This window comes from Cellulophaga algicola DSM 14237, assembly GCF_000186265.1.
GTDB lineage: Bacteria > Bacteroidota > Bacteroidia > Flavobacteriales > Flavobacteriaceae > Cellulophaga > Cellulophaga algicola.
On record NC_014934.1, the window covers coordinates 3400924 to 3631609 of the forward strand.

Consider the following 230686-nt stretch of genomic DNA (forward strand, 5'->3'; position numbering starts at 1 on the left):
GAAGCTGGTTTTTACAATAGTATTTTTTATAATAGTAGCTATTTGATCTTCTAATCCAATATGAAAACATAACTCCGCTAATACTTCATTACCAGTACATTGTGGCATTGTTTTTTTACTGTAGTTACCGTTTTTATCCATAAATAAAGCATACACCCATATCACCAGAATGTCATCTGGTTGTTCAGGAAAGTGCGGTTGGCGATTAATGGTAAAACTCATTAACCAGTTAGAGTCTGTTATAGTGACAATCCCTCCGGTTGCTGATTTTCCAGAATAAGGGTCGTTTACACAGTATTCTTTTATTTTTTCTGTGAAAGCTGATGGGCGACACGTTAATGTTGCAGACTCCCAAGAAGATTTTTTAACAGAACTGTAGAACTTTTCAGGTTTACCAAATTCAATAGATTTTGTAGCTAAGTTTTTCCATAACTGCCATCCGTCACTTTCACCACTTTTTATATCATCAATAGCTACAATAGGTGCATTTATATTATCGCCATAATGGGTGTCTTCTGTCATAGAACCTGTGGTAACAATTACAAAATCGTTTTCAGTTACAGCGATGGTTACTTCTTTATCTTCTTGTTGGGTAATTATACCTTTAACTACTTTACCTTCTGTGTTTATTTGTACCTCTAAATCTTTAACGAAGGTGTTGAACTGAATTTTAACACCTTTAGATTTTAGATGATCTGTCAACGGTTTTACGAAGGTATCATGCTGATTGTATTTAGGAAATACCAAGCATGATAGATCATTAAAACCATCAATACGGTGTAAAAATCGGTGCATATATAATTTGCACTCTAGTAAACTATGCCAGTTTTCAAAGGCGAACATGGTACGAAATAAAGTCCAGAAATTACTTTTAAAAAATGAGTCACTAAAATAACTTTCTACGGTAACATCATCTAGCTCTTCTTTCTTTTTTAGTAAAAGTTTTACGATGGCTAATTGATCTAATTTATCTAGGCCAAATTTACTGAAATCTTGTATTTCCCCATTATTATGAATTAATCTAGCTTTTGAGTAATTAGGATCATTATCATTTAATAAACGAAATTCGTCTAAAACACTATACGGAGCAGGCATTTCTAAGGCAGGTATATCTTGAAAAATATCCCATAAATTCTCATAGTTCATTTCCAGTTCCCTACCACCTCTTATAAGGTAGCCATCTTTAGCATTTCCTGAGCCATCTAAAGAACCGCCTTCAATAGCTATTTTGTCAAGAAAAATTATATTTTCTCCGGGAATGTGCCCATCACGTATAAAGTAATATGCAGCAGATAGGCCTGCAATACCTGTTCCTACTATATAAACTTTACTGTCTTTAAAAGATTTAGAGGGTATACCTTTGTTACGTTGGTAGTTTCCTTTAAGATCAGCAAAAGGCATGGGTTGATCTTTAGAATTACGTACTACTTCTTTGCTAGCATCTGGAGCATGATCTATATGCCCTGGGAATGGTGATGCATTTAATACTTTGTCGAATTTTTCTGTTATTTTTCCCATGATTTCTAATTTTATTTTTAATTATGATACATTTTTAGTTTCTACCTAAATTACCTCATAAATGGATTATGAGGACTTAGAGAAAGTGTCTTAGATTTTTTTACCGATTTTCTTAAGATTAATACCTAAAAAGATTCTAAAAACCCCTGCAGTTATTAAAGCGAAGGCTGTCATATAAACAATACTCAAACCTGCGAAAATTGGATTAAACAAGAGTAAGAATGAAAATAAGAGCGCAATAATGCTCCAAAAAAACAACCATCCCCAACCTAGTGTTCCGAATGATTTTAATTGAAAAGAGAGACCAATAGATAACACACTTTGGAACAGTAACCAGAACCCTATGTAAAGTGGTAAAATAGCCATAGTCATCAAAGGGTGGGTCAAGAGTAATATGCCGATTAATAGATCTAATACACCACCAGACAAATACCAGCCCCAATCTTTCATGTCACTTTTATTAGTGATGGCAAAAGCAATTTGAAATATACCTGAAATCAAGATGAAGGTGCTAAATATAATACTTAGTGATATATAACTTTCTAAAGGGGTTTGCATAACCCACACCCCAATACCTACGTATAGAATACCTACTAAAATGGAAATCCACCAGTTTCTTATGGATTTTTGTGTTGAATCTAAAATTGTTGTTGTCATAATAGCTATTATTTTTTTGGTTGTTATTCCACATTGTTTTTGAAGATACCTTTAAGGGCGGTACCTAGTTCATCTGTATCATGTTTGAACTCACGCTCGAAAGATTTTTCTTTTTCTCTAGCGTCTTCGTTGAATTCAACTAAATTATTTTTGAACTTTCTACTGCGTTCGGCTAATTTTTCTTTCAAACCTTTGTTCTTTTGCTCTAATTTGTCTAATTGAGTATTCAGTTTTTCACGATCATTTTTGGCAGATTTTGTGATTTTTTCTCGAAGATTTTTGATTTGTGTTTCGGTGTCTGCAATAGCAACTTCTGATTCATTCTCAAATTTTTTCCAATTTGCTTCTACATAGGTTTTGTTTTCCTCCGTAGCATTGCTCACCGCTTCCTTGAGGTCTTCACCTGCTTTGCCCATGTTTTCCTTTGCAGATTCTACATCCTTTTTAGATGTTTCGCCACAACTTGTTACTATAATTCCTGCCGTAAGTACGATTAAGGCTAGATATAAATTGGTTATTTTCATTATTCCTGTGATTTTATCCTGAATTTCCGAAATTTTGGAGTAAGGTTTATAAATATTTGATTTACTATTTATGGCATTAATACTTTGAGGCTAACGCTTTGAGTATTTAATGAAAAGCTTTCATTACTGTTTCTAGTTCTACCTTAACACTTTTATCAAATTTGGTTATTGGCGGAATTTCAAGATCAAGATCTAGTAACTCATACATGGCCATCTGAGCGGCTCTAATGGAATATTCTACTGTAAAAACTACATCATCTGGAATCTCTACAAACTGACTAATAAATGCTAAGTTTTTTGAGTTTTTAGGTACAGGAAGTGGTCTGTCTGTTTTTAACCGCGGCATGAACATACTGGTGATATATGGCATTCTACAGGGTATACATATTGCATTTGCAAAAACAACATCATAGTCGAATTTTAGATGCCCCGCAAGTTCTCTAAGAATCTCTTCTCCAGAGCATTCTGTCATCGGTTTACCAACAAAATTACCAACGCGGTCAGGGTGTAATCCGTAAGTAAAAAATACCTGAACATCTGATGGTTGATCTTTATAATGAGGTTGTTGATTTAATGAAAAACTCATAAACCAATTAGAGTCTTTTAAGGTTACCTGGCTTCCGGTTCCTGCTTTATTACCAGAGAATTGCTCCATTTGGTCAAAGAAAGCAGTGTCTTTTAAGGTTACCGTAAAAGACTCCCAGAACGATTGTGATATGTTAGAATTAAACACTTCAGGTCTACCAAATCCAGGATATTTATTCGCTAGTTTTTCCCATAAGGCCCATCCTTGGCTATCTTCTTTTGTAAAGTGTTTTGGTGCGCTTGTCATGGATCCGTAGCTAGAAGCATCGGTCATGGAACCATTTTGATAGAATACTAAATCGCCATCATTGATTGTTATGGTTTCTTTATTTTCTTTGTTTTCATAAACAAGGTTTTTTACAACTACTTTTTCTGTTCCTGTATTTTTATCCAAACCATACTCGGTATCTAAATCTGTTACCGTACTTTCTTGTAAAAAGTTTACACCATGAGATTTAAGCCAAACTTGTAAAGGAAGAACCATAGAGTCATACTGGTTGTAGATGGTACGTTTAACTCCCGTCATTGTTTCTACATTTGGAAACTCCTGCATAAATCTATGTAGGTAACGTTTAAACTCTACAGCACTGTGCCATGGAGAGAATGCAAAACTTGTGCGCCACATAAACCAAAAATTGGTTTCAAAAAAGGAAGGAGAAAACCAATCGTAAATAGAACTATTCCCTAGTTTTTCTTCACTAGCCTCGCTAAGCTTAAGAAGTTCTGCTCGGTTGGCCATAGAAAAGCCAAGTTTAGATGAATCTACAATTGCGCGATTCTTGTCAATGAGACGTGCTTTGGAGTTTGATTTTATACGTTCATTAAAAGCAACCGTTTCTTTATATACCGAGGTGTTAGGATCTGTAAGTGATGGTATGGTATTAAACAAAGCCCAAGTACATTCGTAAATATTTAGGGTTAGCATACGTGAGCCACGTAAGGTATAGCCTTGTTCAGCATTTCCTCCAGCATCTAAACTACCGCCTAAAACGGGTAAACTTTCAAAAATTGTAATATTATTTCCAGCTACTCCGCCATCGCGAATTAAAAATGCAGCACCAGCAAGTGATCCTATGCCGCCACCTATGAAGTATGCTTTTCTATCTTTATTTTGAATATCCATAATGAATTAATTTAGTCTCAAATTAGTTTACTGATTTAGTTATCTTCTTAATTATTCTTTCTATTTTTTTGATTCCTCAGAGCAAGTCTTTGTGATAAAGAAGCGTTGCTGTGTAGGTTACAATCAGATAAAAAGAAGGGGATTAACTAGCGCATAAGTTTAAAATCTAAATCATTATTCAAAATTATGGATAGATGAGAGAGGGAAGCCTGACTTAGATCAGGTACCAAAAAAAAATGTGTTTCTAGTTTTATTTTATAGCGTGATTTTTTTTAGAAATAGTACAGGCAACTGCACTTACCTTAAAGTCTAATAAAATATTTTTTTGAGTAGTCTTTACTGCAACTGTTTTTTTGGTAGCGTTATACCAATTTCGTAGTGTTCTGTGATTGCAATTACAGTAAAAATCTATTATTAGTTTTTTCTACCATAATAGGAACGTTAAATTGGTCATGAGAAAAGCTACTATTAAAGAAATTAAATAGTATATCATTTTACTATAATAAAAGTGATTATTAGTATTGGTAAGGCTCTTTGTAACAACCAAAAACGTCCTCAAAACCTAAGTTGGCGAGGACGTTATAAGTTAAAAAAATATAGGAGGACATTTTAAATGCAACCCTATATGAATCAATTACATGTATTTAGATAAGAATTTAAAGAACTCTTTTTTTAGATCTGCATAAATTTGGCGTTGCGTTTCCATTTTTTCACGAAGTTCTAGGTGGTTTTTTACCATGGCTACATCCATAGATTCGTGATTTGCATCACTGTGGGCAGATATACTCATTTCATGTTCCTCAATCGTTTCTTCCATATCTTCTATTACTCCTTCATGAAGAAGAAATTCATTTTGAAAATGCTCTAACTGTGCAAGTACCTCTTTATCTGTCCAACGAGTTACTAGTTCCGCTAATCTGTTTTTGAAAGATTTTAATTCATCATTCCAAAATTCAAGTTCAGATTTCCATAGTTTGTGTTCAAAATGTAAATCTGAATTGTAAATTACTTCTTTCATAATATTTTATTTTTTAATTATATATCTAGTTGTCTTCTAATATTGCAAATTGATTTAAGGCTTCTAACGCTTCGCAACCGTACATGAGTGCAGGACCTCCGCCCATCATGACCGCCACACCTATGGTTTCTATAATTTCTTCGGATAGTGCTCCAGACTTTATTGCGTCGCGAACATGAAATGCAATACACCCATCACAACGAACCGTAATAGCAATACCTAAGGCAATGAGTTCTTTTGTTTTTGAAGAAAGCACACCTTCGGCAGTACTGGCTTTATGCAGACTGTTAAAACCCTCTATGGTTTCTGGTATTTTAGTGCCCAGTTCTTTTATGAGTCGCGAAAGGTCATTATACTGTTTTGAGTGGTCTTTAATCATGATTTCATGTTTTAAAAGTTTAAAATGTTTTGAAGAATTTTTCTAATATGCCTAAAACATATTCAAAGTTATTTTAAATCGTCAAGGGTAAACATGATTTAAATCAGTACTCTAAAAAAATTATAGTAATCAAAATATAGCTTGGACAAAAAATGCTTTTTGCGGCTATAAGTATAAGCCAAGCAAGGTGTAACATGCTTTTTTTGATAGGATTTTTTTTTGTTGGTTTTTAATTTAATTTAACAACTGACCCAAGTCATCTTAAAACTCCTAAGGCAAATATACCTTTGGATGAACACAAAAAACAATTAGAAATGAAACGCTTATTTATTATTACGTTATTGTTATCAATACCTATGATAGGTATTTCACAAACACTAGAAGAGATTAATACACCTACGGTTGCAAGATTAGATCAAATTGGATCTTTTAGTGAAGGTTTAGCAGCCGTTAAAAAAGGCAATGAATGGGGTTTTATTGATGAAGATGGAAAACTAGTTATTGGTTTTCGAGGAGATGTAGTTTGGAATACAACACCTAATACGGCTAAGCTTGGAATTGAAGGTCTTAGTTATCCTCAATTCAAGAATGGCCTTTGTTCAATAAAAGTTGTAAAAGAAGATGGTATTACCCGATATGGTTTTATGAATAAAAAAGGGACTATAGTTATACCAGCAGAATTTTTAAACGTAAGTCAGTTTAATGATGGTTATGCCGTAGGTATCTACGAAAGCAAGACCCTACGCGGAAAAAATCCATTTCAATTGCGGATTTATCAATATGATTTCACGGAAGTAGTCGTAAATACAGTTGGCGAAATGTTATGGCCAATACAGGAAAGACAAGGTATAGTCATGTCAAAAAAACTATATGAGTTACCTGAAATACATGCCGCTATGATTTCAAAAAAGCTATTAATGGTAAAAGACAAGGCTAATACATGGAACATTGTAAAGCCTAAACTTCAAAATTGAAGCAATTGCTCATGTGCTTAGAAGATTTGGTGCGCTAAACAAAACAATAGCTCATGATTAGCTTCATAGCGTATATGAAAATCTAAAATTAAATTTTAATTATATGGTCTGTAAAAGCTATATGTAAAAACACACAACATGGATAAAATTTCAACAATACTGATACCATTCAATTTTACGGAGGCATCAAAAAAAGCATTAAAATATGCCTTAACCTTTGTAGGTAGGTTTGACGACATAAAAATTATATTGGCGTATGTTTCAGGAAATAGTAATCTTGAGTTGGAGCCAGGAAATTTTGAAAAGCTAGAGAAAGAATATAGCGGCGTTTTAAAAAATAAATTAGAATGGATAATTCAAGAAGGAATACTTTCTTCAACCCTACTTGAAATTAGTAATAAGAATAAGATAGACCTTATTATAATGGGAACATCTGGCGCGGATAAAAAAGGCAATAAACTACATAAAAACACCATAAATATTGTTTCAAAAAGTACATGTCCAGTTATGGTTATTCCTTATAATTATTCAGAATATAAGCTAGCCAATATTGCTTTAGTTATTGGAAGAGAAGAGATTGATAACACTAAAAAGCTGGGGACACTCTTAATGATAGCTCGTAAATGCAATGCAAAAGTACATGTATTGACAATAGAAAATGAGCCTGGTGTTTATGGATATAGTAAAGAGGAAGAAAAGAATGAAAATGCCATAGAATATTATCTTGAGACATTTTATGAAGAACGAGTATTTATTAAAAATGACGATGTTTTAGAAGGAATAAATGCTTATGTCCTGAAGAATGAAATTGATCTTGTGACTATTCTATCTAAAAGCCAGAACATGAAGCATAACGCTACAGAAAAACAGCTAACAGAAATGTTAATTCTTAATTCTAAAGCTCCAATCCTTGTTTTGGAGTAAGTCTAGCGCAAAATTATTATTTCTTAAAATAAGAGACTAAATGAAATTTTTTAGAAACAGACCTAAAGGTGATTTTATAGAGAACGGAAACTTGCAAGAATTATATATTTTGACCGAACATTGGAAATCAGATCTTTTGTTTTATAGGGATGATCTTAAATTTTTGAGGCATCTTGAGGATAAATATTTCTTATGGATAAAGGCTCAAACAGATTTGGAGAACATACGTAAAGCAGGCGAAAGTATTTTAAAAGATACAAGAGATTGTGATGATTTATTAGAACGGGTGGACCAGCATTTAGTGCAACTTTCTGTATTAATTAATGAAACTGAGAAACATAATCAAAAAGAATTTAGAACAGAACATATGGAATTAGAGGAAACTATTTCTCAATTCATAGAAAACACAAGGGAAAATAGAAGACAACTTTTTAAAGTCATTGAATTTGATGTTGAGACAAATACATTGTAATTCAGAAAAATAAAAAATTGAGATTGAAACTACTTAAATGGTTACAGGTTTTAAATTGTTATGATTTATGATGTGTAGCTATTTTTGTTATGAAATAATTTAAGACTTATTCAAGTGTCATTGCAGCATAATAAGCTGCTCCGAGTAAAGCAGTGTTATCATTTAGAATAACATTTACGGGAACCATTTGTAATAATGAATTCATTCGTCCAGATTGCATAAAATTATCCGTAAATATTTCACGATTCATTCCTTTAATAATCTTAGGCATAATTCCTCCGCCAATATAAATACCACCAGTAGCTTTAAATTTTAAAGCAAGTTGAGCCGTTTCTATAGCCAAAAACCGAACAAAAAGATCTAGGGTTTCTCTGCAAACTATATCTAATCCTTCTAAGGCTGTTTGTGTAATAACAGCTGCTGGATCTTCTTTGGCCATTTTGGCTTTAAAGGTGTCAGTTTCCTTTTCGCCACTTACATTGCGTATCAGTTGGTAGGTATCCCGTATGCCTTGTCCTGATAATAAACGTTCCCAACTTACATGTCCATATTTTTGTTGGAAATATTTCCATATTTCAAGGTCAAAATCATTTCTCGGACCAAAATCACAATGACCACCTTCAGAGGCAAAAGGGTGGTATGCTGTTCCATCCCAAAATAAACCAGCTTCTCCTAAACCAGTGCCTGGAGAAATTATAACAGCATTGCCTGCTATTTCTGAACCGTATTTTAAGCGGTCTAAATCCTTTTCTTTAAGTGTAGCTAGCCCATAGGCATTAGCTTGCATATCATTTATTAAAAAAATAGATTTTAACTGAAGTTTCTTAATGAGTTCTTCGGTATCAATATCCCAAGGAAAATTAGTGCCATGCACTTTACCTTTGGTTATGGGACCAGCAACACCAAAACAGATACTATCTATCTTGGTTATTTTTTCAACCTTAAAATCTGCTATAATTTCTAGTAAGGAGGTATGGTTTTTTGTTTTATAGGAGTTTTGTTTAATTAAGGTAAGATGTCCATCCTTATATTCAAAAAGCGCAAGATTAGTTTTAGTTCCTCCTATATCACCTGCTAATACAGTACCGTTTTTATGACCTTGTTTTTTTTTGAACTCTACAGCCAAAGGAATTAACGGTTCCGTAAGTAAGGGGGAAGCATTTTTTTCAGTCATTTTCATAATGCTTATTGTTAGGCTATTGTAATGGACGAGTCTAAATAAATATCTTGTATGAGATGAAGTAGCTTTACGCCTTCTTTCATTGGGCGTTGAAAAGCCTTTCTTCCAGAAATTAATCCCATACCACCAGCGCGTTTATTAATTACAGCAGTACGTGTCGCTGCAGCAAAATCATCCTTGCCGGAAGCACCGCCAGAATTAATAAGTCCAGCACGTCCCATATAGCAATTTGCAACTTGGTATCTAGTCAGGTCAATAGGATGATCGGTAGTCAGCTTGCTATACACAAGATCACTCGTTTTTCCAAAATCTTTTAGGGCCAGGTAACCCCCATTAGTACTGGGTTGTTTTTGTTTGATAATATCAGCTTCGATAGTCACCCCTAAGTGGTTAGCCTGCCCAGTCAAATCTGCACTAACGGAATAGTCTTTATCCTTTGTAAAGGCATCGTTGCGAAGGTAACACCATAGAACTGTAGCCATGCCTAATTCGTGTGCACGTTTAAAAGCTTTACTTGTTTCTTGTATTTGTCTATCAGATTCAGGGGAGCCAAAATAAATAGTAGCGCCAACAGCTACAGCACCCATGTTCCAAGCTTGTTCTACTTGCGCAAAATAGATCTGATCAAAGGTGTTTGGGTATGATAGCAGTTCATTATGGTTTAGTTTCACCAAAAAAGGAATTTTATGAGCATATTTTCTAGAAACGGCACCCAATACGCCTAATGTTGAAGCAACAGCATTGCATCCGCCTTCTATGGCTAGTTTTACAATATTTTCTGGGTCAAAATACTCCGGATTTGGTGCAAAACTGGCACCCGCAGAATGTTCAACACCTTGATCAACGGGCAAGAGTGAAAGATAACCTGTGCCTCCAAGTCTACCATGATCAAACAGCTGCTGCAGACTGCCAAGTACGCGGTTAGATCTATCTGACGATCCCATAATCCGATCTGTGAAGCTGGGTCCAGGAAGGTGAATTTTGTCTTTAGAAATGGTACGACATACGTGGTCTAGTAGATATAAAGTTTCTTCTCTTAAATATTTTTCAATTTCCATAGTTTGTATTTTAACTTGTTTCTATAGTAGGTTTTTGATCTTTTATCCAATCGTACAGTTTGTCTGCATCATCTTTACTACATAATTGGGTGCCGTGATGCATTGTTGCAGCTGTTCCGCAAGCAACGCCATAGCTAACCATATCAGCTAAAGACTTGCCCCAAATTAGACTCATAACCATACCGGCGACCATGCTGTCTCCAGCACCAATAGTACTTTTTTGGTGAACCACTGGTGCCGGTACCTGTACCATTTCTTTTCTAGTAGCCAATAATGCTCCTTTTGGACCTAGAGAAACTACAAGAATTTGACAATTATGATTTTTTAAAAATTGCGTAGCCAAAGATTTGAGATTCAAGTCTGTTATGGAAGCAATTCCACATAGTGCGCCTAACTCGGCCAAATTAGGCTTGAGCATATAAATTTTTGATTTGGCAGCTTTCATCAACGCTTCGCCTGAGGTGTCAAGGATAAATAATGCTTCTTTCTTTTCAGCAACTTGGCTTATTTTAGCATAAAAATCATCTGGTATGTTGGGAGGTAATTTTCCGCTAGCGACTAGATAGTCTCCTTTATAGAGTAGAACTTCTAATTGTTTAAGTGCGTTTTGCCACTCTACCTCTTGTATCTGTGGTCCTGGCATTCCAAATCGGTATTGTTGATTCGTACTGGTATCTGTTACCGCAAGGTTTTCACGGGTACTGCCCTTTGTAAGAATTACAGATTGTTCTATATGTTGCTCGTCTAAAAGTTTTTTTAAATAGGTGCCGGCAGCACCTCCTGCAAAGTAGCTGCAAAGCGATGAGCCACCTAGTTTATAAATTGCTCTGGACACGTTTATACCTCCGCCACCAGCATCGAAAGTGGGCTCGGTGCAACGTAATTTAGTATTGGGCATAATCCCATTCACAGTGGTACTTTTGTCAATTGCCGGGTTTACGGTAAGGGTTATTATGCGAGGCATTTTAATGGCTTATTTAGTCCTAGTTTTTTATTTTAATTGATAATGGTCTATTACGTTTAATTTTTCATCAAATTCATACAAATGAGGAACCCCAGTAGCTACTTCTACGTTAGCTATTTCGTCAGATGAGATATGCTCTAAGAATTCTATGAGTGCGCGTAATGAATTGCCATGCGCAGAGATCAATACGTTTTTTCCTTTGGCAAGCTCAGGAGCAATAGCTTCAAAAAAATAATTTACCACTCTTTTTGAAGTATCTTTCAGTGATTCAGCCAGAGGTAAAATTGATGGATCTAAAGCCTTGTAGTTCGCATCAAATTCGGGGTTTCTTTTATCATAAATTGAAAGGCTAGGAGGAGGGGTTTCATAACCTCTTCTAACGCTCAAAAAGAATTCTTCGCCTACTTCTTCTAGAACTTCATCTTTATTTTTTCCTTGCCAATCACCATAATGTCTTTCATTCAGCTTCCAGCTATAGCGGCAGTCTACGTGCATCATTTCTGCCGTTTCCAATAAAATCCACGCTGTTCTAATAGCTCTTTTTAGATAGGAGGAAAAGCAAATATCAATATCTATGAGATTTGATTTGATAAGTTGCCCAGCTGTCTCTGCTTCATTAATTCCTTCTGTAGCCAAGTCAATGTCCGTCCATCCCGTAAATACGTTTTTTACGTTCCATAAGCTTTTGCCATGCCTAACCAATATCAATTTTCCCATATTAAGCTTGTTTTATTTCATTTTCACAGGGACTTCCTTTTTCCATACACTCTAAATTTTCGAAGGTTATTTTTGCAATATTTTTAAGAGCTGTATCGGTCAGAAAGGCCTGATGACTACTAATCAATACATTTCTTAGGGTCATTAAACGAGCAATGGCATCATCTTGAAGAATATCTTCAGAATGGTCTTCAAAATATAGTCCTTTTTCCTCTTCGTAAACATCCATTCCAAAATAGCCTATTTGACCAGATTTCAGTCCGCTGATGACATCTTGGGTATTTACCAATCCGCCGCGACCAGCATTGATTAACATTACACCTTTTTTCATGGCAGCAATACTCTCTTTATTTATTAGATGATGCGTTTTAGGAATTAAAGGAGCATGGAGGGTAATGATATCAGATTGTTTATACAATTTATCTAGGTCGGTATAGGTTACTCCGTATTTTTCTACTAAGGATTGGTCTTTTACAACGTCATAAGCTAGCAGTTTACAACCAAACCCGTGTAAAATCTTAGTCACTACGCTACCAATTTTACCCGTTCCTATGATACCTACTGTTTTTCCATTCATATCAAAACCTACTAGGCCATTTAGAGAAAAATTCATATCCATGATGCGGTAATGAGTTCGGACTAACTTTCTATTAAGAGCAAGCATAACGCCTACCGTAAATTCGGCAATGGCATAAGGAGAATATTCGGGTACTCGCGCCATGCGAATTCCTAGTTTTTGTGCATACGGTACATCTATATTATTAAAGCCGGCCGAGCGCAAGGCTACAAACTTAATACCAAGTTCATACAAGCGATCTAAAATAGGTGCAGCTGCATTATCTTCAGTGAAAATACATATAGCATCATAGCCTTTTGCCAAATCAACTGTATCTAAAGACAGGTAGGTATCAAACATTTTTAGGGTATGTTTGTCATTATTGGCACTTTCTAAATAGTCCCTTTCCCAATTATGTACGTTAAATATTGCTATTTTCATTTTTAAGTTCTAAAGTGTTATCAATTGATTAGAATATAATAAAATTCCTCTGTTCATGGTTAATTATAAATATTCTGGTAATTATTTGATTATTACTTATGGCTGTCTACCAGACCTAATTTTGTTTTATTTTTCTCTGCGCTGTTAATATTGTTGATACCTGAAATTAGTGCGTCTGGATTAAAAGAGATAGAGTTGATTCCGTTTTCAACGAGAAACTGGGCAAATTCTGGATAATCACTTGGTGCCTGACCACAAAGTCCAATTTTAGTGTGGGTTTTATGTGCAGAAGCTATCACCATGGCAATCATTTTCTTAACTCCAGGATCCTTGATGTCAAAAATAGTACTCAGTAATTCAGAATCTCTATCTACACCTAAGGTTAATTGTGTAAGGTCATTAGAGCCAATAGAAAAACCATCAAAGAATTTAGCAAATTCTTCTGCTAAAATAATGTTGTTAGGTATTTCGGCCATCATATAAAGTTGAAGTCCATTTTCACCTCGTATCAAGCCATTTTCTTCAAGAATTTCTACGATTTTTGCAGCTTCTTTTAAAGTACGACAGAAGGGAATCATAATTTTTACGTTCGTCAACCCCATGGTTTCTCGTACCCTTTTAATCGCTTTGCATTCTAAGGCAAAGGCCTCTTGATATTTTGGGTTGTAATATCTAGAAGCGCCTCTAAAACCTAACATTGGGTTAGATTCTATGGGTTCAAACTCAGTTCCACCAATCAAATTTGCATATTCATTTGATTTGAAATCACTGGTACGAACGATAACGTCTTTTGGATAAAAGGCTGCGGCAATAGTAGCAATACCCTCAGCCAGCTTGTGTACAAAATAATCAGACTTGTCAGGGTAATGGTGTGTTAATTTCTGAATTTTTTCTTTAGCCACAAGATCCTTTAACTGATCAAAATTCTTTAAAGCCATAGGATGAATTCGAATGGAGTTGTTGATAACGAATTCCATTCGCATTAAGCCAACCCCTTCAGAAGGATAGAAAGAGAACTTAAAGGCTTGATCTGGATCAGCAAGAATTAACATCGGCTGAGTATGAGGCTTGCCTAGGGTTGATAGGTCTACTTCTTTTTCATTCCATTCTAAAAGACCATCGTAAACAATACCAGTAGTGCCTTCTGCACAAGAAATAGTAATTTCTTGCCCGTCTTTAATCACTTTTGTAGCATTATTGCTTCCTACTATTGCAGCAGCACCAACTTCTCTTGCTACGATAGCTGCATGGCTTGTTCGCCCACCTTGATCTGTTATAATGCCTGCTGCTTTTTTAAGAATAGGATCCCAATCAGGATCGGTACGTTCAGTAACCAATATTTCTCCTTCTTGAAGTTTGTCAGATTCTTCTGGGCTATGTAATATACGTGCTTTTCCAGAGGCAATTTTGTTACCTAAGCCCATGCCACGAGTAATTTCTTTACCTTTTTTCAATAAGCTATACGTATTTATTTTTAGTTTATTTTTTTTAGCGCTCTGTACGGTTTCTGGTCTGGCTTGTACAATATAAAGTTCATTGGTAAGTCCGTCTTTTGCCCATTCAATATCCATCGGGCGTTTGTAATGGTCTTCAATGATCAAGGACCATTGTGCTAGTTTTATTACTTCGGCGTCTGTCAATACAAATTGCTCTTGTTTTTCTATAGGGGTATCAAGATTAAGGGTGCCGCTTGCGGATTTATCATAGACCATGGTTTTTTCTTTACTGCCCAAACGTCTAGAAACAATAGGCTGCTCAATACCATTTTTTAAACTAGGCTTAAAAACAAAATAATCATCGGGGTTAATACTACCCTGAACAATATTCTCCCCTAGCCCATAGATACTGGAGACCATTACAACTTGATCAAAACCAGTGTCAGGATCAAGAGTGAAGTTTACTCCGGAAGCTGCCAAATCTGAGCGTACCATCATTTGTATACCTATAGATAAAGCTACTTTGGTATGGTCAAATCCATTGTCTTCTCTATATTTAATTGCTCGGTCAGTAAATAATGATGCGTAACATCTTTTACAGGCATCAATAAGATCTTCTTTTCCTTTTATGTTTAAATAACTTTCTTGCTGCCCCGCAAAACTTGCATTAGGTAAGTCTTCGGCCGTAGCACTACTTCGTACTGCTAATGAAATATCACCTTTATATTTTTTGGACAAAGAATCATATCCTTCTTCGATAGCTTCTTTAATATCTTCCGGAATTTCTGTTTCAAGAATAGTCTTTCTTACAATAGCTCCAATTTCTTTTAAATTGGAAAAACCTTTGGTATCTAATTTTGATAAATAGCCGAAAATTTCATCTTTTATATGTACTTCTTGTAAATAGTGCCAATACGCTTCTGAAGTAGTTGCAAACCCATCAGGAATTTTTACTCCTTTAGAGGTTAGCTTTTGAAACATTTCTCCCAAAGAAGCATTTTTCCCTCCTACCGTGGGTACATCATTAATATCAATTTCGTTAAAGTGGCGTATGTAATTTTTCATGACTATATATTTAAAAGGTCGTTACCGGCCAAGATTATAGAATGCGAATCTCCGATGTTTTCACGTCAATGAAAATGACCTAGGTCATGGAAGAAAAAAATATGGCATGACCTATATCATTTTCTTAACAACTTTTGGATACTACTTTTACCACCACATTTACAAGTAGATAAATATGGCAACGATCTTGAAAAATAATAACAGTAAGTCTATTTTGGGTAAAGTAGTTGCCATACGCGGAAGTGTGGTAGATATTTGGTTCGATAAAGATTTACCTTCTATAAATACGCTAATACACACAGGGCCAGAAAATAGTATCGCAATTGAGGTTTTAGCGCAATTAGATGACCGTAGGATTAGAGGTATAGCTTTGACTCCAACACAAGGCTTGGCAAGGGGTATGATAGCCGAAACAGATGGCGGACAGTTATCCGTTCCTGTAGGTAAAGAGTTAATGGGGCGTATGTTCGATGTCTTTGGTAATACCATTGATCACGGAGAAGCTTTACCGGAACTCCCTCGAAAAAATGTACATCAATTGCCGCCACCGTTGTCAAAACGATCTACAAAATCTGAAATTTTTGAAACCGGAATAAAAGCTATTGATGTAATGGTACCCTTACAGCATGGTGGTAATGCAGGTTTGTTTGGTGGTGCTGGTGTTGGTAAAACCGTATTACTTACAGAGATGATCCATAATATGGTGGGATATCACCAAGGTATAAGTATGTTTTGTGGAATTGGTGAACGTTGCCGCGAAGGGCATGAACTGTATCATGATATGAAAAAGGCCGATGTATTGAAAGATATGGTGATGATGTTCGGGCAAATGAACGAACCGCCAGGAGCTCGTTTTCGGGTAGGTCATGCCGCCTTGACTATGGCCGAATATTTTAGGGATGATGAACATCGTGATGTGCTTTTGCTTATTGACAATGTGTTTCGTTTTATTCAAGCGGGAATGGAAGTTTCAGGTCTTATGGGGCAAATGCCATCAAGACTAGGCTACCAGCCTACTTTGGGTACTGAACTAGCTAAATTAGAAGAGCGGATTGCTAATACAGATACGGGAGCCATTACCAGTATACAAGCCGTCTATGTGCCTGCAGATGACCTTACAGATCCCGCCGCTGTGCATACATTTTCTCACCTTTCCGCCTCAATTACTTTATCAAGAAAAAGGGCTGGTGAGGGACTTTTTCCAGCGATAGACTTATTGCAGTCTAGCTCTAAAATGGCAACACCAGGTGTTATTGGTGAACGTCACTATCACCTTTTACAACAAATAAAGCAAACACTGGCCCAATATGAAGAGCTAAAAGATATCATTGCCATGTTAGGTTTGGAACAACTTTCTGTAACGGATCGTGCTACTGTAAACCGAGCCAGGCGTTTAGAACGGTTTTTTACACAACCTTTCTTTACAACGGAACAGTTTAGCGGACTTAAAGGAAAAGGAGTAAAACTTGAAGATGCTCTTGACGGTTGCGAACGTATTCTTAAAGATGAATTTAAAGATTTACCGGAGAGCGCTTTCTATATGGTGGGTACTATTGATGAAGCTATAGAAAAGGCTAAAAAAGAGCCCAAGAAAGAGGATAAGAAAGAACCAAAGGAGGGAGAAAAGAAACCTGACGAGAAAAAAACAAACGCTACCGATAAAGAGGCAGCTAAAGTATAGATCTAGAACTAACAATAATGGAGTTACATATTTTACTTCCGTTTAAGATATTTCTGAAAATTTCAGGAGTGCGGCGTATAGTGGTAGATACCAATGCCGGTTCGTACGGTTTATTACCTCTCCGATTAGATTGTGTTGCTGCTTTAGTCCCTGGCATATTGACATATGAGACAAAGGAAGGTCAAGAGCATTACGTAGCAATGGATGAAGGTATACTCACAAAAAGAGATGGTTTTGTAGAAATATCTGTGCGAAATGCAATTTCCGGAGCCAATCTAGGGAAGCTTAGAGATGCAGTAGAAAGCGAGTTTGTGAACCTAGACGAAGAAGAAAGAGATGTACGGAATGCCGTTGCTAAATTAGAAAGTGAATTTATTCTTGGGATTAAAAAACTTCGTCAATCATGAGCAAAAATGCCGAGGATAAGAAAAGAAAAAAAGGCTTCTTGTATGAAGTTGATAGTAGAGAAAGGCAAATGCTACATGCCCAAGATGAAGAAAAAAGGAGTGAGTGGAGAGGCTTTGGTACCTTTGGTATGGTGGGTTGGTCTGTTGCAGTACCAACCGTATTTGGAGCCGTATTGGGGGTGTGGCTGGATAGGAAATACGCACAGACTTTTTCGTGGACATTAACCTTGTTGATGGCCGGTCTATTTGTTGGTTGTGCTATTGCTTGGCAATGGATAGACAAAGAAAACAAATCAATGCACGAACATAAAAAGAAGAAAGATGAATGATTTAGTAATGATTTTATTGAGTTTTTTTGGAGGAACTGCCATAGGTGCTTTATTTTTTGGAGGACTCTGGTTTACAACAAAAAAAGTGTTGACTTCAAAATGGCCTGTATCATTGTATTTAGGTAGTTTGTTCATAAGGATCGGCTTTACTCTTTTAGGTTTTTATTATATCGGACAAAACGATTGGAAGTATATGTTATTCTGTCTTTTGGGCTTTATAAGCGCTCGTTTTATTGTCATCCGTATGACCAAAACAAAAGAGATGGAACTCATGAAACTAGAAAAAAAATATTAAGATGGAATTAAGTCCCGACGAAACGATTTTTTGGCAAAATGGCTTTATAACCATCAACCTTACATTGGTTACCACTTGGGTGTTAATGTTTGTATTGGTGCTTGTGTCTGTTTTGGTAACCAGAAAACTCCGTACCGATTTAAAAATATCACGGTGGCAATGTATTTTAGAAATGCTGGTAACCGGAATGAACCAACAGATAAAAGAAGTTGGGTTAAAGAAATCTGAAAAGTTTCTAGGTTTTATAGGAACTCTGTTCCTATTTATCGCTTTAGCCAATTTATGTGTCATTTTTCCTGGTTATGAAGCTCCCACGAGCTCGCTTTCTACTACAGCTGCATTGGCCATATGTGTTTTTCTGGCAACGCCTATTTTCGGTATTTCAGAAAGCGGGATTCTAGGGTATTTGAAAACCTATATAGAACCAACATTCATAATGCTTCCCTTTAATATTATTAGTGAACTGTCTCGTACGTTGGCACTGGCTATACGTCTCTTTGGTAATATTATGAGTGGAGGATTAATTATAACCATATTGTTAAGTATCGCCCCTTTAATTTTTCCGGTAATGATGACTGTACTTGGTTTAATAACAGGTCTAATTCAAGCCTACATTTTTAGCATTTTGGCAACCGTATATATTGCTGCTGCCACAGAAGAATCAAATACAAACAAAATAATAAAAACGTAATACTATGGATAATTCAACTCTAATAGGCATGGTCTCAATTATTACTGCAGGAGTCACTATGGCGATTGGTGGTATGATACCTGCTTTAGGTCAGGGAAAATCAATTGCTGCCGCCTTAAATTCTCTCGCACAACAACCAGATGCGAATCAAACAATCACGCGTACCCTATTTGTAGGTTTAGCGATGCTCGAGTCGGTCGCTATTTACTGTTTTGTGATTGCGATGATCTTGATTTTCGCAAATCCTTTCTGGAACCATTTCATCGCATAATAATTTAAATATGAAAATAGACTGGTTTACTGTAATAGCACAGATCATCAATTTCTTGGTATTGATGTGGTTATTGAAACGTTTTCTTTATAAACCCATTTTATCCTCAATAGATGAACGGGAAACTAATATAAAGAACCAACTCTTGGATGCTGAGTCTCAGAAAAAAGAAGCAGCCCAAGCTAAAGATGAATTCAACTATAAAAACGAAACTTTCAATAAAGAGAAGGATGAATTAATGCAGAAGGCCGCTGCGGAAGCCAAAACCGAAGGTGATAAGCTAAAGGAAAATGCTAGAAATGAAGCTAATGAGCTCAAGGATAGATTAGAAAAAGCTTTTACTGAGGATCAAGCTACTAAAAACAATAACATGGCTAAAAGGTTAAAAGGTGAGGTTCTTGATATTGCAAGAAAAACATTGACAGACCTTTCTTCTGTTAGCTTAGAGGGGCAAACCGTAGAAGTCTTTTTGAAAAGAATAAATGAACTAAAAGCCAATGAGAAAACAAAATTCTCGGAAGCTTTAAAGGGAGGTAAACCCATATTGGTACAAAGTGCTTTTACACTATCTGCAAACCAACAAGGTTCAATACAAAAAACGGTAAGTGGGCTATTGAAAACAGAGAATACGTATGAATTTAAAACCAGGCCAGAATTGATAAACGGTATTGAAATTTTAACCAATGGTTACAAATTGTCTTGGAGCGTTACGGACTATTTAAAATCTTTTGAAGCAGATGAAAAGGTTGATATAGAAACGAAAGAATAATCGAAATCTAAATGAAATGGGCGCAACAGATTATAAAAGTTTAGTAAACGATACGTTTAATGAGCTTGCAAAACATACAAAAGATCATGAGTTTAAACTGGCACCAAAAGAAGTGGGCCGTGTTACCAGTGTTTCCGCCGGAGTGGTAAAAGTATCAGGTTTACCAAACGTAGGTTATGAGGAGTTATTGAAGTTTCCTGGCAATTTGTACGGTATAGCATTTAGTATTGAAGAAGACGAAATAGGCACTATACTTTTAGGAGAAGATTCTGATTTAAATGCTGGTGATCTTGTGGAACGCACAAATCGTGTAATGGATGTTCCTGTGGGTAAAGCGCTCCTTGGAAGAGTAATTGGACCTTTGGGACAACCTATGGATGAAAAAGGGGCTATTTCTTATGAAAAAAGATTACCTATAGAGCGGAGCGCCACACCTATTATGGATCGTTCAGGCGTAAGTATACCTTTGCAAACGGGAATTAAGGTGATTGATGCACTAATCCCAATAGGGCGGGGACAACGAGAATTAATATTAGGTGACCGCCAAACAGGTAAGACTGCAATTGCTCTAGATACTATTGTCAATCAAAAAGATAAAGATGTTATCTGTGTCTATTGCGCTATTGGGCAACGGGCTTCTGCGGTAGCGAAAGTTGTTGCAGATTTAAAAGAAAATGGGGCAATGGAGTATACCATTGTCATGGTTACTGAAGGAAATGATTCTCCGGGACTTCAATATATTGCTCCCTACGCAGCCACTAGTATAGCTGAGTATTTTATGCAAAAAGGTAAAGATGTACTCATTGTATATGATGATTTAACGAACCACGCTAGAGCATATCGCGAGCTTTCACTTTTATTAAAAAGACCACCAGGGCGTGAGGCATTTCCTGGTGATATTTTTTATATCCATTCCAGATTATTGGAACGATCTACGCATTTGAGTGATGAACTTGGTGGCGGCTCATTGACCGCTCTTCCTATAATTGAAACCGAGGCACAGAACATATCGGCTTATATTCCTACCAATTTGATTTCAATTACTGATGGGCAGATTTATCTATCCCCCAAACAATTTGAGTTGGGTATTTTACCTGCTGTTGAGGTAGGTAAATCGGTTTCTAGGGTGGGGGGTAAAGCGCAATTACCTGCCTACAGAGCCATTGCAGGTGACTTAAAACTTGGGTTTTCACAATTTGAAGAACTGGAGACTTTTGCTCGCTTTGGCTCTCATTTAGACGAAGAAACCAAAAGTGTTATTGAACATGGTAAACGTATTCGAGAGATTCTCAAACAGAATGAATTACAACCTTTATCCGCATTGGAACAGATAGGTGTACTTCTAGCTTTAACAAATGGTCTTTTTGATACAATTTTATTAGAAAAAATGCGGGAAGCAGAAGCGGCAGTTATAAAAAGTATGGCTGCTTTGCCTGAAGCTGTTCAGAAAAGTTTGTATTCTAGTAAAGGAATAGAGGATACGGGTCAAGAAAGTATTTTAACGGCTGCAAAAATTGCACTTAAGGAATTTCAAAAAGCAGAGTAAATCAAAAATAAAACACCACAATGGATTCGCTAGAAAGCTTAACAAGACAGATTGCAGGGGCCAAAGATCTAGATTCAATAGTGCGTACTATGAAGGCAATGGCAGCAGCCAATATTGGTCAATATGAAATAGCCATGGAGTCGTTGGGTGATTACTGGACAAACGTTTCTTTAGGGCTCGTAGCCTATTTAAAAAATATTGGATTAGAGAACCTTGATGTACAACCAAATAACGAGACTAAAAAGACTAACAAATCTGTTTGTGCTATTGTTTTTGGTTCAGATCAAGGTTTTGTAGGGCAATTCAATGACTCGCTTTCGCAATATGTTTTAAAATCTTTAGGAACTCATCAGGGTAGAACAGAAATATGGACTGTTGGTGTTCGTGTTCCATTACTGTTAACGGATATGGGGCTTACGGTTACGAAACAATTTGATCTTCCAAACTCAATCAAGGCTATCACTGCTCTTATTGGATCAATCTTGGTGCAGGTAGAGGAAAACCGCGAAAAAGGAAACGTGGATGAGTATTACCTTTTCCATAACCATTTGATAAACGAAGGGTCTTACGAACAGGAAAAATCACGTTTATTTCCATTAGATGCAAAATGGCTCCAAGAAAAAGGACAGTTAAAATGGCCTACTCAAAAACAACCAGAGGTTATTGGAGATAGTGGTAAGCTCATACGTCGCTTAATTAGGGAATATCTTTTTGTTACACTGTATAAGACTTGTACGGAATCATTAGCTAGTGAAAATTTAAGTCGGTTGAATGCCATGCAACGAGCAGAAAAAAATATTGAAGAATTGCTTGATGAAATTGGACATACATACCATCGTTTAAGACAAAGTTCAATAGATGAAGAACTTTTTGATGTAGTCTCTGGTTTTACTGCGTTGAAAAAAGAAAAAGAATAGATTATAAATTAAAAACTATTTTAAAATGAATCACGATTTTTAGTACTGTGACAAATTTTAAAATAGTTTTAGATTTGTATCAACATCAAGAATTGATTCTCAATTTAATAGAGAAACTTTTTTCTAGGTTTCACGACGCTTACCTGTAACTTCAAGAATATTGATTTTATAAACAATAGGATTTCCTCTAGTGTATGATTTGCTTGAAAATTCATTGATAAACTCCACACTTTTATGTTCTTTTTGTTTTATGATATCTTTTATGCCTTCTGTAAATAGGTGTAGTTTTTGCTTAGCAGAACTTCCTTCAAGTTCCTCAAAAGTTCCATGTACTTGTGCAGATTCCCAGTTCACCATAGATTCTATTTGTTCCACAACGATAGAAACTGCAGCGTTTTTTCGCATGGCATCTATTTTGTGCCCCGCTGCAGTATAACTTATAATGCTATTATCTTCAGGATCAAAAAAATAGGTAATCGGAATCACATAAGGTTTGTCATCTGAAATATAGGCAAGATGGCCTTTGTAATTATCTCTAAGAATAGTAATGCTTTCACTAACTGATATGTCCATCATATTTTTCTTGTATAAAATGAATGTTTTAAAAAATAAAAATTAAAGTTTTAACAACCTAAGCTCCTTATTAAAAATAGGTTCAGGATTTAATCTATTTCCAACGATATTCTGCGCGTCCTTTAAGCTCGTGTTCTATTTCCAACAAACGGTTGTATTTGGAAACCCTTTCGCCTCTGCAAGCTGAACCTGCTTTTAAATGACCACCATCCATAGCCACAGCAAAATCGGCTAAAAAAGTATCTTCGGTTTCCCCTGAGCGGTGCGATAAAAAATAGCGCCACCCAGCTTCACGGCACATTTGCACCGCTTCTATCGTTTCTGTAACTGACCCAATCTGGTTTAGTTTGATAAGAGCCGAATTAGCAGTTTTTTCACTGATGCCTCTGCTGATATATTTTCTATTGGTAACAAAAATGTCATCGCCTACCACTTCTATTTTATCCCCGAATTTCTTAGTGAATTTTGAAAACCCGTCCCAATCACCTTCAGAAAGTGGATCTTCCCAAGAGATAATAGGATATTTTTTTAACCATTCACCAGACAGGTCAATAAGCTGATCAGTTGTCATTTTACCAGCACCAGACTTGGTAAGGTCATACTTGTCGTCCAAATTTGGAGAAAAGGAATTGGCAGCACTATCAATAGCAATAGATAAATCCTTACCAGATTGGTATCCTGCTTGTTCAATAGCTTTGATAATAAATTCTATGGCAATTTCATTGCTTGCGCAATTGGGAGCGAACCCGCCTTCATCACCAACACTGGTTGCAAGGCCTTTATCTTTCAATATTTTTTTGAGTACATGAAAAGTTTCTGCAACATAACGAAGCCCTTCCTTAAAATTTGGAGCTCCGTGTGGTACTAGCATGAATTCTTGAAAGTCTACACTATTATCTGCATGTTCGCCACCATTAAGTATATTCATGCAAGGCACGGGAATACGTAAGGTATTGGACCCTCCCAAATAACGATATAACGGAAGGTTAGATGACACGGCTGCTGCTTTAGCAACCGCCATAGAAACGCCTAAAATGGCATTAGCACCAAGCTTAGATTTATTTTCGGTACCATCTAGCTCAATCATAGTGTAATCAATAGCTTTTTGGTCAACTGCATGCATTCCTGTTAAGGCTGTAGCTATCTTTTTATTAACGTTTTCTACGGCCTTTTGAACGCCTTTTCCATTGTAGCGTTTTTCATCATCACGAAGTTCTAACGCTTCGTTCAGACCGGTTGATGCTCCTGAGGGTACTGAGGCAGAAGTTTTGGTGCCATCGTCTAAAGTTACATACGCACGTAGTGTAGGATTTCCTCGAGAGTCTAATATCTCGAGAGCCGAAATTGATGTGATTTTTGAATTCATTTTACTGAAAATATAGTGTTACTTTTTTCTTTCACTTTGATAAAAATATTCGTAATAATCAATAGCGGAAGCGCTTCTTTTCGTCCGTTGTTGTTTTATAGGATGAAGGTATTGCAGTATTTAAAAAAGAAACATGATACAAATCATGAACGCATAAGTTAGAAATTGACTGAATACTTTTTTAGTTATTCTTTTCTTCTTTTTCTTTCTGTCTTTCCTGTTTTTTGAAATAACCACGGGTTAGAAAATTATGCTTCAAGGCTTCCATGTTTTCATTGAATTTGGCAACCCCTTCATCTACATTTTTCATTGAGTTTTGAAGCTGATGCACCAGAGTGGTGTCTGTAGATAGATAGTTAATAGCTCCATCACCGTCATTTATACGACCAGCAACAGTATTGAGATTTTTAGCTGTTTTCTCAATTTCAATTGATGAATTTTCTAAATGGGTAAGTACACTACGAATTTTTGCACCTGAGAGCGAATCACCTAATAGGGTTCCAACCACACTTTCTTTTGTGTCAAAAGTTGCTACAAGTGCATTTAGTTTGCGCATGGTTAGTTGCGCATCAGTACTTGTGTATTTAAGGTTGATTACCGTTTGGTTTAAATTATCACCCATAATCGTATCATTAAGCAGACGACCTAAAGTACCTTTTCCTCCATTTATAGAACGTGTAATAGTTAATAATTGTTCTGTTAATAGTGCTGCATTTTCGTTGGTTACATTTAAAGTATTCAACATATCTGATGTGGCAGCATTGCTAAAAGATTTTAGTTCATCACCAGACTTAACATAGGGCGCTTCGCCCACACCAGGAACAATATTAATAATCATACTCCCTACCAACCCGTCTGACCCAATATTGGCGATTGAATTTTTTTTGATATGCTTTTGCATTTTATTGTCAATGAGCATACCTACCTGTATGGTGGTGTCATTGATCATTTCAATATCTTTTACCGTACCAATACTAATTCCTGCATAGCGAACATTATTACCGTTCTGAAGCCCACGTATGTTGTTAAATGTAACGTTGAGGGTAAAGGTATTTCCGAACATATTTTGTTTGTTCCCAATCATATAGATGACTAGGATTAACAATACCGATCCTATGAGAACAAAAAGTCCTAATCTTATTTTTTCCGATGCTGATTTTTCCATACTTTATTTTTTAAAAAAGGCTTCTACTTTAGGGTCGTTTGATTGTATCAAATCGGTGTATTTACCTTCAACATAATTTATACCATCTACCAATAATATCATCCGGTCAGAAATGACTCTAGCACAATCCACATCATGGGTAATGATCAATGAAGAAGTACCATATTTTATCTGAATGTTACGCATTAATTCAATAATTTCTTTGGATGTAATAGGATCTAATCCAGTTGTAGGTTCATCGTAAAGAATAATTTTAGGTTGTAAAATAAGGGTACGAGCCAAGGCAATTCTTCTTTGCATACCTCCAGATAATTCCTCAGGCATTAAGTCAATTGTATTAGCCAGACCAACACTTTCCAAGGCATCCATTACCAGAGGAGTAGTATCTTTTATTTTACCAAACTTTTCTTTATGTCGCCGCATTGGGAATTCTAAATTTTCCCGTACGGTCATGGAATCATAAAGTGCACTTCCTTGAAATAAAAATCCAATATCGGACCTGAGTACATCTAAGGTCTCCCTATCTAAGTTTTTTATTTCTTTACCCAAAACAGAAATGTATCCACTATCTGGTTGCATTAAACCGACTAGACATTTTATCATTACCGATTTTCCAGAGCCAGACTTACCCATGACTACAAGATTTTCACCCTTGTAAAGCTCCATATGAAATCCGTTCAGCACCTTATGGTCCCCAAAAGTTTTATAGAGATCTTTGATTTCTATAATGACTTCCTTTTGTTCTGAAGTATTTTCCATTACGTCTATGTTCTTTTGATCTCTCATTACACATCAAAAAATATGTTGGATATAAAAACAGCCACAAAATCTATGACAAATAAAAGTAATGAGGTCATTACTACCGCTGTATTAGCGGCAATACCAACACCTGCAGTACCTTTTTTACAGTAATACCCTTTAAAACAACCAACCAATCCAATAGCAAAACCAAAGAAAAATGTTTTAATGATGGCAGGGATTAAATCGGTATAAGATAGGGCATCAAAAATGGTATTGAAATACAATTGAAAAGATACGTTTCCTTTTATGTTTTCAATTAAGGCCGAACCAAAAAGAGATACGGCATCACTTAAAATAACCAATAACGGAAGCATAAGTATAGAAGCCATAACCCTCGTGACTACTAAATATTTAAAGGGATTGGTACCAGAGACTTCCATAGCATCAATCTGTTCGGTTACGCGCATGGAGCCTAGTTCAGCACCTATTCCCGAAGAAATTCTACCAGCACAGACCAAAGCCGTTATAACAGGACCCAGCTCGCGTACGATTGAAATTCCCACCATATTGGGCATCCAAGAAATAGCCCCAAATTGAATCATTGTTGGTCGTGACTGTAAATCTAAAACCAAACCTATTATAAAGCCTGTAACCAAAACCAAGGTTAGCGATCTGTTCCCTATTTGATAACATTGCCGTAAAAATTCATTGAATTCAAAGGGCGGGCGTAATGCTTCCCTAAAGAAACGACCCGAAAAATAGGTGAGTTCTCCAATCTCAGTGAGCGCTTGCTTTATTTTTTTTGGCGTCTTGAATTTCAAATCTATTGTATGAATTTATACCTGTGAGTAACTTCAAAATTAAAGAACCTCCAATGAAGTTAGAATGACTTGGGTCATCCCTAATAAAATAAATTAATAATGTTTTTAAGAACTGATCTGTGTCATTCGCAATTTAATGAGCAATGTTTAGTTTTGTCGCACCATGCTTAAGTAGAAACTAGTTTAAAGATAGTCCATGAACAATAGAAAAGTAACCCGTGCACGGTATAGGTTTGTAGCTCTAGATGTTAGTAAGTATAGACTTTTATTTATTGCACTTTTAGTGGGTTTGGGTACTGGACTTTTAAGTTCGCTTTTTAGGCTTATTCTTGCTCGTTTAGCTACGTTTAGAACAACGTTTCAAATAGGTGAGATTGATCAGGGCTGGCAAGACTGGCTATGGCCTATGCTTTTTACTTTTTTCGGTATTTGGTTTTCAATATTTTTAGTAAAAAAATATGCTCCTGAAACTGCTGGTAGTGGTATTCAAGAAATTGAAGGAGCTTTAGATGGTTTAAGACCAATTAGATGGCGCAAGGTTTTACCTGTTAAATTCATCGCTTCGCTATTTTCTCTAAGCAGTGGATTGTTATTGGGGCGTGAAGGACCAACCGTTCAGATAGGTGCTAATGTAGGCAAAATGGCCGATGATATCTTTAAGCAACCGGTAGAAGAAGATAATCCTTTAATTTCGGCAGGTGCGGCATCGGGCTTAGCAAGTGCTTTTAACGCGCCTTTTGCAGGAATAATTTTCGTTATTGAAGAGATGAATGGTCATTTTAAGTTTAATTTTTATTCTGTGGCGGCGCTTATGATTGGTGCAGGTTCTGCAGATATGGTAGTCCGATTACTGGTTGGAGGTGGGCCAATTCTTAAAACAACTATTTTCACCTTTGAAGAATTATCGGGTATATGGTTGTTTGTATTGTTGGGCCTCGTGCTTAGCGTTGTCGGAATTATGTTTAATAAATTTTTAATTAAATCTTTAGATTTATTTAAAAAACTGAAGGTAAGCTATATTACCATTGCGCTGTGTATGGCCTTTATTATTACTGCCGTAGGCTTATATTCAGAAGATATGATTGGGGCAGGTTACACTACCATTTCACACGTTTATAATAGTTCTTTTACGTTGAAATTTCTTCTGGCATTATTTGTTGTACGTTTTATTCTATCTATTCTTAGTTACGGTTCAGGAGTACCTGGAGGTATTTTTACCCCTTTGATAACCTTAGGGATAATTTTAGGAATGCTCTTTGGGGGTATAGCGCAATACTTTTTTCCAGACCTTGTACCTGATCCTGCTATTTTTGGCGTTGCCGGTATGGCGGGTATTTTTGCTTCCACCATCAGGGCTCCACTTACGGGGTTAGCGCTTTCTGTAGAAATGACAGCAAATTATGAGTTGATATTACCATTGATTTTTACAGCGGTAACGGCATCCGTATGTACTACAATGTTGGGCAATACGCCTATATATGCAACCCTGTTGAAACGTGCTTTACAGACTGAAAAATTCTAATATCAGCTTAAGATGGAATTGCAATGTAAATCCAAAAATAATCTAAATGCTGAGAAAAAAATATCAATATTTTTCGAACCTGATCTATATCAGGGAATCAATAATTTAAACAACATAGTTTTGATTAAATAATTTCAAATACCTTAGTTATGAGCCCAGAGAACACTCACTTCGTACGATACTTGGAATCACTTAAAGCATCTTCTTTTTTTTTAGATGTTCATAGTACTTCCTTGAAAACACTATTGGCCCAGATGGTTCCTGAAAAGTGGAGTTTGAATACGCTTAAAAATAGCTCCGATTTTACAAATTCATTTCACTTTATAGTATCGGGAAGACTTAAAGGGTATAAGGTTAATGCTAATAGTGGCAGGGAGCATACCATCTTTATACTGAAAAAAGGAGATGTGTTTGATCTACTGCAATTAATGGATGAAGAATCTCACGATATCTATTGGGAAGCTATGGACGAATTGGAAGTTTTAAAAATTGATGTAGACACGATTCGTCAGTGGATTGTATCGCTCCCAACTATGGTGAATACGTTAATGCATTATATGGCGAAGAGAATGCGTAGATTAGAGGAGGCAGCAACTGACATATCATTGCATAGCACCCTTGTGCGGCTTTCAGGCCTGCTTTTAATGTATATGAATGACGAGAGTCAGAAATTAGAAACTATAAATAACCTTCCCAACGATGAAATTGCTCGTTTAATAGGAACCACAAGACCTGTAGTGAATAGACATATTCAACAATTAAAAAAATGTGGAGCTATTTCTGTACGACGTAAACATATAGATGTTCAGAATCGGTTATTATTAGTTTCAATTGCTCAAGAGAAATATATTTTTTAGTTTATCATTTTTTTTTATTTCAAAAGAGATTCATTGTTTAGAAAATAATACTATTAGAACCTATTTTAGATTATACCTATTAGATTTATTTCTTTAAAATATATTCTTTTAACTGCTACTTTGGTAGCAGAGTTAGTAGCCAAAGATATTTAATTTTACAATGCGTAATACATTAAATGTTAATCTTAAAATAAACAATAATGGCTACACAAGTTTATACAAGTACAGAACAATCTTTCCACAACCCTAAATTTTGGTGGTTACAAATTCTATTAGGGATTATATTTATTTTCAGCGCTCTATGGTTTTTAGATACGCCTATTGAAACTTATTTATCGCTAACATTCGTATTTAGTTTTCTTATGCTATTTACAGGACTATTAGAAGTCATCAATGCATTAACTATACGGAACGTATCTTCTAAATTTTCATTGAAACTTACAGGAGCTTTTATAGACTTAGTTTTTGGTGTTTTCTTAATAGGGTATGAAAAAGTAACTCTTGAGCTTTTGCCAGTACTTCTGGGAATATGGCTTGTTTTCAGATCTTTCCAATTATTCTTTTTTTATAGTGAATTAAAAAAGAGATCTAGAGAAAATAAATGGTGGACATTAGCTGCGGCAATATTTACCTTACTGTTTGCTATGGCCATTATCGTCCATCCATTTTTTGGAGAATTGACTTTAATCTATGCCGTAAGCTTTTCTTTTTTTATTATGGGGCTCTACAGGGTAACCTTAGGGTATAAGTTATATCAAGAAGGAGATTAGCTATAGCGTTAAGTAGCGTTTACTATCATTCTAAATATTTTGAAGTTGAAAAGAAGTCTAAAACATAGTTTGGCAGGCATGTTATATGCGGCCATTGAATCTAAACAGGATTTACCTGGAAAAAAAATCCTCGAATCTTTTGAAATTAAATTTCCAGAAGCATTATATGCTACTTGGACGCTTAAGAACAACACTATTTGGGAAGCATCTTTTCTTTGGGAGAAAAAAGAACATACTGCACTTTTTAGTAGCGGAGGACAATGGATTGAGACACATTCTTATTTACCATTAGGTACGGTACCTATGGTGGTACAAAAAAAGTTTAATAAGGATTATCCTAGAAATCAGGTCAAGCATATTTTTATTCTAAGAAAACCCGAAGGAGTTTTTTACGAGTTTCTGATACGTCTAGGAAATAAACAGTACAAAGTGCGTTACAATAGTAATGGAGAAATGAAAGAGCAGCTATTTGTATAATCATAGGTATATATAACTAAAGTAGCAATAGTTCTCTTGAATAGAAGGAAGTTTTAGCGTGTGATAAATTCTAAAATTCTAGGAAAGATTATTTCTTTAACGCTATTTGTATTTGCTTGTGAAGCAGCGTATAATGCGACAAGTATATTTGAAGAATCTGCCGTAAGTAGGCTTCCAAATAAGGCAGATGAATTTTATTCTTAGACATGGGAGAAAACGTTAAAGATTATAACAAAAAGGTAATTGAACACCTCAAAAAAAACATGAAGCTCCTACTTACAAAGAAATGTATTGGAAATACTAGGTTTCTGCTACTTAGGTTACAGTTTTAATTTACCTAATCTGTTAACTTTAAGCTGATAACCGTGTAATAGCTATAAATTTTTAAAATATGATGAAGCCTAGAATTGGTATGCTACATTTTGAGACCATGGAATGGATACACGAGGTAGAATTCTATTTGGATGAGTTTAATGTACTTGAAGAATTAGTAAAACGTAAAGAAGACTATAGCAATTTAGCGAAACAATTGCATAAAGATATCGCTCATACTATTAGCACCGTTTTGGATCGATTAATTATAGATTTTATTCATCAACTAACGTATCATGAAAAACACTTATCTAGTTTCATTATGGGCAATACAAAAACAAGCGCTGAACTATATTTAGAAAGGCACCAAAAATTAGCTAAAACACTAAGTCAATTAAAGGATAAGGTTAGGGAGTTAAAGAAAAAAATATACCGATATCTTCTATCAAAAAAACATGAACAGCGTCATGGTTTTCCTATTTGATAACATGTAGGTATATTTATTTTAACTATTTTATGCTAAAAAGAACCTTTTTTATATTGCTTTCAATTGGTCTTGTAACGATAGGCTGTGGAAGACCAATTACGAAAAATGACAATGGTCGTATTATTGAATTGAGCGAAGATGATGTATTTACCATCAAACTAAAAGAGCCGGTTCAATCAGAATATGAATGGAGTATCGTGTCAAAGAATAACCATATTAAACTTACAGAACCAATTATCAGAAATGATACCGATATAAGTACAGAGTTTACATTTGAATTTAAAACAGTTGGAACCGGAGAGGACTTCCTTAAATTAGTGTATACTAATGGACCTTTCATCAAAGATTCTTTTGAGTTAAGGGTCATTGTGGGTACTATAGGACGTATTGAAGCTAATGAGAGATAGACTTCTAAATGTATTAAAAAGGGGCTATTTGAAGATGTTAAATTTTTTTTTATTAAATAGCGCAAGATTTATTGGATTTAGGGGGTGGTTTTTAGTTTGACATATAACCAATTTTTAAATTAACAAGAAAGTGCTACTAAAGTAGCACTTTACGAGTCTAATATCCTTTACTTTTATAGTATGAATTATTAGAAATCTATTCTAGTAAAATATGTTTTTAAAACGTAACGTCAAGGAACTGTTCTACATCCTAAGAGACGAGAATAATGACACTTTAAATCAAAGAAAATGAAATTAATTACAATGGTACTTATGTTGAGTATGACGTTTATTGGATCTGCTCAGACAAAAAAAGATAAAAAAATTATAAAAGATGGCACAAAAGCAAAAAAGGAATTGATAAAGGTCGATGCTGGTATCCATACTTTTTTTGAAAAATCGGCAGGGTATGTCCTATTCCCGAATGTTGGAGAGGGTGGTTTTATAGTCGGTGCCGCATCAGGTAATGGGGTGCTGTATCAAAATGACAAGGCGAAAGGTATGGCAGGTCTTAAAAAATTGGATGTTGGTTTCCAAGCTGGAGGTCAATCCATTATCGAAATTATATTTTTTGAAACAGAAGAGGATGTGCGTGAATTTGAAGAAGGGAAATTTCAATTTTCAGCCCAAGTTTCTGCGGTAGTTCTTAAATCGGGTGTAGCGGCAAACGCTAAATATAAAGAAGGTGTTGCTGTTTTTGCGGTGCCCAAATCAGGACTTATGGCGAAGGCTTCTGTAGGCGGACAAAAATTTAACTACCATTCTTTTTAGAAAGAAGATATCTTAAAGGTTCTCTCCCATGGCTGTAAATTATAAATACAAAATGAAAGAATCATGAAAATATCTTTAATAGGTACGCTAATGCTTTTTTGCATGTTCATGGGGCACGCCCAAAACAGTTACGAAATCACGGAGCAGAGCATGCCTTATAATAAAATGGCAACTAGTTTTACAGCCAATATAATTGGCCAGAATGAAAGCAATGTCTATTATCAATGGCAGAAATTTATTGAATCACATAAAGGCAAGACTTATTTAGTTTTTGCCAAAGAAGGCAATGTAGAGTTTGAGAGTGAACATGTACTTCTTCCAATGTTAGATAATAAATCTGTTACCTTACATACTCGATTTTCTCCTAATTATTCAGAGAGTGGAATATTGTTAACTTTATGGATAGAACTTCCGGATGGAGATTATTATTCATCAATGACTGATGAAGATTCTGCCAAAAAAATAAAGGATTGGTTGTTAAAGTATGACCTACAGCTCACTGAAATAAAAGGAAGAGATTGATGCCATAAAAATAATTCTAGTCTAAAATTTGATAAGTATTTTATAATGGTTTTATATTTATTTGAGTAGCTATTTTTAGCCTTATGCACTTAGAATTTAAATTGTTATTCGGCAATTCAATTTAAAAAAATTGCTAAGCTTTTTAATAATGATTGAGTCAAATTTTTTGCAAAAGATTCCAAAGTTTCTTAATCATCCAATTGCTATTAACGTTTATAGCTGCCTATTTGTGAAAACTTAAAAGGCAATTTATCACACTTATCAATTGCCTTTTAAAATAAAAGGTATTTACTATTTATTTAAAATAAAAAATATGAAAAGGATATGTATTGCTTTAGATTATAATCCATCGGCGGAAAAAGTAGGGAAAATAGGATATGAGTACGCTAAGGCCTTAAATGCGGAAATTTTTTTAGTGCATGTTATTTCGGATGCGCCTTATTATTCTATTGATTATTCTCCATTTTTGGGCTATACTAGTCCTTTCAATACGGGTTCTGTAGTATTGGTAAAAGAACTTATGGAGGGCGCATCAAATTTTCTGTCAGATTCAGCAACTCATTTAGGAGGAGGAAAGATAAAAACAGCCGTTTTAGAAGGTGAAGCAGGTGTAGCTATTTTAGAATACTTAGATGAGAATAAAATGGATTTGTTGGTAATAGGAACGCACAGTCAAAGCTCCTTAGAGAATGTGTTGCTAGGCAATACGGCTGTGAAAATTGTAAAGCATACCAAAATACCTTTGCTGGTGGTGCCCACAAAAGTTGAGCAATAAAAAAGCTGTAAAGTAGAGTACTTATTATTCTCTGGAAAACCATATAAACAGCCTTATGGTTTATCTAGTTGATAGGAATCGGTATAGCTGCGGAATTTTGCTTAAATTTAAAAGTAGCGGATATAGTGGTGATACTTCTAAATTAGTTTATGCGGTGTTCGGTGTAAATTTAAATAGCCTATATAAAAGCTATATCATTCTAAGCAGCTGTCTGTAGCACCTGCAATGTTCAGACCATCCTCAAACTAGGCCTCTAAATAAAAAAAGCATAGGTAAATCTAGGGTTAAAAGCGTCGTTAAGCTTTAAGCTAATTTAATATAAGTTATTTCTTTTAAGACAATATTGGCGATGTTTGAACATTCAAGCCCTATACTATACATGAACAATTAATAAAACGCAATAAATAAGGAAAAACACGGAAAGAACTATTTAAAAAAGTTCCATAGACATAATTTGAAATGTACTAAATATCACACAAGAGCATTATGCTATTTATGGACTGCTGTAAAAAATCATTTAACAGAAGTAGCGTGTCATCAAGATGTAAATTATCAGCGAGCCGAGTATTATACAGTTGCGAATCATAGTAGTGTTCTCCTCAGAAAAATTAGAAATTAAACAACACGCTTGGTCTGGTCATTTTATTATGCAATTATGAGAAGCAGTTTAAAATTTAAAATACTTTATTTTTTTTTAAGCATATATAGGAAATGGAATATCAACATTGTCTTAATAAGAATATTCGTTTTACAATCATAAAAATTCAAGACGAATATCTAGAATTAATTAAATACAGGAATAAAATACCTTAAAATTTCCCAAACAATGAAAAAAAACAGATAAATAACAAGGGACTAAAAGAATATTTAGATGCTTTAAATGGTTTCATAAAAACATAAGAATAAGAACATTAAAAACTATAATAAATGATAATTCAAATAAATACAGACAAGAATATTTCTGGAGAAAAAAGAACGGAAGATTTTTTTACATCTCAAATTGAAGAAGCCTTAAAAAGGTTCGAATCTCATATTACTAGAATAGAAGTTCACTTAAAAGATGAAAATGGGAAAAAGGATGGATTTAATGATATTTCATGTTTAATAGAAGCTAGACTTGAGGGTAGGCAGCCCATTGCTGTTACCAATCAAGCAGAGACTATGGATCTTGCATTAACAGGTGCTATTCATAAAATAAAAACCGCTGTAGAAAGCATTCTTGGAAAATTAAAAAAACATTAAAACCTATATTTATGAAAACAAATAACAACTTAGGAATTTGGATGGATCATGCAACGGCACACCTAATTGATTTAAATTCAAAAGATGAATGCCGCATAATTGTCTCAAAATTCACGACAGATGTAAAGGAAGATGCTTTAATTAAAAGCGAAAGTTTAATGCATAATAAAAGACAGCAAATGCAAGAAGAATATTATGAAGAAATTGGAGCTAAAATTTTAAAATATACTCACGTACTTTTATTTGGACCAACAAATGCAAAAGTAGAATTACACAATTACTTAAATAAAAATTTACATTTTAAAGATGTAAAAATTGATATCGAAGCAGCAGATAAAATGACGGATAATGAAAAAAATGCCTTTGTGAAAAGTCATTTTGAAACAATATAAATCATAGGAACAAAAATAAAGGCAGTTCCTATATAATTAAAGGGTCGTATAGTGTATGAACAAATAAAATACGGCAACTACATTTTTTTAGGTTAATTGCTTGTTTACTTGTGTAATCGTACGGATTGCCGCCTAATTCGTTCCTGTATAAGGATTGTTGTTTAAATATTCAACTTTCCTTGTGCAGGAATGATTTTTATAATTAGGATAATAATAGTAAGATTCGGGGTTGTTGGACTCCTTTTTACTTTAAAAAATAGTTTGATTCAATACCGCTGTTAAAGGGAGTTTTTATTGCTTTTTAAGTACACCGAAAAAGAATAAGAATTCAATGTATGTGATAAATTTAATCAGTCTAGTATAAATGCTTATAGCTTAATTTAATACATGGATTTATTTACTATTATTAGTATACTGATGGTACTAGTTTCCATTTTTGCCTATCTTAATTCTAGGTTCTTAAAATTGCAGACAACCATTGGGACTATGATTATTTCCATCCTTTTTTCCTTGGGAGTACTTGGGCTATCAAAACTATTTCCCGATCTAATTAAATTTGAGAAAGATATTGTAGGAACAATTGATTTTAAAAAATTATTGATGGAAGGCTTATTGAGTTTTATGCTCTTTGCAGGAGCAATACACGTAAATTTTAATGAGCTAAAATCACAAAAATGGAAAATAGTAGCTTTTTCTAGTTTCGGTGTGTTGCTATCTACAGCCTTGGTGGGAGGTATTTTTTTCTGGGTATTGGAACGTATCGGTATGCCTTTACCATTAATGCATTGTTTACTATTTGGGGCCTTAATTTCTCCGACAGACCCCATATCGGTTATGGGTATTTTGAAGAAAATTGGCATTAAAAAATCTATGGAGACCACCATTGTTGGAGAAAGTCTTTTTAATGATGGAGTAGGAGTCGTTGTTTTTCTGACCTTATTACAATTTGCCAATGCAGGTAACTTAGATGGTATTGATCCAATAGGTATCACGAAAAATTTTTTAATTGAAATAGGAGGGGGGTTACTCTTTGGATATGTGCTAGGGCGTGTGACGCATAGAGCAATTTCAAAAATTAACTCTTATGAAACGGAAGTTCTTATTACCCTAGGTATGGTAATGGGTGGCTATGCCTTAGCTGGGAAGGTTGGAGTTTCTGGCCCTATTAGTATGGTTGTAGCCGGACTTATCATAGGAAATAAAACCTATCGCCAAGAGAAAAAGGAGAATACTCTAGATTATGTAGATAAATTCTGGGAGTTGATAGATATCCTGTCAAATGCGGTTTTGTTCGTACTGATTGGTTTGGAAATTGTGTTGATTCCTTTTACAGGACAACTTCTGATTGTGGGAGTATTAGCTGCCTTTGTCGTGGTATTGTCTCGCTTTCTATCGGTAGGTGCTTTGGTTGTACTACTGAAGAAATGGTTGCCTTTTGATGCAAAAACTTCTTTGATAATGACCTGGGGAGGACTAAGAGGTGGTATTTCTATAGCGATGGCACTTTCTTTACCTAAGGAAGTTTCATGGGATAATATTGTGCCCATTACCTATTTAGTCGTAATTTTTTCTATAATTGTACAAGGACTAACTTTAGAAAAAGTAATTGTTAGGTTAACAAAGTAATTGATTTGTGTTTTTTAAACTATTCGCCCAATAATTTTGGTAAAAAATAGAGCCAATAGTTCTCCTATTATTAAGTAAGGAAATTTTATAAAAAAAATATTAATGAAGCAAGCTAGAAAGGTTATACTTCAACATAACGTGTTCGTTAACTTTAGTATTTATTTCTTAGGGTATAATTTTTTTTGCAGGTCTTCCAATTCCTTTTCTGTTTTCTTTAGTTCTTTATGTGCTTCTAACATTTCTTTTTCCTCTTGATCATTTAAATGATCATATACATCAAGTGATAATTTTTTGTGGCGATCGTGCAATCTTGCAAGTTGGTCGCGCTCATTAATTCCATGGATCATACTAGTGATTTTTAATGTTTATTAATTTAGTTTTATTAAGTCTACGCGCTCTAATTAATTATAGAAGATGTTTTATGTCCTTAAGCTAGGACTTAATACTAAGCTAAAGTTAGGTAAGTTAAAAGAGAAGTAGTGTTACTTTTGTTGCACTTAGGTCTTATTTTTTTTCTAGGAATAATCAACAAAAAAGTAGGCATTAAAGAAACATGGTATAATTCTAAATACACAATCAGAATAGCTATCTATTACCTGAAATTATAAGATTTTACCTTCTTCACAAAAGAGAGTACCCACGGGTAACTAATTATATTGTGTACTGGATATGAGACTTTTAACCTTCAATCTATTTTTTATTTTTAAAGAGGTGAGCGCAGTGACATTATTACTGTTAATTGATTATTAAAATTAGAGCATTTAAAGAGAACTGTTACAAAAGTAGCATAGTGCGAAATGTAGTCCCCATAATTTTACTTAGAATTTAAGTTTAACTAATTAATACATATAATATGAAAAATGGAGTTACTGTCGCTATATGCGAATCGCATAATGAAGCCGAAAAAGTAGTTAAGGAATTACAAGACTCAGGTTTTAATATGAAAAAACTTTCTATCGTTGGTAAGGATTATCACGAAGAGGATAAGGTTATTGGGTTTTACAATACTGATGATAGAATGAAAAGTTGGGGATCAGCAGGTGCTTTCTGGGGAGGAATTTGGGGTCTTATTTTTGGTGCAGGATTTTTTCTAATACCAGGTCTTGGCCCAGTAATGTTAGCGGGTCCTATTGTATCGTCATTGATTGGAGGTCTAGAAGGAGCCGTCATTGTTGGAGGGTTATCTGCCTTGGGAGCTGCTTTGTTTGGTGTAGGAATACCAAAAGATAGTGTTATACGCTATGAGACGGCTTTAAAGGCTGATAAATTCTTGGTTATTGCTCATGGTACTTCTAAAGATTTGGAGCAAGCAAAAAAAATAATGTCAGATTCGGCTACCACAGAAGTTCATCTTCATTCCGGAGAAACTGTACCTGCTTAATCAATCATAAAAAAAATAAAGACTTTTAACTGAAATTAATATATCAAAATTTTAAAACATGAAAACAACAATTTTAAGTGTTGTACTCTTGGGGTTTGCATTCCAGAGCTACGCACAAGACATGCTCTATCGAGCAAAAATAAAAGTAGAAGATGTACCTGAAATAGTGGTAGCAGCTATAGATGAAGATTTTCCAGATTACGCAATATTAGAATATGAAGCCGTACCTGTTGAGTATGTAGAAGGAGATGTTTACTTTAACCCTAATATTGAATCTTTAGAAGATTATGATACGTTTCAAGTTATTCTTAAAGGTAACGGGAATGAAATGACTGCTACTTATGATAGCGAGGGTAATCTACTAAATACTACCGAGCACCTAAAGGATTTAGCCTTACCTATAGCAGTGCGTCATTCATTAGCAAAGGCTTATCCAGGTTGGTCTTATGCAAAGGATACCTATACTATGGTTCAATATAAGAATAGTAAAGAAAAACAACGTTATAGAATTGTACTTGAAAATCATGGTAAGAAAATAAGAGTTCATACTAATGCCAAAGGCAAAATTTTAAATCATCATAAAAGAGCTTAATATTTTATGTTTATTACAATAATTACCAAAAAGTAGGGAGGAGTAGAAAATTAAAAGCTACAACTGCCTACTTTTTTTATTTAATCTAATTTTTAATAAAATATTTTTTTTATAGATAGGCTATGATTATTTTGAAATTAGCTATTGTCAATGTTAACCAAATAATTTTTTCCTTCCCATTTGTCTGCTTCTTTCCAATAAAATGTAAATTGTAATGAGCTAGACTCTTTATTCTCAGGCTTAATATCCGTTGCAAATACGCCAATAGTTAAACTCTTAGATTCTTTTATGGCTGTTGTTTTCCAATCGTTATCTGTCCAATGAATCGTGCATGCTGCAAAGGTCTCAATTCTCAAGGTTTTTCCTTTAGGGATTGTTTTTATTCCGTTATCAAAACGCCATATTTGAAATTTAGCTATTTTCTTTTTTAAGAGATAACGTTCTTGTGTCTGTTCAGGCATGTCAAATACTTTTTTATCATGTATGGAAACACAGAGTTTTATATATTCTGCATGTGCCCAAGTAAGCGGCATTGCAGAACCCGTATGCTCACCAAAGTACAGCCCTTTTTCAGGGATGTCGTGGGTATCCCAAATCTGTTCGGGCAAAAGGCCGTTATTAGCAAAGCCATCCATAGCCTGTAAAAGAGTATTGGCATATTCTATATTACCTGCGGCTACTTCATAATGACCTCTTTCTCCAGAAAGTAGAGGCCATGGGCGGCCTATTCCTGTTCCATCATACGGATCTCCATCTTTTTGTTCGCCATAGCCATCATTATTATAGCGGTACCAGCAGGGACCATGTGGGGTGTTAACCTTTAACTGAGCATCAATTACTTTTAAGGTGTTCAATATTTTAGGATCATTGGGATCACGTATCCCAAACCGTACTAAGGCCAAAGTATCTACACTTATCAGTTCATTAATTTTTACTGTTCCCTTACCATAATGATGATTTTTCAATTCCATTGTCCTATTGCCAAGTTCGGAAGCAGGTATATTGGTAAACGGGTTTATACGGATGTAATATCCTTCCACACCAATTTTTCGAGCTAAGGGAGTATCCGTAACATAGGTGCGAAATTCTATAGTTTCATTCCAACAATCAGCAGTTTCTCTACAGTATATGGCAAAGTCTTTTTCTCCATTAATTTCTGCAAGTTTTGCGCCAGCAAGTAGTGCCGCTATTTCTGCTGCAATGGTAAAGGGAGAAAAACCACTTTCCTCTTCCCAACGATCTTGTTGTGTAAATGGCCCGTTTACTAATAGGAATATAATGGCTTTTTTAGCTAAAGGCCAATATCTAGTCATTCGATGCTTGCCTATAGTATTCCGTAAATACCCTTTGAGCATTTCCAGTATCGGTAGGGCAACCTGATCCATTTGTAGGCCGTTCCAGTTGGGTTCTCCATGTAGCCACATGTTTTGTGGCCAACTACCATTTGCATTTTGGGTAGACATTAAATAATTTACAATACGAGAAACATCAGCTTTAGTTTTTAGGGCATGAAAACCACCTGCACTCTCTACTAAGTCTCGTGGCCATACTACATGGTATCCACTTTTGTCAGCATCGCCTTTAGTTTCTCCCCAAGGAATTGAAAGACTGGCAATAATACCGCCAGGGAAATTTTTAGCCTCATGCATTCGCAGCATTGCTGCGCTAATCATAAAATTCTGAGCAGGAAGTTTGTAGAGAGATTCCTGCCAGTTTTTCCATTCCTCAATATATCTTCTTTTTGCAGTGTCAAAACCATCTAAAAGACTTGCTCTTGCATGGTTGGCAGCTTCCAGATGGGTTCTTCCAAAACTTATTGCTACTACAAAATCTTGATCAGAAAGATCTATTTCTCCTGTTAACGCAACATTCCCATCATTGGCATGGTCAAACTCCCACCTCATTATTCCGTGTTGCCTAATATCAGTCCAGCCATCAGATGTTCCTACATATCCCGCTGAGCGTTTCAGCCATTTTGCAGAACAAGCCATAGCCAAAGCGATAGCTCCATTTTGTGCAAACAACATAGGAACACCTTTGTATTCTCCTATCCAACCAGTGTTGTTGGAACCTTCATTATTTAAATGTGGGGCTAAGAGAGCGAAAAGCTGTAAGGGGAGATTCTTGTCTTTCTGTTCAAAAGTTACCTGTTGTAAGATGCTATTTCTAAAAGGGTCGACAATAATTTCTTTGGTTATTTGATATTTATCAAAAGTGTCATAATTAATGATTTTATACGCAGGAATGCCATTCTCAATTGTTGAAATGGTTTGTCTTGTATCTCTTTTCTCTTCAGAAAAAAACTCATGACCATCAGTAACAATGAAACCCATATCGCGCATACATGCAATATCTTCTTGTGGGTAATACGCTTCGTTTAGAATACCGTGACTAATGGTTAGTGTTACATTAGAAGATGCATTTAACGCCTTACCGATACCCGATTTAGCACTTGAACTCCATTTTGATTCCATTCCCGGTGCTCCCGGTGCTCCAGATTCTTGAGGGATATTTTTGATCGTCATTTCTAAGAGTGATTATTAATGTACTCCTGTCTCTGTTATATATAGTATTTTCAACACCTATTTATTTACATTTAAAGCAGAAAGCTAACTTCATGTGGATGCGTACATTTCTAATTTACATCAGTATGTTTTTAATTTTAACAACCCACAAAAACAAATTCTTATATCTTAATGATGTCGCTTGGTGTTTCTATGAAAATAGTTTTATTACCACGTAGCGCTATGGGTTCCATCATAATTTCAGGATTGTGCTGGATCATTTTTATCCAATCATCTGTAGAAAAAGTATGGTGTTCAAAGAGCTTTCTATAAGACGTATGATCTTGATTTACAAGATCGGCAACCTCTAGATGTAAACGATCCGCAAGTTCTACTAGTTGGGTGCCTGTTAGTTTTGTTTTTAAAATATCTATTTCTAGAATTTTCAAACCCTCTGCTTTGGCATAGGCCAAGGTTTGTTTACCTCGTGTGGATTCTGGATTGTAATATAAGGTAATTTGTCTTTTTGACGTAGCAATTTCACCCATAATCTTGATTTTAAACTAATTATTCTTTGTTTTTTCTTCTTCTAAGTAATGTTCTAATAGTTCCTTAAGGCTTTCAAGATATTCCTTCATTACTATTTTGTCCATATGAGGATGGGCATTGTCAGGTAAGGTCATCGGGTTCTCATCTAATGAGCGATAGAGTTCTGGGTAATTGGTTTCAATATTTGTAGTAAGTTGGGTAATCTCATTAAGGATTGTATGTAAATTTTTCATTAGAATGCGTTTTAATTTAGGTCACCTTTAGTGATATGCATCAATAGGATTAATCAAGATATAAAAGTAGTGTAGTGACTTATCCGAAACTATGATTTAGGTCATACTAAATAAAAGGGAATTGAGCGATAACTAATTAGCAAGCCTTTAAATATTTACTCAGGAAAAAATAGTGAGCCTTATCGAAATAAAAAAAATAGAAATGACAGTAAATTTATACCCTGGGTGCTACTTAGACCTTAATTTGAAAAAAAATAAATTTAGAAATATAAGTACTTCCTGTTACGAGTATCAGCAGCACTATATTCGCTATGAAAGATAGCTATCTTCTAACATTATTTTTTTAAAGAAAAAAAAGAAGTTTCTCAATAAAAATTGGCCACTTGAACAAGGCTTTCAATATTTAGCAGCTGAATTTTACGTCCGTTTGTAGCAATGAGCTTATCGTGTTTAAAATCATGAAGTACACGAGCCAAAGTTTCAACTACTGTCCCAGCCATATTTGCTAAATCAGATCTAGAAAGTGAAATGTATGTATTAGGCATATCATCAACTTTATATTTGTCGTGTAAGATTAGTAGATTAAGAGCTACACGCTCCCTTACAGTACGTTGAGATAAAACGGCCATAAGATTTGCTAACACACTGAATTCATGGCTTAAGCTTTTTAATAATAATCGAGAAAATGAAGAAGAGTTTTTTAATATTTCATTGAAATCATTTATCGTTATAAATGAGATTAAAGCGTTTTCTATAGCAACTGTTGTATCTCCGTAACTACTTTCACTTAATACCGAAGAATAACCGAAAAACTCGCCAGCATTATAAATGTATATGATCTGTTCTCTCCCATCATTATCCATTTTATATTTTTTAACTTTACCTTTCTGTAAGTAGAAAATACCAGAGGGCAATGTACCTTCCGTAAATATAGGCTGGTTTTTACGATACTTTTTATCAACCATTATATTTTCAAGGAAATCCCTATCCTGTGAAGGTAATTCGCTTAAAATATATTGACTATTGAATGTGAATTTAGCTATCATAAATGAGCAACAAAGTTAAATCTTAATTTACTTTTTAATTTAAAAATTGATTTAAATCAATTTTGATCAAGACTTCAGTCAACCAGGGTTGTTTTATGTCGACTACTTTTGTACTCCACAAATAAACTATTGTATCAATCTTTTGTAAACTACGAAATCCGCTCTAGAATACCGCACATAGTTACAAAAAATTAAAGGATATAAAATGTCAAAAATTAATAGAGAAGCTGTTCTGAACTGCCCTGTTTGCGGTTCTAAATACAAGCAAAAAATGCCACAGATAGGCAAGCATATTAATAGTAAGTGTGTTTCTTGTAATACTGTTTTTGGAATAAATAATACAAATGATTGCTGTGTTTATTGCACCTATAGCGACGTTCTATGTCCGAAAACACAAAAAAAAATAAAGAATAGCCAACGAAAGTAATATCAATTACCTAGATCTAAAAACTATTTCAAAAATATAGAAACGATGATGCAGGTTCCTAAAAATATCTATTATACAAAACATCATCTTTGGTTACAGAAGATAGGGCTATATGATTTTTGTGTAGGGATAACCGATTTTGGTCAAAAAGAAATAGGTGTTATTGATATTATTGAACTAAGTAAGAATAAAAACGTTCTAAAAAAAGGAGCTACTTGGGGTGTTGTTTATGGAACCAATGATACGTTCCATTTAATTGCTCCCTTTGATTGTAAAATTATTGAGAAAAATAGCGGCTTACAGAAGTATACCGCATACGTGAATACGGCCCCTTATAAATACTGGTTTGCTATTTTAACCGCAAAAATAGATACTGTTTCCTTATTAACTTTTGAAGAGTATATACAGTTGACAAAATGATATTTAAAAATTTACAATTAAAAATTGATATAGAAGATACTCTTTTCAATACGCTTTATCCTCTACCCATAAAAAAGCTTTCTGAATGTCATTGGACACCAGTGGAAGTAGCCAAATTGGCGGCCGATTATTTGGTCGTTAAGCCAAAATGTAAAATTTTAGATATTGGCTCTGGGGCAGGAAAATTTTGTTTGGTAGGCGCCGCTTCCACACATGGTCTTTTCTATGGTGTGGAGCAACGAGAGGGACTTGTAAAGCTGTCTCAAAGAATTGCGAAAACACATCACATAAAAAATGTAGAATTTATTCATTCTAACATTACAAAAATCTCTTTTTCGCAGTATGATTCCTTTTATTTTTATAATTCTTTTTATGAAAATATGGGAAATTTTTTTGCCATTGATACAGCGATACCTCTTAAGGAAAAATTATATTTTACATATTCAGAATACGTGAAAAATCAATTAAAAAAAACTCCTGTAGGAACACGCCTTGTTACGTATTGGAGTGATTGGTTAGAAATTCCTGAAGGTTTTGATTTAGAACTAACAGCTTTTGATGGTAAACTTAATTTTTGGGAAAAGAAGTTTTGATTAAGTGCTAGCTATTAAAAAGCCATGATTACCCATTTATTTGAAATCAAATAAGATAAGAACATTCCGATTAATTTTTAAATATAATTTATGAATATACTTGAGAAACTACAAACACGACTTGGCCCATTAGGTGAACATGCACACTATGCTCATGGGTATTATGCGTACCCAAGACTTGAAGGGGAAATAAGTAATAAAATGATGTTTAATGGTGAAGAGAAATTAGTATGGAGTCTAAATAATTATCTAGGCTTAGCAAACCATCCAGAAGTAAGAATAGCCGATAACGAAGGTTCAAGACGTTATGGACTAGCCTATCCTATGGGAGCGAGAATGATGAGCGGTAATACAAAGCTCCACGAAAAATTTGAAGCTGAAATTTCTGAGTTCGTAGGTAAAGAAGATGCTTTCCTTTTAAACTATGGGTATCAAGGGATGGTATCTATAATTGATAGTTTGGTAGATAGAAATGATGTTATTGTATATGATGCAGAATCTCATGCTTGTATTCTTGATGGTGCACGGTTGCATATGGGGAAACGTTTTGTTTTTAAACATAACGATATTGAAGATTGTGAAAAACAATTACGTCGTGCTCAAAAAATAGTAGAAAAAACCAATGGGGCAATTTTAGTGATTACCGAAGGAGTTTTTGGTATGCGTGGTGATCAAGGGAAACTTAAAGAAATTATAGCTTTAAAAGATACGTATAGCTTTTCATTATTGGTAGATGATGCACATGGCATTGGTTGTATGGGAAAAACAGGTGCAGGAACAGGTGAAGCACAAGGTGTGCAGGACGGCATTGATTTTTACTTTGGCACCTTTGCGAAATCATTTGCGGGAATAGGCGCATTTATGGCAAGCACTAAAGAAGCAATTATGTTCTTTAAATATAATATGCGGTCTCAAATATTTGCGAAAGCATTGCCTATGCCCATGGTTTTTGGGGCTTTAAAACGACTTGAATTAATACGTACACGACCTCTATTAAGAGAACGTTTATGGCGAACCACAGAAGCCTTACAAAAAGGATTAACTAATGCAGGATTTGATATAGGCAATACAAATTCGCCAATTACTCCGGTATATTTAAACGGAACCATTGATGAAGCCACAGCCTTGGTGAGTGATTTACGTGAAAATCACCATATTTTTTGCTCTATGGTTGTGTATCCTGTGGTACCAAAAGGGATGATTATATTACGATTAATTCCAACCGCAGAACATACTTTAAAAGATGTTGAACGGACCATAAGCGTTTTCAGTGAAATAAAATTAAAATTGGTTGATGGTCATTACAAACAAAAGGTTGAGATGACTATTTAATAATCTATAAAATATTTTAAGATGAGGCGAGTAGTAATAACGGGAGTAGGGGCTATCACTCCTATAGGAAATGATGTAAAAAGCTATTGGAATAATTTGCTTAATGGGGTGTCGGGAGCTGGTAAAATTTCCCGATTTGATACCACAAAATTTAAAACAGATTTTGCTTGTGAGCTAAAGGATTATGATGCTTTAAATTATTTTGATAAAAAGCAAAGTCGAAAATTAGACCGATTTAATCAATATGGCCAGATAGCCGCAGATGAAGCGATAAAAGATGCTAATTTATGTTTTGAGAAATTGGATACCGATAGAATTGGCGTCATTTTTTCCAGCGGGATAGGTGGCTTTGAAACCATAGAGAAAGATATCATAGCATTTAGTCAAGATCAATTTAATCCAAGATTTAATCCCTTTTTTATTACTAAAATCATAGCAAATAGTTTAGCGGGTTCTCTTTCTATTAAATATGGTTTACGAGGTGTAAATACGTGTACAGTTACCGCATGTTCTTCTTCCACTAATGGCCTAATTCAGGCATTTAATTATATTAGATGGGGAAAAGCAGATATCATTATATCTGGTGGTTCCGAAGCGCCTATCAACCAGTCTGCCGTTGGCGGGTTTAATGCTATGAAAGCTTTATCTACGAACAATGAAAATTTTAAAACAGCATCTAGACCATTTGGCAAGACCCGTGATGGTTTTGTTCTTGGTGAGGGTGCAGGTGCATTAGTGGTAGAGAGTTTGGAAAGCGCACTAAAGCGAGATGCTAAAATATATGCTGAAATTATTGGTGGCGGGGAGACGGCCGATGCTTACCATATTACCAATACCCATCCTGAAGGAATAGGTGCATATCTGGCTATGAAAGAAGCGTTAAGAGAAGGCGGAATTTTACCAAAAGAGGTGAATTATATTAATGCACATGCTACTTCTACAGGTCCTGGAGATTTATCGGAAGCAAAAGCTATTGAAACGCTCTTTAAGGATAGTTTGGACACTATTAGTATTAGCGGAACAAAGTCTATGACAGGACATCTCTTGGGGGGTACAGGTGCCATTGAAGCTATAGCTACATGTTTGTCAATACATACAGATTTAATTCCACCCACCATGAATACAAAAGTAATGGATGCTGCAATCGCTCCAGGTTTTAAGGTGACACTTGGAGCGAAAACAAGTAAAACTGTGGAGTATGCTTTGAGTAACAATTTTGGATTCGGAGGCCATTGTGCCGCTGTATTACTCAAAAAATATAATGAATAAATAAGGCAGGAAGACTATGATTTAGGATATAGCCTTCCTGCTCTTTTTATTATTAAGTAATTCCTTATAAATTTTCTTTAGCTTTTTTAATGGCGGTATGTATATCTTCAACAACAAGTTCGCTTTCTATACATAAAAAAACTTCGTTTTTTTCAAAATCTTTTCTCAAGTCTTTTCCAACACCGGAAATTATAACCTTTATTTTCCGTGCCTTATAGGTTTTTATTATTTCTTTAATGCTCTGGTATCCTGTAGCATCTATTAATGGAACGTAGCGCATTCTTATAATAATTACTTTAGGCTGAAAATGTGTATTGGTAATGGTTTCTTGAAATTGTCTGGCTGCTCCAAAAAATAGAGGTCCGTTAATTTCATATAAAATAACTCCCTTAGGAATATCTAGCATTTCTTCGTCAAAAAGATCTTCATCATTACCAATTTCGGATGAAAATCCTTTAATCTTAACAGATTCGCTCATTCTTTTCATAAACATAAAACTGGATAAAACGATTCCAATTTCTATGGCAATAACCAAATCAAAGATTACCGTAAGAAAGAACGTGGTTAGTAAAATAATGACATCCATTCTATTGCCTTTTAGAATAGATTTAAATTGTTTCCATTCACTCATGTGGTAGGCTACAACCATTAAAATCCCAGCAAGACATGGCATAGGTATTAATTTTGCATAGGGAACAAATAAAAGCATAATAGCTAATAAGACTATAGCATGAACGATACCTGCAATAGGTGTTCGTCCTCCATTTTTTACATTAGTAGCTGTTCTCGCTATAGCGCCTGTAGCGGGAATTCCACCAAAGAGAGATGACATTATATTTGCCGCTCCTTGTGCTACCAATTCCATATTTGTACGGTGTTTTCCGCCAATCATAGCATCCGACACTACAGCAGAAAGGAGAGACTCGATACTCCCTAATATGGCAATGGCAAATGCCGGTTGAATAAGCGCTTTAATCGTCTCGAAATTAACCTCTGGAACATGGGGGAGCCCTAATTTATTGGGAATTGTCCCAAAATTACTTTCAATAGTATCCACAGGAATATCAAACAATACCACAGCTAGAGTAGATAATAGTATGGCAACGATAGATCCAGGGACTTTTTTAACTAATTTTTGGAAATAGAGTGTAATAAATATAGTGGCGATAGCAATAGCAATAGCATACCAGTTTATACGGTCAAAATTGCTAAAATATACCATCCATTTATCTATAAAATCAGCGGGAACTTTTTCAATATGAAGTCCGAAAAAATCATTGATTTGAGTAGAAAAAATAATAAGAGCTATACCACTTGTAAAACCTACAATAAGAGAATAGGGGATGTATTTTAGTAAATTTCCTAGTCGAGCTAAACCAAAGCCAATAATAATAAAACCAGCCATAAAAGTAGCAATGGTAAGTCCGTCTGTGCCGTATTGTTGCACAATACCATAAACAATTACAATAAAAGCACCTGTTGGTCCTCCAATTTGAACTCTGCTTCCTCCAAAAGTAGAAATAATGATACCTGCAATAATTGCAGTTAAAATCCCTTTTTCGGGAGAAACACCAGAGGCAATAGCAAAAGCAATAGCCAATGGTAAAGCAACAATCCCCACAATTAACCCCGACAGGATATCTTTAGTTAAGGTTTCTTTTGAGATGCCCTGTTTTAAAAGAGAAAATAATTTGGGTGTAAATTCTTTGCGCATTGCTTACTCGTTGATTATTTTATTCGTGTTCCTTTTAAGCGTTTATTCTATCTTACCATTTGGCCTGTAAGTGATGGTCATATGCAATAGAATAGCTCTTGCAATACGCATTAAAGGAATTTGTAACATAAAACTAAATAGTACAATAAATGGAAATATATATTTGAAAAAGCTATGCATGCTATTTACGACTAATCCCAAAGAAATTAATGGGATGAAAATTAGAAGTACAATAGGATAGCTAATCCATAAGGCAGCAGAATAAAATCCAGGCTCAAGCTTAAAATCTTGTTTGCAATGAGGACAATTATCGGGCATCTTTAGGATGTCTTTAACTACAAATAATCCGGGATTATAAAATAAATTTCCTATTTGACAACGTGGACATTTTAATTTTAAAATACTATAACTTTTGGTTCCTTTTTTCATCTACAATCATTCTAAATCATGATAGTTATTTTTTTTGTGTTGATGAAGCTACATATTGTTTACAATAGCTTCTCCAAATTCTGAACATTTAAGTAGCGTGGCACCTGTCATCAACCTTTCAAAATCATAGGTTACTGTTTTTTTCTTAATAGCTCCTTTCAACCCTTTGACAATAAGGTCTGCAGCTTCTTGCCAACCCAAATATTCTAACATCATTACGCCAGAAAGGATTTCGGAAGAAGGGTTTACCTTATCTTGATCTTTATATTTTGGAGCCGTTCCATGTGTAGCTTCAAAAATAGAAACACCTGTTTTGTAATTTATATTGGCACCTGGTGCAATACCTATTCCGCCTACTATAGCCGCTAAAGCGTCTGAAATATAATCTCCATTTAAATTTAAGGTTGCAATAACATCATATTGTTCTGGTCTCAGTATAATTTGTTGTAAGAATGCATCGGCAATAACATCTTTGATAATTACCTGATGTCCATTTTTTGTAATAATCTGCCAAGGACCGCTTTCATAATCTTTTGCATTAAATTCATCTTTAGCCAATTGATACCCCCATTCTTTGAATTTTCCTTCCGTAAATTTCATGATATTGCCTTTGTGGACAATGGTTACTGAATCTCTTTTATTATCAATAGCAAATTCAATTGCCGCTCTCACTAACCGTTCTGTACCTTCTTTTGAAACGGGTTTAATTCCAATAGATACGGTATCAGGAAACCGTATAGCAGTTACCCCCATTTCGTTGATAAGGAAGTTCTTTACTTTTTCCAATTCAGGAGTACCATTCAACCATTCTATTCCTGCGTAAATATCTTCCGTGTTTTCTCGGAATATAACCATGTCTACTTTTTCAGGAGCTTTAACAGGCGAGGGTACTCCTTCATACCATTTAACAGGTCTTACGCAGGCATATAAATCTAATTGTTGGCGTAATGCTACATTAAGAGATCGCATACCACCACCTATTGGTGTTGTTAACGGGCCTTTAATAGCAACAAGAAATTCTGCAATACTTTGAATAGTCTCTTTGGGCAACCATTCTCCAGTTTTTTCAAAGGCTTTTTCACCTGCAAATACTTCTTTCCATTTAATTGCTCTGTTATCACCATATGCTTTTTGAACGGCTGTATCTATGACTAATTTGGTGGCTTTCCAAATATCTGGACCCGTACCATCTCCTTCAATAAATGGGATTATAGGTTTGTTAGGAACATTTAATTTGCCGTCAATAAGACTAATTTTACTTTCATTCATAATTTACAATACCTTAAGTTTAATACAAATATACAATAAATGTTATTTTAAAACATAACAAATGTTATATTTTTATATTGTTTTTAGTATATATTTGTCACATGAAAAATTTCTATTCGCAATTTGATTTTCAGAGTAATCTACTTTTTGACATATTGACTTCTGATGAAAAAAAAATAGTATATGATGCAATGGAGCCTTTATTTATAAAAAAAGGAAGTCTCTTATTTTATGAAGAAGGAATACCTACAGGGATCTTTCAAATTGAAAAGGGGAAAGCAAAAAAACTTAAAAGAGGTTTTTCTGGTGCCGAACAAATTTTTTATATTTATACAGCAGGAGATGTGCTGGGGTATCATGCACTATTTGGAGAGGAGCGTTACCAGGATTCTTGTGAAGCCTTGGAAGATTTGGAAGTTAATTTTATTCCTAAAAATATATTTCTTGAACTCTTGCAAAATATTCCTGCTTTACAACAAACGTTTATTAAGAATATTGGTCATGAATTTGGTGTATTAGCCAATATCATAGCTGTACTTGCTCAAAAAAATCAAAATTCTAGATTGGCTATTAATTTACTTATTTTGGAAAATCGATTTAAAAAACAGCAAAAAGAGCTTGGTATTGATTTAACACGAGAAGATTTAGCTAATATTATAGGTACTTCAACGGAAAGCTTGGGGAGGAGCCTCAAACAATTTAAAGATGAAGAGATTATTGAAGTAAATAAACGAGTTATTCACATCATAAATAAGGAGAAAATCTTACAACTTCTAAATCTTGACTTGGTCCTTTAGAATTTATTTTCATGATTTACCAAAGACCTCGTACATATAATTGAGTATTATTCTGCACACAATAGCTTACTTCTCATAAATTAACAGTTACTTTTTTAACGCCTATATTTTTAATATGAAATTACGGCAAAACCCTAAAAAGCTAGAGTATATTCTTTTGAGGGTTGCGTTATCATAAGAGGAATAAATTGCTGTAAAAAAAAACCGACCAAAGAAGGCGGTCAGATGCAGTTTATAAGTAGCTAGTTTACTAAACGAGTATTACTCTCTAATTTTTATTTTCTAATTTTTCTAATCTTTTCTCTAATTCGATATATTTTGAATCAAGTGCTTCTAACGCGTTAATTTTCTTTTCTTGTTGAATGATATACAATGTTAATTCTTCAATTTTTTTAAGAAGATTCATATCCATTTCCCCTTGCATTACCCCATTTTCCTCAAATTCTTTAGCAGAGGGTATTTCAGGAAGGTGGCTATTTTCTTTGATATAATTTTCTAAGTCCTCAATACTCCTGAGTTTATAATCTTCTTTAAAAACATAATCAGGTGCGGGTACATTAAGATCTATTTTAACCTCTTCAGCATGGATATTACCTTTAACGGTTAATTTCATATCTGGATTTATGGTTCCTATACCCACATTTCCATTTAATCGAGCAATACTAATTGCATTAATATCATTAGAAACATCCGTGGTATTCACATTATTAACACCAATATTTAAAATGTTATTTGCGCCATCATAATTTAAAAAAGCACCTTGAAGATTGTCTTGTGTAAAACGTAAATATCTAGAGGTGTTTAAGCCATAAATAGTTACATCGCCTTCATTAACTTGAAGCTTACTAGTAGGGTTTGCTGTTCCAACACCTACATTTCCATTTAACGGAAATATGTTTTGAGCACTAACTCCTATGCTTATTCCAATCAATAGGATAGATAAAATTATCTTTTTCATATAATTATATTATTAATTTTTTTTAATTGAAACTTAATTGCTCCGTCTTAATACAAGATAAGGAATTCCACTAGCCGAAAATTCTCCATCTAGTTCAGCACTAAATCGTATTCCTAGATTAATTTCTTCTTCTGGGAGTTCATTAAAAATATCGTTTGATAATAGTGCTTCTTTTAAACTGAATACGTTATTGGTTCTGAGTAACGTATTGTTAATACCCACATTATCTGAAATGTTGTAAAGTTCTACTAGGGCAAAATTACTATTATTACTTACATATGGGTCCGATTCAAAGAATATAGCATCTATGTTATCAAAGTTTCTTTTATCAAAGCTTATGCCAGAAATTAGTATAGGAGTACTACTCGTTGTTGTTGCAGCAGTTCCAATTCCTTCTACAATTTTAATTCTAATTTCTTCATTAATAATTCCATCTATTCCATTACAAACATATTTTGTAATTTGAATTTCTGCATCATCTAAAACTTGATTTCCATTTAAATCTAGTCCAGTATCTATTTTAATTCCGCCATTTTCACAAAAAGACCCTTCAGGTTCATCCGTAATATTTATAAGACTTAAGCTACTACTTTGGTCAAAACAAGCATAGGTAGTATAGTCTACTTCAAGGTCATTTAATACACCATCGTTATTAACATCAATACCATAATCTACTTTTAAACCGCCATTTGCACAGGTAACGCCAGCGTTTTCATTGGTAATTCTAGTTAATCCATTATTATCACCATCTACTCCGTTACAAATAAAGGCAGAGGAAGTAATTTCTGATTCTTCTAAATTTCCATTTCCATTTACATCTAAACCCGCATTTATTTTAATTCCTCCATTGGTACAGTTGGCCCCTGCAGGCTCAGTTATTACGGTGGTTAGACTAGTGTTTCCATTGATCCCATTACACACAAATCGTGTATTTTGAACTTCATTACTTTCTAATATTCCATTAGCGTTACTATCTAAGCCAGTTTCAATTTTTAAACCTCCATTATCACAATTGCTTCCTGGAGCTTCATCTGTGATATTGATTAAACTAGTAGAACCATTAGATCCTTGAGAACCTGTTGATCCTTGATCGCCTTCACAGGCTATAAAAAGTATGGATAAAATAAAATAGAGTAGATTTACTTTTTTCATGAACTTAAAAATTAGATTTTAATTACCCCTAATTTGTTTAATTATGCGTAATCAAAGGTAACAAAAGGAACGGATTTAAAATTAAGGTATTTATTAAATATAGTTTAGCTAAGTTTTTTTAGTAATTAAATCTATTGACATGTATTTTACCTAGATTTAAGATACATAGTATGGCTATATAAGGTAAGCAATTCTAATATGTATTTGAAGTAGATTTCTTTCAAAGTCATAAAATTCAGGTAAACGGTTTTTTTATACTAAAATATGTTCTGATTTTACTTTTATTTAGCTGATAATAATTTTGTTATTTCGTTATTACCTTGCATTTTAGAATGTATTAATGCTGTATTTCCTCTATTATCTTTAATGGTTTTGTCGGCATTGTTCTGTAGTAGGAAAGCAACTATTTCTGTATGACCAAATGTACTCGCATAAATCAACGCAGTGGCTTCATTAAAATTTTGCTGGTTTACACGGGTACCGCTCGCTATTAGTGTCTTTGCAATAGCACTATATCCTTTAAAGCAAACGCCCATTAATGCCGTATTACCAGAAAAATCTTGTGCATTTAAATCACATCCTTTGTTTATTAGAAAATCAACCACCTCTGCCTGATTATTGTAGGCAGCTAGAATTAACGGCGTAAAACCTTGATGGTCTACAGCATTGATAGTATCATTATTTGCTGTATATAATGCTGTAATTTGTGCTAAATCACCATTTCTTGAGGCATCAAAAATTGATTGTGCGTTCACGGTCCTACTAAATATTAAAATTAAAATTACTAGTGTATATTTCATATCGTTTGTTTTTAAAAGGGAGGAAGCTTTGTACACTTCCTCTCTTATATCTTGTTTATTTTAAAAGTTGATTATTAATTCATAAAATCTTTCTGAGAAAAACCTAAGGCTTTAGCAATCCTCATACCGTAATCTCTATCTGCTCGGTAGAAATAACCAATCATTGTTTTTTGAATATTTTTATCCGTTACTTGCCCCAAATCACCACTCAAATTTTTAATTAAATTATCCTGTTCTTGTTTTGTAAGTGATCTGTAAAAATCCCCAGCTTGAGCAAAATCATTTGTTTTAGTAATTTTCTTTTGTGTGATGGTTACATTCTTAAGTGTAGTTTCAGACTGTTTGTATTGCGGATCTTCTGTTAATGAAGCCTTAGTACTTGGCTGATAGTTTACATCAGGATTTTCAAATCTTTTATTGCCAGCACTAATCCAACCGTCAGAATTATAATTTTTGGGAGCTTCTAGCGGCTGATTTATTTTTAGTTGTTGAAAATTGGGACCTAGTCTATGTCTCTGTGTATCAAAATACGAAAATAACCTTCCTTGTAACAGCTTATCTTCAGAGGGTTCAATGCCTGGAATTAATGCCCCTGGAGAGAAAGCAATACTTTCTACTTGTTCAAAATAGTTCACAGGATTTTGATTTAAGGTCATTGTACCAATCTTAATTTTTTCAATTTTATCGGCAGGCCAATCTTTTGTAGCATCTAAAGGCCAAAAATCAAAGGAGTGGAGGTCCTCTGGTTTTATCATTTGCACATATAAATCCCATTGTGGGTAATTACCATCGGCAATAGCTTTACGTAAGCTTACGGTAGCATGTTGCCAATCTAAACCTTGTTGGATGGTAGCTTCCTCAGCCGTTAAGTTTTTTTCACCTTGCTTAGAAACCCATGAATATTTAACATAAGTAACCTTACCAGCTTGGTTTATCCATTTGTATCCGTGAACGCTACTACCGTTCATATATTGGTATCCTTTTGGTATCCCTAAATCGGTCCATAACCTTGTAATCATATGGGTTGCTTCAGGAACATTAGAAAAGAAATCGAAATACCTATTGGGATCTTGTTTGTTTGTCTCAGGAGATGGTTTTAAGGAATGTACCATATCGGGAAATTTTATGGCATCTCTGATAAAGAAAATAGGAAGATTGTTTCCTACAATATCGTAATTACCCTGTTCTGTATAAAATTTAACAGCAAAACCTCTAGGGTCTCTAGCTGTTTCTGGAGAACCTTTTCCATGAATCACAGTAGATAGTCTTACGGCTACATCTGTTTTTTTTCCTGCTTCTGTAAATAATACAGCTTTTGTGTACGTAGACATGTCTTTTGTGGCTTCAAAATATCCAGAGGCACCAGCTCCTCTTGGGTGTACAACACGTTCCGGAATTCTTTCTCTATCAAAGGCAGCCAATTTTTCTACAAGAAAAATATCTTCCAGTAACACAGGGCCATATTCTCCTACTGTTTTAGAATTCTGGTTATCACCAACAGGTACTCCTCCGTTAGTAGTTATGATGTTATCGCTCTGCGAAAATCCGGTTAAAGCGTAGGAGAAGATAATCAAGGAAACTAATGTTTTTTTCATTTTGTATCAATTTTATTTATAATGATGCCGCAAAATTCAATCACTTTGAGCGATGAATCAAATTGATACTTTATATACTTGTATTGCTAAAATTAATATGATTAGAAAATGACTTTACAGCAATTAGAATATGTGATCGCTCTAGATACTTACAGACACTTTGTTACGGCTGCCGAGAAATGTTTTGTAACACAACCTACAATAACAATTCAGGTAAAGAAATTGGAAGATGAAATAGGGTTTTTAATTTTTGATAAAAGTAAATTCCCGTTAAAACCGACAGATTTAGGGGAAATGTTTCTCCAAAAATCAAAAGTAATCTTGGGCGAGGTAAGGGATTTAAAAAATATGGTGAGTATAGAGCTAGATAATTTAGAAGGAGAATACCGCTTAGCAGTACTACCCACAATATCACCGTATTTAATTCCTCTAATATCAGGTGCTTTTGCGCAAAAATATCCCAATACAATTCTTAAAATACAGGAGATGGAAAGTGACCAGATTATCTTGGCACTGCAGAAAAAAGAAATAGATATAGGAATATTGGTAACCCCTTTGAATGAGCCTTTTATAAGAGAGGTTAAACTATATAATGAACCCTTTATCTTTTATGGTCAAAAAAATTATTTTCCAACGCTTAAAAAAAGTATTGCTGTAGCTGAAATTGAAACGCTAGATAATATATGGCTTTTAGAGAAAGGGCATTGCTTTAGGAATCAAGTACTAAATATCTGTGGAAACGTAGAAAGTACAAAAACAATCCAATTTCAAAGCGGATCTATAGAAGCTTTAAAGAAGATGGTTGATAATTACGGAGGGTTTACTTTGGTACCAGAAATGGCAATTGACGCTAATGATAGTGGGACTATTATTCAGTTTACAGATCCTAAGCCCATACGAGAGGTGAGTTTAGTAACGCACCATTCTTTTTCTAAAGATGTATTGCTTGATGCTTTACGTCTAGAAATATTAGATAAAACGCCCGATGAATTTGTGAAAAACGAGCGTTTTATTAAAATTAATTGGAGATGAAAATTAGTTTACTTCAAATGCTCTAGTAAGTCTTGTGGCTCTGCTCTATTTCTATAGTCAGCGTCTAAAAATGCATATTGGATAACTTTATCTTGACCAATAATATACGTAGCAGCTAAGGGTAACTCTCCTTTATCATTCCCATTGAAGTTGCTAAGACCAAAACCATTTTCATAAATCTCTTTGACGTCATCTGTTAGTTTAAAAACAACTTTATATTGGAAACCAACAACATTATCAACATCGCTTAAAACTTCAAATTCTAAGTTGTTTTTTTCTTTTGTAGAAATAGAATTATCAGGTGTTTCTGGCGTAATTGCTAATAGGCTAGCTCCAAGTTTTTTAAATTCTGGTAATGCCTCTTGCATATAATGCAGTTGCATATTGCAATATGGGCACCAACCCCCTCTGTACCACATCAAAATTACAGGACCATTTTCTAGCGCATCAAACAATGTAATTTTTTTACCTAAAGCATTTGGTAAGGTAAAATTTATAGCAGTTTCACCTACTTGCAACGCTTTGCCAACAATATTGGTGGCTACGACTGCAGCAATACCTTCAGCGTATTTTTGTTTTTTATCTTCAGATGCCGAACTTTCAAAAGCGGTTTTCTTATCGTTAATCTCTTTTTCTAAAGGTCTTATTTTTTTAGTATCTTCCATGTTATTTCTTTTCTAATTAGTACGTTTTTGTATGGCTTTAATTACAATAGTAAGTTACTATTTGAGAAATCTGAAGGTACGCAAATACTACTTACGTCATGAAAATCTGAAGCTATAAGCGTGTTAAATATAGTGTTTCGATTAATTTATTCTTTGATATACCTTTTTTGGAATATGAATAAGACAAGATAAACGTTTACATGTAATTATAATTTTACTTAAAAATACCTTAGTTTTAGCTGTTAAACACCAATAAAAGAGACATGGATAGTTTGGTTACTTATAGTTTAACAGTATTTATGGGCTTTTTTGCCATTATGAATCCTATAGCAAATACGCCCATTTTTTTAGGCCTTGTAGAAGGTAAAAATAAAGAACAGAAAAAAAAGATTGCCAAGACAGCTACAATCACAGCTTTTATAATTGTAGTGTCCTTTATTTTTGCGGGGAAATATATTTTTGAGCTTTTTGGAATTACTATTCCAGCCTTTAAAATTACCGGCGGGGTATTAATTTTTTACGTAGGCTTTGAAATGCTGATGTCTAAAAAATCTAAGATACAAAGTCCTGAAGATAAGGAGGATGATAGCAGTGTAGCGATATCGCCTTTAGCGATACCTATTCTTGCAGGACCAGGGACCATCGTAACAGGAATGAATTTTGTAACCAATGCAAGTTATACACACATAGGTATTGTAGTTGGTATTTTTGGGTTGATGATTTTATTGACCTATTGGGCTTTTGTTTTAAGTGACGTAATTGTAGAAAAAATAGGAGAAAACTTAATCTCAGTTATTGGAAAATTAATGGGACTTATTTTGGCTATCATAGGAACAGGTATGATTGTCGAAGGTATTAAACTTAGCTTTAATCTTTAGTAGTTTTCAGAATACCTATTTTAGTGCAAGTATACCATTCATCATTCAATAGTTAGGTCAATGAATTTTTTTAAAATCCTTTTTTTTATAACCATAGTGTTTCAGGTTTCTTGTCAGGAGGTAAAGAAGGAGGACACCATTCAGTCTTCAACTACGGAGAAAGCTATTATAAAAGTTGAGCCACTCAAAACTAGATTAGATACCATTGTAGAAGTTTTTAAGCAGAAATCTATTTATAAAGCTAGAGGTTTTGATTTTCCTATCGCAAAGCCAAACGCTAAGGGGTATTATAATGCACAAGCTTTTGGGGCAAATAATCATTTAGGCGATGATTGGAATGCTGTCACAGGTGGAAATTCTGATTTAGGAGATCCTATTTATGCCACGGCAAATGGTTTTGTTAATTTCGCTGCTGATATTGGTGGGGGATGGGGAAAAGTAATCCGTATATGGCATACTACTACAGATGGGTTAGTAGTAGAATCTTTGTATGCACATTGCGATACCATGCTCGCAGAACGGGGGCAATATGTTTTTAAGGGTGATAAAATTGCAACTATAGGAAACGCAGATGGTATTTATTTAGCCCATTTACATTTTGAAATTAGAGATGATGTATCATTGCCAGTAGGAGCAGGTTACGCTACCGAAACAGAAGGATACCTAGATCCTACCAAATTTATCAAGGCACATAGAAAATAGCGGTGCCTAAATCATAAAATTCTTATACATATGAAAATAAAAAGTATTAAATACATTTTAATAGCTCCATGTATACTTCTGCTATATATTTCGGGTAAAGAACGTAGCTCTTATACTCCTCAAGATGTTGAGATAAAAAAAACATGGAATTCATTTTTAAAGGCGGTAGAAAAAAAAGAGAGAAGAACTTTTAAGGGTTTATCCAAAACTAAAATTAGATGTTATCCTTGTTTAGAGAATACCACAGAAGAACAAGCGTACATTGCCCAATTGCAGGAAACAGATACATTATGGTATGATACCATTTATGAAGATTTGATCTACGTGCCTATTGATAGGTTTATAGCTCAAGATTTTGATCTGTTTTTTAATCCAGACTTTGTAAAGCTACTAAAAGAAAGAGAAACTATTTTTTACAAACAGGATTTGGATGGGGTCTTCTATTGGGAAATTCTAGTTACCACTACAGAACGAACCTTGTTTCATGAAGGAGGTCAACATCATTTTAGATTTGAAAAATGTGATGACGGATGGAAACTTAATGAGATTGGAACCATACCTTAGTCTAATAAGCTATCAAAAAATAGCAAGGTATCTTTAATGTGTTCTTGCCAATAACTCCATTCGTGTTTTCCTTCAAATTCCTGATAGGTATGCGGTATATGCTCTTCTTTTAATAGTTGATGAAGCCTTCTGTTTTGTTCAATTAGAATATCATCTTTACCACAATCAAACCGGAAGGGAGGTAAGCGTAATTTATTTTTTTGTAATAATAAAAATACATCTTCATCGGACAGGTTTTCTTGATTATAGCTGCTTTCATCCTCTTCAACAAATAAATGCATCTGGCTTTTAGTAGTGATAGAAGAATGACCGGAAAGTCCTTTATAAATTTCAGGATATTTAGCACCCAAGCGTAGCGCACCATACCCACCCATTGATAATCCGGCAATACATAATGGAGATGTTTTACTAGTACACGCTATATTTTCTATGACGGCTTGGTTAACATCTGTGGTAATCCACGTTTCAAAGTCCTTATCAGAATGTGGTAGATATGCAGAGCCGTCACCCCATAACCCATCAGAGGGCATAGCAAGTACCATAGGTTTAATTTTTTCTTCTTGCATCATTTGTAATGCGGTAAAATGTACACCTGCTTTATGGGCCCATATCCAAGCACTGCCATATACCCCATGTAGAAGCGTAATTATAGGCGCATCTTTCAAATCTTTATTGGGAGGAACAAAAACACAAATATCACCTCTTCCTTTCAGATTGGATGATTTAACCGTAATAAAACGTAGGTTATTACTTTCAAAATCAGGGTTAGATACTTCTGTGGTTTTAAATATAGTCATGATTTTTTAGTTGAAATTAATCAAAAACAATTACACCTTTAGCATTCTTACCCGATAGCATATCGTCAAAAGCTTGTTGTAAATTATCAAGAGAATAGGTGCGTGTAATCATTTCATCAAGCAGTAAGTCGCCGTTTTTATAATGGGTTATGATCTTGGGGAAATCTGTTTGCGGGTTACATTTTCCGTATAACGGATTGATATAAATTTTATCCCATTCAAAGAGAGACATATCTATCAATACTTCCTCTTCAATACCACTTACTTGTACTGCTGTTCCTGCATTTCTTACCATTGCTAAAGGAGCAGCACCTAGCGCTGGTATTGCGGTACATTCAAAAGCATAATCTGCACCACGACCATCGGTCATTATTCTTACTTTTTTGGCAGCTTCTAAAAGTCCCTTGTCATTTTTACGAGCAAGAATAGTATGTGTAGCTCCAAATTGTTTCGCCATTTCTAAACGATTTTCATTAATGTCAATGGCTATAATTTTAGATGCTTTAGACACTTTTGCTCCTTGAATAACATTTAATCCTACGCCTCCTGTACCCAAAACCACCACACTACTATGTTCTTTTACTTTGGCAGAGTTTACGGCAGACCCGTAGCCTGTCATTACACCACAACTAATAATACTTGCAGCCGTAAAAGGCATTTTATCGTAAGTGTTTTTTACGACGGCAGATTCTTTTACTAAAGTATATTCTGATAAAGTACCAATATTAAAGGAACGTATAATAGGGGTGTTATTACATGTGGTACCTTCTAAATGTGCATGTCCTGGCGTATACCCATTTCCACCGGCCACTACGGGCGAATTATTTTCACAAATATGTTGGTTTTTTTCTTTGCATTGAAAGCATTTACCACATGGGGTGGCCCAGTTTAAAATTACAGCATCTCCTACCTTAACGGTGGTTACTTTAGCACCAATTGCTTTTACAATTCCAGCGCCTTCATGCCCCATAATAATAGGTTTTCCCCAATGGAGAGAATCATGGTCTGTATGGCAAAGTCCTGCAGCTTTTATAGCCACCAATACTTCATCCTCTTGTGGGTTTTCTACGGTAACATATTCAATAGAGAATGATCCGTCACCTTTTGCAATAGCACTTTTTGATTGTATAGACATAATTTTAATTATAAAAAACTAGTAGGGGTTATAGCGATACTTGAATCTTTAATTTTTTCTTTATTTAGTTGTTGCTTCGATTGAATAAATCTTCCGCCTAGAATATATGCTTTTGCATTGTTTACAGCATCTACGGCAAGCAATTCATCATCCTTAAAATACCAAAAGGAAACGCTTTTCTCTTTTGAGGTTTCAACCCGTTTAATGAGTTGGTTATAGCCTGTTGTTAGCCCTACAATTTGTAATTTTACATCATACTGATCTGACCAAAACCAAGGGATTGTATTGTAGTGTTTCTCATTACCACAAATACTAGCTGCCGCTATTTTTGCTTGATCTACCGCATTTTGTACAGATTCTAATCGGATATTTTTTTTATAATGGGGACTATAGTGGTTGGTGCAATCGCCAATAGCATAAATAGCAGTATTACTTGTCTTGCAGGTACTGTCTACTTTTATCCCATTAGTTATTTCAAGCCCTAGCTGTTCAGCTAATTCTGTATTCACAATAATACCTACGCCCACCACAATGATATCGGCCTCATAAGTACTACCATCATCACAACTAATGATGTTTGTTTTATTTTTATGCGCTAGTTGGGATACGTTTTTGTTACAGTGAATAGCAACAGCATTATCATGATGTAATTTTTCAAAAAAGTGAGACATTTCAGTCGCCGTCACTCGTGCTAATACTCGAGGTTCCCGTTCTAAAACAGTGACAATTGCGCCTATTTTTTTTAAAGATGCAGCAGTTTCTAATCCAATATAGCCACCACCAATTAGCACCACTTTTTTAGAGATTGATTTTTTTAATGCAGTTCTAATTGCCACAGCATCTGCAATAGAGCGCATGGGGAATATATTTTTGACAGTTGCTATTCCTTGAATATTCGGAATTAAAGGTCGTGCTCCTGTGGCCAAGACTAAAAAGTTATACTGATATTCTTTTCCTTCTTGGGTTGTGATGGTACTCTCTTTTGCATTAGCAGAAGCAATACTAATCCCTAGTTTTAAAGTGATGTTATCTGTCGTATAGCTTTCTAATGGATATAGGGCATCTATTTTATTATGGTCTTCCGTACTTAAATATGATTTAGAAAGTGGAGGTTTGTGATAGGGGAGGGTAGCTTCCTTATCAAAGAGTAAAATAGTACCCTGCCAACCTTGTTTTCTAAGGGCGAAAGCAAAATTTACCCCAGCATGACTTGCGCCAATTATGATACACGTTTGTGAACTTTGTGCTGTCATCTAATTTATTTTGCAACATTAACAACAATGCCATCAATAGCATCAGTGACTTGAATTTGGCAGGATAATCTGCTATAGTTTGTTGTTTTATCATCAAACTCTAGCATATCACTTTCCATTTCATTTGGCGGACCTATTTTGGTCCAATCTTCTTTTTGTACGTAAATATGACAAGTAGCACAAGAGCAAACGCCCCCGCAATTCCCTTCAATGCCTTCAATTTTATTTTGCAATGCCAACTCCATCAAATTGCCAGAATTGCCAGATACTACAGTGCTTTTATTATCGGTTGAAATAAATGTTATTTGAGCCATTATTTATAGTTTATTGAATTTTACGGTTAGAGAATCAAAACCTACTTTACGTTTAAAATCACCAAGATCTTCTATATTATCCTTAGCTTCATGAATGTCAATGCTTTTTACTTTAGCAATTAAAGTGCGTAATAGCACTTTCATTACTTGCCTCGCATGAGTAGCTCCAAGGCAATTATGCGTGCCAAAACCAAAGGCTACATGCGGATTTGCCTTTCGGTCTAAAACCACTTCATCAGCATTTTCAAATACAGTTTCATCCCGGTTTGCAGAAGCCCAACACAGAGAAATTCTGCTATCTGCCTTTACAGCATGTTGGCAGACCATAGTATCCTGCATAGCCACACGTCCCATTTGCGTTAGTGGCGAAAAGTAACGAATAAGTTCTTCTATCGCGGTAGGTAACAATTCTGGCTCTTTTCTGAGCCATTCTAAAGATTTTGGATGTTCTGCGAAATAAGCGATACTATTGGTCACCGCATTAATAACAGTGTCTCTACCTCCGGCAAAGGTTAAAATAAGAACCCCTTTAGCTTCTTCTGCAGTTAGCTTTTTACCATCTACTTCCGCTGCTAATAAAACAGCATAAAAATCCTTACCTGGATTTGAGCTACTTTCAGCTAATTTTAGGTCTATATAATCGTAAAGAACAGTTGCTTTTGCGCCATCTAAAGCAGAATCTTTACTTCTAAAAACGTGGGTACCCCAAGATATCCAAGTCTGTGCTTCTTCAAAGGAGACATTAAATAATAAGGTGAGTGCTTGAGATTGTAAAACCAATGCAAAATCATGAATCACTTCAAAAGAATCTTGATCCAACACCTTTGTTACTAAAGCCTCAATCTGTAAGGTTAATTCTTCTTCGTATTTTTTTTCTAATGGTCGCTTAAACCATTTTTCGACCACCTCCCGATAAGCACCATGTTGCGGAGGATCTACTTCAAACGGAATTTGCCGAATACTTCTAATATTTACTTCGGACGGTATAACAATACGGCCAGGAACAGCTCCTGAACTATAGCTTTTCCAATGATGTGCAGCCCTACGTACTTCCTTATGCCCTAAAATCATGGCAACAGGATCATTTTGATCATCCATTTCTCCTATGCCTGTTTCCTGTCTTGCCTTTTTAAAAGGATCTGTGAAAATACTTTCCTTCATGAGTGGTTTATATTTATGATTTTAGATAGTAGTTTTGATTGCTTCAAAAATCTATGTTTTTAGCAAACCAAAAATTCTCTTTATTGACCTCATAAGTGCTTATATTGACTTTATATTGATATTTTGCTTCTTATTGATGTTATAATTGATTATTTTTAATGAAAATATAGTTTACATTGAAAGCACAATTTGAAAAAATTAGGCCATCAAACAATAGTTCTTTTAGAGCTTTTGTGTATGAGGGTGATGATTTTGATGCACCATGGCATTTTCATCCAGAATTTGAGCTTACGTATATTGTTGCGGGAGAAGGGGTACGTTATGTAGGAAACAGCGTGCAGCAGTTTAAAGCTGGTGATTTTGTACTTTTGGGTAGTAACTTACCACATTGTTGGAAAAATACTTCAGAAAAAACCTCAGGAGTAAAATCTTTAGTTTTTCAATGGGATACAAATCTTTTAGGGGTAGACTGGTTAGATAAAAGTGAGTTTTATAGTATAAAAAAATTATTAAAACGGGCCTCTGAAGGTGTTTGCTTTCATGCAATTTTTTCTGAAAAGATGGCTCCAAAATTACATGAAATTATTACAAATGAGCCCTTAGAGAAACTTTTAGAGTTCTTAAAACTTCTAGAAGAAATTAGTACTGTAGATTCTTATAAATTACTAGTGACACCTGGTTTTACTCCTATTTTAAATAGTAAGACTAACCAAAGAATAGATGTAATTCAGGATTTTGTAGCCAATAATTTCACTACAAAAATAAAATTAGAAGATATTGCAGGAACACTAGCAATGGGAAATGAAGCTTTTTGTCGATTTTTTAAAAAATCGCTTAACAAATCGTTCTTTACCTATTTAAATGAATACCGTATTAACATGGCCTGTAAAATGCTTATTGAATCTAAAAAACAAGTGAGTCAGATAGGCTATGAATGCGGATATGAAAGTCTACCTTTTTTTTATAGACAGTTTGATAAGTATATGAATTGTTCTCCCCTAACTTTTAGAAAAAAGTACTTAAAAATGTGATATATATCATAGCCTATCCAAGTGTACTTAGGGTATCTTAGCAGTAATTATAAAAATCGATATTGGGACTTCACATCGCATACACTCTTTATATATTAATTGCCTTAACCTTAGTGGTGAGTATCTTACTACACGGAGCAAAGCCATCAAAAATTTTGGGTTGGTTATTGGCCATATTTACGGTTCCTGTAGGAGGTATTTTATTGTATTTATTATTAGGAAGAAATAGAAGAAAAAATAAGCTGATACTTTTAAAGAAAGATCGGTTCTTTAAATTCCCGAAACCAACTATTGCCCATATGGCAGCAATGCGTGGTCAATTTAAAAGGATCATGACCTTGGTTTACCGAAATTCACATTTTCCACCAACGGAAGGTAATAATTTATATTTATTAAAAGATGGTAAAACTACTTTTGAAGCTATATTTAAAGCACTAGAAGCTGCCAAATCAACCATCCACTTACAGTATTATATTTTTGAAGAAGGGGAATTAGCAGATACTTTTTTAGATCTTTTTGTTAAGAAGATTAAAGAAGGGGTCTCTGTTCGGATGATTTATGATGGCGTAGGTAGTTTTTCTTTAAGTAAAAAATACCTGGCTAAATTACAAGAGATAGGGGTAGAGGTATACCCTTTTTTACCCTTTAAATTTGGTCGTTTTTTTAGAACATTAAACTATAGAAACCATAGAAAAATCATAGTTGTAGATGGTTTTATTGGTTTTACTGGCGGAATTAATATATCTGATAAATACCTAAAAGGAGATGAAACACTAGGGAAATGGCATGATATGCATTTGCAAATTATAGGACCAGCAGCAAAACATTTAGATTATGTTTTTGTAATGGACTGGTATTTAGTAAGTCAAAAAGACTGTACTCCTGTTAAGATAGATAGAACGATAGAAGGCGACGCTAATAGTTTGGTGCAAATTGTAGCTGGTGGTCCAGATGATGATTTTGCTTCTTTAGAACAAACTTATTTTTCTATTATTAATAAAGCTAAAAAATATATTTACATCACCAATCCGTATATTATTCCTGGTCAAGCAATTTTACAAGCTTTGCAAACAGCCGCTTTGAGTGGTGTAGATGTCCGTTTGCTAATTTCAGAACAAGTAGATAGTAAAATTGTAGGGTGGAGTGTGCGTTCTTATTTTGAAGCACTTTTAAAATCAGGGGTAAAAATCAACTTATTTCCTGATGGATTTTTACATAGTAAAATTATTGTTAGTGATGACGCCATAACTACCATAGGCACAGCAAATTTAGATGACCGTAGTTTTGAGCAAAATTATGAAGTAAATGCTCTAATTTATGATGAAGCATTTGCAAAATTGCTCAAAACAGATTTTCTAAATGATGCTCATATAAGTAAAAGCTTGTCCTACACAGAATTTATAAATAGGCCTTGGAGTGATAAGCTTAAAGAAGGTTTTGGAAAGTTATTTAGCGCACTACTATAATTCGTTCTTACTTATTTTATGTTCCTTCCAGGCATTCAAGTTTTCAAATGTTAAGTCAGCAATATTTTGTAAGGCTTCATTGGTCATGTATCCCTGATGTGGAGTCAGTAAAACATTAGATAAACTTAAAAGCTTTTTTAAGGTCTCATCTTTTAATTCCTCGTTTGAAAAATCTTTAAAGAATGTTCCTGCTTCTTTTTCATAGACGTCTGTGCAATAGCCACCAATTTGTTTATTTTCAATAGCCTCAATAATATCTAGAGTATGTACATGGGCACCTCTAGCCGTATTTACTATAATTACATTCTTTTTCATTAAATAAATACGCTCTTTGTTAATAAGGTAGTGATTATCCTCAGTAAGTGGTATGTGTAAGCTTATAATATCTGATGCACCACAGAGCTGACCTAAACTTTTGTACTTTAAATTATATAGTGCTTCTAATTCATAATTGGGCGCAATATCATAGGCTAAAATTGTACAACCAAAACCATTCATGATGCTTGCCATAGCAGCACCAATACTACCTGTGCCAATTAACCCTACAGTTTTACCTCTTAAATTAAAGCCCATTAAATTATCCTGAACAAAATTATAGGCTTTTACTTGCGCATTGGCCGTAACTATTTTACGGTTTAAAGCTAATAACAAGGCTGTAGCATGTTCGGCAATAGCGTAAGGAGAATAGTCTGGAGCATTAGCCACTTTAAAACCGTAGTTTTTGGCAGCTTCTAAATGTACATTATTATGACCTGCAGAGCGCAATGTGATATATTTTACTCCTAAATCCCAAAGTTTTTCTAATACTAATGAGGATGCATCATCTCCAGAGAAAATAGAAATAGCTTTGTATCCTGCAGCCTTTAAAGCGGTCTCACTGGTTAACGCATCTTTAATGAAGGTTATTTTCTGATTTTGAGTATTTGCTTTTTCGAGAAATGGGATTTCAAAATCTTTACTGCTGTAAAATAATATTTTCATGTGTGGTTGTACTTATATTATTAGTGTTGCTGTCTCATTTAATTTTGGAATAGTAACATTCCAATAGTATTTATCAATAATTTTTATTTGAAAGATTTGGTTACTTCAATGGTCATAGTAAATTCCATATCATTTTTTTAGTTGTACGTCTACTTCGGGCATTTTAAGTAACTGTAAAGTTGTAGAAGCAAAGTTTACAATACCTTGGGTAGCTTTAATTTCTCGTTGAATTAATTCAAGTAATTCATGCTTTGTAGCTCTTCTTTTTTTGTAATCTGTGATATAACGTAAGTTTACAGCCACCCAATTATCTGTTAAATTGATGGCGATAGAAGGTGCTAGTTTAGAATCTTCTATATAGTAGTGTTCTACCATTTCTTTCCACTTTGCAGTAGATTTTTCGGTATAATCTGCCAAAAGTAGTTCTGCTTGTTCTTGCACTATTTTTTTTGCAACTTCTAAATCAGATTCGTAGGTAATTAGAATATTTAATTCATCCCAGACAAAAGGAAAATCCATAGAGTAATTTTTAATGGGGCCTTTAAAAACAAAGGCGTTACTAATTTTTACAATTCTACCGGAATAGTTATCACTGCTAACCCATTCGCCTATTTCCATTAAGGTGGTGTAAATGCTATCAATATCTATTACGTCTCCTTTTATTCCATTAATTTCAATACGATCACCAGGCTTATAAATACGTACAAAGAAAATATAAAATGATCCTGCGATGCTTAAAATCAACTCCTGAAGTGTAAACGTTATTCCAGCTGTAAATAACCCAATAATAATGGTATAATCTTCAAGGTTTTTTACAGTAAAAGATAAAAGAATAAGAAAAAATATAAGGGTATACCCAATAATTTCTATCCCTTTTTGAGCCTTGTAACGAATGGATAAATCGGTTATTCTTTTCTTTAGTAATTTTCTAAAAAAACCAATGATAGCTACAATTACAATAATCCAAACCAGTAAAGAGCCTATTTTAATAAAGGTAGGATGTTCAAATAAGGTCTTTAGGGTATCCATACTATGTTTGAGGTGTATTGGTTTTAGCTGTATTATTAATGAAGCGCTAAAATGGGAGTTATAGCATTATAGCCAATTTCTTTTACGAGTGGTTTTGAAAAAATGCTGTCAAAGAAAAAATGCTTTCGGTTAATAAAAGCTATCATATCACTATCTCTACTATCTACAAAAGTAGTAATGCCTTTCGCTATAGTAATATCGGTTAGGGTATGAAATGTATATGCTATGGTACTAAAAAGAGTTTCTAAATGTAGTTTGTTTTCTTGTTGAATAGCGGTTAACTCTTCTTCTTTACCGATGTAGAGTATACATACGGTGGCGCTATGCATTCTAACGATATCTATTAAATAGTTTAGCTCTTTATGTTTAAAGCTTGATTTAAAATCTGTAGGAAATACTATTTCATTAAGTGGCGCAAACCTAAGATCTTCAGGAACTGCTAATACAGGACAAGCATTAATCTTCTCCATAGCCTTTACGGTATTGCTACCAAAAATAACAGCTTTGCTGCCCGTTGCGCCATGAGTTCCCATAACTACTAAATTGATCACTTTTTTAGCAATAAGATCTTTCATTGCTTCTGATAAAAAATTGAAACTAGATAGCGTATGAAAATGGTGTTTCGGGTTATCACTATGTAATTTTAAAACCTCTAACAGTTTACCTAAGGATGCTTCAGATGCTTCTTTAGCCGTATCGTATGCTGTATTGCCTGGCTCAGGTATAGATAAATTGTCTGTCGTATATCCATTTACATGAAATACATTTAAAAAATAAAAATCACAGTTTTGCTTTTCATATAAATCTAGTGCATAACGAGCTGCATTTAAGGCATTTTTAGAAAAATCTGTAGGAATTAAGATGCGTTTGTTCATTGTGTTCCAAATTAGAGGTTGATACAGTAAAATTAACGGGAGTAAAGAAACTTATCCATGATATTTATCATTCCTTATTGGGAAGAATTAGAAATGGAATATTAGCATACATACTCACATCTTTTATGACAGGTTCACGCATTAGTTTTTCAAGAAAACTTCTTTTTTGATGTACCATACAGAATAGGTCTATTTCTCTTTCTGATATAAATTCATTGATTACTTGTGCTTTTTCATTAAAATCTTTCATCGTGGAGAAAGAGTGTTTAACATCTTTAAGACAATTTTCTAATAATTTATATTTGAGTTCTTGCTCTGCATCTAAGCTAGCTTCTTCAATAATATGCATAACTCTTATTGCAGCATTGGTTTGCTTTGCAATAAATAGTAAAGGTTCAATATTATTTAAGGAACACCCTTGCTTAAAATCGGTCACAAAAGCAATTTCTTTAGGAGCTTTATAGTCTATCTGTTTAGGGATAGCTAGAATAGGACAGTTGGTAATGGTATTTGTAATTTGAATGGTATTGCTTCCAAAGAACAATTCTTTAGCACCAGTTTCTCCTTTGCTACCTATCAAAACAAGATCTATATCATATTCTTTAGTTACATTTTTTATATTCTTAGAAAGATTACCTTCTTTAGAAAGCGGAATAAACTTATGATTAGGATTTTCGGTATCTAAGGTTATTTTATGAAGTAATTTCTCTAAAGCAGTATTAGATTGCGTTTCAATTTCACCTAGCTCATTTTTATTGGATAAAAAAGGAGCTCTTTTGTTTTTTAGGGGAGTAAGCTCATCGTAAACATTGAGAATATAAAATGTACAAGAGGTTTCTTTAAATAATTTTGTTCCGTAAAACAACGCACAGTAGGCATCATTAGAAAAGTCGGTAGCTACTAATATAGATTTCATTTTATAATTTTATAATTTTATAATTGTGGAATTACCATTAAAGGCACATTGACATGGAATCCTATTTTTTTTATGATAGGTTCCATGAACAATCGCTCAAAAAAAGTATGTTTGTTTTGAATCATGACAAGTAGATTAATTTTCTTTTTTAATTGAAAATCATTTACAGCCGCAATAATTTCATTGTCTGGCACATCATGAAAAGTTGCATAATTAACCAGCAGTTGGTCTAATTGCTTTTTGTGTTCCTTTTGTACGATATCAAGTTCATTACCGGTTCGCACATGCATAATATTTATTTGTGATTGATGCTGTTTTACAATTTGTAAAAGCCCCTCAATTTCTTTTTTAGGATAGGTTATTTCAAAATCTGTAGGAAATAGAATTTCTTTAGGTGCTTCGTATTCAAAAGAATCGGGTACTACAATCACCGGACATTTAGTGCGTTTGATAATACTAACGGCGTTGCTGCCAAATAGAATTTCTTGGGCACCAGAGGCTCCTTTTGTACCCATGACAACAAGATCAATTTTTTCTGAAGTCGTCATTTCAAGAATTTCATTCAAAAGTGTGTTAAAAACTGTATGCGTTTTTATAGTATGCTTAGGGTTAGGGTGTTCTGTTTCAATTTTATTTTTTAATTCATCCATTCTGGACACAGCTGTTTCTCTCATTACATCTCCTAAACCAATTAAGCCTGGACTGCCAATAAGGTATTCTGCTTGGTAAACTGTTGGATTATACGTGTGTAAAAGATAAAAGGTACATTTTATGTTTTTATAAACTTTTAAAGCATATTCAATAGCCTTATAGGAATTTTCAGAAAAATCAGTAGGAAGCAATATTTTTTTCATGACGCTTTAATTTTACGTTGGAATAAAATTACCCAACTTCATGCTATAAAAGAATGATATATATCAGGTCTTTACTGTTCTATATGTTATAAATTTATAATTCAAAAAAGAATAGAACGATGAAAAGTAGTTTCGATAAAATAATAGACTCTGATACACCAGTATTAATTGATTTTTTTGCCGATTGGTGTGGTCCATGTAAAAGTTTGGCACCTATTTTAAAACAAGTGAAAGAAGAAATGGGTGATGCCGTTAAAATTGTAAAGATAGATGTTGATAAGAACCAATCTTTAGCAGCAAAATATCAAGTAAAAGGGGTGCCTACCATGATGTTGTTTAAAAATGGAAAACAACTTTGGAGGCAATCAGGAGTACTTCCTAAAAATGATATTGTGACTGTTATTAAAACAAAGTAAGGGTACTCATTTTTTATTCGTGTAAAACCAAAAACGGTACGTTGGTATGGTAGCTTATTTCTTCTACAGTTGGGCGGAATAAGATGCGCTCTAAAAAATTTAAGTTTTTAGCTACCATAACTAGCATATCTACGCTTTCAGTAGTTGTAAATTCATCTATAGCCGTGTCTAAATGTTGCCCTTTTAAGTTACTGAAATTGTGTGTGATATCTTTGAAATAATAGGCTAAAAACTCCTTATTCTTAGTTTGTAAATTACTTAGCGTTTCGTCTTTACTCTCAATATGTAAAAAATTAAGCGCTGCATTAGTTAGTAATGTAATATCTTTTAAGAGCGATAATATATGTAAGTTGTAATCAATAATATAATCAGTAGGAAAACCTATTTTCTTTGGCTTATGGTATGTTGTTTTCTCTGGTACCGCTAAAACTGCACATTTTACTTTTGTAATAACATTGCCTGTATTACTCCCTAAAGCTATTTTTTTTAAGCCAGAAGCTCCTTTAGTTCCCATGATAATTAGGTCTATCTTTTTACTGCTTACCTCATTTTTTATGTGTTCAATAAAAAAACCATAGCTTGCTGAGATATGAAAAATATGCTTTGTGTTAAATGGCAATTCTTCAATGCGCTGTAAGAGCACATCAAGTTTTTTTAAACTCTCTTTTAGTAACTCTTCTTCAATTAATTCTGGAGGTAATACCATGGCGGTTTCCCCTGCAGATGCGGCTAGTACAGGGCTAATATGAGTAATGTAAAACGTACATTTAGATTTTTTAAATAAAGATAATCCGTAGGCAATAGCGTTCCAAGAGTTTTCAGAAAAATCTGTTGGGAAAAGTATGTTTTTCATGCGTTTGGTTTTTATTTAGCGCGATAAATTTTGAAGTACTAAAAATGGTACATGTATCTTAAGGCCTATTTTGTCTACTGTAGACCTAAACAGCATGTCTTCTAAAAATGAATGTCGAGAATTTACCATCACAAGAAGATCTATATCTTTTTCTTCAATGCTTATCATTATTGCATTTAGTCTATTTTTTACGGGTGTTTGCTCAAAACTTAAAAAAGTATTAGGTAAACTTTCTTCAAGGAATTGTTTGTTATCTAACTGGCGTAAACTTAAAGTTTCAAAATCTGAGATATGGAGACAATAAACTGTAGATTTAAATTCATGCGCTAAAGCGTTTAATAGTTTTAATTCGCGACGTTTGTAGGGCAAATTATAATCTGTAGGGAATAGGATGTTTTTGGGCTGTTGGTAGCTATAGGTTTCCGGAATTGCTAGTACAGGGCATTTTACATATTTAAAGACCTGAACAGTTTGGCTTCCAAAAGTTATTTTTTTATCGGCTGTTTGTCCTTTTGTGCCCATGATTATGACATCAATATTGATCTCATTGACCGTATCATTTACAGCATCTACTAAAGATTCAAAAATGGCTAAGCCTTTGTATTCATGCTTAGGATTGTGATTTTTTTCTTGTTTATCGGTTATTAGGTTACTGAGTTGTTTTTTAGCCTGTTTTTCAATACTAGTTCTGTATTCAGAAATAGATAAATCTGTGTTGTTTTTTAACGTTCCATAAACTTCATCTGCATAGGCGTGAATAAAATAGAAAATTGTTTGTTCACATTTATATAAATCCAAAGCATAAGAAATAGCATGCATTGCATTTGTAGAAAAATCAGTTGGGATCAATACAGTTGTCATAGCATTTTATTTAAGATATGACTTCAAAATTATCTTATGATATGCTAATTCCCTATGACAAATGTCATACTTCAGATAATTAATAAAGTAGGCTTATTCATGAAGTACAAAAAAGGGAATTTTTGTATTATAACTTATTTTTTTAATGGTAGAATTAAATAAGAGTTGTTGTAGGTAGTTTAAGTTTTTGGCCGCTATGATAGTCATGTCAATCCTATTGGTACGTGTAAAGTCTTCAGTAGCGCCCTTAATATTTTTATTTTCTAAGCTATGAAAACTATAATTATCTTCAAAAACTTCATCTAAATATTCAAGTAAATAGCGTTTGTTTTTTTCTTGAGGAATGCTTAATGCCTCAGTTACCAAAACATTCATCACATTTAAAAACCCATTGGATACCTGAACAATTTCAGTTAAAGATTCTAAGATATCGAAAGAATAGAAATTATTAAAGTTTGTCTGAAAAGCTATATTTTTTATGGGCTGATATGTTGTGTTTTCGGGTATGATTAATAAATTTGAGGCTACTTTAGTGATCACATCTTCTGTATTACTTCCAATAAATTTTTTTGTAAAGTTTGTATTTCCTTTAGAGCCCATAGCAATAAGATCTATCTTTTTTTCTAGAAGGGTTCTACGAATAATAGCAATAAAATTTCCAAACTCTTGTAAAGCATAGAATTGGTGCTGTTCTGATGGGTGTTTTTTTGAAATTTCTTTTATGTTTTCTTCAAGAAGCTCCATTTTAGAATGTGTATCAACCTTATTATAATTTAAGGCTAAGCCATTAGATACTATTCCAGATTCACTTAAAGAACCAATATTCATGATATAGAATGTACAGGCTGTATTTTTATGAAAAGCAACAGTGTATTCTAATGCATTAAAGGAATGCTCAGAAAAATCGGTAGGTACTAAAATCTGCTTCATTAAATGGTTTAAATACTTAAGCGCAAAAGTATAAAGCCATTAGTTTCTAAAAAATGATAAATATCATCACGTAGTAAAATTAGTGTTCTTTAAATTTATTAAGTGATGTATTGTAGTGCCTTAAGTTCTTTTATTTTTATATTTCGACCATCAATCTCAATTAAACCTTCTTTTTTGAAACCCGATAAAGTACGTATTAAACTTTCTGTGGCAATACCTGCAACACTAGCTAGATCACTTCTAGAAATTTTTATAGGATCATTAGTTTGGGTATTCATAATCTCCGAAAACTGTAAAAGTGTTTGAGCTGTTTTTTTTCGGACAGAGCTGTAAGCCATTTGCAAGAGTTGCTGTTTAATCTCTTTTATATTTCCTGATAATAATTCTACCAATTCTAAGGATATATTGTGATTTCTTTCTAAAATTGCCTTTAAATTTTCTTTTGAAATACCGGCAAGAACAACATCTTCCATTGCAGTAGCAGATTCTTGATAAGGTACATTTTTTAAGAATGATGTAAAGCCTAAAAAATCATCTGCTCGGTATAAAGACGTAATTAATTGTTTCCCATCTTCATCCATAGAATGGCATTTAATAACTCCTTTTAATACTAAAAAAATAGTGTTGGAAGCATTACCTTCTTTGTAGATGATGCTGCCTTGGGAGAAGGTCAATTCGTCTCCATTATCATCAAAAAAATTCTTCAATTCATTTAAATCCAGAATGCTGTCTTCTGAGTTTTCTTCTTTGTTATGCGCAGCAGTTGCATTTAGCTTTAAAATCTCATGTTTGGCTAGCCTACTTTCAATAGCGCTAATTAAATCTTCTTCTTCAAAGGGCTTGGTTAGATAATCATCTGCACCTAAATCCATCCCTTTCCTAATTTCCTTATGTTCTGTTTTTGCAGAAAGGAATATAAACGGAATTTGTTTTGTGATTTTATCCTCATTAAGGGCTTTTAAAACACCATAGCCATCTACTTCTGGCATCATAATATCACAAAGAATAATATCTGGCACTAATTCTTTAGCAGCTAGAATTCCTATTTTACCATTTGGAGCGGTGGTTACTGCGTAACCAGCAAGATCTAAAAGTTCTTCCGTATTCTCACGAAGGGCTCTGTCATCTTCAATTAATAAAATAGTTTTCATGTGCTTATAATTTTAAATCTTTTGGTATGGTAATCGTGAAAATAGACCCTTCATTCTCAATGCTTGAGAACTCTAATGTGGTACTTAAGTTTTCTAGATGTTGCTGAGCAATGTTTAAGCCAATTCCTGTTCCTTGGGTTAACAAAGCATTTTCCGCTCTAAAGTAGCGATTAAAAATGTGTTTCTGTTCTTCTATAGGAATACCTATACCATGATCTACCACTTTAATATTAATTGTTGTTTCATTATTTTCTACAACAATATCAATAGCGGTGTTTTCTGGAGAGTATTTAATAGCATTATGTACTAGATTAGATAAGGCCAATGTTAGCGTTTTTTCATCAAAATATATAAAAATATCGTCTATATTTCTTGGGTAACTAATACGTTGCCCAGTTTTAAGTAACATATTAGCATTGTAGATGACTTCATCTAATAATTTGCTTAATGGAAACTCATCTAAGTCATAATTTATTTTTCCGGAATCTAAACGTTCAACCGATAAAAAATCAGTCAGAATAGTATCAAGGTAACGCACTTTACTTTTTATGGTATTTACATGCTTATCTCTTTTCTCTTGTTGTTCTGTTTGGGTGTATTTGGCAAGTAAGGTAATAGAAGTTAAAATACTACTTAAAGGGGTTTTAAACTCATGAGAAACTAATGATAGGAATCTTGTTTTTAACTCGTTAAGTTCTTTTTCTTTTGCTAAAGCTTCCGTTAATTGTTTGGTACGCTCTTGAACGGTTTTTTCTAATTTTAAGGTGTAATTTTTACGGTCTGTAATGTCTAATATTATAGCTAAAAAAACATCTAGATCTCCAAATCTAGATAATTGTAAGTGCACTTCTGCAGGGTATTGTGTGCCATCCTTTCTTTGGTGCGTAGTTTCAAACTCTATTTTCTCTTGTTCTTTGTTAATAAGCGGAATCAATATTTCTCTGAATTGGTTCTCCGTATAATCTGGTTTAATATCTATAGGAGTAAGCTTTTTTAATTCCTCTAAGGTATATCCAATGTTGTTTTGCGCCCCTTTATTCGCATTTAAAAAGAGTAAAGTTTCTTTGTCAAATAGAAATATTTCATTTAAAGATTCATTAAAAATCTTAGCCCAATGTTCTTTTTCTTGTTGTGTTTTTACACGTTCTGTAACATCATTTTGTATCCCGATATAGTTGGTGATTAATCCAGACTTATCTCTAATAGGGGTGATGTATAGATCGTTATAGAATAAAGTACCGTCTTTTTTATAATTACGAACAATTGCTTGAGAACTTTTGCCATTTTTAATGGCATTACGCATATTGGTAATACACTCTTGATTTTTGTCATTACCTTGTAGAAAACGGCAATTTTTTCCTATAGTTTCTTCTTCTGAATATCCTGTAAGCGTTAGGAATGATGTGTTGCAATAGATAATAGGGTTATCTGGTTTTAACGCATCAGAAATAACAATACCATTAGAGGCAGATTGTAGTGCCTCACTCCTCATTCTTAAATCTTTTTCGGCTGCTTTACGGTCTGTAATGTCAATGATAAGTGCCATGACATACGTTGTGTTGTAAATCTCAAACGGATTTAGACCAGCTTCTAAAGGAAATTCATCTCCGTTTTTTCGGACACCAAACAATTCACGACCATGCCCCATTTGTCGCTTCTCACTCTTAGAAATAAAATTATCTACATGATGATCATGGTTAGGATGGTATCTTTTAGGAATAAGTATATCAAGCGGTTGCCCAATAAGCTCGTCTTTTTTATACCCGAACATTTGCTCAGTAGAAGAATTAGTGGCAACTATGGTTTGCTTTTTGTCTACAACGATAATACCCTCTGAAACGCCTTCTGAGAGAAGATTAAAAATAGCACTGTTCTTTTCAAAAGTTTGCATATTTTCAAAGTTAAAACTTTAAAACTGATTATTATCATTGAAAAAAAAGTATAAAGTTCTAACTTTAAATTGCTCTCCTATTTAATTAATTTTTACGGTAAAAGTTAAAACACTTTAGGCTCATACGTTTTGCATTAAGAATAGACTTTTGTTGGTTGATCCTTTATAAATTTATAAAGCTTATTAACATCTTCAATAGTACACAATTGTGAACCAGGAGTCATCGTCGCAGCGGTACCACAAGCAACACCAAATTTAGCAATTTCACTGATCGGTTTATTATTTGCTAAGGCATAAACCATACCTGCAACCATACTGTCACCAGCACCAATAGTACTGTTTTGATATACTACTGGTGCATTTATATGTTCGTGATAATCTTCAGTAATCACTAATGCTCCTTGAGCACCTAACGAGACTACCATTAGTTCACATGGATTATTTTTTATAAATTTTTGAGCAAGTGGTTTCAAGTCAGCAAATGAAATTTCAGCTACTCCACATAACCTACTTAATTCTCCTAGATTGGGTTTAATCAGGAAAGCACCGGCTTGAGCACCTATGATTAATGGTTCTCCAGAAGTATCTAAAATTAGTTTTGCTTTCTTAGCTAGCACCAACTTGGCAATACGGGCATAAAAATCTAAAGGCATTCCCAGAGAAAGGCTACCACTAGCAACTAAAAATGTTCCTTCCGTGAGCAGCTTATCTAGCCGTTTAATTGTTTCCTCACATTCTTCTTCTGATATTTCAGGACCAGGCATCCCAAATCTATATTGCTGATGGCAATTTACATCGGTCACCGCTAAATTTTCTCTCGTTATTCCTTTAATCGAAATACACTCTTGTTGTATACCAGTTTCTGATAGTAACGTTTTAAAATAAGCCCCAGTATACCCACCGGCGAGGTACATGCAAAGTGAATCTTGTCCTAATTTTTGTAAAACTTTAGACACATTTATTCCACCACCTCCGGCTTCAAAAATAGGTTGTTCACAACGCAATTTACTATTTGGCTTTATTCCGTTTACAGTAGTGCTTTTATCAATAGCAGGGTTAACAGTTAAGGTAATTATCTTCGGTGTCATATTGTAGTATTATTTGTTTTTTTACGGGTATTCCATTTTACTATCTCAAACCAAATAACGGAAATGAAACCAGTAAGCATGGATAAAAATAATTGCTCAAAACTTAAGCTACTAAATTGAAAAAAGTGAGTAAAAGGAGGTATAAATAGGAGGGAAGCTGTTATTACTACTGTAATTGCAATAATTAAAGGTACTAAGTTGTTTTTGTATTTTAAGGTCGTGTATAAGGAATAATAAAAAGACCTATTTATTAATGTTAAAAATATATTGGCAGCAATCAATACTAAAAAGACCATGGTTCTAGTGGTATCTTCTGTAAAATTTTGAGCTATTCCATATTGATAAATAGAAAGCGTACCTACTGTAATAGCAAGGCCTTGAATAATACTCGTTAAAAGTTCTTTTAGATTAAAAAAAGTAGTGGTCAAAAGTCTTGGTTTTTGAAGCATAGTATTCTTTTCTAGTGGTTCATTTTCATAGATGATAGAACAGGTAGGGCCCATGATAAGCTCTAAAAGAATCACGTGTGTTGGAGAAAATATATTGGGAAAAGCCCAACCTAATGCCAAAGGAATAAATACCGTTAGTATGATCGGGATATGTATGGATATAATATATTGAATAGCTTTTTTAAGATTGCTATAAATTTTTCTACCCATGGCAATGCTATCTATCATTTTAGAAAGATCATCATCTACGAGAATTAAGGAGGCTGCTTCTTTAGCTATTTCTGTTCCTTTAGTACCCATAGCAATTCCAAAATGTGCAGCTTTCAAGGCAGGGCCGTCATTAACGCCATCTCCAATCATAGCAACAACTTCGTTGTTAGCCTTCAACGCATTGATGATTCTTAATTTTGCATCCGGAAACATTCTAGAAAATACCTGTATGTCTTTTACCTTTTCTTGTAATTGTTTATCGTCTAATTGCATTAATTCTGTACCCGTCATACCTTTCTCGTAGCCAATAAAATTAACTTCTTTGGCAATAGCACTAGCGGTTGTTGCGGTATCTCCTGTAATTAATTTTACGGTAATCCCCGCACGATCAAATTCTTTTAAAACAGCACCAATATTTTTTTTAGGAGGGTCATAAAAGGCAACAAGCCCCAAAAAGTCAAATAAAAATTCTTGTTGTGTTTCAGGGTAATCTGTTCCTATAAATTTAGCAGTACCAACACCTAGTAATCTGTAGCCTTGATCTCCTAATATGGTTATCGCTTTTTGAATCTTACCTTTCTCTGTGTCTTTTAAGTTACTTATGGGGAAGAAAGCTTCTGGAGCTCCTTTAGCAGCAATAATTCGTTCTCCTTGTTGGTTTTCAAAAAGATGTGTCATCATGGGAGGTTTTCCGCCTAACGGGTATTCATGAACCATTTTGTACGCTTGGCGTTCATCAACAGGTATTATTTTTGAGTATGTTTCATGGAGTGCTATTTCCATAGGGTCAAAAGGAATAGGTTCACTAGACCACATGGCGGCAGTAATTAATTCTTCTTCTAAAAGATTCGTTTTTTCGGGAATAGGTACTATTTGATCTGATTTGAAAAGATAGAGTTTAACCAAGCTCATTTTATTCTGAGTGATTGTTCCTGTTTTATCTATGCAAATAACTGTAGCACTCCCTAAACTTTCTACCGTTTTAATCTGCTTTACCACAATTCCTAATTTCATTAAGCGCCATGATCCAAGGGCCATAAATGTTGTGAATGCTACGGGAATTTCTTCAGGCAATATACTCATTGCTAAGGTGAGCGCTTTTAGTAAACTTTCTAGTAGATTTAGCGTGTTGTAATAATTAATTCCCCATACGAACAGAAATGTTATTCCGCCAACAATAGACATTTTCTTAACAAAGCTTGCTATTTGTAATTCTAAAGGAGTTTTCTCTTCCTGTATACTTTCAAGACTTTTTCCTATTTTACCTAAGGCGGTAGCATTCCCAATTGCGGTGATGGTGGCAATGGCTAAACCACTTGCTACCATAGTTCCTGTATAACATTTATTTTTTTCAGATTGTGCATCTTTAAAAACCGCCATAGATTCTCCAGTGAGCAGCGATTCATTGACAGAAAAATCATTTGAATGTATAATTACGCCATCGGCGGGAATTATAGTTCCTTCTTCTACCATAACACTATCTCCTATTACTAAGTCATGCGTCTGAATTTCTTTAAGTTCACCATCCCTAATAACTTTAGCTTTTGGTTGCGTAATATTCTTTAGCTTTTCTAAAGCATTTCTACTTTTAGACTCTTGATAGAATGAAATAGAGGCCACTAATACAATAGCAGATGCTAAGAAAATACCATCGCCTATATTGCCTGTTAGAAAGTAAATTCCTGAAGCAATACTTAATAACAACACCATTGGCTCTTGTAAAATGTCTTTTAGCGCGTCTATAAATTTATGCTGTTGCTTGTAGTCTAAAGTATTTTTTCCATGCGTTTTACGAGCAGCTAAAACTTCTTGTTCAGACAATCCTTTTATACCAAAATTAACGGGGTCTATCATATGTTTGGTTTTAATTAATGGGTAATTGAGAAGCCATTAATTATTTCTAAATTTATGGTGTCAAGCGTTTTTTTCTTATTTTCTTTATTTTTTTCTAACGATGCTATAGCAGATTCATACCCTAAGTTAAAAATAGTATCATTATTTTTCATTGAGAAGGTACTAAACTCTTTCATCCGATTTGGCCTGATTAATACATCACAGTCTTTGAACTTTTTACTAGTTTCATTTGCCAACATAATATGATAAGATCGTTCCATAATATTGTAGACATGTTTTAAGCTGTCTTTTTCTATTTTTTGAAAAGGATTGACATACACTCCAACAATCTGATCACATTTATGTTTAATTAAATCTACCGGGAAATTATTTAAAATACCACCATCTGCATAATAACCACCATCTATTTCTACGGGAGCAAAAACACCAGGAACTGCAGCAGATGCTAATAATGTTTTAATTAAAGATCCAGTATCAAATACTTTTAAAGTGCCATCTAATAAGTTGGTAGCGGTAACAACTAAAGGTATTTTAAGGGCTTTATAATCATCAACGGGGAGGTACTTCTTAAACTGATTGTAGAACTTTTCGGTATCTAAAAATCCAGGTTTGTTCATGGCGTAATTTGATAATGAGAAAAGTTGAGTAGCATTAAAAAATTCTAAAATTTGTTGCCACGAACAACCACCAGCATATAAACCCCCCACTATAGCACCCGCACTAGTACCCGCAATATAGGATGGATAAATATGGTTTTCTTCTAATGCTTTAATGACACCTATATGAGCAATACCTCTTACACCACCTCCAGAAAGTACTAAACCTGTATTCATATAATTTACAATCAGATAATTAATATCGAAAGTAGGAAAGATTTATTTTTTTAGACCTGACGAATATCATAGTAAACTTTTATAATATGTTACAACTTTGAGGGAGATTACTTAATAATAAACAAAGATTATGGAAAATATATTAAATCGTTCAGAACAGATAAGTGAATTTAATTTACTTGTATCCAGTACTTATGTAAACTTAATTCAGCTAAAAAAAGAAGGAGAGACAAAAGCGTTTAATGCGTTGCTTTTAAAAGTTTTACCGCAAGTGAAGCAATATGCACAACATAAATTAAATGTAGCGTCAAAAAATGGGAAATTGGATAAAAATAGATTTAAAGCTGATGATATTATAGATCAGCTATTTATTGAAGTTTATGACCATATTGATGCCGTAGAGGCTGCGGATGATTTTCATGCTTGGTTATTTAAAAAAGCAGATGAATTAGTAGAAGATTTACTTGTTGATGAAGAATTTGATACTTATTTTTTTGAAAATGTAGATAATTTTTCAAAACCAGAATGGGATGAAATGGAAGAAAAATATAGTACAGATGGCGATGGTGATTTTGTAATGCTTGAAGAGTTTGATAATAATCGATATTTAAATAATGATTACTTATTAAATGCTGTTTTTGTAGAGGATAAGGACAAAGAGATTATTGCTAATTTAGATAAAGAATTAGGGGCAGAACGTATTAAAAAGCATGCAGATTTAGTTTTATTAGGCTTGCCAAAAACCATGAGTAGTGCTTTTGAATTATTCAATACTTATAAATTTAATGTGCACGAAATTTCTAAAATTATAAATACAAGCGTCAGTGAGGTTGAACACTTACTGAAAGAGGCAAAATCAAAAATGAAATCAAGTTTTTTAAACAGATATATGAATTAATTTAAAATAATAGCACAATGAAAACAGTACCTAAAAATCCTAAAACGGCGCTGCTTTTAGGCGCAGGTTTAGATGTTTTACATCAAGAAAGTAAAGAGTGGTTAGAAGCTATTTCTTTTTGGAGTTATGAGGCTCAGTTTTTTAAAAATCTGTTAGAAAAGGCAAATACAAATGAGTCTAGGTACCAACAAATGTTGCAAACATTAGATGACATCTATAATCAGCTTTTTAAATTTCTTAAAAAGGACATTGTTGCCCATGAAAAAAATCTTTCTGAACTAACAGAATTAGCAGAAGGATTAAGTGATGAAGCTTACCGAGAAGAGCATAAAAGATTAGGAGAAAGTATGTCTTTATTAACGCAAGATTTTAAGGAATTAAAAATGACAATTTTCGACTTTGTTAAACAGCGTAAGCAATTAAATTGAAAGTGTAATTCCTATAGGGCAATGGTCAGACCCCATAATATCAGCATAAATAGTAACCTTTTTAATTTTATCTGCTATTGCCTTGCTTACTAAAAAGTAATCAATACGCCAGCCTGTATTGCGCTCTCTAGATTTAAAACGGTAACTCCAAAAGGTGTAGGCAACTTCATCTGGGTGTAAAGCTCTAAAAGAGTCTACAAAATCATTCGCTATAAAATTATCCATTCCATCAATTTCTATTTGGGTATATCCAGCGGTTTTGTTGTAGTTTGCTTTATCGTTTTTTAAATCTATAGCTTGGTGGGCCACATTAAAATCACCACATGCAATTACAGGTTTTTTCTTCTCTAAGTTTTTTAAATAAGCTAAAAAATCTTTATCCCATTGTTGGCGGTATTCTAAGCGATCTAATTTTTGTCCAGAATTTGGAACATAGACATTCACAAGATAAAAAGAATCATATTCTGTACATAAGATGCGTCCTTCAGTATCATGTACCTCGATGCCCATATTGGGCGTTGCACTTATTGGCGCTTGTTTACTTAAAATAGCAGTACCTGAATATCCTTTTTTGTCTGCAGAATTAGAATTAAGACTAAAATTGGATAGCGACTCTAGCGCCTTTGCTACTTCACTATCTTGAGCTTTTGTTTCTTGTAAGCATAAAATATCTGGAGCCATAGTTTTTACGGCTTCAAAAAAATCTTTTTTTACGGCAGCACGAATACCATTAACATTCCAAGAAACAATATGCATAATTGTGTTTTATTGTGAATAAATTCAGTTCGTATAAATAAGCGATGAAGTTACTAAAATCAGTCTAAAAATTAAAGAATAAAATACGAATACATTCCTGATGCTTTATCCGAATAAGACATACAATACTCCAAGAATTATAATTCCTCCAAAGCATATGCTTATGAGTTTACGAGTTTCCTTAGATCCATTGATTAAGCTTATACCTAGTTTTACCACGGTGTTACTTAAGATTGCTGTTATAATTACAGCTGTAGCCGTACTATTATTCCCTGAAGTTTGCGATAATTTAGCCATACTAATCGTGATGGCATCTGTATCTGCTAACCCAGCAATTAAGGCAGTATAATACAAGCCATCCTCACCAAAATACGATTTTCCATAAAAAATAGCAAACCGGATCACTATATAAATAACTCCGAAACCTATAGCATTCACTAAATTTAAAGGGTTTCCTAATTTTATGTTTGAATCAGGAGTGTTTGTTTGGTTGTTAACTAATACTAACACAGTGCCCAGACAAATAAAAGTCAATATAGCAAAAGGTATCGCGATGGAGGGTATTAATGCACTGTTGAATATGAAAATTAATAATGCTAATCTAGGAAACATTATGGCGGAGGCTAAAATAATACCCGCACTATATTTTCTTGATAATTCAGGAAACTCTTTGCTTTTTGCAGCATAACTCCATGCTACAGCAGTACTGGATATGAGTCCGCCTAACAATGCGGTTAAGAGAATTCCTTTTTTGGAGCCTACAAATTTGACTAGAAAATAACCAATAAAGTTTAAGAAGGAGACGATTACGATAACAGATCCAATTTCAAATGGGTTTAGCAAACTGTTAGGTCCTAAGTCTTTGTTAGGTAAAAAGGGAAGTATTAACAACGCTATGATGGTAAATTTTATAAAAGCAGATAATTCTTCTGCGGTGATATTGCTTACAACACTATTAAATCTTGTTTTAAGGGACAATAGCGTTGTAATAATTACAGCGGTCGCAACGGCTTCTCTATACAATTCTCCTGATACCATAAGCCCTAAAACAAAAGTGGTTATTAAAGCGAGATCTGTTGTTAGCTCATTGGAGTAGGTACTGTTCGATTTTGAAAACTGTCTGAAACCTAAAAATAAAATAAATGCGACCAAGGTTGCAATAGGAAACCATACGCTAAATGAATTACTCAAACTTCCAATAACAAAGCCTAGTATGGTAACAATTGGAAAGGTGCGGATACCAGCAAATCCTTCTTCTTTTTTTAATTTATCGTACTCGCGTTCCAAACCAATGATAAGCCCCATTCCTATACTGATAACAATACCCAGCATATAGCTACCCATGATTTCACTTAAATACGTAGTGGTTTCCATATATTATGAGTTATACATTACGATTCTTGAAAATGGAATAAATGATGGCTAAACCTAAAACAGCAGAAATTAAAAATCCAAGAGCTCCTAAAATAGGGATTCCGTTTACTTTTGGAGGCATATCTGCAATTACTAGAATAGAAGAACCTATAGATAATGCAGCAATAATTATAGCATATACCATCCGGTTAATGGCCGTTTTAAGCGTGTCTTTAAGTTCATTTAATCCTTTGTGCTCATGAACAATGACTAGTTTTCCGTTTTTTATTTTGCTTATAATATCATTAATATCTTCCGGAAGAGTATCTACTAAATTGGTATAATCCTGAACTCTAGAAATACTCTTTTTTACAAATCGTTTAAAACTTAAACGCTTGCGAATAATGGTAGTCATGTAGGGCTCTAAATTCTCGGTAATATTAAAATTAGGATTGAGTTTTAGGCCTACTCCTTCTATAATTACTAAGGCGCGAATTAGCATGTATAAATAATGAGGGATAGCAATCTTATTGGCGTACAAAATATTTTTAAATTGATTTAAGGTGTTCCCAAGTTTTATATTTTGAATGGCAACATTACTAATACCTTCTAAAAGCTCATTTAAGTCATATTCTAAGGTTTTCTCATCAGGAATATCTGTTCTTATGGCAATCTTTTTTAATACTACTATAATTTTTTTCACATCTTTTTTAAAGAATCCGAGCAACAAATCCTCTAAAGCTTCTTTATCTTTAGGTATAATGCTGCCCATCATCCCATAATCAATAAAACAAATTCGTTCCAATTCTGGAAGCACAAAAATATTACCTGGATGCGGATCGGCATGGAAGAATCCAAAATCTAAAACCTGTGTTAAATACAAATCGACACCTAAAGTTGCTACTGCTTTGGTGTCAATATTATTTTCTTCTAGTTTTTCTATTTCTGAGACCTTAATCCCATCAATATATTCCATGCAAATAACCCGGTCATTACTAAATTCTGGATATGCTTTTGGAACATAAATAAGTTCATTTTTTTCAAAATTCTTAGCAAAACGAAGCATGTTGTTTAGTTCCTGAGTATAACTAAGTTCTTCATTAATACTCTTTTCAAAAGAATTAATCAATTGCGTTGGCTGTAATTGCTGTGCTTGAGTGCTGTATTTTTCTAATGCTTTTGCTACATCTTTCATAATTGAAATGTCTGAAGCAATAGTATCTTTTATATTGGGTCTTTGGATTTTAAAAATAACCCATTCCCCGGTTAGTAATTGTGCCTTATGTACTTGTGCTAAGGAAGCAGCTGCCAATGGCTCAGGAGAAATATAGGAAAAGCACTCGTTAGTATCAAGCTTTAATTCTTCTGTAATTTTTTTTGAAACATCAAAATTATCCAATGGTTTTACATTGTCTTGTAATTTTTCAAGTTCTTTTAAAAGCTCTGGAGGAAGCATATCTTGACGATTGCTAATAATCTGGCCCATCTTTACATAACTTGGACCTAATTCTTCCAATACCATTCTGATACGTTCGTACGTAGAGTAGGAGAGCAATTTATGAGTGTCAGGGTGTTTCTTTAGATAGGTGTTAGGGATTAGGTTTCTAATTGAGGTTGATGCCAATACATCTTCAAAACCATATTTAGAAAGTACACTAAACAGTGTACCATACCTTTTTAAATCTTGAGTTTTTGGTAATTTCAATGGAGGCATACTATTTTACGTTACATTTTGTGTTGCAACGTAAAACAAAAATAGCACAATATTTGGTGTTTTTAAATGATAAATATCACTCTCAACAATACCGTTTACTGGAATGGCACTTATACGTTGATTAAGCGATATGCTTGCTTAGCAATTTCTAACTCCTCATTGGTCGGTATCATCAACACTTTTACGTAAGCACCTTTTTTATTAATCTCCAAGAGTGTTTTTGATCTTGTATTATTTTTATCCGTATCCAGGGTAATTCCCATAAATTCTAAATCAGTACAGACCATTTCACGAATTAAAGCAGAATTTTCACCAATACCAGCAGTGAAAATAATTGCATCTATACCGTTGAGAATAGCAGCATAAGCTCCAATGTATTTTTTAATGCGGTACGTATTCATTTGTAAGGCTAGTATGCAATCTTGATTGCCATTTGCAGCTTCTGTTTGTATGTCTCTTAAATCGCTAAAACCAGTAAGTCCTAGCATGCCACTTTTCTTTATCAAGAGTTCATTCACTTGTTCTAAAGTATAACCAAGAGTTTCTACTAAATAGAAAATTACGGCATGATCAATATCGCCACTTCTAGACCCCATTATTAACCCGTTTGAGGGTGCAAATCCCATACTGTGGTCAATACTTTTTCCGTCCTTAATTGCGGTCATACTACAGCCGTTTCCTAAATGAATAGAAATAATTTTAGAAGATTTTAATTGTAAATATTCAATAGCTTTTTCTGAAACATATTTATGACTGGTGCCATGGAAACCATAAACTTGTACTTTGTTTTCATAGAATTTCTTTGGCAGTGCATATCTTTTTGCTACCTCAGGGATAGAATGATGAAAAGCGGTATCAAAAACAGCGACTTGTTTGGCATTAGGGAAAATTTCTTCCGCCAATTCTATACCTTCTAAGTTATGCGGATTATGTAAAGGGGCTAATGAAAATAGGTTTTTAATTTTCTCTTTTACAGAGGCATCAATTAGTGAGGTGTCAGAAAATGCTTTTCCTCCGTGCACCACACGATGGCCAACTATAGCAATTTCTGCTGCATTTGTAATCACTCCTAAAGAGGGATCTAATAATAAATCTGCTATTTTGAGTAGCCCTATTTTATGACTTAAAATAGCTTGAGTTTCTTCTAGTTTTGAAGTGTCAGTGCTGTATTTTAATATAGCATTTTCACTACCAATTCGCTCTATGAGACCTTCGCAAACTACACGTTCTGAAGGCATGCTTATTAGTTGATATTTTATAGAGGAACTGCCAGAGTTTATTATAAGTATATTCACGTAAAATTGGTTTTATGGTTGGTGTTAATTATAGTCCTTCTGCCTGAATCGCGGTTATAATTACGGTATTAAAGATATCTTCAACAGTACAGCCACGACTTAAATCGTTTACCGGTTTATTTAAACCTTGTAACATGGGACCAATTGCTAAGGCGCCTGTTTCTCTTTGTACGGCTTTATAGGTGTTGTTTCCTGTATTTAAATCAGGAAAAATAAATACACTGGCTTGCCCTGCAACTTCAGAATCAGGAAGTTTACTTTTTCCTACTTTACTATCTACCGCAGCATCATATTGAATAGGGCCTTCTACTTTTAGATCAGGTCGTTTAGTTCTAATTAGCGCCGTAGCTTTTCGTACTCTATCTACATCTTCACCAGTACCAGAAGCACCAGAAGAATAGGATAGCATGGCTACTTTAGGTTCTATTCCAAAGGCAGCACTCGTAGCCGCAGAAGAAATGGCAATTTCAGATAATTGTTCGGCAGTAGGGTTAGGGTTAATGGCGCAATCGCCGAAGATGGTTACCCGGTTAGGCAAACACATAAAAAATACGGAGGAAACTAAAGAAACACCTGGCTTGGTTTTTATAAATTGCAATGCAGGTAGTATGGTATGTTGCGTTGTATGTACTGCTCCCGAAACCATCCCGTCTGCATGGCCTTTATGCACCATCATCGTCCCAAAATAAGACACATCTTCCATAAGATCTTTTGCCATAGCTAGATTTACATTTTTATGCTTCCGCAATTCATACAAAGTTGTTGCGTAGTCTAAAAAGTTAGGAGATGTTTTTGGATCAATGATAGTAATTTCATTAGGGTTAAAAACAAGAGCAAGCTCTTCCATTTTAGCCGCAATCTGCGCTTTATCACCTAAAAGAGTTAGCGTTACAGCTTCTACTTCCAGTAATTTCTTTGCTGCTATTAAAATTCGCTCGTCAGTACCTTCTGGTAATACAATATGTTTTTTGGCAGATTTAGCTCTTTTTAACAAGTTGTATTGAAACATTCTAGGCGTAATACCTTCAGCCTTAAACGTAATTAGACGTTCTGCAAGATCATTAACAGGAATGTGTTTTTCAAATTCTTGAATAGATGTTGTTATTTTTTCAGTATTATCCGCGTATATTTTTGGTTTTATAGCACCAATTTTATTGGTAACAGCAAAGGTTCCTTGATTCACAGAAATTATCGGAATAATATCAGAAAGACCTTCAATTAGTTTTATAATAGAATCTTCAGGAATTAGCCCTCCTGTAAGTACAATGCCTGATAAGTTGGGGTAATTGGTAGAGATATTAGCTTGTAAAGCACCAAGAATAATATCTGCTCGATCTCCTGGGGTAATAACAAGACTGTCTTTTTTTAAATGGGTTAAATAATTACGGAGTTGCATGGCTCCTACGCTAAAGCCGTTAGCTTGGTTGTTTAAATAGTCTGCTCCAAATAATACTTTGGCATCTAATTGACTCGCTATTTCTTTTACAGTAGGATTCCCTAAAGTAGGATTAGCAGGAATAGCACCGATAAGTACTTTCTCTGGTAATTTTTTCTTTAAGGCAGCAACTACTAATTCTAAATTTTCTGGTTGTACTTTATTGGCTACGGTTAGTAATACTTCCACGCCTTTTTCTCTAAAAGAATCAAATCCCATATACAGATTGCCCACTAATTCTTCTAATGTTTTACCAGCACCGCTTGTAATAATAACAGCGGGAATCCCTAAATTTTTAGCTACTAGTACGTTTATATCCCATTCAATAATAGCACCTTCTCCAGAGAAATCGGTTCCTTCTACCAGAACAAAATCAAAACGATCTTCAATCGCTTTAAATTTATGAATGATATGACTAATGATTTCATCGTCTTTGTCTTGATTTTTTAACTGTAGAACTTTACTCCGAGTATAGGCATAAGCCTCTTCAGGTTTCATATCCACTTCAAAATGAGATAATACGGTATGGATATGATTGTCTATTTGATCATTTTTAAAATCATCAACAATAGGGCGGAAATAGCCTACTTTAGCTGTTTTTCCTAATAAAATTTGCATTAGACCTAATGACACAATCGATTTACCACTATTGGGTTCAGTGGTAGCAATATAAATGGCTTTACTCATGTAAATGATATATTATAGTAGTCTCAAAGTTAAGAGATTCTTTATCTAAGTACAAGTGTTAAACTTGTATTCTCTCAAGAAAACGAATTAAATTTTATTGTTTTACGTTGTAAATTTTACGAGTTATATCTCTTTTCTCTTACCTGTAATTTCGGTAATATTAATTCGGAATACAGTGGGTATACCTTTGGAATAAGATTTGTTAGAAAACTCGCTTATAAACTCTGCTTCTTTATTTTCCTTCTCAAAAATCAACTTTTTTACCCCCTCACTAAACTCATGTAGTTTTTGCTTAGCATCAATACCGGTAAGTTCTTCGAAAGTGCCATGGACTAAAACAGATTGCCAATTGTTTACCGATGTTATTTCTTGTACTGCTAAGGATACATGCTTGTTCTTGCGCATGGCTTTTAGCTTTAGACCATCAGCAGTATAGCTTATTATTGAACCCTCTTCTTTATCAAAATAATACGTAATTGGTATCACGTACGGGATGTTCTGAGAGATAACGCCTAGGTTACCAAAATAATTTTGAATAAGGATGCTTATGCTCTGGCTTTTGCTTAAATCGGTCATTTTATTGGATGTAATTGATGTTGTTTTTACGAGTCTACTGATTGCTTCAACAAAAATAATATGCTTGGAGGTCTTAAAATATGACATTAGTCATTCATTTATTTAGATGCTATAGCGAAAAAAGATTCTTTAGTAACAAAAAAATACGTTTACATGATTAATCTCATAGGTAAAGAATATTACTTATGTTTATTTTGTAGTGTAACGATGATTTCTTTCAAATGAAAATAGTATCTCTAGTTTTTATCTTATTTTTAGTTTCATGTGGAAGTAAACAAGAGAAAACACTTCCTGTAGTTAAAAAATTAACGGAGTCTGTGTATGCTTCTGTGACTATTGAACCAGATAGTTTGTATGAAGCACACGCTGTGGTTAATGGTATTCTTGAGCGTAATTTAATAGAAGAAGGGGCATTTGTTTCAAAAGATACTCCTCTAATGCATATCACAAACTCATCAAGTGAATTAACGGCAGAAAATGCCTTACTATCATTGCAGCTCTCTACAAGTAATTACCAAGGGAATTCAACTGTTTTAAAAGAGCTAAATGATGATATTAAAACAGCAGAATTAACCTTAAGAAATGATTCTATAAATTTTAAACGGCAAGAAAACTTATGGAATCAAAATATTGGCTCAAAAATAGAATATGATACTAGAAAACTAGCTTACCAGCGTTCTGTAAACCAACTAAAGGTCTTGTTGAATAAGTTTAATCGGACTAAAAAGGAATTACAGACACAAGCTAAGCTCGCACAAAACACGTATAAAACGTCTAAAATTAACACCGATGATTACACCATTACTAGTAAAATTAATGGAAAGGTATATGCGTTGTATAAAAATGCAGGTGAAAATGTGACCACGATGGAACCATTAGCATCCGTAGGTAGTGCCACGGATTTTATTATAGAATTGTTGGTGGATGAAGTAGATATTGTGAAAATTGAAAAAGGTCAGAAAGCTTTAATCAGCTTGGATGCGTATTCATCTACCGTATTTGAGGCTTTAGTTACTAAAATATATCCTCAGAAAGATTCGCGTACACAGACTTTTAAAGTAGAAGCTTTGTTTATAAACATGCCGGATAAGCTATACCCAGGGCTTTCAGGAGAAGGTAATATTGTGATTTCTGAAAAAAATAACGCGTTAATCATTCCTAAAGAATATCTAGTGAATGGCAATACTGTTTTAACGGAAGATGGTTTGGTGCCTGTCGTTATAGGATTACAGAATTTAAATGAGGCAGAAGTTATAAAAGGAATTGCTGCGGATACTGAAATTATAAAACCAGAATAATGACGAATTGGCCTGTAATCCTTAACATCGCAAAAACTCATTTGCTGACGAAGTTAAAGTCTACGTTAACCGCAGCACTTGGGGTAACTTTTGGGATTGGAGCGTATATTACCTTGGTTAGTTTTATGACCGGTTTAAATACGATGCTTGATGATTTGATTTTAAATCAGACCCCTCATGTTCATTTGTACAATGAGGTTAAACCTACAGAGAAACAGCCCGTAGCACGCTTTGATGAAATACAGCAATCTTTTCAATTTATACATTCTGTAAAGCCCAAGCAAAATCAGAAAAAAATACATAATGCGTTGCCTATTTTACAGTACTTAAAAGAGGATAAAAAGGTAAAAGGGGCGACGCCTCAAGCTAGAGCTCAGATTTTTTATATTTCTGGTGCTATTGAATTAGGTGGTAATTTAATAGGCGTAGATATTATGCAGGAAGTTAAGCTTTCAAATATTAGAGACTATATAGCACAGGGCACTCCTGAAGATTTGAAAAACAGTGACACCGGTATTTTACTAGGAGCAGGCTTAGCTAAAAAAATGTCCTTGAAAATAGGAGATAGGGTACAGGTGAGTACCATAAAGGGCGACCTTTTTCCGCTTAAAATAGTAGGAATATACCAAAGTGGTTTAGCAGATGTAGATAACAGCCAAAGTTTTGTAAATTTAAAAACGGTACAGCGAATTTTAGGGGAAACTCAAAATTATGTTACAGATATTAATGTAAAATTAAATGAAATTAATGATGCACCAGAATACTCAAAAAAACTAGCCAGTTTATTCTCTATTACGGCAACAAGCATTAATGAAGCAAATGCACAATTTGAAACAGGAACAACTATTAGAAATCTTATTACCTATGCCGTATCCATTACCTTATTAATTGTAGCAGGATTCGGGATCTATAATATCCTAAATATGCTGATTTATGAGAAAATGAAAGATATAGCCATATTAAAAGCAATAGGGTTTTCGGGTAATGATGTGCAGCTTATTTTTATGAGTCAGGCAATGATTATTGGTTTGGTAGGTGGCCTCTTAGGCCTTTTAGTGGGTTTTGGATGCGCTGTACTTATAGATCATGCTCCTTTTAAAACAGAAGCCTTACCTACCATTGACACATTCCCCGTAAATTTTAGTGTAAGCTATTATATAATCGGAATTGTATTTGCATTAGTATCCACTTTTATTGCTGGGTATTTACCAGCAAATAAAGCCCGTAAAATTGATCCAGTAAAAATAATCAGAGGTACATAATAGCGCATATGGATTTAGTTCTAGAATCAAAAAATATAAATAAGCATTTTTTAAAGCCTAAAGATTTTCACGTTTTAAAAGACATCTCCTTCCGAATTGAAAAAGGAGAGTTTACTTCTATTATGGGAAAATCTGGATCAGGAAAGTCCACTTTGCTCTATATCTTATCTACCATGGATACAGACTATACAGGAGAATTGTATTTGAATAATGAATTGGTGACCGGTAAACAGCATCAAGAACTTTCTAGAATCAGAAATAAATATGTAGGTTTCGTCTTTCAGTTTCACTATCTACTTTCAGAATTTACAGTGTTAGAGAATGTGATGTTACCCGCAAAGAAACTAGGCGAAAAATCGCATCAAGAAATTGAGTATTTAGCGATGGAGAAATTAAAAATGTTAGCTATAGATAAGCTAGCTTTACAACGTGCTTCTAGAATTTCGGGAGGAGAAAAACAACGAGTAGCTATTGCTCGAGCTTTAATTAATAATCCTGTAATTTTAATGGGAGATGAACCCACAGGAAATTTAGATAGTCATAATGCAGATAATGTGTTCAATATTTTCAAGCAATTGAAAGAAGAAGAAGGACTATCTTTATTAATTGTAACTCATGATGAAGATTTTGCAAATAAAACGGATCGCATTATCCAAATGGAAGATGGTAGGATTATACCTTAGGAAAACACAAAACTATAATTTAAATATTTGATAAATGAAAAAAGTACATAACGTATTAACGGAGATTTCTGTTTTGATTAAAAAGATAGAAACAGATTACCCAGAACTATATCAATTTTTAGATGAAAACCCTATAACCTTACCTACAGAACTTCATCCAAAATTAGACAGCAATACACTCGAAGATTATTTAACAGATCTAAAAAGTTTATTAAAACATCATATTGAAAATCATATTAAATCTAAAAAATAAGACTAAAAATCGTCAAACCGTTGAAGTTTTTGTCTTAATAGACGTATTTCGTTTTGCATCGCCATAGTGCGTTCTAATAGTTGTTGTACGGCATCAAGACCTTCAATGTTAATATTGAGGTCTTGATGTAAGCGCAGCATTTTTTCTACCTTGGGCAACTCTTCCAAAGAAATAAAAGGACTGTCATTTACGATTTTTAATTCGATGATGTCATAGTCATATAATTCAGTAACGAATGCTACTTCTATTTCGTGACCACTACAAAAATCATTAAGTTGTATTAATTGTGTTTCCATGTGTTTCCGATTATAGGTTTGTGGCTGCTAATGCTTCAAATAATTCTTTTTGTTCTTTTGTTAAATTAGTAGGTATTTTAATTTGATAGGTAATATAAAGATCTCCAAATTGATCTTCTTTTTTGTATTTAGGGAGTCCCTTTCCTGATAATTTTATTTTGGTACCGTTTTGTGTTTCTGGTTTTACTTTCAATTTTACTTTTCCTGATAAGGTATCTATAGTGATCTCATCTCCTAAAATAGCTTTGGTCAAAGGCAGTTCTATTGTTTTGTAAAGATTAGCACCTTCACGCGTAAACTCCGTATTGTTTTTTACGGTGAATTTTATGAATAAATCTCCGGCAGGACCGTTATTAACCCCAGGTCCGCCATGGCCTGTAATTTTAATGGTTTGTTGGTCTTCTATCCCTGCAGGAATTGTAATCCGAATATTTTTATTGTTTACCGCTAAAGTCTGTTTATGCGTGGTTAGAGTTTCTGTTAAGTTCAAGGTAATTTCTGCATTATAATCTTGCCCTCTAAACTTGGTGTTTTGTCTTGAGGATCTAAAATTACCTTGTTGCCCCCCACCAAACATACTTTCAAAGAAATCTGAGAAATCTTCATTAGATTGTCCGCCAGAAAAACCTCCAGAACCACCATAGTTTTGTCTGCTACGCTGATTTTGACTTTGTTTTTGTCTTTCAAATTCATCAGCATGTTGCCAATCTTTTCCGTATTGGTCATACTTTTTGCGCTTCTCTACATCACTAAGCACTTCATTGGCCTCATTAATTTTTTTGAAATTTTTCTCTGCTTCTACATTATCCGGATTTAAATCTGGATGATGTTTCCGTGCCATTTTGCGATATGCTTTTTTGATGTCGCTAGCAGATGCACTTTTAGTAATGCCTAAAACCTTATAATAATCTATGAATTCCATATGCTTATGATCCCGTATTAATTTAGTTTTACGTTTAAAAAACTAACTATAAAGTTACGAAGAGAACTGGTCATTAAAAAATGATATATGTCATCTGTGTTCAAAAAAAAGTTTCAGTGTAAAAAAAAAATCCAATGTAAGTACATTGGATTTTAAATATTGATTTAGGCTTTATTTTTATTTATAGTGTATGGCAATTTTAGCCAGTTGCCCTACAATTTGTATAGAATCTTTCATAGAAAGTTTAGAACCATCGGCGTGAATCCATCTTTTTAATGGTTGCTCACAAATCATAGTTTGTACTTTATCTTTACCATAATGCTTGCGCATACGCATAAAAATCTCTACATCAAATAACCAACGGGTAATAAATTTTTTCTGAAAAACTAATTCTACCAACTCTTTATCCATTATTTTGGCACCACATTGGGTATCATTAAATGGCATTTTTAAAATAGATCTAATGATAAGATTTATAGTCATACTGATTATTTTCCGTGCAGATTCTTTGGTGATATTAGCACCCATTCTACTCATGCGAGAACCGCTGACAATTTTAAAATCTGATGTTTCCATTGTTTTTACCAAGTCATCAAAATCTCTAAAATCTGTAGATAAATCGGCATCTAAATAGCCTATGTAATCTAATTGTGAATCTTTGGCTAAATGTAGCATTCCTTGGCGTACTGCCTCTGCTTTACCACCATTCTTCTCACAATTATAAACACTTATTTTATTTTCATTGCCCTTACGTAATTCTTCTAGTACTTCTAGCGTACTGTCTGTACTACCATCATTTACAAAACATAAATGATACCCAAGGTTATTATGTACAAAACTCTTAAAGGCCTCACCGGATAATCTCTCCTCTTCATTATAGCAAGGAATTACCACTCCAACACAATATTGTTGTAGCATTTGTCCTTCACTTTTACTACATACACTGGTTGTTGTATTGGGGGTCCCAATAATACGTTTTACACGTGCCGCTACTTCGCTTAAGCTCACGGGCTTTTTCATGTAATCATCGATGCCTAAATCAAAACCATTTACAATAATTTTTTCATCAGTATTACCCGACATCACCAAAATTGGAACTTTTGATTCCTCAATTATTCGAATATGTTTTACAACTTCAAGACCAGTCATTCCTGGCATATTTATATCAAGAATTACTAACTCTGGCTCAAATGTTTTAAAAAGTTCAATACCTTTTACACCTGAATCTGCAGTTTTTACTTCGTATCCTAACTCTATTAGTCTTTTTTGTAGCGACATAAGAATTAATTGTTGGTCATCAATAGCTAAGATTTTCATGGGTTTTGGTTTGGGAGGGTTTTAATTTTAGTATTTAACAATGATATTACGAATATGAATAGTATTATTTTAGCTTTGGTTTACTTACATTTATCTATAGTTGAATCGTTGTTATGTAAGGTTAAGTACATCATCTCATTATTTAAACAAAACACATTAATATGTAAATTCTTACAAAAAAGAAAGTAAATAACTATAGTATAACGTGAATTTATGTTTATTGTTATATTCCCCTAATAAATTTATTATTTTATATCTTTGATTTTGTTGTATTTTCTTACCACAACGTTCTAAATGAAGAAAAAAACCAATACCCTTTTAATATTAGCTTTAATTGTAGGTCTCGCTTTTCATGGGTCTGCAATTTTCTTCACCTTAGAATCTACCTATGATGCCTTAATACATTTGTTTTTTGCAGATCATTATGCAAATTCATGGTTTGATCCTTGGGAATATAGATGGTATACTGGTTTTACCGTACAATCTTACCCACCCTTAGTACATCAGGTCATAGGTATCCTTTCTTATATTGGAGGCTTAAAATTTGGGATGTATACGGTAGCATTATTAGCTATAGTATTGTTTATTACTGGAGTTTATAGATATACGCTGCTCATGACCGGCAGTAGGAGAATTGCTGGTTATGGGTCCATTTTAGCAGTTTTTTCTTCCACCTTTGTAGAAACCCTTCATATTTTTGGGCAATTACCCAGTATTACGGCACTTTCTATTTTACTACATTCTATGCCCGAAATATACTTGTGGATAAGGACAGGTAAAACCAGGTATTTTTTAACCAGCATTTCAATGCTTGCCGTTACTGTAACTTCGCATCATGTAACGCCAATATTTGGAATGGTATTTTTTATAGCCCCCTTAATTGGTATGGCGGTTATGGATGCTGCTCGTGAACGTGTAAATACTTACAAAGAGCTTTCCTTTAAAATTTTCTGGAATACTACATTACAACATTTTTGGCGTATAGCAAAGTTTGGTTTAACCAGTATATTTTTAATTGTATTCTGTATTTTTCCATATTGGTATAACTCTAAACGTAACCCTATAACCCAGGTAGCTATACCACACGGTTCTCGTGATAATTTTTTAGAAGTTACTTCATCAGGTCTTGTTTTTTTTGTAATTCCTTGGGGTATATTTCTTTTTGTTTTACCTTATTTTTTCTATAGGTATTTTAGTAAAAGATATATTTTCTTTGGCTTGTCTTTTGCGCTACTTACAATTTTAGGTACAGGTGGTACAACCCCTATACCGCTATTAATGCTAGGAGAAAATGCTTTTAATATTTTAACATTAGATCGTTTTACGCTATGGGCTACCATTATGGCACTACCCATTTTTGCAGAATTTGCGTATCGCATGGTAGAGGGCGATTTAAAAGTTCTTGTTCAAGAGAAATTTGGGGGAGTTTATCACAGAGTTTTAGGCGGATTAATTGCTGGTGGAATGTTATTTGTGGTCATGTTCACCATGACTTTAGGATACTTTAGACCCTCGCAACCCGCAAAAATTAATGTATTGCCTATTGTAAATTTTCTTGGTGCAGATTCACATGATTCTTGGCGTTATTTACCTTTAGGTTTTGGGGATCAAATGGCTTGGCTTTCGGCACAAACAAAAGCGATGACTGTAGATGGTAATTACCATTCTGCAAGAAGATTACCAGAATTAACTACGAGAGCTATTGAGCGTATTGAAAACTCTAAATTTAGAGGGGTAGAAGGCATAGGCTCTTTACAGCAGTTTTTAACCGTGCCAGAGAAATACAATTTAAAGTATATATTTTCTAATGATAAATTCTATGACCCTATCTTATATTATTGCGGTTGGCAGCGTTTACAGCAGTTAGAAAATGGAATTATGGTCTGGGAAAAGCTAAATGTACCCCCCATTCCCCAAATTATACCTAAGGAGGACGTGCCTACCATCATGAAAATTATGTGGGGAATTATACCCCTATCTACAGTGCTTATTGCATTTATAATTAATATTCAACTTATTTGGGTTCGCCTTTTAAAATCTAGAAAAATAGAAACACCATCTTTTATGAAGTTGGAATTGCCCTATAAAAAGTTTTCTTATAAGCTTTTGATATTTTCTCATTTCTGGGCATTGATAGTTTTAATGTGCTTAGGATATGGTATTTATCTGTTCTATATTAAAAATGTAGCACAGTATTCGGCAAAGAATGTGGTAGAGGCGTATTATGATGCTTTAGATTTTAAAGAATTTAATAGAGCACATAAATATCTAGATCCTAATAGCAACATTACCATTGCCCAATATATGTTAGAGGTCTCTGTTACAGATGGTATTCTAAGTTCTTATGCTAAAATGGATTCTTTGCACGTAGAAATTTTTGACGAAACCCCAACAAGTGCTAAAGCCAAAGTAGCAACTAGATGGATTACGCCATTAGAAAATTTATACAGTAGTGATTATCATGAGCTTATTAAAAGAAAAAACAAATGGTATATAAAGCCATCAAAGTTTGATAATGATATTCCTCCAGATCAATTATTTACCGCTAATGGTACCACTTTTTATAACCATGGTAGAAGAAAAATATCAACACAACAAACGTATCATGAAGATGTATTAAAGCAACCGGTATTAGAGATATTAAGTGCTAAGTTGGTGAAAAATAAAGGTCAATTTAGCATCATAGGCGAATTGCAAAATGTAGATAATGTTCCGGCAGATATTGTAGTAAAAGCAACTCTTTATAATGACAATAATAAAGAATTGGCCAACTATAATGCTAAGTATCATATGAAGCATAAATTAATGCCTAAGGAAACTACAGCTTTTAAAATAAATTTTGAAGGTATAGCTTGGTCTTCCACAAAAGATACATTGCCACCTACGTTTGATCCAGATCAATTTACACCTATGAATTTTGAAGACCAACCCACAAAATTTAATCTGCAATCTGCAGGTAATGTTGCTAATACAGATTTATATAAGGGTGTTGCATTGCAAGATTTAGAATACACGGAACAAGGTTTTAATGGTGTGCTTTTTAACTCTGGCGTTCAGGAAGTTACCATTCCGCAATTAATTATATCTTATTATAGCAAAGACCATGAATTATTATGGGTAGATCATGCTTTTGTGCCAGAAGGAGTTCGCATTCAAAGAAAACAGTTTTTCAATTATATACCAGAACAGTTAGATAGTTTAGAGATTATTAATAGCAGTTTAAAGAATTGTTTTGTAAACGGATTGCCTAATTCTGCTATTTCGGATAAAATTTTCCCGGATAGAAAACTCAGCCACGGACCAAGTCAAACTCAACCTTTTAAAGGAATTGGGTATGAGTATATAAAATTTGAAATTAACAGTTATATTGGAAATCCAAAGTAATATGTATAAAAATTTGCTCCTAGGTCTCTGTTTAATTTTTATAGGATGTTCTTCAAAAAAAGAAGAGCCGCTACCTGTTGTTCCTATGAATGCAGAATTAGTAAGCACTATAGCCAATTATACCGCGGGAGATGCTATAACGCTAGCTTTTAAAACAGAAACCCAAGCTCCCAATCTTAGGCTATATATTAGAAATGCCTTCGGTACCTTGTTATTATCACCCCAAAATATAGAAGGATCCATAGTTTTTTCTCTTCCAAATAATTTTTCACGAATGGCAGGAAAATGCCACTGGAAATTTCTTCAAGCGGAGCAAACCATTTTAAAAGGTGAAATAGATATAAGCCCAAATTCAGCAAAGGAAACCAATATGGAAACCTATTTTGGACCTAGAAGTATTACAGCAGGGAATAGAGACTATTCTATGTTAGTAATTGCCCCGACAGATATCTATGATAACCCTGTGCCAAATGGAACGGAGGTAACTGTAAAATCACAATTCCTAAATTCTATTGATGCGTATAAGGTTACCACCAATAATCTAATGGCTTGGTACAATGTAAAGTCGACAAAAAAATCTGGAAGAATATTAGTTACCTCAGCATGTAATGGTACCACATCAAAAGAGCTAACGACCATTGTGTACCCATCTAATGCTACTAATTTTAAAATAGCTGCATTTAGAGCTCATGATTATGCAGATGGAAATCAAATTTTGAAACTAAAATCAGATATTATTTATGACGAATTCGGGAATGTAGTTAGCGATGGAACATTGGTTACTTTTATTATTAAGAATGATAAGGATGCTTATTTATACACGGTAGGTACCACCTTAGAGGGAAAAGTAGAGGGGAGAACGTTACACCCGTCTGAAGCTGTAAATTGGGAGATTCAAGCATTTATTACAGGAGCTTCAGAAAGTAATATTATTGATGTAGCTTTTAAAACTGCTATTTCTGATTATAAAGTATCTTTTTCAAAAGGGAACAGAAATATAGATATAGGACCTTTAGAAAGCTTTATGAATCAATTGGTGCCCGATGGTATTTTGGTACAATTAGACATCTATACAGCAGATGATAAATTTGTTGAAACAAGAAAAACAACGACCAAAAAGGGGGTAAGTACAATTTTTATAAATCCAGAATACTTGCCCAAAGGCACGTATAAATTAGTGGTAAAAACGGCAGGAATAACTAAAGAGTTTACAAAAGAACTGAATGGCATTTAAATTAAATAAGACACTTTATAGAATCATAATTATTGTCACATTTGTGGGAGTAAATGCACTTATTCTCTCGGGTATAGGTTCTGCATGGGTATTTTTAAATACAGGTGCAGACCGTACTTCTATGTTGCATTTAGAGGTACCTATGGATGAGGTGTATAGGCCTAGTATAGAATGGACCGATCTGGAAAATCCAGGCAGACCTATAGAAGAACAGACCTTGGGGGAAATTACTAATGACTACTTAAATGCTTGGCACGTACGGAACATCGCCTTTAAAAAGAATGATTATTACGGGGTTGAAGATTTTTATACCGATAGTGCACGTGTCCGCTTATATGATAATATAGATCTTAATTTAAAAAACAATAATTGGTATAAACGAACAACATTAAGCCATAAAACAGCTGTAGATTTTTATAGTACGGATGGGACCATGGTGGTTTTTAAGGATTACAATGTTGAGGAATATCAAGAAATATATACAGGAGAAGAATTATTGTATGCAGAAAAAGACACGACCAGTTACCATGTCATGATGCTTTTAGAAGATGGCTTCTGGCGAATAAGGCATTTAAAAGAAATTGAAAATAGTCCGGATACCACAAAAATAGCAGATCGCAATATTAATTCTAAAATTGAAAAAATAAAGCAATTAAAAGGAATCAATTATTATCCAAAAGATTCGCCTTGGGATACTTTTGGGAAACGATTTAATGATACTGTAATAGATAAAGATTTCAAAATTTTACAAAAAATGGGAGTAAACGCCATTCGTATTTTTGTGCAGTATGAAGATTTTGGCAAGAGTATGGTAGCTTATAAAAAGATAAATTCCTTGAAGAAAATTTTAGATCTAGCGGAACAAAATAACTTAGATGTGCTTATAACATTATTTGATTTTTATGGAGATTATGATGTTTCTAATTGGACCTTAACGCACCGCCATGCAGAAGCAATTGTAAATGCCGTAAAAGAGCATCCAGCATTATTAGGTTGGGATCTAAAGAATGAGCCAGATTTAGATTTTGAATCTCGGGGACGTTTACGGGTATTGGGCTGGTTAGAGCAAATGATCGCAAACATTAAGAAATGGGATAGAAACCATCCTGTAACAATAGGGTGGTCTTCTCCAGAAGCTGCGGTAGAATTAGCAGATCAGGTAGATTTTGTTTCTTATCATTATTACAAAGAAGCCAGTAAATTTAAAGTAGCGCATCATAAATTAGCCAAAGCCGTTCCAACAAAGCCTAAATTATTACAGGAATATGGTGTTTCATCATATAAAGGATTATGGAATTTATATCGTGGTGCTAATGAACAGGGGCAGCTTGAATACTATGAAGAAATGCAAGCTATATTGTCTAAAGAAAAGATTCCTTTTATGTTCTGGACCTTATACGATTTTGAAAAAGTACCAAGTTCCGTAGCAGGTAGTCTCCCTTGGAAATCAAAAAAACAGCATTTCTTCGGTTGTTTAGATTCTTTAGGCAATCCTAAGCCTTCTTTTAAGGTATTATCAAATTTAAAATAATATAGATATTTTACTTCAAAGTACCCCGACACTATCTTGAGTTAGGGGTTTTTTTTTGATAGGGTATAAAAAAAAGGAGAGTAGACCACAACATCTCTCTCCTTTAACACACATAATCACTAACCAAAGTTATAAGTAAGTTTATTTTTTTAGGATTATGCTTCTTTAAAAGAAGGGAGAGTAGACCACAACATCTCTCTCCCTTACACACATAACCACTAACCAATCTTAAATATCGTATACTATTTTTTTTAGGGTGATAAAGTTTAAATAAAGGAGAGTAGACCACAACATCTCTCTCCTTTTATCACACATAATCACTAACCAAAATTTTGTATTGTTTTGTGTTTTTTAAAAAGGAGATTTGACTTACATCGCCTCTCCTTTCTTCACATAACCAATAATAAAAGTGTAATTATTTTAAGCCTGTTCCTCTTGTAATTTAGGTAAAGGCATTTTTTTTTCTATAATAGTATTAAAATGAGTTAAGTACATTTCTGCTATGCTAGACATTGGTAATGAACATGCAGCTGTATAATTGGTATGTCCTAAACTTCTTCTGTACGTGTCATTGGTAATTATATTCTGTATGGCATCTGCCAAAGAGGTAGAATTATCTGCATCAAAGAACTCTCCTCTATAGCCTTCTTCTTTTACTAGAATACTTAAATCTCCTAAATCAGGTAACGCAACGGCATTGCCATAACTTCCTGCTTGATGTAATACTCCAGAACTCCCTGTAGTAGATGTGTATGGAAATACGACAACAGCGCTATCCCTAAATATTTTTTCTACATCTTCCTCTGCAACATAACCAGTAAATCGTATTTGAGGTACTGCATTGTATTTTGTTTTCATTTCCTCTAAATATCCTGGTGTATTTGGGCTATCGGTTCCAGCAATAACAATTTCAATATTTTCTTGTGTTCTTTTCCGAATAAGTTCAACAGCTTCTATTAATATTTCTACTTTTTTGTAAGTGCCGAACTTTCCAAAGGCCATCACTTGTTTAGGTCCTGCTGGTAAATTATAGCTTGGAGTAGGAGGGGTTTCAAATGCACCATGCGGAATTAAAGCTATATTTTTTGCGGTATATTTTTCTTCTAGAATAGTAACATATTTACTAATTGTTACCGCAACGACATCTGAAGCAAGTACAAATCTGGTTAAAGTAGTACCTATAAAATTATATATTTTTTGTAATAGTTTATTTTCTGTAAATCCGGCACTTTTTAAATCTACTTGCTCTAAAATGTTGTGTAATAATGAAATGGTAGGAATACCTTTAAACTTACATATTGCAGGTAAAAGAAGACCTAAAGCTGCAGGGATTTTTTTATCTCCAAATTTTAAAAATTGAAGGTTAAATAATATGGCATCTGGTTTTGTTTGGTTCAACGCTTTATTGACGCTAAAAATAGTACCATAACTATTAAAACTCCAACATTCTTTCACTGTTATTTTACAACCCTCTTCAGTAAAAGCTAGCTCTTTCTCACCTTCAGTCTTATCGCAAATAAGAATAAGCTCAGTGACCTGATCTTGTAATCTAAAATGTTTTACTAAGTGGTAACCATATTCTGTTAAGGTTACTTTACTAGGTGGATAAGCGGTGACAATGGCTAGTTTCATGGTTTTGTTTTTAATAATTTGGTTTGTGTTTTACAAATATGGTTTGTTATTGGCTGTTATATTTTTATATGCTGCCAAGGTTCGTTTTACTGCCGTTGAAAGAAATGATACTTTCGATAAGCAGATTTATTCATTATAATTTCGATTTTTTCAATAAAAAATAAATGATTTGTACTGCTAATAAAATGGCCATAGCTATAATTTGTACTTGTACGACTATTTCTAACGTGTCATGATAAAACACGACTAATATAATTTGAGACATGCCTAATAACCCTGATAGTATTACGGGTACATAATGATCTAATGACAAGAAATAATAGGCAAATATGTTTCCAATAGCGAATAAGGATGTGGCTAAAGCGTATTGCCATAATAAACCAGCCATAGCTATATAGGCATCACCAAACATGATGGTAATAATAAACTCAGGCATGATATAACAAGCTGTTACAATAACAGCCGATAAAAGCCCTATATACCCAACATATTTAAATAATATAGGAGCGGTAGGCTCACCATCCTTTTGTTTTTGAACTACCGTGGGTAACAATAGCATGACAAACATCCAAGCAACAAAGTAAACCACTCTCCCAATTAACGCTAGCGAGGCATAAAGACCCGCATCTAATGCATCAAAATAATGTTTGACCAAAAGAATATCGCTGTTATTTATGATAATTTGAGTAAATTCATAGCAGGCGGTAAGAATCATAAACTTCGTTACTCGCTTTGCATTTTCTGGTAATAATTTTGCTTTGGATGTAAAGGATAAATCTTTTAAATCTGAAGGGATTAGTCCAAATATAAATGAAATCCCTATACCTAATGCCACTAAAAAAGAGGACTCTAAAGGGACTAATAATAAGAGTGCTATAGTGATTAGCAACCTACTCCACATTTCGGTTTGGTAGGTTATTGATAGATTTTTAAAATCTTGATTCCCTTGGTAATTTCCTCTATTTACACTCATGAAAAAGTACAAAGGCACACCAATACCAAACAGAATAAACATCCAATGGCTTTTTGTATGAAAGAGTTCCTGTAAGTTTTTAGAAAATACGATGATTAGTATTCCAGCAATAGTGCCAAAAATAGTAGCATGTTTATAACTTCTATTTTTAAAACTTAACCACTGATCTCCTGAAAATAATACTGCAAATTTTGCGGTAGCCAGTTGAAATGTCATTCCTACAAATGATAAGACTAATAATAAAGTAATTAATAAAGCAGCTTCAGCGAATGCTTCGGGTCCTAATAAACGACCTAATAATAAATTGTAAATATAATTACCACCGTTTACTAATAAAACACTACCCATGAACAATTGTTCTGGTGTAATTTTTTTAAGTAAGATTTTAATGGTAGACATTCTAATTTGGTTATTTGGTTTGATTGGTGGACTTCTTTAAAAAGCACATAGCTATAACGTTAAAACTTTAAAATATTGTAGGATTATTCTTATATTTTATAAAATTTAAATTAAATAATGTTTAAAAATCCGTTCCTATTTCTATCAAATAAAGAGTTCTTAAGAGGTCTTTTAAGGCTGGTTTCGTTGAGTTACCTATTGTTATAGATGAATGAACAATTACTTCTTTCCAAAATAAAGTATCGAAGTATAGTTTTACTAGGATTAAAAAAACAGCAATGAATGCTAATATTTTCGCTAAAAAACCGTTATTTAAAATGTAGTAAAAAACGTACAAAATATTCCATGAGAAAGTTTATCCTTATTATACCCATACTTTTTTGTCAATTGCTATTGTCTCAAACAGATGATATGACTAACGGTTTCAAATTACTAGAAAAAGGTGATTTTGAAAAAGCAGAAACATTCTTTAAAGAGTATCTGGGGGAGTATCCTGATAATAAAACTGCAAAACTTTGCTACGGTAGAGCGGTAGGGCTTAGTGGTGATCCAGAAAAAGCAAACGCTATGTTTAAGTCTTTGTTGGTAGAATATCCAGGAGATTTTGAGATCCAGATTAATTATAATGAATCTTTTCTTTGGGATAAAAAATATAGTGAAGCAGAGCCTTTGTATGAGGAGTTAGTTTCGGAGAATCCAGAAAATTTTGGTGCTGTTTTAGGATATGCGAATACCTTATCTAATTTAAAAAAGTATAGCAAAGCTTTAGTTATGGTGAATAGGGCTATTGCATTACAGCCAGAAAATGTAAGTGCTAAAGTTTCAAGAAAATATATGAAATTAGGCTATGCCAATAGCTATGTAAACAACCAAGAATATCAGAAAGGAATAAATTATTTAAATGAAATTTTCACAGATTTTCCTGAAGATAGGGATGCGTTATTAAACCTAGCCAATGTATATCTGATCATTAAAGAAACAGAAAAAGCTAAAAATATCTATACCCGTTTGGCGATAAGTCCAAAAGATTCTATTACAGCATTAAATGGTATTGCGCTTGCAGAACATATAGGAGAGAATGATAAAGAAGCTTTACGCGTTGCAATACAGGCAAAAGAAAAGGTAAACGCTATTGATGATACAAAATTAAAAGAGCAAACCTATGATCGGTATGTACAAGCTCTTATTTGGAATAATAAATATGGAAAGGCAAAAGAAGAAATTGCGTTATTAGAAAAACGCTACCCAGAAAAGAATTGGTTTGCAGCTCTAAAGGCTACTCGTGGCATGTACACGGCAGATTTTAAAACAAGTTTAGCTAACTATGATGCCATTTTAGCAAGAGACAGTGCTTCGTTTGATGGAAACTTAGGAAAAGCAAATGCTCTTTTTGCATCAGATAGAATAATACCAGCCTATGAAGCTGCATTTCAAACTTTAAAAATATTTAATAAACAAAAAGATGCCCAAGGTTTTATAGAGAAGCTTAACATACAATTTACGCCCAGTGTAGAAGAGCATATTGCATATACTTTTGATAATGGTAATAATGTGGCCTATTCAAGCAATACAAGTTTTAATGTACCAATTACGACAAGGTTGTTAACGACCTTAAGCTATCAATATAGAAATACAGAAAATTCTGTGACCCTAAATAAAGCACAATCACATGTAGTACTTGGAGGTATAACGTATAAGCTTATGCCGAAAACAAATTTGAAGGCTATTGTTGGAATAAATAATTCAAGCGGCACAGATATATCTTATACACAACCTGTTTTTGATATAAAACTTCAGACACAACCTTTTAAGCTTCAGAGTTTAGATTTTGGATACCAAAGAGAGGTGCAAAGTTTTAATGCAGAATTAATTGAACAAGAAATTGTAATGAACCATTTTGGCTTAAATTATAATTTAGGAACCAATTTTAAACTTGGTTGGTATACTCAGTTAATGCATACGAGACAAACAGATGATAACATACGAAACCTACTTTTTACTTCGCTCTATTACAATGTTTTTAAAAAGCCAGCCTTTAAAGTAGGATTAAATTTTCAGTACATTACATTTAAAGACCAATTACCCATCATATATTTTAGTCCAGAAACCTACCAAGCTTTTGAATTGTTTGGTGATTTAAGAGGTAAATTCTCTGAAAAGACTACCTATATGCTAAGTGCAGCTTCAGGATTACAAAAAGTGGAAGAAGATGATCAAACTGTAATTTTTAGAGCTGAAGTAGGGGTAAAACATCAATTTAACAAAAGATGGAATGTAGAGCTGTATGGTAAATATAGTAATATAGCTTCTGCTACCGCAGCTGGTTTTGAGTTTACAGAAATTGGTTTAAAAGTAAAATGGTTGTTTCTTAAAGAACCATTTTACTTTAAGAAGTTGAAGAAAAACAATGAATAATGCTTACTTAATAAGACCCCTTACAAAGATAGTAGGGAGTATATAGCTGACATTTATGGTATTTTAAAAGCTTGTTTTTAAAATAATAGAATATAAAATCGGGGGGTAGCGTAGTTCTTACAGAAGATTAAGTCTTCTCATTAATTCTGGTCGGTTAGATCTACTTATAGGGATTACACTCTTCTCTATCAAAACACTATTGTCCTCAATGTCAATAATTTTAGTAAAATTAATGATATAAGAACGGTGTATTTGCAAGAACATATTATCAGGTAATTTATCTTTAATACTCTTTAACGTATTGTGTACACGATAGTTCTTCTTTTCCGTTTTTACTTCAATATAATCGCCTTTTGCTTCTACGACTAATATTTCATTTAACTTTAATTTTATCAACCGTCTATCAATATTAATGTAAATATCTTCCTCTGCATTAGAAGCTGCTTTTGTTGTTACTTGCGCAGGAACTTTAGCTTTCTCTAGGGCAGTTTTTACCTTTACAATAGATTTCTCAAAACGAGCTTGTGTAATAGGTTTTACCAAGTAATCTACAATAGCTTCATATTCATATGCTTCAATAGCAAAATTAGTATCTGAAGTTGTTAAGACTATTCTAGGAGGATTTTTTAGTGTTTGAACAAAATCTATTCCTGTAAAGCCTGGCATATGAATGTCTAAAAATATTACATCAACAGTTTGCTGATTTAAAAATTTCATGGCTTCCATGGCATTAGAAAAAGATTCTATAACATCTAATTCTGGGATTTTAGAACATAATTGTTCCACAATCATTCGTGCAGCACCTTCATCGTCGACTATAATACAGTTCATAAATTATAGGTTTTTAATGTATTGTTCAATTTTGTCCAAGATAAATAAAAATTTATCGTTTAATGTAGAATCTCCTTTTTTTAAATCTTCCTCATAAATCACAGCAGTTTTGTAATCTTCAACCAAACCAAGGATGTTTAGTTTATGCTTCAATTTATGAACAATGTCTGCAGTACTTTTATAGTTTACTGCGGTAATACAACGTATGTATTCTTGTTTTTCTAAAGGTATTTCTTCTTTTAATACAGAAATAAACTTCTGCTCAAATTCGGTATCATCACCAGATAATTCTTTTATATAGTCAAGATTTGGTTGCTGTTCCATATTATTTTTTTAAAGTAAAATATATTGTAGTTCCTTTATTTTCTTCAGATTCTAGCCAAATATCCCCATCATAGATATTAACTACTTTTTTTACTAATGCTAAACCAATCCCAGAAGCTTTAGAATCGTTTTCTAGTTTCTTAAACATATTAAAAATACTTTCTTGATGTTTTTTGGCAATACCTTTACCATTGTCTGTAACAGAAAATTTCCAGAAATTGGTATCGTCAATATGTTGAATAACAATCAGTCCTTGGTCTACATGTTCTGTGGCAGTAACGGCATTGGTTATTAAATTTTTAAAAAGCTGTTCTACTTTATACTTTTCTGTTAGAAAGGTAGGTAGCTTACCATAAATTCTTACCTGAATATTTTCTGGAATGAAAATAGTTTTTTTTATCTCTTCTATTAGGTTGTTTAAATTTAGCTGTATTTGTTCTTCTTCTAATGAATCTATAACAGCATGTCTTAAAATACCATCAATAAGCGCATCCATTTTTTGAAGATTTTGAGAAACCAGATTGCAATTAGTTATACTAGCGGATGAAAATTTTTCTTTTTCATCTTCTAATATCCAAGACATTAAGGCATTGATATTTCGGATAGGTGATTTTAAATCATGCGATACCATATGTGCATAGTCATTTAAAGAAGCATTTTGCCGCTCTAAATTCTTAAGTAGGGTGTTTTTTTCTGCAGTCATTTTTATAATATCCTTGGCTTGTTTTTCTATTTTAGTAGCAAACTCTAAAGCATCTATTTCTAAGGAATCTTTAGTACTAGTTTCTTCATTTTCGGTAATTTTTGTATCATTTAAAACACGAATTGCTTTTTCTAAAATAGTTAAGGTTTTACGCTGACTTTCTGATTCTAAACGCAATACTTTATTTGTTTGAAATAATTCTTTAGAACTTATATTCATTGCTCTTTGCACCATATCTGCCTTTCCATCATAATCTTCGTAGGAGTTATTAATGGCCTCTAAAAAAGCAGTAACCTCCTCAGAATCTTTTAAATTTTCAGGTAAATGTTTTCGTATTTGTCTTTTTAGGAGTGAGTGCATTATTCGCTAATCAGAGTTAAGGTCATTGTTTGATTATGTAATTTACATCCTATTTGATTAGAAAATGGGGATAATTCTCCGTAAGAGTAAAACCCAGTAACTACTGCCTGATGGCCTATAGTTTCTATCACTTCTTCTATTTCTTCTTCTGTTCGTTGGTTCATTACCAATTTTCTTCCAATACAACTGACCAATAACGCTAATTCTGGTTTTTTTATTCTAGAACGCATAGCATATTCAGCTGCTTTAGATGCACCATCTACAATATCATCAACCGTAGACATCATTAATTGTACGGTAGCACCTTCAGGAACATCTCCTGCCAAAATCATGGTATTGGTATTTTCATCTATATTTAAAATTGTTCTGACCACAATTTCACTACTGTCTTTTACACGTAAACTTAACGGGTATAATAGAGCTGCTTGTGGCAATTCATTAGCCTTATCACCTAAATATTTTTTGTATAAATCTAAAGCCGGTTGGCTATCTAATTCATAAAGAACATTATTTACAGATTTTGTAATAACACGTTCTGGACCAAAAGCAGTCCAACCCCCATAATTAGCACAAGTAATTTCTAAGGAATCTCCATAAAGACCTATGGCAATTATTTCTCCTATTTTTGGGTTTTCATTAAATGATGATACCGTTTTTTCAAACCGAGCACCGTCACCACAGAGTCCGCCCGAAATATTAGTGTTATTAGTAATATTTTTTTCAAGACCTTTTATAAGAGCAGACCCGTTTATTAAACTCCCTTCAGAAACTATAAAAAGATGTTTTAAACCTTCTCTATCAAAGGTACTAGATAATTTTTCGCCTAGTAGTTCAGTATCACTATCAAATTTCTTTATATTTTCTGAATGTATTACATAAGAACTTTTTTCAAATGATATGGCGGTAACTGTAATACTATCATCAAAAACATTTTCACCAATTATTTCACCAGAAGTAGAACCAAATACTATATTTCCATCAGGAAAAATTTCTTTCACTTCTTTATAGATGGTATCTGATTCTAATAAATATCTATTTCCAAAAACGAGTACAAGCGGATTCTTTAAATCTTTTTTATCTGATTTAAAATCCCACTCTTTGCCTTTATGTTTTATGACTTGTACTATTTTCATTAGTTTATTTTTTTAGGGTGAAGAAAAAAGTTGTTCCAACCCCAATTTCGCTTTCTAGCCATACCTGACCTTCGTATAAGTCAATAATTTTTTTCACAATAGAAAGTCCAATTCCCGTAGAGCGTTCCTTATTACCAACAGATTGAAATATTTTAAATATTTTTTCATGGTATTCTTTTGGGATACCTACACCATTATCTTTTATGCTAAATTGCCAATGAGTTTTTGTTTCTATGCAGCCAATTTCTACTAAGCCATTTTCTCGTTCTATATGGACAACAGCATTACTTAAAAAGTTCTGGATTAATTGATGAATTTTAGTTCTATCGGCAAAAATTGTAGGTAGTTTATTGGTAACCACAATTTTTACATGGTCTGGTGTATATATAATATCTGTAATTTCTTTGATTACTTCATTAACATCTACAGACGTATTTTCAATTGTATCATTATTAATTGTAGAATACTTTAAAATCCCGTCAATTAGGTTATCCATAGCTTCTACTTTTTCCTGCATCATGGCTAAATTATACTTTCCGTTGTCGTCTAATTTATCTTGGTAATCTTCATTTAACCAGGTGCATAAAGCGCTAATACTCCGTAAAGGCGATTTTAAATCATGAGAAACAATGTGTGCATATTCTTGTAAACCTACATTACTTTTTTCTAGCTCTTTTACAAGGGTTTCTTTCTGTAATTCTAGTTGTTTTTGTACCGTAATGTCTAAATGGATTCCTAAAGAGCCAATTACTTTACCAGAATCACTGTAGCGAGGAGCACCACTAATAAACCAATGTCTAGTTGAGCCATCTTTCTGTATAACTTCTACTTCATAAGAATCAGATTCTCCTTTAAGTCTTTTTTTACTTTTAGCAGGCATAGTACCTGTATTGGTTATTTTTATAAGATCTGTAGCTTTTTTACCTAATAATTCTTTTTCAGTATAGCCACTCATGGTACAGAAGCTTTGATTTACGGTCTGAATAACCTCATGAATATTTACTTCTAATAGGCCAAGGTTCATATTTGCAATGATGCTACTGTATTTTTCTTTTTGAACTTCTAGATTACGCTTGTAATTTCTAGAAATAGTAACATCTGTATAGGTCCATAAATGCCCATTATAAACACCTTTATTAAATATAGGTATGTAATCTCTTTCTAGGATTCTACCATCTGCCATTTCTAGCTCATCAGAAAGTGTTAAGGTTTTGTTTTGTATTATTTTATCTATTCTTTCTAATTCAAAATCTGGATTTTTAAAAAGCCCTTTATGATCCTTCATTGCACTAAAACAATCTACTCCAACAAGTCTATGAGGAGGAATATCAACATCAAAAAAGTTGCAAAGCATTTTATTAGCAAGTACAATATTTCTATGCTCATCTTCTACCAAAATTCCGGTATGTAAATTTGCAATTAACGAGGATAACCTATTTTCTGAGGCTTTTAATTGCTCTTCTGCTTCTAGTTCTTTGGTGATATCTTCAATGATAGCCACCTTGTAATCTATTTCTCCAATTTGATTTTTAACCGCACTAACGGCTGTTTTTGTATGTACTTTTTTGCCATCTTTTTTAACAAATGTTTTTATTACAGAGAAATTATCTAATTCCCCCATATCCATTTTTTTCATTAAGTTTTTAGCTTCAGATACATTTTTAGGGCAGGAAATAGAGTCTAAAGAATGTTTCTTTATTTCGGTATTAGAATAACCTAAAAGAGTTAAAACAGCTTCATTTGCTTTAATAATACGTTCATTGTCTGTTAGAATAATCCCTAAAGGAGAATTTTCTACGATGATGTCTAATTGTTTTTTTTGATTGGCTAAAAGTTCTTTAACTTCAGAATCTTGACTAATATCTCTAATGATACCTTGAGCTCCAATGGGTTTTCTATCTCTATCATAGATGATACTACCGTTGACCTCGACATGTTTAATAGCACCATTTTTCAATACAAATTTAGGGCGGTAATTTTTTATGGTACCAACCTCTATGAGAGATTTAAGGGAATTGTATGTGTATTCAATATAATCTTTATGAATATAGGAACTCAACGATACTTTTTCATCAGGGTCGCACTCTAGAAATTCTCTAGCGGCTTTATTCATTTTTATAATTTCACCAGAAAGATCCATAACAACATATGGGTCTACGATGTTTACAAAAATTTCATTTAGTTCTGATGATTTTTCAGAGAGCATATCTTCTAAACGATCATTAACTTCTTGTAAATGGCGCGTAGTATCATACAGCTCTTTAGATTTAGCTTCTAAAATGCTTTCTGCTTGTTTACGAGCTTTTACTTGCCGATCAAGAGCGCGTTTTAATAAAGAGACTTCTTTGTTATCCATTTTGGATAATATCAAATTTCACTTCAGTACCGTCTTCTTTCAATAGCTCGTAGGTTATTGTTGCTGTACCATTAAAATGTTCAAATGTTTTTTCAATTAAACCATGTGCTAATCGGTATAACCCTCGGGAGGAGCAATAAACCATGGTAATTGAGTTTTCTGTTTTATCCAGAATTTTAAAAGTAGGAAGTTCTGCTTCTGGATATAGTTTTTTTACATGCACATGAATATGATCTTCAATAGCATAAAGAAGGCTAATAGGGTTGGTGTAGTTTTCAATAACTTCTGGATGTGCACTCCCTAGTCCATTAAAGAGGTAGAGTCCAAAGGCATAAATAAGATCGCCCATGGGGGCCTTAACTTCGTCACTAAGACTGGTAATTAAGCTTACCATTTCATTAAAACTATAGGTACCTACAGACGTATAAATACCTTCTGAGGGTAAGTTAGAATTTTCTATAATGGTGTCAACGACTTCTAAGCCGAACTTTAATTCTACCATTTCTAAAAATTCTGTAAAGACAACACCTTTCATATCTGAATATTAATTTCATTCTAAAAGTAGGAAAATTAGTACTTTTTATGAAAAAAATGTTGTGAAACAGCAAAAACCTTATGCCTTAACAAGCTCATTCGTTTGCCAGTACTCAAAAACAGTTTTTAATTTTGTTTCGTAATCTTCATATTTTAAAGGTTTTATAACATAACCAGCCACCCCTATTCTGTAACATTCTAATAAATCTGCTCTATTTTCAGATGTGGTTAATATAATAGTAGGTAAGTACTTGTATTTTGGGTCTGCTTTTATAATTTCAAGAAATTCAATTCCGCTCATTCTTGGCATATTCAAATCTAACAGAATAATATCTGGTAGTTTTGAGCTTGATTTTAAAATATCTAAAGCTTGTTCGCCATTCTTAGCCTCAATTATATTATGTTTTAATTGTAGTTTAGAAACTGTTCTTTGTAGTTTCATTGTTTCAATCGTGTCGTCTTCAATAAATAATACGTCCATAGCTTTATAAATTAGACTGCAAATATTTCATTTTATATCGTATTAAAATTCATCAAGTAGATGAATAACTAATAAGTATCGGTGAGTGGTAATTCTATATAGACTAACATATTTCTATAGGGTGTAAGTGACTGTAAATTAAAGAGAACCCTCAATTGTGTAGTGCTATTTTTTACAATTTCACAAAGAGATAGCAATTGTTCTTAGCTGTTCTAAAAAAAAGCACTAAATTAATCCTCTTAAAATTACATCAGTTTGAATCCATACTACGTTTTAGGCATCATTGCTATTTACTTTATTATTTTAATGGTTATTTCTCATTTTACCTCTAAAAATGGTAGTGATGAGTCTTATTTTACGGGAGACCGTCAATCGCCTTGGTTTTTAGTTGCCTTTGGTATGGTAGGAGCAGGGCTCTCTGGAGTCACCTTTGTATCACTCCCAGGAATGGTGGGGAATAATAATTTCTATTTCTATCAATTTATATTAGGGAATGTAGTAGGGTATTTATTTATCACATTTGTATTAATTCCACTTTACTTTAAACTCCAATTGGTTTCTATTTATGGGTATTTAAAAGAGCGGTTTGGCGTAAATTCCTATAAAACAGGCTCTCTATTTTTTTTAATATCACAATCGTTTGGGGCAGCCTTAAGGTTATTATTAGCTTCTAAAATATTGCAGTTTGCTCTTTTTGATGCCTTGAATGTCCCATTTTTTATCACCGTTATTATCATTCTTTTATTGGTGTGGTTGTACACCAATAAGTCTGGAATAAAGACGATTGTTTGGACAGATACCTTACAAACCACCTTTTTAATTTTAGGAGCAGTCATATCAATCTATGCAATTACCACTTCCTTAAATTTAAATTTTAGTACTGCTATTACTGCAGTTACGGAGCATACCTATTTTGATATTTTTAATTGGGATGGCGCTTCTGGAAACAATTTCTACAAGCAGTTTATTGCAGGTATTTTAGTAGCTATTGCTATGATAGGTTTAGACCAGAATATGATGCAAAAAACCTTAACCTGTAAAAATCAATGGGATGCTCAGAAGAACACACTTACCTATAGTCTAATATTGGCAGCAACGCAGTTTCTATTTTTAGGGCTTGGCGTTTTGTTATACATCTATGCCGAGAAAAACGGAATTTCACTTCCTGTAAATGATAAAGGAGAATTAATTCATACAGATACGCTATTCCCTAATTTAGCATTAAATCATTTAGGAGCTTTTGCAGCCATATTTTTCTTATTAGGGATTATAGCAGCCTCTTTCTCTAGTGTAGATTCTTCCTTAACAGCCCTAACGACTTCTTTTACCTATGATTTTTTAGATATTTCAGAAAAGTCTGGGAAACAACGAAAAAGTTTAAAGAATAAAGTGTTACTAGGTTTTTCTGTTATCATATTTACCATCATTATGCTTTTCGCAAATAGCAAAGGCGATGTAATATCTCTAATCTTTAAAGTTGCAGGGTATACTTACGGACCGTTGTTAGGTTTATTTCTGTTAGGAATGTTTACTAAAATTACACTTAAAGATAAATGGGTTCCTGTTGTTTGTCTTTTGGCACCTTTTGTAACCTACGGGTTGAGTGAAGTATTAATAGCAAAATTTAAGTTCGATTTTGGTTTTGTGAACATCGCCGTAAATGCAGGTTTAACCATTTTAGGCTTGTTGCTTTTGCGAAAAAAGTAAGCTTAACATTTTCATAGGATTACGATAGAAGTAGGCTGATTGTTATTCCTTAGTATTGTGATTGATTTAAAATATATATGATGAAACTAGTAAATTTTTTACTTACCATTTTTTGCTTTTCTGCTATGGGTTACGGACAAGTGACTTCTATCATGAGTTATAATATCCGTTTAGATGTAGCCTCAGATGGAGAAAACGCATGGCCCTTGCGAAAGGATTTTGTTATAGATCAGTTAAAATTTTACAGTCCAGATATTTTTGGTATTCAAGAAGGTACACCGCAGCAGACAGCTTACTTAGCAGCACAATTAAAAGACTATAAATTTATAGGCGTAGGAAGAGATGGGGGAGATAAAGGAGAATACTCTGCTATTTTTTATAATTCATCGCAATTTACGGTAGCAGAAGAAAATACTTTTTGGCTTTCAGAAACCCCCACAGAAGTTTCTATGGGTTGGGATGCTGCTTGTAATAGAGTGTGTACGTACGGTTTGTTTACCAACAAGGATACAAAAGAAAAGTTTTGGGTATTTAATACGCACTTAGACCATAAAGGGGCTAGAGCTAGAGCCCAAGGGGTGCAGTTAATTTTGAATAAAATAAAGGAAGTAAACACAAAAGACTATCCTGTAGTCTTAACAGGAGATTTTAATCTAGAACCCACAGATGAAGTTATAGCGACAGTAAAAAATGTGTTGATCGATGCTAAGGAAGTGGCGCACTTGACTTTTGGACCGGAAGGTACCTTTAATGCGTTTAAGTTCACGACCGCTGTAAAAAGAAGGATAGACTATATATTTATCGCCCCAAATCAGGTTAACGTTACTAAATACGCGGTGTTGAGCGATTCTAAAGACTTAAAGTATCCTTCAGATCATTTACCGGTGTATATAGAATTTGAAATTAAAAGAAGGTAAATCGTATTTTTTTTTTAAACCCTAATGCATTCATAATTAAGTTTTTGCAAACTTAAAATTAACATTCTTAAAATTACTTAAAATTTAATTGCAAATTATTTATTGAAAACAGTATATTTGCAGCCTCTAAGAATTAAATTTAATTCTTTCAGTGTAGGTGGCATAGCTCAGCTGGATAGAGCACCTGCCTTCTAAGCAGGCGGTCGAAGGTTCGAATCCTTCTGCCATCACATCAAAAGTCTCTGAATTTTCAGAGACTTTTTTTGTTTCTATACTTTCGTATATCCTTTATTCGTGAATACGCACTCCATAGCTATAGAAAATTTACGTGTATTTCGTCGTAAATTAGAAAAATTATACGATCAGTTTACCGATTTATCTTATTTTTAGCTGTTCAGTAGTGGGGAGCCCTTGGTATTGGTATTTTAAAAAGTAGCATTTCTGTTATCTTATTATATAAATAGCCAATACAATTACGTTATCCTTCTATAGTTAAACAGTACAAGCACCAGTAACCTATGGCTTTTCTAGCAAAACTCTTTATCAACGGAGAACAACGTAATGTTCTCAATGGCACTTATGTATACCATCAACTTCTTGATGCTAGGGGAAAGCCTAAAGCAAAGGTAGAAGGCGGACAATTAAACTTTGTGGTAGAATCTACCGGAGATGATGCTTTGTTTCATTTATGGATGTTAGATGATTACCAAATGTATGATGGGTATATCCGTTTCTTTAAAAGAGATGGGTTGAGTAAATTGTTTGATTTTGAATTCGCCAATTGCTATTGTGTAGGATTGCGAGAGCAATTTAGCGCTACGGGTCACGATCCGCTTAAAATGGAACTCACCATTACTCCAGGCATACAACGTGTGCGCGATGTAATTTTTGAGAAAGTCTGGAACCCTAGTAATCCTTTTGCGGAGGCTCCGGTTGTTAAAGAAGATTTAGAACCAAAAATTTTATCTTGTAGGTATACTGACACAGAAGGTGATGTAGTAGAAGAACTATATGAAGACACGCTAATTTTAGAGGTAAGAACAGAAAATTGCATAGGTAAACTAGTAGATATAGATTTATCTGATGATGATTATGACTTTAAGTATAATGGAGTACATCTGGATAATGATATTTTAGAAGATCTATTGATTACATCAAACCTCCAAAAAGTAGAATTAGAAATTTTCGAAGAAGAAGATTAATCCTCGTAAAAACGTAACAAATGGCAACGGTAAGATTACAAGAAAATACAGCACAACAGGCAACAGCGGAAGCGCCACCTGAGGGGAGGAAATCAATTTCAGAAATGATTTTTATACCTGCTATTTCTGAAGATTTAGAGGATGGTAGTGAAAGAAGTTCTCAGGAAGTTTGGGTTTTGGATGCAAAAAGATATAAGGCTTTTAAAGAAGAAGCAGATAAATATGATGAAGCCGCAAAACAATTAGAAGAAGCAAAAATAAACTTAGGTAAAGCTAAAGATGAACCTAGTGTAGCATCAGCTACATCAGAGTTAGAAACCGCACAAACAAGAATGCGTGAAGTTTTAGCAAAAGGTATGGGTCTAAGTGATACAACCTTAACCCCTGTGCCCCAAGGTTCACATGAGAAATTAATAGAGTGCTATGGTTATGTAAATAAACGCACGTTTTATGTTTCTGCCCATGATATAAAAAAAGTATCTGATACAAAAACGAAGGGTAATCGAAAATTTCGTTTTCCAGTAAGTTTCTTTGAACCAACAGGTAAAAATAAATATACGTTTAAGATTGATAATTATATCACTGACAGCACAGATGGGAAAGCAGATGATAATAATAGAGAGGTAAATGATGCAAAGGATGAAGAGGCCGGTAAGGATAAAAAAAATGTAATTACAAGAGCTTATGACGGGTTAAAGGCTGACTTGAACAAAGAGTGGAAATTATTAGATAATTCTGGTCAACTTAAATCAAAACATCTGGTAAAAGTTATTGCACCAAGTATTGCTTCGTTTTTAACTGATGAGAATTATGATATTGTTGATGCTAAAATTAAAATGTTTAATGAAGCAGCGAATTTTTCTTTCCAAGAATATGAAAAAAAACAAAAGGAAATTATTAAGTTTTTAAGTTATGGAATAAAAGAAGAAGTTTCAAAAGATAAAGTAGAAGATAAAAAGGAAAAAGAAGAACCAGAAGAGTTTACTCATTTTCATTGGGGGAAAATACAGCTATTGGTGCATGAAATATGGAGAGATTCAGATTCCGAATTTCCTTCTGAATTTAAGAATAAATATCCAAGAATTCCTTTAAAACAAGATACCAGAAAAGCTATCATAGATTACATAGAAAAAGAGCCATTGCCAGAAGCTACATATGATTATGGTGGAGGGGCTCAATTTATGCGTTATACAGCGAATGTAGGGGGTAAAGTTAATTTCGATTTTTCTAAGGGTATTGCAAATGCTTCTTTTGGAGCAAGTACTCAATTTTCATTAGCACAGGCGGGAGCAGAATTTAACAGGTATTTTCCAGACAATAAAGGTACAAGTCTTGAGTTTAGAGCTACCGTATTTGAAGAATGTTTTGAACCTAAATTATTGGGTACTGGAGATAACCTTTTTCAGGATACGGCTCCTATGTATGCACACAATTCATCTTTTCCCATGCCATTGGCGTTATTAAACACAACAAGGCAGCTGAGTAATATAAAAAACGATAGCAGAGGTTTTAAAGATTTAACTTCAGAAATTGTAATACAAGTAGCAGGGCATGCAGATACTACCGGCGGAAATTCCTATAATCAAAATATGGGCTATCGTCGGGCAAATGGTGTACATGCATTTTTTACCAACAATAACGTTCAATGGTTAGAATTTTTTAAACGAGGTATTTGGAAAGATGAAGAGCGAGATTTAATGGAGCTAACAATCTATATGCTAAAGAATCATAATTCTGCAGCTTTTGATAAAGTGATGAATACTAAAATAACGGATGAAGGAGACTTTACGTCGAATATTTTAGAAAAAATGATGACAGCAATTTTTGATTACGACTATCCCCCTGAAAATATAAGATCAGCAAATCTAAGTAGTCAAATTAAAGGTCGTGTTCTTCTAGAAAATTTTAAGATTGGAGGAAGTCTAGGTATTAAGAAATCTGATGAAGCCTTAATAGAAGAGTATAACCAATTGCTGAAAAAACATCTCTTAAGACAAGTAACAGATATTTCTGAGAAAGATTTTAGACGTTTTTATATAGATACAGAAATGCATCCTATACTAACTTATGGTGAGGAAATATTAAAAATACCTCTACAGGGTCGTGTTGCTGCGAACCGAACGGTTACACTAAACATGTGGGGTGTAGTTAGAGATAAACAGGAAGTTGAAAGAGATATTAAGTTTGGTGCCGCACGTATAAAGATACACGGTCAAGTGAGTGGGTTTGTAGGGGCTAACATTGCGCTATCTGGTGCTGTAGAATTAAATACGTATAAAGGCGTAACGCAATTAGTGGCGAAACAAAAAGAGTCAGACGTTGTTGCGAAATATGAAGGGGATCAAATAGTACCTGCAGATGATATTCATAAAAATAATCCTACGTCTACAGTAGAAGCATTTGATCCCAACCTAACCTTTAGTGGTGAGGCCTTTGTAGGAGCAAAAGCAGAGGCATCCTTGAGTGCAGCGCTAGAATGGCAAAATCCAGAAAAAGGACCAAATTTTGGTTTATTAGCTAGCATTGGAGGTTTAGTTTCAGGATCTGCTGGCGCAGGTATTGAAGGTGAGTTCAAAATTGGTTTTGATCAAGAATCTAAAACATTTCAAATAAAAATGAAAGCCAGTGTTACTTGGGGTTTAGGTGGTGGTGGGGCATGGTCTTTAAGTATTGGTGTAGAACAGCTTTATGATTTTATTATATTAGTGTATAATAAATTAGAAGAAAACGATTTTAATTTTGTAGCAATTTTTGAAAAAGCTACTGATACTAAAGGAGTGCCTACGGAATCTAGGACAGATGTATTTAAAGTATACGAAGCATGGATGCACCAGTTATGGAATGATAAAGAATATGGTAAAGCTGGTGCAGCCGCACTTGTAGGAGCTGGTGCAGTTATAGCCTTTTCATTATTAGAAGATATTGATGATCTTCTTAGAAAATTTAAAGAGTACAAAAGAGATCAAAAAGCGACTAAAAATTTAGTAAATAATGTATTTCTTGATGAAAAGTATAAAACACTTAGGTTTGCACCACCACGTGTAAAGGGTCGTATGCTATACCAAATAATAGAACACAAATTTTGGGATGGAGCTGATATCTTGGATGGCGATTTGTATAAAAACTGTGAACAAGCAGCAATTATTATTATAAAAACAGTTAATCACGGACGAGAGTGGCAAGAAATTATAGAACATTTAGCAATAAAAGATCCTGACGGCAAAGAGTATAGAGTATATGACGAAACTGCTAAAAAAGATGATCCAGGGAATTTTTTACGTCCACAAGAGGGGTCACAGTTTTTAAGGAAATTATTAAATGATATTGAAGATTGGAATACTGTTTGCAATCACGTAAACAAATTACCACATTTAGGAGAAGCATGGAAATTAGAACCAAAAAATGAAAAACCTTATGTCCCCTATAGACCCTATTAGAAAAATTAGCAGTGTATTATTTATAGGTTTCGCGTTAAGCTGTAATTCACAAAAAAGCGCAACACCAGAGCAAGAGCAAATATTAGAAGATGTAAAAGCTAATTTTGTTTTTGTAGAAGGGGGCACGTTTATTATGGGGAATAATGATTACCATTATACTACGCTGGAGCATCAAGTTACTTTAGATAGTTACTCTATAAGTAAATATGAAACAACTTTAAAAGAGTTTGATTTATATACGGAGTTGAATAATTTAGAACTTATTTATCCTGATTATAGAAATCAAGAAGATATGGGCCCAGATTACGGTGCTATTGGCATGAATTGGTACCAAGCACAATCTTATTGTCAATGGTTAGGGGAACAGCTTAATTTACCTATAGATTTACCAACAGAAGCCCAATGGGAATATGCAGCACGTAGCCGTGGGCTAGATGTAGAGCATGCAACCAATAGCGGAAAAATTGAAGGAAGTTTTACAGAGAAAAGAAACTATCCTGTTTATGATACAATTGTAGGAGCTTACCCGCCAAACCCTTTAGGTATATATGATATGTCTGGAGGTAGACCGGAATGGACTAATGATTGGCTAGTAGGTTATAGTAAAGACACCTTGGTAAACCCAAGGTATGATACCATACATAATTATGAAGAGAAAATGGTCAGAGGCTGGCATAAATTAAGGTATTCAGTATATAGTAGGGGAGGCTCTAGAGAACCAAATAATGATGGTTCGGGGGTAGGTTTTCGTTGTGTATGCAATCAAAAAACTGAAATAGAGTAATGTATGTAAAATTGTCTTTAATCTTATGTTGCGTATTAACGCAAAGTTGTAATTCACAAAAAAAAGTAACCCCAGAACAGGAACAAATTTTAGAAGCGGCAAAAGCAAATTTTGTATTTGTAGAAGGAGGTACGTTTACAATGGGTAAAAATGGAGTTTCAATTGCGTATGAACATGAGGTTACATTAGACAGTTACTCGATAAGTAAGTACGAAACAACTTGGGAGGAATTTGATTTGTATCATATTATGAATGATTTAGAAATAATTAACTCACATCATCGAGGTAAAATAAAAGATTATGGGCCTAAATATGCAGCTAAAAAAAACACATGGTTTTTAGCAAAATCGTATTGTCAATGGTTAGGGGAACAACTTAATTTACCTATAGATTTACCGACGGAGGCCCAGTGGGAATATGCAGCACGTAGTCGTGGGTTAAATGTAGAGCATGCCACGGATAGTGGTATTATTGAAGTAGGTGAAGATGATAATTACGGGACGGATACACCTGTTGGCACCTATCCTCCAAACCCCGTAGGCATTTATGATATGTCTGGAGATAGAGCTGAATGGACCAATGATTGGTTAGCATTATATTCAAAAGAACCTGTTGTAAATCCTAGGTTTGATAGTATAGTTTCTGGTACTGTAAAAGTAATCCGTGGTTTTCACTCTTTAAGTAATTCTGTGTACATACGTAGCTCTAGAGAGCCTGAGCAAGATGGTTTTGGCGGAGGTTTCCGTTGTGTTTGCAACCAAAAAACTCCTATAGAGTAATGCGTGTAAAATTGTTTTTACTCTTATGTTGCGTATTAACGCAAAGCTGCAATTCACAAAAAAGCGCAACACCAGAGCAAGAGCAAATATTAGAAGATGTAAAAGCTAATTTTGTTTTTGTAGAAGGGGGCACGTTTATTATGGGGAATAATGATTACCATTATACTACGCTGGAGCATCAAGTTACTTTAGATAGTTACTCTATAAGTAAATATGAAACAACTTTAAAAGAGTTTGATTTATATACGGAGTTAAATAATTTAGAACTTATTAATCATGATTATAGAAATCAAGAAGATATGGGCCCAGATTACGGTGCTATTGGCATGAATTGGTACCAAGCACAATCTTATTGTCAATGGTTAGGGGAACAGCTTAATTTACCTATAGATTTACCGACGGAGGCTCAGTGGGAATATGCAGCACGTAGTCGTGGCTTAAATGTTGAGCATGCTACGGATAGTGGAAAAATTGAAGGAGGTGTAAATGATAATTATGGAGTAGACACTAAAGTTGGAATTTATCCGCCAAATCCTTTAGGTATTTATGATATGTCTGGAGGAAGACCTGAATGGACTAATGATTGGTTAGCATTATATTCAAAAGAACCTGTTGTAAATCCTAGGTTTGATAGTATAGTTTCTGGTACTGTAAAAGTAATCCGTGGTTTTCATAAATTAAGTAATTCTGTGTATATACGTAGCTCTAGAGAACCTGAGCAAGATGGTTTTGGCGGAGGTTTTCGTTGTGTTTGCAATCAAAAAACTGAAATAGAGTAATGTATGTAAAATTCTTTTTAGTGTTATGTTGTGTATTGGTTCAAAGCTGTAATTCACAAAAGACACCTGCTAGCGCGAGCGTAACGCTATTGCCGGCTTTATTTTCATAATTTGCGCTCAGTGTAGCTTTTTCTTAATTCTGTTTGTTTTGCTATGTAGAAGGATAAATAATGAAAAATTTGATAACGATTTTTGTAATTATAAATACTTTACTTAGTCGTAAAGAGAATATAAAGCAACATGCAAATAATGAAGAGTTAGAAATAGAATAGTTAGAAATTAAGGAAGAAATTATTTTAAACGATACAATTAGTACATGTATTTCTGATAAGAAAGATTTTAAATTATTTGATAAGCTAACTAAGGATGGAAAAATAGATGTCTTGGATATCTCGGGATCGCAATTTTATTATGCCTCGAGAAAAAAAGATGTTTACTCTTTACTTAATGGAGAAAACATTAAGTGTGTTGCATTTGCAAGTAGTAGTAAATATTTGTTCAGTAAAATTTTTTATAGAAAGGATTTAGAGTCATCTGAGGTATTCTCCAAAATAAATAAATTAGAAGAAACTGATGAAAATTATAATAAGTATCATGGCTATTTTAAAAGAGGATTAGTTTTTTCTTTAGACTCAAGAGAGAACACGCTAACACTCATAACCTTTAATATTTTCGCTGATAATAGTTTGCCCAAAAAAGTAAGGACATTTTTTAAGCAGAACGAAAATGCTTTTGAAAAAGTTTTTATGACTACCGGAATTGGTACTGTTGAAATTCTTGTGGAGTAAGGATTATAAGTCTAAATTGCTACTGCAATTATCAAGATATTACTCCTCCGCTAGCGTGAGCGTCATGCTCGTGCCCGCATTATTTTCATGTTTTGTGCTCAGTGTAGCTTTTTTTGACTTTGTTCGTGTAATTCGATATATTTTGTGGAACAGATGCGGGGTTATTCCCATTTCAATAAGTAAAAACAGAAAACATTATAGAATATTCTCACTAGTATGTTATTCAGATAGTTAATATTTGTCTTAATTTACCGAAAGAAGTACAATCATGAAGAACTGGTTATTTATTTTGCTTTATTGCTTATTAAGCTCTTGTGTAAGTAAAGAGAAGAGCAAAATAATTCCTTTGAAAAATATAAAACAGAAAAAAATAATAACTACCGAAAAATTTGACATTGGAACTTTTGAGAAAAATAGTAATGATAATATTTATAGTTTTAAATTAGATGACGGAAGTTTAATTACATTGGAATTAGATGAGGACTTCTATTATAAAACAGTAATTCCGATTTTACCAAAATTATATACAGAAGAAAAGCGTTATTATAAATCAGGTTTATTAGAATCGATATTGGTTAAATTTCCAAATAATTTTATAATCAGCTTAGTAGAGTATGATAAAGAAGGAAAATTAATTAACAAAATTAATTATGACAGTCCTTTCAATTTTAATTTTGAACAACTCGTTAAATTAATTGAAAGTGAAAATGATGATATTGACATTTTAGATAAAAAAAATACTACAATAGGAAGAAAATCTGATGAAAGTGGAACTTTTTGGTTTATTACTTATTATAAAGTCCCTATGCGTAGAGAGGTTATTAAAGTGCATGGTGTTACTGGTGAAATTTTAGAGCGGTCATTTTATCCTCATAGCGAAGATTAAGATAACAACGAATAAAATAAGAGAGGTAATTGTATTGATACACAGATCAAAGGGCTCTAGAGATTGTGTATGGCTCTGAATTATAACCCCACTAAGAATTAATTAATACTACCAATGTTAAAGTCTTTCATTTAAACGCCAAAACTGGGGAGATTATAAAAGAACTTAATATATAGCAAAGCTAGGCATTAAGATTAAGTAAAACTTCTCAAGATAGGTTTTGGTATTCTAAAAAGTAGCATTTCTGTTATCTTATTATATAAATAGCCAATACAATTGCGTTATCCTTCTATAGTTAAACAGTACAAGCCCCGTTAGCGCGAGCGTCACGCTCGTGCCTACATTTCTTTCATTTTTTGATCTATGTTTAATATTCGACTTTGTTTGTTCTACTATGTTTGAAGACGTTGTGGATTGGGTCCATTTTCCCTAGTACATAATTTAATTTTTAGAATTAATTCTGAGGTAGGTGGTTTGAGAACTTCCAAACTATTATTTTAGTACTTTGATTAAAACGCTATGAAATTTATTTTTATAAAAGTACTAGGCATCACGCTCCTGCTTTCGTCATGTATGCCTAAAAAAAAGGAAGAGCAAAAACAAAGAAATTCAAAATGTGATTTAATGACCAGTCATAAAATTTCGAGTACAAATGAAGTAGAACTGAAGTGCTATTTTAGCGAAAATTGTACGATAGATTCTATTCAAGTAAGCTTTGCGCTAGACGAACGATCTTTTGAAAATAAAAACGACTTTAGCTTAAAAAATGTACTGGCAAGTATGGGCTATTTTGAAAAAGATTCTCGTTATCTCATAGGACAAAAAAGCGCATCTAATTTTTATTTAAATTCTCAAACTGGTTTTGTTACCGCTACATTTCCAATTACTGGTGTTACTTTAAGTACTATTAATTATATACAAGTAAATACTATAGGAGTTGAAAAAGGAAAAACTGTAGTTTCAAATTTGTACCCTTATGAAAATTCATTGGCCTTGGCTGAAATGGAAAAGACCTATTTAGATCATAAAGCTTTTTTAAATACAAATGTCCACCATGTGGTTCAAGAGGTCAAGGACGGTGCTATTGATAAGATATCACTCACGGTAAAAGCGAAAAATATAGATACCCTTAGTTATTATAATATTACTATTAACGGAGTGCCGTTGAAATTTAGAGCTAGTACTAAAGCTTCTTTTACAGATTTTCAGCATAAAAATAAAGCCTGTGAGTTTTCCAACCTTTTAAAAATGAATAAGAATTATTTAAAATTTGATGTTGCCATAGGTGCTTTAGATATTAAAGAAATTCAGGAACTTTCGGTGGATTTACATTAAGCCTTAGAATTAATAATATAATGAAATTTATAATGGGAAAACATGCCTACATCCTTTTTGCTTTAGTTGCCTCAATAGTCATTTCTTGTAGATCTCAGGAAGAAAACGTAGAATTAAGTTTTGAGAAAACCGATGCACCCCTGAAGATAATGGAGTCTATCACTATGGCTGATAGTGTGGTTGTAATTTTATTAAAACCCTATAGAATTAAGGTGAAAAGTAATTATTCAAGCACTATAAGAACAAGCAGGCTTAGTATGAATTCCGGAGGTGGTTCTGGATCTCATAATCCCAGTAAGTATTTAATTTATACAGATAAGCAAAATCTAGCTCCTCCTCCAACAGGCGTTAAGTTTTCGGGTCACGATACTAAGGTTTTCGATATTTACATTGGATATAGGATGTTTATTAAAAGTAAAGAAAAAAATAGCCTCTTTGTAAATGCGGTGTATTTGGAGGAAAATGGTGGGAGAAAAATCTATGATCTTAGTAAAAGTGAAATAGCACCTCGTTTTTTTGAACAGAAGATTACTGATGACATAAGAGGGTATCTCTCCTTTAATTTTTATAATTATGAAAATGAATTAGGTCTGGGACATACGATAAAAGTTGAAAAGTAATTGAAAATGGAGATTTTCAGCTAAATATTTTACTTTTCTCAAATTACTTATCGCTTACAAGTGTCAGAATGAATCTTTCAATACAGAAATACTTTTCAGGGAGGTTAAAAATACTAAACGAAGTAAAAACAATTATGTTTATATAATAGAAACATTTTTTTAAATGAATAAATTTTTTAAAAACATTTATATAGTGATCCTTGCTTTCTTATTTTTCAATTGCACAGGAGCAAAACAAGCCATTAAAATTAATCAATCAAATTCAGATTATGACGTTGTTATTCAATTTGCAAAGGGTGGTATGGATGATGTAATTAATATAAAATTTCCAAATCAGATAATAATTAAAAATAATTCTTTTTCTAAAAGATATTTTAATTTAATCAAATACACCTATAAGAATATTCCTAATAACCGGGACTATGGAATTGGATTATTTCAGCAGGATGAAAATAGTTTGAAAAAGATAAAGAATAATAGTAAAAAGAATATTTCGCCATATGGACAATTGCAATATATTTATTATACAAGGCACTTTGTAGATTCCTCAAAAAATATACAAGACCAGTTTAATATATATATCCAAAAAAAAACATCAAAGAACAAAGATACTTTGCATATAGGTACAGTTTCAGATTTCAAGAAAAACCACAAAGAACTATTTGAAAGACTAACTAAAAACGATAGTATTTCTGTGCAATTCTTAGATGGTAATAAATTTGGTGAACGTATCTCTGTGCCAGTAGAGTGGTAAAATCTGGTTTGCTAGGCTATAATAAACTTTTTTATGAAAAACATATTCCTAATATTAAGTGTATTAACACTACTCTGCTGTAAAGCACAAACAGAAAACGTAGAATTAAGTTTTGAGAAAACCGATGCACCCCTGAAGATAATGGAGTCTTTTACCATGGCTGATAGTGTATATGTAACTTTATTAAAACCCTATAGAATTAAGGTAAAAAGTAATTATTCTAACGACATAAAATTAAGTGAGATTTCAATAGGTCCTGATAATGATGGAGCGTCTGATCTGGGTAAATACTTAATTTTTACAGACAAAGAAAAATTGGCTCCTTATCCTAGTGGTGTTAAGTTTTCAGATTTCGAAATTAAGACTTTCGATATTTATATTGGTTATAAGATGTTTATCACAAATTTAGAGAAGAATGATCTTCTTAAAAATTCTGTTTTTTTAGAAGAAAATAGAGAGCGGAAAGTGTATGATCTTAGTAAAAGTGAAATAGCACTTCGTTTTTTTGAACAGAAGATTACTGATGAAATAAGAGGGTATCTCTCCTTTAGTTTTTACAATTATGAAAATGAATTAGGTTTAAGAGAAACTATAGCTGTTGAGTAATGTTGTGTAAGATTGTTTACTATTATGTAACTAAATTTAAAATTTGAGTTTTGGACACTTTATTTATGACAATTCTTATTTCCATTTTTTTATCTATTTGGTATAAAATAGTTAAGAATAAAAGGGGAAAAGAAAATTTAAGAAACGATAGAAGGTTGTTTGGGTTATTGAAGGAGTCTTTTTCATTTGCAATACCTACTAAAACCATAAGTATTGATGGCTTTAGAAACGTTGAATATGTTGATACATATCGGACTTCTAATTCTGAAATTTTAGAGCAACGCAGAGTAAAAGAAAGTAGTAGGCTAAAAGGGAAAAGTTTTATAGAACGCTTTTTTGAAGAAGATACTAATGACCATGACTCAGTGATGCGGAACGTTACATTTTTTAGCACTCAGTTAGCATTATCCTTTACCCATAAAAATATAGCTTATAAATTTTATCCACGGCTTCCCATTAACGAGACAAAGATTAGTTATTTATTATCTAAACGAGAAAATTTAGTAGTTTACGTATTAAAATTTGACCCCAATAAAAAAAGTGATATTCCAGATGTTAATACATTAAAACAATATTTCTTTTTTTTAGATGTTAGATTTTTAAATATTGGCGGGCAGAAATTTATATATTTAGGGAGAGAAATTTTGGATTAAAAGACTTGCTAGCGAGAGCGTCACGCTCGTGCCTGCATTATTTTCATGTTTTGCGCTCAGTGTAGCTTTTTTTGACTTTGTTTGTTTTACTAAGCAGGTAGACTTTGCAGAGCGCTACAATATTTACTCATACAATTCAAAAATTTTGTCCCCTAAAAAGGGCTTATTTCTAATTGTAAAAACTGATTTATTTTTATGATTGGTATCGGAATTATTTTTAGTGTACTATTATTTATTTGTGTTTACTTTTTTAGAAAACACAAAACCAATACTATAAGAAGTGGTGGTCAATTAAAATCTATACGATTAGAAGAGCTTTCAATAATTCAGTTAGATAATTTAGTGGTAGATGGTTTTAATAGAAAAGAGGAGCAATATGTAGACGAGTATGGTGCCGTTTATACTCCTGAAAAGTACCAAGAGCATTTGCAATCAGAAAATATTTTTACCATGGGAAAGGAGTTTAGACAGGAGTCTGTTGAAAACTTTTTTTCAGTAGTTAATTTTCCATTGCTCTATAATGAAAAGGAGTATGTATTTAAGCTGAAAATCCCTTTAGATGAAATCACATTACGGATGAGGTTTTATAATAAAAAGAGTACAAAAATTTATTTAAGTGAAAAGCAATATCCAGATGGTAGCATTCCACAAATGTCGGTTGATGGTGTTATTCAGAACTCCTTCAAAGAGAATAAAGATAAAGAAGGCTATTTTATTATTGATTTGAGCTTTTTAGGATTACCTACAATAGGTTTAGAGTGTTTGGGTGCTATTGCTATGGATTAAATTTGAAAATTACTTCGCACTGTTAGCGCGATCATCATGCTTCTGTCTGTGTTATTCTCTAGTTATCTAATAACTTGTCCTTCTTTAATGTTTTTGAGTTGAGTTTAGGATTCGATTTTATTTGTTTTGCTAAATCGGAAGAATTTGTGGAGCGGGAATGCATTATGGGTTCAACCCACATTACAATGCTTGTAATCGAAATTATACGCATGGAACGAGAGATTGTAATCCCATACAACCTAATGCCGTTAATGTAGGAGGAATTCATAATTCTCATTTATAGCGCACAAATTTTAACCGTCAAAATACTCATGCTTTTATTCAGTATATACTATGAAAAATAATTTTTTAATCTTATTTCTTTTATTTATGGCTTGTAAAGGCGAAAATAAGAATTTGATTGCTACACTAACTATCCAAGATAATGATTCATTGGTTCAAGTAAAACAAGAAAGCATACCTCTAGAATTTATTTCTAAACTACCAGATTTTGAATTACCGTTAGGTAATATTGATGTAGTAAAAACTATTTTCCCTGATAAGTTTGGACTTCCTTTGGAAACAGATGAGGATGGAGCATATTTAAATTTGAAGTCTGATGTTTTTACAAAAAAAATACAATCTAATACCAATACTTGGAAAAAGATATCAAATACCGATGGCCTTAACTATACACTTACAATAGAAGATTCTTTAAAATATTCTATGTACTCAAACTTTGGTAAACAAGTTGTTAGAGAAAATTATGAATTTATAGGAAAGATTAGAGATAAGGATTTCATTATGTTGTTAGGTAAACACACGAGTGATAATGCTTTAAAATCCTATAATTTCATTACTATAGTAATGGTATCAGTAGATGGTGTAATAATTGATGATTTAATACTTTATAAGCAAGAATTCGACTATGTTTCCTCATATTCTACTTTCTCATTTATGGATAAACAGAGGATAATATCTTCTAAAAGTTTTTTTGCAATTGAAGGTGAATATTTTTCTGAAAAAACAGAAAATTATCAAATATCCTCTGAGGGTAAATTTATTCGTTATTATGGAGAAAATGGAGATTATAAAAATGAATTAGAACAGGCTAAGAGTAGTACGGGTCACATTTTTTCAAATAAAGACAATATCAAAGAGGTTTCTATTGGCAAGGACAGTGTAATAGGTAATGGTATAATTTGTAGTGAGCTACATATTTCTTTCTATGAAAATGGATTGGTAAAAGAAAAAGGTTGCCAAGGCATCTATAAGGGTATGGGGACATCTGTTGGTACTTGGTATAAGTATAATTCCTCTGGAGTTTTAGTTGAAAAAGTCTATTATCATCTTGGAACAATGAAGGATGCCTATAAAGAAGTGGTTGAGTATTATTTAAACGGAAATAAGAAATCAATAGAAAGATTCACCAACGATGTACTCTTTGAAATTGATTTAGACTCGATTGGCGAATGGGAATATTACGATTTAAATGGAAAGCTAATGAAAACAAAGTCTTTCTAACTATAATTTTAAGTTAGGTAAACAATATCGTTTCAGATTTTAAATTCGGGTAATTATTTGACTATAGACCCAATAGAATTAAAGTACTGGCTAGCCTTAGTGCAGTGAATATATAGTCGTCTTTTTCTATTTTATTTGTTCCACTAAGTCTGGAAACTTTGTTGAGCGGGAATGCATTATGGTTCAACCTACATTACATTGCTTGTAATCGAAATGATTCGCATGGTTCTAGAGATTGTAATCCATGTTCTTCTACTGATAACAATTGCGTAAATTGTGGACAAATACATAATAATCATTTGCATTCGGGTAATTTTAATAATGCAAGCATAGAAAATTTAATTTAAGATGGAAGTAATTAAAGCACTTATATATTTATTTTTAGTTTTTTCATTATTATCCTGTAAAAAAGAAAAAAAAATATTAATATCTGAAAAGTTAGAGTTATCCAGTGATAAACCAAATTTTGTTTCTAATAATTTAGAAGCGGACTCGGTATTTGCTGATAAGGTTATCGAAAAACCTTTTGGATTTAGTGACTTAGAAAAGGGAAATATCAATAATGATATACAGGCATTAGTTTATTTTAAAAAATTTATATCTGGACTTAGTTTTAAGGAGTATAGGGGTAGGTTAAAAAGTTATTATACTCAAGAGTATTATGATGATGATTTATTCTATATTCCTTTAAAAAATAAATTACACAAATTATATTTTAAAGATAATATTTTGCTAAAACAAGGTGATATATCCTATTCCTTTGTTTTTACAAAAAAACAATCAAACAACCCAAATAGAAATCAAGAAAATATTTTTTTGGTCACACTAAAAGGTAATGATGTTATATCAAGTAAGAGAGTTTATTCTTATTTCTTAGGAGAATTTGGGTTTAGGAATTCTAGATTTTTTTATATAAATGAAAATAATATTCTCTACATTCAAGATTTTAAACAAGAAGAAAATATAGCTTCAATAAGTAATATCTACAAATACAAAATTTCTGAAAAAGGAAAATTTATTCGGTATTATGATAAAAATGGAGATTATAAAAATGAAATAGAAGAAGGGCTGGTTAAAAATAATACTAGAGAAGGGCCATGGGTTGAGAAAAAAATGAATACTTATGTGAATGATTTTACTTATTTAGAAGCTCATTTTGAGGACGGGAAGCCTGTAGGTGAATGGAGTTATTTTGTACTCAAGTATAAAAGAAATTCAGAAGGGCAAGCAGATTTAGCAACAGCCACCAAAAGCGCTCTATTGTATACGGAAATGTACAAAGACGGAGAAATGATAAAACGTGAGTTCACAAATGAATAGACCAAATAATAGAGCATAAATATTGGGGTGGAGCTAATATCCCCGCTAGCGCGAGCGTCACGCTCGTGCCTACATTTCTTTCATTTTTTGATCTATGTTTAATTTTCGACTTTGTTTGTTCTATTATGTTTGAAAACGTTGTGGATTGGGTCCATTTTCCCTAGTAGATAATTTAATTTTTAGAATTTATCATCAGGTAGATGGCTTGAGAACTTCCAAACTATTATTTTAGTACCTTGATTAAATCGCCATGAAATTTATTTTTATAAAAGTACTAGGTATCACGCTCCTGCTTTCGTCATGTATGCCTAAAAAAAATGAAGATCAAAAACAAAGTAGTTCAAAATTTGATTTAATTACCAGTCATAAAATTTCGGATACGAAGAACTTGATTAATGAAGTCATGAGTGACGAAAAATACGTTGTTTGTGATTGTTTTAATCTAAATTTAGCTCAAAAGTATGCTGGAACTATTGACAATATATCATGGCTCCCGACTGATTTTGTAAAAGATATTTATTGTAAAGGAATTAGTCATGTAGAACGTAATAATACGGATTATCCTTTCGAATCGGTTTATATTGAAAATTGGGAAAAGAAAATTATTTTTTCCGAAAGTGCTAATCGTGATTATAGAAAAGTCAGAGTTTTAGAAATTAATGATTCTACATACTATTTAACTAATTGGAATAAGAACAATTATAAATCTTCGGATTCAATTTTTATAGCTATGCGTAAAAATCAGATTAGCTTTATTACTGAAAATGATAGTATTCCGTATACTGATGGTATTGACTCTTTTCGATTTACTGATCCCAACTTACTAAAAAATGTTCTTACGGTTTCAGTGTTTCATAACTCTTATGATTTGTTTGATGAAGATGAAAATAAAATTGATGAAGCGGTTACTTTTGATGTATTAAAAAATGAGATTGTAAACTCTCAAAATTTCAAGACATTTAATTTCACGGGTTACTATTTAGATGAATTTTACCAAATGAAATTGGATGGTATTAAGTACTTTTTTAATTGGAATGGAAAAGATATAAACCTAAGGTCTACTGATGGGAGGGTCTTGAGATTGGAGCAACAATTTAAATAATTAGGCACACGTTGAATTAAAAATCTTCTATTTTTTTTTCTCTTATGCTCGTGTCAGCATTATTTTGATCTTTTGCGCTCAGTGTAGTTTTTTATTGAATCTATTTGTTCTTTTATATAGGGAGACTTTGCTTAACGTAACAATATTTACAAATATTAAAAAGGAAATCCTAAAATTTCTGATTATATTAATTAAGAATGGATTTTTTACTGCTACAATTAAACATAGAGCGGAATTATCCATTCAATATATTAAAAATAATATATTTTCTAAGAGCCCAACACACCCTTATAGAGGGTGGTATGGTCAAGGATATACAGGTGATATGATGATTCTAGATGGAAGAAGCAATGACAATTGGCACAAAGCAAGACAATATTATTGGCTACAAACAGAGTGCAAAGTTGAAAGAAAATAAGTGTAAATGTTAAAAATTAAGGGGAAAGATGCTTACAAAATCACTTTTATTTAGGATAAAGACAGTATTATAGATTTTTTTAATAAAAACCCTTTAATGCTTCCACCTATTGAAGATATTAAACATATTGGTCATGCACTGAAATAATTCACTAATAAAATTTAATTTATGAGATTACATATATTTATAATATTGTTTGTCATACTAAGTCTTAATAGCTGTAAAAAAGTACCTAAAAAGGATAACAATGTTATTGAGCTAAAAAAACTTTTTGATTTTCAATTAAGATCCTCAGATGAACAAAATTTTAGGGGTTTATCAAAAGTAGCATTCTCTGATAGTATATTTGTTATTTATGGTAGTAGTTTATATTCCAAAATGGATAAAATAGAAGATACAGTAATAAATTCGTATCGTCCACATATCTATAAAAAAGGAAAATTGATTAATGAATTTAATGAACAACATTCAAAATCATATTATGATAGCATTTTTTTGAATTTAACGACGAATAATTTAAAAACACTAACTATTCGCGAATTTAAAAATAGTGCTATAAATATCTTTGTATCAGGTCAAAACGATGTTGTTTTAGAAAAAAAGATTAAGGAATTAAAAAAAGAACAACTAAAAGACGGAACAGACATCCAATTTTATATAAATGAAAGTTATGAAGGAGTTTTAAAAATAGGTGATAAAAATAAGGAAAAAACAATTATAGTGTCAGAGTCTAATCCTGAACATTTCTTAGTATTACAAGACATTACTGGAGATGAAGTAGAAGAATTATTTATTGGAACTATAGAATATGATTATCATGGTTTTATAGTCTATTATTGTTCCGTATTTCAAATAAGTAATTAATATTTAAGAAATTAACCTATTGCTTGCAATATATAAAATTCATAGCCATCCTGCGGAATGCCAACCCCCGCTAGCGCAAGCTACATGCTTGTGCTCGCATTTCTCTCGTGCTCTGTTCTCAGTTTAACTCTATGCTTTATTCATTCCGCGAAGTCGGGAGATTTTGGGAGGAGTGTCTCCAAACTCTGAGACTACATTTATTTTCTTCCTTTCAAAAAATTAAGCTCATCAGTTTTAATCACATACCCCACGCGAACCATAGAAGTAAAGCGCTCATAATTAATTAGGTTTTCTGCTTGCCCGGCAAACCATTCTAACATAATATATTGATTAGATTTGTGCTTAGAGGGTCTGTAGTAAAAACGAGTTCGGAGCATCCCTTTGGCATCCCATTGTAAGCCTTTTCTTAATTGTACTTGAAGACTAAATTTGTCGTCCATAAAATCATGAGCTACCGTCAATTCCCCCAAACCCACATAATCTAATAACTCTGGGTTTCCACTTTTGTAGCCAAAGGGAATCCATCCTTTTATAGTCACTATCGTTTGAGGTCCTACAGCCCGGTGGTATTCTGCACTAAGCCGATTCCAGCTTCTGGAATAAATACTATCTCTACCATTAGATTCATGCTCAAAATACAAATTACCTATGCCTCGTATCCTGTCATTTTTATCAAAAAAAGCCTTTCCAACACCAATCGTAGGGTTAAAGTTTATTTCTTTAAAAGGATAAGAATCTTTATAAATATCCCAAAATGCTTTTTGGCTGTACGTCAAGAATAAATATGTTTCCCATGGCAGAACATCACGCGTAATCCTTTGCTTAAAACTAACTTGATATTTGGCATTCGCCGTAGTACTGTTTATGGCCTTATTGGTGGGTACACCCGTTATAAAGTAATTGTCTTTATGAATGGTGAAGTACGGAAGTTGTTGCATGGTATCTTTAAAAGCTTCACGCGTTAGGGTTTGTCCATTTACATCATTACTAAAGACACAAACTATGATTAGAAATAGTGCGCTAACGTTAAGGAGACTCGTTTTGTGTATATACATGCTAGTTGTGGTTACTTTTCTAAATTCTAAGTGTATGATTAGTTTAAATAAGGCTAATAATTACTTTACCTTTTGCGCTGCCTTCCGCTAAATATTCATAGGCGGTAACAGCATCTTCAAGCGGGTAAATAAGATCTATAATAGGTTTTATGTCTCCAGCATCTACTAGTGCTGCAATGGTATTTAATTGTACTGCGTTGGGTTGCATCCAGGTGAGCTTATACGTAGCAGATTTTTGCTCTATGAGCTGCGCTAACTTTTCAGGGAGGGCGTAATCTGTCATACCCATTTGTTGCGCTGTTTCTTCATCAGGTGGCCCAACAATGCTCGTTACGCTTCCTCCGTCTTTAATACACTTAAAGGCATCAAGTGTATAGTCATTCCCTAAAGTGTCAAAAACAATATCTAAATTATTGGCCACCTCTTTATAATCCTCCGTTTTATAATCAATGACTCGGTCTGCACCCAAAGCTTTTACCCAATCTACATTTTTAGTACTTGTGGTGGTATATACAATAGCACCTTTAGCTTTTGCATATTGGATGGCAAAACTCCCGACACCACCAGATCCTGCATGTATCAAAATCCTATCGTCCTTTTTAATCCCTACACGTTCTAGAGCTTGTAATGCAGTAAGGCCAGCTAAGGGCAAGGCAGCAGCTTCTTCAAAAGAACTATTCACTGGTTTTTTGGCAACATAATTAACGTCAATAGCTACATATTCGGCTACGGTACCCATTTGTTCTTGAGGAACTCTAGAATATACTTCATCACCAATCTTAAAATTAGCAACCTTAGATCCTTTTTCAACAATGACACCGCTTACATCGTAACCAATAGTGGTTGGCAGTTTTAAGGATATCATGTCTTTTAAGTGGCCTTGGATTATTTTATAATCAATAGGATTTAGAGCGGCTGCTTTTACCTGCACTAAAACATCCATTGGTTGTATCGAGGGTTTTTGTACCTCATTTATGGATAGTCCGTCTTTTATAGCTCCGTATTTTATTATTTGTAGTGCTTTCATAGTATGTTATTTTTTAGAGGTGTTCCAAGATTGCCATGCGCCAGTAGACCAAAGTGCCCATGCGATAAGGACAGGTTGAAAAAGGAGCCTGATTAATCGTGCGCTATCAGAATTTAATGCACCAAAAGCGTCTTTTTGATTTAAGTATTGCGAAATATTTCCTGGGAATACTAGGATAAAGAATAAGGCAAGGATCCACCCAATAGTTGTTTTACGCTGTGTCCATAGCAATAGGGCAAGACCCAGCGCTATTTCTACAAAACCTGATGCAACTACAACAAAGTCCTTGCTTATGGGAACAAAATCAGGTACTTGGGCTTGAAAATCTATCCGATTAAAAGTTAAATGACTATAGCCTGCGTATATCATAAAGAGTGCTAATAGTACTTTAAAGATATTTTGTAAGGTTGTTGTTTGCATATCTTTTGCATAGATACGGCCTTATCAAATGCTTAGTGCGTTTTATTAAAATTAGTATTAATCCAATCGAATAATATCCTATATACCTCTTCTCTTACAGGTTTTTTTGAAAGGATTAAATCATGTATTCCATTTTCTATCTCGCAAATGGTTACAGCTCCACTTAATTTATGGGCATATTTTTTAATATGAGTAACATTGAGAACAGCATCTCCTCTTTCAAAATTTTCAGACCAATGTTTCTCATTAATGGATTGGTTACTGTGTAGGATGAGCGTGGGTACCCCTATAATTGCTTTTTGTCTGATGTTTTTTTGAGCTTTATGTATTGCCCTAATAAAACCTAAATTTAGTTTAGGCACCTCATGAGGTTTCCAAGCAAGAGAATAGTCCCATTCCCCATGACGCTGTACGTGCAAACTGTCACCATAGCTTCCAGAGGGTACTCCTGGAATACGTAAGTTAGGAAAATATTGACCCCAAAATGAGAGGATAGGAACTCCAATTGTTCGTGTTATATAACTTAGATTAAATTCATAGAAAGGGCTATTACTTATTAACCCATGAAATAGTTTACTATTTAAATGATTTACAGCATAATTGGTGGTAATGAGGCCACCGTTAGAGTGCCCCATTAAAATGACCTGATGGTTATTTTCTGATTTAATTAGCTGTAAGGCAAGATCTAGTTCTTCATCATATTCTATAATTGATCGTACATTATTAAACTTTTGATGGCCTAAGTAAGACCTTCCATACTTTCGTAAATCTAATGCGTAAAAATTATAACCCTCTTCGTTAAATTTTTCAGCCATTTCTTTTTGAAAGAAATAATCATTAAAACCATGAACATACAATACCGCTTTTTGAGACGCTTTTTGGGCACTTTTCCGAATTAATGTAGCACTAACTTTTCCTTCGTAATCAGCAGGAAGCTCTAGCGTCATTCTTTCAAATCCGTCACCAAGAAAATCAGGTATATAACTGCTGTTTTTTAAGGGGACTTCTTGATACATCGATCTTAATTTTTCTAGAAAGTGATAACTTCCTTTTACATCTAATTGCAGTAATAATGCCATAGGTGTAAAGCTGACAAAATTTCTAGTCGTGAATACTTTTGACGCATCATCAAAGTACATTTTTACGACACGCATGGCTAGGGCGGTACAAAAAAATCCCTTAGAATATGCTAAGGGATTTTATATAATTAGTTAAAAATGAAGTTTATTTTTTGGTCTGCTCTTTGTACGTGCTTTCAAATATTTTATCGGCATTCGCAGATTCAAAACCATCACGCCTTTGGTTGCGTGTAAAGGTAGTTAAGCCCTTGTCTGTAAATTCTTTTAGAGGTAAGCGTTCTGCGAATTCTACATAACTTCCTGATATTTCATAGATTTCACCATTCGCAAATTCTGCTTCAAAGGTTTTTGCTACGGTACTGCTTTGTTTCAAAAGCCCATCAGGACTCACCTTAATTTTACCACCTGCAGTATTTAATTTTATACCTAAACCTTCAAGAAAGACATTAAATTTTTCTACAGTATTGTAATTGTTAGGTAAGTCGTGCACACTAATGGTGTAATGATTTAAATAGTACCGGTTATAAATTACCCAAGCAGCATATTCACTTTCATCAGCTAGTGCTAGATAATCAGGTAGGGTTGGTAGATCCCAAAGTGCTTTATGGAAAAAAGAACCTACAGCTTCAGTATCTTCTAAATCCAAAGTGTCTACGGGGTCAGTGGTAATGTGTTGTGTATAGCGGTAAATAATTTGCTGTGTCTTATCAGATAAATCCTTTACACGCAATTCACTCATAAAAATACGAGGTAAATGATCAGCAGGAGGTGCATACCAGTAGCCGTCTAATTTCTTTCCTTCAAAAAAGTAGTAATCCTTTTTTTTGTATCCATAGTGCAGGAATATTTTTTCAAAAGAAGAAACTCCTAAATGCGGTACGCCTAAAGTTCTAAAAGCAATATGATCGTTAATGATCTCACGTTCGTTGGTTATAATTCCTTCCGAAACCATGCCATTAGTAACTTTTAATACATCTGGAACACTATTCTTATAGGGAATAAAAAGTGCATCTAATATAGTTTCTAGGGCTTTAATTTTATCTGATACCATACCTGAATTTATTTTTAATCAAAAATAAGCTTACTTTTAATTCGAAACAATTCTTATTAACTGTCAAATGATAAGTAAAACTAATCAATTAGAATTTAGGTTACTTCGGTATTTTTTGGTGTTAGCAGAAAACTTGCACTACACGCAAAGTGCAGAAATTCTGTTCATATCTCAGTCTGCCTTAAGTCAGCAGATTAAGCATTTAGAAATAATACTCGGGGAGCAGCTATTTAAAAGAACCAACAGAAAAGTAGCTTTAACAAAAGCAGGAGTTTTATTTGAAGTAGAAGCAAAACGGATTCTAAAACAGGTAGATGATTCTCTTGAACATTGGCAATTGCAGCTAAATGGAGAAGTAGGGCAACTTACTATTGGTTTTGTAGGTTCTGCAATGTATCGTTATTTGCCGCCTATAATTAAAAAGTATAGTGCCTCACAGCCAAAAATTAATCTAAAATTAGAAGAGCTCATCAATAAAGAGCAATTAAAAGCATTGGAGAATGATGCTATTGATGTTGGTTTTATGCGGTCAAACTCGGTAACGTCTAATATGCAGTTGAAATTAGTGTATAGTGAGAATTTTTCTTTGGTATTGCCAGAAGATCATCCTATTGATAGCGCCAATTTTACAAATATAGGGACGCTTTCAGAGGAGTCTTTTATTCTGTTCCCCAATGAAAATAGCCCGCTCTATTATCAGCAAATATTAAATTTATGTGCGGAATACGGTTTTAGTCCTAAAATCTCTCATAAGTCTATTCATGGACCTACTATCTTCAAATTGGTGGAAAATAAAATGGGAATCGCAATTGTACCAAATTCTTTGCGAGATGATTTTAATTATAAAATAAAATTTATAGAATTAAAAAATGTAACCCATACCACATCACTTTTTGCGGTATGGAAAAAAGAGAATAAAAATGCCGCACTTCAACATTTTTTAGCACAACTCTAGTCGATAAGATTTTAAAAGTCATTTTTATATTAATTTTAGATACGTTAGTGAATCAAAATGTGAATTTTTATAATTGTTCCGTATTTATTGATGGTTAATCGTTTAATTAAAAATTTTAAATTGTACATTTGAACTTAAGAGAAGAACCTTAAAAATTAAAAGTAGGTTGATTTTAGTTTAATTTCTACCTATTTCTAAAACTTAAAAAATAATTTAAAAATGGCACAGTATACTCGAATTGAAGTAGCAAATGTGATGAAGGAAAACGGAATGGTTCCTTTGTTTTATCATCCTGATGTAGAATTAGGAAAAAAAGTATTAAAGGCAGTTTACGATGGTGGAGCTCGCTTAATGGAATTTACGGCTAGAGGTGATTTCGCTTTTGAAGTTTTTTCTGAATTAAATAAATACGCGATAAAAGAACTTCCTGGAATGATTTTAGGAGTTGGTTCTATTACAGATGCTGCTGCAGCTTCTATGTTTATGCAAATGGGTGCAAACTTCATCGTTACGCCTTCATTACGTGTAGATATTGCACAAGTATGTAACCGTAGAAAAGTACTTTGGTCTCCTGGCTGTGGTTCATTAACAGAAATAAATGCAGCCGAAGAATTAGGATGCGAGATTGTAAAACTTTTCCCTGGTGATTTATATGGACCAGGATTTGTTAAAGGAATTAAAGGCCCACAACCATGGACGAGCATTATGCCTACAGGAGGTGTAAGTACAGATGAAGCGAACTTAAAAGGTTGGTTTGATGCTGGTGTTACTTGTGTAGGTATGGGATCTAAACTTATCAGTAAAGAAATTTTAGCAAATAAAGATTATGCTGGTCTAGAAAAAACAGTAAGAGAAACCTTAGCATTGATCAAAAGATTAAGAGCTTAGTTTTTTAAAATAAATACCTATTAAACTTTAAACCCTGTTCAATTTTCTTGTTCAGGGTTTTTTTATGCGCACACCGCTCTTTTTTGTAACTTTTGGCTTTTAAAAAGAGCCATGAACAAAACGCTTAAAATTTTAACGCTTTTATTTTTTACACTTCAGTTTATTTCCTGTGCAGCACAAAATACGCTTGTAGCAGGGGAGCAGGAAACAGTAGTTACCAAGAAAATTAACTATTATTTATATTACCCAGATGAATACGATATAGCGTCAAAGAAAAAATATGGTATCCTATTATTCTTACATGGTGCCGGAAGCATTCCAACAGATGCAACTCAAGAAATGTTACCGCCAGATGCCCTAACTGATGGAACAGCATATCCATTTCTTATTTTAGTACCCCAATTGCGCGAACCAAATAAAATGTGGAATACTACAGCGGTAATGCAATTATTAGATACGGTTATTGCTCAAAATAATATTGATAAAAAAAAAGTATACCTTTCCGGATTAAGTCGTGGCGGGGCAGCAGCTTGGGATTTGGCCATAGAATATCCTGAAAAATTTGCAGCTTTAGCCGTTGTTTGCGGAATGGCTCCTACGCCTTATGCGCATTGGATAGCTAAAAGTTTGCCTATAAAAGTTTTTCATGGTAAGAAAGATAAAATCATTCCATATTCAGAATCAGAAGAAATGGTGAATAGGTTAAAAACATTAGGCTATAACGTTACATTAACAAGTTATGACCACTATGGACATGCGATTTGGGATGTAGTTTATAAAAATCCAGCCCTATTTAAGTGGTTCGAAAAGCAAAAAAAGATGTAACTTGACTCCGATTAAATCAAACAAACCAATAATTTTATGCAGATAATAGAAAATTCTACCCTTTACGATGTGATAATCGTAGGTTCGGGAGCAGGAGGAGGAATGGCAACCAAAATTCTCTCCGAAGCAGGATTAAAAGTAGCAGTTGTAGAAGCTGGTCCCTATTTTGACCCTGCAGCGCCAGAGCAACAGACACAGTTTAAATGGCCTTATGAATCTCCTCGTAGAGGGGCAAATACCGTACGCCCATTTGGAGAGTTTGATAGTGCTTACGGGGGTTGGGATATTGAAGGAGAACCGTATACCACTGAAGAGGGTACAGATTTTAGATGGTTTAGATCTAGAATGTTAGGAGGTAGAACAAATCACTGGGGTAGAATTTCGTTGCGTTTTGGACCTAAAGATTTTAAACGTAAAGATATGGATGGTCTAGGCGATAACTGGCCAATAGGTTATGATGATGTAAAACCATATTATGATAAAGTAGATAAATTAATAGGGGTTTTTGGTTCTAACGAAGGCTTGCCTAATGATCCTGATGGCTTTTTTCTTCCGCCACCAAAACCACGGCTGCACGAGTTATTTTATATAAAAGGAGCACGAAAGTCAAACATTCCAGTATACCCTTCACGAATGTCTATGCTTACCAAAAGAATTAATGATGAGCGTGGTATTTGTTTTTATTGCGGCCAGTGTTCTAGAGCTTGCTCTGTATATGCTGATTTTTCTTCGGGTACGTGTTTAATTTTTCCAGCACAAAAAAATGGCGGACAAATAGATCTTTTTGTGAATGCCATGGTGCGAGAAGTAACCACCAATGAGGAAGGCAAAGCAACTGGAGTTTCATATATTAATAAAGAAGATAGAAAAGAATATAAGTTAAAAGGTAAAATTGTAGTGCTTGCTGCATCAGCCTGCAGTTCTGCGCGGATTCTTCTAAATTCAAAAACGAAACAACACCCTAACGGCTTAGGTAACAGTAGTAATATTGTAGGGAGATACCTGCATGATTCTACCGGTGGTAGTCGGTCTGCATTTATCCCTGATTTAATGAACCGTAAAATGTATAACGAAGATGGTGTAGGAGGGATGCATGTCTACACACCTTGGTGGTTAGATAATAAAAATCTGAATTTTGCACGTGGCTACCATGTTGAAGTTTGGGGAGGAATGGGAATGCCTAGTTATGGCTTCGGGTTTAACCACAATGAATTTAATAAGTATTTTGGCATCAATGTGGGGGGTTATGGTAATCCCTTAAGAGATGAGGTGAAACAATATTATGGTTCTACTATGGGGTTTGGAGGACGTGGAGAATCTATTCCTCAAAAAGATAATAGATGTGAAATAGATCCTACCAAAGTAGATGAGTTCGGAATTCCGGTATTAAAGTTCAATTATAAATGGACGGATGATGAAATTAATCAAGTAGGGCATATGCACGATACTTTTGAGGAAATTGTTCATAATGTAGGAGGGCATTTGTTAGGTGATAAACCTACTATTGAACAGAAAAATGGCATATATGCTCCTGGTGAAATTATACACGAAGTAGGAACGACTAGAATGGGAGACGATTCAAAAACATCAGTAGTCAATAAGTTTCAACAGTTACATGATGTAGCTAATGTATTTATTGTAGATGCAGGACCATTTGTCTCTCAAGCAGATAAAAACCCAACATGGACTATTTTAGCTTTGTCATGGAGAACATCAGACTATATTATCGAACAGTTGAAAATGCAAAATATCTAAAAGATGGATAGAAGAAAGAGTATAAAATCACTTATTTTAGGAGGAGTAGCAGGTGGTTTGGCATTAAATGGGTGTAAGCCAGAAAATGTGGAGCCAACAGGAGACAATATAGCCTCAGGAGCAGAAGCTTATTTTGGGAGAACTCCAGAAGAAAAGGAGCAGATAGCTAAACTTAATGCAGAACAATTTTTAAATGCTCACGAATTAGAAACATTAACGGTGTTAGTAGATTTAATTCTTCCTGCAAATGATAGCTATGGTAGTGCTTCCGATGCTGGTGTCCCAGACTTTATAGAATTTATGACTAAAGATTATCCTAAATTTCAAACCCCTATTCGTGGTGGGTTCATGTGGTTGGATCATAAAAGCAATAAAGATTTTGGAGTAGAATTCAAAACAGCTACGGTAGAACAGCAAAAAGTAATACTAGATACCATTGCCTACCCAAATGTTGAAGTGCCAGAGTCTAAAAGACCTTTAGAGGTTCAGTTTTTCTCCTTAATGCGTAACTTAACATTAACGGGCTACTATACGTCAAAAATAGGAATTGAAGATTTAGGATATGTGGGTAATACACCAAATGTATGGGATGGTGTTCCTAACGATGTGCTAAAACAACATGGTGTGGCGTATGAAGATGAATGGTTAGCAAAATGTGTAGACCAAAGTAAGCGGAACACAAAAGCAGAGTGGGATGAAAAGGGTAACTTGCTGACTTAATTAAAGCGCAGAGCCAAACAAATTAAATACTATTCATGTTTAGAATTATTTTTTATGTACTCACCATCAATACACTGTTTTTGTGTTTTGGATGTAAAGAAAATAAAACAAGGGATCTTATAAGTGACGTCCAAGAAGTTGTCGTAGAAAAAGAGGATCAAAAACCGATAACAATATCTGTTGTAGTACCACAGAAGCCTAAGCTAAAAAGTTTAACGGGCTTGGCAGATACTACATTTATTCGTTTAGCAGATTATAGTGCAGATTTTGTGTATGATTTGCGGTATGCTACCACTAATAATTTTTTAAAAGCCAAAGTTTATGAGTGCGCGGAATGTTATACGCGAGTGAAAACAGCAAAAGCACTGCTCAAAGCAAATGCAGCTTTTATGGAAAAGGGGTATAAAATTAAATTTTATGACTGTTACCGGCCAAATTCTGTACAATACAAAATGTGGGAGATTGTTCCTAATCCGCAATATGTTGCCAATCCTGTAAAAGGGTCTATCCACAATAAGGGAGGAGCAGTAGATATTACACTTGTAACTTTAGAAGGGGCCGATGTAGCTATGGGAACCGATTTTGATTTCTTTGGAAAGAAAGCGTATCATGATAATCTAAACTTACCGCAAGAGATACTAGACCACCGTAAAATTTTGAAAAAAACGATGGAATCTTTCGGGTTTTGGTCCATTAGAACAGAATGGTGGCATTACAATTTAAGTGCAGGTAGTAATGCTAAAATTGCTAATTTTAAATGGGATTGTGCGTCTTAAGAATATAAATCATGAATAAAAATAAAGTATTTTTTTTGCTGTTGTTGTTTATGTATATGCTAGGGAATGCTCAGGATACGATACTGCCCATTTGGACTAAAGAAATTCCTAATCGAATAGCAACCGATGAGAAGGAAGTAGAAGATTCCGAAGAAATTTTACGGATTAGTTTGGTGCAAAAACCTATAATAGAAGTTTTTCTGCCAGCGAAAAGGAGTGCTACAGGAAAGGCTGTACTCATATTTCCGGGAGGAGGCTATCATTTTTTGGCATACGATTGGGAAGGTACAGACGTTGCCAAATTTTTAAACGCTAAAGGCATAGCTGCTATTGTTGTAAAATCTAGATTACCAAATTCTAAATCTTTAACAGAGGCCTATAAAGTGCCACTACAAGATGCACAACGGGCTATGCGTATTACTAGGGAAAATGCCTCAACATGGCATATTAATCCTAATGAAATTGGTATCATTGGTTTTTCTGCAGGTGGGCACTTGGCATCAACGCTAGGAACGCATTATGATGAAATTGTTTATGAAAAACAGGACCCTGTAGATGAGCTAAGCGCAAGACCAGATTTTATGGCTTTAATTTATCCTGTGATTACTATGAAAGAGCAGACCCACCAAGGATCTAAAAACGCGCTCTTAGGAAAAAAACCATCCGATGACCAGGTGGAAGCATTTTCAAATGAAACCCAAGTAACGACACATACACCACCTACATTTTTAGTGCATGCTACAGATGATACCGTGGTTCCTGTTGAAAATAGTTTGCTGTTTTATACCGCTTTAAAAGCACACAAAGTTCCCGTTACCCTTTTTGTCTACCCGAAAGGCGGACATGGATTTGGTTTAGGACTTCATGATGAGTTTTTAAAAGATTGGCCTAATCAGCTTATGACTTGGATGGCTACATTGAAGTGATAACCCTTAGACTTTAAAGCATTTTAAAAGCACTAATTTATCGGTACTGTCCGTAGTGAAGAATAGGTACATATCGCCACCATCTTTGATTTTAAATTTTTTGCGAATGGAAGCTACGGGCTCTGGGAAATTTCGTGTGGTGATATTGGCTTTGGTAATCTTCAGTTTTTGAATTTCTTTCTTATTGAAAGGGATAACCGCAGCTACTTTAAATACTCTTCCAGGAAAATCTACCAATTCATTAGAGGTATAAAGGTGACTATGTTCCTGTAATTTGTATAGCTTAAAATGATTTCCGACACTCTTAAAAGCACCTGATTTTAGAATAGCACTATTGGGCTCGTAAAGATAGCTAAGTGGCTCAGAGAGGCTAGAAACCATAGCTCTTTCTTTGTTTAAAATAAAGTCAAATGTCTCTGTTGTATTTTTTAAAAGATTGATCGTTTTGACGGTGATTTCTTTGTCGTAATTTTTCTCTAAAATCCAGAGTAATTCTTTTACATCATTTTGCAAGGCAACCACCTGAATTTCCTTTACGAATTTCAGTTCATTGATGCCAATCGTAAAATCTAATAGAGGAGAAGTCTTAATTAGAAGATGATTAGATTTTGAAAAAAGAAGTGCTAAGTTCTCTGGAACATTCGGGAGGCAATCCGATAGGAAAAACACTTTTTCTTTAGCATCATTTCTTCGGGAAGGATCTATGAAAATCCAGTCCAAATCCAAATTCGTTTTTGTTAAAAAATCCAATCCATTTTCAGGAATACAGCTAATGTTTTTTTTGCCTAAAATATCAAAATTATAGCGTGCAATTTCAGAGAGATTTTTATCCAATTCACAATGGTAAACTTCTTTGATTTTTTGACTAAAAAAGAAGCTGTCTACACCAAAGCCTCCAGTAAGGTCTAGCAATGTATTTCCGTTCACTAAATTTGCCTTATATTGGGCAGTATTTTCCGATGAGGTTTGCTCAATATTCAATTTATTAGGGTAGTAAGTTTTAGGAGTGTTAAACCAAGTAAAGAGCTTTTCTTTGCACTTTTTTTTGGCCTCTAGCTGTTCTACGAGCTCTTTTTGAGTTACTGCTGTAAATTGTTGTTTTTTAAGTAATACTGACATGATGTCAGTATTCCAATTTTTAGATATAAATTCTTGAACACCAGTATTTAATATATTTTTATTCAAAGTGATACTATAAGTTATTGGTGAGTGATTTTACAATCTTATTTTCAGATAAAAATTCTTTTAATATTACCTTAAGTACAGTGTATCCAGGTACGGCGACAATCATTCCTACGATTCCGAATAATAAGCCAGCTATGATGATGATTAAGAATATTTCTAAAGGGTGAGATTTTACGCTGTTAGAGAAAATAAAGGGTTGCGAAAAGAAATTATCGATCAACTGTCCAATGAGTAATCCTATGACAACGTAGCCTGCTTTAGGCAAGATTATCGTACTAAAATCAGCATCTAAATTTGTGGTCATAGTAAGTACAATCATAAGCACGCCACCAATGATTGGTCCTATGTAAGGGATGATGTTAAATAGGGCACATAAAAATGCAATTACAATGGCATTTTCGATACCTACTAAAAGCAAGGTAATGGTATAGATAACAAATAGAATAAACAACTGGATAAGGAGTCCAACAAAGTACCTAGAAAGTAAATCGTTTATCTTTAAAATAGAGTTTTTCATCTTCCCCTCTTTTTCATTTGGCATGAACATTAGGAGTCCGTTTTGCAAAAGATTGCTATCTTTAAGAAAGAAGAATGAAATAAAAAGAACAGAAAATAATCCAATACTAGCTGTGCTTAAAACATCTAAAAAGGTATTTAAAAAATTCGGAATAAATCCTACATCTAAGCCTTCGAATATGTTTTTCTCGAGATGAGATTCTTCTAACATTTTGGTTACTTTCTCTGGAGAAGAACTAAAATATTGCGTAACCTGATTGTATAAATCGTTGATATTTTCTTGTAGTTGATTAATGTCTAATAGTGATAAGTTTTTCCCTTGTTCGGTGAGCAATGGAATAAATAATGCAATGATTCCAGATAATAAACCTACCATTAAAACCATAGTAAGAATTACGGCTACAGTATTAGGAGCTTTTAAACGTTTACGGATAAAAATTACGATAGGTCTGCCTATTAATGCAATTACTGCAGCGATACATAAATACGCTATAACAGATTGTATTTTGTAAAGGAAGAACAAGGTAAGTAAGATAGCGGCTATGATGCCTAGGGCTCTTAAAATGCCACTTGATATAATTTTTGAAGTCATTACTTAATTTTTAAAAACATACTGAATAATATTGGCACCCATTTGCAGTGCCTTTAGTCGTACTTCTTCAGGATCATTGTGAACCTGAGGGTCTTCCCAACCATCACCTAAATCACTTTCAAAAGTAAACAGTAGTAGGAGTTTGTTTTCGTGAAAGATACCAAAAGCTTGCGGTCTTTTTCCGTCGTGCTCATGAATTTTAGGCAAGCCTTTTGGGAAACTATAGGTTTGTTCAAAGATGGCATTTTCAGCGCTTAATTCTACAAGTTCTTTGTCTGGGAAAACTTTATTGAGTTCTTTTCGTAAATACGGTTCCATACCGTAATTGTCATCAATATGTAAAAATCCTCCGCCTAATAAATAGGTTCTTAGGTTGTCTGCATCTTCTTGAGAAAAAAACACATTACCATGACCCGTCATATGTAGAAAAGGATATTGAAACAACTCAGGACTGCTTGCTTCTACGATTTCTGGTTTCTCATTTAGCGTAGTGCCAATATTGGTATTGCAAAACTTAATTAAGTTAGGTAATGCTGTAGGATTTGCATACCAATCTCCGCCGCCATTATACTTTAATATTGCGATTTCTTGTGCGTTCGTTGTTAAAAAACTAATAAAAATAACTAAAAGGGTAAGTACTTTCATGTAAAATCGACATTCTGTATAGTTTCAAATTTAAAATATTATGAAGAATAAAGGGATAATTTTAGGATTACTTTTAATAAGTTTTGCGATTACATCATTTAAAATTGCATTTAATCCCGGAGTAGAGTCGGTAAATTTACCTGTTAATAAAAATCAAGGTGTTGTGGTTGTAGCCTTGTACACTTCACAAGGGTGCTCTAGTTGCCCACCTGCAGATGTTTTGCTAGATCAAGTGAAAAAAGAATTTAGTGAAGAAGTTATACCGTTATCTTATCATGTAGATTATTGGAATTATATAGGCTGGAAAGATCCATTTAGTAAAGCTATCTATACAAAAAAACAAACGGCCTATAATTATAAATTTAAAAATAGGAGTAATTATACGCCGCAAGTGGTAGTGAACGGCGTAACGCATTTTGTAGGGTCTAATTCATCAGAAATGTATGCAAATATCAATACATATAAAAAAATAAAACCTAGTAATAAGCTTACTCTTACTTATGTAAAGGCTAGTGTGAATACAATTAATTTTGATTATGAGATTACGGGAGATTTGTCTAATAAAAAACTGAGAGTCGTATTGGTTTTAGATAAGAGAGTTACCGAAGTGAAACGTGGTGAAAATAGAAATAGAACCTTAGTAAATAGTAATATAGTCGTTGCAGAAAAGTATTTAAATCTAAAAACGAACAATAGCGAAGCTATTCAAATCCCTGATAGTGTACTTCCAAACGAAAAAATCTCATTAGTACTTATTGCTGAAAACAGTGCGCTTGATATTACGGGTGCTACTAAAATAAGTGTAAATAGGTAGGGCAGTATTTTTATGTTTGATCTTATCTTAGTTGATTAATTTCATGGTGGCACAAGCAAAAATAGCCGCTGTTTCTGTTCTGAGTCGGTTTTCACCCAAAGAAACGGGCTTATAGCCTAATCTTAATGCTATTTCTATTTCAGAAGTACTAAAATCTCCTTCTGGACCAATAAGTATAAGGGCGTTATGGCTAGGTATTAAACGCTCTTTTAAATCTATTTTTTCAGTTTCCTCACAATGAGCTATAAAAAATTGTTGCTCTTCTTGGTGGGTGGGGTTGTTTTGTTCTATAAATGTTTTGGCACTAATTGGTTCATTTAATATTGGCTTATGAAACTGTAGCGACTGTTTCATGGCAGCCTGTAAGACCTTTTCCATACGGTCTAATTTTAAAACTTTCCGTTCTGAATTATCACAAATAATAGGAGTTATTTCTGTAACGCCAATTTCTGTTGCTTTTTCTAAAAACCATTCATAACGGTCGTTCATTTTTGTAGGCGCTACTACTAAATGTAATGCTGGACTATTTTTTTTATGATAAGTTTCTTTAATTATTTTTACGGCACATTTGCGTAAATCTGCGCGTAAAATTTCAGCTTCAAAAAGATATCCTTTTCCATTGGTGAGATGTAGTATGTCGCCCTCTTTTTTTCGGAGTACTTTTACAATGTGTTTGCTCTCTTCGGTCGGAAAAATAAACTCAGGGGTATCTTGATTTATATCTGGATTGTAAAAAAGTTGCATGCTTTTGGTTGTATTAAATTTTAGTTAGCGCGTGTTCTAGACCAAGCTCGATATAGAATTGTAATTCTTCTTCTGTTTTTATGCCATTAGAACTCACGTAAATAAATTCTTTAATCGGTTTCTTTGTGAAATCCATAGGACGAACATATTCTTTTTTTAAAATATCCTCCATTTTTGAGCTCAACACTCGGACCATTAAATCTTGTTTTATAACGCCAATCGTCATTTTTCCTTTGTATAGAAAAGCAATGCCGCCAAACATTCTTTTGGGAATAATCTCACTAGAAATTTCCTTAGGAAAATAGGCAAAAGATGCTTCAATACGTTTAGAGAGGTATTCGTTATAGGCCATTATTTTTCAGAATCAGTAAGTACATAACGAGCTTTCGCGCTGATGTCTTGATTTGAAAATAGCTTTTTTTTGTATTTTAAATACCCAACTATGCCAATCATCGCAGCATTATCCGTGCAGTATTCAAATTTAGGAATAAACGTTTCCCATCCGTATCGCTGTTCTGCATCTACTAAGGCTTTTCTGATCCCTGAGTTTGCAGAAACACCACCACCTATTGCAATTCTTTTTACGCCAGTTTGTTTTACCGCTTTTTTAAGCTTAGACATTAAAATATCTATTATGGTGTATTGTATAGAGGCGCAAATATCATCTCTATTTTCTACTAAGAAATTAGGGTTCTCTTTTACCTTTTTTTGACAGAAATAGAGAATGCTGGTCTTTAAACCGCTAAAGCTAAAATCTAGTTCGCCTACTTTGGGTTTAGGGAATGGAAAAGCTTTAGGATTCCCTAATTGCGCATACTTGTCAATCAATGGACCACCAGGATAAGGTAGCCCTAATATTTTGGCAGATTTATCAAAAGCTTCGCCTACCGCATCATCAAGAGTCTGACCTAGAATTTCCATATCAAAATAATCGCGTACAAGCACAATTTGGGTATGACCACCGCTAATTGTCATTGCTAAAAAAGGAAACGCTGGTTTTTTAGTATTTTCTTCTTCAATAAAATGCGCTAAAATATGCGCTTGCATATGATTTACTTCAATTAATGGGATGTTTAAACCCAGTGCTAAGGACTTAGCAAAGGAGGTTCCTACTAATAATGAACCCATAAGTCCAGGTCCGCGTGTAAAAGCTATGGCGGATAACTGTTTTTTATCGATATTTGCCTTAGCTAACGCTTGATGAACTACGGGAACTATGTTTTGTTGGTGTGCTCTTGACGCAAGTTCAGGAACAACACCGCCATATTCTTCATGAATTTTTTGTGTTGCGACCACGTTACTGAGTCTTTTATTGTTGTGTAAAACAGCAGCAGAAGTGTCATCACAAGAAGACTCAATGGCAAGTATATAAATTGTTTCGTTTTCCATGTAAATTGGAATAATAATTGGAGTGCAAAGATAAAACATAATAGTCCTATCAAAAAACTGGTTAAAATAATAGTTCGCTTCCTGCTGGTAATTTTTATTATCTGTGTTTTGACGACGCTTGTTTTTTCGCTCCCAGTAGTACAGACTTCATTAGCAGAAAAGGTTACCAAATCTATTAACGACAAGTATAAAACAGATATTTCTTTAGATAAGCTTAAAGTTTCTTTTATTACTTGGGATACAGATTTGAAAGGTGTGTTTATTAGAGATTACCAAAAAGACACACTTTTTTATGTTAAGAAGCTAAATACTTCAATTTTGAGTATTAAAAATCTTATTAATGGAGATTTGGAATTTGGGAAAATTACAATTGATGACCTTAATTTTAAGCTAAAAACGTATAAAGGTGAAACCAGTTCTAATATCAATGTCTTTATTGATAAACTAGATGATGGTAAGCCAAGAGATCCAGCAACACCACCTTTTTTGTTTACGGCAACAGATGTGGTAATCGAAAATAGTAAATTCACTTTTATAGATGAAAATTTAGAAAATTCTGATGTCTTAAATTTTACCGATTTAAGTATTGATGCAGAGGCTTTAAAAATATTAGGCCCTGAGGTTACTACCAATATACAGAATTTAGCGTTTAAGAGTAAACGCGATTTGGAAGTGGTACATATGGCTACTTCATTTAAATATACTAAAGAGCAAATGACCTTCGATTCATTAGAAATAAAGTCTAAAGAATCTGATTTAAAAGGAAGCTTAATAATGGATTATGGTCCAGGAGATTTCTTAGATTTCGTTAATAAAGTGAAATTTACGGCGGACTTTGCAGATTCTAAACTCTCGTTTAATGAAATAAACCATTTGTATGATGAATTTGGAAAAAACAAAGAAGCTTATTTTTCTTCAAAATTTAGTGGTGTTTTAAATGATTTAACGCTAGATGATTTATTTCTTACTTCAGACAACACAGGGGTGCGTGGGGATTTTAATTTTAAAAATTTATTTAAGAATGATAATCCATTTGTAATGGAAGCTCAGATCAAGAATATATCGAGTAGCTATTTTCAGCTGAGAAGTTTAATGCCTAGACTTTTAGGAGAGAATATACCTTCGTCATTTGAGCGTTTGGGGGAATTTACTATTCGTGGTCAAGCAACAGTAACAGAAAATACGATAAATTCTAAAGTCAATTTAAACACAGCGATTGGGAGTAGTTATTCAGATTTAGAAATGATTGGCATTCAGGATATAGACAATGCTTCTTATAAAGGTTTCTTCTCTTTGATAGATTTTGATTTAGGGTATTTTGTAGGCAGTGAAGAATTAGGGAACGCTACCTTTGATTTGAATGTGGAGGGTGAGGGGTTTGTTAAAGAAACCTTGAATACAGAAGTTATTGGAGATGTGTATTCCATCAATTTTAATAATTATAATTATCAAAATTTAAAAGTATCTGGAATTTTAAAAGAACAACTTTTTGATGGTTTATTGGTTTCTAAGGATGAAAATATGAAGTTTACCTTTAAAGGGTTGGCAGATTTTTCTGATGCACAAAATAACTTCAATTTTATTGCAGACGTAGAATATGCAGATTTCCGAAAGCTAAACTTTATAAAAGATAGCGTTTCTATCTTTAAGGGGAATGTTAATATGGACATTGTAGGGAATACCTTAGATAACATCGTTGGAGATATAAAATTTTCTAGAACCAGTTATCAAAATAAAAATGACACCTACTATTTTGATGACTTTAAAGTGTCTTCTCGTTTTGAAGAAAATCAAGTGCGGTATATTGATATAAATTCTCCAGATATCATTACAGGATACATGAAGGGGAAGTTTAAGGTGGCAGAGCTGGGTAAATTAGCTGCAAATTCTGTCGGTAGCATCTATACGAATTTCAAGCCTTTTGAAGTTTCTGAAGGTCAAGAATTAGCCTTTAATTTTAAGATTTATAATAAGATTGTAGAAGTCTTTCTGCCAGAAGTGGCTTTTGGTGCAAATACGTTTATTAGAGGAAATATTATTGCGGATAAAGGGGATTTTAAGCTGAATTTTAAGTCGCCCAGTATTAAGGCTTACGGAAATACGTTAGATAGTCTAGATATTAAGATTGATAATAAAAATCCGCTTTTTAATACCTTTGTATCTGTTGCAGATTTATCTACGAGTTACTATGACGTAAAAGATTTTAATCTTATTAATACCACCTTAAAAGACACCCTGTTTTTTAGGACCGAATTTAAAGGAGGAAAAGATTTTAGTGATAAATTTAATTTAAACTTCTACCATACCTTTAATGACCAACGTAAATCTGTCATTGGTTTAAAAACATCTGATGTAAGTTTTAAGGGGAATAAATGGATGCTCAATAAAGAGGGCGACTCTCATAATAAGGTTATTTTAAATAGTACATTGGATAGCATCACTATAGAGGAGATTGTGATGAATAATGAAAACAATGAGCAAATACGCTTAAGAGGGCAAATTGCCGATTCTACGTATAAAGATTTACAGTTAGAGTTTAATATAGTGTCCTTAGACAAGATTACACCTAGAATAGATAGCTTAAGATTGGATGGGAAGGTAGATGGTACCTTGCACATTCGTCAAAAAAATAATGTCTACAGACCAACCTCTAATTTAGATATTGCAGATTTTTCTATCAATGATATTCATTTAGGAGATCTTATGATAGATGCTGTTGGGAATAAAAATTTAACCAAGATAACGCTAAATACACGGTTAACAGATAAAGGGGTAGATCGTTTAGATGTAAATGGAAGTCTAGATATAAGTGGTAAAAATACCTTAGCAGATTTAATGGCTACATTTAATGATTTTAATCTAGAACCATTTGCTCCGTTGGGGGAGCCTATACTTTCTAATATTCGAGGGTATGTGTCTGGTAATGCCAAGATAGAAGGTAGGATAGATAATCCTGATATTTCAGGCGTATTAAACCTTTCTAATGCCGGACTAGGTATTCCATATTTGAATGTAGATTATGATTTTGGCTTTAATTCGCAAGTGGTATTATCAGATCAAACTTTTGATTTTCAGAACATTCAACTTACAGATGTATTGCATAAGACAAAGGCTTCTTTAACCGGGGTTATCAATCATAACTTTTTTAAGGATTGGGATTTAGATCTTAATGTGGATACGAATAACAAAAGGTTCTTAATTTTGAATACCAGTTTTGATGAAGAGCAATTGTATTATGGAGCTGGATATTTAAATGGTAAAGGACGTATCTATGGACCCACCACGGCATTGACAATAAATGTAGAAGGAGAAACGGCTAAAGGAACATCTCTAAAAATTCCAATTAGTGATGTCGCCAGTGTTGGAGATTATTCCTTTATAAATTTTATCAGCAAAAATAAAATAGAAGAAAAGGAAATGGGAGGTAATGAAAAAAAATACGAAGGTTTAGAATTAACCTTTGATTTAGATATTACACCAGATGCCGAAGTAGAAATTATTGTAGATCAAAATACAGGAAGTAGCTTAAAGGGTACCGGGGCAGGCTTAGTGCAAATAGAGCTTAATACCAATGATAAATTTATCATGAACGGAGATTTTGTTGTGGTAACTGGGGAATATAGATTTAAATTAGGTGGAGTTATAGATAAAACATTTAAAGTAGTACCTGGAGGTACTATAAATTGGGAGGGCGATCCTTTAGATGCGCAATTAAAAATGCAAGCAGTTTATTCTTTAAATGCAAATCCAGCACCCTTATTAGATAATTCAGATTATACCAAGAGAATAGCCACTAATGTCATCATTAGCTTGTCAGAGTCTCTTGAGCACCCTACGATAGAGTATGAAATAGATTTTCCATCGGCCAGTTCCGTTATTAAGTCGGAGTTAGCTTATAAACTTCAAGATCCAACAGTAACAGCAAACAATGCTTTTTTCTTATTAGCGCAAGGTACTTTTGTAAATGAAGCAAATGGTAGCTTTAATCAACAAGCATTAACAGGGAACTTATTGCAGTCTGCTTCAGGGATTTTAAATTCAGTGATAGATAACAATGATGATAATCTAGATATTGGCTTCTCTTATGAGCAAGGGACTAGTGCAAGTTCTAGTTATCAGACGGAGAATAAGGCGATATTTAATTTTGCAACCAATATAAGTGAAAAATGGTTATTGAGTGGTAGTGTTGGTATTCCAGTAGGAGGAGGAGACGGACTTACAAATTCAAATGTTGGGGGAGATTTTGAATTGCAATACTTGTTTAATGAAGATGGTTCCTTAAAAGGAAAAGTATTTAATCGTGAGACTGCAGATGAACAGCTTATAGGAGATACGCAAGGCTATACCCAAGGCGTTGGTTTATCTTATCAGGTAGATTTTAATTCTTTTGGAGAGCTAAAAAGTAAATTATTTGCTCCAAAACCAAAAAAACAAAAAACAATAGCGTCCGATTCTATTCGGACGGAAATGGCAAAAGATAGCCTTATGCGCTTTAAGCCTAAGGCAAAATCGTAAGAAAATGCATCTGAGTTATTTGAAAGATGTGTTCAATTTCCTTTTTTTCTGTAACTCTTTGTTACGAAAACGTTATAGCTTGTAACTATTATAAATAAAGGGTTTCATAGCTTATTTAAATCCAAAAAGTTTGCTAAATTTGTTTCTTATAGAAGTAAATGACTGTGGAGATAAAAAAAATAGGTGTATTTACATCTGGGGGAGATTCTCCTGGAATGAACGCAGCAATAAGGTCTGTAGTGCGTACTTGTGCATATATGAAAATAGATTGCATGGGGATTTATCGTGGCTACCAAGGGATGATTGAAGGAGACTTCAAACCAATGGATGCTAGAAGCGTAAATAATATTATAAATAAAGGAGGTACCATTTTAAAGTCTGCTCGTTCTTTGGAGTTTCAGACTAAAGAAGGTAGAAAAAAAGCCTACGACCAACTTCAATCAGCAGGCATCGATGGTTTAGTGGTAATAGGTGGAGATGGAAGTTTTACAGGAGCTTTAATTTTTCATAAAGAATATAATGTGCCTATTATAGGAATTCCAGGAACTATTGATAATGATATTTTTGGTACAACTTATACCTTAGGTTTTGATACTGCATTAAATACTGTAGTAGAAGTTATCGATAAAATTAGAGATACTGCTAGTTCTCACAACCGTTTGTTTTTCGTTGAGGTAATGGGCCGCGATGTTGGTCATATTGCATTAAACGCAGGAGTAGGTGCAGGTGCAGAAGAAATTCTAATTCCTGAAGAGAATTTAGGATTAGAGCGTTTATTAGAATCTTTAAAACGTAGTAAAGCATCAGGTAAATCTTCTAGTATCGTTGTGGTTGCAGAAGGAGATAAGACCGGTAAGAATGTTTTTGAGCTTAAAGAATATGTAGAGGAACACTTGCCAATATATGACTGTAGGGTTTCTGTTCTAGGGCATATGCAAAGAGGAGGGTCCCCTTCTTGTTTTGATAGAGTTCTGGCAAGTAGAATGGGTGTAAAGGCTGTTGAAGCACTTTTAGAAGGCAAATCCAGTTTAATGGTAGGTATTCAAGACAATAAGATTACGCTTACGCCAATTAGTAAAGCCATAAAAGGTCATACGAAGATAGATAAGGAGCTTATGCGAGTTTCAGATATTATGACTGTATAATAATAAAACAAATAATAATAACAAATAATTAGAAAATGTCAAATTTGAAAATAGGAATTAACGGATTCGGTAGAATAGGTAGATTAGTATTTAGAACTAGTGTTGCCAGAGAGGGTGTAGATGTTGTTGCAATTAATGATTTATTAGATGTAGAGCACTTAGCATACTTATTAAAATACGATTCTGTTCATGGTAAGTTTGATGGTACTGTTGAAACAAAAGATGGTCATTTAGTAGTGAATGGTAAAACAGTTCGTATTACTGCAGAAAGAGATCCTAAAGAATGTAAGTGGGATGCTGTAGGTGCAGAAATTGTTGCAGAATGTACAGGTATTTTCACAACCTTAGAAACAGCTCAATACCATATTGATGGTGGTGCTAAGAAAGTAGTTATATCTGCTCCTTCTAAAGATGCTCCTATGTTTGTAATGGGTGTAAACCATAAAGATGCTAAAGCATCTGATACTATCGTATCTAATGCATCTTGTACTACAAACTGTTTAGCGCCTTTAGCAAAAGTTTTAAATGATAACTTTGGTATCGATGAAGCTTTAATGACTACAGTACACGCAACAACTGCAACACAAATGACAGTTGATGGTCCTTCTAGAAAAGACTGGAGAGGTGGTCGTAGTGCAATGTTAAACATTATACCTGCTTCTACTGGTGCAGCTGTAGCTGTAACAAAAGTAATTCCTGCTTTAAAAGGAAAACTTACAGGAATGGCTTTTAGAGTACCAACTGCCGATGTTTCTGTTGTTGATTTAACGGTTCGTTTACAAAAAGAAACTTCTTACGAAGAAATTAAGAAAGTTTTTAAAGCTGCTTCTGAAGGAGAGTTAAAAGGGATTTTAGGATATACTGAAGAAGCTGTAGTTTCTCAAGATTTCATTGGAGATGCTAGAACAAGTATTTTTGATGCAGGTGCAGGAATTGAGTTAAACTCTAAATTCTTCAAATTAATATCTTGGTATGATAACGAGGCTGGTTTCTCTAACAAAATGTTAGATTTAGTTCAGCACGTAGCAAAATTATAATTTTTAATCTTAATAAATCCTGATCGTAATCTAAAGGTTACTTTCAGGATTTTTTTTACTACCCAATACATATGATATTAATTGTAGATAGTGGCGCAACAAAATCTGATTGGATTGCTTTAACAGAAAAAGGCGAAAGACTTTTTTTAACGCAAACTCTAGGGTTGAGTCCAGAAGTGTTAACGAGACCCGTTATAGAAGATAGGTTGGCGAATAATTTTGAACTTTCTAAAAATAGAGAAGATGTTACCGCTTTGTACTTTTACGGTGCAGGTTGTGGAACGGAAAGAATGCAAACTTTATTGAAAGATATTTTTAAATCTTTTTTTCCTAATGCAATAGCTGAGGTCTGTGAGGATACATATGCTGCAGTGTATGCGACTACGAATATAGGAGATCAAAGTATTGTGTGTATTCTAGGAACGGGATCTAATTGTAGTTATTATGATGGTGAAAAATTACATCAAAAGGTAACTTCATTAGGGTATATTCCTATGGATGATGGTAGTGGTAACTTTTTCGGAAGAAAATTAATAAGAGATTATTATTTTAATAAAATGCCAAAAGAATTAGCAGAGAAATTTGCTAGTGAATATAATTTGGAAGCAGATGTGATTAAAGAGAATCTTTACAAACAACCCAATCCAAACACCTATTTAGCTACTTTTGCACGCTTTATTGTTGAAAATAAAGAAAATGCATACTGTAAAGGTGTTATTGAAAAAGGTTTCCAACAGTTTATAAATAATTATATCATGCAGTTTGATTTGGCGACGAAAGTGCCAGTATCGTTTGTAGGGAGTATTGCGTATTTTTTACGTGACGAACTTAAAAAAGCCTTGGAGCGTAATGATTTAATTGTCGGGCAAATTTTACAGAAACCAATTGATGGTTTGGTGAAATTTCACCAAAAATCTATTTAAATAAAAGTAAGCGCTTGTCGTTTAATCGGGTATAAATTAAAAAGCATCTAAGAATTAATTCTTAGATGCTTTTTCTATTCAGACAACTTTGTTAGTCTATAACATGGCAATCATTGAAATTTCTACATTCACAAATTTTGGTAAGTTAGCAACCTCTACCGTTTCTCTTGCGGGAGCAGTTTCAGCATCAAAATAAGTGCCGTAAACTTCGTTAATTTTCGCAAACTGATTCATATCCTTAACAAAAATAGACGCTTTAATTACATGCTCAAAAGTCATTCCTGCCTCTTCAAGAATCGCTTTTAAATTCTCCATAGATTGCTTAGTTTCTTTTTGAATGTCGCCTTCTATCAAATTTCCTGTTTTTGGGTCTATAGGGATTTGTCCAGAGATATATAAGGTGTTGCCTGCTAAAACAGCTTGATTATAAGGTCCTATTGGAGCAGGAGCATTCGGTGTATTTATTATTTTTTTCATCTTTTTTAGCGTATTAATTACTTCTTCTACTTTGTTTATCCCATTTAATATCTTGCAAAATTGAACTAGATATTCCGATAAAGAAGTCCCAACGTTCGTAGGTTCCAAAAGGAGTCCAGTTAAATCTAAGATTAAAACTACCTAATTCTCTTTGGAAACGCAATTGTGTAATAGAAAAACCTTTATTTACAAGGTCATACCCAGAAGAGGCGCCAACTTTCCATTTAGGAGTTAATTCAATATTTCCAGAAAACATTAAACTGTGGCTGTTAATGCTATTTTGCCTATTAGGGTTGGTATACCCAACGGTATAGGCTAAGCGCAGATCCCAAGGAATTGTATTGGAGTAATATTTAGTTTCACGCTCTTCTTCATCCTCATCTTCTCCGGGTCTTCTATTGCTACTAAAATCAGCATCTCCAAAAAGATCATCTGTTCTTCCGCCACTGGCAGCAGCATAATCGTATTTGTTTTCGCCTTCTTTCTCTTTGTCCTTATTGTCTTTTTGAAAATCTTTGCTAGAAAGACTATAACTCATATTAGCTCTGGCTGTGGTTAATCTAAATAAGCTACCGCCGTTAGCCTTATTAAAGGTATTTATTCTAGTTCCATTATTATCAATAGCATAAGGATCTAATGTTCCTGCAAAATTTATAGACATTTTGCTGTTTAAAATAGCGGTACCACCACTAACACTAATGGGACTTAATTTTAAAGAATCTGCATTAAAATTATAACTTGTAGAAAAATTTAAGTTTTTTAGGATGTCAATTTTTTTAGGCTCTAGGTCAGTAGAGTCTTTAGATTTAACTTTAGCCTCTAAGGTGTTGGCAAGAGAAAAGCTTACGGCGTTAGATTTGCTTAGACTTGGAACGCCATATAAAGTTCCGTTAAAACGGGTATATCGGGTAATATCGCCATTACTATCAGTTCTTGGTGCGCCATCGGAGTCATATAAATCATCATAGTATTGATCAAAAGCGGGGGTATAGCCGTAACTAATACTTGGCCTCATGACATGACGAATTGCTTGTATTTTTTTGTCTTCACCGCGAGTAAATGTACCATAGACTGTTGTACCAATACTAGTAGATAAATTATAGCTATTAAAACGGTCAAACCCTTGAATGGTATCTCGTACAATTGCCGATGCATCATTATCATAAGTTTGGTTATAGGTTTGTAAAGACCACACATCTTCATAAGTACCCCCCATAGAAACACTTAAGTATTTAGCGACCTTGAAATTGGTGCTTATGGGAATGTTATGTTTTAAACCTATACGCGCATTATCAAACATTTTACCGGTTAAAAAGTCTTCGTCATTGGTGGTTAACCTATTTTGTGCATTTACATCATATTGAAAATTTATATTTTCAATAGCGCCTTTTTTTATACCATCTCTTTTTACAAAAGGATAAATACGTTCCATACTCGCTTGAAAAGTAGGTAAGGTCATATCTATATTGTCATCGGTGACAGCTGTACTTGTTAATTGACTGTGAGAAGCTGTTAAACTCATGTTTACAGAGGGGTACTCAGGAAATGTCTTAGAGTAAGATATGGAGGAACTTAAAGTGTTATTCTGTGTGTTGGCAATATCTTGTAAACGCAAAGAGTTTTGATAATATTGGCTACTTCCTAGGTTAACAGATGCTGAAAAAGTAGAGTTTGGATTCGATTTTTGATCTTGAGAATGGTTCCATTGAATATTGTAACTTGTAGACCTACTGTAGTCATCAAATCCTTTTTGACTGTTTATAATATTTTGATATTGTAAGTTAAACCCTCCTCGGTACTTATAACGTTTTACATAGACAGATCTAGAATTTAGACCATAACTTCCGTTGGTATATAAATCTCCTGTAAGTTCTAAATCAGCATAATCACTAATAGGCAAATAATACCCTCCGTTTTGTATAAAATATCCGCGGTCATCAACACTACCAAAAGTAGGGAAAATTAAGCCTCCAGTTCTTCCTGTACTCATAGGGAAATAAGCAAAAGGTAAAGCTATCGGAGTGGGTATGTCTGCTATGTACATATTGCTAAAACCTGCTATAACTTTCTTTTTAGGAACAAACTTTGCTTTATTTATTAAAATATAGTAATCAGGGTTTACAGTGTCTTTTGAGGTGGTTAGTTTACCTTTGCTCAAAAAATAAACAGAATCATTCTCTTTTTTTGTAATCTCAGCATACACTTTCATAGCATCACTCCCTAAAGAGCCTAAGCCTGCTTGTTGTTCGGTTCTAGAGTTCCATATTAGCGCCTTTTGTGAATCAAAATTAAAACGAATAGAATCGGGAATTACCACATTATCTGCTTGTTTAAAATAGGGGGTCTGCGTGTAATTACCTAAAGAATCTTTAATTCTTCCTGCATAGACTTCGTTTTTAATATAATCCATGGTGATGATGCCAGCCTTAAGTTCGGTATCTTGGTATAGAATTTCGGCCTCATTGTATAAATATATTTTCTGATCTTTTTGACTAAGCTTTACGTAATCTTTGGCTTTGTATTTGATCTTGTCTAATAAAAGTGTTTCTTTTTTTCGAATAGAATCGGCAGGAATTGAGTCCGTTTGAATACTATCTCTAATGGCGATAGCAGAAAAATCTGTTGTTGCAGAAATTTTAACGGAGTCCGCTATAGATTTTACAGGTATAACAATAACTTTTCCTTCCTGACTAAATAGGCAAGAAATACTGCCAAATAGCAGTAAAATTAAAAGTAGATGTTGTTTGTTTGATTGCAAGGCTATTAATCCTATTTTTGTAATAGTTTGTCTTGTCATTATTAACTAGAGAATAGGAGCCAAACTTACATATATTTTTTGTTCTGTATAGGATACATTACAATAAATTTAACCAATATTACAAATATAATTACATATGCATAAGAATTGTTTTTATCCACTATTAGTTTTATTAATAGGTTTTACGCTTACTTCATTTAGTGGAAATGACAAAATTACCCCAGTTCAAGAGCCTTTTATTGTTGTTTTAGATGCGGGTCATGGAGGGCATGATCCTGGGAATTTAGGCAATGGTTTTTTAGAGAAAAACATTGCCTTAAAAATAGTTTTAAGAGTTGGTGAGATGTTGTCTAAACATAAAGGCATAAAAGTAATCTATACTAGAGATGATGATACTTTCGTTGATTTGTACAAACGAGGAGAAATTGCGAATAAGGCAAATGCTAATCTTTTTGTTTCAGTACATTGTGATTCTCATACTTCAGAAGCGCATGGTGCAGGAACATTTGTTTTAGGTCTTCATGCCAATAAACAAAATTTTGAAATTGCAAAAAAAGAAAACTCATCCATATATTTAGAAGATAATTATGAATCGCGTTATGCTGCATACAACATTAACTCTCCTGAATCCGTTATTGGTTTAACTATTATGCAAGAAGAGTTTTTAGATCAAAGTATAATGTTGGCTAAAGCCATGCAAGATAATTTTACGGGGAAACTAAGTAGAGTGGATCGTAAAGTTAAGCAAGCAGGTTTTATTGTGTTGCATCAAACCTTTATGCCAAGTGTTTTAGTAGAAACTGGCTTTTTAACACATAAACCAGAAGGAACATATTTAAATTCTACAAAAGGACAAGGTGAGATGGGAGACGCGATTGCTAATGCTATTCTTCAGTATAAAAAATCAATAAGTCTAAATGTAAGTGATCAAAATAGCATGATGAAACAACCCGAACCTGAAATTGTTGTTGCAGAAAAAGTAGTAAAGGAGGAGCCAAAGGTTGTAGAGAAACCTACAGTAGCTCCTAAGGTAGCTCCAGCTGTCGCAAAAGAAGCGCCAAAGGCTGAGTTTGTCTTTAAGGTGCAAATAATGGCAAGTTCTAAAGATTTAGGTATAGCTTCTGCTAATTTTAAAGGATTAAATAATATATCAAAAGAAGCTTTTAAAAATATTTATAGATACATGTATGGGAGTACATCATCGTACGACTATGCAAATACCTTAAGGAAAGATGCAGAAGATAAGGGGTATAAAGGTGCTTATGTAGTAGCCTATAAAAATGGCAGCAGAATCAATATCAAAGAAGCTATCAAATAGGTTTAAGATAAATAACAAGTCTTAAAAAAATTATTTCTAATTTTGTTACAAATCCTAAATTCATTCATTTGAAAATATCAAGAGAGATTAAAACAGGAATTATAGTAGTTGGCGGAATTCTATTATTTTTAATGGGGTTCAGTTATCTCAAGTCATCATCGTTATTTGATAATGATAAAATGTTCTACGCAGTATATAATAATGTTGGCGGATTACAGACAGGGACACCAGTATCCATTAACGGATATAATGTAGGGAAAGTAAATGGTATTAGATTTAAAGATGACTCTGGACAGTTATTAGTCACCTTTTCAGTGAGTAATGAATTTGAATTTTCTAACCAAAGTAGAGCAGAGCTTTATGATACGGGAATTATTGGAGGAAAAGGAATTCAGATTATACCGATGTTTGATGGTGCTGCGATGGCAAAATCTGGAGATACCTTACTATCTTCTATCAAACCAGGACTTACGGATTTAGTGCAGAAAAACTTAGCACCTTTGCAACATAAAATAGAGGGAGCTGTTAGTAATGCCGATTCTTTATTGATTAACTTTAATCAGATTTTAGATGCGAAGACTAAAAATGATTTAAGAGAAAGTATTAGTGGGTTAAATGCATTGGTTAAAAGTTTTCAGGGGAGTGCAACCGCTTTGAACGGAATTTTAGTGGATAATAAAGGAAGTTTAGATACCTCTGTTCAAAATTTAGAAACCATGACAGATAACTTTAAATTACTATCAGATTCTATTTCTAAAGTAGGTTTAGCAACTACATTGAAAAGTTTAGAATCTACCATGACAAGTTTAGATCTTATGTTAGCAAAAGTGGAAAAAGGAGATGGCACCTTAGGTAAATTAATGACCGATGAAGAATTGTATACCAATTTAGCCAATTCGTCCAAAGAACTAGATTTGTTACTTCAAGATTTTCGTCTAAATCCTAAGCGCTATGTAAACGTTTCTGTTTTCGGAAAAAAACAAATAGAGTACGAAGTTCCCGAAGATGATCCAGCTCAAAATAACCAAAACTAATTTATGCAATATCTATCACAAATAGTATTCACCCTTATTCTTATTGGCGGAATTGGCTATTTTACATCAAATGTAAAAAAGCTATTTCGTAATATAAAATTAGGAAAAGACCTTAATGTTAGCGATAATAAACCACAGCGATGGAAAAATATGGCTAAAATTGCACTCGGACAAACCAAAATGGTGGTAAGACCAATTGCAGGTTTTCTTCATGTTATCGTGTATGTTGGTTTCATAATCATCAATATTGAAGTATTAGAAATTGTTATCGATGGTGTTTTTGGTACCCATAGAATTGGTTTGCAGGTGTTAAACGCATCTATTTACGGATTTCTAATTGGTACTTTTGAAGTGTTAGCAGTCTTGGTGTTAATTTCAGTAATTGTTTTTTGGATTCGGAGAAATGTTATTAAAATAAAACGATTTTTGAGTGCAGAAATGACGGGATGGCCTAAAAGTGATGGAAATATCATTCTTTATTTTGAAGTAGTTTTAATGTGTTTATTTTTAGTAATGAATGCTACGGATACGACGTTTCAGAATTTAGGCTCAGGAAATGTGGTGAGTCAGTTTATAGCCCCATTGTTTAATGGGATGTCTGAGGGTAATTTACATATGATAGAACGTACCGCATGGTGGATTCATATTATAGGAATCTTAACTTTCTTGAACTATTTATATTTCTCTAAGCATTTACATATCCTTTTGGCTTTTCCTAATACATATTACGGGAAACTTACGCCTAAGGGGCAATTTTTAAATAACGAAGCTGTAACTAAAGAGGTAAAATTAATGATGGATCCTTCTGCTGATCCATTTGCAGCCCCTGCCGAAGACGCTCCAGTTCCTGAGAAATTTGGTGCATCTGATGTTGCAGATTTAAGTTGGGTACAATTATTAAATGCCTATACCTGTACAGAATGTGGTCGTTGCACTAGTGAATGTCCTGCGAATATTACTGGAAAAAAACTTTCTCCACGTAAAATTATGATGGATACTCGTGATCGTTTGGTAGAAGTGGGTAAAAACATAGATGCCAATAAAGGAATTTTTATTCCAGATGGTAAACAATTATTAGGAGATTACATTACCAACGAAGAATTATGGGCTTGTACGTCTTGCAACGCATGTGTACAAGCTTGTCCAGTGAGTATTGATCCATTATCTATAATTATGGATATGCGTCAGTATTTGGTTATGGAACAGTCCGCAGCACCATCAGATTTAAATAATATGATGGGTAATATAGAAAACAATGGAGCACCTTGGCCTTTTAATCAACAAGATAGGTTAAACTGGGCTAAGGAATCATAAGAATTATTAAGTATGAGTAATGAAATAAATGTGCCAACAATGGCATCTCTTTTTGCAGAAGGTAAGCAGCCAGAAGTTCTTTTCTGGGTGGGTTGTGCAGGTAGTTTTGATGATCGAGCAAAAAAAATAACCAAAGCATTTGTAAAAATTTTAAGTAAGGCGAATGTAAATTTTGCAGTATTAGGTACCGAGGAAAGTTGTACCGGAGATCCTGCAAAAAGATCTGGAAATGAGTTTTTATTTCAGATGCAAGCGGTTACAAACATAGAAGTTTTAAATGCGTATGCTATAAAGAAAGTAGTTACTGCTTGTCCGCATTGCTTTAATACCTTAAAAAATGAATACCCAGGTTTAGGGGGTACTTATGAAGTTGTACACCATACTCAGTTTTTAAAGCAATTGCTAGATGAAGGCCGTATCACTATGGAAGGTGGTAAATTTAAGGGCAAGCGTATTACATTTCATGACCCGTGTTATTTAGGGCGTGCAAATGATGTGTATGAAGCTCCTAGAGAATTAATTAGGAAATTAGATGCAGAGCTTGTAGAAATGAAAAGTTGTAAAACCAGAGGGCTATGTTGTGGTGCTGGTGGTGCGCAAATGTTTAAGGAAGCAGAAAAAGGAGATAAAGAGATTAACATTGAACGTACAGAGCAAGCTTTAGAGGTAAAGCCAGATATTATAGCAGCGGGTTGTCCGTTTTGTAATACTATGATGACGGACGGTGTAAAAAATAAAGAAAAAGAGGCAAGTATTGCCGTAATGGATATTGCAGAGTTAATAGCTTCTGCAGACGATCTTTAATAGAATAGAAAAATGCTTATAGATTTTAAAGACTTACCAGATTCTTCTAGAATTTGGATATACCAAGCCAATAGAAGTTTCAATGAGACTGAAATAACAGAAATTCGTTCAGAATTAGATACGTTCTTAAAGGATTGGACTGCACATGGCAGTGATTTAAATGCAGGGTATGAAATGCCATACAATCGTTTTATTGTAATTGCTTTAGATCAAAATGTAGCTGGTGCAACGGGTTGCTCTATAGATGCCTCTGTTCGTTTTATTCAGGCTTTAGAGAAAAAATATTCGGTAGATCTATTAGATAAGATGAATGTTTCATACAAGCAGGGAGAATTTGTAGCCTATAAAACCTTATTAGATTTTAAAAAAATGGCGAAGAATAAATCTGTTTCTAAGAATACTATCGTTTTTAATAATCTGGTTACCAATAAAGAAGAATATTTAAATCATTGGGAAGTTCCTGCTGAAGAAAGCTGGCATGCTAGATTCATGTAGCATTCAGACTAAAAAAATAATTCAAGCATCTAGTTAATTCATTTTAACTAGATGCTTTTTTAGTTAAAACGGGTTTAATTTTAGACAGAATTTAGCTTAATAATTATTTTAGTTCCAATCAAAAACCCTAATTTTACTATAATCAATCGACAAAATGCAATAAAAGGTATTATTTTTGGTTGTCTACTTTTAGATTCTTTTTTTTATGTTTAAAAACTCCCTTTTAGTTTTCTTGTTTATTGGTTCATCCATTGCATATGCACAAAGAAATCCTTTAGTCGTTGCAGATAGTCTTTCCCAAAAAAAATGGGTAGAAGCCAAATATAATGCAATGTCTTTAGAAGAACGCGTAGGGCAGTTGTTTATGGTAAGTGTCGCCTCTAATCAGAATAAAGCAGCAACAGATAAGATAAAACAAATTATCTTAGAAAATCATATAGGAGGTGTCATCTTTTCTAATGGCGGGCCCGTACAACAAGCAAAACTTACCAATACGTATCAATCTGCCTCAAAAATTCCCTTGTTAATAGGAATGGATGCGGAGTGGGGCTTAGCGATGCGTTTAGATTCTACCTATGCATTTCCTTGGAACATGACTTTAGGGGCTATACGTGATAGTAGTGTTGTAGAACGCGTAGGAAAACAAATAGGGAAACATGCGAAGAGATTAGGGGTGCATATTAATTTTGCACCCGATATTGATATTAATACGAATCCAAAAAATCCAATTATAGGCAATCGCTCTTTTGGCGAGAATCGTGAGAATGTTACTAGAAACGGTATCGCATTTATGAAAGGTATGGAAAGCGAGCAGATTTTATCAAGCGGTAAGCATTTTCCTGGTCATGGAGATACTTCTTCAGATTCCCATAAAACACTACCGCAAATTCCATTTTCTAGAAAACGCTTGGATAGTATAGAAATGTATCCGTTTAAGAAATTGATTGATGCAGGGATCAGTTCTATCATGGTGGCACATTTAAGCGTACCAAGTTTAGAGTTACAAAAAGACCTTCCTTCCTCTTTATCAGAACAAATAATATCCGGAATATTAAAAGAACAATTAGGGTTTAAAGGATTGGTATTTACAGATGCTTTAAATATGAATGGTGTAGGGACTTCAAAAAACCCAGGAGATGTAGAACTTGCTGCATTCAACGCAGGAAATGATATTCTATTGATGCCAAAAGATGTTGTAGCTGCGAAAAACCGATTATTAAAAGCATACGGGAATGGAAGAATATCAAAAGAAAGGCTAGAAACTTCTGTGAAGAAGATTTTAATGGCAAAATTTAAAGTCGGTTTAAATACCTATAAGCCTATCGTCTTAAAAAATCTATATGAAGATTTAAATAGTCTTGAAAATGATTTAGTATATGAAAGAGCTATTGAAAATGCGATTACAGTTGCCAAAAATGATTTTTCACTTTTACCAATCAAAACATTAGAAAATAAAAAAATCGCCTATGTGGAATTAGGAGATGATTCTGGAGCTGTTTTTTTTAATACCCTTAAGAAATACACGACGGTTACCAAAATAGACAAGAATACGATTACTTCATCAACCAATAGTTTAGCCGCTTATAACCTCGTTATAGTAGGGCATCATATGAACAATGAGAGCCCTTGGAAATCGTATAGTTATTCTAAAGCAGATTTAGCAGTACTCAATAACATTTCTAAATTAAGAACATCAAATTTAATACTGGCAGAGTTCGCAAAACCTTATGCCCTAAATTCCGTAAAATTAGACGGAGTAAATAGTGTTGTGATTGGATTTCAAAATAGTGCAATTGCTCAAGAAAAGGTTGCCGAAGTTGTTTTTGGAGCCATTGGTGCTAAAGGTAAATTACCGGTAACGGCTAATCCTGATTTACCGGTGAATAGAAGTGTTAAATTCGATTCTATTTTAAGATTAGGCTATAGTTTACCAGAGCGTGTAGGGGTAAGCTCTTCTAAATTGGCAGAAATAGATAAATTAGTAGCGGCAGGTATAGATTCATTGATGTTTCCTGGAGCGCAAGTACTAGTCGCTAGAAAAGGAAAAATTATTTATGAAAAAGCCTTTGGTAAACCCACTTATGATGCTACGGAAAAGGTAACCTTAGATCATATTTATGATTTGGCCTCTTTAACTAAAATTTTGGGAACCTTACCGCTTTTAATGAAAATGGAAGAGGAAGGAAAATTGTCGTTAAACCAGACCTTTCAAGAATTAATTCCTGCATATGCAGACACCGAGCTCAAAAATGTAAGTGTTTTAAAAGCCTTATCTCATTATGGAAGATTGCCGGCTTGGATTGCTTTTTACACAAGTACTTTAGATAAGAATAGAAAACCTTCTGGAGAATTTTATAGAGATAAGCTGCTACCGGGTTTTTCTACAAGAGTTACAGATAAACTCTATATAACAGACGCTTATACAGATTCTATTTACAATAGAATAGGAAGGCAAGATTTAAAATCTAACCGCTATAGGTATAGTGATGTAGGTTATTATGTGTTTCATAAATATATTGAAGATACCTACAAAGAAAAGCAAGATGTTTTGGCAAATAAGTACTTCTATGCCCCTTTAGGAGCAAAAACAACCACGTATAACCCTATAGATAAATTTGAAAAAGATCGTATAATACCTAGTGAAGAAGATAATTATTACAGGTACGAAAGAGTGCAAGGATATGTTCATGATATGGGAGCCGCTATGCTAGGTGGTGTAGGCGGCCATGCGGGTTTGTTTAGTAATGCGAGTGATATTGCTAAAATTATGCAAATGTACTTACAAGGCGGTTTTTATGGAGGAGATCGTTTTATTAGTTCAAGGACCATAAAAAAATTTAATACCTGTTACTTCTGCAAAGAAAATGTAAGGAGAGGGGTTGGGTTTGATAAGCCAGATGCTAGAACAGGATCGCCAACTTGTGGGTGTGTATCTCAAAAAAGTTTTGGTCATAGCGGATTTACAGGAACCTATACATGGGCAGATCCGGAAGAAGAAATCGTATATGTCTTTTTATCAAATAGAACATATCCTTCTGCAACGAATACTCTTTTAGTTAAATCTGGGTTAAGAACTAGAATTCAAAGAGTAATTTATGATGCAATAGAAAATTAAATGCTAGATTTGAGTGTAATTTGTAGGAATATATTCCGACATATTCCAAATTAGTATACCTAGTAAACTTAAGAGAAGTAGAATGTGCTTTTAGGCAACAACCTAAAAGTGAATCAATACTATTGTTTTTTTAAATATTAAATATAGATGAAAATTGCTATTGTTTGTTACCCGACTTTTGGAGGAAGTGGTGTTGTTGCTACGGAATTAGGAATTGCACTTGCCAATAGAGGTCATGAAGTTCATTTTGTAACGTATAAACAACCCGTACGGTTGGAGTTATTAAACAATAATATATTTTTTCATGAAGTTCATGTTCCGGAATATGCGCTTTTTCATTATCAACCTTATGAGCTTGCATTATCTAGTAAATTGGTAGATACGGTTCGGTTATATGGCATAGATTTGTTGCATGTTCATTATGCAATTCCGCATGCTTATGCGGGCTATATGGCTAAAAAAATGCTTCAAGAAGAAGGTATTTTTATTCCGATGATTACTACGTTACACGGTACAGATATTACATTAGTAGGTAAGCATCCGTTTTACAAGCCTGCAGTAACCTTTAGTATCAATAAATCTGACATTGTTACTTCTGTTTCTCAAAATTTGAAAGATGCTACTTTGGAGCTTTTTGATATAGAGAACCCTATAGAGGTAATTCCGAATTTTATTGATGTCTCTAATCGTGAAAATAATTTTACCGATTGTCAGCGTTCTATGATGGCAAAAGAAGATGAGCGTATTATTACGCACATTAGTAACTTTAGAAAAGTAAAGCGTATTCCTGATGTAATTAAAATTTTCAACAAAATACAGCAAGAAATTCCTGCTAAATTATTGATGGTAGGAGAGGGGCCAGAAAAGGAAAAAGCAGAATTGCTTTGTGAGGAATTAGGGATTGCAGATAAGGTTGTGTTTTTAGGAAATAGCAATCAGGTAGATAAGATTCTTTGTTTTTCAGATTTATTTTTGCTGCCTTCAGAAACAGAAAGTTTTGGCTTAGCAGCATTAGAGGCTATGATTAATAAAACGCCTGTTGTTTCTAGTAATGCGGGAGGTATACCAGAAGTAAATATTCAAGGAGTAACTGGGTATTTAAGCGAAGTTGGTAATATTTCTGAAATGGCAGAAAATTCTTTGAAGATATTAAGAGATTCAGAAATTTTAGCGCAGTTCAAAGAAAATGCAGTAGGAAATGCGTATAAGTTTGATATAAAGAGAATTTTACCATTGTATGAAGCAGCCTATGAACGTGCTTTGCAAGCCAGATTTAAAAATGCACATTAATAATGAAGTATGTAATTCTTTTCTTTTTTATAGTTTCCTGTAGTGCTCAAAAAACCAATAAAAGTACGATGGAGCACGAGCAGGATTTAGCACTTATACTCACCGATTTTTATAGCAATGTACCCACGCCACAAATACTCATTATAGAAGAGGTTTCTAGTTTAAGAGCTTTTTTTGCTACGGTAAATAAAACAAGAAAACCAGGTTTGGCATTCCCTACAGTAGATTTTTCAAAAGAACGAATTCTAATATATGCCTGTGGCGCGCAATATGGTACCGCTATTCCTCAATTAAGTATTTCTAAAGAAGATAATGATGAGCTTGTAATTAATTGTTTGTTTGAGCAGCCATTGCATACAACAGCGGTAGTAGCATCTCCTTTTGCTATCTATAAAATTAAAAGGTCTCCTAAACATATTCGCTTTACAAGGACGGAATAAGTTTAATACGCTAAATACGACTACATGTCGAGTATTTTTACACGTTGTAGAACTTTATTGCATGCGCTGCTTTCTGAAAATATCTTTGCTTTTTAATGCCTAGTAAAGATAAAAATAGGTTAGAAAATAGAGAGGAAGCTGTCAACTCACATGCTAATATGTATGTTGCTTTAAATTCTTCCTGTTGGACAGGCCCATCAATACTGAGATTGTTTAAATTAGCAGTGATTTTAATATAAAATGAGCGTAGTAAATTTTAAATTTACTGCAATGCTTATTTTAAAGATGAGCAGAAAACATTGATAAAATAGAAGGTCAAAATATAAATTTATTAATTATTAAATTAAAGGTATACCGTGTTATTTAATTCCATTGATTTTGCTATTTTTCTGCCCTTAGTTTTTGGGATATACTGGTTTATCTGCAATAGAAATTTAAAGGCACAAAACTTATTTATAGTTTTTGCAAGCTACTTGTTTTACGGTTGGTGGGATTGGCGTTTTTTAGGTTTAATCTTATTTAGTACACTCTTAGATTTTACCATTGGTAATTTTTTAAGAAATGAAGAGCGTGTTGCAAGAAGAAAGGTGTTACTATGGATTAGTATTGTTGTTAATCTCGGTTTTTTAGGCTTTTTTAAGTACTACAACTTCTTTGTAGATAGTTTTGTGGATGCATTTACCTTTTTTGGCCACACCATAGATGTTGGTTCGTTGGACATCATATTACCTGTAGGAATCAGTTTTTATACCTTTCAAACCTTAAGTTATACTATTGATGTTTATAAGAAAGAACTAGAGCCTACCAAAGATCTAATAGCCTTTTCTGCGTTTGTATGTTTCTTTCCACAATTGGTAGCAGGACCTATAGAACGCGCTATTAATTTATTACCACAAATTAGTACAAAAAGGACCTTTAATCAAACGCAAGTTACAGATGGTTTAAAGCTAATGTTATGGGGTTTCTTTAAGAAATTAGTTATAGCAGACAGTCTTTCTCCAATTGTCAATGATATTTTTAACAACTCCGCCTCGCACTCAAGTACCACTTTAGCTATAGGAGCTGTATTCTTTGCTTTTCAAATTTATGGAGATTTTAGTGGGTATTCGGATATAGCTATTGGTACCTCAAAACTTTTTGGCATAGAGTTAATGAGTAACTTTAAGTTCCCGTATTTTTCAAGAAATATAGGTGAGTTTTGGCGCAAGTGGCATATTTCTTTGTCTACATGGTTTAGAGATTATCTCTACATTCCATTAGGAGGATCAAAAGGTTCACAGCTTATAAGCATCCGAAATATTTTTATCATTTTTATAGTCAGTGGTTTCTGGCATGGAGCCAATTGGACCTTTGTTATATGGGGGCTTTTTCATGCCTTGTTGTTTTTACCCTCTTTTATAACCAGTACAAATCGGAAGTTTACAGGGACTATTAATTTATTGCATTCGCCAAAAGGGTTTATAATAAACCTTTTAAGATTTTTACAAACCTTTATTTTAGTGACTATTGGTTGGGTCTTTTTTAGAAGTGAAAGCATCACTCAGGCATTTTCATATATAAAGAAAATGTTGTTTGATTTTAGTAGTGAGGTTTATGTGCATCCTAGCGGGTATCGAATGATAGATTACTTTATCATTCTAATTTGCTTTGTGGTTTTTGAATATGTTATTAGAAATAATGAACGGAATCCATTTTACTTTAAGAACAAAATTGTACGCTTTTGTTTATATGTGTTAATGCTATTTGCTATCATTTTATTTTATGACGACGGTGTCGATAGATCATTTATTTATTTTCAATTTTAGGTATGGGTAAGATCATAAAAAAAATAGTTATTTATTCCATTTTAGTGCTTTTGCTATTAGAAGGTTTGGTGCGCATTTTTCATTTGCATAATGAAGTGCCAAGGCGTTTTGCAGATGATAAAGGAGTAGAGAAATGGGTGCCTAATCAATCAGATTATTCAATTACGGGTAATAGAAAGCAGAATGTCGGACACTACCGCATTAATGATTTTGGATTCAATTCCGTGCATGAGAACTATCAACCTAAATCAGATGCTTTTGAAATTGCCTTAGTAGGAGATTCATTTATTGAAGGTTTTCATGAAGATTATATCAATTCACTCGGTCAACAAATAGAAAAAAGTCTTACAAATACGACTGTTTTAGAATTTGGCTATGCGGGTTATGATTTAGCTGATGAATTAAACTTGATACATGCGTATAAAGATCTTTTTGATAAGATTGATTACACTTTTATTTACCTGCGATTTACAGATGATTTAGATCGGGGTGCTTATGAAGAATCTTCAAGATTAAGTTTAGATACTCCTATAAGTAGAGTAGCTAAACAAGTAAAATTATTAGTGTATTTAAAGGATATTGGAGCACTGGATCCTCTTCTTCAATTGCCTGGTAGAATTAAAGGGTTTATATCAGGAACAAAAGAAAGTATACCTACTGACGCGGAAGTGGCAGCACAAGAAAAATTGAAGCAAGAGCAGAGTTTAGAAAATTTCAAAAAATTAGTAGCAACCTATCCTATTGATAAAGAAAAGTTTACGTTTCTATTAGATAGTAGTTTGTGTAGTCCCGAGTATTTATCTTTTTTAAAAGAGCAGAACTATACTTATTTAGATATAAATACGGTTTTATCAACTTCAAAGGAAGCGACTACTCTTGTTTATGATCAGCATTGGAGTAAGCATGGTAGAAAGTTAATCGCAGATTTAGTTTCTAAAAGCATGCTTGCCCCTACAAGCAGCTATGCTCATTTTCGAAATCTTAAATAAGACAAACAAAAACATCATTTAAAAGTTTTAAGTTACTCTTCTTCTAACCACTTTATCTGGAAGTTTAGTGCTGTCATTGTGTATTTCAAAGGTATTTTATGTAGTTAGAAGAGAATACTTTAAGGAGCAGGCTTTTTTAGTTTGTTTTGTATGTATTTTTTGTTTTTGCTACTTTTTTAATAACCATCTGCCATGAAGTATATCTATTCTTTTCTGATTTTCCTCCTTGTAAATATAAGTTTGATTGCGCAAAATTTACATACTGAAAGTAATGCAGTTTCTTCTCTTAATGAAGGTAACAGCACAACTGGTTGGACAGGTTTAGCGCAATTATTTTCAGAAGCGACAGATGTCCAGAATGGAAGTTTTTCTTTCCGTGCAGTGTCTACGGCAACAGACGGCAGAACGGTGGATTATAATTTTAATGCAGTAGTCGGACAACAATATGTAATTCGTATTTGGGCTAAAATAGGAGCTCAAAGTAATCCATCAGTTTCTCCTGCATTTGCAGTTTGGTCTGGTGTTTCTGGTTTTAATGTTACACCTATTACGGGTACCACATGGTCAGAATATGTGTTTAATGTGACTGCAACTACTACAAACCCTAGAATTCGAATCTACGTTAGTAATTACTCATTTAGGTTTGTTGCAGGAAATACTATTTATATAGACAATGTATCTATTACAGCATTAGATAATCAAGCTCCAACCGTTCCTACTAATCTTTCTGCTAATGCTATAACTGCGACAAGCACTAATCTTTCCTGGACTTCAGCAACAGACAATGTAGCCGTTACCAATTATGAAGTTTTTCAAAATGGTATTTCTATTGGACTAACAAACGGGAATACTACTTTTGCAGTTTCAAATCTTAATCCACAGACCACCTATACGTATACTGTTACGGCCTTAGATAATTCAAATAATAGTTCGGCACAAAGTGAGAGTATCACCATAACAACAATTGCAGCTTTAGACACGGAAGTACCTACAGCACCTTCTGGGCTTGTTGCTGATAATATCACAACTACAAGTGTAAATTTAAATTGGACGGCAGCCACAGATAATGTGGGCGTTACAGACTACGAAATTTTCCAAGAGGGCGTATCTATAGGAGTGTCTAATGGCAATATAAGCTTTCCTGTAACCGGGCTTACTCCTGAAACGACCTATAATTTTACAGTTGTAGCCTTAGATGCTGCAGCAAATGTGTCTGCACAAAGTGAAAGTATTGCAGTACTTACCTTAGCCGTTGCTGACACGGAAGTACCTACAGCACCTTCAGGACTTGTTGCTGATAATATCACAACCACAAGTGTAAATTTAAATTGGACTGCAGCCACAGATAATATAGGAGTTACAGACTACGAAATTTTCCAGGAGGGTGTATCTATAGGGTTATCTAATGGCAATACAAGCTTTCCTGTAAACGGACTTACTCCAGAAACCACCTATAATTTTACAGTTGCAGCTTTAGATGCTGCAGCGAATGTGTCTGCACAAAGTGAAAGTATTGCAGTACTTACCTTAGCCGTTGCTGACACGGAAGTACCTACAGCACCTTCAGGACTTGTTGCGAATAATATCACCACAAGTAGTGTAAATTTAAATTGGACGGCAGCCACAGATAATATAGGAGTTACAGACTACGAAATTTTCCAAGAGGGCGTATCTATAGGAGTGTCTAATGGCAATATAAGCTTTCCTGTAAACGCACTTACTCCTGAAACGACCTATAATTTTACAGTTGTAGCCTTAGACGCTGCAGCGAATGTGTCTGCACAAAGTACAGGTGTTACAGTGCTTACCTTAGTCGTTGCTGACACGGAAGTACCTACAGCACCTTCAGGACTTGTTGCTGATAATATCACAAGCACAAGTGTAAATTTAAATTGGACTGCAGCCACAGATAATGTGGGCGTTATAGACTACGAAATTTTCCAAGAGGGCGTATCTATAGGGTTATCTAATGGCAATACAAGCTTTCCTGTAAACGGACTTACTCCAGAAACCACCTATAATTTTACAGTTGCAGCTTTAGATGCTGCAGCGAATGTGTCTGCACAAAGTGAAAGTATTGTAGTGCTTACCTTGGCGGTTTCAGATACAACAGCACCTTCAATACCAGTTGGCCTAATTTCTGGCAATACCACAACGACCAGTATCGAAATTTCTTGGGATGCAGCCACAGATAATGTAGAAGTTACGGATTATGAAATTTTTCAGGACGGTGTTTCTATCGGATTAACAGGAGGGAACAGTAACTTTTTAATAACGAACCTTACTGCAGAGACTACTTATGTTTTTACGATTGCAGCTTTAGATGCTGCTAACAATGTTTCGATACAGAGTTCTGAATTAAGTGTTAGTACACAAGCCGAAGTTCTGCCAACTATAGCATACACTTCCTTAAATTCTAATTTAAACACGGTAGATTGGACCGTTAGAGATCTTTATGCCAATCAGAATGTGGGTATTGGTACTACAGATACGCAAGGATATCGATTAGCTGTGGCAGGAAATGTGGTGGCAGAAGAAGTTAAAGTAGCCTTACAAGTAAATTGGCCCGATTATGTTTTTGATAAAAAATATGAACTTCCTTCATTAGAACAAGTAGAAAAGTATATCAATGAAAACGGGTATCTAATGCATATGCCAAGTGCGTCTGAGGTGGAGGAAAACGGAATTCTAATAGGTGAAATGAATGCTAAGCTTTTAAGAAAAATAGAAGAGTTAACTTTGTATACCATTACGCAAGAGAAGAAAATTAAATTACTAGAACAACAGGTTGAAGCAATCCAACAAGCACTGTTAAACAAATAATAGCGATACATTAAAATAATCTAGGCAATCCATTATGAAAAAAATATTAATTTTAGGTGTCTTTTTTCTAGTTATAATTCATTCTAGTACTGCACAGAGTATTCGAAAAAATTATACAGAGATGACCGATTATGAAAAATCGGAATTAGTTGATTCCTTCTATGCCATAAGAGCGGGAAATAATTGGTTTGATGACATTGCTACCTTTCATATGAATTTTTTTAATTTCGATAATACAACAGATACATCAAGGTTAGATTTGCATTTTAATTTACCTGATGAATCTGAAAAAGAGATTTTTCTAGCATGGCATAGAAGAGCGGTATTTGAATTAGAACGCTATGTACAAGATTACAATCCAAAATTAAGTATTCCTTTTTGGGAGTCTCCGCTAGATCAATCTACAACTTCTGCCTTATGGGATGAAACGTTTATAGGAAGTTTTAATACCAATTGGAATTTAAATAGAAACTTAGGAGGTAACGGTCCTATGCCTACTCCTGCAAACCTCGCTACTGTATATGGACTATCAGACTTTTTTCTGTTTACAAATGAATTAGAAAGAAGGCCAGTACATAGAGGTTCTCATGTTTGGACAGGCGGTGCGATGCCAACTCCATTGTCTCCAAGAGATCCTGTATTTTTTCTGCACCATACCTATATAGATTATGTATGGCATAATTGGGAAGAAGTACATCATAATTCAGCATTCATTAGAACAGATATGATTCGCTTTGATGGTACCTATAGTTTTAATGGTGAAACATTACCCGTTGTTAATCCAAATGATATTATCGATACCAGAGCTTTGGGGGTTTTTTATGCAACAAATGGCTTAGCTACTTTAGATAACTATATTGTAAGTAACACCTATAGACCTTTAGAATCTTTTTATTACCAATATACGGTTGAAGCAGGAGATAATTTTATTGTACCCACAGGCGCTAATTGTATTATTGAATCTGTTAATGAAATTGTATTAAAACCTGGTTTTGAAGCGCATAGCGGATCAGATTTTACCGCTTCAATTGATGTTCAGAATGCAAATACAGGTAAAAAGAGTACAGCCAACAGATCTTATAAACCTTATGATGTAGTTCCTAATTTACAGGTTATTGTGTGGGAAGAGGATGATAAGGATGATACGCCTATTATAATTCAAGCTTATCCTAACCCATTTACGGAAACTATTAATATCAATCTAAATAAAAAGATAGATTGTAAGGTGGAAGTTTTTAATATGATGGGAATGTTAATCCGTGATGAATCTTTTCAAAACACGGATAAAGTAATCATAAAAGATTTATACGGCCTTGCTTCTGGCTTTTATGTAATTAGAATAGTTGATGGTGGGGGAAATATCGTTTTAGCAAAAAGGGTCGTTAAATTATAATTAATGATGTTCCATTTCCATAGATTTAGGATCTCTGTATTGGCAGCAAGGCGGTAGTTTATCGTATACCTTACTTTCTGCACTTAAGCTATCTACATCATGGCCTGCTTTTACGATAGCCTTTTTTACATCGTCTAAAGAACAAGTGTTCTCATTAAAAATCATTTCGAAGGTTTTGGTGGTAGCATTCCAGCTCGCAAATTTCACTCCTTTTGTTTTAAGGGCTGCTTTTTCTATTCTAGATTCACACATACTACAATTTCCTTGAACTTTAAAGGAAGCATTCTTATTTTTATCTTGACCATGGATCACAAGGATAAAAAAGAAAGTACAAAGGGAGTAAAATATTTTTAATTTCATAATTATATTATTTAATTTTATAACGTAACCCTAAGTAATAGGTTCCGCCGAGGGTAGGAGCATAGGTAATGGTACTATCAAAATACGGACCAAAAGGATCACTAGCAGCAATGATAGGTTGTTTTTGAACAAAGTTTCCTATATTTTCTCCACCCATATAGATATCAAAGCTATTGTTAAAAATTCTAGTGATTTGAGTATTTAAAATGGTATAGGCCGCGGCATAAGTGTCTAATTGATAAGGTGCCGGGTTTGCACTAGTGTCTGGCAAGCGTTGTTTACCAAGTCTATTAGCCGTAAAATCTAAAACCCATTGGCGTCCTTCATATTTCTTTTTTGTTTCGTAATTTAAATTAATGAACACTCTATTTCTAGGTTGCAACGGTTTTTCTAAGCGTCCTTTATTATAGTTTACATGAACATCATAATTTTTGTAAGTAGCTCTAATATCTAAATTTTTTAGAATTTCATAATTAAAATCCATTTGAACACTATTAGAAATGCTTTTGCCTTTTAGGTTATAAAAAGAGATTTCTTGTGGTGTTTCCCAATCTACGACCACTTGATCTATAAAACTCACATGATAATAGTCTAGAGAAATATCAAAAAGGCGATTAAATAAATAGCCTTTTTGAGTAAAGTTTAAACCCGTATTCCAAGCTATTTCAGGATCTAAACCGTAAATTTTTCCTTGTGTGCTTAAAATAGTAATAGTTCTATTAGAAGCAAATAGTTGTTGATTTTCTGCGTAGATATTTGCGGCTCTTTTACCGCGACCAAGATTAAAACGTAAGCTTGCTTTATCCCATAGGGAATAGCGCACATGGAGCCTTGGCGTCATAAAGTTTCCTAATCTGTTAGAATGGTCTGCCCGTAGGCCCGCAACAAAGCTTAATTTTTCTAAACTATCATACGTGTACTCAAAAAAGGAACCAATAGCATTATCAACTCTAGAAAAGTACTCCAGAGTTACTTCTTCATCATATTTATCATAATTAAAACTAAGACCAGTTTTAAATTTGTGTTGAGTACTGCCTATGATGCTATTAAATAAGAGATTGCTGTAAAAAGATTGATGATCTATTGTGTAAATGGTATTGCCATAATAGGAGTTTTGCCTATGGTCACTATACGCCGTTTGATAGCCAAAACTTTGGTATTGTAAGTCAGGAAATACATATCCAATTTTAGCAGAGGCATCAAATCTATGGGTGTTTATTTCGCTACCCCAGATATTGCTAGTAAACTTATCTGTACGTGGTTCATAACGGGTGTCACCCGTTTGTTTTTTATCCGTTAAATATTGTAAATTAAGATAGCTCACCCATCCTTTATCCAAATCTATATATTGCCACCTATTCATAAGATTAAGCTGCTTAGCAAGGGGTGTATCTAAGAAATTATCATTGTTCCGGTCTATTTTTCCAGAACGTAAATTAGTATGCAGGTAGAGCCCCGTCGCTAATTTATCATTGAGTATGGTATTATACCTTGTATTAAGTTCAAAACGCTCGTTGCTATTTGCGTAGCTGTTAAAGAAAAACTTTTGATCTGTAAGTGGTTTTACGAGTTCTGTATTTATTTGACCAGAGATACTCTCAAATCCGTTTAGCACAGCTCCGGCACCTTTGGTAATCTGAATACTTTCTATCCAAGATCCTGGGATAAAAGATAAGCCGTAGATTTGGGAAGCTCCTCGAATAAAGGGCATGTTTTCTTGGGTAAACAGTAAATACGGACTGTTCATACCTAACATTTGAATTTGTTTAGCACCACTAATACCGTCAGAAATGCTGACATCTACTGATGGGTTGGTTTCAAAACTTTCGGAGAGGTTACAACATGCTGCTTTCAACATTTCTCTACTATCTACATTGACAGTGTTTTGTGGGTTGAATAAAGATTTCTGAATGGAATTAATTTTACGTTTGACCACAACCTCTTCTAAAGCAATGTTTGGTTGTAAATAGATTTTACCTAGGTGGGGTCGGTTTACCGTGATGGTATCAGAAACATACCCAACATAGCTGAATACTAATTTAGTATGCGTCGCGGTATAGGCTAATGAAAATTCTCCGTCCTTATTAGATAAGGTTCCTATAGTTGTCTCTGCCCAGGTAATATGTACGTCTTCTAAACTAATCTGATCTCCTTTTTCCGTACGCTCCAATACTATCCCTGTAATTTTTAGCTGGCTATATATAGGCTGGATACTAAGAAATACTATAAAAAGGAAGATAGCTTTCATGTAAAAGAATAATTAAAGAAAAAGTTTTGTAAAGCGTAATACCTTATTTAAAAGTGAAAATGGAGCGCTAACTCGTGTAAATTTAGATTATTTATTTTTAGTGCATAGCGCACAGCATCTTAAATTTTTAAAGTGAGCACTTCATAGAGTTTTTGGGTATTACGTCCTTTTGTTATAAAATAAAATACATTTTGGACTACTTTTAAAAATAATTAGAAGTAAATGAAATACGTAGTGTGTTTTTCCTGTATGTGTTTGGTTTTAAGCGCATGCTTTTCTCCAAAAAAAACAACAGAAATTACAAGAATTAAGTATCGTATTGTAAATAATACAGCGCTTAATTTCACAAATGTGTCGCTATTTTCTGAAAATATTGGTAACGTATTGGCTTATGATACGCTAGCGTATGCTGTGGTATCCTATAATTCATTATTGCAGGATCCGCTATTTTATGGGATCAATAAGGAGGTTAATTATGCCAGATATTTGGTGTTACCTAAAACAAATAATGAAAGAGTAACGTTTAGTATTGATAGTTTAGCAAATAAAATTATTTATATTAGTACTAAGTAGAAAAGTTTCCCCCCGTAAATTTTTATAGAAAACTTAATCTAAAATATGTTAGGAAGCTTACGTAGAAAGTTATTTTGGTCCCTAGACCTAGTTAAAGGCGGTAAGATAGCAGCTCATTATAAAGAAATTAAAGCGCTACATGAGGGGGCTACACGTAAAGAACAGGAGCCCATCAATGCTAGGAAAATTACAGACTTACTAGAACATGCTGTAGCTACAGTTCCTTTTTATAATAAGTTAGCCACTACATCACTTTCTTTAGAATCATTTCCTGTAGTAAATAAATTAGCACTTAGAACTGGTGGTGACGAATTTAAAAGCGGAAAATTTTTAACAACTAAATTGCATAAGGTGGCCACCAGTGGTTCTACAGGACAACCTTTCATCGTAGCACAAGATCATAACAAACGGAATAGAAATACAGCGGATACTATTTATTTTGGAGAAAAAGCAGGATATCACATAGGAGATCGCCTTTTTTATTTTAGGTTGTGGGACAAACAATATAGAAAAAATAAATGGTTGGCATGGTCTCAAAATATAGCCATGTATTCTGTAGATGAAATGGATGATGCTGGAAATAAGAAGGCCGTAGCGGAATTATTACATATAAATTCTTCAATTGGTTTTTTAGGATATTCTTCTGCCTTTCAAAACTTATGTAATTATCTAGAGAAAACGAACAGTAAGCCAATTTTGAATACATGTAGTTCCATAATCTGTATTGCAGAGTCTTTAAATGACTATGTAAGAGATAAATTATTGTATTATTTTGGAGTACAAGCTATTTCCAGATATTCCAATAGTGAAAATGGTATTTTAGGGCAACAAGAACTAAATACATCTAATAAGCATTACAAAATTAATTGGGCAAGCTATCATGTAGAAGTGTTAGCATTAGATTCTAATACAGCCGTTCCTCTAGGGGAGCTAGGACGAATTGTCATTACCGATTTATACAACTATGCCATGCCAATGCTTCGGTATGATACTGGAGATGTAGGTATGATGGAACGTGTTGAAGGTGAACTCATGTTCGCTACAGTAGATGGGCGGAAAATGGATATGTTTATGGCAACAAACGGGGAATTATTATCTTCCCATATCGTTCATAAAATATTACAATATGATAATATAGATCAGTTTCAATTTATCCAAGAATCTAAAACGACCTATACTATAAAAATAAAGCTATTATATCATGATTTTTTTAAAGATGAGCGTAAGGTTATTGAAGAATATCAGACTTATTTTGGAGCAGATGCTAAGGTGAAAATTGAATATGTTGATGTTATCCCTGCTTTAAACTCTGGAAAAAAGAAGTTAGTAATTAATATGATGTTGAATTAGATAAACTGACCCATAAAAATAGTTAGATATGAAAAAAATTATTGTTTTTGGAGCTTCAGGTCATGCTAAAGTAGTTATTGATATTATCGAGGAGCAAAATCAATATGAGATTTTTGGACTTATTGACTCGTACAAGGCTAAAGATTCTTGTCTCTTTGAATATAAAATTTTAGGAAGTGAAGATGCGCTAAAGAAAATCGTCTCAGATAATAATATCTATGGTATCGTTATTGCTATTGGCGATAATTGTACTCGAAAAAGTATAGTAAATAAAGTGCGTACTATTTGTCCGGATTTACATTTTATCAATGCAATTCATCCAAATGCTATTTTAGGAAAAAATGTAGCTTTAGGTGAAGGTAACGTTATTATGCCTGGCGTAATTGTGAATAGCGATACTACTATTGGTGACTCTTGTATTGTGAATACCAACGCTAGTGTAGGCCATGATAGTATTTTAAAAGATTTTTCAAGCGTTTCTCCTGGGGTAAAAATAGGAGGAAACCTTGAGCTTGGATTTTGTAGTGCTATTTCTATTGGAGCTACAGTTATAGAGAACATTACTATAGGAGATCATACCATTATTGGTGCTGCCGCTGTTGTTACTAAAAACTTTCCTGATTGTGTAGTTGCTTATGGTAGTCCAGCAAAGATTATTAGAGCGCGTACAGAAGATGATCGTTATCTTTTTTCCAGGGCTGAAAGAAAAGGCAATAGAGCGGTATTAAAATACGAAGAATAGCTTACTTTTCTATTAGGCTCTTTTAAAATCAATACACCTAGTTTTAAACTGAATTTATTTTTTACTCTTTCCGATATAACGGGAAAAAATCTTGGAGTATATCTTGTTTATTTATTTTATAAGTATGTTTTTTAGCAAGCGTAGTTAGTTTTTCATAGACCACTTCATTGAGTATTTTTCTTCCAGTATAGTATATTGCATCCTCATTTTTTGGAAAGAACGTTTTTTTGTATTTATATAAACTATCCTCATTTGCTCTTCCTCCACCCAATATGTAATTGGCATATCCATTTTCACGTCCCCATTTAATGGCTTCCATTTTTAGAAAATCATTTGGTCTAAAATCAAAATGACTTTGTAAAGTTCCTCCAAGAAAAGAGTACATGGTATCTCTGTTTAATAATATTAGCTCTGATGAAATAGGTGTTTCGTCTTTAAATATTAAAATAATTGCGGTACTGCTGGGATTCGAGAGAATTAAATTTTTAAAATAACTTAAACTAAAGTAATAGGTACTATCCGCATTATTTCGGTCCATAGTACTAATATAGATGTCATAAAAAGTTTCTATCGTACTTTCTTCTATTTGGCCGTGGTAAATTTTTGAATGTAAACCATTGGCAATTGCCTTGCGGTAATTATTTCTCACTTTAGGAATAAAACCATCCCATTGCTGTGTTTCATCAGTTAAAATTTTTCCTTTTACATTGTTAAGTGTCGGGATTAAATTTCCGGAATACTGTTTATAGTTGCCCTCTAAATTAAACCGTAGAAACTCCGTAATTACTTTGTTGTTTTTATACCAATCATCCACTAAATGCCAAAAGATATCAATGTCACTTCCTGTTATCTCTTCATTAAATAGCGGACCACTATACCCATAAAATGAGCTTGCATCATAATAGGTGGTGTCTTTATCATGTAAAATAATTTTACGCAAAGAGAACGGCATTAGTGCAATTATTATATTTTTTTTCTTTAATGTAAAATATTTCAAATGCTCTGTTTCGGTATTATTTACGCTAAATAATTCTGTTTTATAAAAAGCATCATAACCTATAAAGTTTTTTAAATTTGTTTTATAGGTATCATTATCATCTTTAGTTCTAAGATTTAAACATTGTAAACTATATCCTAAAAGTTTAAGGTCTTTAATTTTAGGCTTATCTAGTTGTGGTTCATCATCGTTTATTGGAACTCTAATTTTAAGTGTTTTTGCAGGAACTCCTGCTACTACATGGTTATCTTCAACATCTCTAATGACTACCGCTCCTGATCCAATCACCGTATTTTCTCCAATAACTTTTACTCCAGTCATTATGGTAGAGCTAATCCCTAAGAAAGCTTTTCTTTTTATAAGTATTCCTGCTCCAATGTTAACTCCTGTAGAAATAAATGTTCCTCTTTTGATTAGGGTATGATGCGCAATATGGCTCCCCATGCTTATGATCACATAGTCTTCTAATTTGGTATGTGGCATAATCATTACTCCCGGTAATAAATAAACACCATTACCTATTTGTACATCTTTATTAATTAAAGCAGTATCATGGATAAAGTTAGGAGTTTCAAAGCCTTCTCTATTTAAGATTCCTAAATATTTTGTTCTAACAATATTATCTCCAATTGGGCAAAATACCTGATGTACTTTTTGAGCAAAGTTATTTTTAATTAAATCTTTAAAATCACCTAAAACAGGAACACCATGGATCAATTTTCCAAGGCTCTCTTTATTATCATCAATAAAACCAATGACATTAAAATTTTGTTCTGTTAAATAGGTTAAAAATACTTCACCATAAGTACCTCCACCCAATATTACGGCATTTTTCATGCTAGTTTATAGATTTATGTGTTGTATAAAGTAGAAATTTAAAATAAAGGAATAACCTTAGTTGTTACTCCCTGTAAAGGTAGTCATATTTACATTTTCACTCGCATTTACCCCTTCTCTAATTAGCACCTTTTTTAGCGTTAATAATAAAATTTTAACATCTAAAAAAAATGAAATATGATCAACATACCAAACATCGAGTTCAAATTTTTTCTCCCACGAGATGGCGTTTCTACCATTTACTTGCGCCCAGCCTGTTATGCCCGGTTTTAGATCATGTCTTCTTGCTTGTTCTGTATTATATAAAGGTAAATATTGTACTAAAAGAGGCCTAGGGCCTATTAAGCTCATATCTCCTTTGAGAACATTTAAGAGTTGCGGTATTTCATCTAAAGAATATTTTCGGATAAAATTACCAAACTTGGTAACTCTTAAATGAAAAGGTAGAAATTCACCATTCTCATCCTTTTTGTCGTTCATAGATTTGAACTTTATCACTTTAAATATTTTTCCATCCTTTCCTGGTCTAGGATGAAAGAAAAAAGGTTTTCCATTATTGGTAAATAATAAAATTAAAGCTACGCTTATAAAAAAAGGTGATAAAAGTAAAAAAGCAAAAGCAGCTATTATAATATCCAATATTCGCTTTACTAGTATTTTATACATTTCTAAATTGTTTTTTTCTGTAAGCGTCAAAGTATTCACTTACTTCGTTTGTTGCAACTGCTACGTCTTTGCGATTAATGACTTTTGAAATAGTTTGTAATATTATTCTTAAATCCAATAGCAGTGAAACTTTATTAACATATTCTATATCAAATTTAAATTTTTCTTCCCATGAAATAAAATTTCTACCTGAAATTTGGGCTAATCCAGTTATTCCAGGCCTAACCGTATGTCTCAATTTTTCTTTGGTATTGTAATATGGTAAATATTGTACTAAAAGTGGTCTTGGACCTATAAGGCTCATGTCTCCTTTGAGTACATTTATTAATTGTGGTATCTCATCTAAAGATGTCTTTCTTAAAAAGATGCCAAATTTAGTTAATCTTTCATTATCGGGTAAGATAATATTGTTCTTATCTTTTTTATCGTTCATTGTTTTAAACTTTATAACTTGAAAAATTATTTCATTTTTTCCAGGTCTAAGTTGTGTAAAAAAAGGATTCCCGTTTATAATTGCGTTAATTATAATTAAACTAAAAAAAATAGGGGATAAAATAAATAACAGGGCTAGTGCGATACAGAAATCTATAATTCGTTTTAAAAACTTTTTGTACATAGTTCTATTGATGAACTTAATTAATTTCATTTTCTAAACTTTGATATTCTTCAAGGAGTTTTTTCCAAACAAAAGTTCTTTCATATTTTTCAATTATTAGGCTTCTACATTTTTCAAGATCTATATCTGCAATATTTTTGTCATGTAGATTAAACATTTTAGTATATAATACTTTTGTGTTTTTAGTAGGAATAATTGTTCCATTTAGACCTTCTATAATGATTTCATTACAACCATTTATATCAGTAACAATACTATATAATTTCATAGCACTAGCTTGAAGTACGACATTTGGAAAACCCTCCCTATAACTAGGAAATGTAAGGAAATTTGAAATTGAAAAATAAGGTCTTACATCGTTTTGCCAACCAACATTTATAATATTTAAGTTTTTTTCGATAAAAAGTAATGTATCAGGGCTCAAAGGATCTAATTCTGATTCATAAGCGCCTACCAATAATAATTTTACATTTTCTTTTTCTTTCTCTAATTGATTAAACGCAGCAACCAATTCATTAATTCCTTTATCCTTAACTAGCCTACCTACGAAAGTGTAAATAACATCATTATCATTTATATTTAATGATTTTTTAAGTTGTTTTTTTTGTTCTTCAGTATAAAGTTTTGGATCAAAAATAGAGGTATCTATACCATTAGAACTGCCATTTCCTATGACTTTCAATTTTTTATCGATTGTGAATCTCTCTTCTAATATTATTTTTTTTAATCCATATGAGTTGGGATAAATTTTAGTAGCACACCCATATGTGATTTTTTCAACAGTATTTAAAAGCGTTCTTTTGAGACCGGTAGCCTCTAATAGCGGTAAACCAGCAATAGTATGTAACCTATTAGGAACTCTTGCAAATTTTGAAGCAATCATAGCAACCATTCCTGCTTTTGGTGTATGACTATGAACGATGAAAGGCTTTTCTTTTTTAAGTATTTTGTATAAATCAATGATGGCTTTCAAATCTTTAAAAGGAGTTATTGATCTGGTCATTTCTAGAGGAATTACGTTTATTCCTTCTTTTACTCCTACATTTTTTAAAACTTGTTCATTACTAGATATTCCTATTACATCATAATAATCCTTCATAAATTTTAATTGTCCTGTTAAAAGGCCGCCTAAAGATTGAGGTACTGTTGTAATTCTAATAATTTTTTTCTTCATAATTTATTATTGAGTTTACTAAAAGTATACAGGTGTTCCTATTTTAGTAAACTATTATATATTTTAACATAAGCATCCACCATTTTTTCAATGTTATAGTTTTCAGATTTAGTTTTACATTTGAGAACTATCTCATTATAAAATTTATGGTCATTATTTAGTTCTAAAATTTTTGCTGAAAGGTCATCTTCATTTTCGAATAAAATTCCGGCATTTTCTACGACTTCTTTTAATCCAGGTGAATTTGACGCTAAAAAAGGTTTTCCTGATGCAAGTCCTTCTACACTAGCAAGAGATAATCCTTCATATTTAGATGCTAAAACCACAAAGTCTACGGTTTTTAAGAATTGAGGAACATCACCTCTTACCCCTAGAAAATGTGCTCTGTCTAAAACATTTATTTCTTTAGCTAAATTGAGATTCGTTTCTTTTGTAACTCCATCTCCAATTAATATTAGATGAAAATTTTCTGGAAGTTTCACTAATGCCTTTATAGCAATATCCTGACTTTTTTGAGCGGTAAAACTTGATACTTGTAAAATTATTTTAGAATTTATAGGAATATTAAACTCAGATAAGTCTAAGGGATTAGCCTTTTTTATTTCTTCTAAATTTATTCCATTGTAAACTAATTCTATACGTTTATCGTAAGAAGGTGATAAGTGTTCCTTTAGATTTACATCTACGGCGTCAGAAATTGTTATTATTTTATCATATTGCTTGTAAATAAATTTTTCAACTAATTTTATACTTTTTTTATTTCTTCTTTTATTAGTTGTATTATGTTCCGTAAATAGTAATTTACAAGGTTTAAATTTGAAAAAATTTGCAAATGCTACCCAGTAGAACATAGGGAATAAATGAACATGAACAAGATCGTAATTTTTAATAATAGCTCTAATTTTTAGAATATTTTTTGGTTTGTAAATATTTTTATTTTCACCAAGTGCGTAAATTTTAATTTTTGGATGTTTACTTTTTAACTTTTTCAAAAAAACACTGTCGCCTCCGTCTAATAATAGTAGAGATACTTCAAAACCTTTTAGAGAAAGTTTATCTATTAAATCTATTACCAATTTTTCAGCACCTCCAGTGGCTAAAGAATTTATTGCTTGTAAAATTTTCATCTTTCGTTAAGTTTCAAAAATAAATTTTCGTATAATTTTAAGATTTTATCACGATCGTATCGCTCCCTAACACCTTTTGCTATTACCTTAGGATCTGAATTTTCATTTAAAGCCATCTTAATATAGTGAGAATATTCTTCTTTAGTTTCTGCTATATATCCATTAATTCCTGGCTCTAATATTTCATTGATTCCTCCAGGGCAGTTGAATACTATAGCCTTTGTTCCTGTAGCAATGGCCTCAATTAAAGCATTAGGAAAACCTTCAACAAAAGACCCCAATAAGAATAGATTACTTTCGTGTAAATAGGTGTTAATATCATTGGAAAAAGGAATAAATTTAATCTTATTGCTCAAGCCTAATTTAGCAGCTTTTAATTCAATATTTTCTTTTTCAGAACCCTTTCCTACAATAGTGTATTTAAAATTAAAATCAAGCATCGAAAGAGATTCTAATATCCTTTCATGTCCCTTTCTTTTCTCTAAAGCGCCTACCGTTATAAAATTGGGTACTTCGCTTATAGTGTTCTTTTCTTTTAAATTGAATTTATCAGAAATTGGATTGTTAATTACAGTTATATTTTCTGGTTTTAAATTATAATTAGCAATCATGTCATTTTTCATATCTTCAGATTGACAAATGAGAATGTCAAGCAAATTATAAAATTTTTTTGCAGAAAATACTTTATGTAGCAAACTATTGTTTTTTTGTATTTTTCCTAATACACTCAGCACATTTGCTTCACGACCTATAAATTTAATTTTTCTAAACCAAATAGATTGTATGGCCATCATGGTGTTTACATGAGCAAGTGTGCTCAAAACTACATCTGGTTTTTCTTTTCTTAAGAAATTAAATATAGCGCCAAAAGCATTTAAAGTTCTTTTTTTTGATAAATAAACGCAAGGTATACCTTCAATTTCATAAACACTTTCAGATTCACTTTCAATAACAAGTAGAGTAGGTGCAAACTTATTTTTATCAATTGATTGAGAGATAAATGACATGACTCTTTCTGCGCCTCCTGCTCTCAGCGATGGTAGAATAAATAGAACTTTAATTTTCAAGTTATAAATGTTTTAGGATTGTTTTAATATCAAATTCTTTAATTTTTTTTGCGGGAACCCCACCAATAACGATATTTTCTTCAGTAAAAGATTTACCGACACTTGCATTAGCCGCTATAGCAATATTGTTCGCAATTGAGATATCTCCGTAAATTTTAGCGCCTGGTCCAATGTATACATTATCACCTATTTGAGGAGCTTCTGGTTTTCCTCCCGATGCACCAATATTTACGCAGACATGTATTCTGCAATTTTTTCCAATTTTAGTTTTACTATTAATTACTATTGTACCGTAATGCATGATTGCTAATCCAGGACCAAAAACATTTCTTGGTATAGAATATCCTAAATTAAGAGATAATTTTTTGTACTTCATAAGAAGTAAGTAGAAGTATACTTTCTCAAATATGTTTTTGTTTTTATTTTGATAATATTCAGTTTTTCTTAAAAGTTTTTGAAATTTCCAGATAGGTTCTGGATATAAGAATGACTGAATCTTGCTTTTGATACTAGAGTCATCAATATTTTTTGCGATTTTATCAGCTTCAATATATTTTTTTAAATCAGCTTTGGAATTAATCATATTTTATAATTTTAATTTTTCACCTAGTTTTATATCCCATTCTTTTTCAATTATAGGACTATAACCTGAATCATGATGAAAAGTTATTTCGCCAAAATATAATTTATTATCAACTTCATACCAATCAACTCTAACATAAGGAAATTCTTTTGACAGTATTTCAGATAGTGTAATCATTTTATTTAAATTGTAGGGCCTTTTTATTTCATAATCTGCGGGAATAGCATAGGGCTTTCCGTTTTTATAGGAGGGCCAATAAAAAGGAGATCTTTCCCATTTCGAGTTATACCAATTTCTTTTATGCTCTATTGATCCTCTACTAGCATCCACAGAAATTGTCTCTGTTTTATGATTTAGAATATGAAATTTATAATCTTTTGGAGCTTTTCCTCCTTCATCAATTAATAAATCCTCAATAATTATTTTTTTCTCAATATTTTTATATTGCCATTCTTTGCTTCTGTCGTAGTAATTTAAAGCAAGTCTTCTATTAAGTTCTTGCCTAATTTCATCCCAATTTGCACTTGCTTTATCTATAATTACGATTCCTCCAGAGCTATCGTGATTTGCCTTTATAATGAATGGAGCTTCTGGTAAATTTTCAGGTTTTATATCATCAACTTTATTTGTTGAAAATAATAAAGGGACTAAGTATTCTTCCCCTATATTTTTTTTAATATATTCTCTAACGCTTAATTTATCCGCTAACTCAGTATGTAATGGCCTTCTATCATTTAATTTTAAGCAATTTATTTTTTCATTTAAAGTTTTAGGATTTTCTAAATCTAGTTCAAATCCATGTGCTTTTAAAAACCTTCTTTTTACATATTTTTCATCAGATAAAATATTATACCTATAAAAGTTATAGAAACTTCTAATTATTTTGTTAAATATATTATATTCTGGCGTTTTATAATATTCAGGGTTTATACTCATGTTTTTTTATTTGATTGTCGTTAATGTTATATGCTAAATAAACAAATACTACCATTATGTAGCCTTGATTTATTATGGTCTGTAAGCTCAACATGAAAATATATAATGTGCAAAGTATTGCTAAAGAAAAGTATTTTACATTACTGTTAGATGTAAATGAGGATTTTACATAAGTAATAAGTAGAATTATAAAAAATATGAATGTAAATATTCCAGCATCTGCCCATACTCCTAGAATTGTATTATGTCCTCTGATAATATTTGAGAACCTTAGTCCATTGCCAATTATTGGGTTTTCATTGATGTAGTTTAACATGTTTTGTAAAAGGTAATCTCGCCCAGATAAACCAACATTATCTGTTTCTAATGTTAAAATACTTGCTATATTTTCGACACGAGTTTGTTGAACCGTAGATAGTTTTCCACTACTAAGAGCAAGGTTTATGGAGCCTATTAAAAGGATGGGCACAAAAATTATTGTAAATAATATTCTTTTAGGTGTAAATAATTTATAATTAACAAGCATTATTACTAACAATGCAACGACAAATCCAGTTTTAGAAAAAGTCAATAAGACGGCATAGAATGAAATGAGCATTCCTACTAGCTTAATATATTTAAGGTATTTATTTTTGGAATTTTTTAAACTTTGATTTATAAATATGAATGAAAGCAAAGAAGATACCGCAGCATTGTTGGCATCTCCATATACTCCACCAGCTCTATCTAAGTTATATTCATAAATACCGCTGACATCTACTGAGAAATTAATAAATTTGAAGTAAATTAATAACAATGTAGTGGTGAAAAATGTAATAGTTAATACTTTTAATGTAAGTTTTCTATACTCTGGAATACTTAAAAGAACAGAAAATCCTAAAAAATAGGTTATATAAACCAGTGTTTTTAAAATGTCAGCTTCGTTCCCTAGAACTGCGCTTGCAATTAGTGAAAACGTATAATATAAAAAATAAAAAGCAATCCATAATTTTATTAATGGAGCTTTTTCTTCGCTTTTTTTCAACACCAAAAGAATACCTGCAAAAATAAATGCTATCATTAAATAAGCAGATATTTGACCAAGACTTACAGATATAAAATTCGTTATGAAAACCTGTAAATTTAAACAACTATAAAATATCGGCACATAGAAGAAAATGTAAATTAAATATTTTAATTTATCCATCTTTCAATAATTTTAACCACTGTTGATATATGTTTTCTATATCATATTTTTTTATACTTTCAGTAGAGTTGTTTTTTAATTTAGCTCTAAGGTTTTCATCATTTATTAATGAAATAATTCCTTCACGCATCTTCGTACTATCCTGATCATCGATAAGAAGTCCATTATAATTGTTTTTTATAATATCAGAAGGACCAGTAACACAATCATAGGCTATACAAGCCATTCCTTGAGACATTGCTTCTATCAAAACCATAGGTAATCCTTCAAATCGAGAAGATAAAACGAATATTTCAGATTCTTGCATGTACTTAGATACATTACTTTTAAATCCTAAAAATTCTACATTTGAATTTATATTATGTTTTTCTACTAAACTTTGAAGGAAAGTCATTCCAAGATCTCCTGCGCCAATAATTTTAAGAGTCCAATCTGGATGTTTTGAAAAAATAGGCGCTATAATTGAGATTAGATTATCAAAACCCTTATGATTATATCTGTCTAAATTACCAATAGCAATTATTGTTTTGTTTCTGATATTACCTATTTCATTAAACGAACTAAAAGTACTTGGATTTGGCATTACAACCACATTTGCTTTAAGTTTTTGATAATAATTAACATCATAAGAAGTTAATACAGTTACGTAATTTGCATATTTATAAATATATTTTTTTGTAAATAAAGCTAACTTAGATTTTTGCTGTAGATGATTTATATGTTCTGAGGCAATTATATTTATACTGTAAAATTTAGCAACTATAATTGTTATTAAATTTATTAGAGTTAGAAATGATATTATATAATCTGGTCTATTATTTTTTAATTTGTAATAGCTAAGTAGATTTATGAAAGACCTAATTTTATGGTTTTTTATTTTACCATGATGCAATTTTACGCGAGTAATATTTTCATTAAGCTCATAAAATTCTCCATCGTTAAATGTTATTAAACTTACAGTATGATTTTTTTTAGAAAAATATTCAGCTAGTAATACCATAACCCTTTCCGCACCGCCACCATGTAAAGCAGAAATAATAAAGTCTATTTTCATATTTCTATTTTTTGTAATTTATATTGTTTTATAGTGTAAGCAAAGTATATAAAACTACTTATAATATATACTAATGTGGTACTTAATACTAAGCCGTAGACTTTGTAATATTTAATGAAAATGATATTTAAAATAATATTTAGTGCTAGGTTCCAAAGAGACGTCCAAGCCATAAATTTATTTTTGTTTATAGCTGTCAAAAATTTAACAGTTACTAAAGTAGTTAAATAAAAAGGGATATAAATTAAAGCTATTTGTTGTATTTGATACACTACTTGGGTATCCTGAGCAGTAAATTGATCTTTCTCGAATAATAACCAAACAATATATTCTGAGAAGTAAACGAATATTCCTGTAATTGCAAGAGTAACAATAAACAAGATTTTGAGTACTTTAAATAGGTATTTATAGGCGTTATTTATGTCTTCTACAACTAATTTTGAAAAATGTGGTAACAAAACGTTACCAATAGCCATTATCAGGATGCCAACAACAAATGAAGGAATTTTAATACCATAATTGATGGCTGTTATAGATCCTACAATTAATTGGGCTGCAAAGAATTGATCAACAAAACCATTTAAACCAGTAAATAAACCAGAGAAAATTTTGGGAGGTAATTGTTTAATCATTATCGATATATTCTCACTCTTCTGTGGTTTTGATAAGATTATTAAATTTTTAGATTTAGAATAGAAGCATAAAACAAAAAAGCTAATGATACTACCGGTTAATAAGCCTACAGCCAATACAAAATCCCCTAGATAACCCTTGTAAAAGAACAAGCATATCAATGTAGTAAATGCTGTGAAAATTGGTGTTAAAGATGTAATTAAAAATTTGCCCTTTATTTCTATTAATCCAGAAATTAGAGATGCCATACCCCAGAAGAAAATACAGGGTAATACAATATAAAATTGCGTTCTTATTAAGTCATAATACTTTAGGTCATGTCCAGGAAAGGTTAGCTCTAAAAAGAAATAAACAAATATTAATGCAAAAAGGCTTAAAATGGTTACTAAAATAAGAACAATTAAAAAACTTACAGATTGAAAGCTACCTAAGTCCTCCCCTTTTTTTGATTCAACTATATAATTAGGTATGAATAGGTTTTTCAAGGAGCCGATAAAAACTGTTTGCAAAAAAGTGGGTATTAGAATTGAAAGATAAAATGTATCTAATAATTCTGATAGGCCAAAGGTTCTTGCGATTAGAGCTTCTTTATAAAATGAAATAATTTTTACCAATAAAGTAACAACTCCTACAATAAAGAAATTTCTGGCAACTTGATTCTTTGAGACACTCTTTATTTTATTTAAAAAAATGTCGAAATACTTGTTATTCATTAAAATAAACTTTTTCTTTTTAGATAGATCATGTTGCAAAATGCAAATATCATCATTATATTTTCGTTTAATTATATTATATTTATTTTTTTCGATTAACTCAAGTTAATATAAGTTATACGGGGCTTTTGTAAAATAATTAAAATATGTTTCAAAAATTTATTATCATAATTATTCTTATTTCAATTCAAAATATATGTGTTGCAAAATCTATTAAGATACCAGAAAAAACCACAAGTTTAAATTTTGATTTAACAGATGAACTTAAGTTAGCGTTAAATTCAAATATTGATAGTATAATTATTAAAAGTAATATTGAAGATTATTTTTTAGATCCAATTACTTTGTTTAATGTTTATAACAAAACAATAATATTTGAGGACGGTGTGTCTCTTAGAGCCAAACCAAAGGCATTTAAAAGAACGAATGATGTATTACTCAAATTTATCAATAGTAATAATATAATTATTATAGGTAATAATGGTAAATTATCTATGAACAAGGAAGAATATGTAAATGGCGAATGGCGTAATGCAATAAGTCTTTTGGGATGTAACAATGTGTTTATAGAAAAATTACATATAATGGATTCAGGAGGAGATGGTGTTTACATATCAGGAAGTAGTACTAGAAGTTTTAGTTCAAATATTCATTTGAACGAAATTATTTGTCAAAATAATAAAAGGCAAGGATTATCAATTATAAGCGCGGAACACGTAGTGATTGAAAATTCTATGTTTTGTGATACAAATGGAGCATTACCAGAAGCAGGTATAGACATTGAGCCAAATTCAGAACAGGATAGAGTAGTTGATATAAATTTTAATAATTGCTTATTCGAAAAAAACGGACATTCAGGTATTCTTTTAGCGTTGAGTAAATTAAATTCTAATTCAACTCCTGTTAGTGTTACATTTAATAATTGTGTTATATCTAATAATCACAGTCTTGAAAACCCCTATGCTAAAGCTGAGTTAGTGTTTACAGCTAAAAAGGAAAACCCTGTTAAAGGTCATGTTATATTTAATAAATGCTTGGTTAAAGACTCTGAGTGGAGTTTTTTTTATAGTAGAAAAACAAGTAATGCGTACACGGTAACTTTTAAAGATTGCGTGGTGAATAATATATCTAAAAATGAAAAGAGTGCAGTTATTAATTTAGAGGTGCCGGATTATTATAAAGAAACATATTTCCTTGGTGGGTATTATTTTGAAAATTTACAATTAGAATATTATTCAAAAGCACCTTATTTAAGGGTGAGAGGGTCGCATTTGAACACATTAAAAGGTGTAACAAATATTAAGGGTACAATTAATTTAATTAGCAATACTGTTAAAGAGGTAGAATATATTAATTATGATAAAAAGAATAACAAAGATGTAGATATTGAGTTGAATTATATATATTCAAGGCATTAATATAATTATAGCATATAATTTATATAATCTTCTGTAGCATTTTCTTTAAGGATAATATTAGATGGGTTGCCCATGACAATTGAATTGTCAGGGACATCCATGTTTACATAACTATTGGGGGCTATTAAAACGTTGTTCCCAATAAATACTTTTCCAACAATTACAGATCCAGTTCCAACCCAGACCTTATTACCTAAGGTAGGGTACCCCTTTAATCTGCCTCTGTTTGATTGTCCTATAGTAGTATTGTGGGCGATATTACAATTTTTGCCAATTTTTGCTTTTGAATTTATTACAACTGGTCCAAAATGTCCCAAGTAAAAACCTTCTCCAATTTCGGTATTTATAGGTATTTGATACCCATATTTATAGCTGTATTTTTTAACTAATAGTCTATAAAATATGCCCAAGATAGACCTCTTTTTATATTTTGATGCTTTTCTAAATAAGTAGGTGTATCTGAAGCCTTCCTTTCTAAATCCTTTTAGCATTGAAGTTTCACCGGCGTATCTAAACAAGTCTTTTTTAGTTATCTCATTCATATATAAATATATTTTAATTGCAATTATTGTATTCAAAGCTATACATATAATTTTAAACATTTTTTTATTAATTAAAACTTGATCATTTTTTTTTTGAAGTTTTTGATAATATCAACTATTTTTTAAATTAAAATTAACATTTACATACTCTAAATGTGTATTTCATCGAATAAATCGTGCATTTCATACTAAAAGGAACTTATTAACGTACTTAGTATAATTATTAACTCATTTACTAATTATCAGCAATTAATAAGCCAACCTACTTCGCTTTATATATACCCCTCAAATCACATTAAAAATGAAAAATACGTTTAATATTCTCTTGATTTATTTGTTGGTAACATTTTTCACTGCATGCTCTAACGATAACTTCTTAGAAGAAGTAGTAGTTGCAGAAGAAGTTACTGAAGAACTTGTAGAAGACAAAGAGGTTGATCCAGTAGATCCTCCTGTGTCAACTCCTATTCCCACAGTAACTTTAAAAGAAGGGCAGATATACCCGGAAAATGGAGTTATGGCATCAACATTTGGATATACGAAAGAAAACGCTACAGTAGCTTTGAAAGCAGCACTAGAATCTAACAATAGCGTAATTATAATAGACAAGCAAGAGGCTGATTGGATCATAGAGCCATTAAAGTTATTTGGTATTAATAATAAACGTATCTTCATAGAAGAAGGGGTTGTTATACGTTCAAAGGCATTTGCTTTTGGTGTATTAAGTGCTTCATTAATTGATCTTATAATGTGTGAAGATTTAATTATTGATGGTTATGGAGCTTCTTTTCAAATGAATAAAGAAGAGTATACAGACGGAGAGTGGAGGCATGCCTTATCTATTAGAGGCTCTTCTGGTATTACAATTAGAGGATTGGAATTTAGAGATAGTGGTGGCGATGGTATTTATTTATCAGGAACAGAAAATCCTGGTACCTTTTCTGAAAACATTATTATAGAAGATATTAAATCAATCAATAATAAGAGACAAGGTTTTAGTATTATTTCAGCTAAAAATGTATGGGTTTCTAATAGTTTATTTTCAGAAACAAATGGTGCTTTGCCGGAGTCTGGTGTGGATTTTGAACCAAATAGGGAGAGTGATATATTACAAAATATTAATTTTAATAATTGTAGTTTTACTAAAAATAAGCATGCAGGAATTCTTTTGTCTTTAGGTAATTTGACTTCTAATTCTAGTCCTATTTCAATAAACTTTACAGATTGTTTTACAAGTTCTAATTCATCTATTGAAAATGCATATGTCGATAGTGAAATTGTGATAGGAGGTAATAGTAGTAGTCTTGTCCAGGGTGATGTGCAGTTTGATAGATTGACAATTGACGGTAGTGATTGGGGAATGCTATATAGTAGAAAAGTAGCAGAAGGTTTTCATGTAACTTTTACAGATTGTATTTTAAAGAATATCTGTAGAGATAATTCTAAGTCTCCAATCACGTTAGAAGTTGCTGATTACAGTAGTGAAACGGAATCTTTAGGTGGCTTTACTTTTAACAACATCGAGGTGGAGTATTTTACGGAGGTTCCGCTAATAACAATTAATGGTTGGGAAACCTTAAAAACTTTAAAAGATATTCAGGGTAACTTTAAAATGCTCCAAAATGGTAATCAAATTATTAAGTATAGTAATTATGATAAAATTAATAATACCAATGTTTCAATATTGTTAGAAGACTTAAAATAAAATATATTTATAGAGATTTTTAATTTTACACTTTTAAGTTGAATATATTCTATTTCTGTGTATTTTTTCTTAGTCGACTAAATAGTAAAGGTAAGTGCCGGTCCATAAATTTAATTTTTAATTTATTTAATGTAATATTATTATTTACATTGAACAACCTTAATATTGAAAAAAAATATTGTATTAGGTTTTAGGTAGTTTATAGCTTAACGCCCTCTGAATCAGTCAAAGCAGAGTTGGGGTGCTATTAATTCAATATGTTGAGATAAATGATTCTTTCTATTTAACTCAAGGTATGAGAAATATACTCAATACAACTAATTTTATAGGAGTAATATATACAAATATTATCAAATTTGTATAAGAATGTGGAAAGTACTGAATATAATTTCTAATACAATAGGCTCTATTATAAATTGATATTCAGTTACAAAACAAAATTATAAATTCCTCAAAAGAATCTTCTAATTCAAAATCAAAAATGTTTTGAGGTCTTAGAACCTTATCGTTCTTCTTATTCAGATAAACTAAAATATTTGCTTAAACTCAACAACAATCGGCATAATTATATTAAATTTTTAATTTTTTTCTTATAAGTAAGATCAATATTTTATTGTGATTAACCTTACGTTAATTTTTTTAATACACAGTCAGTCCTATTAAAATTCTGAAGCCTAATTTTTTAGGGCTTTAATAGCTACTGTTTCATTAATTTTTTGAAGTGATATAATGTAAAGTCCTACGTTTAGAGTACTGAAGTCAACCTTTACATCATGTATTCCTTTTGTGAATTTTTCGTTGACAAGTATTTGTTTTACGAGAGTCGATTGAAGATCGAAAATACTAATGGTAACAATTTCATCTGTTTCAGCTTCAAATCTCAAATAACTGTTTTTTTGAACAGGATTTTCTGTCAAAATGGCTTTAGTTTTTATTAATTCTTCACTATCATCTGAAGGCCATACGAAAAAATCAGAACTTTCAATTAAAGAAGCTTTTAAACTTGAAGAAGATAAAGAAGAAGTACATGGTTCATTTTTAATTACAAGTCTTTTATTAGAAGATGAATTTGTTTTAAAACCAGGTTTTAAAGTGATTTTTTCTCCAGCGGAATATGTTGAAGTTCCAGAGATTGAATGCAATATACTAGATGTTGACGTAATTGTCTTTTGAGCGCTTTTTGTAAACGGTTTAGTTTCAGTGGTACTCAAATTCAAGTTTTCAGAACAATTTGATGTTACAGGAGGAGTTTTTACATCACTGGGTAGTATAGAGGCAAATTTATATTGTAATTTGACATTATTGAAAGCAGATACATTATCATATTTTATAACATTATTAATGTTTAAAGCACTGTTTACAATAGTAAAGCTTCCATTTACATTATACATGCCGCCATTTGTTTTAGATGCGTACACTACAGTGAAAGGACTATCTCTGCTGTACTCTATTTCGGTGTTATTAAATGTTATGTTACCAAAACCTAAGGTGTTATTTGAATAATTGTTTGTAGAAAGTATTATAGGAGATCCTTTTTCTATTGCAACATTTTTAAGCACAGTATTAGTAAAATCTACAGAAAATGAATTTGAAGGTAATTTGGAGCTTATAGCATAACCCTTTGCGTTTTCTATTTTAGTATTTATAAAATCCACACTTCCTTTTGCCGGATTTAAGACACTGCTTCCAACACCAATATTTATCTCGGCTGCACCTACGGAATTTAAATATGAATTATTTGATATATAAGAATCTTCAATTGTGATATCTAATAATGCACTGCTTCCATTCAAATGAAGGGTGCTTATTTGAATGCCACTGTAATAGTTTTTTATAAACTTACAATTTTTAAATATGATATCTTTTAATGTATCATTAGTGGTGTTGGGTTCAAAGTTAACGCCACAGCCTAATATACCTTTGTAGGATTCATTGAATTCGGAATTACTAATATATAATCCATCTGCTGAAATTATAGAAATTCCGTCTCTTGCATTTTTTTTAGATATTACATCTTTGATTGTTATGTTTTTTGAATTTGTAGTATTATACCTTGCAATGTAAATTCCATCGCCGCCACTTCCATCAATATTTAATCCGTTTACTTTAACATTTAGCCCCCCTAATATGCTTAAGCTGTGTCTGTGCTCTGTTCTGCTATAGCTTTTAATTAAATTGTCAGTGTCCATTTTAAAAGTAGAGCCGTAACCATTTATAGTTATATTATTTGGACGAATGAATTTAAACAGTGCATCGGTACTGTTGTAAAACTTACCTGTGATACCCTCTATAACCACACCACTTTCGATAATAATGACTTTATTACTTAGGTCAATTAAGCTTAAAGGACCAATCTTCCATGGACCACTTTGTTTATCAATTATTATAGTGTCATAAGAAGAATTTAGCGCATTCTTTAAGGCAGTAGTTGCATCACTGGAATTGTAGCCAAATGATGAAGCTTTAATTTCGGAAGCTTCAATACTAGTGATAGATAAACTAATTACTATTAAAATTAGATACTTGGAGATAATATTTAACGAGAAATTCATAATTGAAATTGAATTTTGATTTAATTTTTTGAAATTAATTTTTGGATATTATTATTTTCAATTTTTAAAGATTCAATTTCTTTTTCTTGCTTCTTAAGGTTATTGTTTAACTCTAAAATATATAAAGTAAGTTCTTCAATTTTTTGCAATAATTTGGAATCCATTTTACCTAAAGGAATTCCATTGTTCTCAATATCTTTAGCGCTAGGAATATCTTTTAAGTGACCATTTTTTGTTATGTAGCTTTGAACGCTGTCAAGTGTTGGTAATTTATAATTCTCTTTAAATACAAAATCTGACCAACCATCGCCTTCAACCACCACTTCTCTGGCGCCTACAGATCCTTCTATCGCTAATTTGTGATTTCCTGTGTCTTCTGTTCCAATACCTACTTTTTGGTAAAAGGAAATATTTCCAGTTTGTTTTATCTTATAAGACAAAATATCGGTACCCTCTAGATTATTTGTCCAGAGTTCTAGGCTATTTTCATTACCAGATTTTGTTCCTGCGTATCTTAAGTAATAACCATAAGAATAATTGGAGTGGCCCATATAGAAATCAATATCTCTATTATTTCCATATAACGATAGCGATTTACCATTTACAGTTGAAACAATTTCTAAACTAGCTTTTGGGCTAGTTGTGTTGATACCAACTTTTTGACTAGTGTACAATCCATTGGAGTTAGCTGTCCATTGTCCAGTGGCAGATATGAAAGAAAGTAAAAAAATGTAAAATGCTAAAAATTTCATTAGTTAATGTTTTTTGTATAATTACGACAAAATACACTTTTTGGACTATGAAATACTTTTTTTTTTCGATCAAATACACTTTTGATGTTTTTTGTGTCTAATTTTTTTAAAAAAATAAAGCCTTAATCTTTTTGAGATTAAGGCTTTAAAGCGTTAAAAGTATTTTTTATAATCTAGCGATGCCTTTAGATTTTAAGACTCCTTTTACATCATAAATGACTCCATTTGTTTCAAGATAATTATTTAATTCTAATTCCTCATATTCTTTATGTGCGACAGTTAAAACAATTGCGCTATATTTCTCAGAAGGTATATCTTTAATTGTATTTAGATTGTATTCATGTAATACCTCCTCTGGTGATGCCCATGGATCATAAACAGTAGTTTCAATGCCGTATTCTTTTAAATTAGAAATAACGTCTACTGCCTTTGTATTGCGTACATCAGGACAATTCTCTTTAAAGGTAATGCCTAAAACTAAAATTTTAGCATTCTTAATTTTTAAATCATTTTTGAGCATTAATTTAATAACTTCAGAAGCCACATAGCCTCCCATGCTATCATTAAGTCTTCGCCCAGCCAATATGATTTCTGGATGATAGCCATATTCTTGTGCTTTTTGAGCTAAATAGTACGGGTCAACTCCTATGCAGTGTCCTCCGACTAAACCAGGCTTAAAGGGAAGAAAATTCCATTTGGTACCCGCAGCTTCTAAGACAGCATGCGTATCAATATTCATTAGATTGAAAATCTTTGCTAATTCATTAACGAAAGCAATATTTATATCACGTTGTGAGTTTTCAATTACTTTAGCTGCTTCGGCTACCTTGATAGTAGGGGCTAGGTGCGTACCTGCTGTAATTACGGATTTGTATAAGTTATCTACTTTAATACCAATTTCTGGGGTAGACCCAGAAGTTACTTTTAAAATTTTTTCTACCGTATGCTCTTTGTCCCCTGGGTTAATGCGCTCTGGAGAATATCCAGCAAAGAAGTCTGTGTTAAACTTTAGTCCACTAACTTTTTCTAAAACAGGGATACATTCTTCTTCTGTAGCTCCAGGATATACTGTTGATTCATAAATAACAATATCTCCTTTTTTTAGAACTGAAGCAACAGTTTCGCTGGACTTGTATAGAGGGGTTAAATCTGGTCTGTTATTTTTATCAACAGGGGTTGGTACTGTTACTATATAATAGTTACAATCTTTTAAGTCTTCTATAGAATAAGAACAATAAAGACCTAATTTACTGTCAGATTTATTTTTTAAAACAGCGTTTAATGTTTTGTTATCAACTTCTAAGGTAGCATCATGGCCAGTATTCAAATCATTTACTCTTTGTTTATTGATGTCAAATCCAACAACAGAATATTTGGTTGCAAATAACCTAGCTAAAGGCAAGCCTACATATCCAAGGCCGATGATTGCTATTTTTATATTTTTCATTTTTCTATTTTAAATTTTTATAATACCAATTTACAGCTTCTTTCAACCCCTGTTTTATATCAAACTTGGGGTCGTACTGTAGCAATTTTTTCGCTTTATCAATGGAAGCCAAAGAGTGTGGCACATCACCTTGTCTGTTTGGTCCATATTTTATTTCAATATTATTGATTTTATTGTCAAACTTTCCAAGGTATTCTTTCAACAGGGTTATAAGCTCTGTTAAATCGGTTCGTTCTCCAAAAGCGGTATTATAAACAGTGTTTATAGCGTCTGAATTGGTTGTTGTAATAGCTCTAACGTTCATTTCAATGACGTTATCTATATATGTGAAATCTCTAGAGTAAGAGCCATCCCCATTTATTGTTGGGGATTCATGATTTAATAGCTGAATAACAAATTTAGGAATTACCGCAGCATAGGCCCCGTTGGGATCTTGTTTCCTTCCAAAAACGTTAAAGTATCTTAATCCTATTGTCTCTAGACCGTAAGTTTTAGAAAAAATTTCGGCATACAATTCATTAACATATTTTGTAATAGCATAAGGAGATAACGGTTTTCCAATGTTATCCTCTATTTTTGGTAAACTTTCAGAATCTCCATAAGTAGACGAGCTTGCGGCGAAAATAAAGCGTTTAACTTTTGAATCTCTTGCCGCTACTAGCATATTTAAGAACCCTGATACATTTACATCATTGCTGGTTATAGGATCATTTATTGAACGTGGTACAGATCCTAGCGCAGCTTCGTGTAATACAAAATCAACATCCTTGCAGGCTGTCAAGCAATCTTCAAGTTTTCTTATATCACCCTCAATAAGTGTGAAATTAGAATTTAATAATAGGGGTTGTATATTTTCTCTTTTTCCTGTGGAAAAATTGTCTAAGCAAGTAACTTTATTACCGTTAGATAATAAGGATTCACAAATGTTAGAGCCTATAAAACCAGCCCCACCTGTAACTAAGATATGAAAATTTGAATCTAAATTTAATTCTTTAATATCCATTTTTTTTATTTTAATGCATTTTTAGAATGATACTCCTGATACCATTGCACAAATTTTTTGATACCACTTGAAACAGAAGTTTTCGGAGAATAATTATAATCTGTAATTAACTCATCTACATTTGCCCAAGTTCTTGCTACATCTCCAGGTTGCATCGGTAAAAATTCTTTTTGAGCGGTTACTGCTAAATTTTTTTCAATCTCAATAATGAAATCTGTTAACTTCACACTGTCGTTGTTTCCTATATTATAGATTTTATAACCTTCGTTTTTTGTGATTCGTTCTTTAGTATCTTTTTCTATGATCCTAAACACTCCTTCAACAATATCATCGACATACGTGAAATCTCGTTCCATGTCTCCATGGTTAAAAACTTTAATAGGCTTATTTTTACTTATAGCATCGGTGAATAAATAGATAGCCATATCAGGTCTTCCCCATGGTCCATACACGGTGAAGAAACGTAGCCCTGTTGTAGCAAACCCATAGAGATGACTATAGGTGTGTGCCATTAGTTCATTCGCTTTTTTACTTGCAGCGTATAAGCTTATTGGGTGGTCTACAGTGTCAGTTGTTTTAAAAGGAACTTCTTTATTTAAACCATAAACACTTGAACTACTTGCGTATACTAAATGATTAATTGAGTGATGTCTGCAACATTCTAAAATATTTAAAAAGCCAACAATATTACTATCAATATACGTTTCTGGATTTTCAATACTATACCTAACACCAGCTTGTGCAGCCAAATTACAAACAATATCAAAATTTTCTTCGGCGAATAACGCGGGTAAGTTTTTACGGTCTTCAATATTGAGCCTTATAAACTTAAATTGATCTTTGAAAGTTTCACTATTACTTAAGCTATTAAAAAGAGTTGCGTTCTTTCTTAAGATACCTAACTCTTTTAGCCTCGCAAATTTTAGATCAGTGTCATAATAATCATTAATATTGTCTAAACCAACAACCTCATGTCCGTTATCTAATAATTTTTGCGCGGTATGGAAGCCAATAAATCCTGCAGCTCCAGTTACTAGTACTTTCATATTCAAATAGTTATAGTGTCAATTAATAATTTAATTCTTATGGATACATTTGGTGTTCGGAACTAAACTTGACCTATTCTGTAATAGTTAAAACCAATTTCTTCCATTTTAGCTTTGTCTAAAAGACGTCTTCCGTCAAATATAAAGGCTGGTTTTAACATTTTGTCATATATTTTCTCCCAATCGTAGGTTTTAAATTCATCCCACTCGGTTAGTATAGCGATGGCATGAGCATTTTCTACTTGCTCCATAGGATCATTTACTACGGTAAGTAAATTTCTATTTTCTTCGGGAGTACGTGTATTTAAATAATCTAAATCTCTAAATACTATTTGTTCTTTTACTTGAGGATCAAAAACGCTTAATTCCGCTCTTTCTTCTAATAAGGCATCTGCTACATAGATAGCGGCAGATTCACGAGTATCATTGGTGTCTTTTTTAAATGCCCAACCAAAGAATACTATTTTTTTACCCGATACGGTGTTGTATAAAGTACTGATAATATTATCTGCGAACCTTCTTTTTTGATAATCATTCATGATGATTACTTGTTCCCAATAATCGGCAACTTCTTGCAAGCCTAAGCTGTGAGAAATATACACAAGATTTAGGATATCTTTCTGAAAACAGGAACCTCCAAAACCAACAGAAGAACTTAAAAATTTAGAACCAATACGAGAATCATATCCAATAGCTCTTGCAACTTCTTCAACATTAGCATCTGTTTTTTCACAAAGCGCAGAAATAGAGTTGATGGAAGATACACGTTGTGCTAAAAATGCATTTGCAACTAATTTTGATAGCTCAGAAGACCAAACATTCGTTTGTAAAATACGCTCTTTTGGCAACCAGTTTTCATAGATTTGACTTAATAAATCTTTCGCTTTTTGACCTGATGGTGTTTCATCACCCCCAATTAAAACACGATCAGCATTTAGTAAATCTTGAATAGCAGTTCCTTCTGCTAAAAATTCAGGATTGGATAGGATTTCAAAATTCACCCCATTACCCGTATTATCAAGAATATTTTTTATAGCCCCAGCAGTACGTACGGGTAAGGTAGACTTTTCTACTACTATTTTATCTGTGGTAGCCACTTTTGCAATATTTCTAGCGCAAAGTTCAATAAATTTTAAATCTGCAGCTTGCCCTTTTCCTTTTCCGTAGGTTTTTGTAGGAGTATTTACAGAGATGAAAATAACATCTGCTTCGTCAATAGCCTTATCTACTTCTGTAGAGAAAAATAAGTTTTTATTTCTAGTTGCGGCTACAATTTCTTTTAGGCCTGGCTCGTAGATTGGTAACTTATCCAAGTCAGCCTCATTCCATTGTGCAATTCTATCTGCATTGATATCAACAACAGTTACTTGAATATGTGGACATTTTTTAGCGATTACGGACATGGTTGGACCACCAACATAACCTGCGCCGATACAACATATTTTTGTGATTTCTTTCATTGGAATAATATCTTCAGTATTAAAATACAAATATTAGACTTTATTTTTTAATGAACCTTATCTTATCGAATAATTGAGGATTTAAAAGGATGAAATGCAGTTTATTTACCATAAATACAAATAGACTCGTATTTAATCGATAATTTAATAGCTTAAACGAATTCTAGTTAGAATAGAAGTGGAAATAAAAAACTATGTCTATTTTTACCCTCGAATTTTACACATTAATTAAACAATACATGGCAGACTCTAAAATATGGCTTTCTTCTCCGCACATGGGGACTAATGAAGAAATGTATGTTAAACAAGCATTTGATACCAACTGGGTAGCCCCTTTAGGACCAAATGTAGATGCCTTTGAAGTAGCCATCCAAGAGTACGTAGGTGAAGGAGTTGCTGTAGCAGCCTTAAGTTCAGGTACTGGTGCAATCCATTTAGCTTTAGAAATTTTAGGGGTGTCATCTGGAGATGAAGTTTTATGCCAGAGTTTCACCTTTTCTGCTTCAGCTAATCCTATAAAATATTTAGGAGCTAATCCTGTTTTTATAGATAGCGAGAAAGCTACTTGGAATATGTGTCCTATATTATTGGAAGAAGCGATAAACGACCGCATTAAAAAAGGAAAAAAACCCAAAGCAATAGTTGCGGTACATTTATATGGTATGCCGTATAAAATAAAAGAGATTACAGGAATCTCTGAGAGGTATAACATCCCTATTGTAGAAGATAGTGCAGAGGCATTAGGGAGTAGCTACAATGGAATTAAATGTAGTAGTTTTGGAGCTATTGGGATTTTATCTTTCAACGGAAATAAAATTATTACCACTTCTGGAGGAGGAGCTTTAGTCTCTAAAAATAAAGAATATAGAAAAAAAGCAATTTTTCTTGCGACACAAGCAAGGGATGATGCACCACACTATCAACATTCTAATGTGGGGTATAATTATAGGATGAGTAATATTTTGGCAGGAATTGGAAGAGGCCAAATGGAAGTGCTTGAGGATAGAGTAGCAGCAAGGAGAGCAAATTACGAGCTTTATGTGAATGGATTAGCAGCAATTAGTGAATTAGAATTTTTGCAAGAACCTGTCGGTTATTTTTCTAACAGATGGTTGAGTTGTATTTTAACTCCGTCATTTGAGGTTAGAGAGGAAGTGCGACTATTATTGTTAGACCATAATATAGAATCAAGACCTTTATGGAAACCAATGCATTTACAACCAATTTTTGAAAATGCCCCTAATTATTCAAATGGAACCTCTGAAGATTTATTCAATAGAGGGCTTTGTTTGCCGAGCGGTTCTAATCTAACAAAAGAAGAAGTTTTATCTATAATACAGTTAATTAAAACAGTATTCTCATGATTCAAAATTATTTAAATGCAACCGCAAGTAGATACGCCTCTAAATGGCTGGTACTTATAGTTGATGTTATTTTAGTATCCTTTTCCTTTGTATTGGCTTATTTTATCTTATTCAATTTAACGATGAATTTTGATATTCATAAGTTATTTGTGCAATTGCCTTTTGTGGCTCTTATTTCTTTAGTATCCTTTTTAATTATTGGGTCTTATAAAGGGGTAGTGCGCCATACCGGTGTCAGAGATGTGTATAACATCTTTAATGCCATTTGTTTGTCGAGTATTATTACCATTGTTATTGTCGTAGCCAATAGAGCATATAATTTTTTTGATGGCTTTACGGTTCCTTTAACCATCATTATTATTCATAGCTTATTAAGTTTTATAGCCTTAACAGCATCTCGTTATGTGTTTAAAGCCTTGTACTTTAATATTGTAATGAATAATTACAATTCAGCTTCAAAAAATGTGTTGATCTATGGTGCTGGAGAATCTGGAATTTTAACCCATAGCGCATTGACAAATGCGTCTAAAAGTAAAGTAAAGGTTGTTGGGTATATTGATAAGGATCAACAAAAAGTTGGAAAGCACATAAACGGCGTTAAAGTATATCATAATGATGCGCTAACCGAAAGTTTTATCTTGAAAAAGGATATTTCAGAAGTTATTTTTTCAATCCAAAACATAGATCATAAAAAGTTACGTGTTTTAGTAGAAAGTCTGGTAGACTATCCTGTATTAGTTAAAATTGTTCCTGCGGTTGAAGATTGGATCAATGGAGAATTAAAACTGTCTCAGATTAAACAAGTACAGATTGAAGATCTACTGGATAGAGCAACTATTGATATTAAAAACTCCAATATTGCCGAAGAATTAAAAAATAAAACGGTTTTAGTTACGGGTGGTGCAGGATCTATTGGAAGTGAAATTGTAAGACAAGTATGTACCTATGGTTATAAATCTTTAATTGTAATAGACCAAGCAGAATCTGCACTATATGATTTGCAGCAAGAATTAAAGCAAAATGGCTTTCATAATTTTATTCCTATTGTAGCAGATGTAAGAGATAAGAATAGAATGAATATTGTTTTTCAGGAGTATGCTCCGAATATTGTTTTTCATGCAGCAGCTTATAAGCATGTTCCTTTAATGGAATACAATTCTTATGAAGCTATAAAAATTAATGTAGCCGGAACCAAAGTGTTGTGTGATTTGTCTGCGCATTACAATGTAGATAAATTTGTATTTGTTTCTACAGACAAAGCCGTTAACCCAACAAATGTAATGGGAGCAACAAAGCGAATTGCAGAGATGTATATTAGCTGTATGCAACAATTAAAGAAAACGAAATTTATTACCACCCGTTTTGGAAATGTATTGGGCTCTAATGGTTCTGTAATTCCGTTGTTTAAAAAACAAATAGAAAAAGGCGGACCTTTGACCGTTACCCATGAAGATGTAACACGTTTTTTTATGACGATTCCGGAAGCCTCACAATTGGTGTTGGAAGCAGGAGCAATGGGAGAAGGTGGTGAGATTTTTATATTTGATATGGGAGAATCTGTTAAAATATTTGACCTAGCCAAGAATATGATTAAACTTTCTGGTTTAAAATATCCAGAAGATATTGATATTAAAGTTACGGGATTACGACCAGGGGAAAAATTGTATGAAGAACTTTTGGCTAATGGTGAAAATATTTTACCTACCTACCACAAGAAGATTATGATTAGTAAGGTTCGGGAGTTAGACTATACCACCATCCGTTCTAATATTAACCAACTTTGTGTGTCAAATATGTTTTTTGATGCTGATGTGGTGCGCTTAATGAAAGAGATTGTGCCTGAATATATCTCAAAAAATTCTGACCTTTGTAAAATAGATGATCAGATTGAAGAGAAGACTAAAAAAAATGATGCGTCTAGCTTAGAAAAAAATATTTTGCAATCATAAAAGAACTATACTTTTAAAACAATTAAATAATAAAGAGAGAACATGTTAAACACTACCTTAAAAATGAAAATTACCCTAATACTAGGTGCAGCCGTATTACTTTTATCTTCTTGTGGCTCTAAAAAAGATGTCGTATACTTTCAAGACATCAGTGATTATGAAACCTTAATAGATGAAACGCAGTTTGTGCCAAAGTTTAAAGTAGACGATTTGGTGAGTATTTTTATTTCTACCTTAAATCCAGAAGCGAGTGCTCCTTTTAATCTGTTTACAGGAGGTGCTACTGGAGGTTTAGGCGGAGGAATGGCACAGCAAGTAGATTATTTAGTGGATCAAAATGGGAATATAGATTTTCCTGTTATTGGTCAGATTAAAATTTCAGGTTTATCTTCTGATGAATTAAGAGAATTACTTAAAGGGAAATTATCTGATTATTTAAAAGATCCTATTATTAATATTCGCTTACAAAACTTTTCTATTTCTATACTAGGTCAAGTAAATAGACCAGGTACCTATCCTGTAAATGGAGAGCAAATTACCATTTTAGAAGCGATTGGTTTAGCAGGAGATTTAAATATTAAAGGGATGCGAGAAAACATCTTAGTCATCCGTGAATTTAATGGCACCTTTGTACACCACAGGATTAATATTTTAAGTAAAGAAGCAATGAAATCGCCTGTGTTTTATTTAACGCAGAATGATGTAGTGTATGTAGAGCCTAACAAATCTGCTATTACTTCTTCTTCATTAGATAATAGAGCTACCATTGCCATCTCAATTGCGTCTGTATTAATTACATCGTCTGTGTTATTGCTAACTCGTAATTAATAATTAGTTCTTTTTTAATAATACTAATTCTATTCCTTATTTATACTCCATGGAGAATTCCGATTTAAATGAAATTATAAAAAAATACAGTAAAAACTGGTATTGGTTTTTATTGTGTGTTGTAATTGCATTAGTGAGTGCTTTTTTCTTTATTAGATATTCTGTTCCGCAATATTCGGCACAAAGTAAAATTCAGATATTAGAAGATGACCAGTCTGGATCCTCCATGGACGTTTTTCAAGATTTAGATCTTTTTTCTGGCAGCAAAAATAATATTGAAGACGAGATAGAAATTATTAAATCTAGAGCAAATGTAACTGATGTTGTTTTAAAGTTAGGCTTAAACACCTCTTTTATGGTAAAAGGTACTATAAAAGATGCTGAGATTTATAAGAATGAACCAATTAAATTAAATTTTATAGGGGAAGATTCCTTATTGTATAATGCCAAATTAAATCTACTGGTTACGATTAAAAATGATCATGAATTTTCGCTTATTGAAGGTGAAAGTAAAAGTGCTAAAACCTATGCATTTGGGAAAAATGTTCCGTCTAAACTAGGCGATTTAATCATTACGCCAAATTCTCCATTTTTTGATAAGTATATTGGTAAAGAATTAAGAGTTGAAGTTTCTCCTTTAGAGAATATAGTTGTTAATTATCAAAAGAGAATATTGATAGCCCCAGCAGATGAAAAATCTAATATCATTAATTTATCTTTAACAGACCCTGTTCAAGAAAAAGCGAGGGATATTCTAAATAGTTTGGTCGTTATTTATAACAATAATGCCGTAGCCGATAAAAAGGAAATAGCCGATAGAACCTCCGAATTTATAAATGATAGAATTACTAGTATTTATGATAATTTAGCTTCTGTAGACCAAAATGCCCAGGATTTTAAAACAGAAAAGGGGCTAACAGATATTGCTTCTGAGGCAAACATTAATTTAAATTTTGGAGCTGCCAACGAACAAGAGCTTCAGAACATGACAACGCAATTACAAATGGCGTCTTCCATGAAAGATATTGTAGATACGCAAAGTGGGTATGATATTTTACCTACCAATATAGGTTTATCGGATCCTTCAATAGCAAATACGACCAGTAAGTATAACGAGCTTGTATTAGAGCGTAAGCGTTTGTTAAAGAGTTCTAACGAGAAAAACCCCATCATTGTAAATTTAGATCAGGAATTGTCAGGTTTAAAACGTACCATGCAGTCTAGTTTAAGTGGAATGACAAATAACTTGGGTTTACAAGTAAATAGTTTAAGTAGCCAACGTTCTGTAATTAATTCAAAAATTTACTCGGCACCCCGTAACGAAAGAGCTTTAAGAGATATTACCCGTAAGCAGCAAACTACAGAATCATTATACTTGTACTTGCTTCAAAAACGCGAGGAGTCTCAAATCACATTTGCCTCGGCAAGTGCAAAATCTAAAATAGTAGAGTGGGCGTATAACACGAGTAAAGTTCCTGTATCACCTAAAAAACCGATTATCTTTTTAGCTTCCTTTATTTTAGGCTTGCTGGTTCCTTTTTCTATTATTTATCTTAAAGATTTGATGGATAATAAAATTTCTAATAAGATAAATTTAGAGAAAATTGTAAAAAATAATGCCGTTTTAGCAGAGCTGCCTAAAATATCTAGAAGTGATTCTAAGATGGTCTTAAATGATGACCGATCAGTATTGGCAGAATCACTAAGAATCCTGAGAACGAACCTAGATTATTTGATTAAGAATAATAGAGTAGGAGAAGAGAAAGGAAATGTTATTTATGTTACCTCTAGTGTGTCTGGAGAAGGTAAAACATTCTTGTCTTCTAATTTGTCTATGATTTTGGCTAACACGAATAAAAAAGTGTTATTGATTGGTGCAGATATTAGAAACCCTAAAATTGGAACTTTCTTTAGTGATAATCAGAAGAATGTAGATAAGTTAAAATATGCCACAAACGAAAAGAATAATATTGGTTTAACGGAATATTTAAATGACGATGCCATTAATTCAAAGGATATTATCAATTCTCTTTTAGTGAATAAAAGCTCCGTTGATATTATTTATTCTGGTAAAATACCGGCTAATCCTGCAGAACTTTTGATGAGTGATAGAATCGAAGGATTGTTGCAAGAGATGAGCGCACTTTATGATTATGTAATTGTAGATACCGCTCCATTAATGGTCGTTTCTGATACCTTGATTATTAGTCCGTATGCGAACCATATTTTATATGTAACTAGAGCAGGAGTAACCGAAAATAGTGTGATACAATTTCCATTAAAATTACAGGCCGAAGGGAAACTGAAAAACCTATCATTTGTAGTGAATGATGTTAAAAATTCAGACCTTGGCTATGGAGGAAAATATGGATATGGGTATGCAGCAGAAGAAAAAAAATGGTGGAAGTTTTGGGCTTAACTAAAATTTTGAACCGTTCTATCTAATATTGGAAGTAAATAATCGATTGTTTTTTGAGTGAGTTGAATTTTTTTAAGTTCATGCATATGCTGCATACGGTGAATGTCTGAAGCAATAAAATCAATTTGATTATTTTCCAATAACTGATAAGCGCATTTTTTTACAGAATCGCCATAATAGCCTCCTAAGGAGAGCATGTTTAATTGAAATAGGATTCCCGTTTTTTTATACTGTTCGTATTTTTTAGTCTTATGAAGGTAATTATAACGTTCAGGATGTGCTAGAATAGGAAAGTATTTTGAAGAACCTATCTTTTGAATAGCATCTTCAAAATTAATAGAAGCTTGTAAATAAGACATTTCAACTAGTAAATATTGATTGCGAATAGGCATAACCTCAGAACGTTCTAATAAATTATCAAAGTTTGCATCAATCATATGTTCTGCTGCAGCTTCAATAGAAATTTGAGTCAGCCCCTTTTTTATTAATTCATTTTTTAAAAGCGCTAAGGATTGAGAAATAGTTTTAGGAGTGTTAGGGTAGTAGTTATCCATGATGTGGGGTGTAGCGACAAATTTATGGACTCCTAATTCATTAAATTCATGAATCAAACTCATAGAATCCTCTACGGTCTTTGCGCCATCATCAATTCCTGGAAGAATATGGTTATGAATATCAACGAAGCCATTTAGAAGATCTACTAAAAATTTTTTCTTTTGAAAAATATGAAACATGAAAGCTATTTAAGATGCAAAAATACCTTATATAAATTAACATTAACGCCCGCATAAACTACTTTTAAAATTATTTTATGATTTTATTACAACTAAGTACATTTTCTAAGCTTATTTTTGCAAAAAAAACGTGATTCTAGATTATATTATAGCCATGTTATGGAGTATTTCTCCTTTTGGAGAAGCTAAAGTTGGTATTCCCTTTGGTTTGTTAAGAGGGTTAAATATCTATTTGGTTTTTTTACTTTGTTTTACGGCAAACGTGCTAGTTTTTCCATTAATGATGTTTTTTTTAGATAAAATTAACCATTACTTTTTACGTTGGAAATTTTATAAAAAATCTGCCATCTATATCGCTAGAAAAGCAAAAGTAGGATCAGGAGATAAAATTAAGAAATACGGTTTTTGGGGTCTTATATTTTTTGTAATGCTACCCGTACCGGGTACAGGTGTTTATGCAGGGAGTATTGCCACCTATTTATTTAAGATAGAAAAGAAAAAAGCTTTTTTAGCCAATACGATAGGCATCTTTTTCTCTTCTTTAATTATTTGGGTTACTACAGTTTTAACCATGAAAGGCATTTCATAAAGAAATACGTTATTCCTCTTTTTCCTTTGTCTTTCATTCTCAAACAAGAAATTGGTTCTTAGATAATCATAAGAGCTATTAATTAAAATGATATTCAGCCTTAGGATTGTACTCCTTTAGCGATCATTTGTCATCTTATTAGGCATTAAGAAAACACCTACTAAGGGGGGAGTGATCTTCCTGTAAGCCTTATATACGCAGATACTTGAATATAGAACAGCTACAGCCTACTATTTTAAATAGTAGGCTGTAGCTGTTCATGCGCTTGTTTCTTTCAATTTCTTTTCATGTTTTATTGCGGCACTACTAAATTTCTGAGGCGAAATATTTGAGATTATGGAGCTGCATAATATCTATTTTATTTTAAAAGGATTGATAAAAAAGACATTTTTATCCTTTATATGATTCTTATCATATAATTAACGTTTCTAAGACGCTACTTTTGAGGAATAATTTAAAAACTAATATGATGAAAATAGTAATTAAAAGTGCCGCAATCATTTTTTCACTTTTATTAACGGCCTGCGGAGGCAAAGAAGAAAAGAAGAAAGATGACTTTAATATCAATCGTGAAAAAACGAAAACAGAAAAACCAGCAGAAACGGCTCCGACCACTAGTGCAATTCCTGCATCCAAACGCGTAGATCTTGAAAATAAAGGGGTAGGTCCTGTAACGTCAGTAACCTTAGCTCCAGATATTGATCAGGCTTTGGCTAAAAAAGGGGAAGAGGTTTACACGCAAATGTGTCTTGCTTGTCATAAGACAGACAAAAAGTTTATTGGTCCTGCACCAACAGGTATTTTGAAAAGACGTAGTCCGGAATGGGTAATGAACATGATTTTGAATCCTGAAGTTATGATTAAAGAAGATCCTTTAGCAAAAGAGCTTATGGCTGAGTTTAATGGTGCGCCAATGGCGAATCAAGGACTTACCGAAGATCAAGCACGTAGTGTCCTTGAATTTTTTAGAACCCTAGAATAATAAACGATTAGTTTTTAATGCACTTACGCTTAAATAAAATAACCACAAATACACTACAAATGAAAAAGTATTCATTTTACCTAGTAACCCTATTGGGGTCGGTCCTGTTTCTTTCAGGTTGCGGCGATCAAAACGGTAATGCATCATCAAATGGTGCGCTTGCTTCTAATAATGCAGAGAAAGTATATGTAGCTCCTGGCGAACATGATGAATTTTATGCCTTTATGTCTGGTGGATATAGCGGTAATGTAACCGTTTATGGTCTTCCTTCTGGACGTATGTTCAAAGAGATTCCTGTTTTTTCTCAGTTTCCGACCAATGGTTATGGCTATTCTGAAGAAACAAAACCTATGTTAGAGACTTCTTTTGGCTTTATCCCGAATGACGATTCTCACCACCCGGATATTTCTCAGACCAATGGAGAATTAGATGGCAGATGGTTATTTATAAATGGAAATAATACGCCACGTATAGCGCGTATCGATTTAAAAACATTTGAAACTGCTGAGATTATTGAAGTACCAAATAGTGCCGGTAACCATAGTTCTTCATATATCACTGAAAATTCTGAGTACGTGGTGGCAGGAACTCGTTTTTCAGTACCTATACCTCAAAGAGACATGCCAATAAAAGATTATAAAGGAAACTTTAAAGGTGCCTTGTCTTTTATTAGTATTGAGCCTGAAACGGGTCATATGGATATTAAATTCCAATTGATTATGCCTGGCTTTAATTATGATCTTTCACATCCAGGACGTGGTAAATCTCACGGCTGGTTTTTCTTTACAACCTATAATACAGAGGAAGCTAATTCGCTGTTAGAGGTTAACGCTTCTCAAAACGATAAAGATTTTATCGCAGCGGTAAACTGGAAGAAGATTGAAGAATATGTTGCAAATGGTGGAGGTACTATGGTGCCTGCTAATTATACTCATAATGTGTATAGTGATGAAACACATAGCGCTACTTCAACGATGAAAAAAGAAGTGCTTACTGTAGATCCTACAAAAGTACCTGGGGCTGTATTCTTTATGCCAACACCAAAATCTCCGCACGGGGTAGATGTAAATCCAACAGGAGATTACATTGTAGGTAATGGAAAGCTTTCTGCAGATCTTACCGTTTTCTCATTTGATAAAATGATAGCAGCGATTGATGCTAAAAAGTATGATGGTGAAGCTTATGGTCTTCCTATTTTGAAATTTGAGGATGTCTTGGCTGGTCAGGTTAAAAGTGGAGGATTAGGTCCATTGCATACCGAATTTGATGATAAAGGTAATGCGTATACTACATTCTTCATTTCTTCAGAAGTGGTAAAATGGAAAGTAGGCACCTGGGAGGTTATTGATAGAAAGCCAACTTTTTACTCGGTTGGTCACTGTATGATTCCTGGAGGAAACTCTAGAAAACCTTTTGGTAAATACCTAATATCCTTGAACAAAATTACCAAAGATAGATACCTGCCAACTGGTCCCGAGTTAGAACACTCTGCACAGTTGTATGATATCTCTGGAGATAAAATGGAGCTTATTTATGATTTTCCAACACATGGTGAGCCACATTACGCAGCAGCTATTCCTGCTTCAATATTAGCCCCTAAATCACAGAAGATTTACAAGCTTGCAGAAAACGAACATCCATTTGCTACCAAAAATGTTTCAGATGCGCGTGTTGAAAGAGAAGGTAATGTTGTACATGTGTATATGGCAATGATTCGTAGTCACTTTACTCCCGATAATATTGAAGGTATTAAAGTGGGTGATACCGTGTATTTCCATATTACAAATCATGAGCAAGATTTTGATGTTCCGCATGGTTTTATGATGATAGGAGCCAATAATTCAGGACTATTGATTATGCCAGGGCAAACAAAAACTACCGTATGGGAACCGAAGCAAGAAGGTGTATGGCCATTTTATTGTACCGATTTCTGTTCTGCTTTACATCAAGAAATGCAAGGGTATATACGTGTTTCACCTGCTAGTTCTAATCTAGATCTATCTTGGTCTTTAGGAGAATAAAGTAAGAAGAAGCTATGTGGTAATAAAGAAAAGCAGGCTGTGTATGAAGACCGACCTGCTTTTTTATGAAGCACTGAAATGTTTGATAGAAATTATTTTTAAGAGAATATAACATGAAAAGAGCAAGTATATTAATGATCATTGGTTCTTTATGCTTATTGGGGTTGTTTAAATTTCCACTTTGGAATATTATGCTAGGCGCACCACAATATCCAGACCCATTAGGGATGAATATTCATATTACAGGGATACAAGGCGTTTCTGAATTTGATTTACAAAATATAGATGGTCTTAACCATTACATTGGTATGAAGACCATTCCTAAAGCCGATGAAATGTGGGAATTTAAAGCTTTTCCTATCGTAATTATTGGTATGGCATTTTTAGGAGTGATCATAGGTTTTTTAGGCTTTTTTGGCAAAGTTGATTATCGTTATTTTTTAGGTTGGTTTGTCTTGATGTCCATTTTAGGCGTTATGGGGATGTATGATTTTAATGTGTGGTTAACCGACTATGGTTCTAATTTAGACCCACACGCTATTATAAAAGTAACCAATGAAGATGGAACCCCTATGACCTATAAACCGCCGCTTTTTGGGTATAAAAAATTATTGAATTTCAATGTGAGTTCTATGCCTGCACTAGGGGCTTGGGCTATGTTTTTAGGAATGTCCCTTACCGTAGTAGCCTTTTTAGTAGGATGGAAAAGTAAACGTTTACCCGCTTCATAAAAAGATATAAATTAACAGATCATGAAAAACCGAACATTTTTAGGGGTACTATGTTTCCTGATAGTAGCTGCATGCAATACGGAACCTAAAGCTATAGCTTATGGTTCAGAAGGATGTCATTTTTGTAGCATGACCATTGTAGATACCCAACATGCCGCACAGTTTATGACCAAAAAGGGGAGAAGTTATTCTTTTGATGCCACAGAATGTATGTTCAACTATTTGCAGGACGTAGCTCCAGAAACAATTGCGTTATATCGTGTAAATGATTATAATAATCCTGGAGTTTTTATTGATGCTAAAGAAGCTACCTATTTAATTAGCAAAAATATTCCTAGCCCTATGGGCGGAAATTTAAGTGCTTTTACAACAAAAGAAGCTGCAGAGAAAATGCAACAAGAGCATACGGGAAGCGTGTATTCATGGAAAGAATTACAATCTAAATTTAACAAAGGCTAGTAAATTAATACATACACTACATTAATGCACCTAAAACCTAAATTTCTTTTAATAGCCTTATGTTTTTTAAGTACTTCCTTATGGGCAAAAACAATAACTGTTTGTTCAGAATGTGCTGTAAAATCTATAGCTAGTGCTATTAAAACAGCAGTAGCCTATGATACTATTGTCATAAAAAAAGGAACCTATTACGAGTATAATTTACTTATAGATAAACCCTTAGTGTTAATCGGAGAAAATTTTCCAGTGATTGATGGGCAAGATAAAGGCGAAATTATCAGAATTACATCCGATAATGTAACTATAGACGGACTTTTTATAATAAATGTGGGCACAAGCTATACCTCAGATTATGCCGCTATTCGCGTAGTGAGAAGTGATTCCTTCTTAATACAAAATGTAGTTTTAGAAAAATTGTTTTTTGGTATTTATTTAGAAAAATCTAATAACGGTAGGGTATATCATAATAAAATAATAGGGGATGCGAAGGATGAGTATAACTCCGGGAATGGCATTCAATTATGGTATTCTAAGAATGTCGTGGTAGAAAAAAATATTGTGCAAGGTGCTCGAGATGGTATCTATTTAGAATTTTCTGATAATATAATAATTAACGATAATATAAGTACAAAAAACCTTCGGTATGGCTTACATTTTATGTTTTCTGATGATGATGTGTATACCAATAATATTTTTGAAAGTAATGGAGCAGGAGTTGCTGTAATGTTTTCAAAAAATATTAAGATGACAGGGAATACCTTTAAAAAGAATTGGGGCACAGCTGCATTTGGTCTTTTATTGAAAGAAATTAATGACGCCGATATTAGTGAAAATACCTTTGAAGAAAATACGATTGGAATCAACATAGAAGGATCAAACCGAATAACGTATGCCAATAATAATTTTATCAATAACGGCTGGGCTATTAAAGTCCTCGGCGCATGTTATGATAATTCATTTACAAAAAATAATTTTTTGTACAACAGTTTTGATGTTTCTTATAACAGCAATATCAATGACAATGTTTTTGAACAAAATTATTGGAGTAATTATACGGGCTATGATTTAGATAAAAATGGAATAGGAGACATTCCTTATAGACCCGTGAAATTATTTTCTTATATCGTAAATAAAACGCCAGAATCCATTGTACTTCTCAGAAGTTTATTTATGGATATTATAGATTTCTCTGAAAAAGTAACTCCTGTTTTTACCCCTGATAATTTAGTGGATGCAAAACCATCAATGAAAAGAATAGAATGATTAAGATAGAAAATTTACATAAAAAATTTGGAAAGACTCCTATTCTTATGGGGTTAGATCTAAGCATAAAACAAAGTGGCATTTTTGCTATTTTAGGTCCTAATGGCTCTGGTAAGACAACTTTAATTAAGTGTATATTGGGTATGATAGTCCCGAACAAAGGTACTATCGCTATAAATGGAGGTTTAATTAAAAATAAATGGAAATATAGACAAGAAATTGAGTATTTACCTCAGATTGCAAATTTCCCTAGTAATCTTAAAGTCAGAGAATTAATTCGGATGATTAAAGATTTAAGGCAAAAACCAAGCGATGAAGAACGTTTAATTGAACGCTTTGAATTGGAGCCATTTCTAGATAAAAAATTAGCCATTCTTTCTGGAGGTACCAAACAAAAAGTAAATATTGTCATTGCTTTTATGTTTGATACACCTTTAATTATCCTTGATGAACCCACTACAGGTCTAGATCCTGTGGCATTAATCAAATTAAAAGAACTTATCCAAATAGAAAAACAAAAAGGAAAGACCATACTTGTTTCCTCACACATCATGCAGTTTGTAGAAGAGATAGCAGATGAAATTGTATATCTTTTAGAAGGGAAAATATACTTCAAAGGAAGTATAGCTGCGCTAAAAGAAAAAACACAACAAACGAATGTAGAACATGCCATTGCGGCAATTGCAAAACCTGTGTCACATGTTTAAGATATTAAAATATAGTTTTTATGATCTTATGCGTAGCCGTTGGAGCTATGTTTATTTTCTGTTCTATTTATTATTGGGTTTTGTATTGTTATTTTTAAATAATGATGTATCAAAAGCGGTGATTACTTTAATGAATATTATTATTGTTTTGGTTCCTTTAATTAGTACAATCTTCGGAATTATGTACTATTACAATTCCAAAGAATTTACAGAACTTTTATTAGCGCAACCCATTAAAAGAACATCTATTTTCTTAGGACAATACTTGGGAGTAGCGGGTTCTTTGGCGCTAAGTCTTATTTTAGGTTTGGGGATTCCTTTTGTACTCTATGGACTTTTTAAGAGTAGTGCTATCTTTGACTTTTCACTGTTATTAGTAACAGGGACTTTCTTAACCCTTATTTTTTCAGCACTATCTTTTAATATTGCAATTTCTAATGAGAATACGATTAAAGGGTTTGGGTATGCAGTGCTGCTATGGTTATTTATGGCCGTTATTTATGATGGATTATTTTTAATGTCACTCATCATTTTTAACGAATACCCTCTTGATAATTTTTCATTAGTCGCCTCCATGTTTAATCCTATAGATTTATCGCGGACCTTAATCCTATTAAAATTAGATATTTCGGCATTATTAGGATATACAGGAGCTGTTTTTAAGCAATTTTTTGGAACAAATATGGGAGTAATCATTTCAATGTTAGTACTTATGTTATGGACGATACTTCCTGTATGGAGATTACTTTATAAATCTAAAAGAAAAGATTTTTAGCAATCAGCTCATCGTATTTCAAGTACTTAGTGCATCAATTAGATTGCTCCGTAACCTAATTCATGGATTATATTTAGAGAAACATTTAAAATTATAGGAAATTTACTTATTTGTTTAAAAACGCTATAAAAAATATCCTTATAATTTAGAAAAGAATAAATTCAAACATATATTTGTAGCATGAAACATAGTTTAATCATAATAGCAATTCTTATTTGCTTAAAACCTACTTTCCCATTGGTGGAGTATGTTTTTAATTATGATTATATATCAGAAGTTCTTTGTATTAATAAAGATAAGCCAGAACTAAATTGTAATGGTAAATGTTATTTAATGACAAAATTAGCGGAGGAATCTAAAGCGAATGATACCAATAAAAAAACGCCTATTGAAAATGCTTTTTCTCTAGTCTATTTTTTAGCGTATACTGCAGATTTTAATGCACCTTCTAATACTACTGAATATCTTGTCTTGCCTATAACGTATAGCGAAACCTTATATTCATTTAATTTCTTCAACAACCTTATTAAACCACCTATTGTATAGCAGTATACAATAGGAGTTAAAATTAAGCACGCATTATAGTAGTACGATAAGGGTAAGGGTTCATCATACATGACCTTCTTATCTAGTTCTTTTATATTTCTAATGTATAGATTTAACTCTATCCTTATTTTTTACAAACAAAAAACAGCACGAGCTCTTTTAAGAGCTGTGCAGTCATACACCCTATATTTAATAAACAAACGAATGAAAAATTTTAAAATAGCCTTATTGGCACTAATTTCTATACTTGCAATTTCTTGTGATAATGATGACGATGATGCTATGGCATTAACAGGATCAGGAGAAGTTTCGGTAACTTTTGATAATGGATACGCAGGTAATGACCTTCTTTTAGGGACTACAAATGCAGCAAATTCTAATGGGGAAACATTAACGGTTACCCGTTTAAGCTATATCGTTAGTAATTTTAGTTTAATTGATGTAGATGGAAATGAATATGTTTTTCCTAAAGATGATAGTTACTTTATCATAAATCAAGAGGCAGATCTAGATGATATTTCATTACCTAATATTCCAGCAGGAGCATACACTACCCTTAAATTTGGCATTGGCGTAGATGATGAAAAATACCAACAAGGGGGTGAAGGTCAGGGCGATTTATGGACACGTGCAGAAGAAAATAATTTGACTTGGTCATGGACTGCAGGCTATAAATACATTAATTATGAAGGTACTTTTACGTCTGCTACAGTTACAGATGAAACTGATTTTAAAGTGCATTTAGGAAGGCTAGGCGATCAAGTTAATTATGAGGAAGTTACTTTGGCTTTGCCAACAAATGTAACCGTAAGTGATGAAATGGATTCTAATATTCATTTAAAAATAGATGCTTCTAAAATTTTGGCCTCTATACATAATCTCCTACTTTCTGATCAAGCCGTATTGATGACAGATCCTGAAAAAGCACCATTAATAGCAGAAAATATAGCTACAATGTTCGTTGTAGATCACGTACATAATGGAAACGGACATTAATCTTAAAAATCATACTATAAAACTACCAGCAATACATTTTAGTATTGCTGGTAGTAATAGCCTACGGATGAAGAATACACTTATCTTTTTTAGTTTGGTTTTTATTCTTTCTTGTTCAAATGAAACTGAATATGTACGAGTAAATGAGCCTCTGGTTTTTGAACAGCCCAGTAATTTTCCTGCTCTGGCTTATGATTTGGAAGCTAACCCTCCTACAGAAATTGGATTTGAGTTAGGTAAAAAGCTTTTCTATGATGGTGATTTATCACGAGTAGGATTTATTTCTTGTGGTTTTTGTCATGAGCAGAAAGATGCTTTTACACATCATGGACATCAATTTAGCCATGGCGCAGATGATTTGGAGGGAACTAGAAATACGCCTTCCATTCAAAATATGGCCTATATGACGCATTTTATGTGGGACGGTGCCATAAATCATTTAGACCTGTTTCCTATTGCTCCGATTACTAATGAGGTAGAGATGGATGAATCTATAACAAACGTTCTTGCTAAACTAGCGGCCAATAGTGAATACCAGAAATTGTTTTCGGAAGCATTTGTCGATGGAGAAGTAAACATGGAAAATTTTTTAAAGGCCCTATCTCAGTTTATGGTGATGATGGTATCTTCAAATTCTAAATATGATAAATATGTTAGGAACGAAGATGGTATTACTTTAACATCGGAAGAGCTTCAAGGCTTAGCGATTTTTGAAACCAATTGTGCTACCTGCCATGCTACAGATTTATTTACCGATAAATCTTTTAGAAATAATGGCTTAGCTCCAAATTCAAAATTAGATGACCTAGGGCGTTATTTAGTAACAGGTTTAGAAGCCGATAAATACAAATTTAAGGTGCCTAGTTTACGAAATGTAGCATTAACAGAGCCATATATGCATGATGGTAGATTTGGTAGCCTAGAAGCCGTATTAGATTTTTATACTGATGGCATAATAACTAGTCCCACCTTAGATAGCGCATTACAAGATAATGGAGTTTTAGGAATTTCATTATCTAGCGCAGATAAAGCAGCTTTAGTTGCTTTCTTGAATACATTAACAGATGAAGAATATATAGCTGATGAACGATTTGCAGAATTTTAAATTAAACAGAATACTTTTTTTTATTTTACTAGTAGCACTAAATTTTTCGACAACTTTTGCGAAGGATAGGCTTCCAGTAGTAACACCAAACCCATTGCCTTGTTTAGGTCATTTTCATGGTCTGGATTATGTATATGATTTTTGTGATACTTGTGGTTGCGGCAGTAGCGGCGGAAGTATGGGGTATGGAACCGGATTAAATACTAATTTTATAGGGGTAAGATATATAGGACAGCAATACCGTTCTAGAGACGGAATTTTTAATGATTCTCCTTGGGTAGATGAAAATTTTAACACCATGCAGTTGTGGGGAAATTTTCCGGTATCAAAACGGACCGTAGTTAATGTTATAGTTCCTTATCAGTTTCATAGTAGAAATTTTATAGACGGTACTTCTCAAAATATTAGTGGTTTAGGCGATGCGAGTATACTTGCTATGTATAACCTGCTAAAAGTAAAATCAGACAGTATCGTATCCATTAAACCAGAGCATTATGTACAAATTGGAGGAGGGATTAAAATGCCTACAGGAGCGTTTGACAAAGAAAATAATGAAGATAGCGTAAACCCAAGTTTTCAATTGGGTACTGGTAGTTGGGATTATGTTGTGGCGGCTAATTACGGTTTTAATTATAGAAATTGGGGAATTAGTACCTTGGTTAATTATGCTATGAAAACCGAAAATCCTAAGCAGTATCAATTCGGGAATCAGTTTAACTATGCGCTAAATGCTTTTAAAACCTACTATATAGCTAATAATTTTTCAATGACACCCATTCTTGGTATTGCGGGTGAAGTTTTTGAAACCAATAAAGAATACGGGGCCGATGTGGCCAATACCAAAGGAGATCTATTTATGGGAAAAGTTAGTTTAGAAGCTTCTTATAGTAGATATGCTTTGGGCGTAGTGTCTATGTTACCCATTACGCAAAATCTAAATAACAATAAGGTTGAGTTGAAAAATAGGTTGTCTATTTATTTAAATGTCAATTTTTAACCTACGATTAGACTTCTATTCATTTTAAAAGGTCACCTATAGAGCACGGCTAAAATAGGTGGCCTTTTTACTATTTAATCAGTTTATCGTTAATTTTAATACCCTTACCGATTCTAAAATTACACCGACAAACGGTGAACAACACCTAGCATTCGGTGAATGGTATTTTAGTAGTTCAACGGTCGTTTAATGGCGGTGAATTACCTGTAAAAATTTGTGTATTCTATTGGAATACAGTTTGTTGCAGCTCAACGACTATAGCGCTCCATTCGTGTGTTTTGCACTTACAAATACAGAAATAGGATGTTTCTTTGTAGTGGAATTAACCTACAGAAATATTTTAATTATGTTACGAATCAAATTTTTATCAATTGCTTTTCTTTCTTTATTAATGACATTAACATCTTGTTCAACTGCAACACAAGAAGAAGAAGTAGCTATTTATGAAAAGGTTTCTATTTCTACTATAGAAGAAGAGGTTTTAGATCTTGTAAATGAATATAGAGTTTCTCAAGGATTAGAGGTAGTTATTTTTGGAGATGTTGCTTATGATTTTGCAGCGTCACACAATGAGTATATGATTGAGCAAGGTGTAATTAGCCACGATAACTTTATTAGTAGGTCTACAGATCTAACGGTTAAAGCAGATGCCGATTTTGTTTCTGAAAATGTAGGTAAAGATTTTACAACAGCAAGAGGTGTTGTCAATGCTTGGATTAATAGTGCTACACATAAAAAAGTAATGGAAGGAGATTTTACCTATACTGCAATTAGCGTTAAAGAAGATGCTAATGGTGTTCTTTACTTTACAGAATTGTTTTACAAATAAGAGATTTGTACTTAACTCTTTTTTTAATTCCTGATTACCAACGTTACTTTCAATTAAGCACTACAAACTCATCACTACGCTCTTTTAACTGATTTCTACTAATTAGTCATTGCTAACGAGACACTTACAACTGGTTACTTTATATTTTTTCCTATACATTGTCAACTGTTATTAGCTAACTGCATGCTATGAATTGGGATTGCTACATATGTATTGAAAAGAACTCATTGCCTACAGCTTATTCTTCTCCTCTA

At 33.2% G+C, this 230686-nt stretch carries 214 protein-coding genes and 1 tRNA gene (1 of these 215 cut by a window edge); 115 read left to right on the top strand and 100 right to left on the bottom strand.

The genetic code is table 11. The features are described 5' to 3' along the window. The 6 genes from CELAL_RS14755 to CELAL_RS14780 form a co-directional block, all read right to left on the bottom strand. Window positions 1-1518, bottom strand: the 5' portion of a protein-coding gene (locus CELAL_RS14755) for an oleate hydratase (RefSeq protein ID WP_013551689.1). The gene continues 423 nt to the left of window position 1, outside the view; 1518 of the gene's 1941 nt are visible here — the first part of the coding sequence; the start codon lies at window positions 1516-1518; the stop codon falls past the left edge of the window. Between the two features lie 90 nt (window positions 1519-1608). After that, a complete protein-coding gene (locus CELAL_RS14760) occupies window positions 1609-2175 on the bottom strand; it encodes an HdeD family acid-resistance protein (RefSeq protein ID WP_013551690.1) in 567 nt (188 codons plus the stop codon). 23 nt (window positions 2176-2198) lie between these two features. Next, window positions 2199-2699 (bottom strand): hypothetical protein, encoded by a 501-nt coding sequence (locus tag CELAL_RS14765; RefSeq protein ID WP_013551691.1) that lies wholly within the window; start codon window positions 2697-2699, stop codon window positions 2199-2201. 106 nt (window positions 2700-2805) lie between these two features. Next, window positions 2806-4407, bottom strand: a complete 1602-nt coding sequence (locus CELAL_RS14770) for an oleate hydratase (RefSeq protein ID WP_013551692.1) — start codon at window positions 4405-4407, stop codon at window positions 2806-2808. Window positions 4408-5041: 634 nt separating this feature from the next. Continuing rightward, complete coding sequence (locus tag CELAL_RS14775) at window positions 5042-5425, bottom strand: hypothetical protein (RefSeq protein ID WP_013551693.1); 384 nt, start codon at window positions 5423-5425, stop codon at window positions 5042-5044. A gap of 25 nt (window positions 5426-5450) precedes the next feature. Next, complete coding sequence (locus tag CELAL_RS14780; RefSeq protein ID WP_013551694.1) at window positions 5451-5804, bottom strand: carboxymuconolactone decarboxylase family protein; 354 nt, start codon at window positions 5802-5804, stop codon at window positions 5451-5453. A 314-nt stretch (window positions 5805-6118) separates the two neighbouring features. Between CELAL_RS14780 and CELAL_RS14785 the strand changes: the two genes are divergently transcribed. From CELAL_RS14785 to CELAL_RS14795, 3 genes are all read left to right on the top strand, one after another. Beyond that, on the top strand, window positions 6119-6778 hold the full coding sequence (locus tag CELAL_RS14785) for a WG repeat-containing protein (protein WP_013551695.1): 660 nt from the start codon (window positions 6119-6121) through the stop codon (window positions 6776-6778). A gap of 138 nt (window positions 6779-6916) precedes the next feature. Next, complete coding sequence (locus CELAL_RS14790) at window positions 6917-7702, top strand: universal stress protein (RefSeq protein ID WP_013551696.1); 786 nt, start codon at window positions 6917-6919, stop codon at window positions 7700-7702. Between the two features lie 40 nt (window positions 7703-7742). Next, window positions 7743-8174 carry a hypothetical protein gene (locus CELAL_RS14795; protein WP_013551697.1) on the top strand — a complete coding sequence of 144 codons (432 nt, stop codon included), beginning with the start codon at window positions 7743-7745 and terminating at the stop codon, window positions 8172-8174. Window positions 8175-8280: 106 nt separating this feature from the next. Here the strand turns inward: CELAL_RS14795 and glk are convergent, their stop codons facing one another. The 6 genes from glk to ppsA form a co-directional block, all read right to left on the bottom strand. Further along, window positions 8281-9354 (bottom strand): glucokinase, encoded by a 1074-nt coding sequence (gene glk / locus CELAL_RS14800; RefSeq protein WP_148229685.1) that lies wholly within the window; start codon window positions 9352-9354, stop codon window positions 8281-8283. 11 nt (window positions 9355-9365) lie between these two features. Continuing rightward, window positions 9366-10412, bottom strand: a complete 1047-nt coding sequence (locus CELAL_RS14805) for a class I fructose-bisphosphate aldolase (protein ID WP_013551699.1) — start codon at window positions 10410-10412, stop codon at window positions 9366-9368. A 10-nt stretch (window positions 10413-10422) separates the two neighbouring features. Further along, window positions 10423-11376: a 1-phosphofructokinase family hexose kinase gene (locus CELAL_RS14810; protein ID WP_013551700.1), complete on the bottom strand. Its 954-nt coding sequence runs from the start codon at window positions 11374-11376 to the stop codon at window positions 10423-10425. Between the two features lie 27 nt (window positions 11377-11403). Continuing rightward, window positions 11404-12093, bottom strand: coding sequence for a 2,3-bisphosphoglycerate-dependent phosphoglycerate mutase (locus CELAL_RS14815; RefSeq protein ID WP_013551701.1), 690 nt, complete (start codon window positions 12091-12093; stop codon window positions 11404-11406). Window position 12094: 1 nt separating this feature from the next. After that, window positions 12095-13090: a 2-hydroxyacid dehydrogenase gene (locus tag CELAL_RS14820; RefSeq protein ID WP_013551702.1), complete on the bottom strand. Its 996-nt coding sequence runs from the start codon at window positions 13088-13090 to the stop codon at window positions 12095-12097. Window positions 13091-13182: 92 nt separating this feature from the next. Continuing rightward, complete coding sequence (ppsA, locus tag CELAL_RS14825; RefSeq protein ID WP_013551703.1) at window positions 13183-15591, bottom strand: phosphoenolpyruvate synthase; 2409 nt, start codon at window positions 15589-15591, stop codon at window positions 13183-13185. 175 nt (window positions 15592-15766) lie between these two features. Between ppsA and atpD the strand changes: the two genes are divergently transcribed. The 9 genes from atpD to CELAL_RS14870 are packed head-to-tail and all read left to right on the top strand — an operon-like array spanning window position 15767 to window position 22497. After that, window positions 15767-17272, top strand: a complete 1506-nt coding sequence (gene atpD, locus CELAL_RS14830; protein WP_013551704.1) for a F0F1 ATP synthase subunit beta — start codon at window positions 15767-15769, stop codon at window positions 17270-17272. Window positions 17273-17289: 17 nt separating this feature from the next. Beyond that, window positions 17290-17679 (top strand): F0F1 ATP synthase subunit epsilon, encoded by a 390-nt coding sequence (locus CELAL_RS14835; protein WP_013551705.1) that lies wholly within the window; start codon window positions 17290-17292, stop codon window positions 17677-17679. Continuing rightward, window positions 17676-18008, top strand: coding sequence for an AtpZ/AtpI family protein (locus CELAL_RS14840; protein WP_013551706.1), 333 nt, complete (start codon window positions 17676-17678; stop codon window positions 18006-18008). Before CELAL_RS14835 ends, CELAL_RS14840 begins: the two co-directional genes overlap by 4 nt. Beyond that, window positions 18001-18303 carry an N-ATPase subunit AtpR gene (locus tag CELAL_RS14845; protein WP_013551707.1) on the top strand — a complete coding sequence of 101 codons (303 nt, stop codon included), beginning with the start codon at window positions 18001-18003 and terminating at the stop codon, window positions 18301-18303. The genes CELAL_RS14840 and CELAL_RS14845 overlap by 8 nt, the downstream gene beginning before the upstream one ends. A 1-nt stretch (window position 18304) precedes the next feature. Continuing rightward, the gene (locus tag CELAL_RS14850) at window positions 18305-18994 is read left to right on the top strand and encodes a F0F1 ATP synthase subunit A (protein WP_013551708.1); all 690 of its coding nucleotides are present in this window, start codon (window positions 18305-18307) and stop codon (window positions 18992-18994) included. Between the two features lie 4 nt (window positions 18995-18998). Further along, window positions 18999-19265 (top strand): F0F1 ATP synthase subunit C, encoded by a 267-nt coding sequence (locus CELAL_RS14855; RefSeq protein ID WP_013551709.1) that lies wholly within the window; start codon window positions 18999-19001, stop codon window positions 19263-19265. Window positions 19266-19275: 10 nt separating this feature from the next. Continuing rightward, window positions 19276-20034, top strand: a complete 759-nt coding sequence (locus CELAL_RS14860; protein ID WP_013551710.1) for a F0F1 ATP synthase subunit B family protein — start codon at window positions 19276-19278, stop codon at window positions 20032-20034. 16 nt (window positions 20035-20050) lie between these two features. Next, a complete protein-coding gene (locus CELAL_RS14865) occupies window positions 20051-21580 on the top strand; it encodes an alternate F1F0 ATPase, F1 subunit alpha (RefSeq protein ID WP_013551711.1) in 1530 nt (509 codons plus the stop codon). Window positions 21581-21600: 20 nt separating this feature from the next. Next, on the top strand, window positions 21601-22497 hold the full coding sequence (locus CELAL_RS14870; protein WP_013551712.1) for a F0F1 ATP synthase subunit gamma: 897 nt from the start codon (window positions 21601-21603) through the stop codon (window positions 22495-22497). 123 nt (window positions 22498-22620) lie between these two features. On the opposite strand, the gene CELAL_RS14875 is transcribed toward CELAL_RS14870, so the two are convergent. The 5 genes from CELAL_RS14875 to CELAL_RS14895 all read right to left on the bottom strand — a co-directional run bounded on the left by CELAL_RS14875 (window position 22621) and on the right by CELAL_RS14895 (window position 27163). Beyond that, window positions 22621-23073 (bottom strand): pyridoxamine 5'-phosphate oxidase family protein, encoded by a 453-nt coding sequence (locus CELAL_RS14875; RefSeq protein WP_148229686.1) that lies wholly within the window; start codon window positions 23071-23073, stop codon window positions 22621-22623. Between the two features lie 91 nt (window positions 23074-23164). Then, on the bottom strand, window positions 23165-24436 hold the full coding sequence (gene eno, locus CELAL_RS14880) for a phosphopyruvate hydratase (RefSeq protein ID WP_013551714.1): 1272 nt from the start codon (window positions 24434-24436) through the stop codon (window positions 23165-23167). Between the two features lie 181 nt (window positions 24437-24617). After that, on the bottom strand, window positions 24618-25601 hold the full coding sequence (locus CELAL_RS14885; RefSeq protein ID WP_013551715.1) for an MlaD family protein: 984 nt from the start codon (window positions 25599-25601) through the stop codon (window positions 24618-24620). Between the two features lie 3 nt (window positions 25602-25604). Beyond that, window positions 25605-26360 (bottom strand): ABC transporter ATP-binding protein, encoded by a 756-nt coding sequence (locus CELAL_RS14890; protein WP_240927782.1) that lies wholly within the window; start codon window positions 26358-26360, stop codon window positions 25605-25607. 26 nt (window positions 26361-26386) lie between these two features. Then, entirely contained in the window at window positions 26387-27163 is a 777-nt protein-coding gene (locus CELAL_RS14895; protein ID WP_013551717.1) for an MlaE family ABC transporter permease, read from the bottom strand. Between the two features lie 196 nt (window positions 27164-27359). Between CELAL_RS14895 and clcA the strand changes: the two genes are divergently transcribed. The 12 genes from clcA (at window position 27360) to CELAL_RS14955 (ending at window position 37362) form a co-directional block, all read left to right on the top strand. After that, a complete protein-coding gene (gene clcA, locus CELAL_RS14900; RefSeq protein WP_013551718.1) occupies window positions 27360-28685 on the top strand; it encodes a H(+)/Cl(-) exchange transporter ClcA in 1326 nt (441 codons plus the stop codon). Between the two features lie 149 nt (window positions 28686-28834). Continuing rightward, the gene (locus CELAL_RS14905) at window positions 28835-29542 is read left to right on the top strand and encodes a Crp/Fnr family transcriptional regulator (protein ID WP_013551719.1); all 708 of its coding nucleotides are present in this window, start codon (window positions 28835-28837) and stop codon (window positions 29540-29542) included. A 200-nt stretch (window positions 29543-29742) separates the two neighbouring features. Further along, window positions 29743-30312, top strand: a complete 570-nt coding sequence (locus CELAL_RS14910; RefSeq protein ID WP_013551720.1) for an HdeD family acid-resistance protein — start codon at window positions 29743-29745, stop codon at window positions 30310-30312. Between the two features lie 45 nt (window positions 30313-30357). After that, window positions 30358-30789 carry a PepSY-like domain-containing protein gene (locus CELAL_RS14915; RefSeq protein WP_148229688.1) on the top strand — a complete coding sequence of 144 codons (432 nt, stop codon included), beginning with the start codon at window positions 30358-30360 and terminating at the stop codon, window positions 30787-30789. Between the two features lie 391 nt (window positions 30790-31180). Continuing rightward, window positions 31181-31585, top strand: a complete 405-nt coding sequence (locus tag CELAL_RS14920) for a hypothetical protein (RefSeq protein ID WP_041557752.1) — start codon at window positions 31181-31183, stop codon at window positions 31583-31585. A 32-nt stretch (window positions 31586-31617) separates the two neighbouring features. Beyond that, window positions 31618-31995, top strand: coding sequence for a hypothetical protein (locus CELAL_RS14925; protein WP_041557753.1), 378 nt, complete (start codon window positions 31618-31620; stop codon window positions 31993-31995). A gap of 288 nt (window positions 31996-32283) precedes the next feature. Then, window positions 32284-32805 carry a lipid-binding SYLF domain-containing protein gene (locus tag CELAL_RS14930; RefSeq protein ID WP_013551723.1) on the top strand — a complete coding sequence of 174 codons (522 nt, stop codon included), beginning with the start codon at window positions 32284-32286 and terminating at the stop codon, window positions 32803-32805. A 63-nt stretch (window positions 32806-32868) separates the two neighbouring features. Continuing rightward, window positions 32869-33327, top strand: a complete 459-nt coding sequence (locus CELAL_RS14935; protein WP_148229689.1) for a hypothetical protein — start codon at window positions 32869-32871, stop codon at window positions 33325-33327. Between the two features lie 313 nt (window positions 33328-33640). Further along, entirely contained in the window at window positions 33641-34102 is a 462-nt protein-coding gene (locus CELAL_RS14940) for a universal stress protein (RefSeq protein ID WP_013551725.1), read from the top strand. Between the two features lie 927 nt (window positions 34103-35029). Then, a complete protein-coding gene (locus tag CELAL_RS14945; protein ID WP_013551726.1) occupies window positions 35030-35344 on the top strand; it encodes an HPF/RaiA family ribosome-associated protein in 315 nt (104 codons plus the stop codon). Window positions 35345-35355: 11 nt separating this feature from the next. Next, the gene (locus tag CELAL_RS14950; protein ID WP_013551727.1) at window positions 35356-35736 is read left to right on the top strand and encodes a hypothetical protein; all 381 of its coding nucleotides are present in this window, start codon (window positions 35356-35358) and stop codon (window positions 35734-35736) included. Between the two features lie 417 nt (window positions 35737-36153). Next, window positions 36154-37362: a cation:proton antiporter gene (locus CELAL_RS14955; protein WP_316928357.1), complete on the top strand. Its 1209-nt coding sequence runs from the start codon at window positions 36154-36156 to the stop codon at window positions 37360-37362. A 158-nt stretch (window positions 37363-37520) separates the two neighbouring features. On the opposite strand, the gene CELAL_RS14960 is transcribed toward CELAL_RS14955, so the two are convergent. Beyond that, a complete protein-coding gene (locus CELAL_RS14960) occupies window positions 37521-37709 on the bottom strand; it encodes a hypothetical protein (protein WP_013551729.1) in 189 nt (62 codons plus the stop codon). Window positions 37710-38215: 506 nt separating this feature from the next. Between CELAL_RS14960 and CELAL_RS14965 the strand changes: the two genes are divergently transcribed. Both CELAL_RS14965 and CELAL_RS14970 read left to right on the top strand, forming a co-directional pair. Next, window positions 38216-38743, top strand: a complete 528-nt coding sequence (locus tag CELAL_RS14965) for a general stress protein (RefSeq protein WP_013551730.1) — start codon at window positions 38216-38218, stop codon at window positions 38741-38743. Between the two features lie 58 nt (window positions 38744-38801). After that, the gene (locus tag CELAL_RS14970; protein WP_013551731.1) at window positions 38802-39335 is read left to right on the top strand and encodes a hypothetical protein; all 534 of its coding nucleotides are present in this window, start codon (window positions 38802-38804) and stop codon (window positions 39333-39335) included. 137 nt (window positions 39336-39472) lie between these two features. Here CELAL_RS14970 and CELAL_RS14975 read toward each other — a convergent pair whose 3' ends face one another. From CELAL_RS14975 to CELAL_RS14990, 4 genes are all read right to left on the bottom strand, one after another. Further along, on the bottom strand, window positions 39473-41860 hold the full coding sequence (locus CELAL_RS14975; RefSeq protein ID WP_013551732.1) for a glycoside hydrolase family 15 protein: 2388 nt from the start codon (window positions 41858-41860) through the stop codon (window positions 39473-39475). 161 nt (window positions 41861-42021) lie between these two features. Next, window positions 42022-42387: an arsenate reductase family protein gene (locus CELAL_RS14980; protein ID WP_013551733.1), complete on the bottom strand. Its 366-nt coding sequence runs from the start codon at window positions 42385-42387 to the stop codon at window positions 42022-42024. Between the two features lie 15 nt (window positions 42388-42402). Then, window positions 42403-42621 (bottom strand): hypothetical protein, encoded by a 219-nt coding sequence (locus tag CELAL_RS14985; protein WP_013551734.1) that lies wholly within the window; start codon window positions 42619-42621, stop codon window positions 42403-42405. A 365-nt stretch (window positions 42622-42986) separates the two neighbouring features. Further along, window positions 42987-43667 carry a Crp/Fnr family transcriptional regulator gene (locus CELAL_RS14990; RefSeq protein ID WP_013551735.1) on the bottom strand — a complete coding sequence of 227 codons (681 nt, stop codon included), beginning with the start codon at window positions 43665-43667 and terminating at the stop codon, window positions 42987-42989. Between the two features lie 205 nt (window positions 43668-43872). On the opposite strand from CELAL_RS14990, the gene CELAL_RS22870 reads away from it, so the two are divergent. The 5 genes from CELAL_RS22870 to fabF all read left to right on the top strand — a co-directional run bounded on the left by CELAL_RS22870 (window position 43873) and on the right by fabF (window position 47708). Further along, a complete protein-coding gene (locus CELAL_RS22870; protein ID WP_013551736.1) occupies window positions 43873-44094 on the top strand; it encodes a GDCCVxC domain-containing (seleno)protein in 222 nt (73 codons plus the stop codon). Between the two features lie 45 nt (window positions 44095-44139). Next, entirely contained in the window at window positions 44140-44514 is a 375-nt protein-coding gene (locus tag CELAL_RS14995; RefSeq protein ID WP_013551737.1) for a glycine cleavage system protein H, read from the top strand. Next, on the top strand, window positions 44511-45107 hold the full coding sequence (locus tag CELAL_RS15000) for a methyltransferase domain-containing protein (RefSeq protein WP_013551738.1): 597 nt from the start codon (window positions 44511-44513) through the stop codon (window positions 45105-45107). Before CELAL_RS14995 ends, CELAL_RS15000 begins: the two co-directional genes overlap by 4 nt. A gap of 90 nt (window positions 45108-45197) precedes the next feature. Next, entirely contained in the window at window positions 45198-46439 is a 1242-nt protein-coding gene (locus CELAL_RS15005) for an aminotransferase class I/II-fold pyridoxal phosphate-dependent enzyme (RefSeq protein WP_013551739.1), read from the top strand. A gap of 21 nt (window positions 46440-46460) precedes the next feature. After that, window positions 46461-47708 carry a beta-ketoacyl-ACP synthase II gene (gene fabF / locus CELAL_RS15010; RefSeq protein WP_013551740.1) on the top strand — a complete coding sequence of 416 codons (1248 nt, stop codon included), beginning with the start codon at window positions 46461-46463 and terminating at the stop codon, window positions 47706-47708. A gap of 64 nt (window positions 47709-47772) precedes the next feature. Here the strand turns inward: fabF and CELAL_RS15015 are convergent, their stop codons facing one another. From CELAL_RS15015 to icd, 3 genes are read right to left on the bottom strand one after another with little or no spacing between them, the layout of a single operon-like run. After that, the gene (locus CELAL_RS15015) at window positions 47773-49422 is read right to left on the bottom strand and encodes a SulP family inorganic anion transporter (protein ID WP_013551741.1); all 1650 of its coding nucleotides are present in this window, start codon (window positions 49420-49422) and stop codon (window positions 47773-47775) included. A gap of 42 nt (window positions 49423-49464) precedes the next feature. Continuing rightward, on the bottom strand, window positions 49465-49851 hold the full coding sequence (locus CELAL_RS15020) for a DUF983 domain-containing protein (RefSeq protein ID WP_013551742.1): 387 nt from the start codon (window positions 49849-49851) through the stop codon (window positions 49465-49467). A gap of 48 nt (window positions 49852-49899) precedes the next feature. Then, window positions 49900-51120: an NADP-dependent isocitrate dehydrogenase gene (icd, locus tag CELAL_RS15025; RefSeq protein WP_013551743.1), complete on the bottom strand. Its 1221-nt coding sequence runs from the start codon at window positions 51118-51120 to the stop codon at window positions 49900-49902. A gap of 101 nt (window positions 51121-51221) precedes the next feature. On the opposite strand from icd, the gene CELAL_RS15030 reads away from it, so the two are divergent. Beyond that, a complete protein-coding gene (locus CELAL_RS15030; protein ID WP_013551744.1) occupies window positions 51222-51917 on the top strand; it encodes a Crp/Fnr family transcriptional regulator in 696 nt (231 codons plus the stop codon). Between the two features lie 268 nt (window positions 51918-52185). Here CELAL_RS15030 and CELAL_RS21580 read toward each other — a convergent pair whose 3' ends face one another. From CELAL_RS21580 to CELAL_RS15050, 4 genes are all read right to left on the bottom strand, one after another. Continuing rightward, window positions 52186-52875 (bottom strand): tail fiber protein, encoded by a 690-nt coding sequence (locus CELAL_RS21580; RefSeq protein WP_013551745.1) that lies wholly within the window; start codon window positions 52873-52875, stop codon window positions 52186-52188. Window positions 52876-52908: 33 nt separating this feature from the next. Further along, the gene (locus CELAL_RS15040; RefSeq protein ID WP_013551746.1) at window positions 52909-54027 is read right to left on the bottom strand and encodes a DUF7151 family protein; all 1119 of its coding nucleotides are present in this window, start codon (window positions 54025-54027) and stop codon (window positions 52909-52911) included. A 281-nt stretch (window positions 54028-54308) separates the two neighbouring features. Continuing rightward, the gene (locus tag CELAL_RS15045; protein WP_013551747.1) at window positions 54309-54827 is read right to left on the bottom strand and encodes an ankyrin repeat domain-containing protein; all 519 of its coding nucleotides are present in this window, start codon (window positions 54825-54827) and stop codon (window positions 54309-54311) included. Between the two features lie 74 nt (window positions 54828-54901). Continuing rightward, a complete protein-coding gene (locus CELAL_RS15050) occupies window positions 54902-56422 on the bottom strand; it encodes a catalase (RefSeq protein ID WP_013551748.1) in 1521 nt (506 codons plus the stop codon). A 108-nt stretch (window positions 56423-56530) separates the two neighbouring features. Between CELAL_RS15050 and CELAL_RS15055 the strand changes: the two genes are divergently transcribed. Further along, window positions 56531-57454 (top strand): hydrogen peroxide-inducible genes activator, encoded by a 924-nt coding sequence (locus tag CELAL_RS15055; RefSeq protein WP_013551749.1) that lies wholly within the window; start codon window positions 56531-56533, stop codon window positions 57452-57454. Between the two features lie 8 nt (window positions 57455-57462). Here CELAL_RS15055 and CELAL_RS15060 read toward each other — a convergent pair whose 3' ends face one another. Continuing rightward, window positions 57463-58119 carry a peroxiredoxin-like family protein gene (locus tag CELAL_RS15060; protein WP_013551750.1) on the bottom strand — a complete coding sequence of 219 codons (657 nt, stop codon included), beginning with the start codon at window positions 58117-58119 and terminating at the stop codon, window positions 57463-57465. 263 nt (window positions 58120-58382) lie between these two features. Here CELAL_RS15060 and CELAL_RS15065 point away from each other — a divergent pair, with 263 nt between their 5' ends. From CELAL_RS15065 to CELAL_RS15075, 3 genes are read left to right on the top strand one after another with little or no spacing between them, the layout of a single operon-like run. Continuing rightward, window positions 58383-58997, top strand: a complete 615-nt coding sequence (locus CELAL_RS15065; protein ID WP_013551751.1) for a MarC family protein — start codon at window positions 58383-58385, stop codon at window positions 58995-58997. Window positions 58998-59057: 60 nt separating this feature from the next. Next, window positions 59058-59699, top strand: coding sequence for a M23 family metallopeptidase (locus tag CELAL_RS15070; RefSeq protein ID WP_083807798.1), 642 nt, complete (start codon window positions 59058-59060; stop codon window positions 59697-59699). 30 nt (window positions 59700-59729) lie between these two features. Beyond that, entirely contained in the window at window positions 59730-60263 is a 534-nt protein-coding gene (locus CELAL_RS15075; protein ID WP_013551753.1) for a hypothetical protein, read from the top strand. Here CELAL_RS15075 and CELAL_RS15080 read toward each other — a convergent pair. From CELAL_RS15080 to CELAL_RS15100, 5 genes are read right to left on the bottom strand one after another with little or no spacing between them, the layout of a single operon-like run. Further along, window positions 60260-61060, bottom strand: a complete 801-nt coding sequence (locus tag CELAL_RS15080; protein WP_013551754.1) for an alpha/beta hydrolase — start codon at window positions 61058-61060, stop codon at window positions 60260-60262. The genes CELAL_RS15075 and CELAL_RS15080 overlap by 4 nt on opposite strands. A gap of 16 nt (window positions 61061-61076) precedes the next feature. Further along, window positions 61077-62195 carry an alcohol dehydrogenase catalytic domain-containing protein gene (locus tag CELAL_RS15085; protein ID WP_013551755.1) on the bottom strand — a complete coding sequence of 373 codons (1119 nt, stop codon included), beginning with the start codon at window positions 62193-62195 and terminating at the stop codon, window positions 61077-61079. An 8-nt stretch (window positions 62196-62203) separates the two neighbouring features. After that, a complete protein-coding gene (locus tag CELAL_RS15090; protein ID WP_013551756.1) occupies window positions 62204-63448 on the bottom strand; it encodes an NAD(P)/FAD-dependent oxidoreductase in 1245 nt (414 codons plus the stop codon). Window positions 63449-63453: 5 nt separating this feature from the next. Next, complete coding sequence (locus CELAL_RS15095; protein ID WP_013551757.1) at window positions 63454-63762, bottom strand: 2Fe-2S iron-sulfur cluster-binding protein; 309 nt, start codon at window positions 63760-63762, stop codon at window positions 63454-63456. Between the two features lie 3 nt (window positions 63763-63765). Further along, window positions 63766-64923 (bottom strand): cytochrome P450, encoded by a 1158-nt coding sequence (locus CELAL_RS15100; RefSeq protein ID WP_013551758.1) that lies wholly within the window; start codon window positions 64921-64923, stop codon window positions 63766-63768. A 176-nt stretch (window positions 64924-65099) separates the two neighbouring features. On the opposite strand from CELAL_RS15100, the gene CELAL_RS15105 reads away from it, so the two are divergent. Both CELAL_RS15105 and cls read left to right on the top strand, forming a co-directional pair. Further along, window positions 65100-65954, top strand: a complete 855-nt coding sequence (locus CELAL_RS15105; RefSeq protein WP_013551759.1) for an AraC family transcriptional regulator — start codon at window positions 65100-65102, stop codon at window positions 65952-65954. Window positions 65955-66016: 62 nt separating this feature from the next. Beyond that, window positions 66017-67420, top strand: a complete 1404-nt coding sequence (gene cls / locus CELAL_RS15110; protein WP_013551760.1) for a cardiolipin synthase — start codon at window positions 66017-66019, stop codon at window positions 67418-67420. Here cls and CELAL_RS15115 read toward each other — a convergent pair. The 5 genes from CELAL_RS15115 to CELAL_RS15135 form a co-directional block, all read right to left on the bottom strand. Next, window positions 67415-68401 carry a 2-hydroxyacid dehydrogenase gene (locus CELAL_RS15115; protein WP_013551761.1) on the bottom strand — a complete coding sequence of 329 codons (987 nt, stop codon included), beginning with the start codon at window positions 68399-68401 and terminating at the stop codon, window positions 67415-67417. The genes cls and CELAL_RS15115 overlap by 6 nt on opposite strands. 129 nt (window positions 68402-68530) lie before the next feature. Next, window positions 68531-69430 (bottom strand): mechanosensitive ion channel family protein, encoded by a 900-nt coding sequence (locus CELAL_RS15120; RefSeq protein WP_013551762.1) that lies wholly within the window; start codon window positions 69428-69430, stop codon window positions 68531-68533. A 35-nt stretch (window positions 69431-69465) separates the two neighbouring features. Beyond that, the gene (locus CELAL_RS15125) at window positions 69466-70305 is read right to left on the bottom strand and encodes a universal stress protein (RefSeq protein WP_013551763.1); all 840 of its coding nucleotides are present in this window, start codon (window positions 70303-70305) and stop codon (window positions 69466-69468) included. 67 nt (window positions 70306-70372) lie between these two features. Continuing rightward, window positions 70373-71221 carry a universal stress protein gene (locus tag CELAL_RS15130; protein WP_013551764.1) on the bottom strand — a complete coding sequence of 283 codons (849 nt, stop codon included), beginning with the start codon at window positions 71219-71221 and terminating at the stop codon, window positions 70373-70375. 17 nt (window positions 71222-71238) lie between these two features. Then, complete coding sequence (locus tag CELAL_RS15135) at window positions 71239-72075, bottom strand: universal stress protein (protein WP_013551765.1); 837 nt, start codon at window positions 72073-72075, stop codon at window positions 71239-71241. Between the two features lie 119 nt (window positions 72076-72194). On the opposite strand from CELAL_RS15135, the gene trxA reads away from it, so the two are divergent. Next, on the top strand, window positions 72195-72491 hold the full coding sequence (gene trxA / locus CELAL_RS15140; RefSeq protein ID WP_013551766.1) for a thioredoxin: 297 nt from the start codon (window positions 72195-72197) through the stop codon (window positions 72489-72491). Window positions 72492-72504: 13 nt separating this feature from the next. On the opposite strand, the gene CELAL_RS15145 is transcribed toward trxA, so the two are convergent. The 8 genes from CELAL_RS15145 to CELAL_RS15180 form a co-directional block, all read right to left on the bottom strand. After that, entirely contained in the window at window positions 72505-73344 is an 840-nt protein-coding gene (locus CELAL_RS15145; protein ID WP_013551767.1) for a universal stress protein, read from the bottom strand. A 15-nt stretch (window positions 73345-73359) separates the two neighbouring features. Further along, window positions 73360-74205, bottom strand: a complete 846-nt coding sequence (locus CELAL_RS15150; RefSeq protein ID WP_013551768.1) for a universal stress protein — start codon at window positions 74203-74205, stop codon at window positions 73360-73362. 93 nt (window positions 74206-74298) lie between these two features. Next, a complete protein-coding gene (locus CELAL_RS15155; protein WP_013551769.1) occupies window positions 74299-75135 on the bottom strand; it encodes a universal stress protein in 837 nt (278 codons plus the stop codon). Window positions 75136-75233: 98 nt separating this feature from the next. Beyond that, window positions 75234-76286, bottom strand: coding sequence for a response regulator (locus tag CELAL_RS15160; RefSeq protein ID WP_013551770.1), 1053 nt, complete (start codon window positions 76284-76286; stop codon window positions 75234-75236). Between the two features lie 4 nt (window positions 76287-76290). Continuing rightward, entirely contained in the window at window positions 76291-78177 is a 1887-nt protein-coding gene (locus CELAL_RS15165; protein ID WP_013551771.1) for a sensor histidine kinase, read from the bottom strand. A gap of 134 nt (window positions 78178-78311) precedes the next feature. Then, on the bottom strand, window positions 78312-79265 hold the full coding sequence (locus tag CELAL_RS15170) for a 1-phosphofructokinase family hexose kinase (protein WP_013551772.1): 954 nt from the start codon (window positions 79263-79265) through the stop codon (window positions 78312-78314). Continuing rightward, a complete protein-coding gene (locus CELAL_RS15175; RefSeq protein ID WP_013551773.1) occupies window positions 79262-81778 on the bottom strand; it encodes a cation-translocating P-type ATPase in 2517 nt (838 codons plus the stop codon). The genes CELAL_RS15170 and CELAL_RS15175 overlap by 4 nt, the downstream gene beginning before the upstream one ends. A gap of 14 nt (window positions 81779-81792) precedes the next feature. Then, entirely contained in the window at window positions 81793-82611 is an 819-nt protein-coding gene (locus tag CELAL_RS15180; protein WP_013551774.1) for a patatin-like phospholipase family protein, read from the bottom strand. Between the two features lie 130 nt (window positions 82612-82741). On the opposite strand from CELAL_RS15180, the gene CELAL_RS15185 reads away from it, so the two are divergent. Together CELAL_RS15185 and CELAL_RS15190 are read left to right on the top strand one after the other, a co-directional pair. Next, complete coding sequence (locus CELAL_RS15185; protein ID WP_013551775.1) at window positions 82742-83509, top strand: sigma-70 RNA polymerase sigma factor region 4 domain-containing protein; 768 nt, start codon at window positions 82742-82744, stop codon at window positions 83507-83509. 17 nt (window positions 83510-83526) lie between these two features. Continuing rightward, on the top strand, window positions 83527-83937 hold the full coding sequence (locus CELAL_RS15190) for a hypothetical protein (RefSeq protein ID WP_013551776.1): 411 nt from the start codon (window positions 83527-83529) through the stop codon (window positions 83935-83937). On the opposite strand, the gene CELAL_RS15195 is transcribed toward CELAL_RS15190, so the two are convergent. From CELAL_RS15195 to CELAL_RS15220, 6 genes are all read right to left on the bottom strand, one after another. Beyond that, the gene (locus tag CELAL_RS15195) at window positions 83929-84693 is read right to left on the bottom strand and encodes an exodeoxyribonuclease III (protein ID WP_013551777.1); all 765 of its coding nucleotides are present in this window, start codon (window positions 84691-84693) and stop codon (window positions 83929-83931) included. The genes CELAL_RS15190 and CELAL_RS15195 overlap by 9 nt on opposite strands. Before the next feature lie 105 nt (window positions 84694-84798). Beyond that, window positions 84799-86067: an MgtC/SapB family protein gene (locus CELAL_RS15200; RefSeq protein WP_013551778.1), complete on the bottom strand. Its 1269-nt coding sequence runs from the start codon at window positions 86065-86067 to the stop codon at window positions 84799-84801. Between the two features lie 10 nt (window positions 86068-86077). Next, window positions 86078-87751 (bottom strand): ABC1 kinase family protein, encoded by a 1674-nt coding sequence (locus CELAL_RS15205; protein ID WP_041558195.1) that lies wholly within the window; start codon window positions 87749-87751, stop codon window positions 86078-86080. 119 nt (window positions 87752-87870) lie between these two features. Then, window positions 87871-89055, bottom strand: a complete 1185-nt coding sequence (locus CELAL_RS15210) for an acetate/propionate family kinase (RefSeq protein ID WP_013551780.1) — start codon at window positions 89053-89055, stop codon at window positions 87871-87873. 28 nt (window positions 89056-89083) lie between these two features. Further along, entirely contained in the window at window positions 89084-91177 is a 2094-nt protein-coding gene (gene pta, locus CELAL_RS15215; protein WP_013551781.1) for a phosphate acetyltransferase, read from the bottom strand. Between the two features lie 123 nt (window positions 91178-91300). Further along, window positions 91301-91840: a pyridoxamine 5'-phosphate oxidase family protein gene (locus tag CELAL_RS15220; protein WP_013551782.1), complete on the bottom strand. Its 540-nt coding sequence runs from the start codon at window positions 91838-91840 to the stop codon at window positions 91301-91303. Window positions 91841-91974: 134 nt separating this feature from the next. On the opposite strand from CELAL_RS15220, the gene CELAL_RS15225 reads away from it, so the two are divergent. The 4 genes from CELAL_RS15225 to CELAL_RS15240 are packed head-to-tail and all read left to right on the top strand — an operon-like array spanning window position 91975 to window position 95249. Further along, the gene (locus CELAL_RS15225) at window positions 91975-93051 is read left to right on the top strand and encodes an efflux RND transporter periplasmic adaptor subunit (RefSeq protein ID WP_013551783.1); all 1077 of its coding nucleotides are present in this window, start codon (window positions 91975-91977) and stop codon (window positions 93049-93051) included. Then, entirely contained in the window at window positions 93051-94313 is a 1263-nt protein-coding gene (locus CELAL_RS15230; RefSeq protein ID WP_013551784.1) for an ABC transporter permease, read from the top strand. Before CELAL_RS15225 ends, CELAL_RS15230 begins: the two co-directional genes overlap by 1 nt. An 8-nt stretch (window positions 94314-94321) precedes the next feature. Further along, window positions 94322-94996, top strand: a complete 675-nt coding sequence (locus tag CELAL_RS15235) for an ABC transporter ATP-binding protein (protein WP_013551785.1) — start codon at window positions 94322-94324, stop codon at window positions 94994-94996. Between the two features lie 34 nt (window positions 94997-95030). Then, window positions 95031-95249 carry a hypothetical protein gene (locus CELAL_RS15240; RefSeq protein ID WP_013551786.1) on the top strand — a complete coding sequence of 73 codons (219 nt, stop codon included), beginning with the start codon at window positions 95031-95033 and terminating at the stop codon, window positions 95247-95249. A gap of 2 nt (window positions 95250-95251) precedes the next feature. On the opposite strand, the gene CELAL_RS15245 is transcribed toward CELAL_RS15240, so the two are convergent. The 3 genes from CELAL_RS15245 to CELAL_RS15255 all read right to left on the bottom strand — a co-directional run bounded on the left by CELAL_RS15245 (window position 95252) and on the right by CELAL_RS15255 (window position 97784). Further along, complete coding sequence (locus CELAL_RS15245; protein WP_013551787.1) at window positions 95252-95545, bottom strand: chaperone modulator CbpM; 294 nt, start codon at window positions 95543-95545, stop codon at window positions 95252-95254. A gap of 10 nt (window positions 95546-95555) precedes the next feature. Next, window positions 95556-96467 carry a DnaJ C-terminal domain-containing protein gene (locus CELAL_RS15250; RefSeq protein WP_013551788.1) on the bottom strand — a complete coding sequence of 304 codons (912 nt, stop codon included), beginning with the start codon at window positions 96465-96467 and terminating at the stop codon, window positions 95556-95558. 177 nt (window positions 96468-96644) lie between these two features. Further along, the gene (locus tag CELAL_RS15255; protein WP_013551789.1) at window positions 96645-97784 is read right to left on the bottom strand and encodes a response regulator; all 1140 of its coding nucleotides are present in this window, start codon (window positions 97782-97784) and stop codon (window positions 96645-96647) included. Between the two features lie 294 nt (window positions 97785-98078). On the opposite strand from CELAL_RS15255, the gene CELAL_RS15260 reads away from it, so the two are divergent. From CELAL_RS15260 to CELAL_RS15270, 3 genes are read left to right on the top strand one after another with little or no spacing between them, the layout of a single operon-like run. Next, window positions 98079-101168, top strand: coding sequence for a membrane protein (locus CELAL_RS15260; protein WP_013551790.1), 3090 nt, complete (start codon window positions 98079-98081; stop codon window positions 101166-101168). 1 nt (window position 101169) lies between these two features. Then, a complete protein-coding gene (locus tag CELAL_RS15265; protein ID WP_013551791.1) occupies window positions 101170-102402 on the top strand; it encodes a hypothetical protein in 1233 nt (410 codons plus the stop codon). After that, the gene (locus CELAL_RS15270) at window positions 102392-103933 is read left to right on the top strand and encodes a glycoside hydrolase family 2 TIM barrel-domain containing protein (RefSeq protein ID WP_013551792.1); all 1542 of its coding nucleotides are present in this window, start codon (window positions 102392-102394) and stop codon (window positions 103931-103933) included. Before CELAL_RS15265 ends, CELAL_RS15270 begins: the two co-directional genes overlap by 11 nt. A 420-nt stretch (window positions 103934-104353) precedes the next feature. Here CELAL_RS15270 and CELAL_RS15275 read toward each other — a convergent pair whose 3' ends face one another. Beyond that, window positions 104354-105565 carry a glycosyltransferase gene (locus CELAL_RS15275; protein WP_013551793.1) on the bottom strand — a complete coding sequence of 404 codons (1212 nt, stop codon included), beginning with the start codon at window positions 105563-105565 and terminating at the stop codon, window positions 104354-104356. Window positions 105566-105698: 133 nt separating this feature from the next. Continuing rightward, window positions 105699-106937, bottom strand: coding sequence for an MATE family efflux transporter (locus tag CELAL_RS15280; protein ID WP_013551794.1), 1239 nt, complete (start codon window positions 106935-106937; stop codon window positions 105699-105701). A 345-nt stretch (window positions 106938-107282) separates the two neighbouring features. Here CELAL_RS15280 and CELAL_RS15285 point away from each other — a divergent pair, with 345 nt between their 5' ends. After that, entirely contained in the window at window positions 107283-109352 is a 2070-nt protein-coding gene (locus tag CELAL_RS15285) for a tetratricopeptide repeat protein (RefSeq protein WP_041558201.1), read from the top strand. A 117-nt stretch (window positions 109353-109469) separates the two neighbouring features. On the opposite strand, the gene CELAL_RS15290 is transcribed toward CELAL_RS15285, so the two are convergent. From CELAL_RS15290 to CELAL_RS15320, 7 genes are all read right to left on the bottom strand, one after another. After that, the gene (locus tag CELAL_RS15290; protein WP_013551796.1) at window positions 109470-110183 is read right to left on the bottom strand and encodes a LytR/AlgR family response regulator transcription factor; all 714 of its coding nucleotides are present in this window, start codon (window positions 110181-110183) and stop codon (window positions 109470-109472) included. Between the two features lie 3 nt (window positions 110184-110186). Beyond that, window positions 110187-110507 (bottom strand): hypothetical protein, encoded by a 321-nt coding sequence (locus CELAL_RS15295; RefSeq protein ID WP_013551797.1) that lies wholly within the window; start codon window positions 110505-110507, stop codon window positions 110187-110189. Window position 110508: 1 nt separating this feature from the next. Further along, complete coding sequence (locus tag CELAL_RS15300) at window positions 110509-111570, bottom strand: sensor histidine kinase (protein ID WP_013551798.1); 1062 nt, start codon at window positions 111568-111570, stop codon at window positions 110509-110511. Beyond that, window positions 111570-112703, bottom strand: coding sequence for an FIST signal transduction protein (locus CELAL_RS15305; RefSeq protein WP_013551799.1), 1134 nt, complete (start codon window positions 112701-112703; stop codon window positions 111570-111572). Before CELAL_RS15305 ends, CELAL_RS15300 begins: the two co-directional genes overlap by 1 nt. A gap of 4 nt (window positions 112704-112707) precedes the next feature. Further along, window positions 112708-115059 carry a PAS domain-containing sensor histidine kinase gene (locus tag CELAL_RS15310; RefSeq protein WP_013551800.1) on the bottom strand — a complete coding sequence of 784 codons (2352 nt, stop codon included), beginning with the start codon at window positions 115057-115059 and terminating at the stop codon, window positions 112708-112710. Beyond that, window positions 115052-115594, bottom strand: coding sequence for a heme NO-binding domain-containing protein (locus CELAL_RS15315; RefSeq protein WP_013551801.1), 543 nt, complete (start codon window positions 115592-115594; stop codon window positions 115052-115054). The genes CELAL_RS15310 and CELAL_RS15315 overlap by 8 nt, the downstream gene beginning before the upstream one ends. 78 nt (window positions 115595-115672) lie before the next feature. Continuing rightward, window positions 115673-116074 (bottom strand): response regulator, encoded by a 402-nt coding sequence (locus CELAL_RS15320; protein WP_013551802.1) that lies wholly within the window; start codon window positions 116072-116074, stop codon window positions 115673-115675. A 255-nt stretch (window positions 116075-116329) separates the two neighbouring features. On the opposite strand from CELAL_RS15320, the gene CELAL_RS15325 reads away from it, so the two are divergent. The 20 genes from CELAL_RS15325 to CELAL_RS15425 all read left to right on the top strand — a co-directional run bounded on the left by CELAL_RS15325 (window position 116330) and on the right by CELAL_RS15425 (window position 137314). Next, window positions 116330-117781 (top strand): sodium:solute symporter, encoded by a 1452-nt coding sequence (locus CELAL_RS15325; protein WP_013551803.1) that lies wholly within the window; start codon window positions 116330-116332, stop codon window positions 117779-117781. Window positions 117782-117858: 77 nt separating this feature from the next. Further along, the gene (locus tag CELAL_RS15330; RefSeq protein ID WP_013551804.1) at window positions 117859-118698 is read left to right on the top strand and encodes an endonuclease/exonuclease/phosphatase family protein; all 840 of its coding nucleotides are present in this window, start codon (window positions 117859-117861) and stop codon (window positions 118696-118698) included. 156 nt (window positions 118699-118854) lie between these two features. Next, window positions 118855-118928 (top strand) — tRNA-Arg (locus CELAL_RS15335). Between the two features lie 288 nt (window positions 118929-119216). Then, on the top strand, window positions 119217-119900 hold the full coding sequence (tssD, locus tag CELAL_RS21585; RefSeq protein WP_013551805.1) for a type VI secretion system tube protein TssD: 684 nt from the start codon (window positions 119217-119219) through the stop codon (window positions 119898-119900). A gap of 20 nt (window positions 119901-119920) precedes the next feature. Continuing rightward, the gene (locus CELAL_RS15345) at window positions 119921-123337 is read left to right on the top strand and encodes an OmpA family protein (RefSeq protein ID WP_013551806.1); all 3417 of its coding nucleotides are present in this window, start codon (window positions 119921-119923) and stop codon (window positions 123335-123337) included. Continuing rightward, window positions 123315-124121 carry a formylglycine-generating enzyme family protein gene (locus CELAL_RS15350; protein ID WP_013551807.1) on the top strand — a complete coding sequence of 269 codons (807 nt, stop codon included), beginning with the start codon at window positions 123315-123317 and terminating at the stop codon, window positions 124119-124121. Before CELAL_RS15345 ends, CELAL_RS15350 begins: the two co-directional genes overlap by 23 nt. Further along, window positions 124121-124900, top strand: coding sequence for a formylglycine-generating enzyme family protein (locus tag CELAL_RS15355; protein WP_013551808.1), 780 nt, complete (start codon window positions 124121-124123; stop codon window positions 124898-124900). Before CELAL_RS15350 ends, CELAL_RS15355 begins: the two co-directional genes overlap by 1 nt. Continuing rightward, window positions 124900-125679: a formylglycine-generating enzyme family protein gene (locus CELAL_RS15360; protein ID WP_013551809.1), complete on the top strand. Its 780-nt coding sequence runs from the start codon at window positions 124900-124902 to the stop codon at window positions 125677-125679. The genes CELAL_RS15355 and CELAL_RS15360 overlap by 1 nt, the downstream gene beginning before the upstream one ends. Before the next feature lie 383 nt (window positions 125680-126062). Beyond that, window positions 126063-126467: a hypothetical protein gene (locus CELAL_RS15365; protein ID WP_013551811.1), complete on the top strand. Its 405-nt coding sequence runs from the start codon at window positions 126063-126065 to the stop codon at window positions 126465-126467. A gap of 268 nt (window positions 126468-126735) precedes the next feature. Next, window positions 126736-127353 (top strand): hypothetical protein, encoded by a 618-nt coding sequence (locus tag CELAL_RS15370; protein WP_013551812.1) that lies wholly within the window; start codon window positions 126736-126738, stop codon window positions 127351-127353. Between the two features lie 519 nt (window positions 127354-127872). Then, the gene (locus tag CELAL_RS15375) at window positions 127873-128688 is read left to right on the top strand and encodes a hypothetical protein (RefSeq protein WP_013551813.1); all 816 of its coding nucleotides are present in this window, start codon (window positions 127873-127875) and stop codon (window positions 128686-128688) included. Between the two features lie 20 nt (window positions 128689-128708). Beyond that, a complete protein-coding gene (locus tag CELAL_RS15380; protein ID WP_041557757.1) occupies window positions 128709-129308 on the top strand; it encodes a hypothetical protein in 600 nt (199 codons plus the stop codon). Between the two features lie 163 nt (window positions 129309-129471). Then, complete coding sequence (locus CELAL_RS15385; protein WP_013551814.1) at window positions 129472-130062, top strand: hypothetical protein; 591 nt, start codon at window positions 129472-129474, stop codon at window positions 130060-130062. Window positions 130063-130095: 33 nt separating this feature from the next. Further along, the gene (locus CELAL_RS15390) at window positions 130096-130668 is read left to right on the top strand and encodes a hypothetical protein (RefSeq protein ID WP_013551815.1); all 573 of its coding nucleotides are present in this window, start codon (window positions 130096-130098) and stop codon (window positions 130666-130668) included. Between the two features lie 50 nt (window positions 130669-130718). Then, window positions 130719-131321 (top strand): hypothetical protein, encoded by a 603-nt coding sequence (locus tag CELAL_RS15395; RefSeq protein ID WP_013551816.1) that lies wholly within the window; start codon window positions 130719-130721, stop codon window positions 131319-131321. Between the two features lie 195 nt (window positions 131322-131516). Then, the gene (locus tag CELAL_RS15400) at window positions 131517-132107 is read left to right on the top strand and encodes a hypothetical protein (RefSeq protein WP_013551817.1); all 591 of its coding nucleotides are present in this window, start codon (window positions 131517-131519) and stop codon (window positions 132105-132107) included. A gap of 369 nt (window positions 132108-132476) precedes the next feature. Continuing rightward, window positions 132477-133610: a toxin-antitoxin system YwqK family antitoxin gene (locus CELAL_RS15405; protein WP_148229691.1), complete on the top strand. Its 1134-nt coding sequence runs from the start codon at window positions 132477-132479 to the stop codon at window positions 133608-133610. Between the two features lie 348 nt (window positions 133611-133958). Beyond that, window positions 133959-134930: a hypothetical protein gene (locus CELAL_RS15410; protein WP_013551819.1), complete on the top strand. Its 972-nt coding sequence runs from the start codon at window positions 133959-133961 to the stop codon at window positions 134928-134930. Between the two features lie 250 nt (window positions 134931-135180). Continuing rightward, entirely contained in the window at window positions 135181-136032 is an 852-nt protein-coding gene (locus tag CELAL_RS15415) for a hypothetical protein (RefSeq protein ID WP_013551820.1), read from the top strand. 586 nt (window positions 136033-136618) lie between these two features. Beyond that, window positions 136619-137314 carry a hypothetical protein gene (locus CELAL_RS15425; protein WP_013551821.1) on the top strand — a complete coding sequence of 232 codons (696 nt, stop codon included), beginning with the start codon at window positions 136619-136621 and terminating at the stop codon, window positions 137312-137314. A gap of 197 nt (window positions 137315-137511) precedes the next feature. On the opposite strand, the gene CELAL_RS15430 is transcribed toward CELAL_RS15425, so the two are convergent. The 5 genes from CELAL_RS15430 to CELAL_RS15450 all read right to left on the bottom strand — a co-directional run bounded on the left by CELAL_RS15430 (window position 137512) and on the right by CELAL_RS15450 (window position 141946). Beyond that, entirely contained in the window at window positions 137512-138369 is an 858-nt protein-coding gene (locus CELAL_RS15430) for a phospholipase A (RefSeq protein ID WP_013551822.1), read from the bottom strand. Window positions 138370-138412: 43 nt separating this feature from the next. Next, window positions 138413-139396 carry an NADP-dependent oxidoreductase gene (locus CELAL_RS15435; protein WP_013551823.1) on the bottom strand — a complete coding sequence of 328 codons (984 nt, stop codon included), beginning with the start codon at window positions 139394-139396 and terminating at the stop codon, window positions 138413-138415. A 6-nt stretch (window positions 139397-139402) separates the two neighbouring features. Continuing rightward, entirely contained in the window at window positions 139403-139816 is a 414-nt protein-coding gene (locus CELAL_RS15440) for a DoxX family protein (protein WP_013551824.1), read from the bottom strand. A gap of 32 nt (window positions 139817-139848) precedes the next feature. Continuing rightward, window positions 139849-140895, bottom strand: a complete 1047-nt coding sequence (locus CELAL_RS15445) for an alpha/beta hydrolase (RefSeq protein ID WP_218916567.1) — start codon at window positions 140893-140895, stop codon at window positions 139849-139851. Between the two features lie 145 nt (window positions 140896-141040). Further along, complete coding sequence (locus CELAL_RS15450) at window positions 141041-141946, bottom strand: DUF1338 domain-containing protein (protein ID WP_013551826.1); 906 nt, start codon at window positions 141944-141946, stop codon at window positions 141041-141043. Between the two features lie 67 nt (window positions 141947-142013). Here CELAL_RS15450 and CELAL_RS15455 point away from each other — a divergent pair, with 67 nt between their 5' ends. From CELAL_RS15455 to CELAL_RS15485, 7 genes are all read left to right on the top strand, one after another. Further along, window positions 142014-142901 (top strand): LysR substrate-binding domain-containing protein, encoded by an 888-nt coding sequence (locus CELAL_RS15455; protein ID WP_013551827.1) that lies wholly within the window; start codon window positions 142014-142016, stop codon window positions 142899-142901. Between the two features lie 219 nt (window positions 142902-143120). Next, a complete protein-coding gene (locus tag CELAL_RS15460; protein ID WP_013551828.1) occupies window positions 143121-143789 on the top strand; it encodes a bifunctional 4-hydroxy-2-oxoglutarate aldolase/2-dehydro-3-deoxy-phosphogluconate aldolase in 669 nt (222 codons plus the stop codon). 111 nt (window positions 143790-143900) lie between these two features. Beyond that, window positions 143901-144614, top strand: a complete 714-nt coding sequence (locus CELAL_RS15465; RefSeq protein ID WP_013551829.1) for a carboxylesterase family protein — start codon at window positions 143901-143903, stop codon at window positions 144612-144614. A 36-nt stretch (window positions 144615-144650) separates the two neighbouring features. Next, window positions 144651-146369, top strand: coding sequence for a GMC family oxidoreductase (locus CELAL_RS15470; protein WP_013551830.1), 1719 nt, complete (start codon window positions 144651-144653; stop codon window positions 146367-146369). Between the two features lie 3 nt (window positions 146370-146372). Continuing rightward, window positions 146373-147089 carry a gluconate 2-dehydrogenase subunit 3 family protein gene (locus CELAL_RS15475; RefSeq protein ID WP_013551831.1) on the top strand — a complete coding sequence of 239 codons (717 nt, stop codon included), beginning with the start codon at window positions 146373-146375 and terminating at the stop codon, window positions 147087-147089. 35 nt (window positions 147090-147124) lie between these two features. Further along, window positions 147125-147865 carry a M15 family metallopeptidase gene (locus CELAL_RS15480; RefSeq protein WP_013551832.1) on the top strand — a complete coding sequence of 247 codons (741 nt, stop codon included), beginning with the start codon at window positions 147125-147127 and terminating at the stop codon, window positions 147863-147865. Between the two features lie 11 nt (window positions 147866-147876). Then, a complete protein-coding gene (locus CELAL_RS15485; RefSeq protein WP_013551833.1) occupies window positions 147877-148791 on the top strand; it encodes an alpha/beta hydrolase in 915 nt (304 codons plus the stop codon). Window positions 148792-148797: 6 nt separating this feature from the next. On the opposite strand, the gene CELAL_RS15490 is transcribed toward CELAL_RS15485, so the two are convergent. From CELAL_RS15490 to CELAL_RS15500, 3 genes are read right to left on the bottom strand one after another with little or no spacing between them, the layout of a single operon-like run. Further along, on the bottom strand, window positions 148798-149976 hold the full coding sequence (locus CELAL_RS15490) for a THUMP-like domain-containing protein (protein WP_013551834.1): 1179 nt from the start codon (window positions 149974-149976) through the stop codon (window positions 148798-148800). Between the two features lie 7 nt (window positions 149977-149983). Next, window positions 149984-151084, bottom strand: coding sequence for an AI-2E family transporter (locus CELAL_RS15495; protein WP_013551835.1), 1101 nt, complete (start codon window positions 151082-151084; stop codon window positions 149984-149986). A 3-nt stretch (window positions 151085-151087) separates the two neighbouring features. Then, a complete protein-coding gene (locus CELAL_RS15500) occupies window positions 151088-151729 on the bottom strand; it encodes a DUF4159 domain-containing protein (RefSeq protein ID WP_013551836.1) in 642 nt (213 codons plus the stop codon). Window positions 151730-151769: 40 nt separating this feature from the next. On the opposite strand from CELAL_RS15500, the gene CELAL_RS15505 reads away from it, so the two are divergent. Then, window positions 151770-152543, top strand: a complete 774-nt coding sequence (locus tag CELAL_RS15505) for a DUF1223 domain-containing protein (RefSeq protein ID WP_013551837.1) — start codon at window positions 151770-151772, stop codon at window positions 152541-152543. Window positions 152544-152570: 27 nt separating this feature from the next. Here CELAL_RS15505 and CELAL_RS15510 read toward each other — a convergent pair whose 3' ends face one another. The 3 genes from CELAL_RS15510 to tsaD are packed head-to-tail and all read right to left on the bottom strand — an operon-like array spanning window position 152571 to window position 154676. Then, the gene (locus tag CELAL_RS15510; RefSeq protein WP_013551838.1) at window positions 152571-153287 is read right to left on the bottom strand and encodes a 16S rRNA (uracil(1498)-N(3))-methyltransferase; all 717 of its coding nucleotides are present in this window, start codon (window positions 153285-153287) and stop codon (window positions 152571-152573) included. A gap of 13 nt (window positions 153288-153300) precedes the next feature. Further along, entirely contained in the window at window positions 153301-153639 is a 339-nt protein-coding gene (locus CELAL_RS15515) for a TfoX/Sxy family protein (protein ID WP_013551839.1), read from the bottom strand. Continuing rightward, window positions 153639-154676, bottom strand: a complete 1038-nt coding sequence (gene tsaD, locus CELAL_RS15520) for a tRNA (adenosine(37)-N6)-threonylcarbamoyltransferase complex transferase subunit TsaD (RefSeq protein ID WP_013551840.1) — start codon at window positions 154674-154676, stop codon at window positions 153639-153641. The genes CELAL_RS15515 and tsaD overlap by 1 nt, the downstream gene beginning before the upstream one ends. Before the next feature lie 108 nt (window positions 154677-154784). Between tsaD and CELAL_RS15525 the strand changes: the two genes are divergently transcribed. The 4 genes from CELAL_RS15525 to CELAL_RS15540 all read left to right on the top strand — a co-directional run bounded on the left by CELAL_RS15525 (window position 154785) and on the right by CELAL_RS15540 (window position 162296). Beyond that, on the top strand, window positions 154785-159191 hold the full coding sequence (locus CELAL_RS15525) for a translocation/assembly module TamB domain-containing protein (protein WP_013551841.1): 4407 nt from the start codon (window positions 154785-154787) through the stop codon (window positions 159189-159191). A 158-nt stretch (window positions 159192-159349) separates the two neighbouring features. Further along, window positions 159350-160336, top strand: coding sequence for a 6-phosphofructokinase (gene pfkA, locus CELAL_RS15530; protein ID WP_013551842.1), 987 nt, complete (start codon window positions 159350-159352; stop codon window positions 160334-160336). 35 nt (window positions 160337-160371) lie between these two features. After that, a complete protein-coding gene (gap, locus tag CELAL_RS15535) occupies window positions 160372-161373 on the top strand; it encodes a type I glyceraldehyde-3-phosphate dehydrogenase (protein ID WP_013551843.1) in 1002 nt (333 codons plus the stop codon). Window positions 161374-161444: 71 nt separating this feature from the next. Next, window positions 161445-162296 carry a hypothetical protein gene (locus CELAL_RS15540; protein WP_013551844.1) on the top strand — a complete coding sequence of 284 codons (852 nt, stop codon included), beginning with the start codon at window positions 161445-161447 and terminating at the stop codon, window positions 162294-162296. A gap of 96 nt (window positions 162297-162392) precedes the next feature. Here the strand turns inward: CELAL_RS15540 and CELAL_RS15545 are convergent, their stop codons facing one another. Together CELAL_RS15545 and CELAL_RS15550 are read right to left on the bottom strand one after the other, a co-directional pair. Continuing rightward, window positions 162393-162773 (bottom strand): RidA family protein, encoded by a 381-nt coding sequence (locus CELAL_RS15545; RefSeq protein ID WP_013551845.1) that lies wholly within the window; start codon window positions 162771-162773, stop codon window positions 162393-162395. 13 nt (window positions 162774-162786) lie between these two features. Then, a complete protein-coding gene (locus tag CELAL_RS15550) occupies window positions 162787-165570 on the bottom strand; it encodes a putative LPS assembly protein LptD (protein ID WP_013551846.1) in 2784 nt (927 codons plus the stop codon). 97 nt (window positions 165571-165667) lie between these two features. Here CELAL_RS15550 and CELAL_RS15555 point away from each other — a divergent pair, with 97 nt between their 5' ends. The 12 genes from CELAL_RS15555 to CELAL_RS15610 all read left to right on the top strand — a co-directional run bounded on the left by CELAL_RS15555 (window position 165668) and on the right by CELAL_RS15610 (window position 182351). Continuing rightward, window positions 165668-166849 carry an N-acetylmuramoyl-L-alanine amidase family protein gene (locus CELAL_RS15555; protein ID WP_013551847.1) on the top strand — a complete coding sequence of 394 codons (1182 nt, stop codon included), beginning with the start codon at window positions 165668-165670 and terminating at the stop codon, window positions 166847-166849. A 68-nt stretch (window positions 166850-166917) separates the two neighbouring features. Further along, window positions 166918-167883 (top strand): MlaD family protein, encoded by a 966-nt coding sequence (locus tag CELAL_RS15560; protein WP_013551848.1) that lies wholly within the window; start codon window positions 166918-166920, stop codon window positions 167881-167883. A gap of 3 nt (window positions 167884-167886) precedes the next feature. Continuing rightward, entirely contained in the window at window positions 167887-169197 is a 1311-nt protein-coding gene (locus CELAL_RS15565) for a (Fe-S)-binding protein (RefSeq protein ID WP_013551849.1), read from the top strand. 12 nt (window positions 169198-169209) lie between these two features. Beyond that, entirely contained in the window at window positions 169210-170001 is a 792-nt protein-coding gene (locus CELAL_RS15570; protein ID WP_013551850.1) for a (Fe-S)-binding protein, read from the top strand. 12 nt (window positions 170002-170013) lie between these two features. Further along, complete coding sequence (locus CELAL_RS15575) at window positions 170014-170496, top strand: hypothetical protein (protein ID WP_013551851.1); 483 nt, start codon at window positions 170014-170016, stop codon at window positions 170494-170496. Window positions 170497-170701: 205 nt separating this feature from the next. Beyond that, the gene (locus CELAL_RS15580; RefSeq protein WP_013551852.1) at window positions 170702-173611 is read left to right on the top strand and encodes a glycoside hydrolase family 3 N-terminal domain-containing protein; all 2910 of its coding nucleotides are present in this window, start codon (window positions 170702-170704) and stop codon (window positions 173609-173611) included. Window positions 173612-173758: 147 nt separating this feature from the next. Next, window positions 173759-174901, top strand: coding sequence for an N-acetyl-alpha-D-glucosaminyl L-malate synthase BshA (gene bshA / locus CELAL_RS15585; protein ID WP_013551853.1), 1143 nt, complete (start codon window positions 173759-173761; stop codon window positions 174899-174901). A gap of 2 nt (window positions 174902-174903) precedes the next feature. Continuing rightward, window positions 174904-175341: a hypothetical protein gene (locus CELAL_RS15590; RefSeq protein ID WP_041557762.1), complete on the top strand. Its 438-nt coding sequence runs from the start codon at window positions 174904-174906 to the stop codon at window positions 175339-175341. Window positions 175342-175697: 356 nt separating this feature from the next. Further along, window positions 175698-177146, top strand: coding sequence for an MBOAT family O-acyltransferase (locus CELAL_RS15595; protein WP_013551855.1), 1449 nt, complete (start codon window positions 175698-175700; stop codon window positions 177144-177146). Window positions 177147-177148: 2 nt separating this feature from the next. After that, window positions 177149-178135, top strand: a complete 987-nt coding sequence (locus CELAL_RS15600; RefSeq protein WP_013551856.1) for a hypothetical protein — start codon at window positions 177149-177151, stop codon at window positions 178133-178135. 192 nt (window positions 178136-178327) lie between these two features. After that, the gene (locus CELAL_RS15605; protein ID WP_013551857.1) at window positions 178328-180958 is read left to right on the top strand and encodes a fibronectin type III domain-containing protein; all 2631 of its coding nucleotides are present in this window, start codon (window positions 178328-178330) and stop codon (window positions 180956-180958) included. Window positions 180959-180992: 34 nt separating this feature from the next. Then, entirely contained in the window at window positions 180993-182351 is a 1359-nt protein-coding gene (locus CELAL_RS15610) for a tyrosinase family protein (RefSeq protein WP_013551858.1), read from the top strand. Here the strand turns inward: CELAL_RS15610 and CELAL_RS15615 are convergent, their stop codons facing one another. Both CELAL_RS15615 and CELAL_RS15620 read right to left on the bottom strand, forming a co-directional pair. Further along, a complete protein-coding gene (locus tag CELAL_RS15615) occupies window positions 182352-182711 on the bottom strand; it encodes a heavy-metal-associated domain-containing protein (RefSeq protein WP_013551859.1) in 360 nt (119 codons plus the stop codon). It abuts the gene before it with no gap. Window positions 182712-182718: 7 nt separating this feature from the next. Next, window positions 182719-184959, bottom strand: coding sequence for a TonB-dependent receptor (locus CELAL_RS15620; RefSeq protein ID WP_013551860.1), 2241 nt, complete (start codon window positions 184957-184959; stop codon window positions 182719-182721). A gap of 222 nt (window positions 184960-185181) precedes the next feature. On the opposite strand from CELAL_RS15620, the gene CELAL_RS15625 reads away from it, so the two are divergent. The 3 genes from CELAL_RS15625 to CELAL_RS15635 are packed head-to-tail and all read left to right on the top strand — an operon-like array spanning window position 185182 to window position 187624. Beyond that, entirely contained in the window at window positions 185182-185532 is a 351-nt protein-coding gene (locus tag CELAL_RS15625; RefSeq protein ID WP_013551861.1) for a hypothetical protein, read from the top strand. A 45-nt stretch (window positions 185533-185577) separates the two neighbouring features. Further along, a complete protein-coding gene (locus CELAL_RS15630) occupies window positions 185578-186882 on the top strand; it encodes a phenylacetate--CoA ligase family protein (RefSeq protein WP_013551862.1) in 1305 nt (434 codons plus the stop codon). A gap of 28 nt (window positions 186883-186910) precedes the next feature. Beyond that, a complete protein-coding gene (locus CELAL_RS15635; protein ID WP_013551863.1) occupies window positions 186911-187624 on the top strand; it encodes an acetyltransferase in 714 nt (237 codons plus the stop codon). A gap of 61 nt (window positions 187625-187685) precedes the next feature. Here the strand turns inward: CELAL_RS15635 and CELAL_RS21920 are convergent, their stop codons facing one another. From CELAL_RS21920 to murJ, 11 genes are read right to left on the bottom strand one after another with little or no spacing between them, the layout of a single operon-like run. Further along, on the bottom strand, window positions 187686-189458 hold the full coding sequence (locus CELAL_RS21920; RefSeq protein ID WP_013551864.1) for a NeuD/PglB/VioB family sugar acetyltransferase: 1773 nt from the start codon (window positions 189456-189458) through the stop codon (window positions 187686-187688). A gap of 57 nt (window positions 189459-189515) precedes the next feature. Next, window positions 189516-190124, bottom strand: a complete 609-nt coding sequence (locus CELAL_RS15650) for a sugar transferase (protein WP_013551865.1) — start codon at window positions 190122-190124, stop codon at window positions 189516-189518. Continuing rightward, on the bottom strand, window positions 190117-190770 hold the full coding sequence (locus tag CELAL_RS15655) for a sugar transferase (RefSeq protein ID WP_013551866.1): 654 nt from the start codon (window positions 190768-190770) through the stop codon (window positions 190117-190119). The genes CELAL_RS15650 and CELAL_RS15655 overlap by 8 nt, the downstream gene beginning before the upstream one ends. Further along, window positions 190757-191914 (bottom strand): glycosyltransferase family 4 protein, encoded by a 1158-nt coding sequence (locus CELAL_RS15660; protein WP_013551867.1) that lies wholly within the window; start codon window positions 191912-191914, stop codon window positions 190757-190759. The genes CELAL_RS15655 and CELAL_RS15660 overlap by 14 nt, the downstream gene beginning before the upstream one ends. A gap of 38 nt (window positions 191915-191952) precedes the next feature. Next, the gene (locus CELAL_RS15665; protein ID WP_013551868.1) at window positions 191953-193041 is read right to left on the bottom strand and encodes a glycosyltransferase; all 1089 of its coding nucleotides are present in this window, start codon (window positions 193039-193041) and stop codon (window positions 191953-191955) included. After that, window positions 193038-194108 (bottom strand): glycosyltransferase, encoded by a 1071-nt coding sequence (locus CELAL_RS15670; RefSeq protein WP_013551869.1) that lies wholly within the window; start codon window positions 194106-194108, stop codon window positions 193038-193040. Before CELAL_RS15670 ends, CELAL_RS15665 begins: the two co-directional genes overlap by 4 nt. A 1-nt stretch (window position 194109) precedes the next feature. Continuing rightward, a complete protein-coding gene (locus CELAL_RS15675; protein ID WP_013551870.1) occupies window positions 194110-194691 on the bottom strand; it encodes a serine O-acetyltransferase in 582 nt (193 codons plus the stop codon). 3 nt (window positions 194692-194694) lie between these two features. Then, window positions 194695-195627 carry an ATP-grasp fold amidoligase family protein gene (locus CELAL_RS15680; RefSeq protein ID WP_013551871.1) on the bottom strand — a complete coding sequence of 311 codons (933 nt, stop codon included), beginning with the start codon at window positions 195625-195627 and terminating at the stop codon, window positions 194695-194697. Further along, window positions 195611-196813, bottom strand: coding sequence for an O-antigen ligase family protein (locus CELAL_RS15685; protein ID WP_013551872.1), 1203 nt, complete (start codon window positions 196811-196813; stop codon window positions 195611-195613). Before CELAL_RS15685 ends, CELAL_RS15680 begins: the two co-directional genes overlap by 17 nt. Continuing rightward, window positions 196806-197867, bottom strand: a complete 1062-nt coding sequence (locus tag CELAL_RS15690; RefSeq protein ID WP_013551873.1) for a glycosyltransferase family 4 protein — start codon at window positions 197865-197867, stop codon at window positions 196806-196808. Before CELAL_RS15690 ends, CELAL_RS15685 begins: the two co-directional genes overlap by 8 nt. Continuing rightward, window positions 197864-199213: a murein biosynthesis integral membrane protein MurJ gene (gene murJ / locus CELAL_RS15695; RefSeq protein WP_013551874.1), complete on the bottom strand. Its 1350-nt coding sequence runs from the start codon at window positions 199211-199213 to the stop codon at window positions 197864-197866. Before murJ ends, CELAL_RS15690 begins: the two co-directional genes overlap by 4 nt. Before the next feature lie 146 nt (window positions 199214-199359). On the opposite strand from murJ, the gene CELAL_RS15700 reads away from it, so the two are divergent. Next, window positions 199360-200631 carry a right-handed parallel beta-helix repeat-containing protein gene (locus tag CELAL_RS15700; RefSeq protein WP_013551875.1) on the top strand — a complete coding sequence of 424 codons (1272 nt, stop codon included), beginning with the start codon at window positions 199360-199362 and terminating at the stop codon, window positions 200629-200631. Between the two features lie 5 nt (window positions 200632-200636). Here CELAL_RS15700 and CELAL_RS15705 read toward each other — a convergent pair whose 3' ends face one another. Next, on the bottom strand, window positions 200637-201173 hold the full coding sequence (locus CELAL_RS15705; protein WP_041557765.1) for a serine O-acetyltransferase: 537 nt from the start codon (window positions 201171-201173) through the stop codon (window positions 200637-200639). A 301-nt stretch (window positions 201174-201474) separates the two neighbouring features. Here CELAL_RS15705 and CELAL_RS15710 point away from each other — a divergent pair, with 301 nt between their 5' ends. Then, window positions 201475-202878, top strand: a complete 1404-nt coding sequence (locus CELAL_RS15710) for a right-handed parallel beta-helix repeat-containing protein (RefSeq protein WP_013551877.1) — start codon at window positions 201475-201477, stop codon at window positions 202876-202878. Between the two features lie 674 nt (window positions 202879-203552). Here the strand turns inward: CELAL_RS15710 and CELAL_RS15715 are convergent. The 6 genes from CELAL_RS15715 to CELAL_RS15740 form a co-directional block, all read right to left on the bottom strand. Further along, window positions 203553-205430 carry a right-handed parallel beta-helix repeat-containing protein gene (locus tag CELAL_RS15715; RefSeq protein ID WP_013551878.1) on the bottom strand — a complete coding sequence of 626 codons (1878 nt, stop codon included), beginning with the start codon at window positions 205428-205430 and terminating at the stop codon, window positions 203553-203555. A 20-nt stretch (window positions 205431-205450) separates the two neighbouring features. Next, window positions 205451-206182: a hypothetical protein gene (locus CELAL_RS21590; RefSeq protein WP_013551879.1), complete on the bottom strand. Its 732-nt coding sequence runs from the start codon at window positions 206180-206182 to the stop codon at window positions 205451-205453. Window positions 206183-206348: 166 nt separating this feature from the next. Next, window positions 206349-207629: a nucleotide sugar dehydrogenase gene (locus CELAL_RS15725; RefSeq protein WP_013551880.1), complete on the bottom strand. Its 1281-nt coding sequence runs from the start codon at window positions 207627-207629 to the stop codon at window positions 206349-206351. A 4-nt stretch (window positions 207630-207633) separates the two neighbouring features. Further along, entirely contained in the window at window positions 207634-208632 is a 999-nt protein-coding gene (locus tag CELAL_RS15730) for an SDR family oxidoreductase (protein ID WP_013551881.1), read from the bottom strand. 5 nt (window positions 208633-208637) lie between these two features. After that, window positions 208638-209678, bottom strand: coding sequence for an NAD-dependent epimerase (locus CELAL_RS15735; protein WP_013551882.1), 1041 nt, complete (start codon window positions 209676-209678; stop codon window positions 208638-208640). A 62-nt stretch (window positions 209679-209740) separates the two neighbouring features. Further along, window positions 209741-211138 carry a nucleotide sugar dehydrogenase gene (locus CELAL_RS15740; RefSeq protein ID WP_041557766.1) on the bottom strand — a complete coding sequence of 466 codons (1398 nt, stop codon included), beginning with the start codon at window positions 211136-211138 and terminating at the stop codon, window positions 209741-209743. Between the two features lie 239 nt (window positions 211139-211377). Here CELAL_RS15740 and CELAL_RS15745 point away from each other — a divergent pair, with 239 nt between their 5' ends. The 4 genes from CELAL_RS15745 to CELAL_RS15760 all read left to right on the top strand — a co-directional run bounded on the left by CELAL_RS15745 (window position 211378) and on the right by CELAL_RS15760 (window position 217698). Next, window positions 211378-212502, top strand: a complete 1125-nt coding sequence (locus tag CELAL_RS15745) for an aminotransferase class I/II-fold pyridoxal phosphate-dependent enzyme (protein WP_148229693.1) — start codon at window positions 211378-211380, stop codon at window positions 212500-212502. After that, window positions 212499-214451 (top strand): nucleoside-diphosphate sugar epimerase/dehydratase, encoded by a 1953-nt coding sequence (locus tag CELAL_RS15750; RefSeq protein WP_013551885.1) that lies wholly within the window; start codon window positions 212499-212501, stop codon window positions 214449-214451. Before CELAL_RS15745 ends, CELAL_RS15750 begins: the two co-directional genes overlap by 4 nt. A gap of 63 nt (window positions 214452-214514) precedes the next feature. Beyond that, window positions 214515-215279: a polysaccharide biosynthesis/export family protein gene (locus CELAL_RS15755; RefSeq protein ID WP_041558225.1), complete on the top strand. Its 765-nt coding sequence runs from the start codon at window positions 214515-214517 to the stop codon at window positions 215277-215279. A 49-nt stretch (window positions 215280-215328) separates the two neighbouring features. After that, on the top strand, window positions 215329-217698 hold the full coding sequence (locus CELAL_RS15760) for a GumC family protein (protein WP_013551887.1): 2370 nt from the start codon (window positions 215329-215331) through the stop codon (window positions 217696-217698). Here CELAL_RS15760 and CELAL_RS15765 read toward each other — a convergent pair. Next, entirely contained in the window at window positions 217695-218432 is a 738-nt protein-coding gene (locus CELAL_RS15765) for a tyrosine-protein phosphatase (protein WP_013551888.1), read from the bottom strand. The two genes, CELAL_RS15760 and CELAL_RS15765, sit on opposite strands and share 4 nt — an antisense overlap. A gap of 130 nt (window positions 218433-218562) precedes the next feature. Between CELAL_RS15765 and CELAL_RS15770 the strand changes: the two genes are divergently transcribed. The 13 genes from CELAL_RS15770 (at window position 218563) to CELAL_RS15830 (ending at window position 230432) form a co-directional block, all read left to right on the top strand. Further along, entirely contained in the window at window positions 218563-219021 is a 459-nt protein-coding gene (locus CELAL_RS15770) for a COG2426 family protein (RefSeq protein ID WP_013551889.1), read from the top strand. Between the two features lie 469 nt (window positions 219022-219490). Further along, window positions 219491-220003, top strand: coding sequence for a c-type cytochrome (locus tag CELAL_RS15775; protein WP_041557767.1), 513 nt, complete (start codon window positions 219491-219493; stop codon window positions 220001-220003). A gap of 59 nt (window positions 220004-220062) precedes the next feature. Continuing rightward, window positions 220063-222024, top strand: a complete 1962-nt coding sequence (gene nosZ / locus CELAL_RS15780) for a Sec-dependent nitrous-oxide reductase (protein WP_041558227.1) — start codon at window positions 220063-220065, stop codon at window positions 222022-222024. Window positions 222025-222137: 113 nt separating this feature from the next. After that, window positions 222138-222755 carry a hypothetical protein gene (locus CELAL_RS15785; RefSeq protein WP_013551892.1) on the top strand — a complete coding sequence of 206 codons (618 nt, stop codon included), beginning with the start codon at window positions 222138-222140 and terminating at the stop codon, window positions 222753-222755. 21 nt (window positions 222756-222776) lie between these two features. Further along, window positions 222777-223214 (top strand): nitrous oxide reductase accessory protein NosL, encoded by a 438-nt coding sequence (locus CELAL_RS15790; RefSeq protein ID WP_013551893.1) that lies wholly within the window; start codon window positions 222777-222779, stop codon window positions 223212-223214. A 24-nt stretch (window positions 223215-223238) separates the two neighbouring features. Then, window positions 223239-224477: a nitrous oxide reductase family maturation protein NosD gene (locus CELAL_RS15795; RefSeq protein WP_013551894.1), complete on the top strand. Its 1239-nt coding sequence runs from the start codon at window positions 223239-223241 to the stop codon at window positions 224475-224477. Then, window positions 224474-225184 carry an ABC transporter ATP-binding protein gene (locus CELAL_RS15800; protein ID WP_013551895.1) on the top strand — a complete coding sequence of 237 codons (711 nt, stop codon included), beginning with the start codon at window positions 224474-224476 and terminating at the stop codon, window positions 225182-225184. Before CELAL_RS15795 ends, CELAL_RS15800 begins: the two co-directional genes overlap by 4 nt. Next, a complete protein-coding gene (locus CELAL_RS15805) occupies window positions 225177-225959 on the top strand; it encodes an ABC transporter permease (protein WP_013551896.1) in 783 nt (260 codons plus the stop codon). The genes CELAL_RS15800 and CELAL_RS15805 overlap by 8 nt, the downstream gene beginning before the upstream one ends. A 180-nt stretch (window positions 225960-226139) precedes the next feature. Continuing rightward, complete coding sequence (locus CELAL_RS15810; RefSeq protein WP_013551897.1) at window positions 226140-226505, top strand: hypothetical protein; 366 nt, start codon at window positions 226140-226142, stop codon at window positions 226503-226505. A 204-nt stretch (window positions 226506-226709) separates the two neighbouring features. Then, window positions 226710-227501, top strand: coding sequence for an MbnP family protein (locus tag CELAL_RS15815; protein ID WP_041557768.1), 792 nt, complete (start codon window positions 226710-226712; stop codon window positions 227499-227501). A 67-nt stretch (window positions 227502-227568) separates the two neighbouring features. Then, window positions 227569-228606, top strand: coding sequence for a cytochrome-c peroxidase (locus CELAL_RS15820; RefSeq protein ID WP_041558231.1), 1038 nt, complete (start codon window positions 227569-227571; stop codon window positions 228604-228606). After that, entirely contained in the window at window positions 228584-229603 is a 1020-nt protein-coding gene (locus CELAL_RS15825; protein WP_013551900.1) for a transporter family protein, read from the top strand. The genes CELAL_RS15820 and CELAL_RS15825 overlap by 23 nt, the downstream gene beginning before the upstream one ends. Before the next feature lie 346 nt (window positions 229604-229949). Beyond that, window positions 229950-230432 carry a CAP domain-containing protein gene (locus CELAL_RS15830; protein ID WP_041557769.1) on the top strand — a complete coding sequence of 161 codons (483 nt, stop codon included), beginning with the start codon at window positions 229950-229952 and terminating at the stop codon, window positions 230430-230432. Window positions 230433-230686 lie beyond the last annotated feature (254 nt).

What these genes read in the sequence shown, in the direction of transcription:
- CELAL_RS14760 (WP_013551690.1), bottom strand. Translation starts at nt 2,175, where the DNA reads ATGACAACAACAATTTTAGATTCAACACAAAAATCCATAAGAAACTGG.
- CELAL_RS14765 (WP_013551691.1), bottom strand. Translation starts at nt 2,699, where the DNA reads ATGAAAATAACCAATTTATATCTAGCCTTAATCGTACTTACGGCAGGA.
- CELAL_RS14770 (WP_013551692.1), bottom strand. Translation starts at nt 4,407, where the DNA reads ATGGATATTCAAAATAAAGATAGAAAAGCATACTTCATAGGTGGCGGC.
- CELAL_RS14775 (WP_013551693.1), bottom strand. Translation starts at nt 5,425, where the DNA reads ATGAAAGAAGTAATTTACAATTCAGATTTACATTTTGAACACAAACTA.
- CELAL_RS14780 (WP_013551694.1), bottom strand. Translation starts at nt 5,804, where the DNA reads ATGATTAAAGACCACTCAAAACAGTATAATGACCTTTCGCGACTCATA.
- CELAL_RS14785 (WP_013551695.1), top strand. Translation starts at nt 6,119, where the DNA reads ATGAAACGCTTATTTATTATTACGTTATTGTTATCAATACCTATGATA.
- CELAL_RS14790 (WP_013551696.1), top strand. Translation starts at nt 6,917, where the DNA reads ATGGATAAAATTTCAACAATACTGATACCATTCAATTTTACGGAGGCA.
- CELAL_RS14795 (WP_013551697.1), top strand. Translation starts at nt 7,743, where the DNA reads ATGAAATTTTTTAGAAACAGACCTAAAGGTGATTTTATAGAGAACGGA.
- glk (WP_148229685.1), bottom strand. Translation starts at nt 9,354, where the DNA reads ATGAAAATGACTGAAAAAAATGCTTCCCCCTTACTTACGGAACCGTTA.
- CELAL_RS14805 (WP_013551699.1), bottom strand. Translation starts at nt 10,412, where the DNA reads ATGGAAATTGAAAAATATTTAAGAGAAGAAACTTTATATCTACTAGAC.
- CELAL_RS14810 (WP_013551700.1), bottom strand. Translation starts at nt 11,376, where the DNA reads ATGCCTCGCATAATAACCCTTACCGTAAACCCGGCAATTGACAAAAGT.
- CELAL_RS14815 (WP_013551701.1), bottom strand. Translation starts at nt 12,093, where the DNA reads ATGGGAAAATTGATATTGGTTAGGCATGGCAAAAGCTTATGGAACGTA.
- CELAL_RS14820 (WP_013551702.1), bottom strand. Translation starts at nt 13,090, where the DNA reads ATGAAAATAGCAATATTTAACGTACATAATTGGGAAAGGGACTATTTA.
- ppsA (WP_013551703.1), bottom strand. Translation starts at nt 15,591, where the DNA reads ATGAAAAATTACATACGCCACTTTAACGAAATTGATATTAATGATGTA.
- atpD (WP_013551704.1), top strand. Translation starts at nt 15,767, where the DNA reads ATGGCAACGATCTTGAAAAATAATAACAGTAAGTCTATTTTGGGTAAA.
- CELAL_RS14835 (WP_013551705.1), top strand. Translation starts at nt 17,290, where the DNA reads ATGGAGTTACATATTTTACTTCCGTTTAAGATATTTCTGAAAATTTCA.
- CELAL_RS14840 (WP_013551706.1), top strand. Translation starts at nt 17,676, where the DNA reads ATGAGCAAAAATGCCGAGGATAAGAAAAGAAAAAAAGGCTTCTTGTAT.
- CELAL_RS14845 (WP_013551707.1), top strand. Translation starts at nt 18,001, where the DNA reads ATGAATGATTTAGTAATGATTTTATTGAGTTTTTTTGGAGGAACTGCC.
- CELAL_RS14850 (WP_013551708.1), top strand. Translation starts at nt 18,305, where the DNA reads ATGGAATTAAGTCCCGACGAAACGATTTTTTGGCAAAATGGCTTTATA.
- CELAL_RS14855 (WP_013551709.1), top strand. Translation starts at nt 18,999, where the DNA reads ATGGATAATTCAACTCTAATAGGCATGGTCTCAATTATTACTGCAGGA.
- CELAL_RS14860 (WP_013551710.1), top strand. Translation starts at nt 19,276, where the DNA reads ATGAAAATAGACTGGTTTACTGTAATAGCACAGATCATCAATTTCTTG.
- CELAL_RS14865 (WP_013551711.1), top strand. Translation starts at nt 20,051, where the DNA reads ATGGGCGCAACAGATTATAAAAGTTTAGTAAACGATACGTTTAATGAG.
- CELAL_RS14870 (WP_013551712.1), top strand. Translation starts at nt 21,601, where the DNA reads ATGGATTCGCTAGAAAGCTTAACAAGACAGATTGCAGGGGCCAAAGAT.
- CELAL_RS14875 (WP_148229686.1), bottom strand. Translation starts at nt 23,073, where the DNA reads ATGATGGACATATCAGTTAGTGAAAGCATTACTATTCTTAGAGATAAT.
- eno (WP_013551714.1), bottom strand. Translation starts at nt 24,436, where the DNA reads ATGAATTCAAAAATCACATCAATTTCGGCTCTCGAGATATTAGACTCT.
- CELAL_RS14885 (WP_013551715.1), bottom strand. Translation starts at nt 25,601, where the DNA reads ATGGAAAAATCAGCATCGGAAAAAATAAGATTAGGACTTTTTGTTCTC.
- CELAL_RS14890 (WP_240927782.1), bottom strand. Translation starts at nt 26,360, where the DNA reads ATGGAAAATACTTCAGAACAAAAGGAAGTCATTATAGAAATCAAAGAT.
- clcA (WP_013551718.1), top strand. Translation starts at nt 27,360, where the DNA reads ATGAACAATAGAAAAGTAACCCGTGCACGGTATAGGTTTGTAGCTCTA.
- CELAL_RS14905 (WP_013551719.1), top strand. Translation starts at nt 28,835, where the DNA reads ATGAGCCCAGAGAACACTCACTTCGTACGATACTTGGAATCACTTAAA.
- CELAL_RS14910 (WP_013551720.1), top strand. Translation starts at nt 29,743, where the DNA reads ATGGCTACACAAGTTTATACAAGTACAGAACAATCTTTCCACAACCCT.
- CELAL_RS14920 (WP_041557752.1), top strand. Translation starts at nt 31,181, where the DNA reads ATGATGAAGCCTAGAATTGGTATGCTACATTTTGAGACCATGGAATGG.
- CELAL_RS14925 (WP_041557753.1), top strand. Translation starts at nt 31,618, where the DNA reads ATGCTAAAAAGAACCTTTTTTATATTGCTTTCAATTGGTCTTGTAACG.
- CELAL_RS14930 (WP_013551723.1), top strand. Translation starts at nt 32,284, where the DNA reads ATGAAATTAATTACAATGGTACTTATGTTGAGTATGACGTTTATTGGA.
- CELAL_RS14935 (WP_148229689.1), top strand. Translation starts at nt 32,869, where the DNA reads ATGAAAATATCTTTAATAGGTACGCTAATGCTTTTTTGCATGTTCATG.
- CELAL_RS14940 (WP_013551725.1), top strand. Translation starts at nt 33,641, where the DNA reads ATGAAAAGGATATGTATTGCTTTAGATTATAATCCATCGGCGGAAAAA.
- CELAL_RS14945 (WP_013551726.1), top strand. Translation starts at nt 35,030, where the DNA reads ATGATAATTCAAATAAATACAGACAAGAATATTTCTGGAGAAAAAAGA.
- CELAL_RS14950 (WP_013551727.1), top strand. Translation starts at nt 35,356, where the DNA reads ATGAAAACAAATAACAACTTAGGAATTTGGATGGATCATGCAACGGCA.
- CELAL_RS14955 (WP_316928357.1), top strand. Translation starts at nt 36,154, where the DNA reads ATGGTACTAGTTTCCATTTTTGCCTATCTTAATTCTAGGTTCTTAAAA.
- CELAL_RS14960 (WP_013551729.1), bottom strand. Translation starts at nt 37,709, where the DNA reads ATGATCCATGGAATTAATGAGCGCGACCAACTTGCAAGATTGCACGAT.
- CELAL_RS14965 (WP_013551730.1), top strand. Translation starts at nt 38,216, where the DNA reads ATGAAAAATGGAGTTACTGTCGCTATATGCGAATCGCATAATGAAGCC.
- CELAL_RS14970 (WP_013551731.1), top strand. Translation starts at nt 38,802, where the DNA reads ATGAAAACAACAATTTTAAGTGTTGTACTCTTGGGGTTTGCATTCCAG.
- CELAL_RS14975 (WP_013551732.1), bottom strand. Translation starts at nt 41,860, where the DNA reads ATGACGATCAAAAATATCCCTCAAGAATCTGGAGCACCGGGAGCACCG.
- CELAL_RS14980 (WP_013551733.1), bottom strand. Translation starts at nt 42,387, where the DNA reads ATGGGTGAAATTGCTACGTCAAAAAGACAAATTACCTTATATTACAAT.
- CELAL_RS14985 (WP_013551734.1), bottom strand. Translation starts at nt 42,621, where the DNA reads ATGAAAAATTTACATACAATCCTTAATGAGATTACCCAACTTACTACA.
- CELAL_RS14990 (WP_013551735.1), bottom strand. Translation starts at nt 43,667, where the DNA reads ATGATAGCTAAATTCACATTCAATAGTCAATATATTTTAAGCGAATTA.
- CELAL_RS22870 (WP_013551736.1), top strand. Translation starts at nt 43,873, where the DNA reads ATGTCAAAAATTAATAGAGAAGCTGTTCTGAACTGCCCTGTTTGCGGT.
- CELAL_RS14995 (WP_013551737.1), top strand. Translation starts at nt 44,140, where the DNA reads ATGATGCAGGTTCCTAAAAATATCTATTATACAAAACATCATCTTTGG.
- CELAL_RS15000 (WP_013551738.1), top strand. Translation starts at nt 44,511, where the DNA reads ATGATATTTAAAAATTTACAATTAAAAATTGATATAGAAGATACTCTT.
- CELAL_RS15005 (WP_013551739.1), top strand. Translation starts at nt 45,198, where the DNA reads ATGAATATACTTGAGAAACTACAAACACGACTTGGCCCATTAGGTGAA.
- fabF (WP_013551740.1), top strand. Translation starts at nt 46,461, where the DNA reads ATGAGGCGAGTAGTAATAACGGGAGTAGGGGCTATCACTCCTATAGGA.
- CELAL_RS15015 (WP_013551741.1), bottom strand. Translation starts at nt 49,422, where the DNA reads ATGCGCAAAGAATTTACACCCAAATTATTTTCTCTTTTAAAACAGGGC.
- CELAL_RS15020 (WP_013551742.1), bottom strand. Translation starts at nt 49,851, where the DNA reads ATGAAAAAAGGAACCAAAAGTTATAGTATTTTAAAATTAAAATGTCCA.
- icd (WP_013551743.1), bottom strand. Translation starts at nt 51,120, where the DNA reads ATGAATGAAAGTAAAATTAGTCTTATTGACGGCAAATTAAATGTTCCT.
- CELAL_RS15030 (WP_013551744.1), top strand. Translation starts at nt 51,222, where the DNA reads ATGAAAAATTTCTATTCGCAATTTGATTTTCAGAGTAATCTACTTTTT.
- CELAL_RS21580 (WP_013551745.1), bottom strand. Translation starts at nt 52,875, where the DNA reads ATGAAAAAGATAATTTTATCTATCCTATTGATTGGAATAAGCATAGGA.
- CELAL_RS15040 (WP_013551746.1), bottom strand. Translation starts at nt 54,027, where the DNA reads ATGAAAAAAGTAAATCTACTCTATTTTATTTTATCCATACTTTTTATA.
- CELAL_RS15045 (WP_013551747.1), bottom strand. Translation starts at nt 54,827, where the DNA reads ATGAAATATACACTAGTAATTTTAATTTTAATATTTAGTAGGACCGTG.
- CELAL_RS15050 (WP_013551748.1), bottom strand. Translation starts at nt 56,422, where the DNA reads ATGAAAAAAACATTAGTTTCCTTGATTATCTTCTCCTACGCTTTAACC.
- CELAL_RS15055 (WP_013551749.1), top strand. Translation starts at nt 56,531, where the DNA reads ATGACTTTACAGCAATTAGAATATGTGATCGCTCTAGATACTTACAGA.
- CELAL_RS15060 (WP_013551750.1), bottom strand. Translation starts at nt 58,119, where the DNA reads ATGGAAGATACTAAAAAAATAAGACCTTTAGAAAAAGAGATTAACGAT.
- CELAL_RS15065 (WP_013551751.1), top strand. Translation starts at nt 58,383, where the DNA reads ATGGATAGTTTGGTTACTTATAGTTTAACAGTATTTATGGGCTTTTTT.
- CELAL_RS15070 (WP_083807798.1), top strand. Translation starts at nt 59,058, where the DNA reads ATGAATTTTTTTAAAATCCTTTTTTTTATAACCATAGTGTTTCAGGTT.
- CELAL_RS15075 (WP_013551753.1), top strand. Translation starts at nt 59,730, where the DNA reads ATGAAAATAAAAAGTATTAAATACATTTTAATAGCTCCATGTATACTT.
- CELAL_RS15080 (WP_013551754.1), bottom strand. Translation starts at nt 61,060, where the DNA reads ATGACTATATTTAAAACCACAGAAGTATCTAACCCTGATTTTGAAAGT.
- CELAL_RS15085 (WP_013551755.1), bottom strand. Translation starts at nt 62,195, where the DNA reads ATGTCTATACAATCAAAAAGTGCTATTGCAAAAGGTGACGGATCATTC.
- CELAL_RS15090 (WP_013551756.1), bottom strand. Translation starts at nt 63,448, where the DNA reads ATGACAGCACAAAGTTCACAAACGTGTATCATAATTGGCGCAAGTCAT.
- CELAL_RS15095 (WP_013551757.1), bottom strand. Translation starts at nt 63,762, where the DNA reads ATGGCTCAAATAACATTTATTTCAACCGATAATAAAAGCACTGTAGTA.
- CELAL_RS15100 (WP_013551758.1), bottom strand. Translation starts at nt 64,923, where the DNA reads ATGAAGGAAAGTATTTTCACAGATCCTTTTAAAAAGGCAAGACAGGAA.
- CELAL_RS15115 (WP_013551761.1), bottom strand. Translation starts at nt 68,401, where the DNA reads ATGAAAATATTATTTTACAGCAGTAAAGATTTTGAAATCCCATTTCTC.
- CELAL_RS15120 (WP_013551762.1), bottom strand. Translation starts at nt 69,430, where the DNA reads ATGGATACCCTAAAGACCTTATTTGAACATCCTACCTTTATTAAAATA.
- CELAL_RS15125 (WP_013551763.1), bottom strand. Translation starts at nt 70,305, where the DNA reads ATGAACAAACGCATCTTAATTCCTACAGATTTTTCTAAAAATGCCTTA.
- CELAL_RS15130 (WP_013551764.1), bottom strand. Translation starts at nt 71,221, where the DNA reads ATGAAATCTATATTAGTAGCTACCGACTTTTCTAATGATGCCTACTGT.
- CELAL_RS15135 (WP_013551765.1), bottom strand. Translation starts at nt 72,075, where the DNA reads ATGAAAAAAATATTGCTTCCTACTGATTTTTCTGAAAATTCCTATAAG.
- trxA (WP_013551766.1), top strand. Translation starts at nt 72,195, where the DNA reads ATGAAAAGTAGTTTCGATAAAATAATAGACTCTGATACACCAGTATTA.
- CELAL_RS15145 (WP_013551767.1), bottom strand. Translation starts at nt 73,344, where the DNA reads ATGAAAAACATACTTTTCCCAACAGATTTTTCTGAAAACTCTTGGAAC.
- CELAL_RS15150 (WP_013551768.1), bottom strand. Translation starts at nt 74,205, where the DNA reads ATGACAACTGTATTGATCCCAACTGATTTTTCTACAAATGCAATGCAT.
- CELAL_RS15155 (WP_013551769.1), bottom strand. Translation starts at nt 75,135, where the DNA reads ATGAAGCAGATTTTAGTACCTACCGATTTTTCTGAGCATTCCTTTAAT.
- CELAL_RS15160 (WP_013551770.1), bottom strand. Translation starts at nt 76,286, where the DNA reads ATGAAAACTATTTTATTAATTGAAGATGACAGAGCCCTTCGTGAGAAT.
- CELAL_RS15165 (WP_013551771.1), bottom strand. Translation starts at nt 78,177, where the DNA reads ATGCAAACTTTTGAAAAGAACAGTGCTATTTTTAATCTTCTCTCAGAA.
- CELAL_RS15170 (WP_013551772.1), bottom strand. Translation starts at nt 79,265, where the DNA reads ATGACACCGAAGATAATTACCTTAACTGTTAACCCTGCTATTGATAAA.
- CELAL_RS15175 (WP_013551773.1), bottom strand. Translation starts at nt 81,778, where the DNA reads ATGATAGACCCCGTTAATTTTGGTATAAAAGGATTGTCTGAACAAGAA.
- CELAL_RS15180 (WP_013551774.1), bottom strand. Translation starts at nt 82,611, where the DNA reads ATGAATACAGGTTTAGTACTTTCTGGAGGTGGTGTAAGAGGTATTGCT.
- CELAL_RS15185 (WP_013551775.1), top strand. Translation starts at nt 82,742, where the DNA reads ATGGAAAATATATTAAATCGTTCAGAACAGATAAGTGAATTTAATTTA.
- CELAL_RS15190 (WP_013551776.1), top strand. Translation starts at nt 83,527, where the DNA reads ATGAAAACAGTACCTAAAAATCCTAAAACGGCGCTGCTTTTAGGCGCA.
- CELAL_RS15195 (WP_013551777.1), bottom strand. Translation starts at nt 84,693, where the DNA reads ATGCATATTGTTTCTTGGAATGTTAATGGTATTCGTGCTGCCGTAAAA.
- CELAL_RS15200 (WP_013551778.1), bottom strand. Translation starts at nt 86,067, where the DNA reads ATGGAAACCACTACGTATTTAAGTGAAATCATGGGTAGCTATATGCTG.
- pta (WP_013551781.1), bottom strand. Translation starts at nt 91,177, where the DNA reads ATGAGTAAAGCCATTTATATTGCTACCACTGAACCCAATAGTGGTAAA.
- CELAL_RS15220 (WP_013551782.1), bottom strand. Translation starts at nt 91,840, where the DNA reads ATGTCATATTTTAAGACCTCCAAGCATATTATTTTTGTTGAAGCAATC.
- CELAL_RS15225 (WP_013551783.1), top strand. Translation starts at nt 91,975, where the DNA reads ATGAAAATAGTATCTCTAGTTTTTATCTTATTTTTAGTTTCATGTGGA.
- CELAL_RS15230 (WP_013551784.1), top strand. Translation starts at nt 93,051, where the DNA reads ATGACGAATTGGCCTGTAATCCTTAACATCGCAAAAACTCATTTGCTG.
- CELAL_RS15235 (WP_013551785.1), top strand. Translation starts at nt 94,322, where the DNA reads ATGGATTTAGTTCTAGAATCAAAAAATATAAATAAGCATTTTTTAAAG.
- CELAL_RS15240 (WP_013551786.1), top strand. Translation starts at nt 95,031, where the DNA reads ATGAAAAAAGTACATAACGTATTAACGGAGATTTCTGTTTTGATTAAA.
- CELAL_RS15245 (WP_013551787.1), bottom strand. Translation starts at nt 95,545, where the DNA reads ATGGAAACACAATTAATACAACTTAATGATTTTTGTAGTGGTCACGAA.
- CELAL_RS15250 (WP_013551788.1), bottom strand. Translation starts at nt 96,467, where the DNA reads ATGGAATTCATAGATTATTATAAGGTTTTAGGCATTACTAAAAGTGCA.
- CELAL_RS15255 (WP_013551789.1), bottom strand. Translation starts at nt 97,784, where the DNA reads ATGAAAATCTTAGCTATTGATGACCAACAATTAATTCTTATGTCGCTA.
- CELAL_RS15260 (WP_013551790.1), top strand. Translation starts at nt 98,079, where the DNA reads ATGAAGAAAAAAACCAATACCCTTTTAATATTAGCTTTAATTGTAGGT.
- CELAL_RS15265 (WP_013551791.1), top strand. Translation starts at nt 101,170, where the DNA reads ATGTATAAAAATTTGCTCCTAGGTCTCTGTTTAATTTTTATAGGATGT.
- CELAL_RS15270 (WP_013551792.1), top strand. Translation starts at nt 102,392, where the DNA reads ATGGCATTTAAATTAAATAAGACACTTTATAGAATCATAATTATTGTC.
- CELAL_RS15275 (WP_013551793.1), bottom strand. Translation starts at nt 105,565, where the DNA reads ATGAAACTAGCCATTGTCACCGCTTATCCACCTAGTAAAGTAACCTTA.
- CELAL_RS15280 (WP_013551794.1), bottom strand. Translation starts at nt 106,937, where the DNA reads ATGTCTACCATTAAAATCTTACTTAAAAAAATTACACCAGAACAATTG.
- CELAL_RS15285 (WP_041558201.1), top strand. Translation starts at nt 107,283, where the DNA reads ATGAGAAAGTTTATCCTTATTATACCCATACTTTTTTGTCAATTGCTA.
- CELAL_RS15290 (WP_013551796.1), bottom strand. Translation starts at nt 110,183, where the DNA reads ATGAACTGTATTATAGTCGACGATGAAGGTGCTGCACGAATGATTGTG.
- CELAL_RS15295 (WP_013551797.1), bottom strand. Translation starts at nt 110,507, where the DNA reads ATGGAACAGCAACCAAATCTTGACTATATAAAAGAATTATCTGGTGAT.
- CELAL_RS15300 (WP_013551798.1), bottom strand. Translation starts at nt 111,570, where the DNA reads ATGCACTCACTCCTAAAAAGACAAATACGAAAACATTTACCTGAAAAT.
- CELAL_RS15305 (WP_013551799.1), bottom strand. Translation starts at nt 112,703, where the DNA reads ATGAAAATAGTACAAGTCATAAAACATAAAGGCAAAGAGTGGGATTTT.
- CELAL_RS15310 (WP_013551800.1), bottom strand. Translation starts at nt 115,059, where the DNA reads ATGGATAACAAAGAAGTCTCTTTATTAAAACGCGCTCTTGATCGGCAA.
- CELAL_RS15315 (WP_013551801.1), bottom strand. Translation starts at nt 115,594, where the DNA reads ATGAAAGGTGTTGTCTTTACAGAATTTTTAGAAATGGTAGAATTAAAG.
- CELAL_RS15320 (WP_013551802.1), bottom strand. Translation starts at nt 116,074, where the DNA reads ATGGACGTATTATTTATTGAAGACGACACGATTGAAACAATGAAACTA.
- CELAL_RS15330 (WP_013551804.1), top strand. Translation starts at nt 117,859, where the DNA reads ATGATGAAACTAGTAAATTTTTTACTTACCATTTTTTGCTTTTCTGCT.
- tssD (WP_013551805.1), top strand. Translation starts at nt 119,217, where the DNA reads ATGGCTTTTCTAGCAAAACTCTTTATCAACGGAGAACAACGTAATGTT.
- CELAL_RS15345 (WP_013551806.1), top strand. Translation starts at nt 119,921, where the DNA reads ATGGCAACGGTAAGATTACAAGAAAATACAGCACAACAGGCAACAGCG.
- CELAL_RS15350 (WP_013551807.1), top strand. Translation starts at nt 123,315, where the DNA reads ATGTCCCCTATAGACCCTATTAGAAAAATTAGCAGTGTATTATTTATA.
- CELAL_RS15355 (WP_013551808.1), top strand. Translation starts at nt 124,121, where the DNA reads ATGTATGTAAAATTGTCTTTAATCTTATGTTGCGTATTAACGCAAAGT.
- CELAL_RS15360 (WP_013551809.1), top strand. Translation starts at nt 124,900, where the DNA reads ATGCGTGTAAAATTGTTTTTACTCTTATGTTGCGTATTAACGCAAAGC.
- CELAL_RS15370 (WP_013551812.1), top strand. Translation starts at nt 126,736, where the DNA reads ATGAAGAACTGGTTATTTATTTTGCTTTATTGCTTATTAAGCTCTTGT.
- CELAL_RS15375 (WP_013551813.1), top strand. Translation starts at nt 127,873, where the DNA reads ATGAAATTTATTTTTATAAAAGTACTAGGCATCACGCTCCTGCTTTCG.
- CELAL_RS15380 (WP_041557757.1), top strand. Translation starts at nt 128,709, where the DNA reads ATGAAATTTATAATGGGAAAACATGCCTACATCCTTTTTGCTTTAGTT.
- CELAL_RS15385 (WP_013551814.1), top strand. Translation starts at nt 129,472, where the DNA reads ATGAATAAATTTTTTAAAAACATTTATATAGTGATCCTTGCTTTCTTA.
- CELAL_RS15390 (WP_013551815.1), top strand. Translation starts at nt 130,096, where the DNA reads ATGAAAAACATATTCCTAATATTAAGTGTATTAACACTACTCTGCTGT.
- CELAL_RS15400 (WP_013551817.1), top strand. Translation starts at nt 131,517, where the DNA reads ATGATTGGTATCGGAATTATTTTTAGTGTACTATTATTTATTTGTGTT.
- CELAL_RS15405 (WP_148229691.1), top strand. Translation starts at nt 132,477, where the DNA reads ATGGCTTGTAAAGGCGAAAATAAGAATTTGATTGCTACACTAACTATC.
- CELAL_RS15410 (WP_013551819.1), top strand. Translation starts at nt 133,959, where the DNA reads ATGGAAGTAATTAAAGCACTTATATATTTATTTTTAGTTTTTTCATTA.
- CELAL_RS15415 (WP_013551820.1), top strand. Translation starts at nt 135,181, where the DNA reads ATGAAATTTATTTTTATAAAAGTACTAGGTATCACGCTCCTGCTTTCG.
- CELAL_RS15425 (WP_013551821.1), top strand. Translation starts at nt 136,619, where the DNA reads ATGAGATTACATATATTTATAATATTGTTTGTCATACTAAGTCTTAAT.
- CELAL_RS15430 (WP_013551822.1), bottom strand. Translation starts at nt 138,369, where the DNA reads ATGTATATACACAAAACGAGTCTCCTTAACGTTAGCGCACTATTTCTA.
- CELAL_RS15435 (WP_013551823.1), bottom strand. Translation starts at nt 139,396, where the DNA reads ATGAAAGCACTACAAATAATAAAATACGGAGCTATAAAAGACGGACTA.
- CELAL_RS15440 (WP_013551824.1), bottom strand. Translation starts at nt 139,816, where the DNA reads ATGCAAACAACAACCTTACAAAATATCTTTAAAGTACTATTAGCACTC.
- CELAL_RS15445 (WP_218916567.1), bottom strand. Translation starts at nt 140,895, where the DNA reads ATGGCATTATTACTGCAATTAGATGTAAAAGGAAGTTATCACTTTCTA.
- CELAL_RS15450 (WP_013551826.1), bottom strand. Translation starts at nt 141,946, where the DNA reads ATGGTATCAGATAAAATTAAAGCCCTAGAAACTATATTAGATGCACTT.
- CELAL_RS15455 (WP_013551827.1), top strand. Translation starts at nt 142,014, where the DNA reads ATGATAAGTAAAACTAATCAATTAGAATTTAGGTTACTTCGGTATTTT.
- CELAL_RS15460 (WP_013551828.1), top strand. Translation starts at nt 143,121, where the DNA reads ATGGCACAGTATACTCGAATTGAAGTAGCAAATGTGATGAAGGAAAAC.
- CELAL_RS15465 (WP_013551829.1), top strand. Translation starts at nt 143,901, where the DNA reads ATGAACAAAACGCTTAAAATTTTAACGCTTTTATTTTTTACACTTCAG.
- CELAL_RS15470 (WP_013551830.1), top strand. Translation starts at nt 144,651, where the DNA reads ATGCAGATAATAGAAAATTCTACCCTTTACGATGTGATAATCGTAGGT.
- CELAL_RS15475 (WP_013551831.1), top strand. Translation starts at nt 146,373, where the DNA reads ATGGATAGAAGAAAGAGTATAAAATCACTTATTTTAGGAGGAGTAGCA.
- CELAL_RS15480 (WP_013551832.1), top strand. Translation starts at nt 147,125, where the DNA reads ATGTTTAGAATTATTTTTTATGTACTCACCATCAATACACTGTTTTTG.
- CELAL_RS15485 (WP_013551833.1), top strand. Translation starts at nt 147,877, where the DNA reads ATGAATAAAAATAAAGTATTTTTTTTGCTGTTGTTGTTTATGTATATG.
- CELAL_RS15495 (WP_013551835.1), bottom strand. Translation starts at nt 151,084, where the DNA reads ATGACTTCAAAAATTATATCAAGTGGCATTTTAAGAGCCCTAGGCATC.
- CELAL_RS15500 (WP_013551836.1), bottom strand. Translation starts at nt 151,729, where the DNA reads ATGAAAGTACTTACCCTTTTAGTTATTTTTATTAGTTTTTTAACAACG.
- CELAL_RS15505 (WP_013551837.1), top strand. Translation starts at nt 151,770, where the DNA reads ATGAAGAATAAAGGGATAATTTTAGGATTACTTTTAATAAGTTTTGCG.
- CELAL_RS15510 (WP_013551838.1), bottom strand. Translation starts at nt 153,287, where the DNA reads ATGCAACTTTTTTACAATCCAGATATAAATCAAGATACCCCTGAGTTT.
- CELAL_RS15515 (WP_013551839.1), bottom strand. Translation starts at nt 153,639, where the DNA reads ATGGCCTATAACGAATACCTCTCTAAACGTATTGAAGCATCTTTTGCC.
- tsaD (WP_013551840.1), bottom strand. Translation starts at nt 154,676, where the DNA reads ATGGAAAACGAAACAATTTATATACTTGCCATTGAGTCTTCTTGTGAT.
- pfkA (WP_013551842.1), top strand. Translation starts at nt 159,350, where the DNA reads ATGACTGTGGAGATAAAAAAAATAGGTGTATTTACATCTGGGGGAGAT.
- gap (WP_013551843.1), top strand. Translation starts at nt 160,372, where the DNA reads ATGTCAAATTTGAAAATAGGAATTAACGGATTCGGTAGAATAGGTAGA.
- CELAL_RS15540 (WP_013551844.1), top strand. Translation starts at nt 161,445, where the DNA reads ATGATATTAATTGTAGATAGTGGCGCAACAAAATCTGATTGGATTGCT.
- CELAL_RS15545 (WP_013551845.1), bottom strand. Translation starts at nt 162,773, where the DNA reads ATGAAAAAAATAATAAATACACCGAATGCTCCTGCTCCAATAGGACCT.
- CELAL_RS15550 (WP_013551846.1), bottom strand. Translation starts at nt 165,570, where the DNA reads ATGACAAGACAAACTATTACAAAAATAGGATTAATAGCCTTGCAATCA.
- CELAL_RS15555 (WP_013551847.1), top strand. Translation starts at nt 165,668, where the DNA reads ATGCATAAGAATTGTTTTTATCCACTATTAGTTTTATTAATAGGTTTT.
- CELAL_RS15565 (WP_013551849.1), top strand. Translation starts at nt 167,887, where the DNA reads ATGCAATATCTATCACAAATAGTATTCACCCTTATTCTTATTGGCGGA.
- CELAL_RS15570 (WP_013551850.1), top strand. Translation starts at nt 169,210, where the DNA reads ATGAGTAATGAAATAAATGTGCCAACAATGGCATCTCTTTTTGCAGAA.
- CELAL_RS15575 (WP_013551851.1), top strand. Translation starts at nt 170,014, where the DNA reads ATGCTTATAGATTTTAAAGACTTACCAGATTCTTCTAGAATTTGGATA.
- CELAL_RS15580 (WP_013551852.1), top strand. Translation starts at nt 170,702, where the DNA reads ATGTTTAAAAACTCCCTTTTAGTTTTCTTGTTTATTGGTTCATCCATT.
- bshA (WP_013551853.1), top strand. Translation starts at nt 173,759, where the DNA reads ATGAAAATTGCTATTGTTTGTTACCCGACTTTTGGAGGAAGTGGTGTT.
- CELAL_RS15590 (WP_041557762.1), top strand. Translation starts at nt 174,904, where the DNA reads ATGAAGTATGTAATTCTTTTCTTTTTTATAGTTTCCTGTAGTGCTCAA.
- CELAL_RS15600 (WP_013551856.1), top strand. Translation starts at nt 177,149, where the DNA reads ATGGGTAAGATCATAAAAAAAATAGTTATTTATTCCATTTTAGTGCTT.
- CELAL_RS15605 (WP_013551857.1), top strand. Translation starts at nt 178,328, where the DNA reads ATGAAGTATATCTATTCTTTTCTGATTTTCCTCCTTGTAAATATAAGT.
- CELAL_RS15610 (WP_013551858.1), top strand. Translation starts at nt 180,993, where the DNA reads ATGAAAAAAATATTAATTTTAGGTGTCTTTTTTCTAGTTATAATTCAT.
- CELAL_RS15615 (WP_013551859.1), bottom strand. Translation starts at nt 182,711, where the DNA reads ATGAAATTAAAAATATTTTACTCCCTTTGTACTTTCTTTTTTATCCTT.
- CELAL_RS15620 (WP_013551860.1), bottom strand. Translation starts at nt 184,959, where the DNA reads ATGAAAGCTATCTTCCTTTTTATAGTATTTCTTAGTATCCAGCCTATA.
- CELAL_RS15625 (WP_013551861.1), top strand. Translation starts at nt 185,182, where the DNA reads ATGAAATACGTAGTGTGTTTTTCCTGTATGTGTTTGGTTTTAAGCGCA.
- CELAL_RS15630 (WP_013551862.1), top strand. Translation starts at nt 185,578, where the DNA reads ATGTTAGGAAGCTTACGTAGAAAGTTATTTTGGTCCCTAGACCTAGTT.
- CELAL_RS15635 (WP_013551863.1), top strand. Translation starts at nt 186,911, where the DNA reads ATGAAAAAAATTATTGTTTTTGGAGCTTCAGGTCATGCTAAAGTAGTT.
- CELAL_RS21920 (WP_013551864.1), bottom strand. Translation starts at nt 189,458, where the DNA reads ATGAAAAATGCCGTAATATTGGGTGGAGGTACTTATGGTGAAGTATTT.
- CELAL_RS15650 (WP_013551865.1), bottom strand. Translation starts at nt 190,124, where the DNA reads ATGTATAAAATACTAGTAAAGCGAATATTGGATATTATAATAGCTGCT.
- CELAL_RS15655 (WP_013551866.1), bottom strand. Translation starts at nt 190,770, where the DNA reads ATGAAATTAATTAAGTTCATCAATAGAACTATGTACAAAAAGTTTTTA.
- CELAL_RS15660 (WP_013551867.1), bottom strand. Translation starts at nt 191,914, where the DNA reads ATGAAGAAAAAAATTATTAGAATTACAACAGTACCTCAATCTTTAGGC.
- CELAL_RS15665 (WP_013551868.1), bottom strand. Translation starts at nt 193,041, where the DNA reads ATGAAAATTTTACAAGCAATAAATTCTTTAGCCACTGGAGGTGCTGAA.
- CELAL_RS15675 (WP_013551870.1), bottom strand. Translation starts at nt 194,691, where the DNA reads ATGATTAATTCCAAAGCTGATTTAAAAAAATATATTGAAGCTGATAAA.
- CELAL_RS15680 (WP_013551871.1), bottom strand. Translation starts at nt 195,627, where the DNA reads ATGAGTATAAACCCTGAATATTATAAAACGCCAGAATATAATATATTT.
- CELAL_RS15685 (WP_013551872.1), bottom strand. Translation starts at nt 196,813, where the DNA reads ATGGATAAATTAAAATATTTAATTTACATTTTCTTCTATGTGCCGATA.
- CELAL_RS15690 (WP_013551873.1), bottom strand. Translation starts at nt 197,867, where the DNA reads ATGAAAATAGACTTTATTATTTCTGCTTTACATGGTGGCGGTGCGGAA.
- murJ (WP_013551874.1), bottom strand. Translation starts at nt 199,213, where the DNA reads ATGAATAACAAGTATTTCGACATTTTTTTAAATAAAATAAAGAGTGTC.
- CELAL_RS15700 (WP_013551875.1), top strand. Translation starts at nt 199,360, where the DNA reads ATGTTTCAAAAATTTATTATCATAATTATTCTTATTTCAATTCAAAAT.
- CELAL_RS15705 (WP_041557765.1), bottom strand. Translation starts at nt 201,173, where the DNA reads ATGAATGAGATAACTAAAAAAGACTTGTTTAGATACGCCGGTGAAACT.
- CELAL_RS15710 (WP_013551877.1), top strand. Translation starts at nt 201,475, where the DNA reads ATGAAAAATACGTTTAATATTCTCTTGATTTATTTGTTGGTAACATTT.
- CELAL_RS15715 (WP_013551878.1), bottom strand. Translation starts at nt 205,430, where the DNA reads ATGAATTTCTCGTTAAATATTATCTCCAAGTATCTAATTTTAATAGTA.
- CELAL_RS21590 (WP_013551879.1), bottom strand. Translation starts at nt 206,182, where the DNA reads ATGAAATTTTTAGCATTTTACATTTTTTTACTTTCTTTCATATCTGCC.
- CELAL_RS15725 (WP_013551880.1), bottom strand. Translation starts at nt 207,629, where the DNA reads ATGAAAAATATAAAAATAGCAATCATCGGCCTTGGATATGTAGGCTTG.
- CELAL_RS15730 (WP_013551881.1), bottom strand. Translation starts at nt 208,632, where the DNA reads ATGGATATTAAAGAATTAAATTTAGATTCAAATTTTCATATCTTAGTT.
- CELAL_RS15735 (WP_013551882.1), bottom strand. Translation starts at nt 209,678, where the DNA reads ATGAAAGTACTAGTAACTGGAGCTGCAGGATTTATTGGCTTCCATACC.
- CELAL_RS15740 (WP_041557766.1), bottom strand. Translation starts at nt 211,138, where the DNA reads ATGAAAGAAATCACAAAAATATGTTGTATCGGCGCAGGTTATGTTGGT.
- CELAL_RS15745 (WP_148229693.1), top strand. Translation starts at nt 211,378, where the DNA reads ATGGCAGACTCTAAAATATGGCTTTCTTCTCCGCACATGGGGACTAAT.
- CELAL_RS15750 (WP_013551885.1), top strand. Translation starts at nt 212,499, where the DNA reads ATGATTCAAAATTATTTAAATGCAACCGCAAGTAGATACGCCTCTAAA.
- CELAL_RS15755 (WP_041558225.1), top strand. Translation starts at nt 214,515, where the DNA reads ATGAAAATTACCCTAATACTAGGTGCAGCCGTATTACTTTTATCTTCT.
- CELAL_RS15760 (WP_013551887.1), top strand. Translation starts at nt 215,329, where the DNA reads ATGGAGAATTCCGATTTAAATGAAATTATAAAAAAATACAGTAAAAAC.
- CELAL_RS15765 (WP_013551888.1), bottom strand. Translation starts at nt 218,432, where the DNA reads ATGTTTCATATTTTTCAAAAGAAAAAATTTTTAGTAGATCTTCTAAAT.
- CELAL_RS15775 (WP_041557767.1), top strand. Translation starts at nt 219,491, where the DNA reads ATGAAAATAGTAATTAAAAGTGCCGCAATCATTTTTTCACTTTTATTA.
- nosZ (WP_041558227.1), top strand. Translation starts at nt 220,063, where the DNA reads ATGAAAAAGTATTCATTTTACCTAGTAACCCTATTGGGGTCGGTCCTG.
- CELAL_RS15785 (WP_013551892.1), top strand. Translation starts at nt 222,138, where the DNA reads ATGAAAAGAGCAAGTATATTAATGATCATTGGTTCTTTATGCTTATTG.
- CELAL_RS15790 (WP_013551893.1), top strand. Translation starts at nt 222,777, where the DNA reads ATGAAAAACCGAACATTTTTAGGGGTACTATGTTTCCTGATAGTAGCT.
- CELAL_RS15795 (WP_013551894.1), top strand. Translation starts at nt 223,239, where the DNA reads ATGCACCTAAAACCTAAATTTCTTTTAATAGCCTTATGTTTTTTAAGT.
- CELAL_RS15800 (WP_013551895.1), top strand. Translation starts at nt 224,474, where the DNA reads ATGATTAAGATAGAAAATTTACATAAAAAATTTGGAAAGACTCCTATT.
- CELAL_RS15805 (WP_013551896.1), top strand. Translation starts at nt 225,177, where the DNA reads ATGTTTAAGATATTAAAATATAGTTTTTATGATCTTATGCGTAGCCGT.
- CELAL_RS15810 (WP_013551897.1), top strand. Translation starts at nt 226,140, where the DNA reads ATGAAACATAGTTTAATCATAATAGCAATTCTTATTTGCTTAAAACCT.
- CELAL_RS15815 (WP_041557768.1), top strand. Translation starts at nt 226,710, where the DNA reads ATGAAAAATTTTAAAATAGCCTTATTGGCACTAATTTCTATACTTGCA.
- CELAL_RS15820 (WP_041558231.1), top strand. Translation starts at nt 227,569, where the DNA reads ATGAAGAATACACTTATCTTTTTTAGTTTGGTTTTTATTCTTTCTTGT.
- CELAL_RS15825 (WP_013551900.1), top strand. Translation starts at nt 228,584, where the DNA reads ATGAACGATTTGCAGAATTTTAAATTAAACAGAATACTTTTTTTTATT.
- CELAL_RS15830 (WP_041557769.1), top strand. Translation starts at nt 229,950, where the DNA reads ATGTTACGAATCAAATTTTTATCAATTGCTTTTCTTTCTTTATTAATG.